General features: G+C 64.6%; 211 protein-coding genes and 20 pseudogenes (2 of these 231 cut by a window edge). 104 read left to right on the top strand and 127 right to left on the bottom strand.

The window, feature by feature from the left end; genetic code table 11:
- Positions 1–59, bottom strand: partial view of an ABC-F family ATP-binding cassette domain-containing protein gene (locus ACQ86E_RS29220; protein ID WP_431202926.1) — the 5' portion only. Its footprint begins 1564 nt before the window's first position; 59 of the gene's 1623 nt are visible here — the first part of the coding sequence; the start codon lies at positions 57–59; its stop codon lies off the left edge, out of view.
- A 72-nt stretch (positions 60–131) separates the two neighbouring features.
- Here ACQ86E_RS29220 and ACQ86E_RS29215 point away from each other — a divergent pair.
- Positions 132–460: pseudogene (locus ACQ86E_RS29215) on the top strand (hypothetical protein); the annotation flags it as partial.
- Here the strand turns inward: ACQ86E_RS29215 and ACQ86E_RS29210 are convergent.
- Positions 361–1488 (bottom strand): iron-containing alcohol dehydrogenase, encoded by a 1128-nt coding sequence (locus tag ACQ86E_RS29210; RefSeq protein WP_431202925.1) that lies wholly within the window; start codon positions 1486–1488, stop codon positions 361–363. The pseudogene ACQ86E_RS29215 and the gene ACQ86E_RS29210 sit on opposite strands and share 100 nt — an antisense overlap.
- 157 nt (positions 1489–1645) lie before the next feature.
- Here ACQ86E_RS29210 and ACQ86E_RS29205 point away from each other — a divergent pair, with 157 nt between their 5' ends.
- From ACQ86E_RS29205 to ACQ86E_RS29180, 6 genes are read left to right on the top strand one after another with little or no spacing between them, the layout of a single operon-like run.
- A complete protein-coding gene (locus ACQ86E_RS29205) occupies positions 1646–2428 on the top strand; it encodes a FadR/GntR family transcriptional regulator (protein ID WP_431202924.1) in 783 nt (260 codons plus the stop codon).
- A complete protein-coding gene (locus tag ACQ86E_RS29200) occupies positions 2428–3201 on the top strand; it encodes an ABC transporter permease (protein WP_431202923.1) in 774 nt (257 codons plus the stop codon). The genes ACQ86E_RS29205 and ACQ86E_RS29200 overlap by 1 nt, the downstream gene beginning before the upstream one ends.
- Positions 3198–4007: an ABC transporter permease gene (locus tag ACQ86E_RS29195; RefSeq protein ID WP_431202922.1), complete on the top strand. Its 810-nt coding sequence runs from the start codon at positions 3198–3200 to the stop codon at positions 4005–4007. Before ACQ86E_RS29200 ends, ACQ86E_RS29195 begins: the two co-directional genes overlap by 4 nt.
- A complete protein-coding gene (locus tag ACQ86E_RS29190) occupies positions 4004–4762 on the top strand; it encodes an ABC transporter ATP-binding protein (RefSeq protein ID WP_431202921.1) in 759 nt (252 codons plus the stop codon). Before ACQ86E_RS29195 ends, ACQ86E_RS29190 begins: the two co-directional genes overlap by 4 nt.
- Positions 4763–4765: 3 nt before the next feature.
- On the top strand, positions 4766–5089 hold the full coding sequence (locus ACQ86E_RS29185; protein ID WP_431202920.1) for a hypothetical protein: 324 nt from the start codon (positions 4766–4768) through the stop codon (positions 5087–5089).
- Positions 5090–5094: 5 nt separating this feature from the next.
- Positions 5095–6156, top strand: a complete 1062-nt coding sequence (locus tag ACQ86E_RS29180; protein ID WP_431202919.1) for an ABC transporter substrate-binding protein — start codon at positions 5095–5097, stop codon at positions 6154–6156.
- A 250-nt stretch (positions 6157–6406) separates the two neighbouring features.
- Here the strand turns inward: ACQ86E_RS29180 and ACQ86E_RS29175 are convergent, their stop codons facing one another.
- Positions 6407–7468 carry a helix-turn-helix transcriptional regulator gene (locus ACQ86E_RS29175; RefSeq protein WP_431202918.1) on the bottom strand — a complete coding sequence of 354 codons (1062 nt, stop codon included), beginning with the start codon at positions 7466–7468 and terminating at the stop codon, positions 6407–6409.
- A gap of 46 nt (positions 7469–7514) precedes the next feature.
- On the opposite strand from ACQ86E_RS29175, the gene ACQ86E_RS29170 reads away from it, so the two are divergent.
- On the top strand, positions 7515–10748 hold the full coding sequence (locus ACQ86E_RS29170) for an autotransporter domain-containing protein (protein ID WP_431202917.1): 3234 nt from the start codon (positions 7515–7517) through the stop codon (positions 10746–10748).
- A 15-nt stretch (positions 10749–10763) separates the two neighbouring features.
- On the opposite strand, the gene ACQ86E_RS29165 is transcribed toward ACQ86E_RS29170, so the two are convergent.
- The 7 genes and pseudogenes from ACQ86E_RS29165 to ACQ86E_RS29135 all read right to left on the bottom strand — a co-directional run bounded on the left by ACQ86E_RS29165 (position 10764) and on the right by ACQ86E_RS29135 (position 16295).
- Entirely contained in the window at positions 10764–11471 is a 708-nt protein-coding gene (locus ACQ86E_RS29165) for a GrlR family regulatory protein (protein WP_431202916.1), read from the bottom strand.
- 238 nt (positions 11472–11709) lie between these two features.
- Entirely contained in the window at positions 11710–12177 is a 468-nt protein-coding gene (locus tag ACQ86E_RS29160; RefSeq protein WP_431202915.1) for a hypothetical protein, read from the bottom strand.
- A gap of 112 nt (positions 12178–12289) precedes the next feature.
- Positions 12290–13112: pseudogene (locus ACQ86E_RS29155) on the bottom strand (tetratricopeptide repeat protein).
- A 32-nt stretch (positions 13113–13144) separates the two neighbouring features.
- Entirely contained in the window at positions 13145–13828 is a 684-nt protein-coding gene (locus ACQ86E_RS29150) for a substrate-binding domain-containing protein (RefSeq protein ID WP_431202914.1), read from the bottom strand.
- An 18-nt stretch (positions 13829–13846) separates the two neighbouring features.
- Complete coding sequence (locus ACQ86E_RS29145; protein ID WP_431202913.1) at positions 13847–14548, bottom strand: GrlR family regulatory protein; 702 nt, start codon at positions 14546–14548, stop codon at positions 13847–13849.
- A gap of 199 nt (positions 14549–14747) precedes the next feature.
- Positions 14748–15782 carry a glutamine synthetase beta-grasp domain-containing protein gene (locus ACQ86E_RS29140; protein WP_431202912.1) on the bottom strand — a complete coding sequence of 345 codons (1035 nt, stop codon included), beginning with the start codon at positions 15780–15782 and terminating at the stop codon, positions 14748–14750.
- Between the two features lie 93 nt (positions 15783–15875).
- Entirely contained in the window at positions 15876–16295 is a 420-nt protein-coding gene (locus ACQ86E_RS29135) for a hypothetical protein (RefSeq protein WP_431202911.1), read from the bottom strand.
- Positions 16296–16322: 27 nt separating this feature from the next.
- On the opposite strand from ACQ86E_RS29135, the gene ACQ86E_RS29130 reads away from it, so the two are divergent.
- Positions 16323–16526, top strand: coding sequence for a DUF2735 domain-containing protein (locus ACQ86E_RS29130; protein ID WP_015686569.1), 204 nt, complete (start codon positions 16323–16325; stop codon positions 16524–16526).
- A gap of 111 nt (positions 16527–16637) precedes the next feature.
- Here the strand turns inward: ACQ86E_RS29130 and ACQ86E_RS29125 are convergent, their stop codons facing one another.
- Positions 16638–16964, bottom strand: a complete 327-nt coding sequence (locus ACQ86E_RS29125) for an MliC family protein (protein WP_431202910.1) — start codon at positions 16962–16964, stop codon at positions 16638–16640.
- Between the two features lie 73 nt (positions 16965–17037).
- Here ACQ86E_RS29125 and ACQ86E_RS29120 point away from each other — a divergent pair.
- Positions 17038–17797: pseudogene (locus ACQ86E_RS29120) on the top strand (tyrosine-protein phosphatase).
- On the opposite strand, the gene ACQ86E_RS29115 reads toward ACQ86E_RS29120, so the two are convergent.
- Positions 17798–18538 carry an SGNH/GDSL hydrolase family protein gene (locus tag ACQ86E_RS29115; RefSeq protein WP_431202909.1) on the bottom strand — a complete coding sequence of 247 codons (741 nt, stop codon included), beginning with the start codon at positions 18536–18538 and terminating at the stop codon, positions 17798–17800.
- 116 nt (positions 18539–18654) lie between these two features.
- Between ACQ86E_RS29115 and ACQ86E_RS29110 the strand changes: the two genes are divergently transcribed.
- The 3 genes from ACQ86E_RS29110 (at position 18655) to ACQ86E_RS29100 (ending at position 20521) form a co-directional block, all read left to right on the top strand.
- On the top strand, positions 18655–19335 hold the full coding sequence (locus ACQ86E_RS29110; protein ID WP_431202908.1) for an SDR family oxidoreductase: 681 nt from the start codon (positions 18655–18657) through the stop codon (positions 19333–19335).
- 98 nt (positions 19336–19433) lie between these two features.
- The gene (locus ACQ86E_RS29105) at positions 19434–20120 is read left to right on the top strand and encodes a DUF2161 domain-containing phosphodiesterase (RefSeq protein ID WP_431202907.1); all 687 of its coding nucleotides are present in this window, start codon (positions 19434–19436) and stop codon (positions 20118–20120) included.
- A 95-nt stretch (positions 20121–20215) separates the two neighbouring features.
- Positions 20216–20521, top strand: coding sequence for a hypothetical protein (locus ACQ86E_RS29100; RefSeq protein WP_298880448.1), 306 nt, complete (start codon positions 20216–20218; stop codon positions 20519–20521).
- Between the two features lie 81 nt (positions 20522–20602).
- Here ACQ86E_RS29100 and ACQ86E_RS29095 read toward each other — a convergent pair.
- A pseudogene (locus ACQ86E_RS29095) lies at positions 20603–21215 on the bottom strand (GNAT family N-acetyltransferase).
- 151 nt (positions 21216–21366) lie between these two features.
- The gene (locus ACQ86E_RS29090; protein ID WP_431202906.1) at positions 21367–21768 is read right to left on the bottom strand and encodes a PaaI family thioesterase; all 402 of its coding nucleotides are present in this window, start codon (positions 21766–21768) and stop codon (positions 21367–21369) included.
- Positions 21769–21887: 119 nt separating this feature from the next.
- Here ACQ86E_RS29090 and ACQ86E_RS29085 point away from each other — a divergent pair, with 119 nt between their 5' ends.
- The gene (locus ACQ86E_RS29085; RefSeq protein WP_431202905.1) at positions 21888–22676 is read left to right on the top strand and encodes a cobalamin-binding protein; all 789 of its coding nucleotides are present in this window, start codon (positions 21888–21890) and stop codon (positions 22674–22676) included.
- A gap of 80 nt (positions 22677–22756) precedes the next feature.
- Here the strand turns inward: ACQ86E_RS29085 and kynU are convergent, their stop codons facing one another.
- From kynU to ACQ86E_RS29060, 5 genes are all read right to left on the bottom strand, one after another.
- Positions 22757–23959, bottom strand: a complete 1203-nt coding sequence (kynU, locus tag ACQ86E_RS29080) for a kynureninase (RefSeq protein ID WP_431202904.1) — start codon at positions 23957–23959, stop codon at positions 22757–22759.
- Between the two features lie 7 nt (positions 23960–23966).
- Positions 23967–24806: a tryptophan 2,3-dioxygenase gene (gene kynA, locus ACQ86E_RS29075; protein ID WP_431202903.1), complete on the bottom strand. Its 840-nt coding sequence runs from the start codon at positions 24804–24806 to the stop codon at positions 23967–23969.
- A gap of 33 nt (positions 24807–24839) precedes the next feature.
- Entirely contained in the window at positions 24840–25649 is an 810-nt protein-coding gene (locus ACQ86E_RS29070) for an alpha/beta hydrolase (protein WP_431202902.1), read from the bottom strand.
- Positions 25650–25913: 264 nt separating this feature from the next.
- A complete protein-coding gene (locus tag ACQ86E_RS29065; RefSeq protein WP_431202901.1) occupies positions 25914–27191 on the bottom strand; it encodes an ArgE/DapE family deacylase in 1278 nt (425 codons plus the stop codon).
- A gap of 52 nt (positions 27192–27243) precedes the next feature.
- Complete coding sequence (locus tag ACQ86E_RS29060; protein ID WP_431202900.1) at positions 27244–27969, bottom strand: pyridoxamine 5'-phosphate oxidase family protein; 726 nt, start codon at positions 27967–27969, stop codon at positions 27244–27246.
- A gap of 75 nt (positions 27970–28044) precedes the next feature.
- Between ACQ86E_RS29060 and ACQ86E_RS29055 the strand changes: the two genes are divergently transcribed.
- Together ACQ86E_RS29055 and ACQ86E_RS29050 are read left to right on the top strand one after the other, a co-directional pair.
- Positions 28045–29532 (top strand): PLP-dependent aminotransferase family protein, encoded by a 1488-nt coding sequence (locus tag ACQ86E_RS29055; RefSeq protein ID WP_431202899.1) that lies wholly within the window; start codon positions 28045–28047, stop codon positions 29530–29532.
- Between the two features lie 67 nt (positions 29533–29599).
- Complete coding sequence (locus ACQ86E_RS29050; RefSeq protein WP_431202898.1) at positions 29600–29845, top strand: DUF6719 family protein; 246 nt, start codon at positions 29600–29602, stop codon at positions 29843–29845.
- Between the two features lie 3 nt (positions 29846–29848).
- Here the strand turns inward: ACQ86E_RS29050 and ACQ86E_RS29045 are convergent, their stop codons facing one another.
- Positions 29849–30214, bottom strand: a complete 366-nt coding sequence (locus ACQ86E_RS29045) for a hypothetical protein (RefSeq protein ID WP_431206587.1) — start codon at positions 30212–30214, stop codon at positions 29849–29851.
- A gap of 799 nt (positions 30215–31013) precedes the next feature.
- Positions 31014–31561, bottom strand: a pseudogene (locus tag ACQ86E_RS29040) (CreA family protein).
- Positions 31562–31769: 208 nt separating this feature from the next.
- Here ACQ86E_RS29040 and ACQ86E_RS29035 point away from each other — a divergent pair.
- The 4 genes from ACQ86E_RS29035 to ACQ86E_RS29020 all read left to right on the top strand — a co-directional run bounded on the left by ACQ86E_RS29035 (position 31770) and on the right by ACQ86E_RS29020 (position 35800).
- Positions 31770–33398, top strand: coding sequence for a L,D-transpeptidase family protein (locus tag ACQ86E_RS29035; RefSeq protein WP_431202897.1), 1629 nt, complete (start codon positions 31770–31772; stop codon positions 33396–33398).
- Between the two features lie 94 nt (positions 33399–33492).
- Positions 33493–34059 (top strand): glutathione peroxidase, encoded by a 567-nt coding sequence (locus ACQ86E_RS29030; protein WP_431202896.1) that lies wholly within the window; start codon positions 33493–33495, stop codon positions 34057–34059.
- A gap of 164 nt (positions 34060–34223) precedes the next feature.
- On the top strand, positions 34224–35237 hold the full coding sequence (locus ACQ86E_RS29025; protein ID WP_431202895.1) for a polysaccharide deacetylase family protein: 1014 nt from the start codon (positions 34224–34226) through the stop codon (positions 35235–35237).
- A gap of 8 nt (positions 35238–35245) precedes the next feature.
- Complete coding sequence (locus tag ACQ86E_RS29020) at positions 35246–35800, top strand: dihydrofolate reductase (RefSeq protein WP_431202894.1); 555 nt, start codon at positions 35246–35248, stop codon at positions 35798–35800.
- 62 nt (positions 35801–35862) lie between these two features.
- On the opposite strand, the gene ACQ86E_RS29015 is transcribed toward ACQ86E_RS29020, so the two are convergent.
- The gene (locus ACQ86E_RS29015; protein WP_431202893.1) at positions 35863–38382 is read right to left on the bottom strand and encodes an autotransporter domain-containing protein; all 2520 of its coding nucleotides are present in this window, start codon (positions 38380–38382) and stop codon (positions 35863–35865) included.
- A 326-nt stretch (positions 38383–38708) separates the two neighbouring features.
- Here ACQ86E_RS29015 and ACQ86E_RS29010 point away from each other — a divergent pair, with 326 nt between their 5' ends.
- Positions 38709–39824: a helix-turn-helix domain-containing protein gene (locus ACQ86E_RS29010; RefSeq protein ID WP_431202892.1), complete on the top strand. Its 1116-nt coding sequence runs from the start codon at positions 38709–38711 to the stop codon at positions 39822–39824.
- Positions 39825–39854: 30 nt separating this feature from the next.
- Here ACQ86E_RS29010 and ACQ86E_RS29005 read toward each other — a convergent pair whose 3' ends face one another.
- Positions 39855–41237: an outer membrane protein gene (locus ACQ86E_RS29005; RefSeq protein WP_431202891.1), complete on the bottom strand. Its 1383-nt coding sequence runs from the start codon at positions 41235–41237 to the stop codon at positions 39855–39857.
- A gap of 334 nt (positions 41238–41571) precedes the next feature.
- Between ACQ86E_RS29005 and ACQ86E_RS29000 the strand changes: the two genes are divergently transcribed.
- On the top strand, positions 41572–41760 hold the full coding sequence (locus ACQ86E_RS29000) for a hypothetical protein (RefSeq protein ID WP_431202890.1): 189 nt from the start codon (positions 41572–41574) through the stop codon (positions 41758–41760).
- An 8-nt stretch (positions 41761–41768) separates the two neighbouring features.
- Here the strand turns inward: ACQ86E_RS29000 and ACQ86E_RS28995 are convergent, their stop codons facing one another.
- The gene (locus ACQ86E_RS28995; RefSeq protein ID WP_151641976.1) at positions 41769–42221 is read right to left on the bottom strand and encodes a DoxX family protein; all 453 of its coding nucleotides are present in this window, start codon (positions 42219–42221) and stop codon (positions 41769–41771) included.
- Between the two features lie 283 nt (positions 42222–42504).
- Complete coding sequence (locus tag ACQ86E_RS28990; RefSeq protein WP_431202889.1) at positions 42505–44814, bottom strand: NADP-dependent malic enzyme; 2310 nt, start codon at positions 44812–44814, stop codon at positions 42505–42507.
- Positions 44815–45132: 318 nt separating this feature from the next.
- Here ACQ86E_RS28990 and ACQ86E_RS28985 point away from each other — a divergent pair, with 318 nt between their 5' ends.
- Positions 45133–47028, top strand: coding sequence for a hypothetical protein (locus ACQ86E_RS28985; protein ID WP_431202888.1), 1896 nt, complete (start codon positions 45133–45135; stop codon positions 47026–47028).
- Positions 47029–47183: 155 nt separating this feature from the next.
- Here the strand turns inward: ACQ86E_RS28985 and aspS are convergent, their stop codons facing one another.
- Entirely contained in the window at positions 47184–48956 is a 1773-nt protein-coding gene (aspS, locus tag ACQ86E_RS28980) for an aspartate--tRNA ligase (RefSeq protein WP_431202887.1), read from the bottom strand.
- Between the two features lie 196 nt (positions 48957–49152).
- On the opposite strand from aspS, the gene ACQ86E_RS28975 reads away from it, so the two are divergent.
- The 6 genes from ACQ86E_RS28975 (at position 49153) to rnd (ending at position 56427) form a co-directional block, all read left to right on the top strand.
- The gene (locus ACQ86E_RS28975; protein ID WP_431202886.1) at positions 49153–50628 is read left to right on the top strand and encodes a protein adenylyltransferase SelO; all 1476 of its coding nucleotides are present in this window, start codon (positions 49153–49155) and stop codon (positions 50626–50628) included.
- Positions 50629–50833: 205 nt separating this feature from the next.
- Complete coding sequence (locus tag ACQ86E_RS28970; RefSeq protein ID WP_431202885.1) at positions 50834–51682, top strand: phosphodiesterase; 849 nt, start codon at positions 50834–50836, stop codon at positions 51680–51682.
- 1 nt (position 51683) lies between these two features.
- On the top strand, positions 51684–52634 hold the full coding sequence (locus tag ACQ86E_RS28965; RefSeq protein WP_431202884.1) for a carbohydrate ABC transporter permease: 951 nt from the start codon (positions 51684–51686) through the stop codon (positions 52632–52634).
- Positions 52631–53500: a carbohydrate ABC transporter permease gene (locus ACQ86E_RS28960; RefSeq protein ID WP_431202883.1), complete on the top strand. Its 870-nt coding sequence runs from the start codon at positions 52631–52633 to the stop codon at positions 53498–53500. The genes ACQ86E_RS28965 and ACQ86E_RS28960 overlap by 4 nt, the downstream gene beginning before the upstream one ends.
- An 11-nt stretch (positions 53501–53511) precedes the next feature.
- A complete protein-coding gene (locus ACQ86E_RS28955) occupies positions 53512–54843 on the top strand; it encodes an ABC transporter substrate-binding protein (RefSeq protein ID WP_431202882.1) in 1332 nt (443 codons plus the stop codon).
- Between the two features lie 414 nt (positions 54844–55257).
- Positions 55258–56427 (top strand): ribonuclease D, encoded by a 1170-nt coding sequence (gene rnd, locus ACQ86E_RS28950; RefSeq protein WP_431202881.1) that lies wholly within the window; start codon positions 55258–55260, stop codon positions 56425–56427.
- A 234-nt stretch (positions 56428–56661) separates the two neighbouring features.
- Here the strand turns inward: rnd and ACQ86E_RS28945 are convergent, their stop codons facing one another.
- From ACQ86E_RS28945 to ACQ86E_RS28925, 5 genes are all read right to left on the bottom strand, one after another.
- Positions 56662–58044: an aspartate aminotransferase family protein gene (locus ACQ86E_RS28945; protein ID WP_431202880.1), complete on the bottom strand. Its 1383-nt coding sequence runs from the start codon at positions 58042–58044 to the stop codon at positions 56662–56664.
- Positions 58045–58217: 173 nt separating this feature from the next.
- The gene (locus ACQ86E_RS28940) at positions 58218–58355 is read right to left on the bottom strand and encodes a hypothetical protein (protein WP_431206653.1); all 138 of its coding nucleotides are present in this window, start codon (positions 58353–58355) and stop codon (positions 58218–58220) included.
- Between the two features lie 72 nt (positions 58356–58427).
- On the bottom strand, positions 58428–58991 hold the full coding sequence (locus tag ACQ86E_RS28935) for an isochorismatase family protein (protein WP_431202879.1): 564 nt from the start codon (positions 58989–58991) through the stop codon (positions 58428–58430).
- Between the two features lie 25 nt (positions 58992–59016).
- Entirely contained in the window at positions 59017–59637 is a 621-nt protein-coding gene (locus ACQ86E_RS28930) for a GNAT family N-acetyltransferase (protein WP_151641989.1), read from the bottom strand.
- Entirely contained in the window at positions 59624–60241 is a 618-nt protein-coding gene (locus ACQ86E_RS28925; protein ID WP_431202878.1) for a hypothetical protein, read from the bottom strand. Before ACQ86E_RS28925 ends, ACQ86E_RS28930 begins: the two co-directional genes overlap by 14 nt.
- Positions 60242–60312: 71 nt before the next feature.
- Between ACQ86E_RS28925 and ACQ86E_RS28920 the strand changes: the two genes are divergently transcribed.
- Entirely contained in the window at positions 60313–61353 is a 1041-nt protein-coding gene (locus ACQ86E_RS28920) for a LysR family transcriptional regulator (RefSeq protein WP_431202877.1), read from the top strand.
- Between the two features lie 69 nt (positions 61354–61422).
- Here the strand turns inward: ACQ86E_RS28920 and ACQ86E_RS28915 are convergent, their stop codons facing one another.
- Positions 61423–62556 (bottom strand): autotransporter outer membrane beta-barrel domain-containing protein, encoded by a 1134-nt coding sequence (locus tag ACQ86E_RS28915; RefSeq protein WP_431202876.1) that lies wholly within the window; start codon positions 62554–62556, stop codon positions 61423–61425.
- A 373-nt stretch (positions 62557–62929) separates the two neighbouring features.
- Here ACQ86E_RS28915 and ACQ86E_RS28910 point away from each other — a divergent pair, with 373 nt between their 5' ends.
- The 3 genes from ACQ86E_RS28910 to ACQ86E_RS28900 all read left to right on the top strand — a co-directional run bounded on the left by ACQ86E_RS28910 (position 62930) and on the right by ACQ86E_RS28900 (position 63991).
- Positions 62930–63136, top strand: coding sequence for a cold-shock protein (locus ACQ86E_RS28910; RefSeq protein WP_007591938.1), 207 nt, complete (start codon positions 62930–62932; stop codon positions 63134–63136).
- Between the two features lie 256 nt (positions 63137–63392).
- Positions 63393–63578 carry a hypothetical protein gene (locus tag ACQ86E_RS28905; protein ID WP_431202875.1) on the top strand — a complete coding sequence of 62 codons (186 nt, stop codon included), beginning with the start codon at positions 63393–63395 and terminating at the stop codon, positions 63576–63578.
- On the top strand, positions 63575–63991 hold the full coding sequence (locus ACQ86E_RS28900; RefSeq protein WP_431202874.1) for a type II toxin-antitoxin system VapC family toxin: 417 nt from the start codon (positions 63575–63577) through the stop codon (positions 63989–63991). The genes ACQ86E_RS28905 and ACQ86E_RS28900 overlap by 4 nt, the downstream gene beginning before the upstream one ends.
- A gap of 132 nt (positions 63992–64123) precedes the next feature.
- Here the strand turns inward: ACQ86E_RS28900 and purN are convergent, their stop codons facing one another.
- On the bottom strand, positions 64124–64777 hold the full coding sequence (purN, locus tag ACQ86E_RS28895; protein WP_431202873.1) for a phosphoribosylglycinamide formyltransferase: 654 nt from the start codon (positions 64775–64777) through the stop codon (positions 64124–64126).
- On the bottom strand, positions 64777–65850 hold the full coding sequence (purM, locus tag ACQ86E_RS28890) for a phosphoribosylformylglycinamidine cyclo-ligase (RefSeq protein ID WP_431202872.1): 1074 nt from the start codon (positions 65848–65850) through the stop codon (positions 64777–64779). The genes purN and purM overlap by 1 nt, the downstream gene beginning before the upstream one ends.
- Positions 65851–66005: 155 nt before the next feature.
- Here purM and ACQ86E_RS28885 point away from each other — a divergent pair, with 155 nt between their 5' ends.
- From ACQ86E_RS28885 to ppx, 4 genes are all read left to right on the top strand, one after another.
- Positions 66006–66548: a CDP-alcohol phosphatidyltransferase family protein gene (locus ACQ86E_RS28885; RefSeq protein ID WP_151641994.1), complete on the top strand. Its 543-nt coding sequence runs from the start codon at positions 66006–66008 to the stop codon at positions 66546–66548.
- Between the two features lie 111 nt (positions 66549–66659).
- Positions 66660–67337: a chromosomal replication initiator DnaA gene (locus ACQ86E_RS28880; protein ID WP_431202871.1), complete on the top strand. Its 678-nt coding sequence runs from the start codon at positions 66660–66662 to the stop codon at positions 67335–67337.
- A 142-nt stretch (positions 67338–67479) separates the two neighbouring features.
- The gene (locus ACQ86E_RS28875; protein ID WP_431206586.1) at positions 67480–69669 is read left to right on the top strand and encodes an RNA degradosome polyphosphate kinase; all 2190 of its coding nucleotides are present in this window, start codon (positions 67480–67482) and stop codon (positions 69667–69669) included.
- Between the two features lie 15 nt (positions 69670–69684).
- Positions 69685–71187, top strand: coding sequence for an exopolyphosphatase (ppx, locus tag ACQ86E_RS28870; RefSeq protein ID WP_431202870.1), 1503 nt, complete (start codon positions 69685–69687; stop codon positions 71185–71187).
- Positions 71188–71191: 4 nt separating this feature from the next.
- On the opposite strand, the gene ACQ86E_RS28865 is transcribed toward ppx, so the two are convergent.
- Both ACQ86E_RS28865 and ndk read right to left on the bottom strand, forming a co-directional pair.
- Positions 71192–72052, bottom strand: a complete 861-nt coding sequence (locus ACQ86E_RS28865) for a TerC family protein (protein WP_431202869.1) — start codon at positions 72050–72052, stop codon at positions 71192–71194.
- A 44-nt stretch (positions 72053–72096) separates the two neighbouring features.
- Entirely contained in the window at positions 72097–72519 is a 423-nt protein-coding gene (gene ndk / locus ACQ86E_RS28860; RefSeq protein WP_431202868.1) for a nucleoside-diphosphate kinase, read from the bottom strand.
- 310 nt (positions 72520–72829) lie between these two features.
- On the opposite strand from ndk, the gene ACQ86E_RS28855 reads away from it, so the two are divergent.
- The 3 genes from ACQ86E_RS28855 to ACQ86E_RS28845 all read left to right on the top strand — a co-directional run bounded on the left by ACQ86E_RS28855 (position 72830) and on the right by ACQ86E_RS28845 (position 75437).
- Entirely contained in the window at positions 72830–73099 is a 270-nt protein-coding gene (locus ACQ86E_RS28855; RefSeq protein ID WP_431202867.1) for a sulfur globule protein precursor, read from the top strand.
- A gap of 225 nt (positions 73100–73324) precedes the next feature.
- Positions 73325–73504, top strand: coding sequence for a hypothetical protein (locus ACQ86E_RS28850; RefSeq protein WP_431202866.1), 180 nt, complete (start codon positions 73325–73327; stop codon positions 73502–73504).
- A 70-nt stretch (positions 73505–73574) separates the two neighbouring features.
- Positions 73575–75437 (top strand): ABC-F family ATP-binding cassette domain-containing protein, encoded by a 1863-nt coding sequence (locus tag ACQ86E_RS28845; RefSeq protein WP_431202865.1) that lies wholly within the window; start codon positions 73575–73577, stop codon positions 75435–75437.
- A 13-nt stretch (positions 75438–75450) separates the two neighbouring features.
- Here ACQ86E_RS28845 and ACQ86E_RS28840 read toward each other — a convergent pair whose 3' ends face one another.
- Positions 75451–75786: an autotransporter domain-containing protein gene (locus tag ACQ86E_RS28840; protein WP_431202864.1), complete on the bottom strand. Its 336-nt coding sequence runs from the start codon at positions 75784–75786 to the stop codon at positions 75451–75453.
- 146 nt (positions 75787–75932) lie between these two features.
- Complete coding sequence (locus tag ACQ86E_RS28835) at positions 75933–76250, bottom strand: hypothetical protein (protein WP_431202863.1); 318 nt, start codon at positions 76248–76250, stop codon at positions 75933–75935.
- On the opposite strand from ACQ86E_RS28835, the gene ACQ86E_RS28830 reads away from it, so the two are divergent.
- Complete coding sequence (locus ACQ86E_RS28830; protein ID WP_431202862.1) at positions 76241–77029, top strand: class I SAM-dependent methyltransferase; 789 nt, start codon at positions 76241–76243, stop codon at positions 77027–77029. The genes ACQ86E_RS28835 and ACQ86E_RS28830 overlap by 10 nt on opposite strands.
- A gap of 111 nt (positions 77030–77140) precedes the next feature.
- Entirely contained in the window at positions 77141–78484 is a 1344-nt protein-coding gene (locus ACQ86E_RS28825) for a PAS domain S-box protein (protein ID WP_431202861.1), read from the top strand.
- Positions 78485–78571: 87 nt separating this feature from the next.
- On the opposite strand, the gene ACQ86E_RS28820 is transcribed toward ACQ86E_RS28825, so the two are convergent.
- From ACQ86E_RS28820 to ACQ86E_RS28810, 3 genes are all read right to left on the bottom strand, one after another.
- Complete coding sequence (locus ACQ86E_RS28820; protein WP_431202860.1) at positions 78572–79072, bottom strand: hypothetical protein; 501 nt, start codon at positions 79070–79072, stop codon at positions 78572–78574.
- Positions 79073–79238: 166 nt separating this feature from the next.
- On the bottom strand, positions 79239–79691 hold the full coding sequence (locus tag ACQ86E_RS28815) for a DNA polymerase III subunit chi (RefSeq protein ID WP_431202859.1): 453 nt from the start codon (positions 79689–79691) through the stop codon (positions 79239–79241).
- Positions 79692–79697: 6 nt separating this feature from the next.
- Entirely contained in the window at positions 79698–81197 is a 1500-nt protein-coding gene (locus ACQ86E_RS28810; protein WP_431202858.1) for a leucyl aminopeptidase, read from the bottom strand.
- 341 nt (positions 81198–81538) lie between these two features.
- On the opposite strand from ACQ86E_RS28810, the gene lptF reads away from it, so the two are divergent.
- The 15 genes and pseudogenes from lptF to ACQ86E_RS28735 all read left to right on the top strand — a co-directional run bounded on the left by lptF (position 81539) and on the right by ACQ86E_RS28735 (position 96799).
- Positions 81539–82708, top strand: a complete 1170-nt coding sequence (gene lptF, locus ACQ86E_RS28805; protein ID WP_431202857.1) for an LPS export ABC transporter permease LptF — start codon at positions 81539–81541, stop codon at positions 82706–82708.
- Positions 82705–83802 (top strand): LPS export ABC transporter permease LptG, encoded by a 1098-nt coding sequence (gene lptG, locus ACQ86E_RS28800; RefSeq protein WP_431202856.1) that lies wholly within the window; start codon positions 82705–82707, stop codon positions 83800–83802. The genes lptF and lptG overlap by 4 nt, the downstream gene beginning before the upstream one ends.
- Positions 83802–86295, top strand: a pseudogene (locus tag ACQ86E_RS28795) (LPS-assembly protein LptD). The gene lptG and the pseudogene ACQ86E_RS28795 overlap by 1 nt, the downstream one beginning before the upstream one ends.
- Before the next feature lie 66 nt (positions 86296–86361).
- Positions 86362–87297, top strand: a complete 936-nt coding sequence (locus ACQ86E_RS28790; RefSeq protein ID WP_431202855.1) for a peptidylprolyl isomerase — start codon at positions 86362–86364, stop codon at positions 87295–87297.
- Positions 87297–88314 (top strand): annotated as a pseudogene (pdxA, locus tag ACQ86E_RS28785) (4-hydroxythreonine-4-phosphate dehydrogenase PdxA). Before ACQ86E_RS28790 ends, pdxA begins: the two are co-directional and overlap by 1 nt.
- Positions 88311–89168, top strand: a complete 858-nt coding sequence (gene rsmA, locus ACQ86E_RS28780) for a 16S rRNA (adenine(1518)-N(6)/adenine(1519)-N(6))-dimethyltransferase RsmA (RefSeq protein ID WP_431202854.1) — start codon at positions 88311–88313, stop codon at positions 89166–89168. Before pdxA ends, rsmA begins: the two are co-directional and overlap by 4 nt.
- Before the next feature lie 22 nt (positions 89169–89190).
- Positions 89191–90249 (top strand): alcohol dehydrogenase, encoded by a 1059-nt coding sequence (locus ACQ86E_RS28775; protein ID WP_431202853.1) that lies wholly within the window; start codon positions 89191–89193, stop codon positions 90247–90249.
- A gap of 75 nt (positions 90250–90324) precedes the next feature.
- Positions 90325–90561 (top strand): hypothetical protein, encoded by a 237-nt coding sequence (locus tag ACQ86E_RS28770; RefSeq protein ID WP_431202852.1) that lies wholly within the window; start codon positions 90325–90327, stop codon positions 90559–90561.
- Positions 90562–90885: 324 nt separating this feature from the next.
- Positions 90886–91603 (top strand): annotated as a pseudogene (locus tag ACQ86E_RS28765) (Crp/Fnr family transcriptional regulator).
- A gap of 49 nt (positions 91604–91652) precedes the next feature.
- Complete coding sequence (locus ACQ86E_RS28760) at positions 91653–91868, top strand: DUF6894 family protein (RefSeq protein WP_015686643.1); 216 nt, start codon at positions 91653–91655, stop codon at positions 91866–91868.
- Positions 91869–92094: 226 nt separating this feature from the next.
- On the top strand, positions 92095–92508 hold the full coding sequence (locus ACQ86E_RS28755) for a phosphonate metabolism protein PhnM (RefSeq protein ID WP_431202851.1): 414 nt from the start codon (positions 92095–92097) through the stop codon (positions 92506–92508).
- 439 nt (positions 92509–92947) lie between these two features.
- Entirely contained in the window at positions 92948–93169 is a 222-nt protein-coding gene (locus tag ACQ86E_RS28750; protein WP_431202850.1) for a hypothetical protein, read from the top strand.
- 390 nt (positions 93170–93559) lie between these two features.
- Positions 93560–94907, top strand: a pseudogene (locus tag ACQ86E_RS28745) (caspase family protein).
- Between the two features lie 28 nt (positions 94908–94935).
- Positions 94936–95430: a hypothetical protein gene (locus tag ACQ86E_RS28740; protein ID WP_431202849.1), complete on the top strand. Its 495-nt coding sequence runs from the start codon at positions 94936–94938 to the stop codon at positions 95428–95430.
- Between the two features lie 151 nt (positions 95431–95581).
- Positions 95582–96799: a hypothetical protein gene (locus ACQ86E_RS28735; RefSeq protein WP_431202848.1), complete on the top strand. Its 1218-nt coding sequence runs from the start codon at positions 95582–95584 to the stop codon at positions 96797–96799.
- Here ACQ86E_RS28735 and gmk read toward each other — a convergent pair.
- The 9 genes and pseudogenes from gmk to ACQ86E_RS28690 all read right to left on the bottom strand — a co-directional run bounded on the left by gmk (position 96732) and on the right by ACQ86E_RS28690 (position 105353).
- Entirely contained in the window at positions 96732–97391 is a 660-nt protein-coding gene (gmk, locus tag ACQ86E_RS28730) for a guanylate kinase (RefSeq protein ID WP_431202847.1), read from the bottom strand. The two genes, ACQ86E_RS28735 and gmk, sit on opposite strands and share 68 nt — an antisense overlap.
- Before the next feature lie 3 nt (positions 97392–97394).
- Positions 97395–98282: a YicC/YloC family endoribonuclease gene (locus tag ACQ86E_RS28725; protein WP_431202846.1), complete on the bottom strand. Its 888-nt coding sequence runs from the start codon at positions 98280–98282 to the stop codon at positions 97395–97397.
- Between the two features lie 116 nt (positions 98283–98398).
- Entirely contained in the window at positions 98399–99670 is a 1272-nt protein-coding gene (gene mltG / locus ACQ86E_RS28720) for an endolytic transglycosylase MltG (protein WP_431202845.1), read from the bottom strand.
- 125 nt (positions 99671–99795) lie between these two features.
- Complete coding sequence (gene fabF, locus ACQ86E_RS28715; protein WP_431202844.1) at positions 99796–101061, bottom strand: beta-ketoacyl-ACP synthase II; 1266 nt, start codon at positions 101059–101061, stop codon at positions 99796–99798.
- 109 nt (positions 101062–101170) lie between these two features.
- Positions 101171–101410, bottom strand: a complete 240-nt coding sequence (locus ACQ86E_RS28710; protein ID WP_006020277.1) for an acyl carrier protein — start codon at positions 101408–101410, stop codon at positions 101171–101173.
- A gap of 310 nt (positions 101411–101720) precedes the next feature.
- On the bottom strand, positions 101721–102458 hold the full coding sequence (gene fabG, locus ACQ86E_RS28705) for a 3-oxoacyl-[acyl-carrier-protein] reductase (RefSeq protein ID WP_431202843.1): 738 nt from the start codon (positions 102456–102458) through the stop codon (positions 101721–101723).
- A 12-nt stretch (positions 102459–102470) separates the two neighbouring features.
- Entirely contained in the window at positions 102471–103430 is a 960-nt protein-coding gene (gene fabD, locus ACQ86E_RS28700) for an ACP S-malonyltransferase (RefSeq protein WP_431202842.1), read from the bottom strand.
- Between the two features lie 188 nt (positions 103431–103618).
- Positions 103619–104645, bottom strand: a pseudogene (locus ACQ86E_RS28695) (fatty acid desaturase family protein).
- Between the two features lie 3 nt (positions 104646–104648).
- Positions 104649–105353 carry a TetR/AcrR family transcriptional regulator C-terminal domain-containing protein gene (locus tag ACQ86E_RS28690; RefSeq protein WP_431206585.1) on the bottom strand — a complete coding sequence of 235 codons (705 nt, stop codon included), beginning with the start codon at positions 105351–105353 and terminating at the stop codon, positions 104649–104651.
- Between the two features lie 341 nt (positions 105354–105694).
- Here ACQ86E_RS28690 and rpsF point away from each other — a divergent pair, with 341 nt between their 5' ends.
- The 4 genes from rpsF to rplI all read left to right on the top strand — a co-directional run bounded on the left by rpsF (position 105695) and on the right by rplI (position 108216).
- Entirely contained in the window at positions 105695–106201 is a 507-nt protein-coding gene (gene rpsF, locus ACQ86E_RS28685) for a 30S ribosomal protein S6 (protein WP_431202841.1), read from the top strand.
- Positions 106202–106206: 5 nt separating this feature from the next.
- Positions 106207–106446 carry a 30S ribosomal protein S18 gene (gene rpsR / locus ACQ86E_RS28680; protein ID WP_007592020.1) on the top strand — a complete coding sequence of 80 codons (240 nt, stop codon included), beginning with the start codon at positions 106207–106209 and terminating at the stop codon, positions 106444–106446.
- Between the two features lie 128 nt (positions 106447–106574).
- Positions 106575–107552, top strand: coding sequence for a hypothetical protein (locus tag ACQ86E_RS28675; RefSeq protein WP_431202840.1), 978 nt, complete (start codon positions 106575–106577; stop codon positions 107550–107552).
- 61 nt (positions 107553–107613) lie between these two features.
- A complete protein-coding gene (rplI, locus tag ACQ86E_RS28670; protein ID WP_015686659.1) occupies positions 107614–108216 on the top strand; it encodes a 50S ribosomal protein L9 in 603 nt (200 codons plus the stop codon).
- A gap of 38 nt (positions 108217–108254) precedes the next feature.
- On the opposite strand, the gene ACQ86E_RS28665 is transcribed toward rplI, so the two are convergent.
- The 3 genes and pseudogenes from ACQ86E_RS28665 to ACQ86E_RS28655 all read right to left on the bottom strand — a co-directional run bounded on the left by ACQ86E_RS28665 (position 108255) and on the right by ACQ86E_RS28655 (position 110443).
- Positions 108255–108722 carry a PaaI family thioesterase gene (locus ACQ86E_RS28665; RefSeq protein WP_431202839.1) on the bottom strand — a complete coding sequence of 156 codons (468 nt, stop codon included), beginning with the start codon at positions 108720–108722 and terminating at the stop codon, positions 108255–108257.
- 11 nt (positions 108723–108733) lie between these two features.
- Positions 108734–109330 (bottom strand): TetR/AcrR family transcriptional regulator, encoded by a 597-nt coding sequence (locus ACQ86E_RS28660; RefSeq protein ID WP_431202838.1) that lies wholly within the window; start codon positions 109328–109330, stop codon positions 108734–108736.
- A 109-nt stretch (positions 109331–109439) separates the two neighbouring features.
- Positions 109440–110443 (bottom strand): annotated as a pseudogene (locus ACQ86E_RS28655) (hypothetical protein).
- Between the two features lie 1052 nt (positions 110444–111495).
- Here ACQ86E_RS28655 and ACQ86E_RS28650 point away from each other — a divergent pair.
- Together ACQ86E_RS28650 and alr are read left to right on the top strand one after the other, a co-directional pair.
- Positions 111496–113005 (top strand): annotated as a pseudogene (locus ACQ86E_RS28650) (replicative DNA helicase).
- Positions 113006–113051: 46 nt separating this feature from the next.
- Positions 113052–114329, top strand: a complete 1278-nt coding sequence (alr, locus tag ACQ86E_RS28645; RefSeq protein ID WP_431206584.1) for an alanine racemase — start codon at positions 113052–113054, stop codon at positions 114327–114329.
- Between the two features lie 12 nt (positions 114330–114341).
- On the opposite strand, the gene ACQ86E_RS28640 is transcribed toward alr, so the two are convergent.
- Positions 114342–114563: a cysteine rich repeat-containing protein gene (locus tag ACQ86E_RS28640; RefSeq protein WP_431202837.1), complete on the bottom strand. Its 222-nt coding sequence runs from the start codon at positions 114561–114563 to the stop codon at positions 114342–114344.
- A gap of 39 nt (positions 114564–114602) precedes the next feature.
- On the opposite strand from ACQ86E_RS28640, the gene ACQ86E_RS28635 reads away from it, so the two are divergent.
- A complete protein-coding gene (locus tag ACQ86E_RS28635; RefSeq protein ID WP_431202836.1) occupies positions 114603–115373 on the top strand; it encodes an exodeoxyribonuclease III in 771 nt (256 codons plus the stop codon).
- Between the two features lie 31 nt (positions 115374–115404).
- Here the strand turns inward: ACQ86E_RS28635 and ACQ86E_RS28630 are convergent, their stop codons facing one another.
- Positions 115405–115710 carry a hypothetical protein gene (locus ACQ86E_RS28630; RefSeq protein WP_431202835.1) on the bottom strand — a complete coding sequence of 102 codons (306 nt, stop codon included), beginning with the start codon at positions 115708–115710 and terminating at the stop codon, positions 115405–115407.
- Positions 115711–116603: 893 nt separating this feature from the next.
- Between ACQ86E_RS28630 and ACQ86E_RS28625 the strand changes: the two genes are divergently transcribed.
- Positions 116604–117329 carry a sulfite exporter TauE/SafE family protein gene (locus ACQ86E_RS28625; protein WP_431202834.1) on the top strand — a complete coding sequence of 242 codons (726 nt, stop codon included), beginning with the start codon at positions 116604–116606 and terminating at the stop codon, positions 117327–117329.
- An 11-nt stretch (positions 117330–117340) separates the two neighbouring features.
- On the opposite strand, the gene ACQ86E_RS28620 is transcribed toward ACQ86E_RS28625, so the two are convergent.
- Positions 117341–119410: a putative bifunctional diguanylate cyclase/phosphodiesterase gene (locus ACQ86E_RS28620; RefSeq protein ID WP_431202833.1), complete on the bottom strand. Its 2070-nt coding sequence runs from the start codon at positions 119408–119410 to the stop codon at positions 117341–117343.
- On the bottom strand, positions 119410–120567 hold the full coding sequence (locus tag ACQ86E_RS28615; RefSeq protein ID WP_431202832.1) for an ABC transporter substrate-binding protein: 1158 nt from the start codon (positions 120565–120567) through the stop codon (positions 119410–119412). Before ACQ86E_RS28615 ends, ACQ86E_RS28620 begins: the two co-directional genes overlap by 1 nt.
- A gap of 202 nt (positions 120568–120769) precedes the next feature.
- Here ACQ86E_RS28615 and radA point away from each other — a divergent pair, with 202 nt between their 5' ends.
- From radA to ACQ86E_RS28585, 6 genes are all read left to right on the top strand, one after another.
- Positions 120770–122218 carry a DNA repair protein RadA gene (gene radA / locus ACQ86E_RS28610; RefSeq protein WP_431202831.1) on the top strand — a complete coding sequence of 483 codons (1449 nt, stop codon included), beginning with the start codon at positions 120770–120772 and terminating at the stop codon, positions 122216–122218.
- A gap of 167 nt (positions 122219–122385) precedes the next feature.
- On the top strand, positions 122386–123015 hold the full coding sequence (locus ACQ86E_RS28605) for a CvpA family protein (protein WP_431206583.1): 630 nt from the start codon (positions 122386–122388) through the stop codon (positions 123013–123015).
- 28 nt (positions 123016–123043) lie between these two features.
- A complete protein-coding gene (purF, locus tag ACQ86E_RS28600; RefSeq protein WP_431202830.1) occupies positions 123044–124567 on the top strand; it encodes an amidophosphoribosyltransferase in 1524 nt (507 codons plus the stop codon).
- Positions 124568–124701: 134 nt separating this feature from the next.
- On the top strand, positions 124702–125442 hold the full coding sequence (locus ACQ86E_RS28595; protein WP_431202829.1) for an SDR family NAD(P)-dependent oxidoreductase: 741 nt from the start codon (positions 124702–124704) through the stop codon (positions 125440–125442).
- Between the two features lie 76 nt (positions 125443–125518).
- Complete coding sequence (locus ACQ86E_RS28590; RefSeq protein ID WP_431202828.1) at positions 125519–126667, top strand: hypothetical protein; 1149 nt, start codon at positions 125519–125521, stop codon at positions 126665–126667.
- Positions 126668–126834: 167 nt separating this feature from the next.
- Positions 126835–128061, top strand: coding sequence for an ABC transporter substrate-binding protein (locus tag ACQ86E_RS28585; protein ID WP_431202827.1), 1227 nt, complete (start codon positions 126835–126837; stop codon positions 128059–128061).
- Between the two features lie 53 nt (positions 128062–128114).
- Here ACQ86E_RS28585 and der read toward each other — a convergent pair whose 3' ends face one another.
- The 7 genes and pseudogenes from der to ACQ86E_RS28550 form a co-directional block, all read right to left on the bottom strand.
- The gene (gene der, locus ACQ86E_RS28580; RefSeq protein ID WP_431202826.1) at positions 128115–129497 is read right to left on the bottom strand and encodes a ribosome biogenesis GTPase Der; all 1383 of its coding nucleotides are present in this window, start codon (positions 129495–129497) and stop codon (positions 128115–128117) included.
- Between the two features lie 49 nt (positions 129498–129546).
- A pseudogene (locus ACQ86E_RS28575) lies at positions 129547–130091 on the bottom strand (hypothetical protein).
- Between the two features lie 30 nt (positions 130092–130121).
- On the bottom strand, positions 130122–130775 hold the full coding sequence (locus ACQ86E_RS28570) for a tetratricopeptide repeat protein (RefSeq protein WP_431202825.1): 654 nt from the start codon (positions 130773–130775) through the stop codon (positions 130122–130124).
- Positions 130776–130933: 158 nt separating this feature from the next.
- Complete coding sequence (locus ACQ86E_RS28565) at positions 130934–132526, bottom strand: class I adenylate-forming enzyme family protein (RefSeq protein ID WP_431202824.1); 1593 nt, start codon at positions 132524–132526, stop codon at positions 130934–130936.
- Positions 132527–132598: 72 nt separating this feature from the next.
- Positions 132599–133183, bottom strand: coding sequence for an NnrU family protein (locus ACQ86E_RS28560; RefSeq protein WP_431202823.1), 585 nt, complete (start codon positions 133181–133183; stop codon positions 132599–132601).
- 66 nt (positions 133184–133249) lie between these two features.
- Positions 133250–133828 (bottom strand): hypothetical protein, encoded by a 579-nt coding sequence (locus ACQ86E_RS28555; RefSeq protein ID WP_431202822.1) that lies wholly within the window; start codon positions 133826–133828, stop codon positions 133250–133252.
- Positions 133829–133928: 100 nt separating this feature from the next.
- Entirely contained in the window at positions 133929–135551 is a 1623-nt protein-coding gene (locus ACQ86E_RS28550) for a peptide chain release factor 3 (RefSeq protein WP_431202821.1), read from the bottom strand.
- A gap of 157 nt (positions 135552–135708) precedes the next feature.
- Here ACQ86E_RS28550 and sugE point away from each other — a divergent pair, with 157 nt between their 5' ends.
- Positions 135709–136023 carry a quaternary ammonium compound efflux SMR transporter SugE gene (sugE, locus tag ACQ86E_RS28545; RefSeq protein ID WP_431202820.1) on the top strand — a complete coding sequence of 105 codons (315 nt, stop codon included), beginning with the start codon at positions 135709–135711 and terminating at the stop codon, positions 136021–136023.
- On the opposite strand, the gene ACQ86E_RS28540 is transcribed toward sugE, so the two are convergent.
- The 7 genes from ACQ86E_RS28540 to ACQ86E_RS28510 form a co-directional block, all read right to left on the bottom strand.
- A complete protein-coding gene (locus ACQ86E_RS28540; RefSeq protein ID WP_431202819.1) occupies positions 136016–137023 on the bottom strand; it encodes an inorganic phosphate transporter in 1008 nt (335 codons plus the stop codon). The two genes, sugE and ACQ86E_RS28540, sit on opposite strands and share 8 nt — an antisense overlap.
- A 14-nt stretch (positions 137024–137037) precedes the next feature.
- Positions 137038–137682, bottom strand: coding sequence for a DUF47 domain-containing protein (locus ACQ86E_RS28535; RefSeq protein WP_431202818.1), 645 nt, complete (start codon positions 137680–137682; stop codon positions 137038–137040).
- Positions 137683–137838: 156 nt separating this feature from the next.
- Positions 137839–138807 carry a branched-chain amino acid ABC transporter permease gene (locus tag ACQ86E_RS28530; protein ID WP_431202817.1) on the bottom strand — a complete coding sequence of 323 codons (969 nt, stop codon included), beginning with the start codon at positions 138805–138807 and terminating at the stop codon, positions 137839–137841.
- A gap of 1 nt (position 138808) precedes the next feature.
- A complete protein-coding gene (locus ACQ86E_RS28525; RefSeq protein ID WP_431202816.1) occupies positions 138809–139672 on the bottom strand; it encodes a branched-chain amino acid ABC transporter permease in 864 nt (287 codons plus the stop codon).
- A 75-nt stretch (positions 139673–139747) separates the two neighbouring features.
- Entirely contained in the window at positions 139748–140968 is a 1221-nt protein-coding gene (locus ACQ86E_RS28520; RefSeq protein WP_431202815.1) for an ABC transporter substrate-binding protein, read from the bottom strand.
- Between the two features lie 48 nt (positions 140969–141016).
- On the bottom strand, positions 141017–141763 hold the full coding sequence (locus tag ACQ86E_RS28515) for an ABC transporter ATP-binding protein (RefSeq protein WP_431202814.1): 747 nt from the start codon (positions 141761–141763) through the stop codon (positions 141017–141019).
- Positions 141756–142511, bottom strand: a complete 756-nt coding sequence (locus ACQ86E_RS28510) for an ABC transporter ATP-binding protein (RefSeq protein WP_431202813.1) — start codon at positions 142509–142511, stop codon at positions 141756–141758. Before ACQ86E_RS28510 ends, ACQ86E_RS28515 begins: the two co-directional genes overlap by 8 nt.
- Before the next feature lie 340 nt (positions 142512–142851).
- Between ACQ86E_RS28510 and ACQ86E_RS28505 the strand changes: the two genes are divergently transcribed.
- On the top strand, positions 142852–143499 hold the full coding sequence (locus ACQ86E_RS28505) for a hypothetical protein (protein ID WP_431202812.1): 648 nt from the start codon (positions 142852–142854) through the stop codon (positions 143497–143499).
- Between the two features lie 24 nt (positions 143500–143523).
- Here the strand turns inward: ACQ86E_RS28505 and ACQ86E_RS28500 are convergent, their stop codons facing one another.
- Complete coding sequence (locus tag ACQ86E_RS28500; protein WP_431202811.1) at positions 143524–143877, bottom strand: ArsC family reductase; 354 nt, start codon at positions 143875–143877, stop codon at positions 143524–143526.
- Between the two features lie 103 nt (positions 143878–143980).
- Between ACQ86E_RS28500 and ACQ86E_RS28495 the strand changes: the two genes are divergently transcribed.
- Positions 143981–144352 (top strand): tRNA-binding protein, encoded by a 372-nt coding sequence (locus tag ACQ86E_RS28495; protein ID WP_431202810.1) that lies wholly within the window; start codon positions 143981–143983, stop codon positions 144350–144352.
- A gap of 1 nt (position 144353) precedes the next feature.
- Here ACQ86E_RS28495 and ACQ86E_RS28490 read toward each other — a convergent pair whose 3' ends face one another.
- The 7 genes and pseudogenes from ACQ86E_RS28490 to ACQ86E_RS28460 all read right to left on the bottom strand — a co-directional run bounded on the left by ACQ86E_RS28490 (position 144354) and on the right by ACQ86E_RS28460 (position 151643).
- Positions 144354–145058 carry a glutathione S-transferase family protein gene (locus tag ACQ86E_RS28490; protein ID WP_431202809.1) on the bottom strand — a complete coding sequence of 235 codons (705 nt, stop codon included), beginning with the start codon at positions 145056–145058 and terminating at the stop codon, positions 144354–144356.
- A 65-nt stretch (positions 145059–145123) separates the two neighbouring features.
- The gene (locus ACQ86E_RS28485; RefSeq protein ID WP_431202808.1) at positions 145124–145789 is read right to left on the bottom strand and encodes a DUF429 domain-containing protein; all 666 of its coding nucleotides are present in this window, start codon (positions 145787–145789) and stop codon (positions 145124–145126) included.
- Between the two features lie 30 nt (positions 145790–145819).
- Complete coding sequence (locus ACQ86E_RS28480) at positions 145820–147004, bottom strand: serine hydrolase domain-containing protein (RefSeq protein ID WP_431202807.1); 1185 nt, start codon at positions 147002–147004, stop codon at positions 145820–145822.
- 73 nt (positions 147005–147077) lie between these two features.
- Entirely contained in the window at positions 147078–147770 is a 693-nt protein-coding gene (locus tag ACQ86E_RS28475; RefSeq protein ID WP_431202806.1) for a GNAT family N-acetyltransferase, read from the bottom strand.
- 3 nt (positions 147771–147773) lie between these two features.
- A complete protein-coding gene (locus ACQ86E_RS28470; protein ID WP_431202805.1) occupies positions 147774–148121 on the bottom strand; it encodes a Lin0512 family protein in 348 nt (115 codons plus the stop codon).
- 209 nt (positions 148122–148330) lie between these two features.
- Positions 148331–149994 (bottom strand): annotated as a pseudogene (locus tag ACQ86E_RS28465) (acetolactate synthase large subunit).
- A gap of 755 nt (positions 149995–150749) precedes the next feature.
- Positions 150750–151643 (bottom strand): LysR family transcriptional regulator, encoded by an 894-nt coding sequence (locus tag ACQ86E_RS28460; RefSeq protein WP_431202804.1) that lies wholly within the window; start codon positions 151641–151643, stop codon positions 150750–150752.
- A gap of 105 nt (positions 151644–151748) precedes the next feature.
- On the opposite strand from ACQ86E_RS28460, the gene ACQ86E_RS28455 reads away from it, so the two are divergent.
- Together ACQ86E_RS28455 and ACQ86E_RS28450 are read left to right on the top strand one after the other, a co-directional pair.
- Positions 151749–152489, top strand: coding sequence for an SDR family oxidoreductase (locus tag ACQ86E_RS28455; protein ID WP_431202803.1), 741 nt, complete (start codon positions 151749–151751; stop codon positions 152487–152489).
- A gap of 35 nt (positions 152490–152524) precedes the next feature.
- Entirely contained in the window at positions 152525–152758 is a 234-nt protein-coding gene (locus ACQ86E_RS28450) for a tautomerase family protein (protein WP_431202802.1), read from the top strand.
- A 19-nt stretch (positions 152759–152777) separates the two neighbouring features.
- Here the strand turns inward: ACQ86E_RS28450 and ACQ86E_RS28445 are convergent, their stop codons facing one another.
- Positions 152778–153329: a carboxymuconolactone decarboxylase family protein gene (locus ACQ86E_RS28445; protein ID WP_431202801.1), complete on the bottom strand. Its 552-nt coding sequence runs from the start codon at positions 153327–153329 to the stop codon at positions 152778–152780.
- A 69-nt stretch (positions 153330–153398) separates the two neighbouring features.
- Here ACQ86E_RS28445 and ACQ86E_RS28440 point away from each other — a divergent pair, with 69 nt between their 5' ends.
- The 3 genes from ACQ86E_RS28440 to ACQ86E_RS28430 all read left to right on the top strand — a co-directional run bounded on the left by ACQ86E_RS28440 (position 153399) and on the right by ACQ86E_RS28430 (position 154946).
- Complete coding sequence (locus tag ACQ86E_RS28440; RefSeq protein ID WP_431202800.1) at positions 153399–153752, top strand: MmcQ/YjbR family DNA-binding protein; 354 nt, start codon at positions 153399–153401, stop codon at positions 153750–153752.
- Positions 153753–153853: 101 nt separating this feature from the next.
- A complete protein-coding gene (locus ACQ86E_RS28435; protein WP_431202799.1) occupies positions 153854–154009 on the top strand; it encodes a hypothetical protein in 156 nt (51 codons plus the stop codon).
- A 58-nt stretch (positions 154010–154067) separates the two neighbouring features.
- Complete coding sequence (locus ACQ86E_RS28430) at positions 154068–154946, top strand: bifunctional helix-turn-helix transcriptional regulator/GNAT family N-acetyltransferase (RefSeq protein WP_431202798.1); 879 nt, start codon at positions 154068–154070, stop codon at positions 154944–154946.
- 6 nt (positions 154947–154952) lie between these two features.
- Here ACQ86E_RS28430 and ACQ86E_RS28425 read toward each other — a convergent pair whose 3' ends face one another.
- On the bottom strand, positions 154953–156173 hold the full coding sequence (locus tag ACQ86E_RS28425; protein WP_431202797.1) for an MFS transporter: 1221 nt from the start codon (positions 156171–156173) through the stop codon (positions 154953–154955).
- 172 nt (positions 156174–156345) lie between these two features.
- Between ACQ86E_RS28425 and ACQ86E_RS28420 the strand changes: the two genes are divergently transcribed.
- The gene (locus ACQ86E_RS28420) at positions 156346–156894 is read left to right on the top strand and encodes a dihydrofolate reductase family protein (protein WP_431202796.1); all 549 of its coding nucleotides are present in this window, start codon (positions 156346–156348) and stop codon (positions 156892–156894) included.
- Between the two features lie 29 nt (positions 156895–156923).
- Here the strand turns inward: ACQ86E_RS28420 and ACQ86E_RS28415 are convergent, their stop codons facing one another.
- The 6 genes and pseudogenes from ACQ86E_RS28415 to ACQ86E_RS28390 form a co-directional block, all read right to left on the bottom strand.
- Complete coding sequence (locus ACQ86E_RS28415; RefSeq protein ID WP_431202795.1) at positions 156924–160244, bottom strand: SNF2-related protein; 3321 nt, start codon at positions 160242–160244, stop codon at positions 156924–156926.
- 385 nt (positions 160245–160629) lie between these two features.
- Entirely contained in the window at positions 160630–161220 is a 591-nt protein-coding gene (locus ACQ86E_RS28410) for a DUF308 domain-containing protein (RefSeq protein WP_431202794.1), read from the bottom strand.
- A 111-nt stretch (positions 161221–161331) separates the two neighbouring features.
- Positions 161332–161917, bottom strand: a pseudogene (locus ACQ86E_RS28405) (TetR/AcrR family transcriptional regulator).
- A 151-nt stretch (positions 161918–162068) separates the two neighbouring features.
- Positions 162069–162581 carry a zinc-binding dehydrogenase gene (locus tag ACQ86E_RS28400; protein WP_431206582.1) on the bottom strand — a complete coding sequence of 171 codons (513 nt, stop codon included), beginning with the start codon at positions 162579–162581 and terminating at the stop codon, positions 162069–162071.
- Positions 162488–162952: an alcohol dehydrogenase catalytic domain-containing protein gene (locus ACQ86E_RS28395; RefSeq protein ID WP_431206581.1), complete on the bottom strand. Its 465-nt coding sequence runs from the start codon at positions 162950–162952 to the stop codon at positions 162488–162490. The genes ACQ86E_RS28400 and ACQ86E_RS28395 overlap by 94 nt, the downstream gene beginning before the upstream one ends.
- 94 nt (positions 162953–163046) lie before the next feature.
- On the bottom strand, positions 163047–163598 hold the full coding sequence (locus ACQ86E_RS28390; protein ID WP_431202793.1) for a hypothetical protein: 552 nt from the start codon (positions 163596–163598) through the stop codon (positions 163047–163049).
- 122 nt (positions 163599–163720) lie between these two features.
- Here ACQ86E_RS28390 and ACQ86E_RS28385 point away from each other — a divergent pair, with 122 nt between their 5' ends.
- From ACQ86E_RS28385 to ACQ86E_RS28370, 4 genes are all read left to right on the top strand, one after another.
- A complete protein-coding gene (locus ACQ86E_RS28385; RefSeq protein WP_431202792.1) occupies positions 163721–164638 on the top strand; it encodes a LysR family transcriptional regulator in 918 nt (305 codons plus the stop codon).
- A gap of 19 nt (positions 164639–164657) precedes the next feature.
- Positions 164658–165158, top strand: coding sequence for a peptide deformylase (locus ACQ86E_RS28380; protein ID WP_431202791.1), 501 nt, complete (start codon positions 164658–164660; stop codon positions 165156–165158).
- A 267-nt stretch (positions 165159–165425) separates the two neighbouring features.
- Positions 165426–166472: a permease gene (locus ACQ86E_RS28375; RefSeq protein WP_431202790.1), complete on the top strand. Its 1047-nt coding sequence runs from the start codon at positions 165426–165428 to the stop codon at positions 166470–166472.
- Between the two features lie 12 nt (positions 166473–166484).
- A complete protein-coding gene (locus ACQ86E_RS28370) occupies positions 166485–166721 on the top strand; it encodes a thioredoxin family protein (protein ID WP_431202789.1) in 237 nt (78 codons plus the stop codon).
- 148 nt (positions 166722–166869) lie between these two features.
- On the opposite strand, the pseudogene ACQ86E_RS28365 reads toward ACQ86E_RS28370, so the two are convergent.
- Together ACQ86E_RS28365 and ACQ86E_RS28360 are read right to left on the bottom strand one after the other, a co-directional pair.
- Positions 166870–167040, bottom strand: a pseudogene (locus ACQ86E_RS28365) (GyrI-like domain-containing protein); the annotation flags it as partial.
- A gap of 68 nt (positions 167041–167108) precedes the next feature.
- A complete protein-coding gene (locus ACQ86E_RS28360) occupies positions 167109–167780 on the bottom strand; it encodes a TetR/AcrR family transcriptional regulator (protein WP_431202788.1) in 672 nt (223 codons plus the stop codon).
- A 77-nt stretch (positions 167781–167857) separates the two neighbouring features.
- Here ACQ86E_RS28360 and ACQ86E_RS28355 point away from each other — a divergent pair.
- Positions 167858–168998 (top strand): annotated as a pseudogene (locus tag ACQ86E_RS28355) (FAD-dependent oxidoreductase).
- Between the two features lie 105 nt (positions 168999–169103).
- Positions 169104–169454 carry a cupin domain-containing protein gene (locus ACQ86E_RS28350; protein ID WP_431202787.1) on the top strand — a complete coding sequence of 117 codons (351 nt, stop codon included), beginning with the start codon at positions 169104–169106 and terminating at the stop codon, positions 169452–169454.
- Positions 169455–169526: 72 nt separating this feature from the next.
- Here the strand turns inward: ACQ86E_RS28350 and ACQ86E_RS28345 are convergent, their stop codons facing one another.
- The 3 genes from ACQ86E_RS28345 to ACQ86E_RS28335 all read right to left on the bottom strand — a co-directional run bounded on the left by ACQ86E_RS28345 (position 169527) and on the right by ACQ86E_RS28335 (position 172607).
- Positions 169527–170408: an AraC family transcriptional regulator gene (locus ACQ86E_RS28345; protein WP_431202786.1), complete on the bottom strand. Its 882-nt coding sequence runs from the start codon at positions 170406–170408 to the stop codon at positions 169527–169529.
- A 171-nt stretch (positions 170409–170579) separates the two neighbouring features.
- Positions 170580–171833 (bottom strand): serine hydrolase domain-containing protein, encoded by a 1254-nt coding sequence (locus tag ACQ86E_RS28340; RefSeq protein ID WP_431202785.1) that lies wholly within the window; start codon positions 171831–171833, stop codon positions 170580–170582.
- A gap of 264 nt (positions 171834–172097) precedes the next feature.
- Positions 172098–172607 (bottom strand): hypothetical protein, encoded by a 510-nt coding sequence (locus ACQ86E_RS28335; RefSeq protein ID WP_431202784.1) that lies wholly within the window; start codon positions 172605–172607, stop codon positions 172098–172100.
- 297 nt (positions 172608–172904) lie between these two features.
- Between ACQ86E_RS28335 and ACQ86E_RS28330 the strand changes: the two genes are divergently transcribed.
- Positions 172905–173222 carry an ArsR/SmtB family transcription factor gene (locus ACQ86E_RS28330; protein ID WP_431202783.1) on the top strand — a complete coding sequence of 106 codons (318 nt, stop codon included), beginning with the start codon at positions 172905–172907 and terminating at the stop codon, positions 173220–173222.
- Positions 173223–173226: 4 nt separating this feature from the next.
- Here the strand turns inward: ACQ86E_RS28330 and ACQ86E_RS28325 are convergent, their stop codons facing one another.
- The 14 genes from ACQ86E_RS28325 to ACQ86E_RS28260 form a co-directional block, all read right to left on the bottom strand.
- Positions 173227–173778: a YeeE/YedE thiosulfate transporter family protein gene (locus ACQ86E_RS28325; protein ID WP_431202782.1), complete on the bottom strand. Its 552-nt coding sequence runs from the start codon at positions 173776–173778 to the stop codon at positions 173227–173229.
- Between the two features lie 12 nt (positions 173779–173790).
- Positions 173791–174342: a YeeE/YedE thiosulfate transporter family protein gene (locus tag ACQ86E_RS28320; protein ID WP_431202781.1), complete on the bottom strand. Its 552-nt coding sequence runs from the start codon at positions 174340–174342 to the stop codon at positions 173791–173793.
- Positions 174343–174427: 85 nt separating this feature from the next.
- On the bottom strand, positions 174428–175513 hold the full coding sequence (locus tag ACQ86E_RS28315) for a YeeE/YedE family protein (RefSeq protein ID WP_431202780.1): 1086 nt from the start codon (positions 175511–175513) through the stop codon (positions 174428–174430).
- Positions 175514–175600: 87 nt separating this feature from the next.
- Positions 175601–176044 carry a DsrE family protein gene (locus ACQ86E_RS28310; RefSeq protein WP_063684308.1) on the bottom strand — a complete coding sequence of 148 codons (444 nt, stop codon included), beginning with the start codon at positions 176042–176044 and terminating at the stop codon, positions 175601–175603.
- An 8-nt stretch (positions 176045–176052) separates the two neighbouring features.
- Positions 176053–176958: an alpha/beta hydrolase gene (locus tag ACQ86E_RS28305; RefSeq protein WP_431202779.1), complete on the bottom strand. Its 906-nt coding sequence runs from the start codon at positions 176956–176958 to the stop codon at positions 176053–176055.
- A gap of 14 nt (positions 176959–176972) precedes the next feature.
- Positions 176973–177404 (bottom strand): hypothetical protein, encoded by a 432-nt coding sequence (locus ACQ86E_RS28300; RefSeq protein WP_431206580.1) that lies wholly within the window; start codon positions 177402–177404, stop codon positions 176973–176975.
- Between the two features lie 26 nt (positions 177405–177430).
- Entirely contained in the window at positions 177431–178123 is a 693-nt protein-coding gene (locus ACQ86E_RS28295) for a c-type cytochrome (protein ID WP_431202778.1), read from the bottom strand.
- Positions 178107–179369 carry a sulfite dehydrogenase gene (gene soxC / locus ACQ86E_RS28290; protein WP_431202777.1) on the bottom strand — a complete coding sequence of 421 codons (1263 nt, stop codon included), beginning with the start codon at positions 179367–179369 and terminating at the stop codon, positions 178107–178109. The genes ACQ86E_RS28295 and soxC overlap by 17 nt, the downstream gene beginning before the upstream one ends.
- A gap of 6 nt (positions 179370–179375) precedes the next feature.
- Positions 179376–181067: a thiosulfohydrolase SoxB gene (gene soxB, locus ACQ86E_RS28285; protein ID WP_431202776.1), complete on the bottom strand. Its 1692-nt coding sequence runs from the start codon at positions 181065–181067 to the stop codon at positions 179376–179378.
- A gap of 27 nt (positions 181068–181094) precedes the next feature.
- The gene (soxA, locus tag ACQ86E_RS28280; protein ID WP_431202775.1) at positions 181095–181916 is read right to left on the bottom strand and encodes a sulfur oxidation c-type cytochrome SoxA; all 822 of its coding nucleotides are present in this window, start codon (positions 181914–181916) and stop codon (positions 181095–181097) included.
- A 28-nt stretch (positions 181917–181944) separates the two neighbouring features.
- Complete coding sequence (gene soxZ, locus ACQ86E_RS28275; RefSeq protein ID WP_094974899.1) at positions 181945–182271, bottom strand: thiosulfate oxidation carrier complex protein SoxZ; 327 nt, start codon at positions 182269–182271, stop codon at positions 181945–181947.
- A 17-nt stretch (positions 182272–182288) separates the two neighbouring features.
- Positions 182289–182741, bottom strand: a complete 453-nt coding sequence (soxY, locus tag ACQ86E_RS28270) for a thiosulfate oxidation carrier protein SoxY (protein WP_094896300.1) — start codon at positions 182739–182741, stop codon at positions 182289–182291.
- A 19-nt stretch (positions 182742–182760) separates the two neighbouring features.
- Entirely contained in the window at positions 182761–183216 is a 456-nt protein-coding gene (gene soxX / locus ACQ86E_RS28265; RefSeq protein ID WP_431202774.1) for a sulfur oxidation c-type cytochrome SoxX, read from the bottom strand.
- 128 nt (positions 183217–183344) lie between these two features.
- Positions 183345–183968 (bottom strand): SoxW family protein, encoded by a 624-nt coding sequence (locus tag ACQ86E_RS28260; protein ID WP_431202773.1) that lies wholly within the window; start codon positions 183966–183968, stop codon positions 183345–183347.
- A 41-nt stretch (positions 183969–184009) separates the two neighbouring features.
- Between ACQ86E_RS28260 and ACQ86E_RS28255 the strand changes: the two genes are divergently transcribed.
- The gene (locus ACQ86E_RS28255; protein ID WP_431202772.1) at positions 184010–184729 is read left to right on the top strand and encodes a hypothetical protein; all 720 of its coding nucleotides are present in this window, start codon (positions 184010–184012) and stop codon (positions 184727–184729) included.
- Positions 184730–184731: 2 nt separating this feature from the next.
- On the opposite strand, the gene ACQ86E_RS28250 is transcribed toward ACQ86E_RS28255, so the two are convergent.
- On the bottom strand, positions 184732–185463 hold the full coding sequence (locus tag ACQ86E_RS28250; RefSeq protein ID WP_431202771.1) for a cytochrome c biogenesis CcdA family protein: 732 nt from the start codon (positions 185461–185463) through the stop codon (positions 184732–184734).
- Positions 185464–185566: 103 nt separating this feature from the next.
- Here ACQ86E_RS28250 and ACQ86E_RS28245 point away from each other — a divergent pair, with 103 nt between their 5' ends.
- From ACQ86E_RS28245 to ACQ86E_RS28235, 3 genes are all read left to right on the top strand, one after another.
- A complete protein-coding gene (locus ACQ86E_RS28245; RefSeq protein ID WP_431202770.1) occupies positions 185567–185938 on the top strand; it encodes a thioredoxin in 372 nt (123 codons plus the stop codon).
- A 37-nt stretch (positions 185939–185975) separates the two neighbouring features.
- Positions 185976–186326, top strand: a complete 351-nt coding sequence (locus tag ACQ86E_RS28240) for an ArsR/SmtB family transcription factor (RefSeq protein ID WP_092183595.1) — start codon at positions 185976–185978, stop codon at positions 186324–186326.
- A 73-nt stretch (positions 186327–186399) separates the two neighbouring features.
- Complete coding sequence (locus tag ACQ86E_RS28235) at positions 186400–187479, top strand: YeeE/YedE family protein (RefSeq protein WP_431202769.1); 1080 nt, start codon at positions 186400–186402, stop codon at positions 187477–187479.
- A 269-nt stretch (positions 187480–187748) separates the two neighbouring features.
- On the opposite strand, the gene ACQ86E_RS28230 is transcribed toward ACQ86E_RS28235, so the two are convergent.
- The 9 genes from ACQ86E_RS28230 to ACQ86E_RS28190 all read right to left on the bottom strand — a co-directional run bounded on the left by ACQ86E_RS28230 (position 187749) and on the right by ACQ86E_RS28190 (position 199039).
- Positions 187749–189080, bottom strand: a complete 1332-nt coding sequence (locus ACQ86E_RS28230; RefSeq protein ID WP_431202768.1) for an MFS transporter — start codon at positions 189078–189080, stop codon at positions 187749–187751.
- Positions 189081–189152: 72 nt separating this feature from the next.
- The gene (locus ACQ86E_RS28225; protein WP_431202767.1) at positions 189153–189959 is read right to left on the bottom strand and encodes an enoyl-CoA hydratase/isomerase family protein; all 807 of its coding nucleotides are present in this window, start codon (positions 189957–189959) and stop codon (positions 189153–189155) included.
- A gap of 29 nt (positions 189960–189988) precedes the next feature.
- A complete protein-coding gene (locus ACQ86E_RS28220) occupies positions 189989–191533 on the bottom strand; it encodes an AMP-binding protein (protein WP_431202766.1) in 1545 nt (514 codons plus the stop codon).
- On the bottom strand, positions 191526–192044 hold the full coding sequence (locus ACQ86E_RS28215) for a (2Fe-2S)-binding protein (protein WP_431202765.1): 519 nt from the start codon (positions 192042–192044) through the stop codon (positions 191526–191528). The genes ACQ86E_RS28220 and ACQ86E_RS28215 overlap by 8 nt, the downstream gene beginning before the upstream one ends.
- Positions 192041–192856, bottom strand: a complete 816-nt coding sequence (locus tag ACQ86E_RS28210; protein WP_431202764.1) for an FAD binding domain-containing protein — start codon at positions 192854–192856, stop codon at positions 192041–192043. The genes ACQ86E_RS28215 and ACQ86E_RS28210 overlap by 4 nt, the downstream gene beginning before the upstream one ends.
- Positions 192853–195864: a xanthine dehydrogenase family protein molybdopterin-binding subunit gene (locus ACQ86E_RS28205; protein ID WP_431202763.1), complete on the bottom strand. Its 3012-nt coding sequence runs from the start codon at positions 195862–195864 to the stop codon at positions 192853–192855. Before ACQ86E_RS28205 ends, ACQ86E_RS28210 begins: the two co-directional genes overlap by 4 nt.
- A gap of 143 nt (positions 195865–196007) precedes the next feature.
- A complete protein-coding gene (locus ACQ86E_RS28200; RefSeq protein ID WP_431202762.1) occupies positions 196008–196847 on the bottom strand; it encodes a helix-turn-helix transcriptional regulator in 840 nt (279 codons plus the stop codon).
- A gap of 121 nt (positions 196848–196968) precedes the next feature.
- The gene (locus ACQ86E_RS28195; protein WP_431202761.1) at positions 196969–198390 is read right to left on the bottom strand and encodes a UbiD family decarboxylase; all 1422 of its coding nucleotides are present in this window, start codon (positions 198388–198390) and stop codon (positions 196969–196971) included.
- 28 nt (positions 198391–198418) lie between these two features.
- Complete coding sequence (locus ACQ86E_RS28190; protein ID WP_431202760.1) at positions 198419–199039, bottom strand: UbiX family flavin prenyltransferase; 621 nt, start codon at positions 199037–199039, stop codon at positions 198419–198421.
- Between the two features lie 159 nt (positions 199040–199198).
- Between ACQ86E_RS28190 and ACQ86E_RS28185 the strand changes: the two genes are divergently transcribed.
- Together ACQ86E_RS28185 and ACQ86E_RS28180 are read left to right on the top strand one after the other, a co-directional pair.
- Positions 199199–200170, top strand: coding sequence for a LysR family transcriptional regulator (locus tag ACQ86E_RS28185; protein WP_431206579.1), 972 nt, complete (start codon positions 199199–199201; stop codon positions 200168–200170).
- A 203-nt stretch (positions 200171–200373) separates the two neighbouring features.
- Complete coding sequence (locus ACQ86E_RS28180; protein WP_431202759.1) at positions 200374–201414, top strand: Bug family tripartite tricarboxylate transporter substrate binding protein; 1041 nt, start codon at positions 200374–200376, stop codon at positions 201412–201414.
- Positions 201415–201531: 117 nt separating this feature from the next.
- On the opposite strand, the pseudogene guaA reads toward ACQ86E_RS28180, so the two are convergent.
- Positions 201532–203129 (bottom strand): annotated as a pseudogene (guaA, locus tag ACQ86E_RS28175) (glutamine-hydrolyzing GMP synthase).
- Positions 203130–203278: 149 nt separating this feature from the next.
- Here guaA and ACQ86E_RS28170 point away from each other — a divergent pair.
- From ACQ86E_RS28170 to ACQ86E_RS28160, 3 genes are all read left to right on the top strand, one after another.
- Positions 203279–203650 carry a nuclear transport factor 2 family protein gene (locus ACQ86E_RS28170; RefSeq protein ID WP_431202758.1) on the top strand — a complete coding sequence of 124 codons (372 nt, stop codon included), beginning with the start codon at positions 203279–203281 and terminating at the stop codon, positions 203648–203650.
- A gap of 158 nt (positions 203651–203808) precedes the next feature.
- Entirely contained in the window at positions 203809–204141 is a 333-nt protein-coding gene (locus ACQ86E_RS28165; protein ID WP_431202757.1) for a DHCW motif cupin fold protein, read from the top strand.
- A gap of 258 nt (positions 204142–204399) precedes the next feature.
- On the top strand, positions 204400–204609 hold the full coding sequence (locus tag ACQ86E_RS28160; RefSeq protein ID WP_015686739.1) for a cold-shock protein: 210 nt from the start codon (positions 204400–204402) through the stop codon (positions 204607–204609).
- Between the two features lie 145 nt (positions 204610–204754).
- Here ACQ86E_RS28160 and ACQ86E_RS28155 read toward each other — a convergent pair.
- Both ACQ86E_RS28155 and ACQ86E_RS28150 read right to left on the bottom strand, forming a co-directional pair.
- A pseudogene (locus tag ACQ86E_RS28155) lies at positions 204755–206057 on the bottom strand (RsmB/NOP family class I SAM-dependent RNA methyltransferase).
- Between the two features lie 35 nt (positions 206058–206092).
- A complete protein-coding gene (locus tag ACQ86E_RS28150; RefSeq protein WP_431202756.1) occupies positions 206093–206464 on the bottom strand; it encodes an MAPEG family protein in 372 nt (123 codons plus the stop codon).
- A 152-nt stretch (positions 206465–206616) separates the two neighbouring features.
- Between ACQ86E_RS28150 and ACQ86E_RS28145 the strand changes: the two genes are divergently transcribed.
- Entirely contained in the window at positions 206617–207240 is a 624-nt protein-coding gene (locus ACQ86E_RS28145; RefSeq protein WP_431202755.1) for an acriflavin resistance protein, read from the top strand.
- Positions 207241–207309: 69 nt separating this feature from the next.
- Positions 207310–208152: a metallophosphoesterase family protein gene (locus ACQ86E_RS28140; protein WP_431202754.1), complete on the top strand. Its 843-nt coding sequence runs from the start codon at positions 207310–207312 to the stop codon at positions 208150–208152.
- 9 nt (positions 208153–208161) lie between these two features.
- Here the strand turns inward: ACQ86E_RS28140 and ACQ86E_RS28135 are convergent, their stop codons facing one another.
- From ACQ86E_RS28135 to guaB, 3 genes are all read right to left on the bottom strand, one after another.
- A complete protein-coding gene (locus ACQ86E_RS28135) occupies positions 208162–208458 on the bottom strand; it encodes a hypothetical protein (protein WP_431202753.1) in 297 nt (98 codons plus the stop codon).
- 174 nt (positions 208459–208632) lie between these two features.
- Positions 208633–209655: an NADP-dependent oxidoreductase gene (locus ACQ86E_RS28130; protein ID WP_431202752.1), complete on the bottom strand. Its 1023-nt coding sequence runs from the start codon at positions 209653–209655 to the stop codon at positions 208633–208635.
- Positions 209656–209906: 251 nt separating this feature from the next.
- Positions 209907–211400 (bottom strand): IMP dehydrogenase, encoded by a 1494-nt coding sequence (gene guaB, locus ACQ86E_RS28125; protein WP_431202751.1) that lies wholly within the window; start codon positions 211398–211400, stop codon positions 209907–209909.
- Between the two features lie 457 nt (positions 211401–211857).
- Here guaB and ACQ86E_RS28120 point away from each other — a divergent pair, with 457 nt between their 5' ends.
- Together ACQ86E_RS28120 and ACQ86E_RS28115 are read left to right on the top strand one after the other, a co-directional pair.
- Positions 211858–213348, top strand: a complete 1491-nt coding sequence (locus ACQ86E_RS28120; protein ID WP_431202750.1) for an MFS transporter — start codon at positions 211858–211860, stop codon at positions 213346–213348.
- Between the two features lie 127 nt (positions 213349–213475).
- Positions 213476–214424, top strand: a protein-coding gene (locus ACQ86E_RS28115; RefSeq protein ID WP_431206431.1) for an IS630 family transposase whose coding sequence is annotated in 2 segments (ribosomal slippage) — positions 213476–213811 and positions 213813–214424 — 948 coding nt in all. Because the reading frame shifts where the segments join, the coding sequence is not laid out codon by codon here.
- Between the two features lie 6 nt (positions 214425–214430).
- Here ACQ86E_RS28115 and ACQ86E_RS28110 read toward each other — a convergent pair.
- From ACQ86E_RS28110 to ACQ86E_RS28100, 3 genes are read right to left on the bottom strand one after another with little or no spacing between them, the layout of a single operon-like run.
- Positions 214431–215144, bottom strand: a complete 714-nt coding sequence (locus ACQ86E_RS28110) for an alanyl-tRNA editing protein (RefSeq protein WP_431202749.1) — start codon at positions 215142–215144, stop codon at positions 214431–214433.
- A gap of 59 nt (positions 215145–215203) precedes the next feature.
- Positions 215204–215896, bottom strand: coding sequence for an RlmE family RNA methyltransferase (locus ACQ86E_RS28105; RefSeq protein ID WP_431202748.1), 693 nt, complete (start codon positions 215894–215896; stop codon positions 215204–215206).
- Position 215897: 1 nt separating this feature from the next.
- A complete protein-coding gene (locus ACQ86E_RS28100; protein WP_431202747.1) occupies positions 215898–216971 on the bottom strand; it encodes a Ppx/GppA phosphatase family protein in 1074 nt (357 codons plus the stop codon).
- Between the two features lie 211 nt (positions 216972–217182).
- Here ACQ86E_RS28100 and ACQ86E_RS28095 point away from each other — a divergent pair.
- Positions 217183–219554, top strand: a pseudogene (locus ACQ86E_RS28095) (xanthine dehydrogenase family protein molybdopterin-binding subunit).
- A 161-nt stretch (positions 219555–219715) separates the two neighbouring features.
- On the opposite strand, the gene ACQ86E_RS28090 reads toward ACQ86E_RS28095, so the two are convergent.
- Positions 219716–220516, bottom strand: a complete 801-nt coding sequence (locus ACQ86E_RS28090) for a hypothetical protein (RefSeq protein ID WP_431202746.1) — start codon at positions 220514–220516, stop codon at positions 219716–219718.
- 106 nt (positions 220517–220622) lie between these two features.
- On the opposite strand from ACQ86E_RS28090, the gene ACQ86E_RS28085 reads away from it, so the two are divergent.
- Genes ACQ86E_RS28085 through ACQ86E_RS28075 form a run of 3 tightly spaced genes read left to right on the top strand, consistent with a single transcriptional unit; the run spans position 220623 to position 224013 of the window.
- The gene (locus tag ACQ86E_RS28085; protein WP_431202745.1) at positions 220623–221114 is read left to right on the top strand and encodes a YaiI/YqxD family protein; all 492 of its coding nucleotides are present in this window, start codon (positions 220623–220625) and stop codon (positions 221112–221114) included.
- A 10-nt stretch (positions 221115–221124) separates the two neighbouring features.
- Positions 221125–222930 carry an ABC-F family ATP-binding cassette domain-containing protein gene (locus ACQ86E_RS28080; RefSeq protein WP_431202744.1) on the top strand — a complete coding sequence of 602 codons (1806 nt, stop codon included), beginning with the start codon at positions 221125–221127 and terminating at the stop codon, positions 222928–222930.
- A 3-nt stretch (positions 222931–222933) separates the two neighbouring features.
- Entirely contained in the window at positions 222934–224013 is a 1080-nt protein-coding gene (locus ACQ86E_RS28075; protein WP_431202743.1) for an alanine racemase, read from the top strand.
- A gap of 174 nt (positions 224014–224187) precedes the next feature.
- Here the strand turns inward: ACQ86E_RS28075 and ACQ86E_RS28070 are convergent, their stop codons facing one another.
- Positions 224188–224817, bottom strand: the 3' portion of a protein-coding gene (locus ACQ86E_RS28070) for an NAD(P)/FAD-dependent oxidoreductase (protein ID WP_431206578.1). 591 nt of this gene lie beyond the right edge of the window; only the last 630 of its 1221 coding nucleotides appear in the window; the start codon falls outside the window, past its right edge; the stop codon is at positions 224188–224190.

Genomic DNA, 224817 nt, shown 5'->3' with positions numbered 1-224817 from the left:
GCTTCGATGAACAGGATCTGGTGGCCGGCTTGCTTGCTGACGTTGTCGAGGCGGATCATGGGGTCTTTTCAAGGGGATTTTTGCGTTGCAGCGTCATAGGCCATGCGGGCCCTCAGGGGAAGCCCGGCGGGGTCCATCGGCGTGGACCATGGCGCAACTTCGAGGCCGTAGGGTTCGCGGCCTTGGAATGGGTGGACTGGTCAAACAACCGGCGGCTCTCGAGCCCATCGGCAACATCCCGCCGGCCGAAGCCGGGCAACGCTACAACGCCATGCTGGAACAACCCGCCATGGCGGCAGAACTTAAACCAGATGGCCTCCGGCAAACCCGCGGCGGTTCATTCCGACCTCAGACGGACTCTCAGAGAGCTGCACGCAGTAAACCCTCAAATTCTTCCGCAGACGCTTTTCGCGGAGCCGTGGCATTCGAGTGGTCGGCCAACGCTCGGACAACTGTTTGAGGAATATGCCGAGCCTCGAAACCCATCTGGCCGAGCGTTACCGGTAGCTTTAACGATTGGACGAGATCGGACACCGCTGTGGCGAGGTCGGATTCGCGTGAAATGCAAAATATCTCTCTCAGCTTCTCGTATTTAGTCCCGACGCTTTGCGCGTTGAAGCGCAGAATGTGCGGCAGGAACACGCCGTTCAGCATGCCATGATGCAGTGTCGGCGAGCGTAGCGCGCCGGCGGCATGGGAAAGCGAGTGCACGGCGCCGAGCCCCTTCTGAAACGTGAGCCCACCTTCGAGCGCCGCCATCATCATCTCCCAACGCGCCTCGCGGTCGGCGCCATTTGTGACGGCACGTTCGATAAAGTGCCATGCACGCTGGGCACCGTCGAGCGCGATCGCTTCCGCCGGCGGGTTGACCAACGGCGACAGGAACGTTTCGATGCAATGCGTTAGCGCGTCGATGCCAGTTGCCGCCGTCAACAATGGCGGCAGTCCGAACGTGAGTTCAGGATCGCAGATCGCCCTTTTGGGTATCAAATATGGACTGATCAACGCCAGCTTTGAGCCATTGGTCAGATTGATCAGAGCCCCGCGGCCGACCTCGCTGCCGGTCCCCGCAGTCGTCGGGATAGCGATCACAGGCGCGACCTTCGCGGTGATCTTGCCGACACCGCCACGGATCGCCGCGTAATGCTCCAATGGCCCTTGGTGGGTCGCGGCCAAAGCTACGCCTTTGGCAAGGTCGATAGGCGAGCCGCCGCCGAGAGCAATGACGCCGTCGCAGCCGCCGTCGCGGTAGGCGACAACGCCTTCACGTACTGCTTCCTCCGTCGGATTCGGCGGAGTGCCGGCGAAAACCGAAACGGTTGTCGGATCGAGGTGGGTCAGCACCTGCGCCGCTATGCCGGCGGCCTGTACGCCGGCGTCAGTGACAACCAGCGGCCGACGAATTCCGAGAGCCTCCAATTCACTCGGCAAGCTCTTGATCGCGCCGAAGTCGAATATCGTCGTCGTCAGATAGCCAATGGTCGACACGGTTGTCTCCTCCCAATCGAAGACGAATTTGCTGCGCTGCCGAAACGTTTTTATTCATCGGATATTTAACATCGGATGATTGCGACGGCAATAAAGTCGGTGTATGGCTCTAACGTGCCAGCAGGCCTTAGAGCCGCGGTCGGGGAGTGAGCAGTCGTTGAGCGCCAAGCGCATCAAATCCGCCGAGAAGCGTTTGAAGCCAGGCCGCATCAACGCGGTTCTAACGACACTCGGCCGCGAGATCGCCCAGGAGATCATCCCGGCTGGAGCGGTACTGCCGCCCGAGAACGAGCTCGAAGCGCGGTTCGGAGTCGGCCGCGGAGTCATCCGTGAAGCAATCAAAATGCTTTCAGGAAAAGGGCTCGTCAGCGTACGGCCGCGCCATGGCACTCACGTATTACCGCGTCGCGATTGGAGCCTGCTCGATCGCGACGTCCTGAACTGGCTGGTCGGTCCGGATAAACCCGACCGCGAATTGCTGTTGGCTATTCAGGAAGTCCGCTCGATCATCGAGCCCGCTGCTGCCGCGCTGGCTGCGACGCGCGCCACCAAGCAGGACCGGCAACGCATCAATGCGGCGCTGGCAGCGATGGAAGCGTCGAACGATCAGGCTTCCGCAACGGCTGCAGACAAGGCATTTCACCTCGCCATTCTCGACGCCACGCACAATCCGGTGCTGCAGGGCTTTCGCGGCGCGATCGACACGATCCTGAGCGCGGTCTTTGTCGTCGCCGTCGACAGCATCGCTGGCTGGTTCGATGAGAATGTTGCCAACCACGCTGCCACTGCCCGCGCCATTGATGATGGTGATGAAAAAAGGGCTCGTCATGCCATGGAGCAAGTCCTCGGTTACACCCACTCCAAGCTAGCGAGAAAAAATGCCGGTGCGGTGCGGCGAGCCGCGCGGACGAGCGGCACCCGCAGCCCAAGGAAAGCGTGATGCTGCACAGGCTCTCATCCGCACTTTGGTTCGGCGCTCCCTTTATGGTGCTTATCGTTCTATGGGCTGTTTTCATCCCGTACTTCGACGTCAATCCTCGGCTGTTTCCTCATCTCTCCTCTGTGGTCGAGGCCGGGATTGAGGGAATTCAAGATGGCACCCTCGTTCAGCACATCGGAGCGAGCCTGCTGCGCGTCGCCGTCGGAACAGTGCTCGCACTATTGATCGCCATTCCATTGGGCGTTGCGATGGGCGTCAGTCCTGTTGTCTCCGGTTTCCTGACACCCTTGTTCAGGTTTTTCTCGGTGCTTGCCGGCATCGCCTGGATCCCAATTGCGACGCTTTGGTTTGGTTACGGCTTCGGCGCCATCACCTTTGTCATCTTCAATGCCGTGTTTTTCATCGTGACGTACAATACCCTGCTCGGCGTATCGACCATTCCCATTCATGTCCGCAATGCGGCCGCATCGCTCGGCGCGGGGCCATGGGCGATGCTGACTGAAGTGCTGCTGCCGGGCGCGCTTCCCAACATCGTCACCGGCATTCGCACGGGGTTGGGCTTTGCCTGGCGCGGACTTATCGCAGCAGAGATGATCGCTACCAACGTTGGCCTTGGTTACATGCTGTTTGTAGCCCGCGACTTCTATCGGACTGAAGTGATCGTGCTTGGCATGATTGTCATTGGCGTGCTTTGGCTGCTACTCGACCGGCTGGTCCTGGCACCAATCGAGCGCGCCACCATTGAACGCTGGGGCATGGTGCGGCGCGCATGAAACAGTTCCTTCTCAAGTGTTGGAGCCACTGCGTGCGCCTGACGGCGCGCTGGCCGTCGATCGGTTCCATCGCGCCTTTCATTCCGGTGATCGCGGCCTGGTGGATTGTCACAGAGCTGCAAATATTTCCCCGCGCGTTCCTGCCGGGACCAGCGGAGGTGGTGCGCTCGTTCGGATCGCTCGTTTATACGGGGATCCTGCCGGCGTACCTGCAGGACAGCCTGGTGCGCTTGGCCGTTGGCACGTTCTGGGGCATCGCACTCGGCATTCCTCTCGGAATCCTGGTGGGCCTTAGCCAGAGCGCGCGCACGGCGCTGTGGCCGCTGCTACTGTTCTTTCAGGCCATTGGCGATATTGCGTGGCTGCCGATCCTGGTCATCTGGTTCGGGTATGGCCTCACGACCATTACCGTCGTCATCGTCTACACGGTCATCTTCCCAGTGGTTTTGAACACGGTGCTGGGTGTGCGCTCGACCCCCATCACGTTGCATCGCGCTGCCCAAAGTCTTGGCGCCTCGCGCATTCGCATATTGTGGGAAGTGGTGTTGCCGGGAGCGCTGCCCAACATCGTAACCGGTCTGCGCAACGGACTCGGCTATGGCTGGCGCGCTCTGATTGCAACCGAAATCATCGTCGGCACCAGCGGTATCGGATTTCTCATGTTCGACGCGCGCCGATCCGGATCGGTCGTCGAGATCCTGCTCGGCATGATCATCCTGGGAATTCTCTGGTACATCGTCGATAGCTGGATACTGGCACCGATCGAGCGGGCTACAGGACAGCGGTGGGGACTGGTGACGCGATGAAGGATCTGACTATCCGCAATCTGTCGAAGACGTATTTCGACCCCTATGCCGGGACCAACGTCACCGCAGTGCATGATGTGTCATTGAAGGTGGAACAGGGAGAGTTCGTCTGCATCGTCGGGCCTTCGGGCTGCGGCAAGACGACGATCCTCAACATGATCGCGGGCTTCATTCCGCACACAGGCGGTGAGATCCTGGTTGGCGGCCGTCCGGTCAAGGGACCGGGGCCCGACCGCGGCGTGGTTTTCCAGTCTTTTGCCCTATTCCCGTGGCGAACCGTGCTCGAGAACGTTGCCTTCGGTCCGAAGATGCGCGGCGTCCGCAAGGTCGAGCGCGAGAAGATCGCGCATGAATATCTGGAGCTCGTAAAGCTGACCGAGGCGGCCGGGCGCTATCCCGCCGAATTGTCGGGCGGCATGCAGCAGCGTGTCGGCGTGGTGCGTGCGCTGGCGAACGAGCCGGACGTGCTGCTGATGGATGAGCCGTTCGCGAGCGTCGACGCCCAGACCCGAATGACGCTCCAGGAAGAACTGACGCGGATCTGGCAGGAGAAGCGTCCGACGGTCATCTTCATAACGCATGACGTCGCTGAAGCCGTTTTTCTCGGCAACCGGGTGGTCGCGCTGTCGAAGGGACGTGTGCTCGATGACATCCCCGTGGACTTGCCACGGCCGCGATCATGGGACGCGCTCAACGACGATGCGCGGTTCAAGGAATTGTCGGGACGCGTCCTTCAACTCGTGCGGTCGGCGTGAGTCATGTTGAAAGATGCCCTTCGATCGCGAAAGGCGCACATCCTCATGGCTGTGGCGGCTGGCTATCTGGCTTGGCAGCTTTGGCTGACGATCGCCTCACCGCACAAGATCGCGAACTTCGCCGGCGGCTCGGACAAGGTGAATATCCTCGTCGTGCTGCCGTTCGAACCTGAACGTTTCCACGTTCAGCTAATGCAGACGTACGGCCGGGTATCCGGAACACAAGAAAAATCAATTGAAGTTCGAGGAGTGAAACGCGCGGACTTGACGACCGTCGCCCGGCCTTACTGGGTTACGCGCATCGAGCCGCTTCAACCAGGGGGATGACCCGAATGCGACGACTTGCGATGCTGCTCTGCGCCTTGTTGCTGCTGCCGTCACTGGCAATGGCGCAAGCCAAGGATCCCATAAAACTCAAGGTCGGCATGGTGGCCGCGGTGGACATGCTGGCGCTGCCGATTGCGCTGGAGCGCGGCTTCTTCGAAAAGTACGGGCTCGACGTGACAATCGCCCGCCCATACGCAACCGGCGTCGATGCGCTCAATGCCTTGCAGGCAGGTGAAACCGACATGGTGCAAGCCGGCGTGCCGGCCATCGGTGCCATTCTGCGCAACATGGACCTGGTGTTCTTCGGCAACTTCAGTGGCAACGCCACAAAGCTTGGATCCGATGCCACGCTCGCCCTCATTGCCAACGGTGACTCCGGGATCGGCAAAGGCGATCTGAAAAGTCTCAAGGGCAAAAAAATAGCAACCTCATTCGGCACGATCAACCATCTCTACATTCTCGGCCTGCTCGAGAAGGCCGGCCTCGCGCCGACCGACGTGACGCCGATCAATACGCCGCCGCCGGAGATGAGCGTGGCGTTGCTTGCCAAGGGCGTTGACGCATTCGTGTGCTGGGATCCGGCACCGGTGATTGCCATGAAGGATGTGCCGGGCGCCGTCGAGGTCATCCGCGGCGGCGATGTCATCTCCTATCTCGGCTTCAATATCGCGCTGCGGCCCTGGGTGGAGAAGAACGGGGCGACGGTCGAGAAATTCCTGGCAGCCGTGTCGGAGGCCGACCAGTGGATGCGAAAAAATCCCAAGCAGGCCGCCGCGATCGGCACGCGCTGGATTCCAGGGTTGAAGCTCGACGTGGCGGAGACCGCGATGCAGTACAACGTCCAGCAGGTAGACCGCCGCATTTCCGCCCACAACTATCGCGCGCTGTGGAAGGCGCAGGATACGCTGCAACGGCTTGGCGTGATCAAGTCGGTGTTCGACGTGAACAAACACATCGAGCCCAAATTCATCCTCAACGTGATGAATACCTATCCGGACCTGTTTTCTGATCTGCAGCCCATTCCGGCAGACGTGGCAATCAAACCGGGCTTCGTGTTCAAGCCCTGAAGCTAGGTGTTGCCGCGCGCCCTGAGGCTGGTGCGCGGCAACAAACTTCCTGGTCACACACCAAGTATGCGCTTTTCAGAGTGCATAGTTTCATAACCGCTCTGTGCGCAAATCGCGACGGGGGATTTTTGCGTTGCAGCGTCATAGGCCACGCCAGGCGTGAAGGGAAGCTTGGCGGGGCACGGAATCCGCCCCGTAAGCCGCCCACGCGAAACAGGAAAGGCGCGAGCTGAACCTCACAAAGACGACGTCACCGAATGGCGGTTGCGCTCTTCATCAGCGCCACCAGCTGACTTTGCTGACCGGTGCCGGTCTTGCGAAATATCTGCTCGAGATAAGAGCGCGCGGTCGCAAACTTGATGCCGCTCTGTTCTGCCGCGACCTTGAGCGTCAGTCCGGCGGACAGGCTCACGGCAAGCTTGGCCTCTGCAGGCGTCAGGTCGAACAAGCCCGACAGCAGGCTGGGTGCAGGAACCAGCGCACTTGGCCTGGCCGGCGTGAAGACCAGAATGGAATCCCCGCCGGAAAAGACGTCCCGGGCGGAGCGCAGCAGAGGTATCACGTGCAGAACGCCTGGTTCGGTATCACCGGTGCCGGCAATCGGGATCGAGCGCACCGCGGCATCGGGCTCGCGGACCGCGGCCTGCAGCAGCTCGTTTGCCCGCCCCTGCGCAACGGTGACGCGGTCGCCGACGCCGATGTTGAGGAGATCGGAATGCTGAAGGAACGATCGATTGGTCGCGATCGCCTTTCCGTTGACGCACACCGTGGCGGCGAGCCCGAGCGTATCGAGGGCCGCGACCGTGCCCCTTGCCCGCTCGATGCCCAGTCGCGCGGCGATCAGCCCGGCTCGCGCCAGATGCGGACGCAGCGCGTTGAGACGCGCGATCTCCTCAGGTTCGTAAGAGCCCGCATCGGCCGCTTTCTGAAGAACGTAGATCGCCAGTTCGCCGGTCGGCATCAGCACGGCCGTGCAGACATGTGCGCCAATACCGCGGGCCCGCAAGTGCTGGCGGATCGGATCCTGTTCGATTTCCGCGGCTGAGAGATAGTCATCGACGACAACGAAGCTGTTTGGTCTCGTGTCGCACATCCGAACGACCGACGTCGAAAAACGCAGGTCAGGCTCGGCCAGGAATTTGCCGAGGAGATCCTGCAGATTGTCGAGCGTCACACCGCTGGCGCCGCCGGCTTCCCCGAACAGGAAGAGGGTCGAGCCGACCGAGTTGGATGTTGCGGCGAGATCGGACAAAAGCCTCGGCCAAAGCTCGGGCACGAAGGCGGCCTCGTACACGAGATCAATAATTTCCACTATCATTCCACGTCATTGGGCGGCGCAATATTCTCAGCCTAGCCGATTGGCTTTTCGCCTCGCAAGCGAAGTTGCGGTTCCCTTGCAACCGGACCCGCTGCCGTCTTTTTCATCGCAGTACGACGCAACTTTCGCCTGTGGCTCAATTGCCGCAACGCCAGAAAAGCGCGCGCCGATCCAGCCGGTACCGGCATATGCCGGTATCTGCGGCCTGCTCGCCGAACAAACTGGAGATGCTGATGATTCATACGAAGAGATCACATTCCTCCGATTGCCCCGCAGGTCCTTTATGCCATCGAAAATGATCGCTGCCTTTAGTTTCACCGATAGACATTTTTCATGGCTGGGAAGAACCGCGTTCCGGCACATCTGCCTGCTAGGGTCCGCACTCGGCGGGTCACTGGCCTTCGCAGGTGAGGCGCACAGCCAGGCCTTCAATGCGACCCCCAGCACTCAGGATGGCAGCGTAACCTACAACCGGGCAAATCCCGATGGTCCGGACACCGAGAGGGTCACGGTCAATGGGCCGGGCGCTGTGATCGACCCGCCTGCCGCAGTCATTTCGTGGGCTTTGAACAACAATCAATTCATGTTTCCAGGCCACACCGCGACGTTTCAAGGCGCCCCGGGGAACGGCAATTACGAGGTTCTGAATAGGCTCAGTTCGGGCCAGGCGGGAACGTTCGTGATCGACGGCACGATCATCGGCCGCCTGAGCGCGGTGGGCACCAATGCCGCAGGCACCCTCGCGTTTTCGGTGTCTTCGATCCAGGGACAGTCCATCACTGTCGGCTCCAATGCCGTTTTCGATGTGAATCGCGTCAGGTTCCAAAACGACCTGAATTATCCCAACGCCGTCCAGGACGTAATTTGGAACGGGACGTTCACGACGGGAGCCACGGGCGGCGGTCTCTTCCTGGAGAACTCCGATTTTACGGCCGCTGGCGGCTCGATCGGTAAAAGTCCAGGCGTCACCGCAACGACGTTGAACCTGCAGAACTCCACGTTCCGGCTGGGCAATACGAGCCTCGGACTCGATTCCGTTCTGATGTCGTCAAGCAGTTTTCGCTTCAATGGAGGCGCGTCCACGTCTGCACGCACGCTCACGCAGGCGTTTACCCTCGACGGCACGAATTCGATCTATTCCGAGGACTCCCGCAAACTGACGCTCGCCGGACCGATCGATGGCACAGGCTCGCTGCTGGCCGCGGGTTTCGGGACCACCGTTCTGGCTGGCGCGAACACCTATACCGGTACGACAACCGTGACTTTCGGGACGTTGGAGGTGAGTGGATCGATTGCGACCACCACCGATGTGATCGCGAATTCCGGCGGCACCCTTCAGGTCGACAACAGCGGGGCGTTGGGTGCGGCGCCGGTATCGCTTTCTAACGGCACGCTTCGCACCAATTTCAACGGGACATTGACTAACGCCGTTAGCTTCGGCGCGGGCATTGTCAGCACCGTGTCCGCAGCAGCCGGAACGCAAGTGACCATCGCCGGTCCCGTTTCCATGGGCGGCAACACGGTTGCGCAATTCGGCTCGTCGACGGACACCGGCACAATCGTGTATCAGCCGAGCGGCGGAGTTGGGGACCTGACGGCGCAAGTGGTGGTTGCCGGCGGCAAGCTTCTCGTGAACGGCACCCTCACGGCGCCCGCGATGACGACGGTCCATTCAGGCGCCACGCTGGGCGGCACAGGGACGTTGGGCAATGTCACCATCAACAGCGGCGGCATCTTCGCTCCCGGTGCGGCGGCCGCGCCGGGTTCGATGACGCTCTTCGGCAATCTGGCTTTTCAGTCCGGTGCAATCTACCTGGTGCAGGTTACGCCAGGAGCGGCATCGACCGCCTTGGTCGGCGGCACGGCAACTCTCACCGGCAGCACTGTGCACACAGTTTTCGCGCCCGGCAGCTATATCACTCGGCAGTACACCATCCTCACGGCGCTCGGCGGGTTTGGCGGCACGACATTCACCGGCGTCAGCGGAGGTCCCGGATTCAGCCAGAGCCTGAGCTACACCGCAACCGACGTCATTCTGAATCTCACCGCCACGCTCGGCAATGGTGAAGCATTCAACCAGAACCAGCAGAACGTCCTGACAAGCATCAATGGGTTCTTCAACAACGGCGGCGCCTTGCCCGCTGCGTTCGGCAGCCTCTTCGGCCTCAGCGGCGCGAACCTCGGCAATGCGCTCACGACCTTGTCGGGCGAAGTCGCGACCGGTTCGCAACAATCGACCTTCGATGCGATGAACCAGTTCATGGGCGTGCTTTCAGATCCCTTCATCACCGGTCGCGGCAATCCGATCAGCGGTGGGGGTAGCCCGAATGCTTTTGCGAACGAAGACGAACGGGCGACATCGCGTTCGGGCAGCGAGCGCGACGCCTATGCGGCGATGTCCACGAAGGCGCCCGCAATGACCTCGCCCTTTGCACAGCGCTGGTCCATCTGGGAAGCCGGTTTTGGCGGATCGCAGCGCACCGACGGCAACGTCGGCGTGGGCTCCAACAGCACCCGCAGCAGCCTCTACGGCGTCGCCGTCGGCGCCGACTATCGCTTCTCGCCGGACACCATCGCAGGGTTTGCGCCAGCCGGCGGCGGCACCAATTTCAGCGTCAATGGTCTCGGCTCCGGCCGCTCCGACCTTTTCCAGGCCGGTGGATTCATCCGGCACAATGTAGGCCCAGCCTACATCACCGCCGCTCTGGCTTATGGTTGGCAGGACATCACGACCGATCGCGCCGTGACGATCGCAGGCCTCGATCGCCTGCGCGCGCAGTTCCACGCCAACGCCTGGTCCGGCCGCGTCGAGGGCGGTTATCGCGTCGTCGGCCTGGGAGTTGGCTGGACGCCCTATGCGGCCGGACAATTCACCACCTTCGATCTGCCGGCCTACGCCGAGCAGGCTGATTCCGGATCCAACGCATTTGCCCTGAGCTACGCGGCCAGAACCGTCACGGCGCCTCGCAGCGAACTTGGCCTTCGCACCGACAAGTCCTTCGCGATGGAGGACGGCATCCTGACCCTGCGTGGCCGCACGGCCTGGGTCTACAATTTCAACACGGACCGCAACGCGCTGCCAACCTTCCAGGCCCTCCCCGGCGCGTCCTTCGTCGTCAACGGCGCGGCCCAGGCCGCGAACGCCGCACTCGTCACGGGAGCCGCCGAGATGAAGTGGATCAACGGCTGGTCGGTCGCGACGACGTTTGACGGCGAGTTCTCGAACGTCACGCGGTCCTACGCCGGCAAGGGCGTCGTGCGATACGCATGGTGATCGACCGCAACCGTCCTAAGCCCGCCGCATCAGCTTGAGCGAGGCAGCCAGCCGCAAGCTGCGCTTGCCTGCGAGCGCGATGCCTTCGATCTCGCCGCTCTCGGCGGTGCAGGTGCCGGAGAAACCGATCCCGACCTCGTAGCCACCGAACACGGGATTCTCGCCTCTCGCCGGCGTATGCTCCTGGTTGAGCATCTCGCCCTTCCAGCGGCCATCGGCCGACGAATAGGAACCGAGATAGTAGAAGAACGCATCGCCGCCGAGGATGCGGCCGTCGATCAGCAGCATCACGCCGGACAGCCCGGCCTCGACGCCGTCGAGCGCGCGCAGGCTCATCCCGTAGAGCCCGTCGACAATGCCGCCCTGCCCGATCGTGCCGCGCGGCGGCAGAGCCCCGTCGTCGAGCCGGGTGAGGATCGCCCAGAAATGGCCGCCCGGCATGGTGTCCGCGCTGCCCTCGAGGCGGATCTGGTCGCCGATCAGTCGGCCGCGTGCGCCGATCGTGGCAACATCGGCGCCCATCAGCGGCTTGTAGTTGGGATCGTCGTTATGCCGTTCGGTGATCACCTCGGCGACGATCTCGCCGTCGCCGCGCTCCTGATACGTACCAAGATGGGCGAACGCCGAATTGCCGCCGAGCATCTTGCCGTCGTGCAGGCACATGATGCTGCGACCGAACGCGTCGTGGATTCCGTATTCAACCTTGTAGAGCCCGTCCAGCAACGCAGTCGACCCGCAATATCCGAGGGAATTGCGGGCTACCTAGCACCCTCGCCGCACCAAGGCCATCCGGCTTTTCCGCGCAGGGCCATTCGCGAAACCGCACCCGGACATGATGCCATCATGCGCCTGTTTTGCCCGACGGGTCAATCGACATTTCGAAAAATGCGAATCAAGCGAATTCAAGGGCTTGGCTACTGTGCATGGGGTTGTTTTCGGTCTTGTCATTTTCTCGCGGTCATTACGGCTTGCCGGCGGGCGCAAACTGCTGGTTGGCGAACGGAAGCTGCTCACCGGGGACCTTGATGACGACGAAGCTGCGCTGCAACGACCGGTGGCAGGCGTTGCAGCCATCGGTCAGCTCACCGAGGCCCTTTGCGAATTTGCGACCGTCCTTCGCGTCGATCGCGTCGGAGAGCGATTGCAGCGCCGGCTCGAGCGTCGCGACATTGCCGATCGGAATGCCGGAATAGAACACGGCGGCCTCGACCAAGTTCGCCTTGAGCTGGCGCAGCTCGAAGGCGGCCAGCTCCCAGTTCTGCGCCTTGCCGGCCATCCAGAGCTTCTGGTGACGCGTCTGCGCGGCGCCCATGATGTCGCCGAGGCGCGGCACGTACTGGTCCGAGGAAGGCGTCTTCAGATCCTGCGCCGCCACGGCGGTTGCCGCTCCCCAAGCGGCCAGCGCCAGCATCCAACCTCGAAGCTTCATTGCAAGTCTCCATTCCCGTTCAAGGGAATGTAGGCCTGCACGGCCCGGCGGCCTTGCGCTCGATCAAGCCGCGTCGGCCTCGCCGACGCAAACGGTTGTCACATGAGGTGAGCTAGAAGCACAGCGTGGTGACGAGCTTGCCCGCCTTGTCCTTGATGGCATAGGGACAGCGAATACGCTCCAGCGCCTTCTTGGCGTCGTCGTCGCCGAGCGCGGCAGCGCGCTCGTAATAGGCCTTGGCGGCATCCTTGTCCTTTGGTCCGCCGCGGCCGTCCTGCGCGAAGGCGCCCATCCGCTCCAGCGCGCCGGGATGGTTTTGCGCGGCCGCCTTCTCGAACAGCGCGCGCGCCGCGACATCGTCCTGCTGGCCGCCGGTGCCGTTGGCAAGCATCAGGCCGAGCTGATACTGCGCCTCGGCGTTGGTCTCGGCGGCTCGGCCGAGCAAGGCGCGCGCCTGCGCGGGATCGGCGGGCGCACCGCCGCCGGTGCCGCCGAGCGCGGCCAGATTGCTGACGCCGCGGGGGTTGCCTGATTGCGCCGCCTTCTCAAACAGTTTTCGCGCCTGCGCCTCGTCCCTGGCGACGCCCGCGCCCGTTCCGTAGGCGACGCCAAGCTCGACCATCGCGGCGGCTCGAGCCCTTGTCGGCGGCCTTGCGCCAGGCGGCGATCGCCTCGCCGGTCTGCCGGTTGGCCGCATAGGCGCGGCCGAGCGCGAACATCGCCCGCCGCGACGACGATGCCGCCTGCCTGCAGAACTTGATCGCTGTCGCGACGTCGGAGGCGGCGAGTTCCGCCACGCCCCTCACATCGGCCGGCTTGTCGGGATCGCTGGGATCGGCCGCGAGGCGGTCGCACAGCACGAGGTCGGCCGATTGCGCCTGCGCCGCCAGCGGCGCGGCAAGCGCGAAGTGGATGGCAAGGAGATAAGTCCGCATGGGCACCACGTTGCGTCCGCGCATCGGCAAATTCAAGGCTCGAGTCCCGATTGGCGCAGAACCGGAACGACTTCGGGCGAAGCCAGATAGCGCAGCAGCCGGTCGGCGGCTTCGGCATGTTTCGCGTTCGCCATGAGGCCGGCGGAGAACACGGCCGAGGTCTGCAGATCGTGCGGGATCGGCCCGACCACCTCGATGCCCTCGACCTGCTTCAGCTCGCTGATCTGCTGCACGGCGAGGTCGGCCTCACCGCTGACGAGCCGCTCGGCCGTGAAGCCCTGCTGCACGATGGTGGCGGCGGCGTTGATCTCCGCCGCGATGCCCCAGCGCTGGATCAACTGGGCGAAATACACCCCGCTCGCGCCCAGCCGCGAATAGGCGACGGACCGCGCCGCGAGCAGCGCCTTGCGCAGCATGGCTTCGGTCGAGATATCGGGATGCGCCTGCCCCGCCCGCACGGCGATGCCGACGAAGGAGCGCGCCAGATCAGCCGCGCTGCCCGCGACCACGCGGCCCTCGCCGATCATCTCGTCGAGTCCCTCGCGCGTGAGGATCACGAGATCGGCGGCCTCGCCGTCACGCAGCCGCTTGAGCAGCGCCAGCGTCGGCGCGAAGTCGGCATCGACATGAATGCCTGTCGCGCTCTCGAAGGCGGAGGACAGGCTGCGCATCGCGCCCATCAGGCCGAGCGTCGAGAGCATGCGAATTTTTTCCATGGTCATTTCCTGTCGCGATCAGGCGCGGTGCATCAGCCTGAGCGCGGCGGTGAGGCGCAGGCTGCGCTTGCCGGCCAGCGCGGTTGCCTCCATCACGGCCAGCTCGGCGTCGTAGCTGCCGGAGAAGCCGATGCCAACCTCGTGGCCGCCGAAGATCGGATCGTCCTTGGCCGGCGTATGCTCCTGGTTGAGGATCTGGCCCTTCCAGCGCCCGTGGGCGGCGGTGTAGCTGCCGAGATAGTAGAACGAGGCATCACCGCCAAGAATGCGGCCCCCGTTGAGCAGCATCACGCCGGTGAGGCCGCCATCGACGCCATCGAGCATGCGCAGATGGATCGAATAGAGGCCGTCGGCAATGCCGGCCTCGCCGACGCCGCCGGCGATCGGCACCTCGTCCTCCGTGATCGGCGTCATCAGCGACTGGAAGGGAACGCCGGGCAGCTCCTTGAGCTCGCCCTTGAAATGATAGAGATCGCCGTCGGCCCGGCCCTTCGCCATCAACGTGGCATCGTCGGTGCCGGCCATCGCGCGATAGGCCGGGTCGGGATTGTGGCGGACGGTCTTGATGACGATATCGACGCCGCCTTCGGTCTTCTCGTAGCTGCCGATATGGGCGAACGCCGAATTGCCGCCGAGCATCGTGCCGTTGCCGGCGTGCATCACGCTCCGGCCGACCGCGTCGCCGAGCTGAAACCTGACCTTGTAGAAGCCTTCAAACACCAGCCGTGTCCCTGGCCCCGCGCGCATCCGGAGAATACTCTATCCCGGTTTGGGCGGCGATGGACAGACGTCAAGCCGGCATCGCCGGCAGACCCACAACAACGACTGTCATAAGAACGCAAAAAATCCGCCGGAGCTTGTCGCTCCGGCGGATCGAGAGCCAACCCGGGCCAGCCCCCCAGCCCGGGCCGGGAGGATCTTAGGCGGCCGCCTTCTTGTCGGCCGGGACGGACGCGATCGTCTTCAGGATCTGCGAGGCGATCTGGTATGGGTCGCCCTGCGAGTTCGGACGGCGGTCTTCCAGATAGCCCTTGTACCCGTTGTTGACGAAGGAGTGCGGAACGCGGATCGAGGCGCCGCGATCGGCGATGCCGTAGCTGAACTTGTTCCACGGCGCAGTCTCGTGCTTGCCGGTCAGACGCTTGTCGTTGTCCGGGCCGTAGACGGCGATGTGGTCCATCAGGTTCTTGTCGAAGGCCGCCATCAGCGCCTCGAAGTACTCCTTGCCGCCGACCGTACGCATGTATTCGGTCGAGAAGTTGGCGTGCATGCCGGAGCCGTTCCAGTCGGTGTCGCCGAGCGGCTTGCAATGGAACTCGATGTCGATGCCGTACTTCTCGGTCAGGCGCAGCATCAGGTAGCGGGCCATCCACATTTCGTCAGCGGCCTTCTTGGAGCCCTTGCCGAAGATCTGGAATTCCCACTGGCCCTTCGCGACTTCCGCGTTGATGCCTTCATGGTTGATGCCGGCGGCCAGGCGGAGGTCGAGATGCTCTTCGACGATCTTGCGGGCGACGTCGCCGACGTTCGAGAAGCCGACGCCGGTGTAGTACGGGCCCTGCGGCGCCGGATAGCCGGAGACCGGGAAGCCGAGCGGACGGCCGTCCTTGTAGAAGAAGTATTCCTGCTCGAAGCCGAACCAGGCGCCGGCGTCGTCGAGAATGGTGGCGCGCTTGTTGGTCGAGTGCGGAGTCTTGCCATCGGGCATCATGACTTCGCACATCACGAGCACGCCGTTGGTGCGCGCGGCGTCCGGGAAGACGGCGACCGGCTTCAGCACGCAATCGGAGCTGTGGCCTTCGGCCTGCTGGGTGGAGGAGCCATCGAAGCCCCAGAGCGGAAGCTGCTCGAGCGTCGGGAACGACGCGAATTCCTTGATCTGGGTTTTGCCGCGCAAGTTCGGAGTCGGCGTATATCCGTCGAGCCAGATGTACTCGAGCTTATACTTGGTCATTGAGCCTCTCTGTAGATGATGCGAAAGGTGGGGGCCCGGGGGCCCCCGCACGATTGTTTACCCGGCCAACATCGGCCGGCCCTTTACAAGCATTTAACGTGCCAAAAGGCCGCAGCGCGCTGGGTTTTCGACGGCGCCCGGGATGTCCCCGGAGGAGGCAATCCGTCCAGACTGGCGTGCGTCATAGCCGCGCACCGTTGCGTGAAGCTGCACTGCAAAAACCCTGAGGAAAACGCCTGATTCCGCAGCACCCGGGCCGGTGCTGGAGGTTGCCGATGAATCGCGCATCAACGTCCAGCAATTTTCGCGAAGTCTCGGGCCGTGCTCAGCAACCTTTGGAATGGCCCAAGCGTTGGTCACCGATCGGCTGCCTTGGCGGATGCAGAAGGCGAACTGCCTACGAAATAAGCTGAAACTGATTTCCTTTTCAGCACTTTCCAATCCGGGATGTGCGGCCGATATGGGGATTCCAGTAACCACAATCGAACGAGTCGGGCGCACCATGGAGGCCAAGGCGCTTCGACCCGGGAGCAAATTGAAATGATGAACAACGGACTGAGTCACGGATCTGCGAAGATCTATCAATTCCCCGTCGGGGGCCGCGCGGCTCTCGCCGGACACCGCTATGGCGATCCCCGCTTCCCCGCCGATCACGCTTCGCTTCCCGCGAACGTCTCGATCTGCAGCGACAGCTGGTACCATCAGGACGCGGTTGATGAAGCCAAGCCCAAATGGGAACGCTAATGCCAGTGTTTGGTAAGATACCGCCGCGCTCTCGCAAGCGCCCGGCGGCAGTTTGAAAAAGGGTCGAAACAACGAGGTTTCGACCCTTTTTGATTCTTGCAACCCTCCCGCCTAGAGCCCGGCCTTCTCGATCACCGCGCAGACCGTCATCGGTCGCTTGAGATGCTTGACCGTGGTCGCCCCGCTGTTGGGGATTCTCAACGTGATCCCAGACCCCGAATAGCGCGCGCCCGAGACCGTCAGCCGCTTGGCGAGCGTCGCCGGCTCGCCGTCGATCTGGACGAAGGCGCGCTTGTCGTCGTCATAAAATCCGACGATGAACTGCGTACCATCAGCGCAACGGTAGGTCCGGAACGTCTGCGCGTCCGCCTGGGGCGTACTGAGAATTCCGCCCGCAAGCATGGTGATCGCCAAAAGAATGGCCTTGTGCCGGCCCATGATCGCCCCCTGTAATAGAACTCAAGGACGCCTATCAAGCGCGTCCGGTGGAAACATAGCCCAAGCTGAACCCATGCAAGAATTTTCCTTAAAGGACTCCCCTGCCCGCCATCTCAGCCTGCAAGGCGCCAGCAATTTTCGCGACCTCGGCGGCTACGCCACGAACGACGGCCGCACCACGCGCTGGCGGCACATTTTCCGCTCCAACCATCTCGGCCAACTCACCGCCGCCGACATCGAGATTGTCCGTGCGCTCGGCGTCAAAAGCGCATTCGACTTTCGCGGCGTCGAGGAGCGCGCGGCCGGAGTCTGCGTCGTGAACGAGATCACCGTGCACTCGTTGCCGATCGAGCCCACGGTGGTGGCCGCACTGCGCGCCGAGCTCGCCAGGGGCGCGCTGACCGCGCCTGTGGCGGCTCGAGCTCATGCGTGAGTCCTATCGCAACTATGTCCGCCACAACACGCCCAGCTTTCGCAACCTGTTCGGTCATCTTCTGGAAGATCGTGCCCCGCTCGTGATCCACTGCACCGCCGGCAAGGACCGTACCGGCTTTGCCAGCGCGCTGATCCTGCATGCGCTGGGCGTGCCCGATGACGTCATTGCCGAGGACTATCTGCTGACCAACCGGTACTACAAGCGCGATGCGACGGCCGCCACCGATCTGCCGGACGATGTGCGCAATGCCATCGGGAACGTCGAGGCTTCGTATCTCGCGGCGGCCTTCGAAGCCGTCGACCAGGAATATGGCGATCTCGAAACCTATTTGCACGACGGGCTCAAGCTCGGCGCGACCGAGAGGACCGCACTGAAAGAGCGATATCTGCAGGCGTGATCAGGATTTCCACTCGGCCGGCAACCAGCTTGCCGCCAAGGTCGCATCGGTGATCGAACGACACAGGGCCTTCGAAACCTGCTGTGTACTCCAGTCGCTCTGATGCAGCATGTCGGGCCGATCGGTGGGATCGAGCAATTGGTCGAATGACACCCCGTTCTGCACATGCCAATGCCGCATCAAGGCCCAGCGCTTGAATAAGTTCACCTCGGCATCGTTTGCTATCTTGCGGATCCCGGAGACCATCTCTTCTGCCAAGTCCGGGTTATCGTCGCGGAGCATGGCGGTCACATATTGCGGGTCGATCAACACGACATCGATCGGATGCTCGGACAATCGGCGGACCCCTTCGGCGATCGCGTCGATCACCCGTTCGAAGTCGAACTCCTTCTTGCGGAAAACCGCATTGGTGCCGACCTGCCAAAGCACGAGCGAAGGTTTCTCATCGAAAATGTCGCCCTTGAAACGATCGAGTTCCTGCGGCGCCTCCTCGCCTCCCCTGCCGCGATTGGCAACCTCGATCCGGATGTCCACTAAATGCGGCCCATAGTTCTGCCTGAGATACATCTCGAGCCGATAGGGGTATGGAACGACGTCCTCGCGTCCGGCCGTCGAGGACGATCCCATGGCCACGATGCGAACCGAGTCCTTTCCGCGCAACGCGTCAAAGAAGTTTTGCAGGGGGTGTTCGAGCTTGATGATGCCTTGGGGAAAATCTACCGCCGGCGGGTTGTCCGACATATCAACCGCCTCCTGCCATCTAAAATTGCAGCGATCATTCAGCCTTGAAGCCGCCGCCATTGCAAGTCCAATTCGGACCGGGAATAGTCCGGGCGAGTTGAACGACGGAGAGCCTCGTGCAGGGAAAAGTTATCGTCATCACCGGCGCGCTCGGCGCGCTTGGCAAGGTCGTTGCCGAAACCGCGCAGTCACGCGGCGCGCGTATAGCCTGCATCGATCATGCACCCTCGCAACTCCCGGCAACGCCTGAGCGCATCGAGATCGGCGGCGTCGATCTGTCCGACGCGGCACAGGCGACGACAGCGATCGAGGCGGCCGCAAAGCATTTCGGCCGGATCGACGCGCTGATCAACATTGCCGGCGGCTTCGCCTTCGAGACCGTCGGCGACGGCGACATCAAGACGTGGCAACGCATGCATGCGCTCAACGTGCTGACCGCCCTCAACGCCTCGCACGCCGCCCTGCCGCATCTCGCCGCATCCAGGTCCGGCCGCATCGTCAATATCGGCGCGATGGGCGCGCTTCAGGCCGGCTCCGGGATGGGCCCGTATGCGGCGTCCAAAGCCGGCGTGCATCGCCTCACCGAGGCTCTGGCGAGCGAGTGGAAAGGCAAAATCACGGTGAATGCGGTGCTGCCGTCGATCATCGACACCAAAGCCAACCGCACGGATATGCCGAACGCGGATTTTTCCAAATGGGTGACGCCGGTGGAACTCGCCGAGGTGATCCTGTTCCTCGTCAGCGACGCTGCGAGCGGTATCACCGGCGCGCTGATCCCCGTGAGCGGGCGGGTGTAGCCGCATTCAGATCGGAGGGTCCGGTCTATCGGCTCTGATTCAATCGAAGCCGGGAACGCTCTAGACTGTCCGCAACTGATTCTCCGATCGGACACGCCGTGGAAACCACGCTCTATCTGCCCGTCAAACGCTTCCTCGAAGAGCTCGGCTTCACGGTCAAGGGCGAGATCGGCGGCTGCGATCTCGTGGGCCTCAGTGCGGGCGATCCGCCGGTCGTGGTGATCGGCGAGCTCAAGCTCGCCTTCAATCTCGAGCTCATTCTGCAAGCGGTCGATCGCGCGCCAGCCGGCGACGAGGTCTGGATCGCCGCAAGGATGTCGATCCGCGGCAAGGGACGCGAGAGCGATGCGCGCTATCGCAATCTCTGCCGCCGGCTCGGCTTCGGTATGCTCGGGGTGACCGACCGCGGCCAGGTCGAGGTGCTGGTGAAGCCGCCGACGGCGGCACCGCGCCGCGAGCCGAAGGTTCGCTCGCGCCTCGTTGCCGAGCATCAGCGCCGCCAGGGCGATCCCGTGCTCGGCGGCAGCACGCGCGCGCCGATCATGACCGCTTATCGGCAGCAGGCATTGGCCTGCGCCTCGGAGCTTGCGGGAGGCCCGCGGCGCGTGCGCGAATTGCGCGAGCGTTGCCCTGACGCCGGCAAGATCTTGCTTAACAATGTGTATGGATGGTTCGCCCGCGCCGACCGGGGAATCTACGGGCTTACGGAAGCCGGACACGCCGCACTGAAGCGCTGGCCGCAACAACGGATCGAACGCGATGCCGGTGTGGTGTCAGCGCCCTGACACCCGACCGGTGCATAGCTGAGATGCCACACCGATTTCATATTGCAATGCAACATTGGCGGCACTAGGTATCCCGGCATCGAAACGAGGCCGTTATGAGCGCAGACTGGAATACCAAATATGGCACGCGGCGCGTGCGCCACGATCCCCCGACCCTGGACGAGGCGATCTTCGCCGCCGTCGGCATCACCGACGACCAGGAGCAGCAGGCCGAGATCGCAGCAGCGCTGATGGGTATGCCGCTCGACATTGTCCAGGCCGAGGTCAAGAAGCAGGCCCGCACCAACAGCCGCATCACCGCGACGCGCGTGATCGCCGGCGAACAGGGCGCGCAGCGCTCGGTGGTGGTCGAACGCCGCGTCGTGCGCCGCTTCGGCAACGACAAGCGCACCGGCACCTGAGCCCTTAATCTCTTAATCCCAATACGAAAGCGGACCGGTTTTGCCGGTCCGCTTTTTCGATTCCTGCCAGAGCTCTATGCGTCAGGCGGCGCGATTGCCGTACATGCTGGAGATGATCTTCCAGCATGTCGAGTTGAAGCTGAGCAGAGCGCGGCCGGCCGCAAATGGCGAGGCCGCGAGTTCAGCGAGCTCGGCCTCCGGCGTCTTGGCAAGATCGATCGTGCCGGTCGATTCGCCATGACGGAACGCAAGATGCGCCCCGAACTTTCGGGCGAGCGCCCGCATCGCGTGGTTCTCTGCGCCCGTGGTGATGCGCAAGCGCTTGTAGCCCTTCCAGCGCGCTTCCGCGATCAGCCGGCTGAACAGGATGGTTCCGACGTTCTGGCGGCGCGCCGAGGCCTCTACGCTGAAGGCAACCTCGGGCAGCGAGATCGCCCTCCGGCGGATGCAGCTCGGCCGCACCGCGGACCACGCCATCGACGATGTAGGCCACGATCACGGTGCCGTCCTCGGCACAGCGGGCGGCGTAACGCTCGATGAAACTGTTGTCGAGAAAGCCGTTGAAACGGTCATGCCGGCTTCCGGCATCGAGCCTCAGCAGGTGATCGCGCAGGAGCGGCAATTCTTCCTGCTGGCTCAGGGTCCGTACATAGCCAGGAACGGGCGTTGCGCGGACGGTCTCTTCTAATATCAAGTCAAAACTCCTCTTGGTGTCCCTCGAGGAGGCGTTCAGAATCCCTAGGCCTCCAATATTGTGCATCGCAACAAACTTTTCAAGACGGGAACCTGCCCAAGTTTCGAGCACCGCAAACGACTAATTCGTTAACAAAATCAAAGTCCCGTAGTCATACGAGGACGAGCTGCGTCTGGGTGACCACTGCGACGAGCTTGCCGTCCTCGGTTTCCAGCCGGGTGGTCCAGACTTGGGTCCGCCGGCCCCGGTGGACCGGGGTCGCTGTGGCGATAACCGTGGTTCCCTCCTTGGCCCCGCCGATGAAGTTGGTCTTGCTTTCCAGAGTGGTCGTGCCCTTGGCGTCCTCCGGCAGGTTGATCACGGTCGCCGCCGCGCCGACAGAATCGGCGAGCGCCATCACCGCGCCGCCGTGAATGGTGTGGTGGAGCGTGCAGAGGTCGGGGCGGACCATCATTCGCGCCACCACGCGATCCCTCCCGGCCTCGACGAACTCGACGCCCTTGAGCTCGGCGAATGGCATCTTCATCGCTTGAAGTTTCTCGAGCGGTGTCATCGGATCTCCTCCCAATTCATTGTTGTCTCAGCGTGAATTGCCTGGCGCGGCAAAGCAATGACGTCTGAGGTAATCGCCATGCTGACATCGGCGCCTTCATTTGCGCATATGCTCCTCCCATGCGCCACTTCCCGCCCCGCCGCATCGTCTGCCTGACCGAAGAGACGGTCGAAACGCTCTATCTGCTCGGCGAGCAGGATCGCATCGTCGGCGTCTCCGGTTATGCCGTTCGTCCGCCGCAGGTGCGGCGCGAGAAGCCGCGGGTGTCGGCCTTCGTCTCGGCGGACATGCCGAAGATCCTGGCACTGGAACCGGACCTGGTGTTCGCGTTCTCCGATCTCCAGGCTGGTATCGTCGCCGATCTCATCCGCGCCGGCGTCGATGTCCACGTCTTCAATCAGCGCGACAGCGCCGGGATTTTGGCGATGATCCGAACACTCGGCGCGCTGGTGGGTGCCGTCGCGCGCGCCGAGGAACTCGCGCACGGCCTCGAACGGCGCCTTGCCGCGATAGCCGCAACATGCCGCCCCTCACCGCGGCCAAGAGTCTACTTCGAAGAATGGGACGACCCGCTGATCTCCGGCATCGGCTGGGTCTCCGAGCTGATCGAGATCGCGGGCGGAGCGGATGTGTTTCCGGACCTGCGCCATTGCCAGGCCGCAAAGGATCGCATCGTTTCGGCGGACGCGGTGCGCGAAGCGTCGCCCGACGTGATCCTTGCGTCATGGTGCGGCAAGAAGGTCGTGCCTGCCCGCATCCGCGCGCGCGACGGCTGGAGTGAAATTCCAGCCGTGCGTAATGATCGCATCGTCGAGATCAAATCGCCGATCATCCTGCAACCGGGACCGGCGGCGCTGACGGATGGGCTGGATGCGATCGTGACGGCGCTGTGGGGCGAGCTCACATAGCTTTTTCACGGCTCTCGGGCCCCGGCTCTGCGGCGCACCGCCAAGAGACGGCGCGCCGCGTCCGGGGCACAAGACCTTCCTCACGTCACCGCGTTCACCACCTGGTATTCCGACCGCCGCCACACCTCGTCTGTGATCACTTCCTCGATGATCGCGGCGGCTCGCATGATCTCGCTCTCGCCAATGTAGAGCGGCGTGATCCCGAACCGCATGATGTCAGGCGCGCGGAAATCCCCGATGACGCCGCGGGCGATCAGGGCCTGCATGGCAGCATAGCCGCCCGCGAAAGCGAAGGAGACCTGCGAGCCGCGCTGCGCATGCGTGCGCGGGGTGACGAGCTTCAGGGACGGGCAGCGGCGCTCGACTTCGCCGATGAGGAGATCGCCAAGCGCCAGCGAGCGCGCGCGGACCTCCGCGAGGTCGACGCGATCCCAGACATCGAGCGAGGCCTCCAGGGCGGCCATCGCCAACACAGGCGGCGTGCCCACCCGCATGCGCTCGACGCCGCCCGCGGCCGCATAGCCAAGCTCGAAGGCAAACGGCTTTTCGTGCCCCATCCAGCCGGACAGAGCTGCGCGCGCAGTGTCGGCGTGACGCGGCGCGACGTAGAGAAAGGCGGGCGCACCGGGACCGCCGTTGATGTATTTGTAGGTGCAGCCCGCCGCGAAATCGGCGCCGCAGCCGGCGAGATCGACCGGCAGCGCGCCGGCGGAATGGGCGAGATCCCAGACGGTGACGATGCCGAGCGCATGCGCTTTTGCCGTCAGCTTCGCCATATCGTGGCGCCGGCCAGTGCGGTAGTCGACCTCGGTGATGTAGAGGACGGCGACCTCCTCCGACAATGCGGCCTCGATCTCCTCCGGCGCCACCAGGCGCAAGTGATGGCCGCGCCCGAGCGTCGCGATCAGGCCTTCGGCCATGTAGAGATCGGTCGGGAAATTGCCGGTGTCGGATAGCACGACCTTGCGCGAGGTATTCATGTCGAGCGCGGCTGCAAGAGCCTGATAGACCTTCAGCGATAGCGTGTCGCCGACCATCACGGAGCCGGCCTGCGCGCCGATCAGCCGCGCAATACGATCGCCGACATGGCGCGGCTGGGCATACCAGCCTGCGCTGTTCCAGGCGCGGATCAGTTCGTTGCCCCACTCCGTCGTGATCACGCGGTCGACGCGCTCGGCAACGCCCAGCGGCAGCGCACCAAGCGAATTGCCGTCGAGGTAGATCACGCCGTCAGGCAGATGGAACAGGGCTTTGGTGTCGTCGTAGACGCGATATCGGGTCATGACATCTCTACAGAATGGTACGCACACGCCAGAGCTCCGGGAACAGCTCGACCTCCAGCATGCGCTTGAGATAGCTGACGCCGCCGGTGCCCCCGGTGCCTCGCTTGAAACCGATGACACGCTCGACCGTCGTCACGTGGTTGAAGCGCCAGCGGCGAAAGTAGTCCTCGAAGTCGACCAGCTTTTCGGCGACCTCGTAGAGCATCCAGTGCGTTTCCGGCGCCTCGTAGACCTGACGCCAGGCCTGCAGCACGCCTTCGTTGAAGCTGTGGGTCTCGCGGACGTCGCGTGCCAGCACCGCCGCCGGCATCTTCAGCCCGTTGCGGTCGGCGAGCCGCAGCACTTCATCGTAAAGGCTCGGCGTCGCGAGTTCGGCTTCGAGCAGATTCGTTGTTTCCACATCATGCGCGTGCGGCTTGAGCATGGCATGGTTGCGGTTGCCGAGCAGGAATTCGATCAGCCGGTATTGCCGTGACTGGAAGCCAGAGGACTGGCCAAGCTGGGAGCGAAAGCGCGTGTATTCGCTCGGCGTCATGGTGCGCAGCACGTCCCAGGCGCCGTTGAGCTGCTCGAAGATGCGCGACATCCGCGCCAGCATCTTCATGGCCGGCGCGACCTCGTCCCTTGCGATCGCGCGGCGCGCGGCGGTCAGCTCATGGAGGGCGAGCCGCATCCACAGCTCTGTCGTCTGATGCTGGATGATGAACAGCATCTCGTCATGGGCTTCCGACAGCGGATGCTGCGCGCCAAGGATCGCATCCAGCGCCAGATAATCGCCATAGGACATCCGCCGGGCGAAATCGGTCTGGGCGCCTTCGCTCGTGGGATCGTACTCGCTGGACGTCATGACAGGCCCTTTCGATCGATCATCCTCGCCTCGTCAGTCGAGGCCGATCAGGCGCGCGGTGATCGGCGATGATGGATCCTTCAGTCCGTCGATCACGGTGAAATGGTTCAGCCCGGGATCGACGACGAGGCGCGTCGGTACGTCGAAGCCGGTCCAGACATTGGCCATCAGATCGGACTGGCGGATGAATTCCGGCCGCTCGCTGCCGCCGACCCAGGCGGTCACGGGCGAATGTCCGCGCGGCAAGTGCAGCGCCGCGCTTTCGAGCGTCGCCTCCTCCATGGTCATGCGCAGCGTCTCGTTCATCTTCGTCTTCAGCAGCGGACGCAGATCATGCAGGCCACTGATCGAAAGCGTGCCGGCGATGCGGTTGTAGACGGCGGGCTCCAGCCGGCTGTCGTCGCACAGCATGCGCGTGACGAGGTGGCCGCCGGCGGAATGGCCGGCGAGACGGATCGGACCTGAAGCGAGCGAAGCGGCCTTGGCGATTGCGGCAGTGATTTCCGCGGTGATGTCACATATGCGTGCGGCCGGCGTCAGGGTGTAGCTCGGCAACGCCACCGTCCAACCGTGGTGCCGCGCGCCTTCGGCCAGATCGGTCCAGGTCGACTTGTCGAAGCGCATCCAGTAGCCGCCGTGCACGAAGACGACGAGACCCTTGCTGTCGCCGTCAGGCAGGATGAGGTCGAGGCGCTGACGCTCGCCGTCGCCATAGGCGATATCGGTACGAAAACCTTTCAGTCCGGCGCGGTAAGCCGCCGCCCGCTCCGTCCATTGCGCAGGCATCTTGTCCGAACCCGGGATATGGGCCGAATTGGCGTAAGCATCATCCCAATCGCGCATCGTGACTCCCAGGGGCTCGTCCCGCGACGCCAGTCTGCCACCGGCACGGCCTGCATCCTAGTCTTTATTTTAAGCTTAAAGTATTTGGGAAAGCCGGTCGATTGGGCAGCGGACGTGCAATATCTTTCCTCTCAAGGCGGATCTGGCAGCCAACTCCGTCATTGCGATCGGAGCGAAGCAATCCAGAATCACTCCACGGCGGCAGTCTGGATTGCTTCGTCGCTTCGCTCCTCGCAATGACGACGGATGGCGCGAGGCTCGCGCCTACGCCTTCTCCACCCCGCACCATTCCGCGATGAACAGCGCCGTTGCCTTGGTCGACTTCTTCAGCGAGTCCAGGTCGACGAATTCGTTGAAGCCGTGCATCTCGCCGCCGCTCGCGCCGAAGCACAGGCTCGGGATGCCATAATTGAGGCCGTAGAAGCGGGTGTCCGTGAGCGCGGTGAAGACGAGGTCTTCGACTGCGCCGCCATAGACCTTGTTGAAGGCCTTGCCAAACGCGGCCTCCGGTGCCGCGGAGTCGGTCAGCTCGTAACCTTCCGACAGGAAGCCGGACCATTCGACTTCAGGCGGATTGTTGGCGAGGAAGCGGTGGTTCCGCGAGGCAGCGGAGACACACGCCAAAATCTCCTTCTGGTGATCGGCCACCGACCAGCCCGGCAAAATCGCGATGCGGCAGTCGACGTCGCACCAGGCCGGCACGCTGGAGGCCCAGTCGCCGCCCTTGATGATGCCGGGGTTGAAGTTGATGGGGTGGTTGAGCGTCTTGAAATGACGATCGGCCTTGGCGCGCTCGTTCCACTCGATCTCGAGCTTTTGCAGGGCGTGGACGAGATGATAGGCGGCCATGATCGCATTGGAGCCGGAGCCGGCGAAGGCGACATGGGTGGGATGGCCCTTCACCCGCAGGCGGAACCAGATCACACCAACCTGGGAACGCACCATCTTGCCGGCGGTCGGCTCCGGGATGAAGCAGGCGTCCGCGCGGTAGCCGCGCTGCAGCGTCGAGAGCGCGCCGACTCCGGTGCTCTCCTCCTCGATCACCGACTGGAAGTGAATGCGCGCGGTCGGCTTGAAACCAGCGGCCTTGATCGCGTCCAGCGCATGAAGCGCGCCGATCGTGCCGGATTTCATGTCACAGGCCCCGCGGCCGAACATCTTGCCGTCCTTGACGACCGGCGAGAACGGCGGTGTGTCCCACAACTCCAGCGGGCCCGCGGGCACCACGTCGCAATGCCCCTGAAGGATCAGCGATTTACCGGTGTTGGTCTGCGGACGGTAGGTGCCCACCACCGAGCGTGCCTTGGAGAAATCATGTTCGATCGGCCCGAAGCCGCGGAGGTCCTTGAGATCGTCGACATTGATGTGCCAGTCGTCGACCTCGTAACCGCGCTCTCGCAGGAGGTCGCCGATCATGTCCTGGCACGGCCCCTCCGCCCCGCGGGTCGAAGGGATCGCAACGAAATCACGGGTGGTCGCAAGCTGGGCTTCGAAGCCGGCATCGACGGCGTCAAGAATCCTCTGTTGCGTTTCGGCATTCATCAGGCTGCTCCAGGCGGTCAAACAAATCGAAGAGCCCGCAAGCTAGCCGATTTCAGCCGTTCGGGTACTCCACAAAATATGCATCCCGCAATGCATCTTCGAGCAGTCGGCCTTCCGAATAGCCATTCAGCGTCCCAGGACGCGTGACGCCGTCGAGCAGCCGCGGACACGGCTCCGGCGCGCCGAGCACGGTGCGCACGGGGATCCGCTCGGCATAGATCGGCAGCGCGTAGTCCTCGTCATCGTCCGCGACACCCTTGGCGCGAACTTTTGCGGAGGCCTCCTCGATCTCCATCGCGATGAACGAGGTCGCCTTGATCTCCTGCGTGTTGCTGGCTCGCAGGCTTGCGGTACGATCCGGGAAGAAACGATCGACCATCGCGATCACCGCGCGCTCTTTCTCCTCGGGATCGGTAACGAGATAGGCGGTGCCGAACGCCATCACGGCGCGGTAATCGGCGGAGTGGTTGAAGCCGCAGCGCGCCAGCACCAGGCTGTCGAGATGAGCGACCGTGAGGCAGACGCGCTCGCCCCGGGTCTGGTTGCGCAGCATGCGGCTCGCGCTCGAACCGTGCCAGTACAGCTTGGTGCCCTCGCGCCAGAAGAACGTCGGCGTGCAATAAGGCTGGCCGTCGATGACATACGACACGTGGCACATCATCGAGGAGTCGAGGATGCGATGAACGGTGTCGTGATCGTAAAAGCCGCGGTCGTGACGGCGCTTCACCTGGTTGCGCGCTGACGTCGGGTAGGAATTTTGGGTTTCAGTCTGGCTCACGGCCGCTCCTGTCGGGATGGGAACAATTCCAGCGCAGTTGTAGCGGCTCATTTGGTCTGCGATAGTGCCAATTCCATGCAAAATATTCCGACCAATTCCTCTGCACCTGCCAAGGCCGAATTGACGCTCGACCTCACCGGTCCGCACATCACGGCCGGCGCCTCCGCAGCGCACCGGCTGTATCAGGCGCTGTGCGAGGTGATCGTCGCCGGCCTCGCGAAGCCCGGCGAGCCGCTGCCACCATCACGGACACTGGCGAAGCAGACGGGCTTTCGCCGAAACGCCATCGTCACCGCCTATGAACGGCTGATTGCCGACGGCTTTGCCGACGCCACCGTCGGCTCCGGCACGTTCGTCGCCGCGCGCATTCCGGCTCGCTCAGTCGAGCCGAAGAAACCAAAGGTCGTGATCGAGCCGCCACGACAAGGCGCGTTCTCGCTCGGCTGCACCCATATCGACGAGCGCGCCTTGCAGCGTTTTCGCGGCTTCGTCGGCAGGCGCATGCGCGCGTTCGGGTCCGAGCATCTGCACTATGGCGATCCCCGCGGCAGCCGCGAGCTGCGCGCGGCGATCGCCGATCATCTGCTGTCGGCGCGCGGCCTGCGCTGCGATCCCGATCAGATCATGCTGACGTCAGGCACGCTGCACGCGCTGCGCATCGTGCTGAGCGCGATCCTGAAGGCTGGCGATCAGGTCTGGTGCGAGGACCCCGGCTACCCTGCCGCGCGAAATACCATCGCGCATTGCGGCTATCGCGCCGTGCCCGTTCCCCTGGACAAGCACGGCATACGCGTTGCCAAGGGCCGCAGTGCGGCGCCGGCGGCGCGCGCGGCCTATGTGACACCGTCGCACCAGTTTCCACTGGGCGTTCAGATGTCGATGCCGCGGCGGCTTGAGCTGCTCGACTGGGCAAGGCAGGCTGGCGCCTTCGTGCTGGAGGACGATTACGACAGCGAGTTCCGATATGACGGCGCGCCGCTGATGTCGCTGGCCGGCATCGATCACCTCCAGCGGGTGATCTACATGGGCACATTCGCCAAGACGCTGTTTCCGGGCCTGCGCATCGGCTATTGCGCCCTGCCCGAGCGCCTGATCGCCGACGTGACGGCCACGCGGGCCGCGCTCGACCGCTTTCCCGGCACGCTGATGGAAGGCGCAGTCGCCGACATGCTCAATTCCGGCGCGTTCGCCGCGAACCTCAAACGCGTGCGAAAACTCTATCGCGAAGCACGCGATGCGTTGGCTGAGACGCTGGAAGCAGCGTCCGATGGCGCACTGTCGGTGCCGGTGCCGTCACAGGGGCTGCACCTTGTTGCCCGGTTCAATCCTTCGGTCGATCTGTCGGTGGCAGCAGTGGCGAAGCAAGCGGCCGGCGCGGAGGGCTGGCTATTGGCCGACACCTATTCGCGGGCGCGTCCCCTGCCCGGATTCGTGCTGGGGTTTTCGGGGCACGCGGTTCCAAAGCTGGTGGCGTCAGCGAAGCGGCTCGCGCAGGAGTCGCGCCTCGCCTTGGGCGCCAAGAACAGCTTGGGCGCCAAGAACAAATCGGCCCGGCGGGCATGACGAAGCTTCGCTGTCAGAATCGCCGGCCGCTCCCTACATTGAGGCATCGATTACGGGAGCTCTCATCATGTCACTCCGCCGCACTGCCCTCCTTTCGCTCCTGATCTCCAGCGTGCTGGCCTCGACCGCGCATGCAGCTACGGTCGGGCGCGTGGAGGACATCGCCGATCTCAAGCTTGGTCAGCGTGTGATGGTGGATGACGGAACCTGTCCGGCCGGACAGGTGAAGGAAGTGCGCGGCGCGAAGATGACCGAGAAGGGCGTGGCGCGGACAAGCACCTGCGTGCCGCGGTTCGGTCCGAGGTCGAAGTGACGCCTACGACTTCGCCGGATCGAACATGCATTGAAGGGTCGGCTTGGCGATTTTGGTGAAGGTCGGGCCGATCTCGCTTTGCTTGGACGCCGGCACCCAATCTGTCTCGATGGTCGGCACACCGGTCTCGCTGATGCCGCGCAGCAGCGCCTCGCGCAGATCGCGGTCCTCGACGGCCGCGGCGGCGTGATCATGCAGGCAGCCACAGACCTCCTCCGGATGCTCCCAGCGCCCAATCATGCGCGGCGCACACTGACGCACGAATTCGATGCGTGGATCTGGCAGCCGTGAGGGCGTGCGCACCTGCGCCTGCGCGGCGCTGATCGTCAGAACGGATACGAAGGCTGCGGCACAAATACGAACAATCATGATGGCCTTTATCGGCTGCTTCTTCTTGGCGGCGATCAGAAACGCACGGCGACCACGATCGGTTGCGACGATGCGGTCGTGACCGGCGAGCCGCTGTACTGGAAGGTGCCGACACCGGGCAGGACCGCCATCCGGCGCGCCCGCAAACGAGGAACCGGCAAGCACGAAACCAAATGCGAGGATGAAGCTGAGCGCGCGCATTGTCTTGTCTCTCAATTTCCTGGCCGGCAGTGCGCCGTCGTCGTTACGAAGCTGATAACCATGGGCGGTTTCGCCCGTGATGCGCCAAAAGCGGAAAATGGTTTCATCTTTGCGAGAATTGTTTCGCCGCCTCCGGAGCAACGAAACATTCGGCGGAAAACCCCAATGTTTTCAGATGGGCCGCCCGCGGCCTAAATTTCCCTGCCTGTTCCGCTGGAACCCGGAACCAGCCGCGCACGGTGCGCTGTCATGTTCGCGCCTTCCACGCTTCACATGCATTTTACGTTTTTCTGCTGAAGAGGAATTCAAACGAAGGCTGGATCCTTTCGAACCGGCAGCGCTTCGGCTGCGACCCAAGCCATCGAAACCAGAAGCCCGGATCACCGGGCACATTCACGTGAGGAATGGCCATCATGATGGCGCAAGATCGCGCAGCGGCGCGCGACGCGGACCAATTGACGGAACGCGCAGGTCAAGCTCGCCACATCGCCCGGCGCGATGACGTTGCAATCAAGCCGCGGCTCTGAGGCCGCGGCGCAGGCCTTCGTACGGCTGACCGGCTCGCATCTCGCGAGATCGCGGGCCAGCCGCATCGTCGCTACTGAGTGAAGAACTCGGCACACTTCTGGACGTTGGCGTCAGCCGGTCCCACGGCATGATCGGCACGGTCGAGGTCGAGTTCTTCGGCGAGCCCTCGATCAGCCGGTCCGAATAGACCATGTAGACCAGCACGTTGCGCTTGGCATCACAGCCGCGCACGATCTGCATCTTCTTGAAGAACAGCGATCGGCGCTGGCGGAACATGTCGTCGCCCTGCTCCATCTTGTTCTTGAACTTGATCGGCCCTGTCTGACGGCAGGCGAGCGAGATGTCCGAGACCTCCTCGGCAAGGCCAAGCCAGCCCTTGAAGCCGCCCTTCTCCGGCACCGTGAAATGGCAGGCGACGCCCTCGACCTCGGGGTCGTCGAGGCCATAGGTCGCAAGCTTGTCGTTCGGGCTCATCCATTTGAACACGGTCGAGCGGCGGAAGATCAGATCCGGCTCGTCGGCGGCGGATGCGGAAGCCACCGGCGCGGCCAGGGCCAGGAGGAATAAAGCGAGGCCTTTCAAGCGGATGCCGGAAAGATCGGGGAAACGAAATGACATGAAGTTCTCCGGTAACGAGTCCCCGCAATGTAGGGATGCGACAGCCGGACAGGAAGACGACGGGCCGCCGGGCGCGGCCGCCGTTTACCGCTCCGTGAGGCTTTTTTGCTACGGCTAGGACAAAAGTCGCTGATGGCAGAACCGCTCTGCTGGTGAACGCGTATCCCTCTGCGAGACTAATCACTGATTTGGATTGTGGATTCGAGGAATGAATAGCGTGAACGTGTCCCGTTTTGCTGCCGCGCCAAACCGGCTGTGGCAGGTCGCCATTCTGACGGCGGCAGGTGCGATCGGTACAGCGGGCCAGGCAGACGCCGCATCTTATTACTGGACGGATTATTCCGACGGGACCTACGCGTCCCGGCAGGATCGGCATCCCGACATCCCGCGCCAGAAGCCGCAGAAGCGCGGCGCGGCGGGCAAGAAGGTCGTCGCCGCCGAGAAGGAAGTCGGCACCAAGCCGCAGGGCCCGCTCGTCATCGTCGTCTCGATCGAGCGGCAGAAGGTGACCGTCTACGATAACAACGGCATGTTCGCGGAATCTCCGGTGTCGACAGGCATGAAGGGCCATTCGACGCCGATGGGTGTGTTCAGCGTCATTCAGAAGCACAAATTCCACCATTCCAACATCTATAGCGGCGCGCCGATGCCTTACATGCAGCGGATCACCTGGTCCGGCGTTGCGATGCATGCGGGCGTTCTGCCGGGCTATCCGGCCTCGCATGGCTGCATCCGCATGCCGATGGCGTTCGCCGTGAAGATGTGGAACTGGACCCGGATGGGTGCGCGCGTGATCGTCACGCCTGGCCAGATGTCGCCGCAGAACTTTTCGCATCCCCTGCTCGCCTCGGTGCGCGTGGCGCCGCAACCCACGGCCAGCCTCGGGCCGCAGACCAGCGTCGGCGACAAGGCCGACAAGGGCGCGGCACAAACCAGGGCCGCTGAAGCCAAGCCGGTCGAGACCAAGACCGCAAGCGCGGACAGCGTGCTCGAACTGCGCTCGTCGGTCGGCCACACCGTGATGTCGGATGCGACCACCGGCAACGCGGCGGCGCGCGAGCAAGCTGCCGCACCGGCCGACAAGGTCGAAGAGCCGGCGGCGTCCGAGACCAAGAGCGCGGAGGCACCCAAGCCGTCCGAAGACGCAAAACCAACCGAGACCGCGGAAGCGCCCAAGGAAGCGCCCGGGGAATTGAACAAGGCTTCGACGCCCCCCGGTGACAATCTTGCCGACAAGGTCGAGGCGTCCAAGACCGAACCGGCCGACACCGCGAAGAAGCCCGACACAGCCGTAGCGGCTACGGCGCCTTCGTCCGATGTGAAGAAGGACGAGACCCGCATCGCCGATCCCGCGCCCGCCGCAAAGCCGGAAGCGCCCAAACGTGCCGGCCAGATCGCCGTCTTCATCAGCCGCAAGGATTCCAAGCTCTACGTGCGGCAGAATTTCGCGCCGCTGTTCGAGGTGCCCGTCACGATTGCCGCGAGCGACCGGCCGCTCGGCACGCATGTCTTCACTGCCGAAGTCGACAAGACCGACACCAATGCGCTGCATTGGTCGGTGGTGTCGCTGCCCGTCTCCATCCGCTCCGCCGCGCGCGAGGACGACGGCCGCATCACACGCCGCAAGGGTGGCGCTGCCGTGATCCCCGTTGCCGCCAGGGCCGTGGTGACGCCGAACAGCCCGGCCGAGGCACTCGATCGAGTCTCGGTCCCCGCCGACGCCATGGCGAAGGTCAACGAGATGCTGACCACGGGCGGTTCGATCATCGTCTCCGACCAGGGCATCAACCAGGGCGAGACCGGCGAAGGCACCGACTTCATCGTCCGCCTGTACTAAGGTCGCCTCACCGGCAGCCGATAACGCGGTGTTGAGCAGGCGGGCCGCGGCGGCGGAGTAAGCTGCATCCTGGATCATTTCGGGGGACGCCGTCATGATGAACCGCAGGACCATGCTCACCGGGCTTCTGGCGACGACGGCATCCGCGACACGTGCGCTGGCCGACGGCGGCATGAGCCGGATCCCGGCCTACGCCTTCTCCTTCCCGGCTTTGTCGGGTGACGACATCCGCCTTGCCGCTTTCACCGGCAAACCGCTGCTCGTGGTCAACACCGCATCGCTCTGCGGCTACACCCCGCAATATGCCGGCCTGCAGGAGATCTGGAGCCAGTTTCGCGAACGCGGGCTAACCGTGATCGGCGTGCCGTCCAACGATTTCGGCGGACAGGAGCCCGGCGGCACCGGCGAGATCACGGAGACCGCGCACCACCAATACGGCGTTACCTTCCCGCTTGCGGCCAAGGCCGTGGTGGTCGGTGCGAAAGCGCACCCGTTCTACAAATGGGCCGCCGACGCACGGCCCCGGGACGTTCCGCGCTGGAACTTCCACAAATACCTGATCGGCCGGGATGGCTATATCGCCGAGGTGTTTCCGTCCGCGGTCGAACCGGCGGACACGCGGGTCAAGACGGCGATCGCCAGGGCGCTCGCCGACAGTTGACGCGCTCCGCCCATCCGGTTGGGCACAATTGCGGCAAAGCGCCAAACAGCCGTTGCATTGGCGAGCGCCCACCATCTAGGCTAGGATCACATAAGGGGCAGGATGGTTTTGCCGCAGGCGAAAAGCCGCGGCAGAACAACGGGATCAATCTCGAGGACAACACCATGCGTGTGGCGGCAGGACTGATTTTGGCGAGTGCGATCTCCGTGGCGCTGACGGGCGCGGCATGGTCGCAGACCCCGGCCGCAAAACCTGCCGCCGCGACACAGGCGGCACCTGCTCCGACAGCTGCGGCTGCAGCACCGGCGGCCGCCCCCGCAGCAGCCGCCGCGCAGACCGGCTTCGTCAACCCGCCGCCGCCGAAGCAGGCGCCGCAGCCCGCCCGCGCCGCCTGCAACACGCCGGGCGCGCTCGGCGTCGCCCGCACCGTCGAGATCGACACCACCGGTGGTCCGGGGTTCGGCTTCGAACATTTCAAGGAGCTCGACTTCCTGCGCGACAAGGAGGTGGTGCTGACCTTCGACGACGGCCCGTGGCCGCGCAACACGCCGGCGGTGCTGAAGGCGCTCGCCGACGAATGCACCACCGGCATCTTCTTCTCGATCGGCAAGCATGCCACCTACGAGCCGGAGATCCTCAAGCAGGTCTACGCGGCCGGTCACACCGTGGGCACCCACACTTGGTCGCACGCCAACCTCAACAACAAGAAGCTCACGGAAGCGCAGCGCAAGGACGAGATCGAGAAGGGTCTTTCCGCGGTGAAGTGGGCGCTCGGCGGCATTTCGCCCTCGCCGTTCTTCCGCTTCCCGGCACTCCAGCATCCGCCGGAGATGGTCACCTATCTCGGCAACCGCAACACCGCGATCTTCTCCTGCGACATCGACTCCTTCGACTTCAAGGCGTCCAAGCCCGAGAAGGTGGTCGAGACCGTGATGAAGAAGCTCGACACCAAGGGCAAGGGCATCATCCTGATGCACGACTTCCAGAAGCACACCGCCGAAGCCCTGCCCGAACTGCTCAAGCGGCTGAAGGCCGGCGGCTACAAGGTGGTGGCGATGCGTGCCAAATTCCCGGCCTCGACGTTGCCGGAATACGACCAGGAGCTGCTCAAGGACATCAAGCTGCCGACGGTCAGCAGCCGGCCGGTCAACAGCGTCGTGACGACGGTCTCCGAATAGCCGCGCCATTGCCCTTCCGCATCGAAGGCTACGTCATCGTCTCCGCGGACGGCATGCTCGCCGACGCCGATCGCGTCATGCCCGACAGTCTGAAGTTCGAAGGCGACAAGCTGTTCTTCGAGCAGGCGCTCGATCGCGCCGCGCTGATCGTGCACGGCCGGCACTCGCAAGAGCAGCAGCCGAATTCGCCGAAGCGCAAGCGGCTGATCCTGACCCGCAAGATCAAGGCGCTCACCGTCGATCCTGAAATGCCGAATGCGACGCTGTGGAATCCGGATCACGCCAGCTTCGAGCAGGCGTGCGCCTTCGCCGATGTCGCCTCCGGCATGGTTGCGATCATCGGCGGGCCCGTCGTGTTCGACATGTTCATGGACCGCTACGACACGTTTTGGCTATCGGAAGCCCCGCGCGTGCGCCTGCCCGGCGGCGTAGGCTGCTTCGTCGGCGTGCCGGAACGGACGCCGCATGAGGTGCTGGCGTCGCACGGGATCAAGCCGGGCGCGCCTTACGTGCTCGATGCGGACCATGAGGTTACCGTCACGCCGTGGCGGCCGGCGAGATAAAACTCGCAAAACAACCCCATGCACAGTACCGGTTTTATCATACCGACTACTATCCAACTCATTCACCAGGCATAACGAACGACGCCCTTGCCCGCATAAGACCGCGTCACGTTCGAGAACTCGCCGTCGAAAGTCGCCAGGGCCGACCAGCCGCTCAACCATTTCTTCTCGATGCTGGCCGTCAGAAGCGCGGCGTCCGCAGCCTGCGCAGCGCCGCTGACGACGAAGCTCGCATCCGGCAGCGCCCTGAAGGTCGCTGCAATGGTGCGATTGGGATTGAAATCGTGGCCCCATGCGAGCCGCCCGCGCAGCGTGAGAACACCGTCGCTGGAGCCGAGAACCTTGTCGGTGCGGATGCCGAACTCGATGCGAGGATCCGTCACGGTCCTGGCGTCATATGCAAGCGCAAATGCGCCGCTGCCGGATAGCACGGCCTCCGCATAGGCCGGCAACGCGACGGTGGTGAACTGCCCCGCCGCATAGGGCGTGACGCCGATTTTCATCCATGGCGCAGCGAAGCGATAGCCGCTCTCGGCGCGACCAGACCACGCATTGGCGTTGTAGCCGGCGCGCAGGCGTTCCGCGCCGGAGATCGCCACGGTGCGATCGGTGGTGATATCTTGCCAGCCATAGGCGAGCGCCGCGGACATGTAGGCCGCCCCGTTGACCTGCCGCAGATAGGCCCCGGCCTGGAACAGGTCGGAGCGCCCGCTGCCGAGACCGTTCACGCCAAAATTGGTCCCGCCGCCGGCCAGCGCAAAGCCGGCTAGCGTATTTGCCGAAAGCCGATAATCGGCCCCGACGGCGGTCCCAAACACGCGGCTCGTCGCATCGTGCGATCCGAGCGCGGCATGACCGTCGCTCGCCTGCGCGCCACCGAAGCCCGATACCCAAACGTTCCAACGAGGTGCAGGGCACGGCCGCGGCTTCCCTGGCAGATCGGACGCAACGCAGTCCGGCACGCCTGGCGCAGCGAGCAGGCCTATGAACTGCGCCATCGCCTCGAACGTCGTCTGCTGCGCGCGTGTCGCGAGCTCGCCGGAGGCCAGCGTCAACCCGCCGGCAGACAATGCGGCGTACACGCCGGGAATGCCGCCGTTCCGGTTGAACGAATTCGTCAGCCCGTTGCCGACATTGCGCTGATTGACGTTGAGGTCAGGCGCGATCGCGAAATCGAGCGCAAGGTTGAGATAGACGTTGTTGGAATCATAGCGCAGTGAGCTGTGGACGTTTGACGGCAAGCCCGTGTTGATGATGGTGGATGCAAACGTGCCGGAGACACCGCCCGTCGCGCTGAGGATCGTATAGGTCTTCGAGACATAGCTGCCAGGCGCGAACACCGCGTTCACGGTGGCGCCCCCGAGATCCGCTGTCCCCGTCACCGTCGTGGAGGCCGCCACGGACGGGTTCACCTGCACCAGGTAGAACGCACCGGACGCGAAGGCGAGACTGCCTGCGATCGTCAGCACCGTTCCGGCATTGCGGTTACCGGGCGCCAGCGTGCCGCCATTGTCGATCGACACGATCGACGTCCCGATCGTGCCCGCGCCCATCAGCACTGTGCCGGTCTGCGCGGTCACGGAAGAAGTCCCGATGATGGATCCCTCGACGTCCAGCACACCGCCGGCAACGACCGTATCTCCGGTATAAGTGCTCGCCCCGGTCAGAACCAGCGTGCCGGTGCCGACCTTGGTCAGCGAGCCGCCTGAGCCCTCGCCGCTGCCGCCATCGCGCAGCACGCCGGCATAAGTGGTCGAGCGGTTGTTGCCGCCGACCTCGAGATTTGTCCCACCGAGATAAATCGTGCCGGAGCCTTCGATCGAGCCCATCGTGACGCTGGGGGCCGTCAGTTCGGAGATGTCGATGTCGCCATTGTTGATGAAGCGCGCCGTACCGCCGCTGCTCGTATCGCGGAAATAGATCATTCCCGAGCCAGAGTTCGTGATCGTGGCGTTGCCTGCTGTGCTTGCATCTTCGAAGCTGACGGTGCCGCCGTTATTGCCGATGCTGGCACCGCCGGCCGTGCTGGTGTTCCTGAACGAGATCTCGCTGTCGCTGTTGATCACGGCGGTCCCGGCCGTGGCGCTCTGGGTGAACGAGAGCATCCCGTTGTTGACATTGATCGTTGCGGGCCCGGCAGTACTGCTGTTGCCGAACCTGACGGCGCTGACATTGATGTCGAGGACGATGCTGCCGCCGTTGACGACGATGCCGGCACCGAGAAAGCGCAACGACGATTCACCGTCCACGGTGATCACGTAGTTGCCCGCATCGGCGTTGAAGGTCCATCCGCCGACCGATTGGATGCTCGGAATGGTCAGGTTGGTGATGGTGGACGCGTCGAACGACGCGGTGCCGTCGGGAACGCTGCCGCCGCTCCAGTTCGATCCGGTCACGTAGCTGCCCGATCCCGGATTGGAGAGCCAGGCCGCGTCGGTCGCCGCGGCGGGGGATGCGGCCAGGATCAGCGCGATAGACGAACTGCCGAACCAGGCCGCAAGCGCCAGCCTCGAACCGCCTCCGGACCGCCCGCCGACAGCCCGACTTTCGGGGACCGCCCCGCAATCAGCACGCAACACCATTCCAGCCGCCAACCTCGCCACTCGACGTCGTCATGACGCCCGGGCCGGTCTCCCGTGCCCGTGGCGCTATTCGAGCGTCAGCGACGCACGGTCAATACGCGCCGGCGGCCGAGAAACAGCCGATCAATAGACTGAGACAAAAGAGCAAGAGCCCGATGCCGCGGGCCGCTGCCGCGACGCCCGCCGGGGCCCGCGCACCCCACGATACCGGTGAAGATTCGTACACGAACGAACCACTTTCCCTGCCCCGGATATCTCCCTATAGACCGGCAGGCCGGCCGCGATGGCCGGCCCTTGACGACGATCGAGACACGACCACGCCACCCATGAGCGACGCCCGCCCGACCACGGGTCCGAAAGACACCTCCGGACTGACGGGCGATGCGGCCCCGGTTTCATCCCTGCTCCCGGCCTTCGGCTTCACGGCCGATCAGATGGCGACGGATGCCAACGTCGCAGCCTGGCGGGAGGCGGTCGCAACATTGTTCGACGTCGACGACCTCGCAGCCGGCGAACCCGGTCCGTTCCGCGCCGACATCAGCTCCTATGCCATGGGACCGGTGCTGATCGGGATGAGCCGGGCCAGCGGCCAGCGTTTCCGCCGCACCGCCGAGACGATTGCACGCAGCGGCGTCGATCACATCATCCTCCAGCTCTACCTGAAGGGCGGCTTCGACGGCATCGCGGATGCCCGCCCCGTCCGCGTGCGCGCCGGCGACATCTGCCTGTTCGACCTCGCCCAGACCCTGGAGACCCGGGCGACGGCGTTCGAGAACGTCACGCTGGTGGTGCCGCGTCCGATGTTCGGCCCCTATCTTCTGCGGGTCGGGGATCTGCATGGCCTGGTGCTGCCCGAGAGCGGCGTGATCGCCAGGCTGCTCGCGGGACATCTCGCCGCCCTGCTCGAATTCGCACCGCGCATGACGCTCGACGAATGCCAGTCGGTGGTCGAGGGCACGGTCTCGCTGCTCGCCGCCTGCCTGCGCAACGAGCTCGAGCGCGTCGAGGCCGACGCCGACCATTCAGCCGCAGTGAACCCGTCCCTGATACGGATCCGCCAATACATCGAGGCCGGCCTCGGCAGCGAGGATCTGTCGGCCCATTCGGTCGCGGCCCATTTCGGCCTGTCGCGGGCCTCCCTGTACCGGCTGTTCGCCCCGGTCGGCGGCATCGCCGACTACATCCGCAGCCGCCGCCTGCACCGCGCCTTCTTCGATCTTGCCAACTCCGACGCACGAGCCCAGAGGATCAGCGAGGTCGCGCGGCGCTGGCAGCTCGGCACCGACGCGCACTTCACCCGCTCATTCAAGGCCGCATACGGCATTACGCCGCGTGCGGCGCGGGAGGCCGCCCTGCTCGGCGTGCAGCGCGGCGCCGACGCAGCGAACGGCGCCACCATCTCCCGGTGGATGCGGGAGATCGCGCCGCCGGGCACCGACTGATTGATTGATCGCTCCCTGCCTCCGACGAGGCTACGGCGCCGGCAGATGATAGGCCAGCACGCCGCGCAACGTGTGCACGGTGCCGCCCGCGCTCAGGCTGGTCATGAAATCGGACGCCAGATCGTCTCTCGCACCGAGATGCGTCATGCGATATTCGGCACGGGCGGAGATGCTGTCGGTGAAGAAGCGCTCGAAGCCGCCGCCGAAGGTGGCGCCGTGATATTCGCGCGTCGGCGCAGTGCCGGGAAACCCGAGGAAATTGTAAGAAATCGACTGCGCGGTCGTCCCGCTGTAGCCGCCGAGCAGATAGACCATCGTCTCCGGCGCCACGAGATAGCCGACGCGCCCGCCGACGGTCCAACCCCACTTCACCGCGGCGAGATCCGACGAGATCTCGGCACCTGCGCCGGAAGCCTTGATCCTGGCGCCACCATTGGTCCCAGCGTCGATCAGCCCGAATGCACCAAGGACCCAGCGCGGCGCGACCTGGCGATCGTAGCCGATCGTGAAGGTGCCGCCGACATCGGCGCCGCCGAGACCGGACGCGTTGAAATCCAGCACGCCGGCGAACGAGCCCGCGACATGAGGCGTGATGACGTCACCGCCAATCCCCGCACCGACATAGACGCCTGTCCAGGTTGGCTTCAGCGCCGGCGCCGCCGCTGCCGTCGCGGGTCCGCCGAACTGGCCGAAGCGGTAGGCCGCACCGATCCGGACCACATGCTGGGACAGGTCAGTGGTCCAGACCGCTCCGAGCGGGTCGACAGTCGTCTGTTGGCCAAGCGCGACATAGCGGTATTCGCCGCGCAACGAGACGTTGCTGGCGAGGCGATATTCCGCACCGGCGCCGACCGTATAGCCGTGCGACGTCAGCGCCGGCTCCTGCACCGTGAACGAGGGCCCCCCAAAGATCTGGTAGTTGAGGTTCCAGTTGTTGATCCGCATCTCGCTATAGCCGGCGAGGCCGTAGAGCAGGATATCTGATGTCACCAGAAATCCGGCGCGGCCGCCGATCGTCCAGCCCTGGTCGAGCGATGGCAGTGCGGCGCTCAGGCTCTGACCGAAGAAGAAAGGGCTCGACGCGCTGGCCGTCGTGCGCTGGTGCGACCAGTCGTAATCGACGAAACCGCCGACCACGACGCGCGGCGCAACCTGGATGTCGAATCCGGCGAAAGCCGACAGACCGAGATCGGCGCCCTGCAAGCCGTCGAGATTGAACAGGTCCGGACCACCGCCGACGGGCATCAGGCGCGACCGGCCGGTCGCAAAGTCGAAGCCGAGGCCACCGCCGACATAGAATTGGGTCCAGTTCGCCACGGGCGCAGCGATCGGCCGCGCCTTCACCGGCAAGTCGGCTGCATGGACCACCGTTGCAGCGGAGGCGACAACATGTGCCGCTCCCAGAACAACCACCGCGCACACCCGCCGCTTCGCATGAATCAAATGCCGCCCCCATCACCCACTGCCGGTCGCGCCCCCGCGACCTGACGATTGGGAATATTCTCCACCCGTGCAATTGCACAAGCCGGCGGGCGCACGCTGTCCAATGCGGTCTCCATTTTATGGAACCGCTGTGACCTCCAAGCCATGATCTGTGAACGCGGGTTCACGCAGCGATCACGCAGGCGGACTGCGCGTCGTGCGCCCCACGTCGCCGGCCGGTCGCGATTGAGCCGCATCAATGCGTGCCGCGCGGCTCCGCCTAGATTTGAGAGTGCCGGGACTTCAATTGCGAAAGGCTGGCCAAATGCCCCACATCCTCGTCCCCGACCATCCCCGCGAAGAAACCGCACGCTTGCTGGGTCAGGCCAAGCATTGCCGCAAGCTCGCGACCTCCGTCGCGGAAGACGAGCTGATCGACCAGCTCGTGATGCTGGCGAAATCCTACGAGGCCAAGGCCGCCCTGCTGCGAGCGAGCTGCGGCGTCAGCAGCTAGGCGCTCGGCTACACGTCGCCATAGGCCGTCTCGGCCGAGCGCGTGGCGCGGCCGAACCCCATGATCATGAACAGCGCACCGATGATCGAGAGGTTCTTGAGCGCGTCGACAAGCACCTTGGCATTGTCGGGAGGCGTCTGGTTCCAGAAATCGGAGAACAGCACGGTTGCGACCGCGACGTAAACAATCATCAGCAATGCAAAGAATCGCGCGCCGAAGTTCAGCGCGATCATCAGCCCCGCGATGATCTCGAGTCCGCCGACCGCGATCGCCAGCAGTTGCGGCGTGGTCATGGCGGTCGCCGTCTCGATCTGCTGGGCATAGGGCGCAATGATTTCAGGTACCACGACCTTGGTGGCTATGAAGTCGGCCGTCGCCTGGATGGCAAAGAGCTTGGTGGCGCCCGTGTAGATGAACAGGACGGCGAACAGGATCCGCCCGAAAGTCACGAACGCTGGCATGATCGGCCTCTTGGCAAAGCGCTAAGCACAGGACGCGCCCGGAGATTATGATGAGTCGTGCGCCGGTTTACAAACGGGGAAATGGAAAACTGCTTTGAAATGATCGAAGTGCGGATGCGGCGGAGGTGCGCTCCCTCGCCCCGCTTGCGGGGAGAGGGTTGGGGTGAGGAGGAACTCCGCAAGGACGGTGGTCGACGGACTCGTGGAGACTCCCTCACCCGGAATTTGCTCTCGCAAATTCCGGCCCCTTCCCGCAAGCGGGGAGAGGCGAAGAACTTCCGCCTCAGGTAAACAATGTCGGCTGCTGCCTTGCCGCGCGCTCCTGCGCTTCCACCACCGCAACGGCCGTCATGTTGAGGATGCCACGCGCGGTCACCGAGGGTGTCAGGATGTGCGCCGGGCGCGCCGGGCCGATCAGGATCGGACCCACGGGCAGCGCATCGGCCAGCGACTTGATCATCTGGTAGGCGACGTTGGCGGTGTCCAGCGTCGGCATGATCATGATGTTGGCCTCACCCTCGAGCTTGGAGTGCGGCAAGACCATCTTGCGTGCCGCGGCCGAGAGCGCGGTGTCGCCCTGCATCTCGCCGTCGGCCTCGATCTCCGGATGCTTCTCCTTCAACAGCTGGGTCGCGCGGCGCATCTTGCGCGAGGAATCGGTGTCGTAGCTGCCGAAATCCGAATGCGAGACGAACGCGATCTTGGGCTTGAGCGCGAAACGCTGGACGTGGACCGCCGCGAGCGAGGCGATCTCGGCGAGTTCTTCCGCGGTCGGATTGGGGCGCACCTGGGTGTCGGCGATGAAGAAGGCGCCCTTGCTGGTGATCAGCAGCGCCAGCGCGGCATAGTCGCTGACGCCAGCCTGGAAGCCGACGATTTCGCGGACATGACGCAGATGATGCATGTAGCGGCCCTCGACGCCGCAGAGCATGGCATCCGCCTCCCCACGCATCACCGCGAGCGCCGCGATCACCGTGTTGTTGGTGCGCACCACCGTGCGTGCCGCGTCCGGCGTCACGCCGCGGCGGCCGGCGACTTCGACGTAAGACTGGACGTAGGAGCGATAGCGCGGATCGTCCTCGGGATTGACGAGATCGAAATCCTTGCCCGCCTTGATCAACAGGCCGAAGCGCTTGATACGCGCCTCCACCACGGACGGACGGCCGACCAGAATCGGCCGCGCCAGATTCTCCTCCAGCACCACCTGGGTGGCGCGCAGCACGCGCTCGTCCTCGCCTTCGGCGTAGATCACACGCACCGGCTGGGTCTTGGCCTTCGCGAACATCGGCTTCATGACGAGGCCGGAGCGGAAGGCGAAGCGCTCGAGCAGCGCGGTGTATTCGTCGAAATTGGTGATCTGCCGCGTCGCGACGCCGGACTCCATCGCGGCCTTCGCCACAGCCGGCGAGATGCGCAGGATCAGCCGCGGGTCGAACGGGCTCGGAATCAGCGAGCCGGGGCCGAAGCCCTGGGTCTCGCCGCTGTCGAAGCCCTGCGCCACCGCGTCGGACGGCGCCTCGCGCGCGAGCTGCGCGATGGCCTCGACGGCCGCGAGCTTCATCTCCTCGTTGATCGCGGTGGCGCCGACGTCGAGCGCGCCGCGGAAGATGAAGGGGAAGCAGAGAACGTTGTTGACCTGGTTCGGATAGTCCGAGCGGCCGGTGCAGATCATGGCGTCGGGGCGCGCTTTCCGCGCCTCCTCCGGCATGATCTCCGGGGTCGGGTTGGCGAGCGCCATGATCAAGGGCTTGTCGCCCATTGCCTTGGCCATCTCCGGCTTGAGCACGCCGGGTGCCGAAAGCCCGATGAAGATGTCGGCGCCGCCGATGACGTCGCTGAGCGTGCGCTTGTCGGTCTTCTGCGCATAGACCGCCTTCCAGCGGTCCATCGTGGTGTTGCGGCCTTCATGCACGAGGCCGTCGATGTCGCAGACCCAGATGTTCTTGCGCTGTGCGCCCATCGAGACCAGCAGGTTCAGCGTGGCGATTGCGGCGGCCCCTGCCCCCGACGCCACGATCTTGACGTCCGACAGCTTCTTGCCGTTCAGCCGCAGGGCGTTGGTGACGGCGGCGGCGACGATGATGGCGGTGCCGTGCTGGTCGTCATGGAAGACCGGGATCTTCATGCGCGCCTTCAGTTGCGCCTCGATCTCGAAGCACTCCGGTCCGCGGATGTCTTCCAAATTGATGCCGCCGAAGGTCGGCTCCAGCGCGGCCACGGTCTCGACGACGCGCTCGATGGTTTCGGCGGCGATCTCGATATCGAACACGTCGATGCCGGCGAACTTCTTGAACAGGACGGCCTTGCCCTCCATCACCGGCTTGGACGCCAGCGGGCCGATATTGCCGAGGCCGAGCACGGCGGTGCCGTTGGAGACGACGGCGACCAGATTCGAGCGGATCGTGAGCGTCGCGGCTTCAGCCGGATTGTTGGCGATCTCGGTGCAGGCAGCGGCGACGCCCGGAGAATAGGCAAGCGCGAGATCGCGCTGGTTGGCGAGTGGCTTGGTCGCCTGGATCTCGAGCTTTCCGGGGCGCGGCAGACGGTGATAGGCCAACGCTGCCTGGTGGAGATCATCGGAATAAGACGACATGCGGTGTCTCGCCTCGCGTTACCGGCCTCAAACTAGGTTGTCACGACCGCTCCGCCGTGAGGCGGTATTTCCGGGTCATGGAAACGGGATGAAGCACGCCGGGCGCCCCGGTGGCAACATCCGATTGCGCTCCCGTCAACAAGGCACATAGTCAAATATTTGATAGCTATAGCTTTACCTGGACCGCACGGCGTTTCGCGAATATGGCAGGTTGCGCCGTGCAAAACGGCAACTGGAGCTGGGAATGAAGCGAGATCCTGATCGGCCTGATCGTGGCAGCCGTGCTTGCCGCGGGCGGATGGTTCGGCTTCAACCTCTATGCGAGATCATCGCGCCGTCGCCGAGGTCGAGGCGGCGTTCGAGCAGATGCGCGCCAGTGGCGGCAAGGCCAGCCACGGCAAGATCGCGTTCGACGCGATGAGCCGGACGCTGACGATCGAGAATATCGATGTCGAGCCCGCCCGGCCGGAGTTCGCCAACGTCAAGATCGCAAAGATCACGGCCGTCGGGGTCCGCCAGCCAGACGAGGCCCATTTCTCGGCCGACGGCATTGACCTGTCAGGGGTCGAGGTCGCCTACACGTACACCCAACAAGCGAAGCTGAAAGCGAACTACAAGATCCCCGAGATCACCGCTCGCGACGTTTCCGGTCCGATCCGCACAGCCAACGTTCCGCTGTCCGGTTCGATGATCGACATGTACCGCTTCATGCTCGCGCAATACGCCGCTGCCTCGGCGTCCTCGATCATGGCGCCGACCATCGCCATCAGCATCGATGCGGGCACGGGCAACGCCGGCAGCGGAGACTTCGTCTATTCGGGTCTGGCGATCCAGAACGCCAATCGGGGCAAGATCGAAACGGCGAAGACCGACCGCGTCACCTATTCGCTCGACGTGAGCCAGCCGGGCAAGCCTGCAAAAATGACCGGCGATCTGTCCGGTTTGGCCGTCCATGATTTCGACTCAAGCGCAGTGACGGCCGCCCTCGATCCGCAAGGCTCGAGCGACGACCGCTTCCACAGGGTCTATCGACGTATCACAGCCAATTCATACGTGGTGACGATGGCACCGGGCGTGCGTGTGCAGATCGACAATTTCGCCATCGACGACATTGCGATCCGGCCCTCGAAATTCCGCCCGGCAGAGATCATGGCGATGATGCCGGTTGATGGTTCAACTCCGACGCCGGCGCAGTCCCGCGACATGATCGGGAAGATGGCCGACTTCTTCGAGGGCTTTCAGATCGGCAAGGCTGAAATCGGCAGACAGACCATCGAGACGCCGCAAGGAACGGGGAAGCTCAACGCCGTCAAATACGATCAGGACAAGATTGCGATCGAAGGCCTCGATATGCCGATGCCGCAGGGGCAGCTCAAGATGGAGCGCTTTGCGCTGAAGTCCTTCAGCGCGGCGAATCTGATGCGCTGGGCGGCAAGCCTCGGAGCCCCAGGACAAACACCCTCGCCGGATCGGATGCTGGGCCTGTTCCGCGTGCTCGAAGGCGCCGAGATCAAAGGCGTCGTCGCGCCCTTCAAGAACACGCGGCAGCTCGTCACCATCGACACGATCAACCTGAACTGGGGCCAGCTGGTCGGATCGATCCCGAGCAAGGCCAGTCTGGTCGTGAAGATGGTGACGCCGACCGATCCGGCCAATCCGGCACAGCGGCCGCTGATCATGGCGGGCGTGGACAAGCTGGCGATCGACCTCGATCTCGGCGCCGCCTGGACGGAATCGTCGGGCGCATTCGCTCTCGCGCCGGCGACCATCGATCTCGGCAATCTCGCCAGAGCGCAAGCCCGCCTTGCGCTCGCCAACGTGCCACGCGGCGTTTTCACGGCCGATCCGGCGCAGGCGATGGGTCAGGCGGCGCAGATCGAGACCGGCGCGATCGAGCTCTCGCTGCGCGACAGCGGCGTCGTCGATCTCGTCGTGGCGCAGTTCTCGCGCATGCAGAACGTCAACCGCGACGCCGCCCGCAGCGCCATCGCCGAGATGATCCGGGCGCAGGGCGATAGGCTCACGGCTGCCAATCTCGACGCCAAAGCGGCGGTCGATGCGCTCGCCGGCTTCGTGGAGACATCAGGACAGACACTCACGATCAAGCTGACGCCCCGCGCCAAGGTGCCGCTGATGCAATTGCTGCAGCTCACCCAGAGCGCTCCGGAGAACGCGCTGGCGCAGTTCAGGATCGAGGCGTCGACGGGGCTGTAGGGGACCGACGCGCAGCTCTATCCCCGTCATTGCGAGCGCAGCGAAGCAATCCAGAGTCCCTCCGCGGAAAGATTCTGGATTGCTTCGCTGCGCTCGCAATGACGATATGGGGAGAGCGAGGCCTCTCCCCACACGCGGGGAGAGGCGAAGCGCACTCACTTCTGCGGCAGGTTCACCTTCACATGCAGCTCACGGAGCTGCTTCGTGGTGGCTTCCGACGGCGCGCCCATCAGCAGGTCCATGGCCTGCTGATTCATCGGGAACAGCGAGATCTCGCGCAGATTGTTGGTGCCGCACAGCAGCATCACGATGCGGTCGACACCGGCCGCCATGCCGCCATGCGGCGGGGCGCCGTACTGGAAGGCGCGGTACATGCCGCCGAAGCGGTCGACCACTTCCTGCTCGCCGTAGCCGGCGATCTCGAACGCCTTCACCATCGCTTCCGGCACGTGGTTGCGGATGCCGCCGGAGGCGATCTCATAGCCGTTGCAGGTGATGTCGTACTGGAACGCCTTGATGGTCAGCGGGTCCTGGCCCTTCAGCGCGTCGAGGCCGCCCTGCGGCATCGAGAACGGGTTGTGCGAGAAGTCGACCTTCTTGTCGTCCTCGTTGTACTCGTACATCGGGAAGTCGACGATCCAGGCGAGCTCGAACCGCTCCTTGTCGGTGAGGTTCAACTCCTCGCCGACCTTATTGCGGGCGAGGCCCGAAAACTTCCAGAACTTGTCGGGATCGCCAGCGACGAAGAAGGCGGCATCGCCCTCCTTGGTGCCGATCTGCGCGCGGATCGCAGCGGTGCGCTCGGGCCCGATGTTGTTCGCCAAGGGACCTGCGCCCTCGCCGCCCTCGCGCCACATGATGTAGCCGAGGCCCGGCTGGCCTTCGCCTTGCGCCCAAGAATTCATGCGGTCGCAGAACGCGCGGCTGCCGCCGCCCGGCGCCGGGATCGCCCAGACCTGGTTCTTGGGGTCCTCGAGCATGCGCGCGAACACCTTGAAGCCGGAGCCGCGGAAGTGCTCGGAGACGTCCTGCATCTCGATGGGGTTGCGCAAATCCGGCTTGTCGCTGCCATACTTGCGCAGCGCCTCGGCGAACGGGATGCGGCGCCAGTTCTTGCTGACCGGCTTGCCCTTGGCGAACTCCTCGAACACGCCGGTGATGACGGGCTCCATCGCCGCGAAGACGTCTTCCTGAGTGACAAAGCTCATCTCGACGTCGAGCTGGTAGAACTCGCCGGGCAGACGGTCCGCGCGCGGATCCTCGTCGCGGAAGCACGGCGCGATCTGGAAGTAGCGGTCGAAGCCCGACATCATCAGCAACTGCTTGTATTGCTGCGGCGCCTGCGGCAGCGCGTAGAACTTGCCGGGATGGATGCGCGAGGGCACCAGGAAGTCGCGCGCGCCCTCGGGCGATGACGCGGTCAGGATCGGCGTGTTGAACTCGAAGAAGCCCTGCCCCTCCATGCGCCGGCGCATCGACTTGATGATCTCGACGCGCGTCATGATGTTCTGGTGCAATTTTTCGCGGCGCAGATCGAGGAAGCGGTACTTCAGGCGAATGTCTTCTGGATATTCCTGGTCGCCGAACACCGGCAGCGGCAGGTCGCCGGCAGGGCCCAGCACCTCGATCTCGCTGACATAGATCTCGATCTTGCCGGTCGGCAGATCGTCGTTGTCGGTGCCCTCGGGGCGGCGGCGGGCCTTGCCGTCCATCCGCACCACGAATTCCGAGCGCAGCTTTTCGGCCTGCGCAAACGCCGGCGAGTCCGGATCGACCACGCACTGGGTCAGGCCGTAATGGTCGCGCAGGTCGATGAACAGCACGCCGCCATGGTCGCGAACGCGATGGACCCAGCCTGACAGGCGGACCGTCTCGCCGATGTTGCTCTCGCGGAGCGCGCCGCATGTATGTGACCGGTAGCGATGCATGGTCGTCCCAAAATGATGTCTGAGGAAGCGAATCGAACGGCCGAAAACGGCCGGTCCGACGTTGCGGCAGGGTTTACCCGACGAGGCCGGGTGCGGCAACCAAGGGAACGGGCCGTTTTGGGGCCGAACCGCTCATTTTTGGCCTGTTTGGGCGCGAGCCTTTGCCATCCGGCGTTCCCCGCCTATCTTTACCTCCATGACCGTCCATTTCCCGTTCCAGAACTCCTATTCGGCGCTGCCGGACAGCTTCTTTGCCCGGGTCGCGCCGACCCCCGTCGCCGCGCCCCGGCTGATCAAGCTGAACCGGCCGCTGGCGCTCCAGCTCGGGCTCGATCCGGATCTGCTGGAGACCCCCGAAGGCGCCGAGATCCTGGCCGGCAAGACGGTTCCACCGGGCGCCGATCCCATCGCCATGGCCTATGCCGGCCACCAGTTCGGGAATTTCGTGCCCCAGCTCGGCGACGGCCGCGCCATCCTGCTCGGTGAGGTCATCGACAGAGGCGGCCTCCGCCGCGACATCCAGCTCAAGGGAAGCGGCCCCACCCCGTTCTCCCGCCGCGGCGATGGCCGCGCCGCGCTCGGGCCGGTGCTGCGCGAGTACATCGTCAGCGAAGCGATGTTTGCGCTGGGCATTCCGACCACGCGCTCGCTCGCCGCGGTCGTCACCGGCGAGCAGGTGTTTCGCGAAACCGCGCTGCCCGGAGCGGTGCTGACCCGCGTCGCCTCCAGCCACATCCGCGTCGGCACTTTCCAGTTCTTCGCGGTCCGCCGCGACACCGAGGCGGTGCGCCGGCTCGCCGACCACGTCATCTTCCGGCATTACCCCGAGCTGTTGAATGCGGAGCGGCCCTATCACGGCCTGCTCGGCGCCGTCGTCGCGCGACAGGCCGAACTCGTCGCGCGCTGGCTGCTGGTCGGCTTCATCCATGGCGTGATGAACACCGACAACAGCTCCATCTCCGGCGAGACCATCGACTACGGCCCCTGCGCCTTCATGGATGCGTACAATCCCTCGCAGGTGTTTTCGTCGATCGACGAGATGGGCCGCTACGCCTATGCCAACCAGCCGCGCATCGCACTGTGGAATCTGACGCGGCTGGCCGAATGCCTGCTGCCGCTGTTCGGAGACGAGCAGGAGAAGGCCGTCGCTGAGGCCCAGGACATTCTCGGCGCGTTCTCCGAGACGTTCAGTGCGGCCTATCAGACAGGCCTGCGCAAGAAGGTCGGCCTGTTCACGACGCGCGACGGCGACGACGCGCTGATTCAGGACCTGCTCGACGCCATGGCGAAGAACCAGGCCGACTTCACCCTCACCTTCCGCAGCCTGGGTGACGCCGCAGGGGATGCGGCCGCGGACGACGCGCGCGCGCAGTTCATGGATCCCGCGGCCTTCGACGAGTGGGCCAGGCGCTGGCGCGAGCGCACGGCACTGGAGCCTCAAAGCGGGGCCGAGCGGCAAGCCGCCATGCATGCCGTCAATCCGATCTTCATCCCGCGCAACCACCGCGTCGAGGCCGTGATCCAGGCCGCGGTGAATGACGACGACTACGCGCCGTTCGAGGAATTGGTGAAGGTGCTGGCGAATCCGTTCGAGGACCAGCCGGAGTATGCCGCCTTCGCCGATCCGCCGCTGCCGGATCAGCGGGTGCTGCAGACGTTCTGCGGGACGTGAGGCAAGCTCTGCCTCGCCACTACTTTGAATTGGTTCGCCGGATGGATTACGCCTTCCGCTAGTTCGTGCTGCGCTTTGGACATTGTGGACACGTCCCGACCACGGGAACCCCTGTCATCAAACTGAAACACACCCACTTTAACCGCCTGTCAGGGGTCGTCTTGCCGGAGGCGCCCATCCTCCAACTATCCCTGACAAGCGCGCCATGCCCTTCAAATTCATCCACATCACCGACACGCATCTCGCGAATCCCGGGCTGAAGCTCTATGGCCTCGATCCGCGCACCCGGCTCGATGCCGCGATCGCCGACGTCAACAAGCACCAGGCCGATGCCGCCTTCGCGGTCGTGACCGGCGACCTCACGCATTGGGGCGAGGCTGACTCCTACGCCAATTTCGCCGACGCGATGGCGGCGCTGAAGATCCCGTACATCGCGATGGTCGGCAATCACGACAAGCGCGCCACCTGCCTCGACGCCCTGAAAGCCGCGCCGCGCGATCCCAACGGCTTCGTGCAGGGCACCAGGACTACCGAGCACGGCCTGTTCGTGTTCCTCGACACGCTGGACGAGACCAGCCATGCCGGCGAGATGTGCGACAAGCGGCTCGGCTGGCTGGCGAGCACGCTGGCGGCAGCACCGGCAGACATGCCGTTCGTCGTGTTCATGCATCATCCGCCCTTCCCGGTCGGCGTCCACGCGATGGACGAGATCGGGCTGAAGCAGAGCGCCGAGTTCGCCGAGGTGATCGCGCCTTATCGGTCGCGCATCCGTCATCTGTTCTTCGGGCATGTGCACCGGCCGATCTTCGGCAGCTACGGCAAGATCCCCTTCTCCACCCTGCGCGGCACCAACCATCAGGTCTGGTTCGAGCTCGACGCCGACGCACCGCACCTGGCGAGCCACGAGCCGCCGGCCTATGGCGTGGTGCTGATCGACGACGAGAACCTCGTCGTGCACAGCCACGACTTCCTCGACACCAGTCTGCGCTTTCCCTTTGCGCCACCGGCGGGAATGGACGGCCGCGACTATGCGCTCAAATTCGCGGCGCGGTGAGATGAGCCTTGCTGAACCCGCGGCTCTCCCAGTCGCGGCATCGGCGCCGCCGCACCTGCACATCCTGAAGCGGTTCTCCACCCGCTTCAAAATCTCGCTGCCGGCCTATCTGCTGCTGCTTCCGTCGCTGGTCTTCCTCGCGCTGTTCACCTACGGCGCGATCGGCCGCGTGTTCGTCGACGCGCTCTATCAGCGCGCGACGCCGAAGGCGCCACTCCGCTTCGTCGGCCTCGACAACATCAGTGCGGTGCTCGCCGACCCCGCCTTCACCGGCGCGGTCGTCAACAATCTCATCTATGCCGTCGGCACCGCGATCCCGAGCATCGGACTCGCGCTGCTGTTCGCACTGGCGCTGGCGCGGACCAATGCCGTAACCAGCGCGCTTCGCGCCGCGCTGTTTCTCCCCGTGCTGATCCCGATGGTCGCGGCCTCCGCGCTGTTCCTGTTCATCTTCCTGCCCAATGTCGGGCTGCTCGACTATTACATCGGCCGGCTGCTTCCGGTGCTGCCGAACTGGCTCGGCGATTCCGACATCGCGCTCTATGCCATCATGGTCATCACGATCTGGAAGAACGCCGGCTATTACATGCTGTTCTTCCTCGCCGGCCTCCAGTCCGTGCCGGAGGATGTCATGGAAGCCGCGCATCTCGACGGCGCGGGACCCTGGCAGCGCTTTCGCCACATTACCCTGCCGGAGCTCAAGCCGACCTTCCTGTTCGTCACCGTGATCGCCATCCTCAATGCGGTGACGCAGGTCGACCACGTCTTCGTCATGACCAAGGGCGGACCGTCGAACGCCACCAACCTCGTACTGTTCTACATCTACCAGCAGGCGGTCGAGCATTACGACATCGGCAAGGCCTCGGCCGCGACGCTGCTGACGCTCGCCGCGCTGATGGGCCTCACCGCGCTGTCGTTCCGCACCATGGCGAACCGCGAGGGCGGGGCATGACGCTGATCGATTGGCTGTTCAACGATACCCCGCTCGCCACCCGCCGCGAGATCACGCCCAAGCTCGGCTTCGTCCTGACCGTACTGCTCGCGCTGGTCTGGCTGATCCCGTTCCTGTGGATGGGCGTGGCGACGCTGCGCCCGGCCTCCGACGGCATCAATTTGATGGCCGAACTGATGCCGAGCCTGAAGCCGACGCTCGACAACATCAGGGACGCCTGGGAGATCGGCGATTTCCCGCGCTACTTCCTCAACACCACGATCATCTGCACCGGCATCCTCTCGGTGCAGCTCGTCACGATCACGCTGGCGGGCTTTGCCTTCGCGCGGCTCGAATTCGCCGGCAAGACGCTGCTGTTTTACCTTTTCCTGATGCAGCTGATGCTGGTGCCGGTGCTGCTGATCGTGCCGAACCTCAAGCTCGTCGCGCAATTCGGCCTCTACGACACGCTGGCCGGCGTGATGATGCCGTTCTTCGCCTCGGCCTTCGGCGCCTTCCTGATGCGGCAGGCTTTCGAAGCCATTCCGACCGAGCTGGAAGACGCGGCCCTGATCGACGGCGCCAGCCTGTTCCAGCGCATCCGCCACATCTACGTGCCGCTGTCGATGCCGAGCTTCTCGGCGTTCGCCATCATCTCCGTCACCAGCCACTGGAACGACTTCCTGTGGCCGCTGATGGTGATCAATTCGCCGGACAAGCGCCCGCTCACGGTCGGGCTGTCGGTGTTCACCGCCACGGCCGAAGGCACGCAGGCCTGGGGCACCATCGCGGCCGGCACATTGATGGTGATCGCGCCGCTGCTCATCACCTTCCTGATCTTCCAGAAGCGCTTCATCAGTTCTTTCGTCACCTCAGGCATCAAATAGGAGATTTCTCGATGCTGTTTACCCGCAGGCTCATGCTCGGCCTCGCCATGGCAGGCACTTTTGCCAGCGCCCTCGCCGTCCCGGCCCTGGCCGAAGGTCCGACCGAGATCGACCTGTTCTTCCCGGTTCCGGTCGACGGCAAGCTCGCCCGCGACATGGGCACGTTGATCAAGGAGTTCAACGAGACCCATCCGGCGATCAAGGCCACCGCGGTCTACACCGGCTCCTATGACGACACCCTGATCAAGACGCGCGCTGCGATCAAGGCCGGCAAGCCGCCGTCCGCCGTGATCATGTCGGCAAATTTCCTGCTCGACATGCAGATCGAGAACGAGCTGACCAATCTCGACGGCCTTATCGCCGCCGACGGCACCACCAAGGAAAAGTTCCTGGGTCAGTTCTTCCCGGCGCTGCAGGGTAACGCGGTGATCGACCGTTCGGTTTACGGCGTGCCCTTCCACAATTCGACGCCGCTGCTCTACATCAACGCCGACAAGGCGAAGGAAGCGGGCCTCGATCCGAGCAAGCCGCCGCAGACCTGGGCCGAGCTCACCGACTGGGCCAAGAAGCTCACCAAGCGCGAGGGCGACAAGGTGACCCAATGGGGCATCGCGATCCCCTGCGCCTATGACTATTGCGGCTGGATGATGGAAACGCTCACCATGACCAATGGCGGGCGTTACTACAACGAGGAGTTCGGCGGCGAGGTCTATTACGACACGCCGTCGATGCTCGGCGCACTGACCTGGTGGAACGACCTCGTCTACAAGCACAAGGTCCACGCGCCCGGCGCCACCCCCGGCCCGGCCGTCAGCACCTCCTTCATCTCCGGCAACGCCGCGATGATGATGCTCTCGACGGGCTCGCTCACTTACGTGCGCGACAACGCCAAGTTCAACTACAAGGTCGCCTTCATCCCGCGCAACGTCCGCAACGCCGTGCCGATCGGCGGCGCCTCGCTGATCGTTCCGGCTGGCCTCGAAGCCGACAAGCAGAAGGCAGCCTGGACGCTGATCAAGTGGATGACCTCGCCCGAGAAGAGCGCCTGGTGGAGCCGAGCCACCGGCTACTTCGCGCCCAACATGGCGGCGTACAAGACGCCTGACATGATCGAGTTCCTCAACAAACACCCGGACGCCAAGACCGCCGTCGAGCAGCTCGACGTCGCAAAGCCCTGGTTCGCGACCTACAAGACCGTGCCGGTCCGCAAGACGCTGGAGGACGAGGTGATGCTGGTCCTCAACGGCAAGAAGCAGCCGAAGGAAGCGCTGGTCGCCGCCCAGAAGGCCGCGGATGAGACGCTGAAGCCGTACAACGCGGAGACCTCGCTGAAGCTGCCGTAATACGCCGGCTCATCGCGCGAACACCATTCGGCGCTCCGCCCTGCGGGGCGCCGTACTCATTTCGGACCATTGCCAACGTTAACTCCCCGTCCACCATCCGGCCCGACCCGCCGCCGGTAACCACGACAATTAACAGACCCTCAATTCACCCCAGACAAGTCTAGCAATGCTTCTGGGGAGATTTTGCCGTGGATCTGCTGGTTATCGAGTTCCTGGGTCTGGCGCTGGTCGCCATGTGCCTGGTCGTGGTGGCGCTGCCCTGCGCGCGCAAATCCTCCAACCGGGTCCGCTACGAATAGGAATTTCGTCGGAATCAGGCGATTCCCGCCCGACGCAAGGATCGAATTCGCTTAGAGCCCCTTGACATCACAGCGCTTTCGGCAGAACGGCTGATATACGTGTTATGGGCCGTTCATGGATTTGATTACAACCACCGCTGACCTCGCAGCTGCCTGCAGCCGCCTGGCCAAGCATCCCGTCATTACCGTTGATACCGAGTTCCTGCGCGAAACCACCTACTACCCGCTTCTATGCGTGGTGCAGATGGCGAGCGCCGAGGAAGCCATGGTCATCGACACCCTGGCCGAGGGCATCGACCTCAAGCCGTTCTTCGAGCTGATGGCGAACGAGGCCGTGCTCAAGGTGTTCCACGCCGCCCGGCAGGACATCGAGATCATCTGGCATCAGGCGGGCATCATCCCGCACCCGGTGTTCGACACCCAGGTCGCCGCCATGGTGCTCGGCTATGGCGACAGCATCGCCTATGACGCCCTGGTCGAGAAGGTCGCCGGTCATCGCCCCGACAAGACGCATCGCTTCACCGACTGGTCGCGCCGGCCGCTGACCAAGGAGCAGATGCATTACGCGGTGTCCGACGTCACTCACTTGCGCGACGTGTTCGCCGCCCTCGACGCCGATTTGAAGAAGCGCCGCCGTAGCGAATGGGTCTCGATCGAGATGGAGGTCCTGACCTCGCCGAAGACCTACGACTTCCACCCCGAGCGCGCCTGGGAGCGGCTGAAGACGCGCGTGCGCAAGCCGAAGGACCTCGCCGTCCTGATGGAGGTCGCCGCCTGGCGCGAGCAGGAAGCCCAGAGCCGTGACGTTCCGCGCGGCCGCGTGCTGCGCGACGAAGCCGTCAGCGACATCGCGACCCACGCCCCGAACACGATCGAGAAACTCGCAAATCTACGCTCGGTGCCGAAGGGTTTCGAGAAGTCGAAATGGGGCGCGGACATCGTTGCCGCGGTCCAGCGCGGGCTGGCGCGCGATCCCGCCACGCTGCCGAAGCTGGAGAAGCCGCGCAACAACAACAACGGCGCCGCCATCGTCGAGCTCCTGAAGGTGCTGCTGCGTATGACGGCAGAGCGCCACGCCGTCGCCAGCAAGGTGATCGCCACCGTCGACGATCTCGAAGAGATCGCAGCCGATGACGAAGCCGACGTGCCGGCGCTGCACGGCTGGCGCCGCGAGCTGTTCGGCGATGCCGCACTGAAGCTGAAGCGCGGCGAGCTGGCGCTTGCGGTCGAGAAAGGCCGCGTGATCGGGGTTCAGCGGGTAGAGGCAGTCAAACCGTCATCCTGAGTGCGAAGCATCGCGCGCAGAGCCTCGAAGGATGAGCGGCCCCACTGCGAGCCAGCCGGGCCGTCGCCCTTAGAGGGCCGCTTCGCGGCCACCTCAGGGTGACGGTGTTGGATTGGGGCCTCGCTGCTTCCACATCGTCATTGCGAGGAGCTCTTGCGACGAAGCAATCCAGACTGTTTCCGAGGACGGATTCTGGATTGCTTCGCTGCGCTCGCAATGACGAGGCGAGAGATCTTACGCCGGCGTCAGCTTCGCGACTTCCGGCTTCATGTCATCCAGCACGCCTGAGATCGCGGCGATCAGCTCGTCGATCTGGGCCTTGGTGACGATCAGCGGCGGACAGATGGCGATGGCATCCAGCATGTTGCGGGAGATCACGCCGCGCTCCTGGAGCATGCGGCTGGCCATGCCGCCGACGGCGCCGGGCGTCGCCGCGGCCGTCTTGCGGCCCTTGTCGAGCACGAGCTCGATCGCCGCGATCATGCCGACGCCGCGGACCTCGCCGACCAGCGGATGGCTGGTGAGCTCGCGCAGCTTGCCCTGCATATAGCCGCCGAGCTCGGCGGCATGCGCGACCAGGCCGCGCTCCTCGATGATCTTGAGGTTTTCCAGCGCAATCGCCGACCCGACAGGATGGCCGCCGGCGGTGTAGCCATGGCCGAGCACGCCGATCCTGTTGCTCTCGTCCGCGATCGGCTCGAACATGCGCTCGTTCATGATGATTGCCGACAGTGGGAAATAGCTCGACGTGATCTGCTTGGATACGACCATCACGTCCGGCTTGATGCCGAACGTCTCGCAGCCGAACATCTTGCCGGTGCGGCCAAAGCCGCAGATCACCTCGTCGGCGACCAGCAGGATGTCGTATTTCTTCAGGACCGCCTGGATCTTCTCCCAATAGGTCGCCGGCGGCACGACCACGCCGCCCGCGCCCATCACCGGCTCGCCGAAGAAGGCCGCGATCGTCTCAGGCCCCTCCTTCTGGATCAGCGCATCGAGCTCCTCGGCCCGCCGGGTCGCGAAGGCCTCCTCGCTCTCGCCGGGCGCGCCGTCCTTGTAGAAATGCGGCGAGCCCGTGTGAAGGATGTTCGGCAGCGGCAGGTCGAAAGAGCGGTGGTTGTTCGGCAGGCCGGTGAGGCTGGCGGATGCAATCGTGACGCCGTGATAGCCACGGATGCGGCTGATGATCTTCTTGCGCTGGGGCTGACCGAGCGAATTCGAACGATAGGCGATCAGCTTGAGAACGGTGTCGTTCGCCTCGGAGCCGGAATTGGTGAAGAACACCTTGCTCATCGGCACCGGCGCCAGCGCCACCAGCTTCTCGGCGAGATCGATCGAGGGGCCGTGCGATTTAGCGGAGAAGGTGTGATAGAACGGCAGCGCCTGCATCTGCTTGTGCGCAGCCTCGACCAGCCGCTTCTCGCTGAAGCCGAGCCCGACGCTCCACAGACCCGCCATCGCCTCGAAATAGCGCTTGCCCGACGCGTCGAACACGTAGGGTCCCTCGCCCCGCTCGATCACCAGGGGACCAGCCTGCTGGTGCGCGCGCGCGTTGGTGTACGAATGGAGCTGGTAGGCCACATCGCGGGCTTCTTGCGAATTAGGCAGCATGGACATTTGCGAGCATCCCTCAGGTCGTCACGTCGCAGGCACAGCCGGCGCATTCACGTGATTATCAGGTCACTTGGCTATTGCGACGCGGCAAAACTTGCAACGTCAATTCATGGGCGACAAGCGCTCAGCAGCGATGCACAAAGCCGCATGCAGATGGCCGGCACATTTGGCGGCTCTCAAGCCGCGCCGTCGTCATTCCCGTCGCCGACTGCGGCTGCCGCTGCGGCTTCCTTCACCTCCACGAGCGCCATCGACAGCAGATAGACCGTCGTCGGCAAGCCGGCGCGGCGGGCGGTCTCGGCGGCACGCGACAAATCGCTCGCCAGCTCCCTGAGCTGCTCTCCCCGTGACAATGTCCCGCCCACCCATCTGCCAGTCGCGGCGGCTTACACCGCGACGGCGCCGCTGGTTCTGATCAGGTCGGCGCTGGGATGGATTGTAGCAAAGTTCGCGATGACATTCACTACCGCATCCCTGTACGCGGCCGCATCGCCCGTAGCAGGCTGCCGGCAGGCCACGGCATCGCCGATCACCTGGTAGCGATGGCTGCGGTGAAATCCGTCGACGGCGGTGGCGAGAATGGTCTCGTCCAGCGAAAAGCCGATCAGAATGCAGCGCACGCTGCGGATGTTGGACATGTAGTCCACGAACCGCGACGCGCTGTAGGCCGAGGGCAGCGGGTGCTCGAACGTCATCTCTCCCGGCTGCGGCTTCGCTTCCGCGATCCAGTCGGTCAACCTGGATGCCGGATTGAACCAGGCCGCCTGGGCGATGCGCTTCAAATGCATCACCGGCCAGAGATTGGCGCGCCACAGCGCCAGGAGTTCCAGGCAGCGCACCGTGGCCGCCTCGCCATCGAGGATGACGTGGCGGCGCCCGGGGGTCAGATATTCGACCTGGAGATCCGCGCAGATCAGGATCGGCGGGTCGTCTTGGATGGAGGCCAGCATTGTCTTGCGCGGAGCTGCACCAGTTTCAACGATCGGCGAGTGCGAGGTCCCGTAGCGGCGAGGTCACCGACCGCCCCGCCGATGCGTCGAGCACGCCCGGCCGGTCCCAATCGCCCTCGGGACGAATGATCACATAGGGATCGCTGTCCAGCGTGATGGCGTCCGGCCCCGGCTCGATCTCCAGCAGCATCTCCGTGTAGGAGAAATCGGAGAAGGTGATCTTGCGGTTGTGGCCGAGCGGCTTGGCGCCGAAATGAGCCCAGAAATCGACCAGCCGGTCCTGCGCCTGGCCGTAGATCTTGCGGAAGCCCTTGCGCTTCACATAGTCCACGCTCGCCTGGACCAGCTTGAACGAGATGCGCGAGCGCCGGTACTGGTGCCGCACCGCAAGCCGCTCCACCTTGGCGAAATCGCCGAAGAAGCGCACCCGCAGGCAGCCCGCGGGCTCGTTGCCGATGTAACCGATGAAATGCGCGGCGACCATGTCGTTGCCGTCGAACTCCTCGTCGAACGGGCAATCCTGCTCGGCAAGATAGACCGCGGAACGAATGGCGGTGACCAGCATGAGATCGCTGGGATCGCGCGCCAGGCGAACGGTGATGGCGCGGGAGTCGGGCTTCGCGAGAGGAATCCTAGTGCCGTGCATCTGCATAGCTCCTTGCTTGAATGATCGCGCCCGGCATGCGCATTGGCCGCCGATGCCACGGGCGCTCGTAACACCACAGGTCCGGCTGAAAGCTCGCGATGGGCTCGAAGCCCGTCGCCTTCATGATCTCGCGTCCGGCCACCGTTGCCGGCTGCGCATAGCAATCCGCGTCGCGAAATCTTATCTGACGCAGATGCGCCGAGGCCTTGCCGAGACCGGCGATCCCGCGGCCCGTCGCCGCGATCGCCCAGATGTAGATTGCGGAGACGTCCTGGTCGGCCGATGCGAGATAGCGCGTCTGCGGCGCCGTCAGGCAGATCTCGTCGAGCAGCAGCGCGTCGTGTCCGAGATCGTTGAGAAACAGGAAGGCCATCCCGCCGAGCAGACGGCCCTTTCGGCTGAAGGTCAGGAGGCACTGGGGATCGAAGGCGAAATAACGTTCGAGCTCCGCAGCCCCGATCTGCACGCCCGGCACCAGCCGGTGCGCCATCCCGGCCAGTTCAGCGATTTCGGAAAATTGCGCAACTCGGACATCGACGTCCGGGCTCAGCGGAAGGGCGTCGAAATCATGCCTTGCGGCAAACGAGCCCCTTTCCATACTCATGTCGTCCCTCTATCGTTTGGGGGTTTTACGTGCCGCCATGGCGAGAAGCTTAGCGGCTGGAGATCAGGAGTATGCAGCAAGTATTGCACCGGGGTGCTGCAATGATGCAGCACCATGAAGAAGCGCTAAATGCGTCATGGGACGATTTGAAACTGTTTTTAGCCTGCGCAAAATTTAAAAGTTTTCGTAACGCCGCCGAAGAGCTCGGACTGACTTCCACCACCCTGATGCGCAGGATCGACCGGCTCGAGGAGAGCATCGGATGCAAGCTGTTCCTGCGCGACCAGAGCGGACTCACGCTCAGCGACGAAGGCACCGCGATGATCGCCGACGTCGCGCATATGGAACGCCATGCCTTCAACGTCTTCCGGCGCGCCTCGCGCGCGTCGAACGACACGTCGGGCACCGTGCGCGTCGCGGTGACGGAAGGCCCCGGCAATTTCTGGATCCTGCCGCGGCTGATCGACTTCCAGAAGACCTACCGCAAGATCACCGTCGATCTGCGCTGCGCGATGGAGCAGGCCGACGTCGCGCGACTGGAATCCGACATCGCGATCCAGCTCGAGCCACCGACCAATCCCGACCTGATCGTCGCCAAGCTCGGCCGCCTCCACATCTACCCCTTCGTCTCCAAGGAGTATGAGAGCCTCTACGGCGTGCCGGCGACGCTCGCGGAATTGAAGAACCACCGCATCATCAAGCAGAGCGCGCCGCAGGTCGACGACAGTGCCTATGCCCGCGTGCTCGGGTTGAAGTCACTCGAGGGCATCGTCGGGATCAAGACCAACTCTTCGGTCGGCGCACTCTATGCGGTGGAGCGCGGCGCCGGCATCGGCTTCCTGCCGACCGTGTCGATCGCACTCGGCGTGCCGCTGATCGCCGTCGATCTCGGCGTCAGCCATCACGCCGATCTCTGGCTCACCTATCACAAGGAATTTCGCTCCTCCGAGCGCCACAAGATCGTGGTCGACTGGCTGAAGAAGATCTTCGATCCCAAGACCTATCCCTGCTTCCGCGACGAGTTCATTCATCCAAACGCGCTGGTGCCGATGATGACGGCTGCGCGCGAGGGTTTTGGATTGACGGGTTATGCCGCGGCGACGCCGACCTGAACGCAGACTTCATCTGAGCGTGATCTTATCGGAAAACCGCTGCACGCTTTTCCGGATCATGCCTGCGTGTCACCACCGGTATTCGAAGCCGACCGTGCCCTGGTGCGAGGTCAGCTCGTTGCGGAACTTGCCGTCGTAGTTGACGTAGAACCGCGCGGTGCTGGTGAGGCTGAGCGAGGCCGAGGCCCCAGTATCCATGCCGTAACGGCTCTCGCCGATACCTGGCACGACGATGTTCTGGGCCCCCAGGCTGACCTGCACCGTTCCCAGCTCCTGGTGGAAATTGTCGACGAACTTGCCGTAGGCGGACAGGTCCAGGATCTTCTGGTCAAAGATGAAGTAGCGCCCGATCTCCGCGCCGATCATCATGCGCGCGCGCGACAGCGCGGTCGAGCCGACGTTGAGGGGATCGAGTCCTCCAGCCTCCTGGAACGCGGCGCTGGTGGCGCGCACATACTCCAGCGCGCCCTTTGGCACGACGCGCATCTGGTCCTGGGTCCAGTAATAGCTGATCTCGGTCAGCGCGCCGTCGACCGCGGCGCGATAGCCGGCGGTCGCAAGGCCAAGGCCGGTGTCCCGGCTGGAGCGGACCTTGCCGAAACCGTGCACGACCGCAAAGGCCCAGGTCCACGGCCCCTTGTCCACCGAGCCGTTGAAGCCGATCTGCGTCAGGTCGAGCGTTGCCGACTGGAGCGCCAGTGGCACGTCGATGTCGGTATGGCTCTGGTCGACGGAGAAGCCGAGATTGACGCCGGGGGCGACCCGAGCGCCAAAACCGGCGACGCCGCCGAACGTCTTGCGCTTGTCGCCGACGAAATCGCCCTGCGCATCGGTACGGACCGAGATGCCATAGCCTTCGAACCAGGACCGGTAGCGCGGATCTTCCGTGGTCGCGGACGCACCGCCGCCGCCGGGATTGGTGCGGAATGCCCGGCCGACGCCGCTGGAGGCCTGGTTAGCGAGCCGCTCCAGGAAATTCGAGCCGAGATCGAGCGCGCTGTTGCCGGCCGATTGGTCGACATTGGTCGAGGTCGGCGTTGGGATCGGAGTCGGAGTCGGAGTCGGAGTGGGCGTCGGGCTCTGCGCGAAGCCGGATGTCGCCGCACACATCGTCACGACGAACACGACAGCCGTCATGACAAGGCGGACGCGTTCCAGCCCGATCGTCTGCCGTATCCCGGAGGGCTGCGAGGTGCAGCGCATGACGGTGAATCCCGAAGCAAAATGGCGGCGCGCAAAAATGCAACACGATGCTGCGGCGCCCTGCTGCGATTTGTGCCGAACTGCCACTAAGGGTCAACCTGTGGGCATGTCATCGCCGAGGCTATTGCCCTGATTGTGGTTCCGTTGCCACAGGTCGCAAATTGCGCGCGGGGACATCCGAGCCGGGCTTGAAAACCGCACGCGACTTGCTAACGCGCGCTTTTCATGTTGCAATATTGGACACAATCGGAATTGGCCGCTCGGCTGTGCGTTTCGCGACATTGAGACTCGAACAGACTTCCGGAAGCCCGTTTGTGGCGTGGCACGCGAAAAGCGGCCGCGTCGTTTTTGTATCCAGCGGAGGAGACTGAGGATGCCGCAAAAGGGCACCGTCAAATGGTTCAACCCGACCAAGGGCTATGGGTTCATCAAGCCGAACGGCAGCGACAAGGACGTGTTCGTCCACATCTCCGCCGTCGAACGGGCCGGACTTTCGACCCTCAACGAAAACCAGGTGGTTGAATACGACCTCGTGGAGAACCGCGGCAAAGCGTCCGCGGAAAACCTCAAGGTCTCCTGATTTCTCTCAAAGCTACGCGCGAGAGATCGTGACGTTGCCCCCGGCTCTGCCGGGGGATTTTGTTTTGGCCGCCTTTTCCATCCGATTCGACTTATGTAAATCTCCGGTTATATTACCGGTTATTACTCTGGGCCGAGCCGTGGCAACGAAATCCCAGCGAAAGGCAACGAGGACCCACAGGCGCCGCGCCGCCGCGCGTGGTCTGGTGCGGGTTGAAGTCCAAGCCGCCAGGAAGGACGCGAGCCTCATCCGTCCCTTGGCGGAAACCCTGCGCGACGAGCCCGAAAGAGCCGCCGCACTTCGATCGACACTCGCCAGCGCCCTCGTAAATCCTGACGTCAAGACAGCCTTCGACGTCTTTGGCTCCGAACTTCCCGATGAAGCCTTCGAGGGTGTGTTCGATCAACCGCGGCGTGACGGCTGGCGAGAGGTCGACTTGTGAAATTTCTGGTCGATACCAACGTCATTTCCGAAATACGCAAGCGCGAGCGCGCCGACTCAAACGTCATTGATTGGGTTAATCGGACACCCGCAGAGGATATTGGAACGAGCGTCCTGGTCCTCGCCGAAATTCGCCGAGGCATTGAACTAAAAAGGCGAAGCGATCCGCTCCAGGCAAAATCTCTCGACCGGTGGTTTTCGCAGATGAGGGCCCGACTTGCCGATCGGGTTCTTCCCATCGATGAGACCATCGCCGAGACCTGGGCACTCCTCGGAATTCCCAATCCGCTGCCGCTCATTGACAGTCTTCTCGCCGCCACAGCCAAGGTCCACGGCCTGACATTGGTGACGCGCAAAATTGCCGACATTGAAGCGACCGGCGTGGCACTGCTCGATCCGTTTGCAACGCTGTAAGCGAGATCTTGTCCGAGCCGTCTTGAAACTTATCCGGTTTGCAGGAGCGGAAACAGACGAAGGTTTCCGCATTTTCGGATATGTTCGCAACGGCGCGCCGGCCAACTGTATTGAATAACCGCTGTGACTGCTTCAGCCCACCACCGGCGCGACCAGAAAATTCTCCGACGCCGCGCTGCCCGCCGTCTTGCAGACATCGCCCTCGATCCGGACCTTGCCGGTGGCCAGTAGCCGCAGCGCTTCCGGATAGATGCGATGCTCGACTTCCAGGATGCGCTCCGACAGCGTCTCCCCCGTGTCGTGATCGCCGACGGGGACCGCGCCCTGCATCACGATCGGGCCGGCATCGGTCTCGGGGATGACGAAGTGCACTGTCGCGCCAGACAGTTTCACGCCGGCGCGCAAGGCTTGGCCATGCGGATCGAGACCGGGGAACGACGGCAGCAGCGACGGGTGGATGTTGAGCATCCGCCCGTACCAGGCTCTCGTGAACTCGGCCGTGAACAGGCGCATGAAGCCGCCCAGACAGATCAGCTCGATGCCGTGCTGGTCGAGGGCGGCCTGCAATACCTTTTCGAAACCGGCGCGGTCCTTGCCGAACGGCTTGCTCTCGATCACCAGCGTGTTGACGCCGGCTGCTTTGGCCCGTTCGAGCCCGGGCGCATCGGGCTTGTTCGAGATGACGAGCGAGATCTCGGCCGGAAAATCGGCGGCGGCGGCGGCCCTGATCAGGGCGGACATGTTGGAGCCGCGGCCCGAAATCAGGATGGCGACGCGGCGCTTCATCACAGCGCCAGATCGAGGTGGCCGTTATAGACGACGCGGTGCTCGCCCTCGGCCGGGATCACGGTGCCGAGTTGCGCCACGGTCTCGCCGGCATCGGTGAAGACCCGCACGACCTCGTCGATCTTGTCCGGCTCGACGATCGCAATCATTCCGATGCCGCAGTTGAAGGTGCGCAACAGTTCGAGTTCGGCAATGCCGCCCTGCGCGGCCAGCCATTTGAACACCGGCAGCACCGGCAGGCGCGCGAGGTCGATGCCGACGCCGAGATCCTTCGGCAGCACGCGCGGAATGTTGTCGGTGAAGCCGCCGCCGGTGATGTGGGCGAGCCCCTTCACCGCGCCGGTCTCGCGGATCGCGCGCAGGCAGGATTTGACATAGAGCCTGGTCGGCGCCAGCAGCGCGCCGCCGAGCGTCATGACCGGCGCAAACGGCGCCTGCGCCTCGAAGCCGAGGCCCGACTGCTCGACGATCTTGCGCACCAGCGAGAAGCCGTTGGAGTGCACGCCCGACGAGGCGAGGCCGATCACGGCATCGCCCGCGGCGATGTCCTTGCGCGGCAGCAGCGTGCCGCGCTCGGCGGCGCCGACGGCAAAGCCGCCGAGATCGTAGTCGCCGTCCTTGTAGAGGCCCGGCATCTCGGCGGTCTCGCCGCCGATCAGCGCGCAGCCGGATTCGCGGCAGCCTTCGGCAACGCCGGCGACGATCGAGGCGGTCGCCTCCGGATCGAGCTTGCCGCAGGCAAAATAGTCCAGGAAGAACAGCGGCTCGGCGCCCTGCACCACGAGGTCGTTGACGCTCATGGCGACGAGGTCGATACCGATCCCGCCGTGCAGGCCGGTCTCGATCGCGATCTTCACCTTGGTGCCGACGCCGTCGGTGGCGGCGACGAGGATGGGGTCCTTGAACCCGGCCGCCTTGAGGTCGAACAGGCCGCCGAAACCGCCGATCTCGGCGTCGGCGCCGGGCCGTGCGGTGGCGCGCACCATCGGCTTGATCAGGTCGACCAGGCGATTGCCCGCATCGATATCGACGCCTGAATCGGCGTAAGTGAGGCCGTTTTTGCGGTCGGTCATGCCCGATTTCCAGTGGGTTTGCGGCTGGTTACGTCGAATTCCGGGGACGCGCAATGGCTCGCATGGCGCCCCGCCCTATACTATGTAGATATCAACCGGTTCAGCCTCCCCAAGAGGCGGGATTCGAGGTCAGGCCGGGTGCCGGGAAGCGCCGTGTGAGTATTCCGAATATCATTACCCTGGGCCGCATCATGCTGGTCCCGATCATCGTCTGGGCCATCGTGTCGAGCCAAATGGAAGTGGCGTTCGCCGTGTTCCTGATCGCCGGCATCAGCGATGCCGTCGACGGGTTCCTGGCCAAGCGCTTCAACATGACGAGCGAGCTTGGCGCCCTGCTCGACCCGCTCGCCGACAAGGCGCTGCTGGTCTCGATCTACCTGGCGCTCGGCATCTGGGGCGACATCCCGCGCTGGATCGTCATCCTGGTGGTGTCGCGCGACATCATGATCGTCACCGCGGTGATCGTCTCGTGGCTGTTCGACAAGCCGGTCGAGATGAAGCCTTCGAAAGTGTCGAAGCTCAACACCGCGGCCCAGGTCGCCTACGCGGCCCTGGTGCTGGCCGCCCTCGCCTTCGGATTCAACGCGGCGCCCTATGATATGATCCTGATGGGCCTCGTGACGGTCTTCACACTGTCCTCGGTGTCGCTGTACCTCGTCGAGTGGCTGCGGCACATGAGCACGATCGACGCCAAGTAGCATCATTGGGGCCAAATGAACCGGGAGGCGGCCCCGCAAAAGGCCAACTCCCGCTCGATACGTCGAACCCCTTCAAACCAAGCCGGCGCGCCGGCACGGAGCACAGCAAGCGTGGCAGGCCGCGTTCACCCCCGACAATTGGCGTTCGCGCTTCCGCATGCGGAAAGCCTTAGCCGGGACAATTTCCTCGAAGGCCCGGCCAACGCCGCCGGTCTTGCCCTCGTCGACGCCTGGCCCGAATGGCCGAACCGGATCATGTGGCTGGCCGGGCCGGAAGGCAGCGGCAAGAGCCATCTCGCCGCGATCTGGGCCGAGGATTCCGGTGCCCGCTCGACCGCAGCCGACGGGCTGACCGCCGAAGCCGTTCCGGGCGCGCTCGCCACCGGCGCACTGGTGGTCGAGGATCTCAAGGCCGGGACGTTCGACGAGCGCGCCTTGTTCCACCTCATGAACCTCGCCCGCGAGGACGGTGCCTATGTCCTTCTCACCGGACGCGAGGCGCCGTCATCGCTTCAGATCGAGCTGCGCGACCTGCGCTCGCGGCTGCGCGCGGTGCCTGTCATCTCGCTGCTGCCGCCCGATGACCAGCTTTTCCGCGGCCTGATCGTCAAATTCTGCGCCGATCGCCAGCTCGCGGTGGACGAGAGCGTGGTCAGCTACCTCGCCACCCGCCTGGAGCGATCCTCGGCGGCCGCCCGGCGGGCCGTGGAGCTGCTCGACAGCGAGGCCCTGCGGCTCGGCCGCCCCGTCACAAGGGCGCTGGCCGCCGAGCTGCTCCGGGACGCCTGACCTGATCGTCCGACCTATGACCGCTTGACGCGGCGAGGCGGCGGAACATCAATGTCATCGAAACGTCATCGGACTAACACATGCTCCCGCCGGTTTTGCGCATGTGTCGCAAATTGGGGCGAACTGGATGGACCGACTTCTCATGGACTCCGCGCAAACTGTTGAAAACAAAGAAAAAGCCACGGAGACTGAGAGCCTGCCGGCGATCGCGTCGAGCCCTGAGCGATTCATCAATCGCGAGCTGTCCTGGCTGCATTTCAACCGCCGCGTCCTCGAGGAATCGGTCAACCCCAGTCATCCCGTGCTGGAGCGGGTGCGGTTCCTGTCGATTTCAGCGAATAACCTCGACGAGTTCTTCATGGTTCGCGTCGCCGGCATCAAGGCTCAGATCCGCGAGGGCATTGCCGAACGCGCCCCCGACGGCCTGACCCCGTCCGAGCAGCTCGCGCTGATCAACCGAACCGTCTCGCAGCTTGCCTCCGACCAGCAGGCGATCTGGGCCGACCTGCGCGGCACGCTCGCCGATGTCGGCATCATCCTGGTCGACGGCAAGGACGCCACCAAGGCGGAGCGGAGCTGGATCGAGGACTATTTCCTCAACAACGTGTTCCCGCTGCTGACGCCGCTCGCGATCGACCCGGCCCACCCCTTCCCGTTCATTCCGAGCCTCGGCTTCACCATCGCGCTGCAGCTGAAGCGCGCCGCCGACGGCAGACAGATGAATGCGCTGATCCGCATGCCCGGCAAGATCGACCGCTTCATCCGCCTGCCGACCGAGGGCAAGGTGCGCCTGATCTCGCTGGAGCAGGCGACCGGCCTCTTCATCAACCGGCTCTTCCCCGGCTATAACCTCCACGGCCTGGGCGCCTTCCGCATCATCCGCGACTCCGAGCTCGAAATCGAGGAGGAGGCCGAGGACCTCGTCCGCCTGTTCGAGACCGCGCTCAAGCGCCGCCGACGCGGTTCGGTGATCCGGCTCGAGATCGACGCCAAGATGCCGGAGCAGCTGCGCAACTTCGTCCAGCATGCGCTCTCGACGGCCGACGACGAGGTGTTCCTGGTCGACGGCGTGCTCGCGATGAACGAGCTCTCGCAGCTCACCCGGCTCGACCGCCCTGACCTCGAATTCACCCCTTACGTGCCGCGCCATCCCGAGCGCGTGCGCGAGCATGGCGGCGACATTTTTGCCGCGATCCGGCAGAAGGACCTCGTCGTCCATCATCCCTACGAATCCTTCGACGTGGTGGTGCAGTTCCTGCAGCAGGCCGCACGCGACCCCGACGTCGTCGCGATCAAGCAGACGCTCTACCGCACCTCCAACAACTCGCCGATCGTGCGCACGCTCGCGGAGGCCGCCGAAGCCGGCAAGTCCGTCACCGCGCTGATCGAGCTGAAGGCGCGCTTCGACGAGGAGGCCAACATCCGCTGGGCGCGCGACCTGGAACGCGCCGGCGTGCAGGTCGTCTACGGCTTCCTCGAATTGAAGACGCACGCCAAGCTCTCGATGGTGGTGCGCCGCGAGGGCGGCAGCCTCACGACCTACGTCCACACCGGCACCGGCAATTACCACCCTGTGACCGCGCGCATCTACACCGACCTCTCCTATTTTACCTCGGACCCGACCATCGGCCGCGACGCCGCGCGCGTGTTCAACTTCATCACCGGCTACGCCGCGCCGAGCGATCTGGAAAAGATGGCGGTGTCGCCGCTGACCTTGCGCAAGCGCATCATCGAGCACATCCAGGGCGAGACCGCGCACGCCAAGCACGGCCGTCCGGGCGCGGTCTGGATGAAGATGAATGCGCTGGTCGACCCCGACATCATCGACGCGCTCTACGAGGCCTCGCAGGCCGGCGTTCAGGTCGAGCTCGTGGTGCGCGGCATCTGTTGCCTGCGGCCCGGCATTCCCGGTCTGTCTGAGAACATCCGCGTCAAGTCGATCATCGGTCGCTTCCTGGAACACGGCCGAATCTACTGCTTCGGCATGGGCCAGGGCCTGCCGGGCGCCAAAGCGGCTGTGTATATCTCCTCGGCCGACATGATGCCGCGCAACCTCGACCGCCGCGTCGAGGTGCTGTGTCCGCTGCAGAATCCCACGGTGCATCAGCAGGTTCTCGAACAGATCATGGTCGCGAATCTGAAGGACAATGAGCAGAGCTGGCAATTGTTGCCCGACGGGTCCTCAACGCGTATGAAGGCCGCGAAGGGCGAGGAGCCTTTCAACGTCCACAACTACTTCATGACAAATCCGAGTCTGTCTGGCCGTGGAAAGTCGCTCAAGGAATCCTCGCCGCGTCGTCTCACGCGCCGTAATGAACGTCATCAATCCTGATCCGGGATCGCTGACGTGAAGCGGCCGCGCAAGCGCGGCTCAAGCGTCGCCGTCATCGATATCGGTTCCAACTCGGTCCGTCTCGTCGTCTACGAGGGACTGGCGCGGAGCCTGATTCCGATCTTCAACGAGAAGACGCTGTGCGGCCTCGGGCGCGAGGTGCAGAGCACGGGCCTGCTTGCGCCCGACGCCGTCGACAAGGCGCTGACCTCGCTGAAGCGCTTCCGCGCGCTGTGCCGGGTGATGCAGGTCGGGCGCGTGTTCGCGATAGCCACCGCGGCCTGCCGCGACGCCTCCAACGGCCCGGACTTCATCGCGAAGGCAGAGCGCATCTGCGCCGTGAAGATCGAGATCCTGTCGGGCCCGCGCGAGGCGCGGCTGTCGGCGCTCGGCGTCATCTCCGGCATCCATCATCCCGACGGCATCGTCGGCGATCTCGGCGGCGGTTCGCTCGAGCTGATCGACGTGCGCAGGAACAGCGTGCGCAGCGGCGTGACGCTGCCGCTCGGCGGCCTCGCGCTGCAGGACCTGGCGCACAAATCGCTCAAGCGCGCCGACCGCATCGTGCGCGAGGAGCTCGACGAGGTGCCGCAGCTCAGCGCTGGCCACGGCCGCACCTTCTACGCCGTCGGCGGCACCTGGCGCGCGCTCGCGCGCATCCACATCCTCCAGAGCGGCTATCCGCTCCAGGTGATGCACGGCTACTCGATTTCGGCTGCCGAGGCGCTCGACTTCTCGCGCCGGCTTCGCCGACTTGCGGCCACCGGCATGCTCGCCGACATCGAGGTCGTCGCCGACGCACGCCGCCCGCTCCTCACCTATGCTGCGCTGGTGCTCGAGCACATCATCCGGGTCGCGAAACCGAAGACCATCGTGTTCTCGACCTTCGGCGTGCGCGAAGGGCTGCTGCACGAGAAGCTGCCGGAGTCCGAGCGCAACAAGGACGGTTTGATCTGCGCGGCCGAAGAACTCAACCAGTTGCTGTCGCGCTCGGCCAAGCACGCCCGCGAGCTGATCGCCTGGACCGATCGCCTCGCGCGCGTGGTGAAGCTGCGAGAAACCGACGAGGACCGCCGGCTGCGCCACGCGGCCTGCCTGCTCTCCGACATCGGCTGGCGCGTGCATCCAGACCATCGCGGCGAGCAGACGCTGAGCCTCGTCGTCAACGGCAATTTCGGCGCGATCACCCACACCGAGCGCGCCTTCGTCGGCCTGTCTGTGTTCTACCGCTATGCTGGCCTGAGCGAGGAAAATCAGCCGCCGCTGTCGACCCAGGAGCTGCTGACGCCGGCCCAGCTCGAACGCGCCCGTCTCCTGGGCGCAGCGTTCCGCGTCGCGCACCTGATTTCGGCCGCACGCCCGGGCGTGCTGCCCGCCACGCATTTTCGTACCCAGGGCCGCAATCTGATGCTGGTGTTCGAGCACCGGCTCGGCGACCTCGTCGCCGACCGGGTCGGCAGCCGTTTCAAGCAGCTCGCCCGGTTGATCGGCCGCGCAGGCTCGATCGTCCGGCGCTAGAAAATTACTCCGCTGACGCCTTGGCGTGGCGCTCGGAGGATTCGAGCGCGGCCTGGCTCAGGCTGCGCCGGCGCCAGATGGTGCCGACGACCAGCACGACGACGACGCCGAGGGCCGCGCAGAGATATTCTGCAGCAGGCCCGGCGTGGGCAAATTGCGGCGGGATCCGCAGCACGGCCAGCGCCGAGTCGAGCGATGCCCCGACGGGACCCGCGAACACCGTGTGCAGTTTCGGCTCGATGCCGGGGTCGGTCGCGATCACCTCGCCGGCGACCCATCCGAGCAGCGCCGCGCCGGCCCAGACCAGGACCGGCAGTTTCGCGAGCAGCGCCATGATCAGCGCAGCACCGGCGACGATCAGGGGAACGCTGATGGCAAGACCGAGGATCAAAAGCGGCACGCTGCCGTTGGCCGCGGCGGCGACCGCGATGACGTTATCGAGGCTCATGACGATGTCGGCGACGACGACGATCTGCACCGCCTGCCAGAGATGAGAGGCCGACTCGACGTCGTCCTCGTCCTCGTTCTCCGGAACCAGCAGCTTCGCCGCGATCACGATCAGCGCGAGACCGCCGACGAGCTTGAGATAGGGAAGCTCCATCAGGCTCGCGACGATGCCGGTGAAGATGATCCGCAGCAGCACGGCGGCGCCGGCACCGAAGATCATGCCCCACAGCCGATGCCGCGGCTTGAGGCCGCGGCAGGCGAGCGCGATCACCAGCGCATTGTCGCCGGATAGCAGGATGTTGATCCAGATGATCTTACCGACCGCAATCCAGAAGGTCGGTTCGGCCATCTCGTTGCGAAACTGGGTGAAGAATGCCCCGATCGTTGCGGGATCGAAGACCTGCCAGAGCCAGTTCACAATCAGTCCTTTCGCACCGTAACTTTAACCTGCCGGCTGACGGATCAGCCGACGATCTCGTTCCCGGCGAAGAACTGCGCGATCTCGATCGCGGCGGTCTCCGGCGCATCCGAGCCGTGAGCGGAATTCTCGCCGATCGACTTTGCGTAGAGCTTGCGGATGGTGCCGTCGGCCGCCTTGGACGGATCGGTCGCGCCCATCGCGTCGCGGTACTTGGCGACGGCGCCCTCGCCTTCGAGGACCTGCACGACCACCGGGCCCGAGGTCATGAACTCGACGAGCTCGCCGAAGAACGGCCGCGCCTTGTGGACGGCGTAGAAGGTCTCGGCCTGCTGCTTGGTCATGAGGATGCGCTTCTGCGCGACGATTCGCAGGCCCGCCTTTTCGATCACGGCGTTGACCGCGCCGGTCAGGTTACGCGCGGTCGCATCGGGCTTGATGATCGAGAAAGTGCGTTCGATGGCCATAATCTTGTCCTTGAGGAGAAAGCGGTGGTTCGGAGTTGCCGGGCTTATATCGGCGCTGCCGCGATACGGCAAGCGAGGCCCGAAACGGCTCTCACAGGCGCTTCGCCGCAGGCTGCCCCCAGCCCGGGCTTGGATTACCGAGATTTCACCCAGATGAACCCAATCTGAAGGCTCCGTTCAGGACTTGGTTCAGCCCCAAGGGCGTAAGGTCGGACCTATCGAAGCCAAAGCCTCCTCCCGAGGCAGACCGTTTCGAAAGGCCTTTCCATCGACGCGATAGCCTCGCGCCGGCAGTTCCCAGGAGATCACCATGTTGAGGAAACTTTCGCTCGCCGCAGTTGCCGCGCTCGCGCTGGGCGCCGCGCTGGCACCGACCTCCGCCTCCGCTCACTGGCACGGCGGCGGCTGGCATGGCGGCGGCTGGCATGGCGGCGGCTGGGGCCACGCCCATGGCTGGGGCGGCCCGCGCTTTTATGCCCGCGGCCCCGTCGTCTCCTACGGTTACGGCGGCTGCTATGTGCGCCGGCTGGTCCCGACCCCCTGGGGACCCCGCTGGCGGATGATCAACCGCTGCTACTGAGCCCGACAGCACCTTTCTAAAATACCTTCCAGAGGTACCTTTGCCCCAAGGTGCCTTCCAAGCGAAGCCCCGGCGTTCCCCTGCGCCGGGGCTTTGTATTTGCAACGATACGACGAATTCATGCAATTTTTACGAGAATGCCCGGCAACCCCGCGAGTGGCGAAACCATTTTGGGGGTCAAGGACTTGGTACCGTGTCATTAATCTGCAAACACGGAACCCCACAATGGCTGGCCTTCTTGCCAATGACAGCGACCAGATCGACCGGCGTACCAGCCGCTCGATCTGCGATGCCGTGGGCGAACGGCTCCAGCAGCGCCTGCGCCCCGACCCCCGGCTCCCGACCCATCTCGAGCAGCTCCTAGACGAGTTGAAGAAGTGCGACCGCGATCTCGCACTGATTTGAGACACACTGACCCGGGCACGCACACGGAAAAACGGGTTGCGTTTGGTCCCGGCTGCGGTGACAACGCCGCATGCTTGCAATCACCGACCTCTCCATCCGCCTCGCCGGACGCCTTCTGATTGATCAGAGCTCCGTGCAGATCACGCCCGGATCGCGCGTCGGCATGGTCGGGCGCAACGGCACCGGCAAATCGACCCTGTTCAAAGTGATCCGGGGTGAATTGTCGGCCGAGCACGGCACGGTGACCCTGCCGCCGCGCTGGCGCGTCGGCAGCCTCGCACAGGAGGCGCCGAACGGCCCCGAAAGCCTGATCTCCGTCGTGCTCAAGGCCGATCTTGAACGCGACGCGCTGCTTCACGAAGCCGAAAGCGCCACCGATCCGCACAGGATCGCGGAGATCCAGACCCGGCTGGTCGACATCGACGCGCATTCGGCACCGAGCCGCGCCGCCGCGATCCTGTCCGGTCTCGGCTTCTCCGCCACCGACCAGCTCCGCCCCTGCGCCGAGTTTTCCGGCGGCTGGCGCATGCGCGTCGCGCTCGCGGCCACCCTGTTCGCGGCCCCCGACCTGTTGCTGCTCGACGAGCCCACCAACTATCTCGATCTCGAAGGCACGCTGTGGCTGGAGGATCACCTCGCACATTATCCGCGCACGGTGATCGTCATCAGCCATGACCGCGACCTGCTCGAGAGCTCGGTCGACCAGATCCTGCATCTGGAGCGCGGCAAGCTCACGCTCTACAAAGGCACCTACTCCTCCTTCGAGGAGCAGCGCGCCATGCGCGAGATGCTCGATGCCAAGGCGGTCAAGCGCCAGGAGGCCCAGCGCGCGCACCTGCAAGCCTTCGTCGACCGCTTCAAGGCCAAGGCCTCGAAGGCGCGCCAGGCGCAGTCGCGCGTGAAAATGCTGGAGCGGCTGAAGCCGATCACCGCGCTGGTCACCCAGGACGTGCGCGAGATCAGCTTTCCGGCGCCGGAGAAAATCCTGTCGCCGCCGATCATCGCCGTCGACAACGCCGTGGTCGGCTACGATCCGAACACCCCCGTACTCAACCGCGTCACCTTGCGCGTCGACAATGACGACCGCATCGCGCTCCTCGGCTCCAACGGCAACGGCAAATCGACGCTGGTCAAGCTGCTCGCCGGACGCCTGGCGCCGTTCTCGGGTAAAGTGACGCGCGCGGACAAGCTGTCGATCGCCTATTTCGCCCAGCATCAGCTCGACGAGCTCAACGAGGACGCCTCCACCTACGACCACGTCCACAAACTGATGGGCGATGCGCCCGAGGCCAAGGTGCGGGCGCGCGCCGGCGCGATCGGCTTCTCGGGCAAGGCGGCCGACACCAAGGTGGCCAAGCTGTCCGGCGGCGAGAAGGCGCGGCTGCTGCTGGGGCTCGCGACCTTCTTCGGCCCCAACATGATCATCCTGGACGAGCCGACCAACCATCTCGACATCGACAGCCGTGCCGCGCTTGCCGAAGCCATCAACGAATTCCCCGGCGCCGTGATCATGGTTTCGCACGACCGCTATCTGATCGAGTCCTGCGCCGACCAGCTCTGGATCGTCGCAGACCGCACCGTCACCAATTACGACGGCGACCTCGACGAGTACCGCCGCCTGGTGCTGTCGTCGCGCAACGGCGAGCCGGCCCCGCGCGAGCGCAGCACCACAGCTGAGAAGCCGCCGCGTCCGAAGTCGGACAATCGCGGCTCGCTCAAGAAGCGCATCGCGGAAGCCGAGAGCGAGATCGCTCGCGTCACCGACATCATCGCCAAGATCGACACCGCGCTGGCGCTGCCCGACATCTTCAGCCGCGATCCCAAGCAGGCCGCGCAACTGTCAAAAGCGCGCGCCAATGCGGCTGGCGCGCTGGCGCGCGCCGAGCAGCAATGGCTTGAAGCGAGCACGCAGTTCGACGAGGCGGCAGGCTAGTGCCCGCCCCCGTTCACCACTGATAGCGGACACTGCCCTTGCCGGCATCGCTGGTTGCGTGCGGGGCCCATTGGCTGTCGAGGCTCGCGGCCAGCGACCAGCCGGTCATGAACTTCACCTCGGCGGCAGCCGTGGAGAGCCAGGCATCGCGCGGCTGCGCGGCGCCGTTGACCACGAAGGATGCGCCTAGCAGCGCTGTGAAGGTCGCACCGACGCTCTGATCCGGATTGTAATCATGCATCCAGGCCTGACGGCCGCGCAGCGTCAGCACCGCGCCCGGCAGCGCGTAGGATTTATCGGTGCGAAAGCCGAGCTCCGAGCGCGGATCGGTGACGGTCCTGCCAGCCATAAGCCACCGCGTCCCTTAACGGGATCGGTCAGAAGGCCGAGGAACTGCCTCATCGCGTTGAACGCCACCTGCTGCGAGCCAGTGCAGCTATCGGTTTCGGGAACCGGCAGCAGATCCGAGTTCCTTTGTTGCCAATCTGCAACTCATCATTTCCGGCATTTCCGGCGCAGCAGCGCGTGAAGCCAGTATGGCATTCCACGGCGCGGGATGGCGCCCGCCGCGATCTCCACGCGCAGCGGACGCTGCCCTTGCCACAGGCCGGTGACGGAGCCTGCGCGCCACGGTCTCGACGCGCTCGATCTGGTGAAGTACTTCGAAAACGCCGACCGTCCTGCCGAGCTCCCGGCCGTGATCAGGTTGATGACCAGTTCATGGCGCGACCATGCTAGGAAACGCGGACCGGCCTTTTCGGCCTCAAGGATTTTTGGATCAATTTGATTCAAGGAGACCTGCGATGTCGTCACCCGAACCGATCAAATTCACCGACGCTACGGCCTATGAGCGCTTCATGGCGCCCTGGAGTCGATCGGCCGGGGCTCTGTTTCTCGACTGGCTGGCGCCGGGCACCGGACGGTCCTGGGTGGATGTCGGGGCCGGCAACGGCGCGTTCACCGAACTCGTTCTGGCGAAATACGCACCGTCATCCGTCTGCGCGATCGATCCCTCCGACGCGCAGATCGAGGCTGCGCGCAAGAAGATATCGGCACACCATGTCGAGCTGTCGATCGGCGACGCGATGGCCCTTCCCTACGATGCCAACCGCTTCGACTTCGCGGTGATGGCGCTGGTGCTGTTCTTCGTCCCCGACCCACGCAAGGGCGTCTCGGAAATGCTCCGCGTCACCAGGCCCGGCGGCATCGTCGCGTCCTACACCTGGGACGTCATGGGCGGCGGCATCCCGGCGCAGCCTTTGTGGGAGGAGATGGACGCGATGGGCAAACCGGCGGCGCGTCCGCCGAGCGCGGAGATCTCGCGTTTCGCGGCGCTCAAAGCGCTCTGGGCCGAGCTCGGCATCCGCGATGTCGAGACGCGCGAACTCGTCGTCGAACGGACCTTCGCCGATTTCGACGATTACTGGCTGTCCATGGTGGTGAGCAGCCCGAGCGGAATCGTGGGCAAGCTGACGGATGCGGAGAACGCCGAACTGAAACGCCGGCTGCAGGACAGGCTGCCGTCCAGCGCGACCGGAGCGATCACGGTCCACGCCTGGTCGACGGCGATCAAGGGGCGAAAGCCGGCTTGATGCGTCCAGCTCTACGTCGGCATTTGGCTTCTCCGGGAAGCAAGCCGCTGCAGCTGATCCGACCGGTTTGCTTTGCTATAGTCCCCTGTCTCACACAGTGCGATAGTCAGGATGCAACCCGACACCCATTTTGCCGCGATCATCGAAAATTCGCTGGACGCGATCGTGTCGAAAGATCTCGACGGCATTGTTCAAAGCTGGAATCCGGCCGCAGAGCGCATCTTGGGCTGGTCGGCCGGGGACATGATCGGCACGTCCATTCTGGCTGTCATCCCCGCGGACCTGCATGAGGAAGAGGACCGGATCCTGGAGCGGATCAGGGCGGGAGCAGTCGTCCCCCGGTTCGAGACCAAGCGTCTTCACAAGGACGGACGGCTGGTGCCGCTGGAGGTCACGATATCTCCCGTCCGCGACAGGCTGGGCAATGTCGTCGGCGCCTCGAAGATCGCCGGCGACATCAGCGAGACCGTGGAACTGAGAGCCAGGCTTGCGGACAGCGAGCGTCAGTTTCGAATGCTGGCCAACAATATTCCCCAACTTGCGTGGATCGCCGGGGCGGATGGATCGATCTTCTGGTACAATGAGCGCTGGTACAACTACACGGGTACGACACTTGATCAGATGTTTGGCTGGGGATGGACGAGCGTTCATCATCCGGACCACGTCGAGCGGGTGAAAAGCCGAATCCAGCGCAGTTGGGACACCGGCGTCGAGTGGGAGGATACGTTTCCACTCAAGGGCGCCGATGGGAATTACCGCTGGTTCCTGTCTCGCGCCAAGCCCCTGCTCGATGACGATGGAAATGTCTGGAGATGGTTCGGCACCAATACCGACATCACGCATCAACGCGAGAGCGAAGAGACGATCCGGCTGCTCATGGGAGAACTGAACCATCGTGCCAAGAACATGATCACGGTCGTTCAGGCGCTGGTGTCGCGTACGGCCGACCGGCAATTTTCCGATGCGCTCGTTCTTCGTCTACAGGCCTTGGGCCGCAATCAGGACATGCTCGCGGGACGGGATTGGCGAGGCGCCCTGATCGGGGAACTGATCGTTTCACAACTCGCCGCAGTCTCTGATCTGTTGGGGAGCCGGATCACACTGACAGGCGACCTGGATCTGTCGCTTTCGCCAAATGCCTGCGAAACCATCGGGCTTGCCATTCACGAGCTGGCGACAAACGCAACCAAGTACGGCGCACTCTCACTGCCGACCGGCAGGATTGCGATCTCGTGTTCGATCGTCGAACAAGATGGCACGGATAAACTGCAAATCCAGTGGGACGAACTGGGCGGGCCTGCCGTTTCCGCACCCGCGCGAACCGGCTTCGGAACGATCATGATCGATCGCAATCCGCGCCTGTCTCTGGGGGCCGAGGTGGAGTATGGATTTCCGCAGGGTGGCTTCTTCTGGAAACTCACGGCTCCACTCGACGCTGTCCGGCCGGCGCGTTGAACATTCGCCGCTTTATTGGCGACTATCGCGGCTCCAATTCCCAGATTGCCAGGCGACCGCTCTTGCGTAGCCCGACACGCGCGTATGTCAGGCCGCCGACTTCTTCTTGGCCTTCGGCTTGGCGGCCTTCGGCGTCGCCGGCGGCTCAGGCGTTCCCTCGATCGAGGACAGGCGGCCGGACGTGAAGGTGTAGATGCCGGCGCGCGGACCGGTCGACCACGTGATCACCGCGACGCGCCTTCCGGCACCATCGCTGGAGAGGTTGACGTTGCCGGGCGCGCCGATGCCGCGCACCACGTCGCATTCGGTGTGGCCCAGCGCGACCGTGCCGCCATACGAGACTGGTGCCGTCGTCGAGGCATTGGCGTCGGCCGGCCCTGGTGGCGGCGCCATGCCGGGACAGGCGCCGTCGGCGCTGACCAGATCCTCCGCCGTTACCGGCTTGTCGGGGGTCAGCGGCGGCGATTCGATCGAGATGCTCTTGATGAAGAGGCGGCTCGGCGTGTTGAACCATTGTGCGTCCTTGGCGGACGCGAGCAGATCGGTCCCGCCGGAGCAGCCCGCGACCAGCGGTGCGACGGCAGCCAACGCAACTATGAGCGACCTGGGAAGCTTTTGATGTCGCACGATAAACTAAATTCCCCGCGTCAAGGACCAGCCCTAAGCGATTGTACCAACATCACTTTGCGGCACGAAGGTGACAAAAACCATCATCGCCCCAAAAGTGCAAATTATCATTAATTGCGAACGGCCGCTAATTCCGGCGCTGCCACCGGCCCCGTTCGTCAGCCTGCCAATAGGTGACATCAAATCCCCGCGCCTTGCAATCCGTCCAGGTGCTGCGGGCCAGATCGAGCGCGTCCGGATCGTCACCGTTGAACAGCAGCACCATGCGCTCATAGCCCTGCGCGTCCTGCGGCAGCACGGCGTTGTCGACCAGGAAGCGGACATTGGCGCCGTTGGGATTGCCCTCCTCGACCGCCAGCACAATCGGCTGATCGGCGGCATCGTTCACCCGCCATGTCGCATGCGGCAGGAAGGAATCGTCGCGATAGGTCCACAAATGAGCGTCGAGCGCGTCGGCGCGCTCCTCCGAGGTCGACTGCACCACGACGCGCCAGCCCCGTTCGAACGATTTCTCGAGAAGCGACGGCAACACGTTCTCCACCGTCATGTTTTGCAGATGGTAGAACAGTACTTCAGTCATCTTGGCTCATTTGCGCTCGTAATGGTCTGCGACGAGACGGTCGAGAAGCCGGACGCCGTAGCCGCTTCCCCAGCTCTGGTTGATGTCGGTCTTCGGTGCGCCCATGGCGGTGCCGGCGATATCGAGATGCGCCCAGGGCGTGCCGTCGACGAAGCGCTGCAGGAACTGCGCCGCGGTGATCGAGCCGCCATGGCGGCCGCCGGTGTTCTTCATGTCGGCAAACTGGGAATCGATCAGCTTGTCGTATTCGGGGCCGAGTGGCATGCGCCAGACCTTCTCGCCGCTCTCGACGCCGGCCGTCAGCAGGCGTTCGGCGAGCTCGTCGTTGTTGGAGAACATGCCGGCATGCTCGGTGCCGAGCGCGACCATGATCGCGCCGGTCAGCGTCGCCAGATCCACCATGAATTTCGGCTTGGTCTTCTTGGCGACGTACCAGAGCACGTCGGCGAGCACGAGGCGGCCTTCCGCGTCGGTGTTGATGATCTCGATGGTCTGGCCCGACATCGAGGTGACGATGTCGCCCGGCCGCTGCGCATTGCCGTCGGGCATGTTCTCGACGAGGCCGATGGCGCCGACCACGTTGGCCTTGGCCTTGCGAGCCGCGAGCGCGTGCATCAGGCCGACGACGCAGGCCGCGCCCCCCATGTCGCCCTTCATGTCTTCCATGCTGCCGGCCGGCTTGATCGAGATGCCGCCGGTGTCGAAGCAGACGCCCTTGCCGACGAAGGCGACCGGCGCCTCGCCCTTCTTGCCGCCGTCCCAGCGCATGATCACGGTGCGGCTCGGCCGCGACGAGCCCTGGCCGACGCCGAGCAGCGCGCCCATGCCGAGCTTGTCCATCGCCTTGACGTCGAGCACCTCGACCTTGACGCCGAGCTTGCGGAGCTGGCTGGCGCGGCGCGCGAATTCCTCGGGGAAAAGCACGTTCGGCGGCTCGTTGACGAGGTCGCGCGCGATGATCACGCCGTCGACGACAGCCCCTGCCGAGGCAAACGCCTTCTTCGCGGCGGCGACGTCACCCACCGCAAGCGAGATATCGGCGCGCAGGCCGCCCTCCTCGCCCTCCTTCTTCTTGGTCTTGTAGCGGTCGAACTTGTAGGCGCGTAAGCGAAGGCCAGCGGCGATCGCGACCGCTTGCTCGCTGGTCATGGCGCCATCGGGCAGTTCCGCCAGGATGGTCATGGCGGCGGCACTGGCCGAGAGCTTGCCCGCCGCCACGCCGCCGAATTTGAGAAAGTCGTTCGCCTTCAGGCCTGCCGCCTTGCCGGCGCCGATGACGATCAGGCGGGTGGCCTTCACCCCCTCCGGCGCCAGGATGTCGAGGGCCGCGCCGCTTTTACCTTTGAAGCCGGCAGCGGAGGCCGCGCGCTTCACGAGTTCCGCGGCGGAGCCGAGCGCCTTGACCGTCGCCGGCCCCAGCTTCAAGCCGTCATCGCAGAACACCACGAGAATGCCACGGGCGGCTGATGACAGCGGGACAAAGCCGACCTTGATGGCATCGGACATGGGTAACTCCTCAAAATCATAGGGCTTTTGCCGATCGGCGGTCCCGGCCACGGGCCGGAGCTGAACGGCGATTCACTGAACTTTCCCCACTATGGGCCACCGGCCCGGCAGATGCCAAGCACTCCCGTGGCCGCCGAGCCACAATGCGGGAAATATTAACCATATAATGAGCGCGCCACGGGGCAGCCATTTTGTTGACGGATCAAAGGGATGGTAGTGAGAGAGTAAGCCTGTGGACGAGATGGCTGCGCGACCCTGGGGATCCCTTCCGGGATGGGTCGGGACAGCCGGAAATTTCGGGACGAATGTTGGGGCTCTGGTGGGGATTCGTGCGGTAGCGCATGGGGTCGATCGATAGGTACATCTTCCGCACGACGCTGGCGTCGTTTGCGCTGGTCCTGATCAGCCTCACCGGCGTGATCTGGATTACGCAGGCGTTGCGTGGCATCGACCTGATGACCAGCCAGGGTCAGACCATCCTCACCTTCCTGGGCATCACCAGCCTCGTCGTGCCTGCGCTGGTCCTGATCATCTCGCCGATCGCGCTGATGATCGCGATCTCGCATACGCTGAACAAGCTCGCGACCGACTCCGAGATCATCGTGATGAATGCCGCCGGCTTCTCGCCGTTCCGGCTGTTCTATCCGTTCTTCTACGCCACCTGCGTGGTCGCCCTGCTGGTGGCCTTCATTGCGGCCTATCTTGCTCCCGACGGGATGCGGCGGATCAAGCAGTGGGATGCCGAGATCACGGCCGACGTGCTCACCAACATCCTGCAGCCGGGCCGCTTCGCCCAGCTCGACAAGAACCTCACGATCCGGATCCGCGAGCGCCAGCCCGGCGGCATCCTCGCCGGCATCTTCATCGACGATCGCCGCGATCCCAACGAAAGGGTCTCGATCGTCGCCGAGCAAGGCGAGGTCGTCAAGAACGAGACCGGCTCTTTCCTGGTCCTGAAGGACGGCAATCTGCAGCGCTTCGAGGCCGGCAAGCGCGATCCCGCGCTGGTGGCGTTCGGCCGCTACGGCTTCGACATGTCGAAGTTCTCGGGCCAGGGCCGCGACGTCACCCTCGGAATCCGCGAGCGTTACCTCTGGGAGCTGTTCTCGCCGTCGGAGGACGATCCGGTTTACAAGCAGATTCCCGGGCAGTTCCGCTCGGCCCTGCATGACAGCCTGTTGGCGCCGATCTATCCCTTCGCCTTTGCCGTGCTGACCTTCGCCTTCCTCGGCGCACCGCGCACCACCCGCCAGAGCCGCAACTTCTCGATCGGCGGCTCCATCATCGCCGTGTTCGGACTGCGCATGGCGGGATTTGCCTGTTCGGTGATGGCGGTGAAATCTACGGCCCCGGTGCTGGTCCAATACGCGATGGTCATTGGCGCCATCGGCGTCGGGCTGTGGATGATCATCGGCGGCGTCGTGGTCGAGCCGCCTGCCGGCCTGATGGAGGCCGTCAACAGGTCGAACGCGCGTATCGCACGGCTGTTCAGACGGCCGGTCGCCGCATGAGCATGCTCACCAACACACTCGGGCGCTATTTCGCCGGGCGCTTCGTCGTCGCGGCGCTCGGCGTGTTCGCGAGCATCTTCCTGCTGCTGGTGCTGGTCGATTACATCGAGATGGTGCGCAAGACCTCGGGCCTTGCATCCGCCTCCGCGCTCATGGTGGCCGAGACCTCGCTGTTCCGGGTGCCGCAGCTGCTCGAGAAGCTGACGCCGTTCTGCATGCTGATCGGCGCCATGACCTGCTATCTCGCGCTCTCCCGCCGGCTCGAGCTCGTGGTCGCGCGCGCCGCCGGCATCTCCGCCTGGCAGTTCATCTCGCCGGCGCTCGGCAGCGCGCTGCTGATCGGGGTGATCGCCACCGTCGCCTACAATCCGATGTCGGCGAATCTGCGCGAACTCTCCAAGCGCATGGAGGCCGAGCTGTTTGGTTCCGCGCCCGGCGGCGGAATCCAGGATGCGTCCGGCTTCTGGCTGAACCAGGTGACGAGCGACGGCCAGACCATCATCAATGCGGCGCGCAGCGAGCAACAGGGCGTGCGGCTCACCGGCCTCACGCTGTTCCGTTTTGACACGGAGCAACACTTCAAGGAGCGAATCGAGGCGCGCGAGGCGACGCTCGAATCCGGCCATTGGCTGTTCAAGACGGTACGCCGCTTCTCGCTGGACCAGCCGCCCATCGACCAGGCCACGTTGGAGATTCCGACGACGCTGACCGAGGCCCAGATTCGCAACAGCTTTTCCACACCGGAGACTGTGTCTTTTTGGCAACTACCGAGCTACATCCGCTCCTCCGAGAGCTCGGGCTTCGCGACAGCCGGCTATCGACTCCAGTATCACAAGCTGTTGGCGCAGCCGTTTTTGCTTGCCGCCATGGTGATGCTGGCGGCTTCCGTGTCGTTGCGCTTCTTCCGGATGGGCGGCGTACAGAAGATGGTTTTGAGTGGCGTGGGCGCAGGCTTTCTGCTCTACGTTTTGTCGAAAGTGACTGAAGACTTGAGCAAGGCTGAGTTGATGCATCCGATCGCTGCGGCGTGGTTGCCCGTGGTGGTGGGCGGCCTCACCGGCTTTTTGGCCTTGTTGTATCAGGAGGACGGTTAGTGACTGCCGTCCATCGAGGGCTCGTGTCTCGTTTGACGCGCCGCACATTGGTGCGCGCGAACGGCTGCGGCTTGTCCGTGCGCAGGCTCTTGCTCGCCCTTGCCGCCGTGGCCTCGCTTGGCAGGCTGATGGATGCAGCCGTCGTGGCCCCCGCCTCCGCCCAGAGCTTCACCTACAATCCGCTGCCGCCGCGTCCGAAGCCGCAAAAGGTCCCCAACGACAACCAGATGCTCGTGCAGGCGACCGAGGTCGACTACGACTACAACAATTCGCGCGTCTCCGCGGTCGGCAACGTCCAGCTGTTCTACAACGGCACCAGCGTCGAGGCCGACAAGGTCATCTACGACCAGAAGACCAAGCGCCTGCATGCCGAAGGCAACATCCGCATGACGGATGCCGACGGCAAGATCACCTATGCCGAGATCCTGGATCTGTCCGACGACTACCGCGACGGCTTCGTCGATTCTGCTGCGCGTGGACACGGCCGACCAGACCCGCATGGCCGCGAGCCGCTCCGACCGCTCCAACGGCAACTACACGGTGTTCGAGAACGGCGTCTACACGGCCTGCGCGCCGTGCAAGGACGATCCGAAGAAGCCGCCGCTGTGGCAGGTCAAGGGTGCGCGCATCATCCACGACCAGCAGGAGAAGATGCTGTATTTCGAGACGGCGTCGCTCGAATTCTTCGGCGTGCCGATCGCCTACATGCCCTATTTCTCGACGCCTGACCCGACCGTGAAGCGCAAGACCGGCTTCCTGATGCCGGGCTTCACGTCGAACACGCCATTCGGCTACGGCGTCGAAGTCCCGTTCTACTGGGCGATCGCGCCCGACATGGACATGACCTTCAATCCGCGCATCACCTCCAGGCAGGGCGTGCTGTTCCAGGCCGAGTACCGCCAGCGCCTGATGGACGGCGCTTACCAGGTCCGGGTCTACGGCATCGACCAGCTCGACCCCGGCGCGCTCGCGGGCCAGCCCGGCGACCGCCAGTTCCGTGGCGCGGTCGACACCAAGGGCCAGTTCGCGCTGAACGACAAATGGGTCTGGGGCTGGGACGGCGTAGTCATGTCAGACTACTACTTCTTCTCGGACTACCGCCTGGCGCAATACCGCGATCCGCTCGGTTCGTTCCTGTATCTGCCGACCGACGCATTGTCGCAGCTTTATCTGACCGGTGTCGGCAATCGCAGCTTCTTCGACGCGCGCACGATGTACTGGCTGAGCTATTCGGGCAATCAGAGCCAGGTTCCGATCGTCTACCCCGTGATCGACTATTCGAACGTGCTCAACTATCCGGTGTTCGGCGGCGAGTTCAGCTACAAGACCAATTTCGTGAACCTGTCGCGTGATGCCGCGGTGTTCGATCCGATCACGACGCTCGCCAACACCAGCAGCCTGTGCACGACCGCGTCGGCCGATCCGCTCGCCCGAACGCCATCGCAATGCCTGCTGCGCGGCGTCCCCGGCACCTACACCCGCCTGACGGCGGAAGCGCAGTGGCGCAAATCCTTCACCGACCCGCTCGGCCAGATCTGGACCCCGTTCGCCAGTCTCCGCGCTGACGCGATCAACGCCTCGATCTCCAATCAGCCCGGCGTGTCGAACTACTTTCCCGCCGGTGACACCCAGGCATTCCGCCTGATGCCGACCGTCGGTCTCGAATACCGCTATCCTTTCATCAACGTCCAGCCCTGGGGTTCCACCACCATCGAGCCGATCGCGCAGATCATCATCCGGCCGAACGAAACCTATGCCGGCAAGCTTCCCAACGAGGACGCCCAGAGCATGGTGTTCGACGCCTCGAACCTGTTCAGCGTCGACAAGTTCTCCGGCTACGACCGCGTCGAGGGCGGCGGCCGCGCCAATGTCGGCGTGCAGTCCACCACGCAGTTCGACAAGGGCGGCGCCGTCAAGGTGTTGTTCGGGCAGTCCTACCAGCTGTTCGGCATGAACTCCTATGCGGTGCAGGACTCCATCAACACGGGCCTCGGTTCCGGCCTCGACAAGCCGCGTTCCGATTACGTGGCGAGCGCCAGCTATTCGCCCAACAGCACCTACACGTTCAGCGTTCGCTCCCGCATGGACGAGCAGACCTGGAACGTGCAGCGCTTCGAGGCGGAAGGCCGCGCGAATTTCAATCGCTGGTCGGTCGCCGTGACGTACGGCAATTACGCACCGCAGACGGAGCTTGGCTATCTGACGCGCCGCGAGGGCATCCTGACGTCAGGCTCGCTGAAGGTCGCGACCAACTGGGTGGTGACGGGCTCGGCGCGCTGGGACCTCGAGGCCAACAAGATCAACCAGTATGTGCTCGGGGCCGGCTATGTCGACGATTGCTTCGTGCTGGCGGCGAACTACGTAACTTCGTATAGCTACTCTGCGGGCACGACGCCGCCCGTGCTGAGCCACGCGTTCATGTTCCAGATCGGCTTGCGCACGCTGGCGACCTCGTCGGGGTCCAGCACGTCCGGCCTGACCGGGATGCAATGAACCACCTGAAGTGACGACCGCGTTCCCGATCGCAGGTTCATTTCAGCTGACATGCGAGCGACAATCATGACGACCTCATTGCCTGTCTTCCGCCTCCTCCTCGCCATCAGCGCCGGGCTGCTCCTGACCGGCCTGCCCGCGCCGTCGCGCGCGCAGAACATCGTCGTCATGGTCAACGGCGACCCCATCACCGATTTCGACATCGAGCAGCGCTCCAAGCTCGACCAGTTGACGACACAGAAGACCCCGAGCCGGCAGGACGTCATCAACGAGCTGATCGACGACAAGATCAAGATGAAGGAAGGCAGGAAGTACGGCGTCGACCCCGGCGTCTCCGACATCAACCAGTCCTACGATGGCATGGCGCAGCGCATGCGCATCACGCCGGACCAGCTCACCAAGTCGCTCGAGGTCAAGGGCGTGCGACCCGAAACGTTGAAGGGCCGCATGAAGGCCGAGATGGTCTGGACCAGCCTCGTGCGCGGCCGCTACAAAGAAAAGCTGATGGTCGGCGAGCGCGACGTGGCGCAGGCCGTGCAGGCCGAAACCGGCGACAAGCTGCAGATCGAGGGCACCGAGTACAAGATGCAGCCGATCGTGCTGATCGTGCCGCGCGGCTCGTCCCCGGCCTTCATGGAGACGCGGCAGAAGGAGGCGGAGCAGTATCGCGCCCGCGTCGGAAGCTGCGAGGAGGCCAACTCCCTGTTCCGCTCGACGCCGAACGCCACCATCCGCGACACCGTCACCAAGACCACCGCGGAGCTGCCAGAGGCGCTGCGCAAGGTGCTCGATGACACGCCGATCGGCCATTTGACCGCGCCCGAGGTCACCAAGGCGGGCATCGAGATGGTCGTGCTGTGCTCGCGCAAGCCGACCATGATCGACACGCCGAAGAAGCGCGAGGTCCGCGAGAAGATGTATCAGCAAAAATACGAGAAAACCCAGAAGGCCTATCTCGACGATCTGCGCAAGGCGGCGATGATCGAATATCGCAACCGCTGATGGTCACCGCCCCTGCCAAGCCCCTCGCCCTGACGCTGGGAGAGCCCGCCGGCATCGGCCCCGACATCACGATCGCAGCCTGGCTCAGGCGCCGTGAGCTGAACCTGCCCGCCTTCTATCTGCTCGGCGACGAGGCGGCCATCGCGCGGCGCGCCAAAGCGCTCGGCGTCGATATCAGGATCGCCGCGTCAAGCGCCGGAGAGGCCGATGCCGTCTTCGCCGAGGCCCTGCCCGTCGTGGCCACCGGCGCGCACGCCACGGCCGGGCCCGGCACGCCCGATGCATCGAGCGCACCGGCCGCGCTCGCCTCGATCCGCCAGGCGGTCGCCGATGTCCGGGAAGGACGCGCCGGCGCCGTCGTCACCAATCCGATCGCCAAGAGCGTGCTCTACCGCGCGGGCTTCCGTCATCCCGGCCACACCGAATTCCTCGCCGAGCTCGCGGCCGTGGACGGCCGCGTGCCGCAGCCGGTGATGATGCTGTGGTCGCCGCGGCTCGCCGTGGTGCCCGTGACCATCCACGTCTCGCTGCGCGAAGCGCTGGCCCAGCTCACCAGCGAGCTGATCGTCTCCACCGTGCGCATCGTCGCCGCTGAACTGAAATCGCGCTTCGGCATCGCGCGGCCGCGCATCGCGATCTCCGGTCTCAACCCGCACGCCGGCGAGGACGGCTCGCTCGGCCACGAGGAGCAGACCATCATCACGCCTGCGGCTCGAGACGCTGCGCAACGACGGCATCGATGCCAGAGGGCCATTGCCCGCCGACACCATGTTCCACGAGGCCGCACGCAACCTCTATGACTGCGCGGTCTGCATGTATCACGACCAGGCGCTGATCCCGATCAAGACGGTCGCCTTCGACGACGCCGTCAACGTGACGCTCGGCCTGCCCTTCATCCGCACCTCGCCCGATCACGGCACCGCGTTCGACATCGCCGGCACCGGCAAGGCCAATCCGGCCAGCCTGATCGCGGCGCTGAGGCTTGCAAGCCGCATGGCGGCTGCGACAAGCGAATGAGCGCGATCGACGACCTCCCGCCGCTTCGCGAGGTCATTCGCCAGCACGCGCTGTCGGCCCGCAAATCGCTCGGCCAGAATTTCCTGCTCGACCTCAACCTCACCGCGCGCATCGCGCGCGCAGCAGCGCCGCTCGAGGACTCCACCATCGTCGAGATCGGCCCGGGCCCGGGCGGGTTGACCCGCGCACTGCTCGCGCTCGGCGCCAGGCGCGTCATCGCCATCGAGCATGACGAGCGCGCGATCCCCGCCCTGCAGGATATTTCCGCGCGCTACCCTGGTCGGCTCGAGATCGTGCACGGCGACGCCATGACCTTCGATCCCCGCCCGCTGCTCGCCGGCGAACGCGCGAAGATCGTCGCGAACCTGCCCTACAATATCGCGACCCAGCTCCTGATCGGCTGGCTCACCACCGAGCCATGGCCGCCCTGGTACGACATGATGGTCCTGATGTTTCAGCGCGAGGTCGGCGAGCGTATCGTCGCGCACGAGGACGAAGAGGCCTATGGCCGTCTCGGCGTGCTCGCCAACTGGCGCTGCGAGACCAAGATCCTGTTCGACATTGCGCCGTCCGCCTTCGTGCCGCCGCCGAAGGTCACATCCTCAGTCGTACGCCTGGTGCCGCGCGCAGAACCACTCGCCTGCGATAGAAGATTGCTCGAACAGGTCGCAGCCGCAGCCTTCGGCCAGCGCCGCAAGATGCTGCGCCAGAGCCTCAAATCGCTGGGCGTCGATCCCGCGCGTCTTGCGGCCGCCGCCGGCGTCGATGCGACGCGGCGCGCCGAGACCGTGCCCATTTCCGGCTTTGTTGCCATGGCGCGTGAATTGGCGGATATACGCAGCGAGGCTCGATAACAGGAATTTCGGAGGAAGGAATATGGCGTTGATGCGTCGGCAATCCCTGGTCAAGTTCGATGCGCCGCTGTGCGAGACCATCGTGGACACGCCAAAGCCACAGGGGCGCGAGGTGCTGGTGCGCATCGAGCGCTGCGGCCTCTGCCATTCCGATCTCCACATCCAGGACGGCTACGCCGATCTCGGCGGCGGCAAGAAGCTCGACACCACGCGCGGCATGACGCTGCCCTTCACGCTCGGCCACGAGATCGCCGGCGTCGTCGACGAAGTCGGACCTGACGTTCCCGCGGGCCTCGTCGGGGCCAAGAAGGCGGTGTTTCCCTGGATCGGCTGCGGCCAGTGCCGCGACTGCGCCAATGGCGACGAGAATCTCTGCGTGAAGCAGCGCTTCCTCGGCGTCTCCATCGACGGCGGCTTCGCCACCCACGTGCTGGTGCCCGACGCGAAATACCTGCTCGACTACGATCCCCTGCCCGTCAACCAGGCCGCGACCCTGATGTGCTCCGGCGTGACCGCCTATGGCGCGCTCAAGCGCCTGGTCGACCGTCCGCGCCAGCGCAACCTGCTGCTGATCGGTCTTGGCGGCGTCGGCATGATGGGCCTGTCGTTCGCGCAAGCCATGTTCAAGCAGCCGATCACGGTCGCCGACCTCTCGCCGGCCGCGCGCGACACCGCGCTGAAGAACGGCGCAGCAGGCGCCTACGATCCGTCCGAGCCCGACGTGATCAAGCGCATTCTCAAGGAGACCGAAGGCGGCTTCGACGAGATCGTCGACTTCGCCGGCAACGAGAAGTCGATGGCGTTCGCGGTCGCCGTCGCCGCGCGCGGCGGCAAGATCGTGGTCTCAGGCCTGATGGGCGGGCAGTTCACGCTGCCGATGGTGCAATGGGTCTACAAGCGCATGACCATCGAAGGCTTCATGGTCGGCACGCTCGCGGAGGCGAAGGAACTGATGGCGCTCGCCCGCGCCGGCAAGATCAAGCCGACGCCGATGCGCGAGGAGCCGATGGGCGATGTCCAGAAATGGATCGACGAGCTGCGTGCCGGCAAGGTGGTCGGACGCATCGTGCTGAAGAACTGAGTTCTTCGCCGGCGGCGGGATGAAGGTCTCGCCGCCGCGCACGGAACGGCTTCCGCCGCGCTGCGTTGGCAGCCCATGTCCATCCGGTGCACGGTCGAAAGCGCATTCTTCATCGCCTGGAGCTGCCTGGAGAAGAGCGGCGAGCTCGGTCCTCCGGATGCGACGGCGAACATGCTTCTCGATGCCATCGAAGCCCAGCTCAGGACCGGCGAACGCCGGCAGTTGATGCTCGCCAACAAGGCGATCGACGCCTATCGCAGGCAAATGGCCCAAGTCCGCATCTCGGCCTCGCCCCCGATTCACCTGGGATGATCCGGCCCGGACGATGCCCTGCGGCGCCGCCGCGAGGTGGACCGGAAACTCGACACGCCCATCCGTGCGCGCACTGTGTTCACACCTGAACAGAGCCGCCCGCTGATCTCGAATTTCCGTGGTTCTCCGGACCAGAACAAGGTTCACAGCGTGCTCTACGGGCAACGCCCGACGGATTGGCTCTGCCTGCCCGCGAATTTTCGATTTCCCGCAAGGCCTTGTGTGCACTTTGGAACCGTCAGTTCCGCCGCGAAAACGTAGGGTTTCGAGCTGCCGATTCCCGGCCTAGCACCAGCCAAGATCAAGAACCAAGTGACGAGAAGCGTGACCGGCCGGCCCCAGAACGATCTGCTTCGCAAGCTCGGCGCCCAGGATTTCGAGCTGCTCGCCCCGCACCTGCAATCGGTCGAGCTCGCCGCGAGCCACATCCTGCATCACGCTGGCGACGACGTCGCGGCCGTCCATTTTCCCTGCGGCCCGACCTTCGTGTCGTTCGCGGTGCCGGTCGAGGACGATCGCGAGGTCGAAAGCCTGCTGGTGGGTCGTGAAGGCGCGATCGGGATCCCCGCCGGCCGCGGACCGTCGCTGGCCTATTCCCGCATCGTCGTGAAGGTCGGCGGGACGCTCGCGCGCCTGCCGCTGCGCGCGCTCGAGCAGGCCCAGCAGCGATCGGCCGGCCTGCAGGAGCTGTTCGCACGCTACGCAGCCTGCCAGTTCGTGCAGCTGCTGCAGACCGCCGCCTGCAACGCCGCGCATTCGATCGAGCAGCGCGCCGCCAAATGGATCATCGCGGCCCGGGAGCATATCGGCGGCGACGAGATCCCCCTCACCCACGAGCAGCTCGCCGGCATGCTCGGCGTCTCCCGCAGCTATGCCAGCCGCGTCATCCAGACGTTCAAGGCCAGGCGCGTCCTCGCCACCCGCCGCGGCGCCATCCTGATCCTCGATGCCGCCGCGCTCGAGGTCGAGCGCCTGCGCCTGCAACGACACGGTGAAGAGGCATTTTCGCGAAGTGCTGGGACGAGCGGCCTCAGCGGGGTAGAACCAACCGCGCCGCCGGAACATAATCGCGTACCCCGCATTGCCCGGACATGCCGCGGTATTATTTTCACTTCGAGGGCCAGCAGCCCCACACCGACACCACGGGCGAAGCGCTCCTCGACGACGAGGCCGCTTGGCGCGAAGCGGTCCGCCTCTCCCGCGACGTCGAGCATGCGCTACGCCCCGGCGACAGCTGGACGCTGAGCGTGTTCGACGGCACCGAGCCGGTGTTCGTTCTGGCGATGGTGACGCGGCGGTTTCGGTGAGGGGCCAGCCCCCGAGACGGGCCGGACAGAGGGCGCCGATCGGTTCAGTTCCGCAGGGCGCGTTATGCGGTCGAACAGCACCCCATCCGCCAAATTCCGATAATCATTCCGGACAGCCTCTCGCGCATCGCTTGCCGACAGCCAAAGCACAACTTGCATTAACCAGCGAACCGCCGTTCAATGACGGTTTAAGCCGGCAGCACATTTACACTTTCCAGGTTTTGGAATGCAGACATTTCTCATCATTATCGGCGTCTGGCTGCTGATCAACGTGCTTTTCGTCGTGATCATGATGCCGCCGAGAAAGCCGCGGAGGCCGGATCGCCCACGATCGTCGGCAGGTCTTGCACCGGCGGCCGTCGAGCCCCACGCTTATCCTTTCGACGAAGACGAGAAGATCTCGCTGCGTCACACCATCATCGCCATCGCGATGGGGGCGCTGTTCTCGCTGACACCGCCGCTGCTTCAGGCGGCCGATGACATCAAGCGGCTGCTCGGAAGATGCCGCAAGGTGAAGCGCTCCGACACCGAACCGGGCGAACGATCCCTCGATACGGTGCTCGACGAACACCATGTCAGGGATGAGCAGACGTCGGCCGGCCGATCCCGGTCGAACGAGCAGGACGATCCGAAGCGCTAGCGATCGGTCTCGCTTCAACACCGATGACTTGTTCAACATCGATGACTTGCGCCTGCATTGGAACACTGCACGCTCACAGCCGTTTGCTCACTGTGAAGGCAACGATAAGCCTCACCCGATGACGGACACGGCCCATCTCCGGTGTATCGCATTGAACCTGCGAAGGAGCCCCTCACTTGGTCAGTCCCGGGACATGGTACGATCCGATATCGGAACGCTGGATCGCGCCGCGACAGATACGCCGGGACGCAACATCGCCGTCATCGAGCGCAAACCACGTCCTCGAGTTCGAGCGAACGCTCGAAGTCCAGCGCATCTGGCGCGCGCTCGTCGATTGCTGCGCGCGCGATTGAATGAGATGGCGGATGACCTGTCGAATGCCCCGGCGCCTGCAGCACGACGAAGGAACCCGCCGTCGCCCGCGCCGTTATAACCCCGCATGACCGATTCCACCTCACCCGCAAAGCCCGTCGCAACCGCGATACGCTATCTCTCGATCATCGTTGGCTGCGCTTGCCTGCTGCTGGCCGCGATCTGCATCGCCATCGCGTGCCAGGTCTTCGTTCAGACCGGCGTATTTGCACAATCCTACGCGATGGTGGGACTGATCAGCGCCGTGCTGGGGCTGCTGGCGCTGATGCTGGCACGGATGTGGAAGTAGGCGCCCGCCGCCACGAGCTGGATTGCATTGCGACGAAACGCACAGAGGCTGCGGTAATGCTCCGCGATCCCACGGGCAAAACACCCCGTCAATCTCCTCGCGCACACGCGAGCCCCTGCTGATCAGGCGGAAACGTCCGTGGACGGAAAAGTCGTGTGGTCCGGGCGCCGGGGGTCTGTGCGTCAAGTCCAGCCGGCCTTCCCTGCGCCATTTGGCCTCCAACGGGCGGCAAACGACAGTAGGACTCAGGGGCAGAACCTGCCGCGAGATCGCGGCGTCATGGCGCCCGCCCAATGAGTTGCGGACAGACGCAAACCGTACAGAATGTCGCACCGCTTTTCGCCCGCGCGCCGGGCTGCTAGATTGGCGTCATTATTTTGGGGAATTTTGATGCGCGCGACGATTTTCAATCGCGTTGCGGGGGTGGCGGCGCTGATCGCAGCCACGCTTGCTGCCGTGACACAACCGGCATCCGCCGAGAAGCGCATCGCGCTGGTGGTCGGCAACTCCGCCTACAAGAACATCACGCCGCTCGACAACCCGTCCAAGGACGCCAGCCTGATGGCGGAGACGCTTGGCTTGCTCGGCTTCACCCTGGTCGGCGGGCGCGCCCAGCTCGATCTCGACAAAGGTGCGATGGACCTCGCGGTGCAGAGCTTCGGCCGGCAGGTCCAGGGCGCCGACGTCGCGCTGTTCTACTATGCCGGCCATGGCGTACAGGTCGCGGGCTCCAACTACCTCGTGCCCGTCGGCGCCAACCCGACGCGCGAGGCGGACGTCGATTTCCAGATGACCGACGTCAATCTCGTGCTGCGCCAGATGCAGGGATCCGGCACGCGCCTCAACCTCGTGATCCTCGATGCCTGCCGCAACAACCCGTTCGGCTCACGCGGCTTACGTTCCTCGGACGGCGGCCTTGCGCAGATGCGCGCGCCCGAGGGCACGCTGATCTCCTACGCGACCTCAGCCCGGCAATGTCGCGCAGGACGGCAGCGACGGCCACAGCCCGTATACCAAGGCGCTCGCGGCGACGGTCCGGACCGCCGGCCTCGACGTGTTCCAGACCTTCAACCAAGTCGGCCTCGCCGTGAAGCGCGCCACATCGGGTGCGCAGCAGCCTTGGGTGTCATCCTCGCCGATCGACGGCACCTTCTATTTCGTCCCGCCGACGCAAACGGCGCCGCCCCAGGTCGCCGCGATGCAGCCGGATCCGTTGCCGGCGGAGCGCCTGCGCGCCGATCCGGACCGCGTGCCGCTGCGCGATGCCGCGCTGTTGAGCGAATTGAACGAGCGGCTCTACGAGCTGAATTTCGATCCTGACACCCCCGACGGCCTCACCCGTGCGATCACGAAACTGCAGCAGCGGATTTCCATGGCGCCGAACGGGGAGCCGACTGAGGGCCTGCTGCTGCGCATGCGCAAGATCGAGGATCTGAAGCCGTGGGGCTCGATCGTCTACGGACCCGACAGCAGCAAATGGGGCATATCGTGGAACCACGCCTCGCGGCGCGCGGCGGTGGCTGATGCGCGCGGCAATTGCACCGGCGCCAAATGCCCGATCGAGCTCTCCTTCTACGGAAAGAGCTGCGGCGCGTTCGCGATATCAGACAAATCCTGGTCGCTGGTCCAGCGTGACAGCGTCCAGCGCGCCAAGGACGCCGCGCTTGACGAATGCGGCAAGGCTGGCAAAGCTTGCCGGATTATCGGGTCCGTCTGTGCCGACGGCTCCGGCCGCTAATCCCTTTTGATTTTTGGATTGATCGCTCATGTCGCATGCTATCGCCCGGACGTTGGCTTTCGGCTCCCTCATCATCCTCGCTTCATCGTCCGCCTTCGCGCAGTCCGGCAGCGCCGGCGGTGCGATCGGCAATGACGAAAAGTCGCTGTCCGGCTCGCGCTCGGATCGGTCGGCCGAGCCAGCATCCCCGGCGCGCCGCAGCAAGCCGGCGGCTGAAGAGCGCGCGTCGCCGCGCCGGAGCGGTGGCGGTGGTGGTGGCGGTGGCGGCAGTTTCGACGGCGCCTGGGTGGTCGTCAGCGTCGGCTGCGGCGGCTCGACCTCCGGCGCGGTCGTCGTCACCTCGGGCCGGGTCATCGGGGAAGGGGTCAGCGGCAGCGTCAGCCCGAGCGGCTCGGTTCATACGTCCGGCGCGGGCAATGGTGTGACCTTCACGGGCGCCGGCCGCCTCTCGGGCCGCAGCGGTTCCGGAACCTGGCGCCGCTCCGACGGCTGTGGCGGAACCTGGACATCGACCAAGCAATAGCGCTCGACATTGCCTGCATGCGCGGTGGAACGAACGCGTCGCAGGCCCAATTCAAGCCACATCCTCTCCGGATTTGCGGCTCATTGCCACCTAACTCCTCGGCGAGAAAGGGACGGTAACGAGTTGCGTCATGCGTAATCGGGAGACCAGAATGGGCAACCGCACCGCGAAATTCATATCTGCGCTGGTTGGCGGCGTCATTGCAGGCACGCCACTGGCAGCCGTATCGCAGAATGCGCCGACGCCTGCAGCCGCAACAAGCACCGCGAATGCGGCAAGCGACTGCCTCGCTTCGCCGAAGGGTGCCGCGCCGCAGGGCCAGCATTGGTTCTATCGCCTCGATCGTGCGACCAAGCGGCAATGCTGGTACCTGCGCGCCGAAGGCGGCAAAACCACGCAAAGCGCGCAGGCGACGGCCGATACGCCGGTCGCAGCGCCAGCCGCACCGCAATCGGTGCAGAATGCGCGTGCCGAATACATCGCGCCGCAGGGAGCTGCCGCAGCCAGCGCCCCGGCCGCAGTGAGTGTCCCACCGGCAACGCAACAGTCCGACATCAGCGCGCAAGCGCCCGTCGCTACCGCACGCTGGCCCGACGCCGCGACCGCCACGCCCGCGCAACAGCCGGTGACCACACCTGCATTGACCCCCGCATTGACCGCCGCGCAGCCGAGCGCGAAGCCGGCAAAAGCCCCTACTCCGGTGACGCTGGCTTCTGCCGAAGCCCCCGCTGACAAGCCGACCGGCTCGTTGCAAACGCTGCTGCTCGTCATCGTTGGCGCGCTGGCGCTGGCCGGCCTGCTCGCCAGCGTCATCTATCGCTTCGCCGGCGGACGCGTCCGCGTCCAGACGGGCGACCGCCGCGTGAACTGGGATCATCGGGAGCCGCAGGATCAAGACGACAGCCGCGCGCCCTGGCTCGAAGCATCAACTGCCGCGGCGTCACGCGCAGAGCGGTCGCGGCCAGTGGACTTCGATGCAGCGCGTGCACAAGCCCCGCAGGTTGCCGCCTTCAGCAACGCGATCGCCAGGGTCGCAAGCCAGGCCCGACCCGCGCGCGCCGAGGCCGCAGAACCCGACGAAACCGAGATCCCGGTATTCACCGGAGAATTCGAGATCGAGACCCCGGCGCCTCAGCTCGCCGCCAACGATGTTCACGACGAAGAGCCGGCCGATCGCGATGACGATGCGCGCCATGACGTTGCAAACCATGACGTTGCGAACCATGACGTTGCCGTCGACATCGACATCATCACGGCGATGCTGGAACGGCTGGCACAGGAAGGGCCGCGCCTGTCGCAGCCTAGCCTTGAAGCTGGCCTTGAAGACCTCGCACGAAGCCCACGAGGCCAGTCCGCCGCTCGCGCTTGAGGCGTTCGGCCTTCAGGATCGACTGCACCTCCGCGAAGGCCTCGTCGACGTCGTTGTTGATCACGATGTAGTCGTACTCCGCCCAGTGACTCATCTCGTGGCTGGCGCGGCTCATGCGATTGCGGATCACCTCGTCGGAATCCTGCGCGCGCGAGTGCAGCCGCTTTTCGAGATCGGCCGCGGACGGCGGCAAGATGAAGACGCGAACCACATCGACGCTCGCCTTCTGGTGCAGCTGCTGCGTACCCTGCCAGTCGATGTCGAACAGCACGTCCTGCCCGGCCGACAGTGCCGCCTCCACCGGGGCACGGGGCGTCCCGTAGAGATTGTCAAACACGGTAGCCCACTCCAGGAGCTCGTCGCCCTTCACCATCGCTTCGAAGCGAGGCTTGTCGACGAACAGGTAGTCGCGGCCGTCGACCTCGCCGGGGCGCTTGGCGCGCGTCGTCGCCGACACTGACATCCTCAGGCCGGGCTCCCGCTCGAGCAGCATCCGCGAGAGCGTCGTTTTGCCCGCCCCCGACGGCGAGGACAGCACGAACATCAATCCGCGCCGCTCGACCCCGTCAGTTCCGTGACCGCCTGTCGTCATCGATCACTCCAGATTCTGGACCTGCTCGCGAAACTGCTCGACCACGTTCTTCATGGCGAGCCCCGTATTGGTCAGCTCGATGTCGTTCGACTTCGAGCAACAGGTGTTGACCTCGCGGTGAAACTCCTGCGCCAGGAAGTCGAGCTTGCGGCCGACCGGGCCGCCCTTGCCGATCAGCTCGCGCGCCTGCGCGATGTGCGAGGCGATGCGATCGAGCTCCTCGCGGATGTCGGCGCGAGTCGCGATCAGGATCGCTTCCTGCATCAGGCGGTCGGAATCGAAGCGGTCGGAGGTGTCGAGCAATGTTGCGATCTGCTCGGCGAGCCTGGCCTTGATCGCCTCGGGCTTGCGGCCCGGCGCTGCTTCCGCCTTCCCGGCCAGCTGCTCGACCTCGTCGACCCGCTGGATCAGGATCTGCCCGAGCGAGGTGCCCTCGCGCTTGCGCATCTCGACGAGTTCGGCGAGTGCCTTGTCGAAGGCTTCCGCCACGGCGGTGCGCGCAGCCTTGTCCTCCTCCTCGTCGCCCTCGGGCTCGGCGACCTCGACCACGCCCTTGATGGCGAGCAGGCCGTCGACACTCGGCGCGACGGCGTCGACCTTGCCGGCGATCATTGCGGCGGCCTTCAGGACGGCGTTGAGCACGTCCTCATTGACGCGGACGGAGGCAGCGGCGTTGGTGCGCTTGACGGTGAGATTGGCGTAGACGGTTCCGCGCGACAAAATCTCGCCGGCGCGCTTCTTGGCGTAGGCCTCGAGCTCGTCGAACCCCTGCGGCAGCCGCACCCTGAGGTCGAAGCCCTTGGCGTTGACCGACTTCAACTCCCATTCGAACGTGTACGGCCCGCTCGCGCCGTGGCTTCGGGCAAAGCCGGTCATGGACGACAGCGCCATCAGATCAAATTCTCCAGGAACACAGGATTCGCGAGGCCATCAGGCCACGCAGAATCTTAAGACTATTTTGCGGGAAAGTGTAATCCGCAAAGTCCCGCAGGCAGGTCTGCGCGAACCTAGCGCTGGACCACCGGCGGCAACGGCTGCACCGCGCCCTGGCGGGCCGGCGCGGGATTGGCGGGGCGCGCCGCCGGCGGCTTCTTCTGGTTGGGCCGCGCCGGCATGGCCGCGGTCGGCGTGTCGGCTGCGCCGGGCGCCGCGACGGCCGGCGGCGGCGCCTCCTCGGCCGGCTCGACCGTGTCGTTCTGGATCTGCTTCTCCATCGCGCGCAGCCTGGCGACGTTCTTCTGATGCGCGTCGTAGGTCTCGGTAAAGGCGTGCCCGCCGCTGCCGTCGGCGACGAAGAAGAGGTCGCGGGTGCGGGCCGGATTGGCGGCGGCTTCCAGCGAGGCGCGGCCGGGGTTGGCGATCGGGCCCGGCGGCAGGCCCTCGATCACGTAGGTGTTGTAGGGCGAGGGCTGCGTGATCTCGCTGCGCTTGATCGGGCGCCCCAGCGTGCCCTTGCCTCCGACGATGCCGTAGATGATCGTCGGATCGGACTGCAGCTTGATCTTCTGCTTCAGGCGGTTGACGAACACCGCGGCAACACGGCTGCGTTCGTCGGGCTTGCCGGTTTCCTTCTCGACGATCGAGGCCAGCGTCACCAGTTGCTCCGGCGTCTTGACCGGAATGTCCTGGTTGCGGCGATCCCAGATCTCGGCGAGCACGCGCTTGTGCGCCTGCTGCATGCGCTGGATCACCTGCTCGCGCGGGGTCCCGCGCGGGAATTTGTAGGTCTCCGGCAGCAGCGTGCCTTCGCGCGGCAGTTCGCGCACGCTGCCGGTGAAGATGTCGTTGTCGGACAGGCGCGCCACGATCTGCTCGGAGGTCAGGCCCTCCGGAATCGTGACGGCATGCTGCACCACCTTGCCCTCGACGATAGTGGCGATGACGTCGCGCAAGGAGGCATTCTTCTGGAACGAATACTCGCCGGGCTTCAGGTCCGAGCTCGCCTTCAGCGCCGCGACGCTGGCGATGAACACCCACGGATTGACGTCGGTCACGCCTTCCCGGTTCAGGGTCTCGGCGATGTCACGCTTGCCCGCGCGTTGCGGGATGTTGACGATCTTGTCGTCCTTCAGCGGACCCGGCGCCTCAAGCAGCTGCCGGCCGTAATAATACACGCCGCCCGCACCGATCATGGCGATGAGCAGGAGAGTGATGATGGCGTTGCCGACGATCACGAAAGGATTGCGGGCGCGGTCCGACCGCTTCGGCGGCGGGGGGACCTGCTCGGGCTCAAGCGCTGCCCGCGGACTCCGGGGCGAAATGGGCGGCCTTTCACTCATCGATGCAACCTGAATCCTGCCGGTTCAATCGCGGCCTGACAATCGTTTGTCGAGCCAATGCACGCGCCCACGGGGTATGACTATCGCCGAATACGGCAAAACGGTGGATTCGTCTCAAACGCAAACTAGTGAACCAGCCGCCGGAAGATCACCGACGCGTTGGTACCGCCAAAACCGAAAGAATTCGACAACGCGACGTTGACCTCGCGCTTCTTCGCCGTGTGCGGCACGAGATCGATCGCGGTCTCGACCGACGGATTGTCCAGGTTGATGGTCGGCGGCACGACATTATCGCGAATCGCGAGAATGGCGAAGATCGCCTCGATTGCGCCGGCGGCACCGAGCAGATGGCCGGTCGACGATTTGGTCGAGGACATCGCGACCATGGAGGCGGCGTTGCCGAGCAGGCGCTCGACAGCGCCGAGCTCGATTTCGTCGCCGAGCGGCGTCGAGGTGCCGTGCGCATTGATGTAGTCGAGATCGGATGCCGTGAGGCCGGCGCGCTTGAGCGCGGCCGCCATGCTGCGGAATCCGCCATCACCGTCGGGCGACGGCGAGGTGATGTGATAGGCATCACCCGAAAGACCGTAGCCGATCACTTCGGCATAGATCCTGGCGCCGCGGCGCTGGGCGTGCTCGAGCTCCTCAAGGACGAGGACGCCGGCGCCCTCGCCCATCACGAAGCCGTCGCGGTCCTTGTCGTAGGGACGCGAGGCCTTCTCGGGTGTGTCGTTGAAGCCGGTCGACAGCGCGCGCGCAGCGTTGAAGCCGGCAATGCCGATGCGGCTGATCGGGGATTCCGCGCCGCCGGCAACCATGACGTCGGCATCGCCCAGCGCAATCAGACGGGCGGCGTCGCCGACCGCATGCGCGCCGGTCGAACAGGCCGTGACCACCGAATGGTTCGGACCCTTCAGCCCATGCTTGATCGAGACGTAGCCGGACGCGAGATTGATCAGGCGGCCCGGAATGAAGAACGGCGACACCCGGCGCGGCCCGCGTTCCTTCAGGAGGATCGCGGTCTCTGCGATACCGTTGAGGCCGCCGATACCGGACCCGATCATGGTTCCGGTCGCGCATTTGTCCTCTTCGGACTCGGGATGCCAGTTGGCATCGTCGAGCGCCTGGCCCGCGGCCGCCATGCCGAAGATGATGAAGTCGTCGACCTTGCGCTGGTCCTTCGGCTCCATCCAGATATCGGGATTGAAGCTGTCGTTGCTGCCGTCACCACGCACGACGGTACAGGCGTATCTGGTCTGAAGATCGGAGACGTCGAAGGTCTCGATCGCGCGCGCACCGCTTTCGCCGTTGAGAATCCGTTTCCAGGTCGGCTCGACGCCACAGCCGAGTGGCGACACCATGCCGAGCCCCGTGACGACAACCCGCCTCATATCCGAAAACTCCGCATCGAAAGATTCACGGCCAATAACAAGAAACCGGCTGACCGCTGGTCAGCGGCCCGTCCGGTTTCAATGTTGTCCCCGCGAAAATTAAAGAGCCTTAGCTCTTCGCGTTCTTCTCGAGAAACTTCGTGGCGTCGCCGACGGTGAGAATCGTCTCCGCGGCGTCGTCCGGAATCTCGCAACCGAATTCTTCTTCGAACGCCATCACCAGCTCGACGGTGTCCAGACTGTCGGCGCCGAGGTCGTCGATGAAGCTCGCTGCGTCGACAACCTTCTCGGGTTCAACACCAAGGTGTTCGACCACGATCTTCTTAACCCGCTCGCCAATCTCACTCATTGCATAACCTCGTGTTGTTCCCTGTAGACCCGACCCCCGGGACGATACGAGCCGTCGTGGTCGTTGACTGCCTTCGCTTACGAACTTTGATTTGGCCCCACCTTAACTGATAGAGGCCCGGCGAACGACGGCCAAGGCTCCGCATCGCCAATATACAGGGTTTCAAAAACCTGCAATGGCGTTCTTTGCCCATCCGTTGAAGGTCCGGTTATCATACTTCAACTGCCTTGACTACACGCCTCATTTCGCTCCGGAAACGGCCGTTTGCCGCATCCCGCACCGCCCTCGCGGGCGGTCCGAGGAACGAATGTCAGATCATGGCCATGCCACCGTTGACGTGAATGGTTTGCCCCGTGACGTAAGCTGCTTCGTTCGAACTGAGGTAAACGGCTGCTGCCGCGATGTCCTCCGGCGTACCGAGGCGGGCGGCCGGAACTCTGCTCAGAATCGTTTCGCGCTGCTTGTCGTTGAGCGCATCGGTCATCGGCGTCTTGATGAAGCCGGGCGCGATGCAGTTCGCGGTTACGCCGCGCTTGGCGTATTCAGCACCGAGCGTCTTGATCATGCCGATCAGACCGGCCTTCGACGCGGTGTAGTTGCCCTGCCCGGGATTGCCGGTGACGCCGACCACCGAGGTGATGGCGATGATGCGGCCGAAGCGCTTGCGCATCATCAATTTGGTGGCGGCGCGCGCCAGGCGGAAGGTCGAGGTCAGGTTGACGTTGATGACCTCGTCCCAATCCTCGTCGCGAAGCTGGACGAAGAGATTGTCGCGGGTGATGCCGGCATTGGCGACGAGAATGTCGACCTGGCCCATCGCAGCTTCCGCAGCGGGCACCAGTGCCTCGACCTCGTCGGCCTTGGAGAGATTGCAGGGCAGCACGTGGGTGCGCTCGCCGAGCTTGCCCGCAAGCTCGTCCAGCACCTCCTTGCGCGTCCCCGAGATCGCGACCGTGGCGCCCTGCGCGTACAGCGCCTGCGCGATCGCGCCGCCGATGCCGCCAGTCGCGCCGGTGACGAGCGCCTTCTTGCCAGTCAGATCGAACATTCGAAGACTCCTCTAGGCCTGCTTCGCAGCGGCCAATGCATCCTTGGCGGCCGCAATGTCATTCGGTCCGCCGACCGCAACGCCGACGGCGCCGTCCGCAATGCGCTTGACGAGGCCGGTCAGCACCTTGCCGGCACCGATCTCAAAGAAGCGGTTGACGCCCTGCCCTGCCATATAGGCCACCGACTCGCGCCAGCGCACCGTACCGGTGACTTGCTCGACCAGACGGCGGCGGATCCCGTCGGGATCGGTGATCGCGCTCGCCAGCACGTTCGATACCAGAGGTGCGGCCGGCGGCTTGATCGTGACCTTCGCCAGCGCCTCCGCCATGGCATCGGCGGCGGGCTGCATCAGCTTGCAATGGAACGGCGCGGACACCGGCAGCAGCATCGCGCGCTTGGCGCCTTTCGTCTTGGCGATCTCGACGGCGCGATCGACCGCGGCCTTGTCGCCGGAGACGACCACCTGACCGCCGCCATTGTCGTTGGCGGCCTGGCAGACCTGGCCCTGCGCCGCCTCGCTGGCGACCGCGATGGCGGTCTCGTAGTCGAGGCCGAGCAAGGCGGCCATCGCGCCGGCGCCAACCGGAACGGCCTTCTGCATTGCGAGACCGCGGGTGCGAAGCAGCCGCGCGGTATCTGAAATCGTCAGGCTGCCGGCAGCGGCCAGCGCCGAATATTCACCGAGCGAGTGACCTGCGACGAAGGCCGCGTCCCGCCCGACGGAAAAACCCGCTTCGGCCTCGAGAACGCGCAGCGTGGCGACGGACACCGCCATCAGCGCCGGCTGGGCGTTTTCAGTGAGTTGGAGGGTTTCGGCCGGACCATCCCAGATGATGGCGGTCAGCTTCTCGCCAAGCGCGGCATCGACCTCGTCGAATACGGCGCGCGCCGCCGGAAACGCGTCGGCCAGGGCCTTGCCCATGCCGACCGCCTGGGACCCCTGCCCTGGAAATGTGAATGCTGCCGTCATCGGCGCTCCCTGCTTGTCGGGCGTGATCCCTGCGCGAAACCGGCAACCGATGACGCACGGCCTTAAGCCATGGTTCCTTGGGCCATGGTTTGGGATCATGCTCCAAAGGGGGCCGTAGACACTGTCCGGGGCCGGAATGTCAAGCCAAGATAGGAACTTCGCCCCCATTCAACCGGGGATGCGGCCCCTTAAAATCCACCATTGGCCTGGTTGGCATCGACCGCCGCCCCTGACTGCGCACGGCGCACGCTGCTGACCAAATGCCCCGGCCGGTCGTCGCGATTCGGCTTCGTCGTCGCAAGCCGCAGGACCGCCGCGTAGCCCGGCTGCACCTCCATGCGCCCCGCATGCCGGCTCTCGCTGAGCAGGCGATGGACCTTAGGCAGATTGTAGCAGGGAACGTAGAACAGCAGGTGATGCTCGAGGTGATAGTTCACGTAGTACGGGGCGATGAACAGACGGCTCGAGAACATTGGCATAGGTGGTACGGGTGTTGCGCAGGGGATCGCTGCTATCGGGCACGACGGCGTGCTCGGCGATGTTGCGGATGCGGGTGATGACCATCATCCAGGTCAGGAGCGGCACCAGCCATAGCAGCGGATAGGCCCACCACACGCCGGCCGCCGCTAGCGCCGCGAACATCCCAGCGTTGACGAGGCATTGCGGACCGAGCTTCTCCCGGAAATGCGCCGCGCGCTGCCGCAACGGCCAATCCTTCGGCCCGAGCGCATTGAGCAACTGCGCCTTGCGCTGCTGGTAGCCGGTCTGCCCGGTGATGTCGCGGATGAACTTGCGGCGGTAACTCAGCTTGGTAATCGGAAACGGCGCCGACAGCACGAGATCTGGATCGTCTTCCTGCTGGGTGCGCGCATGATGCTGCAAATGATAGCGCCGGTAGGCACGGGTCTCGGCGAAAACCGGATAGGCGCAGAACCACTGGCTGAGCGTCAGATTGGTTTTCTCGTCGGCGGACAAGCAGCCATGCGCGCCGTCGTGCATCAGGATCGCAAGCCCGAGCTGGCGCGATCCGATGATGGCCACCGCAAAAATGTAAGTCAGCGGATTGGGCCACCACGCGACCAAAGCGATTGCGCCTATGATCAGCGCCCAGGCATGCGCGATCAGCGCAACGCCCTTCCAGGTCACGCGCTGGCGCACGTCGGCGAGCTGGCTGTCCGTCAGGAAGTCGCGGGCACGCATGCGAAGCGCGGTCATGGCTTAACCCTCCTCATTCGAATTGCCTGATGTGTCGGGCTCGTCGACGAGGCGCAGGCGCGCAATATCGCCGGCGGATTTCGCCTGCTCGCCGAGCACGCGCAGCATCTCGGCGCAGAGCGCCTCGGGCGAACGGCCCATGGCATAGCCTTCGAGAATGATTCCGATGGCGACGGCCCAGAACCGCCGCGAGCTTTCGTCGGGCGCGCGCAGGGAGCGCCAGCCGTGGCGCGCGACCTGGCCTGCATAGGCCCGCGCGCCCTCGCTGTGCAGGCGCTCGATGGTGCGCTCGACCAGCGGCGCGAGATCCTGGCGCCGCCGCGTCAGCGCCAGCGCCTCGGCAAAGAAGGCGACCGAATCGCTCGCCGTCACGGTCTCGGCCAACGCGCGCGTGTAGTCCCGCGGCGTATGCGCTTTCAGCGCCGCCTGTTCGGTCGCCCGCGCCAGATACAGCAATTCGCGGCAGGCGCATTCGACGAACAGCGCCTCTTTGGTGCGAAAGTAATAGGTGATCTGGCTCGGAAACGCGTCCACGGCGGACGCGATATCGGTGATCGCGGTCCCGGATAGCCCGCGCTCCCGGAACAGCGGGCTCGCCGCGTCCAGCAGCAGCGACCGCATCTTGCGGCCGGCTGAGCGTGTGGCCCGCGCGGCATGCCTGGGGTCGCCGGCCGCCTCAAGCGGTTCCTGGACCGGCCGTTTCGCCATCATGTCCTCCCGTTGGTTTATTTGTATGACATACAAACAAATAAATCAAGCCGGCGTGGTATTGGAGGACAGGATCGGCCGAGCCGCCGGGGGCGATCTGGACCGAAAGCCGGCCTGCAACCTTGCAAAGCCGGCCAAAATCCGTATAACGCGCGCATCCGCAGACCCCGGCCGGGAGCTGAACGGACGGTCTCAGCAAATCATTCGTGATTTTGGTGTGGCAGGGCCAGTCGGCCCGTCGTCCCGTGTTTCCGCCTTCTGAGCTTAATCCCAGAGTCCTTTCCGAAGGCCTCTTAAGGGCTTGACGCCGGGCGATGCGCCAACATGAGGAAAGGACTTCCATGGCTCTCTATGAGCATGTTTTTCTCGCGCGCCAAGACGCGAGCACGCAGCAGGTCGAAGAACTGACTGCGCAGATGACCGGCATCGTCGAAGGTCTCGGCGGCAAGGTCACCAAGACCGAGAATTGGGGCGTTCGCTCCCTCACCTACCGCATGAACAAGAACCGCAAGGCGCACTTCGTGCTGCTCAACATCGACGCGCCGTCCGCGGCGATCGCCGAGATCGAGCGCCAGGAGCGCATCAGCGAAGACGTGATCCGCTATCTCAGCGTCCGCGTCGAAGAGCTCGAAGAAGGCCCGTCCGCGATGATGCGCAAGGCTGATCGCGACCGCGAGCGTGACGACCGCGGCGGCGGCTTCCGTGGCGATCGCGAAGGCGGTGGCTTCCGTGGCGACCGCGAGGGCGGTTTCCGTGGCGGTGATCGCGACGGCGGCTTCCGCGGCGATCGCGGCCCGCGCCGTCCGCGCGAAGACGCTGAAACCACCACCACGACGGACGGGGAGTAAGAACAATGGCTGAAGCTGGTGCACGCCGTCCGTTTTTCCGTCGTCGCAAGAGCTGCCCGTTCACGGGCGCCAATGCTCCGAAGATCGACTACAAGGACTCCAAGCTGCTGATGCGTTACGTCTCCGAGCGCGGCAAGATCGTGCCGAGCCGCATCACCGCGGTGTCCGCGAAGAAGCAGCGTGAGCTCGCCCGCGCCATCAAGCGCGCGCGGTTCCTGGGCCTGCTGCCCTACGTCATTCGCTAAGACGAGATCCGGCCGGCGGCGACATCGCCGCCGGCCGCACTCTTTGATCTCATAAGGCTTCCGGGTCGTCCGGTCGCCGATGGTTGGGGCAAGACGCCTCTAACCGCTCGAAGGGAGCGGGACAGCTGATGATGGCATTTGCACTGATAGCCCTGATCGCTGGCCTTGCGTCGGCCCTGATGTTCGCCTCGATCATTTCGGGCGCGCTGATCTCGCTCGTCCTGTTCTATCTCGCCCCGCTGCCGCTGATGGTCGCCGCGATCGGCTGGGGGCCGCTTTGCGCCAGCGTTGGCGGCATCGCTGCTGCGATCGGCCTCGGCGCCCTGTTCGGCCTGCCCTACTGCATTGCCTTTGCCGTCACCGTCGCGCTGCCGGCCTGGTGGCTCGGCCATCTCGTCCTGCTCAGCCGGCCGGTGGGGCCTGTCACGCCGGCCTCCGCCACCGCACCGCCGGTCGCGCCCGAACTCGAATGGTATCCGGTCGGCCGCATCCTGCTGTGGATCGCGGGCTTCGCCACGCTGACCACGATCGCCGCCCTGCTCACGCTCGGCACCGACGCCGAGACCATCACCGGCACGCTGCGGCGCGGTTTGATGCGTCTCCTCCGCGCCACCGATCCGCAGACATCAGGCGAAGCCAGCCAGTTCGTCGAAGCGATGGTGCGCATCGCCCCGGCCGCCGCCACCATTATCGCGATGATGACGCTCACGCTCAATCTCTGGCTCAGCGCCAAGATCACGGCGACGTCGGGCCGGCTACGGCGTCCCTGGCCGGACATGAAGACGGCGGAACTGCCGCCGATGACGCTGGTCGGGCTCTGCGTCGCCCTCGCCTTCTGCTTTACCGGCGGGCTGCTCGCGATCGCCGCGCAGATCACCGCGGCAGCGCTGATGATGGGCTATGCGTTCACCGGCTTTGCCGTTCTTCATACGCTGACGCTGGCACTGAAGAGCCGCACTTTCTGGCTCGGCTCGACCTACGCCATCGTCGTGGTGTTCGGATGGCCGGTGATCGCGATGGTGATCCTCGGCATGGCAGACGCCGTGTTCGGCTTCCGCGAGCGCTTCCTGCGCAGCCAGCAACCGCCGCCGCTGCCAACCGCTTGAGTTCAAGTTCGAAAATCCACACTCAACACTTCAACACTCAACACTTCAAAGGAGAACGAATATGGAAGTCATTTTGCTGGAACGCGTGAGCAAGCTCGGCCAGATGGGAGAAGTCGTGAAGGTCCGCGACGGTTATGCCCGCAATTTCCTGCTCAAGCGCGGCAAGGCGCTGCGCGCCACCGCCGACAACAAGGCCAAGTACGAAGGCATGAAGGCCGACCTCGAGGCTCGCAACCTTCAGTCCAAGGGCGAGGCGTCCAAGGTCGCCGAGAAGATCGAGGGCAAGAACATCATCGTGATCCGTCAGGCCTCGGAAGCCGGCCAGCTGTTCGGCTCGGTCAACGTGCGTGACATCGTCGTCGCGTTCGAAGCCGACGGCATCTCGCTGTCCCGCCCGCAGGTCCAGCTCGACGCACCGATCAAGACCATCGGCAAGCGCTCCATCACCGTTGCCATCCACCCCGAGGTCGAAGTCCAGATCAGCGTCACGGTTGCGCGCAGCCAGGACGAGGCCGAGCGCATCAACCGCGGCGAGGACATCTCGACCCGCAACGAGGACCGCGATGCCGCCGCCGAGGCGATCGCCGCCGCAGGCGAGTTCTTCGATCCGGAAGCCCAGCAGGACGACGAGCCGGCCCCGGCTGCGGAAGAGACCGAGAAGTAGGCCTCGCATAAACGCAAGGCTAGCGAAGCCCGGTCGCCTCAGGCGGCCGGGCTTTTCGTTGTGTCGGCAACTTCCCCGCTCAGCATCGCGATCGAGGCCAGCGCCGTTGCCGTGTGCTTCTCGACGCCATCGCTGACGCAAAACACGTCGGCGGCGACAACCGAGACCTGGCGGCCCGGCTTGATCACCCTGGCCCGGCAGATCAGCTTCTCGCCCACCGCGGGCGACAACAGATTGAGCTTGTACTCCGCCGTCAACGCCGGCTGGCCGCGAGAGGTGGCCGCTGCGATCGTCGTGGCGTTGTCGACCAGGAAGGCAGTGACGCCGCCGTGGAAGAAGCCATGCTGCTGGAGCAGCTCCGGCCGGCGATCCACCGCGATCGTGCATTTGCCGCGCGCGAGGTCCGAAAGTTCGGCGCCGACCAAATTCATGAAACCTTGCCGGCCGACGTTGGCGTGAATGCGTTCGGCTACGGCTGCGAATTCGGGATCAGCTTCGTTTCGCATGACACCTCTCTTTATCGTTTCTTGATGCGCTCGGGCGGCACCAGCGCGCGGGTGGCGCAGGCGACCAACGTGTCCGCTTCGGCTCGCGGATCGGAACGATCGCGCCCCGAGAGGAACGCGCGGCAGAAGATCTGCGCCGGGCCGATCAACTGGCTGACGAACATCGCGGGCGACATCGGCAGCAGCTCGCCGCCGGCAACCAGCGGCGCGCGCCAACGCTCGATGCCCTCGGCCAGCCGCGCATTCTGCGCGCGCTGGGCATCGCGCACGTCCTCGCCCCATTCGCTGCGCGATATCTCGAAGAGATAGCGCGCCTCACGCCGGCTCGAGGTGACCCATTCGAGATGCGCCCGGACCAGGCGATCAATGCCCTGCGCTGCATCAGGCACGGGATCGAGCGCCGCCAGTACCGCGGCGTGATAGTGCCTGAGCACCTCCAGGAACAGCGCCCCCGCGAGTTCCTTCTTCGATCCGAAGGCATGAAAGAAGCTGCCGTTGGAGGCGCGCGCCCGGGTGCGGATCGCGGCCACCGTCGCGGCTTCGAAGCCGACGCGGTCGAATACGACAAGCCCGGCCGCCAACAGGTCCTCGCGCACGCTCGCCGTCATCGACGCCTCCTAGAGTATTACTCTAGAGCGGCACTCTACTGAAGGTCAAGACGATGCGAAGGCCGCGATCGGCGGCCCTCGCATTGTCGGTCGGAGAACGTGGCTCGGCTCAGCGCGAAATCGGCGGTGCGGGTGGTCCCGACGACTCCGCCGGCGGCGGGGCTGCGGCGGTCGCGGGCGGCGCCTGCGGCTTGGCCGCCGGCTCGGGGGGGCGGCAGACGCGGCCGACTTGGGAGCAGGCTCTTCCGCCGGCTTGGGCTCGGGCTTGGGCTCGGCGGGCTTGGCCGCGGCCGGCGCGGCGGGCGTTACCTGTGGCACCGGATCGGGCCGCAGCGCGGGAGCTTCGCTGCCGCGCGGCTCGACCTTGGCGCTATCAGGCTTGGGCTCAGCGGGCTTCTCGGGCTCGACCTTCGCGGTGTCGGGCTTGGTCTCGGGCCGAGTCTCGGGCTTGGTCTCGGGCCGAGTCTCGGGCTTGGTCTCGGGCTTGGCCTCCGCCTTTGACTCGCTCTTCTTGTCCTCAGTGGCCGGCGCGGCGGCGTCGACCTTCGGTGCCTCCTCGGTCCCGGGCTTGCCGCGGCGCTTGGCCTTGCGGCCTTCGTGTGCGGCCTCCGGCTTCACGCCGTCCTTCGATCCCTCCTCGGCCGGCCGTGCGGCGCGCCTCTGGCGCGCGCTTTCGGCGGCCGGAGCTGCGCCCTCGCCTTCCGGCTTGGCGGTCTCCTGCGAGCGCTGGCGGCGACCTTGATGCTCAGGAGCCGGTGCGGGATTGGTATTGGCTTCCTTGGCGCCGTCCTTCTTGTCCTTACCGTCCTTGGCGCCATCCTTGGCCTGGTAGCGGGTGTCGGTGGCGCCGTTGGAGACGAGGTAGGAGGCCAGCACGCCGGCCATGTCGGAGCTGGTCGTGTAGTGCTGACGCAGGAAGCCCGGCAGCGACCCCGGTGCCACTGTCTTCAGCAGCCCCCTCGGGCTCTTGTGGCAGGCATTGCAGGTCTGCGCGAAGAGCTGGGATGGGGCCTTGCCGGCCTCGAGGTTCGTCGCCTGCGCAAGAACGGCGTCGGTCGCGCCGAAGCCGATCAGAAGCACTACCGTCGCGAGGCTGAGCGCTCGGCTCGACATTCCCATCATCTCCATTGAATTTACGCGAATGCAGCCGGCATCCGCGCGGCGGCGGTCACCTTTTAGCGGATTGAGCCGCGAATGGAAGCAGCCTCCCTACGCAAGGATGTGATTAAGCGGCTCTGGAATATCGACTGTGAGCACAGTGCAATAGCGCGGCGGCTCGCTCGAACCAGGCAAGCCTTGTCCGACGGCGCAGCCTCGCCGGATAGCGACCCATCGTCGCAAAGCCAAGGTGCAGCGGCCGCTCGGATGCGCGCGTTCAAGGCCGGCTCCGAGCCCACCTGAGAAGGTGAATAAAGTCCTAGTGACGGAGGGTGGACAACGGAAACGACGCCGGCAGGGCCAGGTGAGCCCGCAACGGCACAAGCGTTTCGGGGCCAATCTGCTCCCGGCGGATTTGGGGCTGCTCGGCATGCTGCATGGCAGCGATCAGCCCCGACAGCCAAAGCCGGCTGCCTGCCTCGCTTCGCCAGATCTGGTGCTGCCGTTCTGGCCGCATTGCTTGCCTCGTCTCCGTGGTGGCGGACCACTGGGGTAATCCCCTGCCCACCCACCTGTTCCGACCGTACCCCCGAAAGAATCCGGGGAGATGTGATCTGTTTCACACAAGTCTTGTCGGGCCTGGCTTAGACCGTCGCCATGAGCAAGCAGAGCCAAACCTCATTCGACGTGCAGGACGACCTCCGCACCGATTACGCCCTGATCGCCACCGGCGTCGGAGCGGCCCTGGTCGCGCTGGTCTACCTCCTGCTGGTCTGAACCCGAGCCGAGAGCTCGCAGCGTGCGGCACTTCGCGCGCTCATCGATACGTCTGCGCACCAATCCACCAGGTTCATGTCATCCGGATTTTTCCGCGGCGCGGTCGCTTCGCCTTGCGGGCCGCGCGCGAGTTCCGTGAAAATCCGTCAAGCGTGGCGCGTGCTGCGGCTGCCAATCATCCACCATTTTAATGAACGGTTGATAGCGGCCAGCTTTCACTTCCGCTTCCGCGTCAGTCGGCGCTTTATCCCGGCCCCGCATCCGCCCCAGAAAATTGCTATCGCTCGACCATGGCCCTCACTGATTCGAACGTCCTCAAACTCGCGCCCGAGCCGGGAACTCCCGCCTACCGGAGCGCGCCGCATAATATCGAGGCGGAACAGAGCCTTCTGGGCGCGATCCTGGTCAACAACGATGCCTTCTACCGCGTCTCCGACTTCCTGGAGCCGAAGCATTATTTCGAGCCGCTGCATCAGACCATCTACGAGACAGCCGGCAGCCTGATCCGGATGGGCAAGATCGCCACGCCCGTCACGCTGAAGACGTTCCTCCCCGCCGACACCGATGTCGGCGGCATGACCATCGGGCAATATCTGGCGCGGCTCGCGGCCGAAGCGACCACCATCATCAACGCCCAGGACTACGGCCGTACCGTCTATGATCTGGCGCTGCGTCGCGACCTGATCGGCATCGGCGAGGACATGGTCAATGTCGCCTACGACGCGCCGGTCGACTTCGCGCCGCGGGCGCAGATCGAGGACGCCGAGCGCCGGCTGTACGAGCTCGCTGAATCCGGCCGCTATGACGGCGGCTTCCAGAAATTCTCGCAGGCGTTGGCGGTCGCGGTCGATCTCGCCGCAAAGGCGTTCCAGCGCGACGGTAAGCTGTCGGGCATCTCGACGGGTATGCGCGACCTCGACACCAAGATGGGAGGCCTGCAGCACTCCGATCTCATCATCGTGGCCGGACGTCCCGGCATGGGCAAGACGTCGCTGGCGACGAACATCGCCTACAACGTCGCGCAAGCCTATGTTCCCGAGATCCAGGCGGATGGCACCACGAAGGCCGCCAATGGCGGCGTGATCGGCTTCTTCTCCTGCGAAATGTCGGCCGACCAGCTCGCCACGCGTATCGTGGCCGAGCGCACCGGCATTCCCTCCTCCCACATCCGCCGTGGCGGCATCACGGAAGGCGATTTCGAGAAGATCCGCCAGGTTTCGATCGAGCTGCAATCGCTGCCTTTCTATGTCGACGCGACCGGCGGTCTGTCGATCGCGCAGCTGATGGCGCGCGCGCGCCGGCTCAAGCGGCAGAAGGGCCTCGACCTCCTCGTGATCGACTACATCCAGCTGCTCTCGGGTTCGGGCAAGCGGAGCGATAATCGCGTGCAGGAAATCACGGAGATCACGACCAGCCTGAAGGCACTTGCCAAGGAGCTCAACGTTCCCGTGATTGCGCTGTCGCAGCTCTCGCGTCAGGTCGAGATCCCGCGACGACAAGCGGCCGCAGCTCTCCGACTTGCGTGAATCGGGTTCGATCGAGCAGGACGCCGACGTCGTGCTGTTCGTTTACCGCGAGGAATATTACCTCGCCATGAAGGAGCCGCGCCCGGGCACGCCTGAACACGAGAAGTGGCAGCTCGACATGAGTCTTGCGCACGGAAAGGCCGAAGTCATCATCGGCAAGCAGCGCCACGGCCCGACCGGCACCGTCGATCTGGCCTTCGAGGCCTCGGTCACGCGGTTCGGCGACCTCGCGTCTGACGCTCAATTGCCGGATCGTAGCGGCAACGACTACTGAGTTCCTTGAACCAGGCCTGCCTCTTGCGTAAAACGGCGGCATGACAATGGCGTCCGACCCGAAAATGATCCCGCAATCCGGTCTCCTCTCCACGGAGGCCAATCAGGCTGCCGCGCTTGCAGCCTATGGCGGCGTACTCACCGTCGATCTCGACGCCATCATCGCCAACTGGCGCAAGCTCGAGAAGACGGCGGTACCGGCCGAATGCTCGGCGGTGATCAAGGCCGACGCCTATGGCTGCGGCGCCGAGCAGGTCTCGCGGGCCCTGAGCAAGGCCGGCTGCAGGACCTTCTTCGTCGCCACCATCGAGGAAGCGCGCAAGGTGCGCGGGGCCGTGCCGGAAGCCGCGATCTATGTGCTCGGAGGCTATTTCCAGAACACCGGCGAGCACTACGCCAGCATCAATTGCCGGCCGGTGATCGGCGATCTCAACGAACTCGCCGAATGGGACGTGTTCTGCCGCCGCACCGGCTGGAGCGGAGGCGCCGCGATCCACATCGACACCGGCATGAACCGTCTTGGGCTGACGCTTGCCGAGGCGCAGGCGATCATTCCCCGCATCAATGCCGGCGACCACGGCATCACGCTGGTCATGAGCCATCTGGTTTCGGCCGAACAGCTCAACAACCCCGTCAACGCAAAGCAGCTCGCGGCTTTCCGCGGCATCGCCAGCGAATTCTCCGGCGTGCCGGCAGCGCTTGCCAATTCGTCAGGCATCTTCCTCGGCGCCCCGTTCCAGTTCGACCTGGTGCGGCCGGGCGCGGCGCTCTATGGCGTCAATCCGACGCCGGAGGCTGACAACCCGATGCTGCCGGTCGTGGACCTCAAGGCGCGCATCGTACAGATCCGCAACGTCGAGCGCGGCGAGACCGTCGGCTATGGCGGAACCTGGACGGCACGCAGGCCAACGAAGCTCGCGATCATCGCGGTCGGCTATGCCGATGGCTATTTCCGCGCCGCCAGTTCCAATGACGGCACCCGCGGCGCCGAGGTGATCGTCGCGGGCAAGCGCTGCCCGGTCGCGGGCCGCGTGTCCATGGATCTGATCGCGATCGACATCAGCGACCTGCCGCCAAATGCGGCGCGGCGCGGCCATTTGGTGACGCTGATCGGCGAAGGCATCACCGTCGACGAACTCGCGCATCATTTCGGCACCATCGGCTACGAGGTGCTGACCAGCCTCGGCCACCGCTATGCCCGCATCTACAAGGGCGGCAACGTGGTGGAACCGCTGGTCAAGCCGGTGCAAGCACCGGCGGCCGAGCAGCCGCCCGCACCGCTGCCGATCGAGCAGCCGGCGAGCCCGCCGCCGCTGCCGAACTGAGCCGCCAGCCGCTTACTTTTTCTTCCGGCCGTCCAATGCCGTCTTGCAGGACGCGCTGAGCTGATCGCGCTTGGCCTCGAGGCAGGCGATGATCTTGCCGCCGCCCGGTGCGATGCCGGCGCAGAATTTGTCATAGTCCGCCTTGCACGCACCGCGCGGATCGGACGATTGTGCCGAAGCCGCTCCGGAGATCGCGACAACGACGACGAAAGCAGCAAAGTTCAACTTGGACATTGTGTCTCCGGTGAAGGAAGGCAGAAGCGCCAGCTCTACATGAAGATTGCGACATTCAACATCAACAACATCAATCGCCGCCTGCCCAATCTGTTGGCATGGATGCGCGCGGCGAAGCCCGATGTCGTCGCACTTCAGGAACTGAAGGCAAGTGATGGCGATTTTCCGGCGGCCGCGCTCGAAAAGGCCGGCTATGGCGCAGTGTGGTGTGGACAGAAGACCTGGAACGGCGTCGCCATCCTCGCCCGCAACGCCAAGCCCATTCTCACCCGCGATCGCTTGCCGGGAAAACCAGGTGACCTCGAAGCCCGCTACATCGAGGCCGCTGTGCGTGGAATCATCGTCACCAGCATTTATCTGCCGAACGGCAATCCGCAGCCGGGGCCGAAATTCGACTACAAGCTCGACTGGTTTGCGCGGCTCAAGCGCCACGCCAAAACTTTCATCAAGCAGGATCTGCCCGTCGTGCTCGCCGGCGACTACAACGTCGCGCCGACCGGGATCGACATCTATCCGACGCGCTCATGGGACAAGGATGCCTTGATCCAGCCGAAGAGCCGCACGGCGTTTACATCACTGGTCGAACAAGGCTGGTGCGATGCGATCCGCGAGTTGCATCCGGAGCAACGCATCTACACGTTCTGGGACTACAAGCGGAACCGCTGGCCGCGGGATGCGGGCCTGCGGCTCGACCATCTCCTGCTCAGCCCCGCCCTTGCCTCACGGCTGGCGAAGGCCGGCGTCGACAAGAAAGTCCGCGGCCAGGATGGCGCGAGCGATCACGCCCCGGTCTGGGTGATGTTGAAATGAGGACGGTGCCGACGCCTCAGCAGCCAACCGGTTACGAAGCCTCTTCGGCGGACAGCCGCTTGGCATTCGCTGCCACCTGCTCGCGGTAGCGCTGGACGATCGTTCCCGCGGTCGCGCCTGCAAGCAGGCTCATGGCCGCCTCGAAGCCCGCGGCGATCTTCTCGCGTACCATCAACACGGCCTCCTGCCCGGCCGCCTCGTCGCCACGGCTGAGCTTCTCGCAACGCAGCCGCACCACCTCGCTTGCCTCGAACGCGAGCATCGCCCCGGCGTACCAGGGAAAGCCGTTGTCGGCTCCCGCCCAGCACCGCATGGCGGTCGAGCGCGGAGAAGGCATGATGGTCGGGCATCGCGAACCTCAAATTGTCTCGGCGAATACCCCTATCCGTATCCTTCAAATTTGAAGGATACGGCCGTGGAACCGGTCCAATTCGGCATGCCCGCTGCATCGGCAGTTAACCACGGCCAGCGAGCGATGCGATCGTCAGGACGCCTGCGCAGAGAGTCCAGCCTGACGTCGCGCGGCGCTTTGCACCGACGCGATCGCCGATCGGGACACAAGACCTTGCGCGGCCGCCGGGCGAAACACCCAAGCCACGGGTCAATGCACCCACGTCAAAATATTCGTCTTTACAGAATTTCGGAAACGGCGGATATTACGCGCACTCCGGCCCAAGGAAGAGGGCGTATCGCGATCGTCACGAACGCGGGTCGGGCGGCGGTGGACGTGAATGACATCGGCGCGATTGGCTTTGCAGGGCGGGAAACCGTGAGCGAGGTGCGTCGCGCGCACGATCGGTGTGATCTGCGTACGGCAAAATCGTGTGGTCCTGGCGCCCGCAGGCTGGCGTCAAGTGTTGCGGTGATGGGCGTTGTCCAACCGGACATGTGCATCGGCAACCGCAAGGCGACGGGGGCAATAGTGCATCGCTCCCCGGGGAGAGTACGACATAAGCCGTCAAGCCACTGCGCAGGGAAGGCCGGATGTCTGGCTACACCTGTATGCCGCTGTGCAGCTTTTTAAAAGCACACGCTTCGCACAGTGGACCGTGGGTGCCAGCCGGCACCCGGCCTTCCCTGCCCCCTCTTTCAATCGAGGGGAAGCGGTCAAGCAAGGCTCGGGCAGACATGCCGCGAGGCTGATCTGCCATGTCCGGCGTCGAACGTCGGTCTCGTGCCGCCATTCACGCATGTCCACTGCTAGAATGCGCCGATTCTCCGGAGAGCGCCTTGGCATTTCTCTTCGTCCTCATCGTCGGCCTCATCGCCGGCACCGTCTCAGGCATCGTCGGCACGGGATCGTCGATCATGCTGATGCCGGTGCTGGTCTATGCCTATGGGCCAAAGGAAGCCGTGCCGATCATGGCGGTGGCCTCCGTGATGGCGAATTTTTCGCGCATCCTGGCGTGGTGGCGCGAGGTCGACTGGCGGGCCTGCGCGGCCTATTCGGTCACGGGGATTCCGGCGGCTGCGCTCGGTGCACGCACGCTGCTCGCCCTGCCCTCGCATGCCGTGGACCTTGCCATCGGCATCTTCCTGATCGCAATGGTGCCGGCGCGGCACTGGCTGGCGCGGCACGATCTCAAGGCCAATCTCTGGCATCTGGCGATCGGCGGCGCGGTGATCGGCTATCTCACCGGCATCGTGGTCTCGACCGGTCCGCTCAGCGTGCCGCTGTTTTTGTTCTACGGCCTGTCCAAAGGCGCCTTCCTTGCCACCGAAGCGGCCTCTTCGCTCGGGCTCTATTTCGCGAAATCCGTGACCTTCGAACGCTTCGGCGCGCTGACGCAGGACGTCTTCGTCAAGGGCCTGATCGCGGGCGCCTCGCTGATGTCGGGTGCCTTCATCGCCAAGCGCTTCGTGATGCATCTGAAACCGGAGATGTTTCGCATCGTCATGGACGCGATCATGATCGCGGCCGGGCTCTCCATGCTCTGGAACGCGGCGCAGTCGTAGCCGCACCGCGCTCAGGCGGCGAATTCCGGCGCGATCGACGGACTGTCGACGAGGACGCGGCTCTCCTGGACCTCCTGTGCCTCCAGCCAGCGCAGCACGGCCTCCAGTGGTTGCGGGCGCTGATAGAGAAAGCCCTGCCCGAGCGTCACCCCCATCTCGCGCATTGCCTGCGCCTGCTCGGCACGCTCGATGCCTTCGGCGACCAGGGTGAGCCCGAGAGTGCCGGCAAGCGATGCAATGACGCCGACGATCGCCTTGTCTTCCGCGCTGTCAGGAATCTCCCTGATGAAGGCCTTGTCGATCTTGACCTTGTCGAGCGGAAAGCGCCTGAGATGTGCGAGAGAGCTGTAGCCCGTGCCGAAATCGTCGAGTGCGATCGTAGCGCCCAGGCGTTGCAGGCGATGCAGCGTCTCGGAGGCGCTGGCGATGTTGTTGATCAGCGAACCCTCGGTTATCTCCAGCTCCAGCATCGATGCCGCGACGCCGAAGCGCAGGCAGGTCTCGCACAGCTCGGCGGCGAGCGAATGGTCGGCAAGCTCGGACGGCGGCAGATTGATCGCGATCCGGATCTGCGGCTTGCCCGCACCGGCAAGGCGCTGCAGCGCGCGGCACGCGTCGGTCAGCACATAGCGCGTCAGCCGCGCATTGTTGCCGCTGCGCTCGATCAGCGGCAGGAATTCGCCGGGGCTGATCACGCCATGCTCGGGATGACGCCAGCGGATCAGCGCCTCGAGGCCGACGACAGCCTGGGTCTCGAGGTCCACGAGACCCTGATACCAGACCTCGAACTGCCCCTCGGCGAAGCCTGCGGGAATAGCGAGCTCCAGATCCCTGCGGCGGCGATAGTCGCGCTGGAGCGCTTCGTCCAGCACGGCGACGGTGCCGGGCGCCTTGCTCTTGGCATGGTAGAGCGCGATGTCCGCGAGCGCCGGCAGATGCGACAAGTCAGGGTCGCCGGCGCGGCGCACGGCAAGGCCGATGCTGGCGCGCGGGACGACCTGCTTGTCGTGCAGCCGGATCGGATCGGAGATCGCATCCAGCAGCCGGCGCGCGAAGGCCTGCGCGGTCGCGGGGTTGCCGACCTCGGGGCGGATCACGACGAACTCGTCGCCGCCGAGCCGCGCGACCCAATCTTGCGGCTCGACCGCCTCGCGAAGACGCTCGGAAATATGCACCAGGAACTTGTCGCCGGCGTCATGGCCGAAGGTGTCGTTGATGCCCTTGAAGTCGTCGAGGTCGATGAAGCAGAACGCGATCAGGGAGTCCGGCGAGCCCGCATTCTTGCTCAAGGTCACGAGGTGCTCGGACAACGAGCGGCGATTGGGCAGACCCGTCAGCGGATCATGCGCGGCCATGTGGCCCAGCCTGTCGAGTGCACCCGACGTCGTGTGCTGCATGGCGTTGAAGGCGCGCGCCAGCTGGCCGAATTCGTTCGACGATTTGATGTCCGCTGGATAGGCCCGCCCGTCCTGCTTGCTGCGCTGGATCGCGGACATGATGGCGGCGAGCGGCTTGCCGATGAAGATGTTGGCCGATATCCGCATCGCGACCACGGTCGCGAATGTCGCGACCAGGCCGACGACCAGAAGCAGCAGCAGGCGGCTGCCGGTGTCGGCGTAGACCGTCGCGTAGGAATAGGCGATCACGATGCGGCCGGCCTCGACGGCGATGTTGCCGTTGCGGTAGTCGATCGGACGGGACACCTCCGAGACCGCCTGATCCGCGGGACGCGCGACCACGCGCGCGATCGCAACGCCGGTGTCGTCGTAAACGGCGGCGGCGGCGATGGTTTCGTCGTGCATGATCTCGTTCAGCACGCGCGTGACCTGGTCGTAACGCATCTTCCAGAGCGGCTCGGCGATCAGCTCGGCGCGGCTCTCGGCGACGCGGGCAATGCGCGCATCGAGCTGCTTGATCTGCGACCAGAAGCTCGACACCTCGACGCCGGCGGAGGCCAGCAGTTGCACCATCACCAGCACCGGCACCGTGGCCCAGATCATCGCCCGGACCACCGAGCGCGAGCGTAAAGGCGCCGCCTGCCCGTTGCGATCCCGATCGGTCATGTCGTTGTCGTTTGGCATCAGTCGGCGATACCTTCCCGGGGCACCAGCGACGAGATCAGCGCATCGATGGAGAAGTCATACTGGCCGCAGCGACCCGCCTTCGCCCTGAACCGGGTAAAATCGATCCGCTCGAAGGCACGCGTCTTGATGAGGTCGCCGACCGAGCCGAGATTCGCGCGCGTGATTGCTGAGGTCTTGACCTCGACATGGGGCGAAACCGCCGCGAAATCACAGCCGTCGGCATAGTCGCGCAACAGCACGACCGACCAGCCGCCGAGCAGGAAGTGGCCGCCATCTGTCAGAAGCAGACGGCCCGCCCTGATCTCGCGTAGCGCGTCCTCCGACCAGTTGAGGCCGACCACCTCGATGTTCTGGCCCGGCCTGAGACCGGCCGCGGCGACCGCGCGAAGCGCGCCGAGCGCCATCGGATCGTTGCCGGCCCATATGCCGGCGGGCCGGATCGCCTTGCGCAAGGCCCAGCCCAGATAATTCGCCGTGACCTGCTCGGCCTCGGACTGCGTCCAGTTGGCGAACAGCATGCGGTCCACCACCACGTCGGGCGCGGCGTCCGCGGCAAGCTTGAGTCCGGCATTGCGCGCGATGGAGGCCGGCGTGATCTCGTCGCCGCCGATACCGAGAATGTGAATCTTGCCGTCCGGGCTCTGCCATTTTTCGGCACGCGCCGTGCCGATCAGCGCATTGGCCATCCGCGCGCCGGCGGTCTGAAGATCGGTCGTGATATCGCCGAGCCAGGTCTTGAGCCTTTGGCGCGGCGGTCCGAGGCGAACCCCATCCTCGCCGATCAGCGTGTTCGACAGCAGCAGCGTCTTGACTCCGGCAGCTTCGGCCGCTTCGAGGACCGGAACGGCAGCGGATTCCTCGTTCGAGAGAATGAGAAAGTCGGGCTTGTCGGGACGTGCCACCACGCCGAGCCCGAGTTCCTGCATGGTGCGGTAATTGCGCTCGCTGGTCAGCACCTCGACACGCGCATTGAGCTTGCGGGCGGCGGCCTGCATGGTCTGCGTGACCATGTCCCAATAGACCTCGCCGGTCTTGCCGGGGTTCACGAAGACAATGTTGAGGGGCTTGCCGTCGGCCGCAACAGCGCCGCCAGGCGGCACGAGAATGCCGCAGGCCATGCTCATCACGAGCACTATGCGCAATAACACCGTCATTCGTTTCGCCACCCCGTCTTGGTTCCGAAACTGGACCCGCGTCCGCTAAAATTTCGCAAAGTCCGGCAAAGCGCGGCGGTCTACGGCTAACAAAGGGTGTATCGGTTGCGGTGAATTGCGCTAATTGGGACATCGGCGAGCGTCCTCGCGGCCGCCCTTCCGTGCTATCAGCGGATCTCAACCCCTCCGACTCGACCGTCCCATGGCAAAATCCACGCTCTCCTTCGTCTGCCAGAATTGCGGCGCGGCCTATAACCGCTGGCAGGGCAAGTGCGAGTCCTGCGGCGAGTGGAATACGCTTGCCGAGGAGGACACGACCGGCAGCGTGCCGGTCTCGATCCGCTCCAAGCGCAAGGGCCGGACGTTTGCACTGGAAAGCCTGTCGGGAAAGACCCAGGACGCGCCGCGCCTGTCCTCGGGGATGACCGAACTCGACCGCGTCACCGGCGGGGGCTTCGTCCGCGGCTCGGTGCTGCTGGTCGGCGGCGATCCCGGCATCGGCAAGTCGACGCTGCTGACGCAGGCGACGAGCCTGATGGCGCGCGCCGGCCACCGCATCGTCTACATCTCCGGCGAAGAAGCCATTGCCCAGGTGCGGCTGCGCGCCGAGCGACTCGGCCTGTCGGATGCACCGGTGCAGCTCGCAGCCGAGACCTCGGTCGAGGATATCGTCTCGACGCTCTCTGAAGGCGCGGTACCGCGCCTGATCGTGATCGACTCGATCCAGACCATGTGGACCGACACGGTGGAATCCGCGCCCGGCACCGTCACGCAGGTGCGCGCCTCGACGCAGGCGCTGATACGGTTTGCCAAGAAGACCGGCGCCGCCATCATCCTGGTTGGCCACGTCACCAAGGATGGCCAGATCGCCGGCCCCCGCGTCGTCGAGCACATGGTCGACGCGGTCATGTCGTTCGAGGGCGAAGGCTCGCAGCAATTCCGGATCCTGCGCGCCGTGAAGAACCGTTTCGGGCCCACCGACGAGATTGGTGTGTTCGAGATGACCGGCCTTGGCCTGCGGGAGGTCACCAATCCCTCCGAGCTGTTCCTCTCCGAGCGCGACCTCGGCACGCCCGGCACCGCAGTCTTTGCGGGCATCGAGGGCACACGGCCCGTTCTGGTCGAATTGCAGGCGCTTGTCGCGCCGACCTCGCTGGGTACACCGCGCCGTGCAGTGGTCGGCTGGGATCAGAGCCGGCTCTCGATGGTGCTGGCGGTTCTGGAGGCCCATTGCGGGGTCAAGCTGTCCGGCCACGACGTCTATCTCAATGTCGCGGGCGGCTTGCGTATCCACGAGCCGGCGGCCGATATGGCCGCTGCGGCCGCGCTGGTTTCCTCGCTGGTTAATGCGCAGTTGCCCACCGACGCGGTCTATTTCGGCGAAATTTCGCTCTCTGGCGTTATCCGCCCGGTGGCCCAGACTCCAGCGCGGCTCAAGGAAGCAGCAAAACTCGGCTTCAAGCGCGCCGTGCTCCCCGAATCGGCCCGGGGCGGCGACGCGGGTGGCGACGCCGGACTGTCCCTGAACGCGGTCAACAGCCTCACAACCCTGGTCGCCGAAATCGCCGCCAAGGGCTCCCGCCGTGGCGAACAGAGCGCCCCGGCAGAGAAAAATGCCACACCGGCAAGATTCCGCCGTGGAGAGGGTTAGGTGGAGGTGACGTACCCCGCCTCCGCCGCTATACAGCCGTCACAAAAGCAGCATGGGATTGCGTGGTTACGGCCTTGCCGGAAACGCCGTCTGGCCCTCACTTTGGGCGGCGGCAAAACACCGATCTCGCTGAGCACCTTCGACGTACGAGCGGACCAGACCAGACGATGCCAGTAACCATCCTCGACCTGATCCTGCTCGGTGTGATGCTGATCTCGGGCCTGCTCGCGATGGTCCGCGGCTTCATGCGCGAAATCCTGTCGATCGCGGCCTGGGGTGCGGCGGCGATCGTGACGCTGTATTCGTTCTCGAAGCTGCTGCCGACCGCCAAGACCTATTTCAACAACGATACGGTCGCCAGCGTGGTCGTGGTCGCCGGCGTGTTCATCGGTACCCTGGTCGTGGTTTCCGTGATCACTGTCCGGATCTCCGACATGATCCTGGATTCGCGCATCGGCGCGCTGGACCGCACCCTCGGCTTCCTGTTTGGCCTCGCTCGCGGGCTTTTGATCGTCGTGGTCGCCTTCCTGTTCTTCACCTGGCTGGTGCCGGACAAGCAGCGCCCGGACTGGGTCACGGGAGCAAAATCCCGCGTGGTGCTGCAGGGAACCGGCGATTGGCTGATGGCCCTCTTGCCGGATGACCCCGAGAACACCATCTTGAAGAGATTCAAGAAAAACAAACCAGATGATGATCAAGCTGATTCCGAACAGCAGCCTTCGGCTACTGGCGACGGATACAGCAAACCGGCTCGTGACAGCCTTAAAAAGCTGATCGAGAAACCTGCGGCGCGCTGATTAGGCCCTAGAGAGAGGTTCGGACGAGATGCGATACCCTGACCAGGACGCCCAGCTTGATCTCGCCTTGAACCGGCCCTCTGGCCCAGCCGCGATCGAGCTACAGGACGATCTGGAGGGGGATACGCTGCGCGAGGAATGCGGCGTCTTCGGCATCTACGGCCATCCGGACGCGGCCGCCATCACCGCACTCGGTCTCCACGCGCTTCAGCACCGCGGTCAGGAAGCGGCCGGCATCGTCTCCTATGACGGCTCCCGTTTTCATTCTGAACGCCGTCTCGGCCTCGTCGGCGACACCTTTTCCCGCCGCGAAGTGATCGACCGCCTGCCCGGCACCATGGCCGTCGGTCATGTCCGCTACTCCACCACCGGCGCCACCATCCTCCGCAACGTGCAGCCGCTGTTCGCCGAGCTCAATGCCGGCGGCTTGGCCGTTGCCCACAACGGCAACCTCACCAACGGCCTGACGCTGCGCCGCGAGCTCGTGAAGAGCGGCGCGATGATGCAGTCGACCACCGACACCGAGGTGATCCTGCACCTGGTCGCGCGCTCCAGGCGCAGCCGCTTCATCGAGCGCTACATCGACGCGCTGCGCGAGATCGAAGGCGCCTATGCGCTGGTCTCGCTGACCAACAAGAAGCTGGTCGGCGCACGCGATCCGCGCGGCATCCGTCCGCTGGTGCTCGGCGACCTCGACGGCTGCCCGATCCTGACCTCCGAGACCTGCGCGCTCGACATCATCGGCGCGCGCTTCGTCCGTGACATCGAGCCCGGCGAAGTCATCGTGTTCGACGAGAACGGCCAGGACATCCACAAGCCGTTCCCGCCGATGGCGCCGCGTCCCTGCATCTTCGAATATATCTACTTCTCCCGTCCTGATTCCATCGTGCACGGCCGCTCGGTCTACGAGGTGCGCAAGGCTTTTGGCGCGCAGCTTGCGCGTGAGAGCCATGTCGAGGTCGACGTCGTCGTTCCGGTGCCGGATTCCGGCGTGCCCGCCGCGGTCGGCTACAGCCAGCATTCCGGCGTGCCGTTCGAACTCGGCATCATCCGCAACCACTATGTCGGCCGCACCTTCATCCAGCCGACGCAGGCGATCCGCGAATCCGGCGTGCGCATGAAGCATTCGGCGAACCGCGCCGCGATCGAAGGCAAGCGCATCATCCTGATCGACGACTCGCTGGTGCGCGGCACCACCTCGAAGAAGATCGTGCGCATGATGCGCGATGCCGGCGCCAAGGAAGTGCACTTCCGCCTGGCCTCGCCGCCGATCCTCTATCCCGACTATTACGGCATCGACCTGCCCGATCGCGGCGGCCTTCTGGCAGCGACACACTCGCTGGAGGAGATGCGCGAGATCATCGGCGCCGACTCTCTGGCGTTCCTGTCGATCGACGGCATGTACCGCGCCATGGGCGAGCCCGGCCGCGATCCCGCAAATCCGAGATTCTCGGACCACTGCTTCACCGGCGCCTATCCGACCCACCTCACCGACCAGACCCAGACCGAGCAGCAGCCGCGACAGCTGTCGCTGCTGGCGGAGGCGAGCTGACGGAGAGACTCCCGCAGCCCCGCAGTCCCCTTTTCGTCATGGCCGGGCTTGTCCCGGCCATCCCCGTCTGTAATACCCCGCTCAAAGAACGTGGATGCCCGGGACAGGCCCGGGCATGACGGAAATATTCGACCATGACAAAGCCCCTTGCCGACCGCATCGCTCTCGTCACCGGCGCCTCACGCGGCATTGGTTATGCTACGGCCATCGCCCTTGCGAAGGCTGGCGCACATATCGTGGCGACCGCGCGCACGCAGGGTGGGCTGGAAGAGCTCGATGACGAAATCCGCAAAGACGGCGGCAGCGCTACGCTGGTCCCGCTCAACCTCACCGATTCCGACGGCATCGCGCGGCTCGGCGCCGGCCTGCACGAGCGTTACGGCAAGCTCGACATCCTCGTCGGCAATGCCGGCGTGCTCGGCCCCTCCTCGCCGATCGGTCATATCGAGCTGAAAACCTTCACCGACGTGATGGCGGTGAACGTCACCGCGAACTTCCAGCTGATCCGCTGCATGGAGCCGCTGCTCAGGCAATCCGACGCAGGCCGCGCCGTGTTCATCACTTCGGGCGCCGCCAACAAGGCGACCGCCTATGTCAGCCCCTACGCCGCCTCCAAGGCGGCGCTGGAAACACTGGCGCGCGGCTGGGCGCAGGAAACCGCGAACACGCCTCTCCGCGTCAACCTGTTCAACCCCGGCCCGATCCGCACCCGCATGCGCGCGACCCTGATGCCGGGCGAGGATCCGGCCACGCTGGAGACGCCTGCGCAGGTCGCCGAACTCATCGTGCCGATGTGCGCACCCGAGTGGACCGAGACCGGCAAGTTCTACGACTACAAGACCCGCAGCCTGATGAGCTTCCGCTCGCCGGCGTGATTGACTTGGAGACCTCCCCGCGATTGACTGCACGCGCTCAAGCGGCAGCAAGCCGCAAGCCAAAAGGGAGGTTGCCATGGCACCATGGCATGATCGCGCCGGCCTCAACCGTGCGCTCGCAAATGTCTGTTGCGCCTTCTCCATCCTGATTGCGGCCATCGCCTTCCTGTGTCCGGGCGTTGCGACCGCCGGCGACATCCCGACTTTCGCCGTCGATTCCTCCTGGCCAAAGCAATTGCCGAACAACTGGATCCTCGGCCAAGTCGGCGGCATCACTGTCGACGCGCAGGGTCATATCTGGGTGATCCATCGCCCGCGCTCGCTCACCGACGACGAGAAGGGCGCAAGCCTCACCCCGCCGCGCTCGAAATGCTGCGTGTCGGCGCCGCCCGTGCTCGAATTCGACGCTGACGGCAATCTGCTGCGCTCCTGGGGAGGTCCCGGACAGGGCTATGAATGGGTCGGCCGCGAGCACGGCATCGAGGTCGACGAGCGCGGCTTCGTCTGGATCGGCGGCAATGCCGAGAACGACAACGCGATCCTGAAGTTCACGCTCGACGGCAAGTTCGTCGCCCAGATCGGCAAGATCGCGCCGAGCCTCGGCAGCAACGACACGACGCAGCTCGGCAAGCCTGCCGAGACCGCGATCGACAAGGAAGCCAACGAGATCTACATCGCCGACGGCTACGGCAACCGCCGCGTCATCGTGTTCGACGCAACGACGCTCGCCTACAAGCGGCACTGGGGCGCCTATGGCAACAAGCCTGACGACGCCAAGCAGGCGGCCTATGATCCCAAGGCGCCGGTGTCGCAACAATTCGCCAATCCCGTCCATTGCGTGAAGCTCGCCAATGACGGGCTTGTTTACGTCTGCGACCGCATCAACAACCGCATCCAGGTGTTCAAGAAAGACGGCACCTTCGTGAAGGAGTTCTTCTTCGAGAAGAACACGCTGGGCAACGGCGCGGTGTGGGACATCGCGATCTGGCCTGATCCGAAGCAGACTTGGCTGCTGAGCGCCGACGGCGAGAACAACGAGATCCGGGTGATCAAGCGCGACGACGGCAGCGTGGTCGGCAGCTTCGGGCACAGCGGCCGCAATGCCGGGCAATTCCATTGGGTGCATGCCATGGCGATCGACGCCAAGGGTAACGTCTATACCGCCGAGGTCGATACCGGAAAGCGCATCCAGAAATTCAGGCTGACCTCGGACGCGTTGCAATAGCGTCTCGACGCATTTTGCCCAAAAGTTAACCGACGGATGACGCTTCGACGCAGCGTCATCCGGCTTTAGGCGCATTGCCGCAGGCCGCGGGACAAGGTAGAGGCATCAACCGGACCAAGGCTTCACAAGAGAGCCGTCCGCATATTTGACAATGGAGGAAACCTTATATGACGACGACGTTCGCGCGCCGCTCTGCGGCCCTTCTGGCCTGTGCCGCTTTCGGTTTTGCCACATCCGCCTACGCCCAGGACAAAACCGTCACGATCGGCGTGCTCAACGACATGTCGAGCCTCTACGCCGACATCGGCGGCCCCAACTCCGTGGTGGCTGTCAAGATGGCCGTCGAGGATTCCGGACTGGCTGCCAAGGGCTGGAAGATCGAGGTCGTCAGCGGCGATCACCAAAACAAGCCGGACATCGGGGTCAACATTGCGCGGCAGTGGATCGACACCCAGAAGGTCGACATGATCACCGACACGCCGAACTCCGGCGTGGCGCTGGCGGTCAGCAACGTCGCCAAGGAAAAGAACGTCGTCCTGCTCAACAACGGCGGCGCCAGCGCCGACCTTACGGGCAAGGCCTGCAACGCCAACACCATCTCGTATACTTACGACACCTACATGCTCGCCAACGGCACCGGCAAGGCGCTGACCAAGGCTGGCGGCGATACCTGGTTCTTCCTGACCGCCGACTACGCCTTCGGTGCCGCGCTCGAGCGTGACACCAGCGCGGTCGTCACAGCGAGCGGCGGCAAGGTACTCGGCGGTGTCAAGCATCCGCTCAACACGTCCGACTTCTCGTCGTTCCTGCTCCAGGCCCAGAACTCCAAGGCCAAGATCGTCGGTCTCGCCAATGCCGGCGGCGACACCACCAACTCGATCAAGCAGGCGGCCGAATTCGGCATCGTCGAGGGCGGCCAGAAGCTCGCCGCGCTCCTGCTCTTCATCAACGACGTTCACTCGCTCGGACTGAAGACGGCGCATGGCCTGACCTTCACCGAGTCCTTCTACTGGGACCTGAACGACAAGACGCGCGCCTGGTCCAAGCGTTTCCAGGAAAAGACGGCCAACAAGGCGATGCCGTCGATGACGCAGGCGGGCAACTACGCCGGCGTCATCCATTATCTGAAAGCGCTCGAGGCCCTCGGCGGCAACCCGCATAACGGTGCCAAGGTCGTAGCCAAGATGAAGGAGATTCCGACAGACGATCCTTTGTTTGGCAAAGGCCCGCTGCGTGAGGACGGCCGCCGTATCATTCCGGCCTATCTGTTCGAGGTGAAGAAGCCTGAGGAATCGAAGGGCCCGTGGGATTACTACAAGCTGGTCGCCACCATCCCGGCGGAAGATGCGGCCAAGCCACTCAAGGACAGCGAGTGCCCGCTGGTGAAGAAATAAGCCAGCCGACGTTCTAGTGGGGTGGGCAAAAGCGCTGATGCGCCCTGCCCACCTTACGACGGCCGCTTGCGCTTGTGGGCAAACGGATTGGCCTTCTCGCGCAACGTGATCCGCACCGGCGTCCCCGGCAGTTCGAACGCCTCGCGCATCGAATTGGTGAGGTAGCGCATGTACGATTGCGGCACGGCGTCCGCGCGCGAGCAGAACAACACGAAGCTCGGCGGGCGCGCCTTGGTCTGCGTGATGTAGTTCAGCTTCAGGCGGCGGCCGGACACCGCGGGCGGCGGATTGGCCTGGACTGCCTCCTCGAACCAGCGGTTCAAGGCCGCCGTCGAGACGCGCCTGTTCCAGACTGCGTAAGCGTCTTGAATTGCCTGCATCAGCCGGTCGATGCCCTCGCCCATCAGGCCCGATACGGCGACGATCGGCACCCCCTTGACCTGCGGCAGCAAGTGGTCGGCATCCCGGCGCAAATTGGAGATGGCGCCGCCACCCTTGCTTTCCATCAGGTCCCATTTGTTGACGGCGAGCACGACCGCGCGGCCCTCGCGCTCGATCAGATCGGCGATACGCAGATCCTGCTCCTCGAAGCGGTTCTGGGCGTCCATCATCATCACGACGACTTCGGCAAAACGCACCGCACGCAGCGCATCCGCGACCGAGAGCTTTTCCAGCTTCTCCTCGATGCGCGAGCGCCGGCGCAGGCCCGCGGTATCGAACACGCGGAATTCGCGGCCCTTCCAGTTGATCTCGACCGCGATGGAATCGCGCGTCGTGCCGGCCTCCGGGCTCGTCAGCAGGCGCTCTTCCCCGAGCAGATGATTGATGAATGTCGATTTGCCGGCATTGGGCCGGCCCACGATGGCGACCCGGATCGGGCGCGTCGCGGCCTCCTCCTCGGTGAGCGGCGCGTCGTCCTCGGCTTCGTCGTCCTCGACCGGCTCCGGCATCAGTTCGCGGAGCGCATCGTAGAGCTCGCCCATGCCCTCGCCATGCTCGGCCGAGATCTGGATGGGATCGCCAAGACCAAGCGCGAAGGCCTCCATCGCGCCGGCATCGCCATGCTTGCCTTCGCTCTTGTTGGCGACCAGCAGCACCGGCTTGTTAGCCTTGCGCGCGAAATCGGCGAAGGCGCGATCAGTGGGCGTCAGGCCGATGCGGGCATCGATTACGAAAAACAGCGCGTCGGCCTGCGCGATCGCCGCCTCCGTCTGCTCCTGCATGCGTGCCGTCAGCGAACCCTTGGCGCCCTCATCGAGGCCGGCGGTATCGATGATGGTGAATTCGAGGTCGCCGAGCCTGGCCTCGCCCTCGCGGCGGTCGCGGGTGACGCCGGGCAGGTCATCGACAAGCGCGAGCTTCTGCCCAACCAGGCGGTTGAACAGCGTCGACTTGCCGACGTTGGGTCGGCCGATAATGGCAATCGTGAAGGACATCGGTCATTCGTGCGCTGCGAAGGCCGCGCCTGTCAATGCAATGAAGTGATCAGCGCGAGAAGCTGCCGCTCGGCATCGGCGCCGGGAAAGCGCCCTGCGACTGCTGCTGCGTGGTCTGGGTCGGTTGCGCCTGCTGGGCGGGCTGATCCGGCGGCGGCGCGGTGGTGCGCCTGCGGACGATCTTATGTTTGGGCGGTGGAGCGGCCGCGGGCGGCGCGGCCTCCGGCTGGGCCTCGCCATCGACTTCGCCCGCCGGGGCCTCAGCAGGAGCTGCCGCGGTGGCTGGCTGCCTGGTCTTCTTGGCCTTGGCACCCTTTGCCGGCTTGGCCTCGGGCGGCGGCTCCGCCGGCAAAGCCGCGACGGCAGGCGCGTTCGGATCCGGCTGCTGCTGAGCCCCCTTATACATCTCGCGTGGCACGCCCTGCTCGAGGCCCGGCACACCCTCGGGGAAGACCGGCTTGCGGTCTCCCGGCAGCTTCTTTTGGTGTCGAGAAAGTCGAGCATGTCGCTCGGATCGAAGCTGGAACAGCCGCCCAGGACGCCCGTGAAGGCGATCAGGACGGCGGCTGCGATCAAGCGTGGCGTGCGGCGCATATCGATGTCTCGTCTCAGCTCTCGGGACCGTCAGCTTTTCGCAACGGGCGGCAGCAGGGCCTGGAGCGCCTCGGCACGCGAGCGCAGGCCCGGCGGCGTTTCGCCGTCATCAGCGATCGCGTCGAGCCATTTGCGGGCCGCAGTGGTGTCATTGTTGCGCCAGGCCGACAGCGCCAGCATCTCGCGTGCAGTGTGGCGGAACGTCGATTTGGGCTCGGCGGAAGCCTCCAGCCGCTGCTGCATGTCAGCATAGGACGCGCTGTCGACCAGCAGGCCGGCGGCGCGAATCCTGGCCAGATCCTGCCACTCACCGCCGATGCCGCGGTCGGCGGCAATGTCGTCATACATCTTGGCCGCGGCCTTGGGATCGCGAGCGGCCGCCTCGGCCGCAGCACGCAGCCGTGACAGTGTGCGATAGCCCGAGGGCGCCTTGACGGCGAGCTCGGCAAAGGCGGCCTCGGCCTCCGCATGCTTGTCCTGGTCGGACAGCTCGGCGGCCTTCTCGAAGGCGGCGCCGGCCTCGGCGGCTTTCTTGCCCTCAAGATATTGGTAACCGCGCCAGCCGCCGACGGCGGCCACGACCAGCACCATCAGGGCGATGAAGAAGATGGAATACTTGTCCCACAGCTTCTTGAGCTGTTCGCGACGGACTTCCTCGTCGACTTCGTTAAATAATTCAGACACTTAAGCTAATCCCATGCCCGGCCGGGCGCGCGCGCCAGATTGTCCGCGTCAAATACCGGTCCCCACGTGGCGGCGGCGATACCCTATCGATATGGCGGAGGCAAGGCAAAGCAAGCCCAATCAAGACGTTAACGACCCGGGAGCGCCCGGAGGCCGGGTCAGGCTCCCAGCAGCTCCCGCAACTGCCGCTTCAGCACCTTGCCGTTGGCATTGCGCGGCAATGGATCGGCCGTGATCGTCATCGTTTCGGGGACCTTGTAGTCGGACAGCCGCTCGGCACACCAGGCCTGCAGGGCTTCACCGGCCACCGGCCCGCGCGTTACCACCACGGCGTGAACGCGTTCGCCCAGCACCGGACATGCCTTGGCAACGATCGCGCTCTCGATCACGGCAGGATGGCCGGCGAGCACGGATTCGACCTCGGCGGAATAGATTTTCAGGCCGCCGCGGTTGATCATGTCCTTCTGCCGGTCGAACACGCGGACGAATCGCTCGGCATCGACCGAGCCGAGATCCCCGGAGTGCCAGAATCCACCGGTGAAGCTCTCGGCCGTAGCCTTCGGGTTGTTCCAATAGCCTTTGATGACGGAGGCGCTCTGGATCCAGAGCTCGCCGATCTCGCCTGGCGGCAACTCGCGCCCGTCCGTCCCCATCGCGACGATGCGCGCGCCCGGACACGGCAGACCGACGCTGTCGATGTGGCTTGCCGTCAATTCGCCCGGCATGATCGTCGAGGGCGATGTCGTCTCGGTCGCGCCGTAGCAGTTCGCGAGATTCAGGCCGGGAATCGTGGCCTTGAGCTTTTCGATGGTCGCGACCGGCATCGGTGCGCCGCCGAAGCCGCCGATGCGCCAGCTCGACAGATCGTAGCTGTCGAAATCGGGCTGGAGCAGGCAGAGATTGTACATCGCCGGAACCATCACCGTGTAGGTGACGCGTTCACGCGCGGCCAGCTTGAGATATTCGGCGGCCTTGAACTCCGGCATGATGATCAGCGCACCGCCGCAGCGGACCATCGTCGTGATGTTTGCGACGACGCCGGTGACATGGCCGAGCGGCACCGCCGCGATCGAACAATCCGCTTGCGTCAGTTGCAGGCAGGAGACGAACACCATCGAGGAATGGACGATGTTGCAATGGGCGAGCATCGCGCCCTTCGGCTTGCCGGTCGTACCCGAGGTGTAGAGGATCATCGCGGTCTCCTCTTCGCCGACCTCGACCGGCGCTGGTGCCGGCGGGTTGTCAGCGAATTTGGCGAAGCGCGAGAGCGCAGGATCATCATCGATGGCGATGCGGTGGATCACATCGGGCACGTCCAGCGCGTCGGGCAGACGTTCCGCGAGTGCCGCCTCGTGGATCAGGATCCTGGCGCCGCAATCGGCCAGCACATAGGCGATCTCCGGCTTCTGCTGGCGCGTGCCGAGCAGCACCGTAACCAACCCCTCATGCGCGGCGGCGAACAACAACAGCGGAAATTCGATGCGGTTGCCGAGCAGGATCGCGACACGGTCGCCGCGCCGGAGTCCCAGCTTGCGAAAGCCCGCAGCGATCCGCGTGGCCTGCTCCACCGCCTGTCGCCAACTCAGGCGAACATTGCCTGCGATCAGCGCTTCGCCGTCAGCATTGCGGGCGTACGCTTCCGCAACCATCGCCCACAGGCTCATCGGCCGATCGCAGAAGGCCGGCACCACCCGATCGCCAAAGCGCGCCTCGAGCCGCATCGGCGGAATCTGAGAGTACGACCAGTCCATCGGAATGCCTCGGCTTGTTGGTTTTGTTACTTTCCGCGCACGAGCATGCGGGTCCTTCCTCGTGCGGGTCTGTTACCCGCCCATCACGGGAACACCGATCACGACCGGATGGAACGCAAACGCCAGCGCCAGATAGGCGACGACGCCGACCGCGACCGCGATCAGATCGTTGGTGACGCCACCCACCGGAATCGGCGGACCGCCGCCATCAGTGCGATGCTTCAGCGAAATGCGGTCATACACCGCCCAGCCCAGGAACGATCCGAACAGGATGATGGAGCCGAGATCGCCGTTGGCGAGCAGATGCGCGGCAGCCCACAGCTTGATGCCGGCCAGCATCGGATGCTTCAGCGTCGCGTAGATGCGGCCACGCAGGTAGGAGGCAACGACCAGGATGACGGCCGGCAGCATCAGCGCAACCGAGATGTGCTTCATCGCCTTCGGCGGATACCAGACGTCGATCCAGCCGGTCGCGCGATAATTCGCAAAGCCCCAGACAATGAGCGCCAGACCCGCGAGCGACACCGCCGCATAGAGGATCTTGTAAGTCCCCTCGCCGAGCCGCGCGATGGCCTGAGCTCGCGCGTCACGTTTCGTCGTAAAAATATGGGGCGCAAAAAACAGCACCAGCCCCAGGATCATGACCAGCAGACCCACGACATCCTCCCCTCAACCAGCGCCCCGCCAATGGCGTATCATTGATTGGCAGATGCCTGCAATGCGCTACTTGCCGAGCTCCCGATTGTCGACATAGCGGATCGCGATCGGTCGCCCGGCCAGCGCGCCGCCGAGTCCGCCAGTGAATTTGAGCGGCAGGCAGGCCTTCAGCGACGCATTGATCGCGTCGAGATAGGCGGTTCGGGTATCGGCGGTGACACCTGCGGTCGCAAAGGTCAGACGCGGCGGACCGATCAGGCCGCCTGCCTTGTTGAAGCTGAAACGCACCGACATCTGCATACCCGCGCGGGCATGGTTCGATGGCGGCGACCAGCAGGTGCGCAGCTCGGCGAAGAGATCACCGATCGTATCGAGATCGTGATCGGGCTTCTGGTATTTGGCTCGGTCGGAATCCTCCGGCACACTCAGGATCGTGAGCTGGAGGTTCTGTCCATAGGGATAGTCGATCTCGGGAATGCAGGGGCCGGGTTCGAGCGGACTGCAATAGGACGGCGTGCAGGGACGATTGTCGAGCACGCTGCACGGCTCGTGGGAAAATGGGATCGGGTTGATCTGGCGACGCTGCGCATCGGCGGCAGCCGTCGATATTGCCAGCAGGAGAAAAACAAGGATGCCGCGCCACATGATGCGAACTCGCAAGGCCACTCGGACAAACGTGGCATCGTCCATGAACGCGTCAAGCCCACGCGCGTTCACGTGCTCGCGCGTATATGGCTGGGGCACCCTACCCCTTCTTCTTGACGTCCTTGACGTTGGTGAACTCGATCCCCTCGGCGCGTTCCCGGGCGTAACCGAGATAAAACTCGTTTCGCGCCAGATAGACGGGATCACCGTCAACGTCGTCCGCAATGCTGGACGTGTTCGCGGCAATGAAGGTGTCGAGCTTCTTGCGGTCCTCCGAGGAGACCCAGCGCGCGAGCTGAAACTCGCTGACCTCGAACTCGACCGGCAGCGAATACTCGGCGTCGAGCCGCGCCTTCAGCACGTCGAGCTGCAGCGCGCCGACGACGCCGACCAGTGCAGGCGCACCGTCGCGCGGGCGGAACACCTGCACCACGCCCTCTTCCGACATCTGCTGGAGCGCTTCCTTCAGCTTCTTGGCCTTCATCGCGTCGGTGAGACGCACGCGGCGGACGATTTCTGGCGCGAAGCTCGGCACCCCGACGAAGTTGAAATCCTCGCCGTCGGTCAGGGTATCGCCGATCCGCAACGTGCCGTGATTGGGAATGCCGACGACGTCGCCGGCAAAGGCCTCATCCGCGACCGAGCGGTCCTGCGCGAAGAAGAATTGCGGGCTCGACAGCGGCATGCTCTTGCCGGTGCGCACCAGTTTCGCCTTCATGCCGCGGCTGAGCTTGCCGGAACAAAGCCGCGCGAAAGCGATGCGGTCGCGGTGGTTCGGATCCATGTTCGCCTGGATCTTGAACACGAACGCACTCATGCGCGGGTCGGTGGCTTCGACCCTGCGCTGGTCGCTCTCCTGCGCCCGCGGCTCGGGCGCGAACTTGCCGAGGCCTTCCAGGAGATCGCCGACGCCGAAATTGCGCAGCGCGCTGCCGAAATAAACCGGCGTCAGATGGCCCTCGCGAAACGCGCCGAGTTCGAACGGTTTCGAGGCGGCGGTGACGAGCTCGAGCTCATCTTTGACCGCTCCAACGTCGAGGTTCGCATTGAGCTTGCCGAGTTCGGCGATCTCGATCTGCTGCGCCGCGCCGGTCTTGGCGCCGCCGCCCTCGAGCAGGCGCACGCCGCCATTGACGACGTCATAGGTACCGAGGAAGTCGCGGCCGCGGCCGACCGGCCACGTCATCGGTGTGGTGTCGAGCGCCAGCGTCTTCTCGATCTCGTCGAGCAGTTCGAAGACGTCCCGGCTCTCGCGGTCCATCTTGTTGATGAAGGTGATGATCGGGATATCCCGAAGACGACACACCTCGAAGAGCTTTCGGGTGCGCGCCTCGATGCCCTTGGCGGCGTCGATCACCATGACGGCGGAGTCGACCGCGGTCAGCGTACGATAGGTGTCTTCCGAAAAGTCCTCGTGGCCCGGAGTGTCCAAGAGGTTGAACACGAGGCCCTCGAACTCGAAGGTCATGACCGAGGTCACGACCGAGATGCCGCGCTCGCGCTCGATCTTCATCCAGTCCGAGCGCGTGTTGCGCCGCTCGCCCTTGGCCTTGACCTGGCCGGCCAGATTGATGGCACCGCCGAACAGCAGCAGCTTTTCGGTCAGCGTGGTTTTGCCGGCGTCCGGATGCGAGATGATCGCAAAGGTCCGCCGCCGCGCCACCTCAGCGGCAAGCGGGGAAAGGGCCGGCGATTCGGCTGTGGTCGTGGCGATGTCGGACATGGCGGCAGCGTTTGGCAGGGAATATGGGCCGGATCAAGCCTCATTTGGTGATTGCGGAGCCTTCCGGCCAGCCCCATATCGGCTTTGGGAAGGACGGCCTTCCCGCTCATCAGCATATCAGCCGCGGGGACGGCCCTGCCTTGAATGGAGGGTCGCCATGGCCTGGAGCATCCTGTTCGTCGCCGGACTGCTGGAGATTGCCTGGGCGATCGGCCTCAAATACACCGAGGGCTTTACCAGGCTGGTTCCGTCGGTCCTCACGCTCGCGGCCATGGCCGGCAGCGTCATCCTGCTCGGCCTGGCCCTCAAATCACTGCCGATTGGAACCGCCTACGCGGTCTGGACCGGGATCGGAGCGGTCGGCACCGCGGCGCTGGGCATCGTCCTGTTCGGAGAGCCGGCCAGCGCGTTGCGCCTTGCCAGCATCGGATTGATCGTCGCTGGTATTGTCGGGCTGAAGCTCGTCACCTGACGAAGATCTTGACCGCCCACCAGGTCAGAGCCGCGACGATCGCCGAGGCTGGCATCGTGATCACCCAGGCATAGACGATCGAGCTGGCGACGTTCCAGCGCACCGCCGAGAGGCGGCGGGCTGCGCCGACGCCGACGATGGCGCCGGTGATGGTATGGGTGGTCGAGACGGGCACGCCGAGGAAGGTCGCCATGAACAGCGTGGCGGCGCCGCCGGTTTCGGCGCAAAAGCCCTGCATCGGCGTCAGCTTGGTAATGCGCAATCCCATCGTGCGCACGATGCGCCAGCCGCCCATCAGCGTCCCCATCGCCATCGCCGCCTGGCACGACAGCACGACCCAGAAAGGCACGAAGAATTCGCCGCCAAGTTGGCCCTGCGAATAGAGCAGCACGGCAATGATGCCCATGGTCTTCTGCGCATCGTTGCCGCCATGGCCGAGCGAATAGAGCGAAGCAGACGCGAACTGCAGGATGCGGAAGGCGCGGTCGACCGCGAACGGCGTCGACCGCACCGACGCCCAGGACACGATCGCCACCAGCACCATCGCCAGCAGGAACCCCACCAGCGGAGACAGCACGATCGCGAGCACCGTCTTGGACAATCCGCTCCAGACCGCCGCCGAGATCCCGGCTTTGGCCACTCCGGCGCCGAACAATCCTCCGATCAGCGCGTGCGACGACGATGACGGGATGCCGAGCGCCCACGTCACGAGATTCCAGACGATGGCGCCGACGAGCGCTGCGAAGATTACCTGGGCATCGACGATCGCGGGATCGATGATGCCGGTGCCGATGGTCTGGGCGACGTGCAGCCCGAACACCAGGAAGGCGACGAAATTGAAGAAAGCGGCCCATAATACGGCGAATTGCGGCCGCAGCACCCGGGTGGAAACGATCGTCGCGATCGAATTGGCGGCATCATGCAGGCCGTTCAGGAAATCGAACAGCAGCGCGACGGCGATCAGTCCGATCAGGACGGGAAGACCCAACGCAGCATCCACGGCGCGGCCCTGCCCTACACTTGCTCGATGACGATGCTGTTGATCTCGTTCGCGACGTCGTCGAAGCGGTCGGCCACCTTCTCGAGGTGATCGTAGATCTCGACGCCGACGATGAAATCCATTGCGCTGCCGTCGCGATGCTTCAGGAACAGCTCCTTCATTCCGATGTCGTGGAGGTCGTCGACCCGGCCCTCGAGCTTGGTCAGCTCTTCGGTGATCGCGGTCAGCATGGCGACGTTCTTGCCGATCGCCTGCATCAGCGGCAGCGCGCGGCCAACCAGATTGGCGCATTCGATCAGGAGCCCGCCGATCTCACGCATCGGCGGCTCGAAGGTACGGACCTCGAACAGCATCACCGCCTTGGCGGTCTGCTGCATCTGGTCGATCGCATCGTCCATCGACGTGATCAGGTTCTTGATGTCGCCGCGGTCGAACGGGGTGATGAAGGTGCGGCGCACCGCCGTCAGGACCTCACGAGTGATGTTGTCGGCGTCGTTCTCGAACTGGTTGACGCGCTGACAGTAGACCGGCGTCTCCTCACCCCCGTTGAGCATGCCCTGAAGCGCGATCGAGCCCTGGATCACGGTCTTGGCGTGGCGGTCGAACAGGTCGAAGAAACGTTCTTCCTTGGGCAGGAAAGCGCGAAACCATCGCATCATGGGACTAGTCTACCGGTTGGAAATGGCCCGGCCCGAGCAGGCCGTCACAAAACTGTCATAGACCATTTTCCCTCCGCGCGCGTGCCACCTCACGCCCGCGGAGCCGGATCATCCACCGCTTTCGCACACCAAATAAACTGATTTGATATCAACGATTTAGAGAGATCGGCGGAAGTAATGCGCGATTTCACCGATGACGCCACGGCGGAAGGTGAGCACGCAGATCACGAAGATCGAGCCCTGGATCACCGTCACCCACTGGCCGAACCCCGCCAGATATTGCTGCATGGCGATGATCGCGAAGGCGCCGACCACGGGACCGAAGATGGTGCCAAGACCGCCGACCAGCGTCATCAGCACGACCTCGCCCGACATCGACCAGTGCACGTCGGTGAGCGAGGCGTTCTGCGCCACGAACACTTTCAGCGAACCGGCAAAGCCGGCGAGCGTGCCCGACAGGACGAACGCCAGGAACTTGTACTGGTCGGTCCGGTAGCCGAGCGAGATCGCGCGCGGCTCGTTCTCGCGGATCGCCTTCAGAACTTCGCCGAAAGGCGAGTTGATGATGCGGTAGATCAGCAGGAAGCCGGCGAGGAAGCCGACCAGCACGACGTAGTACAGCACCGTCGGCTTGGAGAGATCGAACACGCCGAACATGTGCCCTTGCGGGATGCCCTGGATGCCGTCTTCACCATGGGTGAATGGTGCCTGGAGATAGATAAAGTAAAGGAGCTGCGACAGCGCCAGCGTGATCATCGAGAAGTAGATGCCCTGGCGGCGGATCGAGATGTAGCCGGTGATGAGCGAGAGCACGAAGGCGCCGGCGACGCCGACGAGAATGCCGAGCTCCGGCGGCAGGGCCCACACTTTCAGCGCGTGCGCGCTGCAATAGCCGGCCGTGCCCAAGAACATCGCGTGCCCGAACGACAGCAGGCCGCCATAGCCGATCAGAAGATTGAAGGCGCAGGCGAGCAGCGCGAAGCACAGCGCCTGCATCACGAAGAACGGGTAGATACCGCTGAATGGCACCGCGGCTAGCAACAGGGCCATCAGCACGAACGCGATCATCTCGTCGCGAATGGCGCGCGGGGGCACCGGCAGCGTGTCGTCCGTCAAGGCTGTCATATCAGGCCGCCCTTCCCGTCAATCCCGTTGGCTTCACCAAGAGCACCAGCACCATCAGCACGAACACGACGGTGTTGGATGCCTCGGGGTAGAAATACTTGGTCATGCCCTCGATCACACCGAGCGCGAAGCCGGTGATGATGGAGCCCATGATCGATCCCATGCCGCCGATCACCACCACCGCGAACACGACGATGATGAGGTCCGCGCCCATCAGCGGTCGGACCTGGTTGATCGGCGCCGAGAGCACGCCGGCAAGCGCCGCAAGGCCGACGCCAAGACCGTAGGTCAGCGTGATCATGCGCGGCACGTTGACGCCGAAGGCGCGCACCAGCGTCGGATTTTCAGTGGCGGCGCGCAGGTAAGCGCCGAGCCGCGTCTTCTCGATCAGGAACCAGGTGGCGATACACACCACCAGCGAGAAGATGACCACCCAGCCGCGATAGATGGGCAGGAACATGAAGCCGAGATTCATGCCACCCTTGAGCTGGTCCGGAATGGCGTAAGGCATGCCCGAGGAACCGAAATAATTCTGGAACACGCCCTGCACGATCAACGCGATGCCGAAGGTCAGCAGCAGGCCGTAGAGATGGTCGAGCCCGGTCAGCCATTGCAGCATGGTCCGTTCCAGGATCATGCCGAAGATGCCAACGACGATCGGCGCCAGCAAAAGCGCCCACCAGTAATTGATGCCGCCGATATTCAGCAGGAAATAGGCGACGAAGGCGCCCATCATGTAGAGCGCGCCATGGGCGAAATTGATGATGTTGAGCATGCCGAAGATCACGGCGAGCCCGAGACTGAGCAGCGCGTAGAACGAGCCGTTGATCAGTCCCACCAGTAGCTGAGCGTAAAGAGCCTGCATCGATATCGCACCCGGTCCCTTCGGCGTTCCCCTGAAAGTCGCCTGCAGGCCTCAAGAGGCCTGCAGGCCTCTATCTCACTTCTTAAGCAGCGCGCACTTGCTCTCGGAGAGCGGCGTGAAGGCCTGGTCGCCCGGCACCGAGCCGACGAGCTTGTAGAAATCCCACGGCCCCTTGGACTCGGAGGGCTTCTTCACCTCGAACAGATAGGCGGTATGGATGGTGCGGCCGTTCGGCTGGATCTCGCCCTTGCCGAACAGATCGTCTTCCGTCGGCATCGACTTCATCTTCTCGACGACCTTGACGCCGTCATGGGGATTGCCGCCGAGCGCATCCAGTGCCTTGAGATAGTGGCGCACGCCGGCATAGACGCCCGCCTGCACCATGGTCGGCATCGCGCCGTTCTTCATCTTCTCCGAGAACCTCTTGGAGAAGGCCCGGGTCTTGTCGTTCATGTCCCAGTAGAACGTCTCGGTGAAGTTGAGGCCCTGCGCCGTCTCGAGACCGATCGCCTTGACGTCGGTGAGGAACAGCAGCAGCGCCGCGAGCTTCTGGCCGCCCTTGACGATGCCGAACTCGGCCGCCTGCTTGATCGAGTTGGTGGTGTCGCCGCCGGCGTTGGCAAGACCGATGATCTTGGCCTTGGACGCCTGCGCCTGGAGCAGGAACGAGGAGAAGTCCGGGGTGTTGAGCGGATGCTTGACGCCGCCGATCACCTTGCCGCCATTGGCGGTGATGACCGAGGTCGTGTCGCGCTCGAGCGCTGCGCCGAAGGCGTAGTCCGCGGTCAGGAAGAACCAGGTGTCGCCGCCGGCCTTCACCAGCGCCTGGCCCGTGGTGTGGGCGAGCATGTAGGTGTCGTAGGTCCAGTGCACTGTGTTGGGCGAGCACTGCGCGTTGGTGAGGTCCGAGGTCGCCGCACCCGAGTTGATGTAGACGCCGTTCTTTTCCTTGATGACGTTGTTGACGGCGAGCGCCACGCCCGAGTTCGGCACGTCGACGATGATGTCGACCTTGTCGACGTCGAACCACTGCCGCGCGATCGCGGTGCCGATATCGGGCTTGTTCTGGTGGTCGCCCGAGATGATGTCGATCTTCCAGCCCTTCCCCGCCAGGCCGGAATCTTCGACGGCCATCTGGGCAGCGAGCGTCGAGCCGGGACCGCCGAGGTCGGCATAGAGGCCGGACTGATCGGACAGCGCACCGATCTTGACGGTCTTGTCCTGCGCGATGGCCACACCGGCCGTCGTGACGGCCAACGCCGTGCCGAGCAGAAACGACGCAATCGACTTTTTCATGCTACTTTCCTCGTGAACATTCTCATGGTCGTTTGGCGCTTGGACGCCTTAGACGCCGAGATAGGTGTGGAGCTTGTCCATATTGGCGGCAAGCTCCGAATTGGCAAATCCGTCAATGATCTTGCCATGCTCGACCACGTAATAGCGGTCGGCGACGGTGGATGCGAAACGGAAGTTCTGCTCGACGAGGAGGATCGTAAAGCCCTCCTTCTTGAGCCGCGCAATAGTGTGGCCGATCTGCTGGATGATGACAGGCGCAAGACCTTCGGTCGGCTCGTCCAGCATCAGGAAGCTCGCGCCGGTGCGCAGGATGCGCGCGATCGCGAGCATCTGCTGCTCACCGCCGGACAGCTTCGTGCCCTGGCTGTTGAGACGTTCCTTCAGATTGGGAAACAGGTCGAAGATCTGCTCCAGCGGCAATCCGCCCGGGCGCACCACCGGCGGCAGCAGCAAATTCTCCCGCACATCGAGACTGGAGAAAATCCCGCGCTCTTCCGGGCAGAACGCGATGCCCATCCGCGCGATCTTGTCGGACGTCGCGCGAATGATCTCCTGGTTGTTGAACTTCACCGAGCCGGTGCGCTTGCCGATGATGCCCATGATCGACTTCAGCGTAGTGGTCTTGCCGGCGCCGTTGCGCCCGAGCAGGGTGACCACCTCGCCGGCATTCACGTCGAAATTGATCCCGTGCAAGATGTGGGACTCGCCGTACCAGGCTTCCAGGTTGCGCACCTGGAGGATGTTGCCTCCGGTCGCAGCCTTTGCCGGAGCGTCCGCAATCACAGTCTCAACCATGACCAGCTCCCAGATAGGCTTCCTTGACGCGCTCGTCCTTGGTGAGCTCTGCGTAATTGCCCTGCGCGAGCACCTGGCCGCGCGTCAGCACGGTGATGATGTCGGAGAGATTGGCGACGACGCTCAAATTATGCTCGACCATCAGAATGGTATACTTCGCCGAGATCCGCTTGATCAGCGCCGCGATCTTGTCGATGTCCTCGTGGCCCATGCCGGCCATGGGCTCGTCCAGCAGCATCATCTCAGGGTCGAGCGCCAGCGTGGTTGCGATCTCCAGTGCGCGTTTACGCCCGTAGGGCATCTCGACTGCCGGCGTATTGGAAAACTCACTGAGGCCGACGTCGCTCAACAGCTCCTGCGCGCGGTTGTTGAAACGGTCGAGCACGGACTTGGAACGCCAGAAATCGAAGGAGCTGCCGTGCTGACGCTGGAGCGCGACACGAACGTTCTCCAGCGCGGTGAGATGCGGAAATACCGCGGAAATCTGGAATGAACGGACCAGCCCCATGCGGGCGACGTCTGCCGGCGCCATCGCCGTGATGTCCTGTCCCTTGTACAGGATTTTTCCGGCAGACGGTTTGAGGAACTTGGTCAGAAGATTGAAGCACGTCGTCTTGCCGGCCCCGTTCGGGCCGATCAACGCGTGAATGCTCCCACGGCGAACCTTGAGCGCAACGTCGCGGACGGCGAAGAAGCCCGCGAACTCCTTGGTCAAGCCTTCCGTTTCGAGAATGAACTCATCGGCCAAACAGATTTCCCCCTGCCCGCGCTATACGCGTGACTGTCCTTGGTTGCTTCGGCATTCCGGAGGCCCTGGAGCCCACCCGGAGCCGCCGCCTCCGGGCGCGGAATATGCCGGAGGTGACGGGGGTTAGGCAAGGCGGAAAGCTGAGCAGATCAGGCCTCCGGCCGGGATACAAATGCTCCCTTAGTCGGAGGTTTTGATGTCGCGCCTGCCCGGCCTCCCGGTTCGCAAGGCACCGGTCATCAAGCCGTCGTTAACGGTCTTTCGTCCCGCGCGCCAGCCTTCATCAAAAATTTTCCAGCAGCGAGGATGATATGTGCGTTTTATCGCCGGGAATATTGTCTTGGATTTTGCAAGCGCCGCTCCTTCCGTCGTCAAGTCGATCAGGCAGCGTGACCTTCTGAACACGTGGCTGCGACTTTTTGCGCGCACGCAGACGGCGCCGGCGGTCTGGGAATATCAGCCTGCCCGACTCGAGGAAGAGCTGTCCGATCTCATCTATTATACTGTGGACATTTCGACACCGACGCCGCGCCTCACCATCCAGAGCGAAGGCACGCGCATCTCGCGCGCCTATGGGCATACCGGCAAGGGCGCTCTGCTCGACGAGTATATCGGGCCGCGGCTCGCGCCCTTCGTGATGCCGTTCTATCATGAATGCGTGGCGCGCGGCCTCCCGGTCTACAGCGTTGCCGACATCGACGACATCTACGGACGCGTGGTCGCCTATGAACGGTTGCTGCTGCCGTTCCAGACCGATGGCAAGGTCTGTCACATCATCGCCTCGCTCAAGACGTTCTGCGAGGACGGCGGCTTCGAGATCAAGAATCTGATGCGCGGAAATGACGCGCTACCTCGGCCAAAGCTGCGCGCGGTGATCGATCAGGACCTCTTCCATCGCGCACCCGGTCGCATCGCGGCCGCTGATGTCGTCGAGTTCGCCGATCGGTCCGGGCCCGCCGTCACCCCCGAGACCATCGATCTGAACTAGCCGTCGGCGCGCTCTGACATCGACCTATTTGGTCCTGACGTCCTTGGCATAGACGTCCGGCTTGAAGCCGACCAGGAGCTTGCCGCCGACTTCCAGCACCGGCCGCTTGATCATCGATGGTTGCGCTAGCATCAGCGCCAGCGCCTTTCTCTCGGTGAGGCCCTCCTTGTCGGCGTCGGGCAGCTTCTTGAAGGTCGTTCCGGCGCGATTGAGCAGCGTCTCCCAGCCGACCTTGCCGCTCCACTGCTCGAGCTTGTCCTTCTCGATACCCGACGCCTTGTAGTCGTGGAATTGATACGCGACGCCGTTCGTGTCGAGCCAGGCGCGCGCCTTCTTCATGGTGTCGCAGTTCTTGATGCCGTAGATGATGTTGGGCAAGACGGTCCTCGTGCATGCGTCGTATCGTGACCCCAGCGTTGTACGAAACTCCGGTTCGCGCGACAATATTGCGAACCAAGCCAGCTCTCCAAACGGACATTCCATGCACGTCACCCATGATCCCGCCGCGGCCCCGTCGCCGACCATCGACTTCAACACCTTCCTCGCGGTCGATATCCGCGTCGGCACCATCGTCGATGCGAAGCCGTTCCCGGAGGCGCGCAAGCCGGCGTGGCGGCTGTGGATCGACTTCGGCCCCGCGATCGGGGTGCGCAAGAGCTCGGCGCAGATCACCGAGAACCATCCGCTCGAGACGCTGGTGGGACAACAGGTCGCGGCGGTCGTCAATTTCCCGCCGCGCCAGATCGGTCCTGTCGTCTCGGAGGTGCTGACGCTCGGTTTCCCCGATGCCGACGGCAAGGTCGTGCTGGTGCAGCCGAGCAAGCCGGTGCCGAACGGCGGACGGCTGTTCTAGCTCACGGCCGCTTCGGGATGTCGAGCCCGCGCTGCACGGCCGGACGAGCCAGGCCCCGTTCGAGCCAGGCACCGACCGACCTGAACTGGCTGAACTCGACGAGATCGCCGGCACCGTAGAAGCCGATGAGATTGCGCACCCAGCCGAGCATGGAAATGTCGGCGATGGTGTAGTCGTCATCCATGAACCATTGCCGGCCGGACAGATGCGTCTCCATCACGCCGAGCAGGCGCCTGGACTCGGCGACATAACGTTCGAGCGGCCGCTTGTCCTCAAAATCCTTGCCGGCGAATTTGTGGAAGAAGCCGACCTGGCCGAACATCGGCCCGATGCCGCCCATCTGGAAATGCAGCCATGCGAGCGTCTGGTAGCGACGCGCTGCATCCTCCGGCAAAAGCTTGCCGGTTTTCTCCGCCAGATACTGCAGGATCGCCCCGGACTCGAACAATTGCAGCGGCCGGCCTCCGGGCCCGTTGGGATCGAGGATCGCCGGGATCTTGCCGTTCGGATTGAGTGAGAGGAATTCGGGCGTCTTCTGGTCGTCCTTGCCGAAATCAACGAGATGGACTTCGCAAGGTAGTCCAATCTCTTCCAGCATGATCGAAACCTTGACGCCATTCGGTGTCGGCAGCGAATAGAGCTGAAGCAGCTCGGGATGCTTGGCCGGCCAACGCCGGGTGATGGCAAAGGCGGAGAGATCTGGCATCGGGGACCCTTCGATCTACAGTTGAGGCGCATCCAATCTAGGCGAGGAGTGCGATGACACAAGCTTCAGTAGTTGATTTCCATACGTAGCCCGCACGGATCGGTCTCGTCCCCACCAACGCGTTGCTTGCTGTCGCGTGCCGCGACCGCACAAGCGCAGGCATCGATGAGGTCGTCGCGGCCAATGCCCGTGCCATATCGAAGCGTCAGCCATCTTTCGATCTTGGTGAAACCTCGGCCTTGCAACAGCTCGATCCGCTGCTTGCGACCCTGCGGCGACGTCTTCGGTTCAAGCCGAACCTCATCAGCGAGATTCCAGAAAATCAGTTCCGGGTGCGCTTCGCGGATTGTCTCCTGCTTTTCCGGGGTCATGAAATCGTCGACCTCCTTCATCTTCTCCCTAATATTCCAGAGCTGGGCGGACACGCCCCTGCCCCTGCCTTCATGCTCCCAGTAATGGCGATTGGCTGCCCCCATGTCAGAGAACTTCCAGAGGTCGCGCCGCGCACCGAGGAACACGGCAGGACCGATCAATTTTCGGGCCTGCCTGTCGCAACAACGATAGCCGCTCGGCTTCAATCCAATCGGCATGTCGATCATCGCATGCGCATGCGGCATCGCGAGCAAGCGCGTCAGGCCCGGCGAATAATCGAAACCGTGATCGCCGCGATCATCGATCCACGCGGCGACCCAGCCGAAGCGAAATCCATCGAGGCCGAGATAGTTTGGCACGCGCGCGATCCCGACGCGCCCTCTCGCCTATCAGGCGCCGACGGCCTGATAGGCCAGGCGCTTGAACTCGAAGAAGAACGGATTCCAGAATCCCATGTGGCGCTGGGCCATCAGCACGCCGGCCGTGTTGGCCTCGGGGCAAATCCACCAATGGGTGCCGGCAAGCCCGCCCCACTGGAATTCGCCGGTCGAATTGGGCGGATCGAACGGCATCGGCGCGAAGGTGACGGCGCCGCCGAGACCAAAGCCCTTGCCCGGGATCGGCCCGAGATTGGCAAAACGGATGGTCTGCCCGGCGGCCAACTGGTTCGTCATCATCTGCCGCAGCGTCTCCGGCTTCAGCAGCGCATCCGAGCCGGGCAGCATCGCACGCACCAGCGCGAGCATGTCGGGCAAGGTCGAAACCAGACCGCCGCCACCCGACAGCCGCGGGAACGGCCGGCGATAGGCCTGCGGGTAAGGCAGATTGTCGGCTCGCGTCAGCCCGGGCTTCATCGGATCGAGTACGTCCGCACCAGTGTAGAGCGCGACCAGCCTGCCCTGCTGTGCTTCGGGCACGTGGAAGCCGGTATCGGTCATGCCGAGCGGATCGAAGATGCGCGCCTTGAAGAAGACATCGAGGGGTTTGCCCGAGACGACTTCCACGACGCGGCCGAGCACGTCGGTCGCCACAGAATATTCCCAGGATATGCCCGGATGATAGGACAGCGGCAGATCGGCGAGCTGGTCGATCATGTCGGTCAACGGCGTCAGCGGGTTGAGCACGCGCGCTTCGTTGTACCCTTTGAACAGCACCGAGCCGGGATCGAAGATGCCGTAGCTGAGGCCCGAGGTATGGGTCAGGAGCTGGCGGATCGTGATCGGGCTTTTGGCGGGCTCGACATCGGCGAGGCTGGCCGCGCCCTGTTTCAGCACCTTGCGATCACCGAGCTGCGGCAGGAATTTTTCGACGGCGTCGTCGAGCCCGATGCGCCCCTCCTCGACCAGCAGCATGATCGAGCAGGTGACGAAGATCTTTGTGTTGGAATAGGCTCGGAAAATATGATCGGCCCGCAGCGCGGTCTTCGCCTCGCGATCGGCGAAACCGACGCATTGCTGATCGACGACATGGCGGCCCTTCAGCACGGCCCAGGACACGCCCGGAATGATCTCCTGATCGACATAGCGCTGCATCGCCGTTCGTGCGGCGGAAAAATCCGGTGTTCTGGCGTCCATGTGTGTTTCCCCCAAATTATGGTTGGGCTCGATATAGCGTGAATTGTCCGAATATGAAGCCCGGCGGACGCACTCACCCCTCTTTCATCAGGGCGGTGACATACAGGCGGCGACGAATTGTCATCCCCTGCCGCTGATACAGCGCGATCGCCGAGGCATTGCTCGAGAACACATGCAGGAACGGAATTTCACCACGCGCCTCGATCTGCCGCGCGATCGCCGCGAGCAGCGCCTGCGCGTAGCCGCGGCCACGGTGATCGGGATGGACGCAGACCGCCGTCATCTCGACGAACTTTCCCGGCTTCATCCGCTCGCCGGCCATCGCCACCAGTTCATTGCCCGCGCGGATGCCGAGAAAGGTGCCGAGCTCATATGTCCGCGCGACAAACGGGCCGGGCTTCGTCAACGCGGTCAGCGCCATCATGGCGGGAACGTCGGCCACGCCCAACGTGACGATCTCGGCGTCGCGAAGCGGACTGTCGGCCGGCGAGCCGATCATCTGCTCGCCGGTCTCCGAGAGCACGACCTTGAAGCCGGCGGGAATGTCGACGGGGTCCGGCGTGAACAGCGCGGCGACTTGCGAGGCCGGCAGGATATCACCCAGCGCGGCGAAGCTTGCCGCCGACATGTCCGCCATATCGGCAAACGGCGTCATGTCCACGGGGTAACGCAGCGCCCGCGCACCGCCTTCCGCCAGATGCTTGTGGCTCGTCGTCAGCGCGCTCCAGATCGGCCGGTCCAGCAGCTCCACATCGCTGTCGGACACTGGTTAGTCCTTCTCGAAGCTGACGATGACGGCGGCATTGGCGATGAGGATAGGGTCGTTGGCCACTTCCGTAGCCGAGGGAATCTCGAGCCCGCCCTTGACCGCAGTCACGGTCACCGTGCCGTAAGGCAGCTCCTTCGCAACAGCTTCCTTGTCCACGGCCTCGGGGTTGGGCACGGCGATCGTGACGTCGACGAACATGTCGTTGGCGGTCTTGTCGATCATCCGGAAGAAGCCGAGGCTCGAATGCCTGATCGCATCCGACACCGCACGCTTCGCCGCCTTGGTGGCGTCCCGGCCGTGGACGTCGACGCCCATGCCCATCTCGGTGATACAGCGAACGCGGGTCATTTCATATTCCTGTGGTTGGTTGGGTGATCGGGAGTGTCGGTAATCGGAGGGAGCGGCACAAGGAGGGTTGTCATGTTGGACCAAGGCGCCTGCCACAAACTCTGTCATTGCGAGCGCAGCGAAGCAATCCAGAGTCTTTCCGTCGAGGGATTCTGGATTGCTTCGCTGCGCTCGCAATGACGATGTGGAGAGAGCTTTGCCCCATCACATCACGCCTTCGCTTTCTGATGCGCTCGTAGCTCGTCCACCAACACCCGCACGTTCTCCGAATAGTCGATCGGGATCACGACCAGATGCACGCCGCCCTCCTTGAAGGCCGCATCCAGCGTCGGAGCAAAGCTGTCGATGCTCTCGATGCGATGGCCCTTCGCGCCATAGGCCTTCGCGTAGAGAACGAAATCAGGGTTACCGAACGTCATGCCGAAATCGGCAAAATGATCGACGGCCTGCTTCCAGCGGATCATGCCATAGGCGTGATCCTCCAGCACCAGCACGACGAGATTGAGCTTGAGCCGGACGGCAGTCTCCATTTCCTGGCTGTTCATCATGAAGCCGCCGTCGCCGGCAACCGCGAGCACACGTCGCTCGGGATAGAGCATCGCCGCCATCATCGCCGACGGCAGTCCGGCGCCCATGGTCGCCAGCGCGTTGTCCAGCAACAGCGTGTTGGCGACGCGGGTGCGGTAGTTGCGCGCAAACCAGATCTTGTACATGCCGTTGTCGAGCGCGACGATGCCGTTCTCCGGGATCACCTGCCTGATTTCGTGCACGATCCGCTGCGGCGTCGGCGGCCAGCGTGCCTCGGTGGCGCGGTCGGCAAGATGCCCCAGAATCTCCTCCCGCAACGGCAGCAGCGCCGCTGCCTGCGGCAGCTTGCCTTCGAGACGATCTGCCAGCAGCTCGAGACTCGGGCCGACGTCTCCGACGACCTCGGCATCGGGGAAATAGACCTGCTCGACGCTGGCCGAGGTGTAGCTGACGTGGATGACCTTCGGCCCCGACGGCCCCATGATGAAGGGGGCTTCTCGATGGGATCGTGACCGATCGCGACGATCAGGTCGGCGGCCTCGATTGCGTCGTGAACGTAGTCGCGCTCGGACAGCGCCGCGGTGCCCATATAAAGGTTGGTGCCGCCGGGCACGGTGCCCTTGCCCATCTGCGTGGTGAAGAACGGAATGCCGGTCCGGCGCACGAAGCTTGCGATGCCGTGCGTCGAACGCGGCCGGCTGGTCGCGGCGCCCATCATCACCAGCGGACGCTTTGCAGCCAGAATCATGGCAGCGGCGCGGTCGAGCGCGGCGCGGTGGGCGACGGGAATCTCGATGGGATGAACCGAAATCACGGGAACCGCCGGCACGTCGTCGCCCGCGATGTCCTCCGGCAGTTCGAGATGGACGGGTCCCGGCCGCTCCTCCATCGCGACGCGGAAGGCGTCGCGGACCACGGTCGGAATGCTGGAGGCGCTGATGATCTGCCGCGACAGTTTCGTCAGCGGCTTCATGCTCGCGACCACATCCACGATCTGGAAGCGCGCCTGCCGGCTGCTCATGATCGGCTTCTGGCCGGTGATCAGGATCATCGGCATCGCGCCGAGATGCGCATAGGCCGCGCCGGTGGACAGGTTGAGCGCACCGGGTCCGAGCGTCGACAGACACACGCCGGGCCTGCCGGTGAGCCGGCCATGCGTGGCGGCCATGAAGGCGGCAGCCTGCTCGTGGCGGGTCAGGATCAGCTGGATCTTGGAGGTGCGCAGCGATTCAACGAGGTCGAGGTTCTCCTCGCCGGGCACGCCGAAGATGCGATCGACACCTTCGTTCTCCAGTGCGGCGACAAACAGGTCCGATCCCTTGACTTTGTGGTCCTGCCCGCTCATGTCGCCTCCGCTGTGCATTCTCCCGAGTTCCATGGGAGTACGCGTATGGTAGCGGTCTGTCGTGCGGGCACAACTCACATTGCGGCGCGGTCTGTGATGCGCAATGCTCGTTCCTCTCCTGTCCCGGACGCGACTTTTTTGCGCAGACACGCCATCGCGGCCTCGCGGCTCATTTCGCCCGAGCTCTACATCGTCCCGCCCTCCTTTGTCAGAGGGCGCAGGGAAGACCGGGTGCCGGCCGGGCACCCACGGTCCACTGTGCGAAGGTTGCGCTACAAGAGGCTGCACAGCGGCATACAGGTGTGGCCAGACATCCGGCCTTCCCTGCGCAGTGGTTTGACGGCTTATGTCGTACTCTCCCCGGGGAGCGATGCACTATTGCCCCCGTCGCCTTGCGGCTGGTGATGCGCGCGCCCGGTCGGGCCGCCACATCACCGCAACGCTTGACGCCAGCCTACGGGCGCCAGGACCACACGATTTTGCCGTACGCAGATCGCACCGGTCGTATGCGCAATGGCCCTCGCTCACGGTTGCCCGCCCTGCGATGCCTGTCGCGCCGATGTGACTAGCGTCCACCGCAGCCCACCCCACGTTTCGTGACGATCGCGATACGCCCCTCTGAACGGGGTGAGGTGGCGCATGACTACGCCAAAACAGAATTTCGGTAAAGTGGAATATTTTCGCAAGTGCGGATTGACCCGTGACTTGTGTGTTTCGCCCCTCGGGCAACGCAAGGGATTGTAGCCCGCTTCTCCCTACAGCTTCGCTACGGCGAAGATGCCAGCGATCCACTCCAGAAACACGCGCAGGCGCAGCGCGAGTTGGCGGTTCTGCGGATAGAGCGCCGAGAGCGGCGTCGGCGACGGCGGATAGTCCGCCAGCACCTCGACCAGCGCCCCGCTGGCGAGAGCGTCCGCGAAACGATAGCGCGGCGCCTGCGCAAGACCGAAGCCGAGCGTTGCGAGATCGGCCATGGTGTCGGAATTGTTGACGCGCACCCGGCTCGGCAGCATGACGTGCCGCAGCGCGCCCGCAACGGAAAATTCCAGCGGCAGCACATCACCGGTGCGCGAGGAGATGAAAGCCACCATCTGGTGGCCGTCGAGCGCATCGGGCGCCACAGGCATGCCGTGGCTGGCGATATAGGCCGGACTCGCCACCGTGATCTCCGCGATGGTGCCGAGCCGGCGCAGGATCATCCCACTGTCCTCGGGCTCACCGGACCGGATCACGCAATCGATGCCCTCGCGCACGAGGTCGACGAGGCGGTCGCCCTGCCCGATCTGCAAGTCGAGCTCAGGATAGCGCGCCAGGAACGCCGGCAGGTGCGGCAGTATGAAGGTGCGCGTCAGCAACGGATGCGCGTCGATACGCAACAGGCCGCGCGGCTGTGCATCGCGCATCGCGGCTTCCGCCTCCTCGACCTCCGCCAGGATGGCGACACAGCGGCGGTAATAGTCCTCGCCGTCGAGCGTCGGCGTGACGTGCCGGGTCGTCCGTTCGAGCAGGCGCGCGCCTAACCTCGTTTCGAGGCCGCGCAGCACCTCGCTCGCCGTCGAACGGGGAATGCCGAGGTCGGCTGCTGCAGCCGTAAAGCTCTGCCGCTCGACAAGGCGGATGAACAGGCGCATGGCGTCGAAACGGTCCATGGAACGATTGTTCACCACAGCCGACAAGTGATGGCAAGTCTCGGACGATTATCCGGCGATGGCGATCGCGTATCTCCCGATCAGAAGACATCGAGGAGACCTGTCATGACCACCCCATCCCAGCGCGCCGCGATCGTCACCGGCGGCTCCCGCGGCATCGGCGCGGCCATTGCCCGCCGGCTGGCGCAGGACGGACTCGCGGTTGCCATCAACTATGCCAGTGGCCGCGACGCTGCCGACGCGCTCGTTGCCGAAATCGAAGCCGCCGGCGGACACGCCATCGCCGTGCAGGCCGATCTTGCCGATCCGGCAACGCCTTTGCTGCTGTTCGATGCGGCGGAGCGCGCCTTCGGCGGCGTCGACATCCTCGTCAACAATGCCGGGGTCATGGAGCTCGGGCCGCTCGCCGAGATGACCGACGCGTCGTTCGCGCGGCAGATGTCGGTCAATCTCGAAAGCGTGTTCCGGTCCCTGCGCGAAGCGGCGCGGCGGCTCCGCGAGGGCGGCCGCATCGTCAGCTTCTCGTCCAGCGTCGTCGGTCTCTATCAGCCTGGTTACAGCGTCTACGCCGCGACCAAGGCCGCGGTCGAAGCGATGACACACATCCTCGCCAAGGAGCTCGGTGGGCGGCGCATCACCGTCAACGCGGTAGCGCCCGGTCCGGTCGAGACCCGGCTGTTCCTGGACGGCAAGAGCGAGCAGCAGGTGCGCGCCATTGCCGCCATGAACCCGTTCGGCCGCCTCGGCCAGCCCGACGACATCGCCGGCGTCGTCGCCTTTCTCGCGGGCCGCGACAGCGGCTGGATCAACGGCCAGATCATCCGCGCCAACGGCGGCGTGATCTGACGCGCAGCACGACACCTGACACGGAGAAGACAATCATGCCTTTCGCCAACATCAAGATCCCGCAGGCCGCGCTCTCGCGAACCCAGAAGGCGGAGATCGTGCATCGCCTCACCGCGCTGTTCGTCGACTATTTCGGCGAAGCGGCGCGGCCGCACACGATGGTCCTGATCGAGGAAGTCCCCGACGGCGGTTATGGCCGCGCCGACGAGGTGTTCGTCATCCCCGACGCTTACCGCGCCGGCGATTCCGTCACGGCAGCTTCAGGCTGAGCCGGCGGGCGACCTCCGCCTACTCGGCAGCCTCGCTGTGGGGAACGTCCTGCTCGACCTCGAGCTGAAGGATGTCGTTGAAGCGGTTGAAAGCGCCGCACAGCGCGATGCGCCAGGTCAGCTCGACGATCTGGGCTTCCGAGAAATGCGCGCGAAGGCGAGCAAAGATCTCGTCGCGGGTCTTGTTCCAGTTGTTGGTGACGGCGATGGAATATTCGACGACGAGCTTGTCGAGCTGATCCAGCTCGGGATGGTCCTTGTAGTCGACCAGGCGCGCGGCGCCCTGCTCCGATACGCCCTGCACAGCCAATTTTGGCGCGTGATGGGAGACGCAATAGTCGCACTTGTTGAGCAGCGAGACTGTGACCAGCGCAAGCTCGAGATGGCGCTTCGACACCTGGCCTTCGCTGGCGAGATCGACCAGCAGCGACCACATATGCTTGAAGATCGGCAGCCGATGCGCCATGACACCGGCCTGGTTCTCGAACGCGCCGTAGGTCGCCATCTTGTCCCACAGTGGCCTCAGCGCCTCCGGCAAATCGTCCCTGGTCTTGATCGAAACTCGCGACATGGCCATTCATCCCTGGTTGGAGGATACATGTTGCCATAGCGGCAGCCGATCCGCCTCGATTGCGATCGCATGACACCCAAGACATTTGAAACACGCTGCCTGCGCCTGCCTGCCGTCACCAAGGTGGTGCAGCGGGAAGGCACCTCCGTGTTCAAGGTTGGCGGCAAGATGTTCGCGCTCAGCGGTGGCTTTGCCTCGGGTTCCGGCGGCTACATGTTCAAGGTCTCGGACATGGCCTACGCGATCCTGATCGAACATGGCGTGGCACGGCCAGCGCCGTATCTCGCGCGCGCCAAATGGGTGCAGCTCGCCGGCAACAACGCGCTGCCGGACGCCAAGCTCACTGCCTATCTGGCGCAGGCTCATGCCCTGATCGTCGCAAAGCTCACCCGCAAATCGCGCAAGGCGCTGGGGCTGGACTGACCGCTCTCCGGAACGTGATGGGATGATTACCATCCTCCCATTGGATTTTTGCTGCACTGCACCTAACTCAGCTGCAAAGCCCATTCGAGATGGAGTGTTCCATGAGCAATTCCAACACCACCGCATCCTCCAAAGCCCATCGTTATGAACTCGTGCATGGCGACGGCGCCGACTTCGTCGCCTACCAGCGCCGCCGCGAGGACGGGCACTGGCAGACCTTTGCGACCTGGATGATTCCCCGCGCGATCTGCAGCTAAAGTAAACCAGTTCTGCCGCCGTTGACCGGGACATAATACCTGACTAAAGTCAGGTATTATGCTCGATCCCGTTTCCCGCGTCCGCCGCTTCAACCGTGCCGTGACCTCCGCCGTCGGCGCGCTCGACACCTCGTTCCTCGGGCGCGGCCGGCCGCTCGGCGCCGCGCGCGTGCTCAACGCAATCGGGCACGGGCGCTCGGACGTGGCCGAGATCCGCGACTATCTCGGCCTCGATTCCGGGCTGATGAGCCGGCTCCTCCGAGGCCTCGAGGACGAAGGCATGGTCGAGACCACCGCGCACGATGGCGATGCGCGCCGCCGCGTGGCGAAGCTGACGCGGGCGGGCCGGCGCGAATTTGCGGCGTATGAGGCGCTGTCGAACACGCAGGCCGAGAGCTTCATTGCAGGGCATTCGCAGCGCGAGGCGTTGCTGGCGGCGATGGACCTGATCGCCTCGGCACTGACGCGCGAGCGCGTCACGCTCGCCGGGATGGACCCGCAGAGCGAAGAGGCCCGCTATTGCCTCAGCGAGTATTACGCCGAACTCGGCCGCCGCTTCAAACAGGGTTTTGATGTTTCTCTTTCGAGAGACCCCAACGCCAAGGACATGCGCCGGCCGCGCGGCACTTTCATCGTCGCGATGTCGGACACGCTGCCGATCGGCTGCGTCGGGCTGAAGGGCACGGACCACGGCTATGCCGAGATCAAGCGTCTGTGGGTCGCCCCGGCCGCGCGCGGATTACGGCTCGGCCGGCGCCTGATGGACGCGGCCGAGGATGCCGCGCGCGAGCTCGGCATCGCGCTGCTGCGGCTGGACACCAACAGCGCACTGGCGGAAGCCGGCCAGCTCTACCGCAGCACGGGCTGGCGCGAGATCCCGCGCTTCAACGACGATCCGTATCCGGATCTGTTCTTCGAAAAGCGCATCGCGTCATAGGCCTCGTCACGCCACGGCCGGCGCCGCCTCGGCTTGCGGCTTCGGGAACGGCCGGAAATTCATCGCCATCAGGAAGGCGCCGAGGCCCATTGCCCAGGAGGCGATATAGAGCCAGGCGTAGCTGGCGAATGCGTCGTAGATCAGCCCGCCGGCGAGCGGGCCGGTCGCCATGCCGAGGCTGCCGGCCATCGCCGTGCCGCCGATCACCGTGCCCATCATGCGCAGTGGAAAGTTTTCGCGGATCAGCACGGCATAGAGCGGCATGGTGCCGGCATAGATGAAGCCGAAGATGGCGCCGACCACGTAGAACGTCGCGAGCTGGTGCGCGACGACATAGCCGAGCGCGCCGAACGCCTGTAGCAGCAGGCCCGAGACCAGCACGCGCTTGGCGCCGAAGCGGTCGCCCAGCAGGCCGAAGGCGATGCGCCCGCCGAGGCCGGCAAAACCTTCGATGCTGTAGATCGTCACTGCCGCGACCAGCGGAATGCCGCAACTGACGGCATAGCTGACGGTGTGGATGATCGGACCAGAATGAGTGGCGCAGCAGAAGAAATTGGTCGCGAGCAGGATCAGGAATTGCGGCGAGCGCAGCGCCTCGCCCATCGACATCTCCGCCTGCGGGCCGCCCGCGCTGATGGGGGCGGCAGCGACGTGCGCGAGCGCGGGCGGACGGCGCACCAGCAGCGCCACCGGGATCATGATGGCGCCGACCACCAGCGCCACGATCTGCATCGCGGTGCGCCAGTCATGATGGGAGACGAGCCAGGCTGCGAGCGGCGCCATCGTCATCGGCGCCACGCCCATGCCGGCCGACACCAGCGACACCGCGAGGCTGCGATGGGTGTCGAACCAGCCGGTGACCGTCGCCATCATCGGCGCGAAGATCGCCGCGCAGGAGGCGCCGGTCAGGAGGCCGAACACGATCTGGAACGCCAGCAGCGAGGTCGCATGGCTCGCGGCGAACAGGCTCAGCGTCAGCACGATCGATCCCGTCAGCACGACCGGCAGCGGTCCGAACCTGTCCGACAGCGTGCCCCACACCATGCTGGTGAAGGCCATGGCCAGAAAGCCGATCGTCATCGCGCTCGATATGCCGGTCACCGACCAGCCGGTGTCCTTTGCGATCGGCTGCAGGAACACCGGCAGCGAAAACATGCCGCCGATGGCGACACAGCCAAGCAGGCCGCCGGCGGCGACGATGACCCAGCGATAGGAGGATGCGTTCATGTTGGTCTCCCGTCATGTCTGTCTGGGTGGAAGACGAATGGGAACAGCGCTGCCCGACACCGTGGTCGCAGATTTTTGCACGCCTGTTCTCGGCCGCCGGAAGACATCTTGACCTGCGATACGGGATCGCGAATGTGCAATTCGATCAGCCGTTCCGCAAGGCTCAAAGACATTGAACACATCCTCCAAAAAGACGACCGGCCATGTCTTCATCGCCGCCAGCGTCGATGGCTACATTGCCCGGCCCGATGGCGACATCGACTGGCTGACGAGGTACGCAGCCTCCGGTGAGAACACCGGCTACGACGCGTTCATGGATACGGTCGACGGCTTGGTGATGGGCCGCGCCACCTTCGAGAAGGTGATGTCGTTCGACAGCTGGCCCTTCACCAAGCCCGTCGTCGTGCTGAGCCAAACCCTGTCGCAAGCCGACCTGCGCGCCGACCTCGGCGGCAAGGTCCGGATCTCCTCGCTCGCGCCGCAGCTTCTCATGCAAGCGCTGGCGAGCGAGGGATGGCGACGTGCTTATGTCGACGGCGGCCGGGTGATCCAGTCGTTTCTGCAGGAGAAGCTGATCAGCGACATCGTGCTGACGCGCGTTCCCGTCCTCCTCGGCGACGGCATTCCGCTGTTTGGCCGGCTTGCCGCTGATCTGCCGCTCCGGCATGTGGAAACCACGACGTTCGCGTCCGGGATGGTGCAGAGCCGATACGAGTTCTGAGACCTGGGTATCGCGCACAAAACGCCCGGCTACGCGTCGAACAGAGCGTTCACATCACTCTCCGTGAGTGCAGACGCGATCCCGCCGTTACGGTCGAACAGGCCATCGGCGAGCGCGCGCTTTCTGGCTTTGAGCTCGTCCATCTTTTCCTCGATCGTCCCGCTCGCCACCAGCCTGTAAACGAAAACGGCCTTATCCTGCCCGATCCGGTAGGCCCGATCGATCGCCTGTTCCTCGACGGCGGGATTCCACCAGGGATCGAAGATGATGACGGTATCGGCGGCAGTCAGGTTGAGGCCGACACCGCCTGCCTTCAGGCTGATCAGGAAGATTTCGGCCGCGCCGCCCTGAAAGGATTCAATCGCCGTCTTTCGGTCCCTGGTCTTGCCGGTGAGAACGCTGTAGCTAAGGCCTCCCGTGTCGAGGCGCTTGCGGATCAGATCGAGCATGGATGTGAATTGCGAGAAGATGATGATCTTGCGTCCCTCGCTGAGCAGTTCCCCCACCATATCGATCAGGCGATCGAGCTTCGCCGACGGCCGTTCGACGCCGTCGTTCAGTTTCAGCAACGCCGGATCGCAACAGGCCTGCCGCATCCGTAGCAGGGCTTCGAGCACCACGATGTGGCTCTTGGCAAGGCCCTGCTTTGCGATGGCTTCGCGAACCTTGCGCGACATCGCAAGCCGGATCGAATCGTAGAGATCGCGCTGCGGCCCTTCCAGTGCGATACTCTCCACCATCTCGCTCTTGGGGGGCAGTTCGGTCGCCACTTCGGTCTTGGTACGTCGCAGCAAGAACGGCTTGACGCGCTGCGCCAGGGCCGCGGTCCGCGCCTTGTCCCCGCGCTTTTCGATCGGCGTGCGCCACTGCCGCGAGAAAGCCGCCTTGTCGCCGAGATAGCCCGGATTAACAAAACTCATGATCGACCAGAGCTCACCGAGATGGTTTTCCATCGGCGTGCCCGTCATACAGAGGCGATGCCGCGCCTTCGTCTCGCGCAGCCATCGCGTGGTGGCGGCATCGGGGTTCTTGACCGTCTGCGCCTCGTCCAGCACGGCCATGTGCCACTCCCGCGCGAGCACTATCTCGCGGTCGCGTGCGATCAGCGGATAGGTGGTCAGGACCAGATCGTGCTCTGCGATGACGGGAAACTTATGCTTGCGATCTGCCCCGTGCAGCACGAGAACCTTCAGCTCCGGCGCGAACTTCCGCGCTTCCGCGGACCAGTTCGTCATCAGGCTGGTCGGCGCGACGACCAGCACGGGATTGGTGAGGTGACCTCGCGCTTTCTCCAGTGCGATCAGCGCCAGGACCTGAACGGTCTTTCCCAGCCCCATGTCGTCGGCGAGGATCCCGCCCAGCCCGCTCTCGCGGAGCAGATCGAGCCATGCCACACCCAGCGCCTGATAGGGTCGAAGCGTCGCGCAAAAACCCGGCGGCAATTCCGGCGCGATCAGCCCTCGCGCCTGAAGCAGGCCTGCGAGGTGGCGAAGACTATCGGCCCCGTGAAAGGCAAAGCGCTCGTTCTCGACGCCGAGCAGCGGTACGACGTCCGCGCGCGACAGTCTGATCTTCCTGGAGGAGTCCTCGAAAGCGCCGCTCATGTGCAGGCCATGCAGCGCCAGCACGAGCGGCAGGAAGCGATCGGCAGCCAGCGCGACATGCCGGCCGTCAGCCAGGGGCAGCAGGAAGCGCTCGCCCTTGTCTGCAAGCTCAGTCAGCAATTCGGGGGTGAAGCCGGGCGCCGAAACCAGCGCAGCCAGCAGCGGCGCCAGATCGCGCCGTTCGCCTTCGATCTCGATGCCGAGTGACAGCTCGAACCAGTCGATGCCGCTGGACTCGAGCACCGCGTCAAAATCGCCTGACGACTCCGCGAGCCGAAACGGAAAATCGTCGTCGACCAAGATATCGAATCCCTCGGCCCGCAATTGCTCCGCGTGCAGCGCGAGAAAATCGAACCAGCCGCGCTGGTCGCGCTGCGTGAGGTCCATGACATGGCGGTGATCGAGGTACGACAGCACAGACCTTGCCTCGGCGAAACCCGCCTCGACGAGGCGTTTGCGTGCCAGCCTCTCCTTCGGTAGGCGGCGCGCGATCGCATAGACCTGTCCGCCCTGGAACAGCTCCAGCCGGCTCGCTCGCTGGGTCGGATCGATGTCGAGTCCGCCGTAGCGGAAGCCGAGGCTGGCCACGCCGGCGGGACCGACCTGTTCGTTCTTTTTGTAATAGTGATAATAGCTGGCAACACGTCCCAGCTTCAGCTGTAGCACGGGACGCGGATCCTCGTCGATGAGCACCGCCGCCGCCGGTGGCACCGGCAGGATGCCGTGGTAGAGCTCCGGCAACCTCTGGCCCAGGCGGCGCGAAACTTCTTCGAGTTGCGCGCGGGGGATGGAGGGGGCAGCCAGGAACTGGCAGGCGAGCCGAGGCGGCAGGCCGAGCTGCACGACCCCGATCACACTGCTGGCATCATCGACATAGACCGGCGGTTCGGCATTGAGCGCGAACGCGTCCGATACGATGAGGGTCGGTGCAACGCCCCTGCCGCGCCCAGGGCGCCATTCGATCCGGCCCTCGCGCGGCTCGCCCCAGCTCAGCGGCGCCCGCTTGTGGTCGCGCCAGAATGCGCGGCCGGTGGCGACGATGCGGCGCAACACTTCCTCCGTATACGGCCCCTGGTCGGAATAACCACGGACGCGGGCTTTCACTGCGGTCATGATGTCGACATCGACATCACGGAAATATTTCGGAGCTCGCTCCGGTTTGAACTCGTACAGACTCGGACTGGTGTAGCTATCGGCATAGTCCCCGCCCTTGCGTACCCGGACCGATCGCAAGGACACCGCGAGGCAGGGCATCGCGTCGTCCGACGGCTGCAGGCAGTATAGCAATCGCTGGCTGTCGTCGGCTGCAACGTCGCTGCTCCGCACCGCGCGGCCGACATTGTCGATCCAGGTGTTTACCTCGAAACCCAGGACCGGCGGAGCCGACGGCGCTTCATTGTTTGCAGGCTTGGCTACCTGCAAGGGTGGCACGGGCCACAGCGCCGCCGGCTGCTTGTCGCTCAGTGCTTCCAGCAGGGTCGCGGCGATATGCTTGCAATTCACGGCCATCGGACAGCTGCAATCGCCATCAAGGTCGACGAGCCTGCCGTGCTCGAACTCCAGCTGGATGTCGACGCGATAATTGCTGGACTCGCTCCCTCGCACCTTTGCGGTCACGTGGGTCAGGTCGTCGCTGACGCGCAGCGCCGAGACGCGCCCCTGCGCCTGATAGGCATGCGCCTTCTCCATCGCAGCGCGGCTGAAGTAACTATAGATTTCCTTCCGCTTGAGAACGTCCGAGAGCACTTACAGCGGTTCCGCGATCCAGCTTGTCTGGCTTGTAGCATAGCCGTCTCGGCCGGGGCATTGTAGTCTCGAAATTTGCGGTACACGCCGAAAAGCCGTCCTGTCGCGGCACGGCACGACCGCAACGAGCGCTTCATGGCCTGCGGCATTCGCAAAAGGACGGATGTTTCAACCCATCCGTGAATGGCATGAACCTGCATGACCATTCGCCCCATCATCCTCTGTCTCGACCTCCGCCCCACGCCCCGTCGCCGTCTTCGACACGACTTGCGTGAGCGTGGAGCTGACCTGCAGGACCCGATGCGCGACGCACCCGACATCACGGCGCCGCATATGTGCTCTTGCCAGGCCTGTCATCTCCCGGTGCAAGGCATGGGCGCAAAACTTACTCGCATTGAACTTGCCTCGCGCGACGCCGCCATTCGCTGACGGCGAGCCAGATTGCCGAGACCAGGAAGTAGATCGCGCCGACTGCGACGTAGCCCGCGACCGTCGCGATCGACGGCACCGCGGGCGTGGAGGCTTGAAATATGAAGACGCCGCCGGCCACCGCCGACTGTGCGCCGCTCAGCACCATGGCCCATTGCGCGCCAAAACTCTTCCAGCGCCGGATGGCCGTCCCCAGCTGGAGCAGGCCAGCCAGGATCGCCCAGGCCCCGAACACCGCGAGCACGAGGTTCATGGTGATCTGCAAGGCGACGAGGACCGCGACGGTGGTCGCCAGGCTGGCGAGAACGTTGAGCGCCTGCGTGCGGTTTTGCCCGAGGCCTCCGCTGCGCTGGGCATCGACGAAGTTGGCCGCGGCATCCCAAGCCGGGTAGAGCACGAGCAAGGTGCCAGCGATCAGCGCCGACGACGATCCTGCGGCAAACGCGGCCGCGACCCAGGCGATGGAGAACGCCGCGCGGGTGAAATAGTATTGTTTCAGCCATCGTTCGCGATCGGCACGAACGAAATCCGGTTGATGATGCGTCATTGCAGTCTCCTCTTTACCTACTAGTTGGTAGTTGGTAGTTTACGCGCGCGCCGCGCGATTGCGTTCACCCCAAATGCTCGCGGGGTGTCGTTGTCGTTTCGCCGATGTCTCTCAGTGCTTGCCGGACAGCCGATCCAGCAGCGGAGCGGTGATCACTCCGAACATCTTTGGATCGCCATAGGCGCGCGCCGACAGCATCGCGCCGTGGATGGTCGCCATGAATCCCTCGGCCTCGACCCGGGCCGTGCCGGAAATTTTCAGCCGCCCCTTCCGCTTGCCGCGCTCCATCACCGACGTCAGCCACGACGCGAGGAAGCGGAAATGCGCGCGGACTTCGAGCGCCACCTCCACCGGCAGGATCGGAAGCTCGCTAGCCAGCAGCGCGCAGACGCAGAAGGGAGCCGTTGCGTCGGTGATGCACGCCTCCCAATACGCGATATAGTTTTCGAGTTGCTCACGCGGGTCAGGAATGTTGCGGCTCGAGCGCCGCAAGCCCCGCCTGGGCCTCCTCGCGATAGCGCGACACGAGGGTACGGACCAGATCGACCTTGCTGGCGAAATGGTGGTGAATGCTCGGCTTGCGGATGCCGACCACCTCCGCAATATCAGCGTAGCTGAAGCCGTTGTAACCGCCCGCGATGATCAGCGTGCGGGCGCGGGCCAGAATGTCGTCAGCGGTGGAAGATACATTGGTCATGACCGTTAACTACCTTCCAGTTGGTAGGTCGTCAAGAATGAGGTGCTTCAACCATCCGTGAGTGGCAAGCAGCGTGGCGCTGCACAGCGAAGTACCCTTAACGATCCCGTTGGATTGAGCACTCGCCAACGACGTTACCGCCAGCGCGCGTTCAGTTGACCGCAAGGACAACCTTTCCAAATCCACCGCCGCGCTCCACGCTGCGATGGGCATCGGCGGCGCGTTCCAGCGGAAACACCCGGTCGACCAACGGTTTCAGCACGCCCGACACGAACAGCGGCAGAAAGCCCTCGAAGAATCGATGGACCATCGCCCGCTTCTCGTCCACGCCACGCGATTTCATGACGGTGCCGACCAATCGCAGATGGTTGTAGAGCAGCAGGTTGAGCGGAATCGAGGTGTCGCGCTGGCCGCTCAAAAGGCCGACTTGCACCAGTGTTCCGCCGGGCCGGAGGCTGCGAAAGTTGCGCGGCAGGTAGTCGCCGCCGACGAAGTCGATCACGGCGTCGACGCCACGATGATCCGTACGGCTCGCGACCACGCTTTCGAAATCATCAGCCCGGTAGTCGATCACAGTGGCCGCGCCGATCTTGCCGACATCCGCCAACCGCGAAGCGCTCGCCGTTGCGTAGACAACGGCGCCCAGCGCATGCGCGACCTGCACGCATGCCGAGCCCACTCCGCCCGCGGCGCCGTGAATGAGCACGGTTTGACCCTGCCCGATTCCTGCGAGATGCGAGACCGCTTCGACCGCCGTGACGAACGATTCCATAATCGCCGCGCCCTCGACGAATGAGACATTGCCTGGAAGCCTGACCGCCATGTCGCGGTCGACCCGGGCGAACTCGGCATAGGCTCCCCGCCCACGATCGCCATCACACGTTCCCCGATCGAGACGTCATCGACTTCGCTGCCGACGCCGACAACTTCACCGGCCAATTCGAGGCCAAGCAGGTTGCTCTCGCCAAAGCTCTGGTTGCCGTAGGCGCCGGTGCGCTGAAGAATATCCGCGCGGTTAATCCCTGCCGCCCTCACACGCACCAGCAGGTCGTGGGCGCGAATCTCGGGCCTCGGCACCTCGGCCACGCGGAGAACCTCCGCCGGACCGAAGCTGTCGTAGACGACCCCCTCATTTCGCTTGCACCTGCGCCCGCGCCTTGGCGCGCCGCGCGATGCTGGCGGCGAACAATGGCGTCTCGCGGCGATTGTGATCGCTTCCGGCCGCCTGGCGCGCTTTGGCAGCGTCGTCGAAGGACAGGCCGTGCTTGTCCAGGAATGCCATGAAGACATCGGTCGGGTGCGCCGTGACGCTGTTCGTATAGCGGGTACGTCCTCCATCGACGGTTTCGGCCTTCAGCTCCCAGATCACGTTGACCTGGATCCTGCCATTGGCCGTGAACACGTCCGAGATTGAATTCATGCGGCAGTAGGTCTTGCCGGCCTCTTCGGCGACATAGTGCTGAACGACCAGGCCGGTGCCGATCTGCTCGACGTTGATCATCATGCGGCGTCCGTCGTCGGTGGTGCTGACGCCGGCCGCAATGTGATCAGGCGGGCAGCAACGCAGATATTCGGCTTCGGAGAGCGTGAACAGCCATTCGGCAATGTCCACCTGGTCGAGCGATACATCAATGTCCGCGGTGTAAGCCGACTGCGACAGGATGCGATCGAGAACCTTCATGATAGTCTCCTTTGATCAATGGCTTAGGCCCGCAGGGCTTGCCTGCGAGGGAGGAGATACGGCTTTTGAGGTTTGATGATAATGAACGTTGAACTCGAAACCCTTTTGCGAAAGGCGCAAAGATGAAAGATCCGCGTTTTGCGGAGCATCTGGCCATCTATGTCGACGTGGTTCGTGGCGGGAGTTTCTCCAGCGCCGCGCGTCATCGCGGTGTCACACCCTCAGCCATCGTCAGGCAGATCGACGCGCTCGAGCAGAGTCTCGGAGTGCCCCTGCTGGTCCGCTCGACCCGCGCGCTCGCGGTGACCGATGCCGGAGAGCGACTGTTCGAACGCGCGCAGCGGTTGCTCGACGACCTCGCCGACACGCACGCCGAGATCGCCGCTTTCGATGGTGCGGTCGCCGGCGTGCTTCGCCTTGCCTGCTTTCCGACCTTCGGCAAGCGCTACGTGATCCCCACTCTCGAAACGGTCATGCGGGATCATCCCGGCCTCATGATCGAGCTCGATCTCACCGAAAGGCTCGCCGATCCAGTGCTGGAGCGGCTGGACGCCGTGATCCGGATCGGCGAACTTGCCGACAGTACTCTGATCGCGACCAAGCTGGCATCGCAGACCAGGATATTGGTCGCCACTCCGGCCTATCTCGATCGTCATGGTACGCCGACCGTAGGGAACGACCTCACCGGCCATCGGCTGATTGACAAATTGCACGGCGCCGACCTGCTCGGCTGGACGGACGTGCTTGGTCACCCCGCAGGCACAGCCCCCGAACAGCAAGCCGTGTTTCGATGCGACGATTTCGAAGCGATGCGTCTCGCGGCGCTCGCCAGCATTGGCGTGGCATTCCTTGCCGACTGGGTGGTCGGCGCAGATGTGCGCGCCGGTACGTTGACACGAATCCCGATCGACGGCGAACCTTGGAACGAGATGAAGACCGGCATCTACCTGTTGCGGGCCCTGGCTCAGCCGTCTGCAAAACTGACCATCCTGACCGCCGCCTTGCGGGAGTCCATCGGATCGCCGCCGGTGTGGGCGTAGTGCGGATGCCGATCACATCATGACCATCCGCCCCCTCCTCCGCTATCCTGACCGCCGCCTCGCGCTGCCGGCCCGCCCCGTCACCGCGTTCGACGACGCCCTGCGCGAACTCGCAGCGGATCTGCTGGAGACGATGCGCGCCGCGCCCGGCATCGGCATCACGGCGCCGCATATCGGCGTCCCCTTGCGCGTCGTCGTGCTCGAACTCGACGCCAGGGAGGGTCCGCGGACCTACGTCAATCCGGAGATCACATGGGCTTCGCCGGAGTTAATCATGCACCGCGAGGGCAGCGTCTCGATGCCCGGGATTAGCGACGAGGTGCAGCGTCACGCGCGTGTGCGGATCAGCTATCAGGATCTCGACGGCACCATCCAAAGCGAGGAGCCCGACGGCTTGCGCGCCGTCTGCCACCAGCACGAGATCGACCAGCTCGACGGCATGTTCTGGATCCAGCGGCTGTCGCGGCTGAAGCGCGAGCGGCTGGTGAAGCGGTTCGAGAAGATCGCGCGGAACGCGTAAGCGTTGCGGCGCGTCCGGCGTTGCGATCACCAGGGCACGGGCTGACCGCGCCAGTCGCAGAACCCGCCGCCGGCTTCGCTGGTGTCGCGCCCGGCCTGAGGCTGGTGACTTGACCAAGGTCAATGCAGGCATGCCGATTTGCGCCTAAGCGCTTCGTCATGCTGGCCGCGCGCACGCGAAGACGCGTCGGCATATCTGCCCGACGCGGCTCGCTGCGTCTGGCCTCATCCGGACCGCCGTGTTCGATCAGTCGCAGAGTTGCATGACATGACCACCCAGGCACTCGGGTTCAGGCGCTCTCCGGTTGCGTGGATCGGCGGCATCGCGGTCGCAACCGTGGCATGGTTCGCGATCTACCGACAACTCGAAGATTTTTCGCGAACGGCGGTTGCGCGAATGCCGATCCCTCAGGGCAGCGCGCTCGCCTCCTCGATCGAGTTTTTCCTCTACGATACGCCCAAGGTGCTGATGCTGCTGGCCCTCGTGGTCTTTGCCATGGGGGTGGTGCGGAGCTTCTTTTCGCCGGAGCACACGCGCGCGATGCTGGCGGGCAAGCGCGAAGGGCTGGGCAACCTGGCCGCGGCCGGCCTCGGCGTGTTCACGCCGTTCTGTTCCTGCTCGGCGGTGCCGCTGTTCGTCGGTTTCGTGTCGGCAGGTGTCCCACTCGGCGTCACCTTTTCCTTCCTCATTGCCGCTCCCATGATCAACGAGGTCGCGCTCGGACTGCTGTTCGCACTCGTCGGATGGCGCGTTGCGCTCACCTACCTGGCGTTCGGACTTGCCGTTGCCATCGTTTCGGGTTGGGTCATAGGCCGACTGCATCTGGAGGGCTGGTTGGAGGAATGGGTCCGCAATGTCCGTGCGGGAGATACCGACGTCCAGCCCGACAAGATGAGTTGGGTCGATCGGTTCGAGGCGGGCTGGAACGCTGTCAAGGAGATCGTCGGCAAGGTCTGGTACTGGATCATCGCCGGGATCGCAGCCGGCGCCTTCATCCACGGCTACGTACCTGCCGAGTTGCTGTCGCGCATCATGGGCGCCGACGCGTGGTGGTCCGTGCCGGCCGCAGTCGCGCTCGGCATCCCCATGTATTCCAATGCGGCAGGCATCATCCCGGTGGTCGAGGCCCTGCTGGGCAAAGGCATGGCGCTGGGGACCGTCCTTGCCTTCATGATGTCGGTGATCGCCCTGTCGTTTCCGGAAATGATCATCCTGCGCAAGGTGCTAAGCCTGAAATTGATCGCGGTCTTCGTCACCGTCGTTGCCTGCGGAATCCTTGCGGTCGGATTCCTCTTCAACGCCCTGTTTTCCTGAAAGGGACACGTCATGAAAGACATCAAGGTGCTGGGCCCGGGTTGCGCCCGCTGCAAGACGACCGAAGAGATGGTCAAGGCCGAGGCGGCAAAGCTCGGCGTCGACGTGACCGTCGAGAAGATCACCGACTACGAGGCGATTGCCAAATTCGGCATCATGTCGACCCCCGGCATCGTCATCGACGGAAAGGTCGTCCACGCCGGTGGCCTTCCCAAAACGGATGACCTTCAGCGCTGGCTCCAGGCTTGACGACGCCTGCAAACGCAGAAGGCGGGCTTGTCCCGGCCGTCTCGACCCTTCTCGCGGCACAGGGCACGTCGGCTTGGGACGGGCGGAAGGCCCGAGGTGCATCGCGTGCGGCTCGTCTCAAGCCACGAGGCGCGTCTTCGGCAACGGCCTACTTCAGCGGCAGAAAGACGTCCGCCACCGTCTCGTGCTCCGGCACTTCCGGGAAGAAGCTCAGCCGCTGGCAATAGATCGGGAAGTCGCGGGCGTCCTCGCCGCTGGCCGGAAACCAGTCGCGATAGAGATAGAGCGCGGCGGGCTCCAGATTGTCGGTGTAACCCACAAAAGAGGTGGATGACACCAGCGGACTGCGTTACGCGCAGCCGCGGCTCATCCACCCGACGCTCCGTCTCATCGAACCGCTGCGATGCCGGCCAGGATCAAGTCGACGCCGGCAAGGAATTGCTCGCGATCGTCGTGGTCGCGCAGTTGCGCCGCCATCTGCCGCACGAATGGATATTTCGCGGGATCGAGCGCGGTCCACTGCGCCGCGACGGAGCCGAGAAAAGCCGATCGATCCGTGCCGGGAGCGACGAGCCGGGCGTTTGCGGCGTTCTGTCCGGCGACGCCGAGGATGTAGTGCAAGAGCGCGGTCACGGAGTTGAACTGCGCCGCGCGGGGTCCGCCGAGCGCGTGAAGCTGTCCGCTGACGCTCTCGATGATCTCCAGCGTCGCGGGCCGCCATGGCTCGCGAAAGAGCTGGGAACCGACCCACGGATGCGCATCGATGGCGTCGAACACGCCCAGCGCAATTGCGCGGATCGCCTCCTGCGGCTCCTTGCTGCCGGCCGCCCCGGTGATGACACGGGCGATGACTTCATCGGCGGCTGCAGCCAACAGTTCATTCTTGTCGGCGACGTGCCAGTAGATCGCTCCGCTGCCCGTTGCCAGCCCTGCAGCAAGCGCACGGACGGTCAGAGCGCCCTCGCCACCGGCGTCGAGGATATCGATCGCGGCCGCGACGATCCGCTCCCTGGATAGCGCCTCGGTGCGGCGTGCAATTCGGTGAGTCTTCTTGGCCATGGACGCCATCTTGACATGAATGGAACGTTGCTCCAATAGTCTGGAACATCGTTCCATAACTCTTCGTGAAGGACCCGATGATGCCAACGGTCACGATTGTCGGTGCAGGCCTCGGTGGCCTTACCCTCGCACGCGTCCTTCACCTTCATGGCATTCCGGCGACGGTGTACGAGGCCGAAGCTTCGGCAATCGCGCGGACACAGGGCGGGATGCTCGACATCCACGACGACAGTGGACAGCTTGCGTTGAAGGACGCGGGCCTGTTCGGCGAATTCCGCGGCCTCATCCACGAAGGCGGACAAGCCTCGCGCGTGCTCGACCCTCAGGCGCGCGTGCTGCTCGACCGACCGGACGACGGCACGGGCGGACGACCCGAGGTGCATCGCGGTGCCCTGAGGCGCCTCCTGCTCGATTCCCTGCCCGCCGAGACGGTCCGATGGGACAAGAAGCTCAGCGACGTTGTCGCCCGCGGCGACGGGCGGCATGAGCTGAGATTCGCCGATGGCTCCAGCGCAAGCACAAACCTGCTCGTGGGTGCGGATGGCGCTTGGTCGAGGGTGCGGCCGCTGCTGTCCAAGGCTGTGCCGGACTATGTCGGCACCTCCTTCATCGAGATGTATCTCCACGACGCTGACATCAGGCACCCCGCGGCGGCCGAAGCGGTCGGCGGCGGCGCATTGTTCGCGCTCGCGCCCGGCAAAGGCATTTTCGCGCACCGCGAGCCCAAGAGCGTCCTTCACGCCTACATCGCGTTGAAACGCTCGGACGAATGGTTCTCCGCCCTCGACTTCAGCGACGTCGTCGCAGCGGTCGCGCGCATCGCGGCCGAGTTCGACGGCTGGGCGCCGGCGCTCACCGCGTTGGTCACCGACGCCGATACGCCACCAGTCCTGCGCATGCTCCACACGCTGCCGAACGACCATCGCTGGGCGCGCGTGCCTGGCGTGACGCTCGTCGGCGATGCCGCGCATTTGATGCCGCCCGCCGGCGAAGGCGCGAACCTCGCCATGCTCGACGGCGCCGAGCTCGGCAAGGCGATTGCCGCGCGTCCCCTCGACATCGAAGCTGCGCTTGCGACTTACGAAAATGTGATGTTCTCCCGCAGCCAATCGGCCGCCGCCGGCGCGCATCAGATCCTCGAGCTTCTGCCTCGGCGACCGCGCGCCGTTCAGCCTGCTCGAGTTCTTCAGTGGCATGCGCGGGCCGGAGCGCGGCTGAATCGTTCCAGCCACGCCTGCGTCAAACCGCCCCGCAAGGCGAACAAAAGCACCTGCCCGAGCGTTTCTTTCACTCCGCCAGTCTCTTGCACAGGATGGAGCATTCATGAAAGTTCGCAAATTCGCCATCGCCGACGCTTCGCTCGAACGCTCACCGGGGCAGGACGGCGACATCTTCGCCGGTAACGTGATCGACCAGCGCCATGGCGGGCCGATCACCATCGGCTTTGGCCGCTACGGACCGAATCAGAAGCTCGACGAAAAGCTCTCGGTCGACGATGTCATGCTCGTCCTGGAAGGAAAGCTCTCGGTCACCAGCGACGGAAACACCGTCACCGCAAGTCCCGGGGAGATCGTCTACATGCCGAAGGGCGAGACCGTCACGATCCGCTCGCACGAGCAAGGCGCGGTCACCGCCTACGTCACCTATCCGCATTGGCAGGAAGCGCGCGGTTGAGCCGCGAGCCTGATCATTGACGACGGCCCGTCGCTCTAACGAGAGGAAGAGCCGGGCCGCCGTCAGAGCGCGCTATTTCAGAGGAAGAAACACCTCCGCGACCGTCTCGTGCTCCGGCACCTCCGGAAAGAAGCTCAGCCGCTGGCAATAGATCGGGAAGTCGCGTACCTCCTCGCCGCTGGCCGGAAGCCAGTCGCGATAGAGATAGAGCGCGGCGGGCTCCAGATTGTCGGTGTAGCCGGCCACGCGCAGCACGGCGCAGCGTCCGCCGGGGATCTCGCCGGCCTTGATCGCCTCGCCGCATCCCGCGACCGGCCGGTTGGTGCCGACGCAGAGGTCCACGCTGTAGTCAGCCGGCGAGGCAGGACGCCGCTCGGACCGCCAGACATTGAACGTCGGACTTGTGCTGGGATGCAGGTTCGCCGCCTTGCGCCAGGCGATGAAGCGCTGGATGGTGGCGCGAAGCGTCGCCGGGTCGCCCCGATGCTCCATGATCGCCACTTTCGTGGTCGGCACATCGCGGATCGTCACGTCGTCGGTGGAAAAAGTCGTCTGCATCATCTTGCTCCTCGCGTTGTCGAGAGGCCCGAAGGCCGCAAGCCACGGCTCCCACACGGGCGATTTCCGGAACGACGACGGCGATTGCCCGAGCCGTTGCCGAAAGGCGCGGGCGAAGGCATCGGGCGCGTCGTAGCCGGCATCCATCGCGATGTCGGTGACATCGAGAGCGTCACTGTAGGCCAGTTGATGCGACGCGCGCTTCAGACGGGCGAGCTGGACATAGCGATGCACCGACAGCCCGAAGGTTGCCGTGAACTGCCGGTGGAAATGGAATTTCGAGAAGGCCGCGACGGCGCTCAACGTGTCGAGGTCCAGATCGGCGTCGAGGTGACGGTCGATATGGTCTAGCACCCGCAGCATCCGGTCCTGATAGTTTTGCAGCGCCGCCTTCATCGTCCCTCCTCCGTGGCGGCTACACTTTGGCGCGGATGGCCATGATGCGCTCGACCGATCTTGCGGTGATGGCAGCCTGTAGGGCGGATTAGCGAAGCGTAATCCGCCATTTATCAGCGCGACGTGACGATCGATGGCGGATTACGCCTTGCGGCTAATCCGCCCTACGAGTCACCCACCCGCCATCAACGCCTTCGCCAGCGCCATATACGCCGGCAGTGTCACGGGATCATTCGCTGCGTTGCCCGCCACGGGATGCGAGGCGTAGCGCGCGATCACCATCTCAGCCCTGGGATCGACGTAGATGCCCTGACCGTAGACGCCGCGGGCCATGTAGGCACCATGGGCGTTGTGCGTGACCCACCATTGATTGCGATATGAGGCACCCGGCAACGTGGTGTAGCCGGCCGGCTTGAACTTTTCGGGGTCGCCGCCGCGCGTAATGTCTTCGACGACGGTCGCAGGCACGATCTGGCGGCCGTTGAAGTGGCCGTGGTTGCGGATGGTCTCGCCGAAGCGGGCGAGATCGCGCAGCGTCGTGGAGAGGCCGCCGCCGCCGCTTTCGGTGCCGATGCGGTCGACGTGGTAATGGGCATCCTCTTCCGCGCCCATCGGTTGCCAGATCCGCTCGGAGAGACAATCGGACAGCGTCATGCCGCTGGCGCGCCTGATGATCCAGGCGAGCACGTCGGTGTTGACGGTCTTGTAGGCAAAGGCCTTGCCGTGCTCGCCCTGCTTCGTCTGCGCCATCAGGAAATCGAAGATGGTGGTGGGGCCGTCATAGTCGGGCGGAATCGGCGCCATGCCGCTGGCGCGCCGCAGGCCCCAGACGTGCGAATTCTTGTCGGTGTAGACTTCGGTGTATGCGAGCCCCGTGGTCATATCCATGACCTCCTGCACCCTGGCATCGCCGAACGCGCTGGCCTTCAGCTCCGGCACATAGTCGGTGACGGGCGCCTGCGGATCGATCTTGCCCTCGCTGACCAGAATGCCCGCGAGCACGCCGGTGAACGATTTCGTCACGGACATGCCGATATGCGGCTTGTGCGGCTTCAACGCGCCGAAATAGCGCTCAAAGATCAGCTTGCCCCGATGCAGCACGGCGATGCCGTCGGTGTAGGTCTCCTCCAGCATCTTGTCGAAGGTCATGGGCCGCCCGTCCATGGTGGTCGAGGCGACCGCGCCGATGTCGCGATCCTCACGCGGCAGCGGCGACGCCGGCCCTGCCCCACGCCAGACGTTCACCGTGGGCACCAGCTGGCGGATGTTGCTCCAGGCCCAGCGCAGTTCGGGGAAGCTGCGGAACGAGCCGTCCTGGAAGGTGATGAGGCGGTCCGGGGACGGCGGGAATCCGCGCATCCAGCCGAGGGTTTCGGGGTCGGTCTCAGCGGCGGTGGCGGGCGAATTGGGGGCGGCAGTGGACATCGAGGCAGACTCCGGAGGCGGCGATGCCGACTCCGTATCATGGGGCCGAAGGCTCGACATCCCGCGTTTGCGCTGGGGTCATGCGCGCCGACCGAACATGCAGAGCGTCAGTCCTCAAGTTCGTAACATGGTGCCACCGGACCTGCGGAAAATGGCGAAGGCGGCCTGAAGTCTTGGCTCGCATCGAACCCTGTGGGGAGTCACCGGCCAACCGGGGCTGCGCTGCAGGTCAATTCCAGTTCTCGAGCTTTCGGCGCAGCCGGATCACTTTTTGGTCGCGCCCTCAGATCGCGGCTGTACCGCCCCGCCGATTCTGTTCGAGACAACGTAGACGTCGACACCGCTCATCGAGCATTCCTCGCTCGATGCCCGGCTGTTCGTGATGACCTCGATCGTCTTGCCATCGCTGGTGCGAAACGTGATGTCGTAAACCTGCTGGTAGAGGTCTTTGCCGATCTTTTCGGATGCGAGACGAACGGCCCTGGTCTGCGCCTCGATCACCGACGGGATATCAATCAGGCCGGCGTTCTTGAGGTGCACGAGGGCCATGTTGGTGGGCCAACTCGCGCAGTCCGGAGACTTCGCCAGAGCCGCCGCAGCGGGCACGGCAAATATCGCGGCCATCACAATTTTCAACGCGGCGCGCATCAATGCACCACCTTGATGATGGGGTCGCCACCTTCCCAGTTGCTTGCGCCTGGTGGGAAGGACGGCAACGTCCATGCCGTCGCGATCGCCGGGCTTGAGCTTCTGAAGTCCCGTATCGGTCAACAAGGTCCTCTCCGTTCGGTACGACACCAGATACCACCATGGACAATGATGGTACAGAACCGACCGAAACTGAGCACCTAAAGCGCGCCCTCGACACTCTCCGCCGCCAGACATTCTGCTGCTCCCCGTCAGTTCCAGGCAAGGTCGCGCAAAGAACCTGAGGAGCCGATAGAGATCAATCCATGTTGAGCTCCCGAGAGGCAATATCGAAATTGCCGTTCATCCCTTGCATCACTGCGCCAGTGCGTTTGACGACTGGCGGATGGATGCTATTGAAGACGGCAGAAGAGCAAGTCAGACATGAGCAAGACAGACACGCGCGCGCTGGAACGGCAGGCCAAGGAAGTGGCCGCCCTTATGCGCATGTTCGCGAGCGAGCACCGGCTGCTGATCGTCTGCAAGCTGGTCGAATATGGGGAAGCCAGCGCCGGCACGCTCGCCGAGGAGGTCGGCCTCTCTGCCTCGGCACTGTCACAGCATCTGGCCAAGCTCAAGGCCGAAGGCGTGGTCGCTGCGCGCCGCGACAGCCAGACCATCTGGTACCGCATCGCCGACCGACGGGTCGAGGAGCTGTTCTCGACCCTGCACCGGCTGTTCTGCAGCCCACGCAAGCGCTGAAGCGTTAACCCCGCTTCTGCTTGGCTTCAGCGGATTCCACCCACCAGAAGAACGCCACAGCGCCGACCGCGAGCGCTGCGAACCAGGCGATGTCCGGGATGTGCGTGACATCCGGAAGCCGAACTTTGCCCAGCGCCCAGACGTTGAGGACATGCGCCTTCAGCCAGTCGAAGCTCAGCGCGTAGAGGATGGCACCGGCGACCATGCCGAGCGCGCCGACCAGCGCATGGACACTGCCCGTGGCGATGGCGCCGAGCGCGGTGCCGGGGCAATAGCCATAGACCACCATGCCGACACCGAACAGCGCGGCGCCGAGCGCCACCGCCAGCATGTTGGCATCCTTCACGTAATATTTGGTGTTGCCGGTATCGGCGAGCAGCAGCACGCCGAGCCCACCGACCACGATCGCAGTGCCCATCACCTTGAGTACGGTGAAGTCGCGCAGGCGGAACTGGTTCTCGATCACGTTGCAGTTCGTCACTTTGCCGCGTTGGAGCAGAAAACCGAAAGCTGTTCCCATCAGCAGCGGACCAAGGATTGTCATAAACGCAGCCATCTCTCTTCTCCTCTATCGCTTGCGAAACATGAGCGCGGAGATGCCGAGCCCGGTGGCGAACATCACCGCGAGGAACAGCCAGCTCGACACCGCGAGCTGCAACCCGCCGGAGATGCCGTGCCCGCTGGTGCAGCCGCCGGCAAGCCGTGCGCCATACATGATGACGGTGCCGCCGAGGAATGCGCCGACGAAGCGTTTGGCGATCGACGGCCCGAACCGTTCCTTCCAGACGTCAGGCACGAGCTCGAGCCGCCACGTGCCCGACATCACCGCCGCGATGAACGCGCCGGCGGGAATGCCGACGAGAAACCAGACCCCGTAGTCCCATTTGAGCGGCATGCTCTTCCAGTAGGAATTCTGCGCCACCGCCTCCGGACCGATCACCGGGACGGCGAACAGCGAGGCGATGCGGGAATAGGCGGTGGTGACGCCAAGCGGGTCGCCGAACACCGCAAAGGCGATCCAGCTCAAGAGCCCGATCCCGGCGCCGACGAGATAAGGCGACCAGTCGATCCGCGCGGTGCGCGGCGCTTCGCGAACATAGCTTTCCGTGATGGTGGTCATGTGTGCGTCTCCCCGACAGCGGCGCGACCGGGCCGCATCGGAGAAAATCATATTCAAGAATTATACTTTAGCAAAGTCTAAATTATCAGGTGCCCGGCGAACCTACCCCTTGCTGCGGGTGCGGCATGCCGGCGCGGTCGACGACCAGATCGGTGAGCCCCGCCCCGAGCCACATGCCGCCGAGCACCAGCCAGGCGGTGAGCGCGAACACCGAAGCTCCGGTCACACCGGCGCCGACCGCGCAGCCGACGGCGAGCATCGCGCCGAACCCCATCAGCACCGCGCCCAGCAGGTAGCGGCGCATACCGAACCCGTCGGAAAACCCCTCGAGCCTCAACTCATGCGCGATGGCTGCGGCGACGAATGAGCCGAGGAACACGCCGGGGATGATGCCGAGGTCGAATCCGAGACGAAGCTGCGAACTGTTAAGCACGAGCATCAGCAGTTCGGCCGAGGGACCGCTGAAGGTCAGGCTCTTCAACGTCACGGGTGCGAAGGAGGCCTGCGAGAGCTGATAGGTCAAGAGCCAGCCCGCAACCACTGCCAAGCCCGTAGCCAGCGCGGCCAAGATCAGCCGGCGCGGCAAATTGCTGCGAAAGGCGAAGGCGAACCCCGCGATCAGCCATAATCCCCCGAAGGCGATCTTCTCGGGCGTGCCACCGCCGAACACCGCCATGATGTCGCGCGACGGTCCACCGTCGACCAGCCACAGATTAGTCACCCATTCGCGCGCGGGCGACAGCAGGCCGTGATAGGAGGCCTGCGCCGTCACCGCGAACACCAGGCCCGACAGCAGAGCCCCCAGATTGCCGTTGGCCGAGAGCACGAGCAGCCGACTGGCGCAGCCACGCGCGAGGATCATGCCGCAGCCGAACATCACGCCGCCGACCAGCGCGCCGGAGATGCTGCCCTGCTGCGCGAGCTGGCGCGCCTCGGACACGTCGAGCCAGCGCAGCGCGACCAAGCCTTGTGTCCCGACCAGCGCGGCGGCGAAGGTCAAGAGCCACACCGCGAGGCGCGGACCGCCCTCGCCCCGCGAGAATTCCACCGCCGCGGCACGCAGGCAGAAGCGGCTGCGCTGGGCGAAGAAGCCGAAGAGGCCGCCGACCAGGAGGCCGCCGAGCCATGCCAACCGGTCCTCCCCCAGGAAATCGATGAGTGTCGTCAGCACGGCCGTCTCAGTATTTCATTGAGATCTGCCATCCTATCGCGCCCTGAGGCGCCGCCCCATGAGCCAAATCAAGGCTCGCGTGTTGATTCAGGGACGCAGATAGGCATATCCCTGCTGTTGCAGCTCGGCGAGCCGCACCACGCCGCCCTTCTCCGCCACGACGAAGCCTGGCGTGAGGTCATCGAGCTTGACACCCTGCGCCTTCATCGTGTTGGCGCAGGCATCGAAGCCGACGCCGGCATCAGCAAGCTTCTTCATCATTTCGATGGTGTGATCATCGGCGGCAAGCGCGTGGAAGGCGCGCAGCGCAGGCCCATGCACCACCAGCCGGATATCGGCCTTGCCGGGCCCGCCGACGCCATCGACATGGTTCTGGAGATTGCCGAGCACGAAGACGACGCGATCGGCGTCGGCGAGGTGATAGACGACGCGCTGCCGCGTGGGCATTTCCGTCGCAGCATTTGCCTTGCGCATGGCGAAGGCACCAAATAATCCGGCAAGGCTCGCGCGAAGCATGGATCGGCGCTGCATGGTCCCTCCTAGCGGGTCTGCTTGATGAAATCGGCGATGCGGTCGGCTACGTCTTCCGCAAACAAGTCGCGGAAGAAATGATCGGCGTCCTCGATCTTGTCGAGCTGCACTCTGCCGCCGCTCGATTCCGCGACCGGTGCGAAGGACGCCACCACATCGGGCACGACCGTATCCTTGGTTGCGGCGAGCACCAGCACCGGCAGCTTCATGTGCGCCACCAACGCCGCCGTGTCTTGCGCGGCGTCGGCGGCATAGAAGGACGCAAAGGCGCGCGCGGTCACCACCGCATTGCGGCAATAGATGAAGCCCGGGGCATCCATCCATTCGCCGCCGCCTCCCGCCGCCACGGCTTTGGTCGCCTCCTCGAGCTGCGGCTTGAGCGGCTTGCCATAGGTCTGGGCGTAAGACGCGCGCAAATCAGCCTCTGCTTGCGCGGTTACGGGTGCCAGCAGCACCGCACCCACGACCGGCAAAGCTTCGCCTGCCGCCAGATAGCGCGCCACCTGGTTGCCGCCGCGCGAATGGCCGAGCGTGACAACCAGCCGGGACATGCTCTTCGCCTTCGCCACCCAGGCGCCGATCTCAGTAACCGCGTCCCCGGCAACATAGTCGTGCCGAGTCGCGCAGTCGTACATGCCCTTACGACGATCGAGCCCCAGCGACAGCGTATGGGCGAGCGAGGCGATGCCGCGCTGTTCGAGCGCCTTCGCGATGCCCTGGATGACCTCCATATCCTTGTGCGCGAGCGTGCCGTGGGTCATCACGACGAGCGGGGTATCCGGTCCCATCGCGATGGGCATGCGCAGTGTCGCGAGCGTCGTGCGGCCGCCGATCGACAGCTCAAGCTCCTGCTCGACGGCGCCGGCAGGCCGGACGAGAAGCAGCAAGACCGCCAATCCCATCAACCTTCGCATCGGCGGCTCTCTCCTCAGGGACGGACAATCGTCCAGTTCTTCTCGACAAGATCCATCAGCATGGCAACCCCGACCTGGGTGACGCTCACGCCCGCGATCAGCGGCGGCCGCTTGCCCTCCTTCACCGCCAGCGTCTCCAGCGTATTGCCGCAGGCGATGAAGCTCACATTGGGCATCGATTTCAGGAAGTTCGCCAGGCGCTCCCTCACCGGCGAGCGGTCCTCGAGCAGCATGTCGAGGCCGCCATTGAAGGCGACCACCACGATATCGATGTCCTCGCCCTGGCCCGAATAATGCCGCGAGACGTTGGCCGCAACATCGAGCACGGCGCGCATCTTGACCGGGTCGTCGTCGCTGATCTGCAGCGCAAGCCGGTGCGGCTCGACCGCACAAGACGGGGCTGCGAAACCGGTCACGATAAAGGCGGCGAGCAGCCCGCAAAGCAATCCACGGCGGCTCGCCCGCCCCTTTCTCACTCCACGCCCCGCGGCTTTCCGTCCTTGCCGTCCTCGGGCGTCACGTCGATGACGGCGGCGCGTCCGGTGATCTTCACCGGCGCGATGCAATCCTTCATGCAGGGATCCTTCTGCCAGAAGGACTTCTCGCTGGTCGCACGATCGTCCATCACAAAGCCCTGCTCGTTCGGCATCTTGATCGCGGCAAGGTTCTTGTTGCTCAGCTCGAAATTCTGGTCGGTGACGACGTCGTTCAGGTAAAGGACATAGGCGACGAGCGCGTAATATTCGTCGACCGAGAACGACTCGGCGTTGCCATAGGGCATGGCGTGACGGACATAGTCGAACACGGTCGAGGCGTAGGGCCAGTACGAGCCGACCGTCTTGACCGGATTTTCCGATGTCAGCGAGCCCTTGCCGCCGGCCAGCACCGGCCAGCGACCGTTGCCCTCGCCGAACTCGCCATGGCAGGTCGAGCAATTGTCCATGAACAGCTTCTCGCCCTGCGCGACGGTGCCCTTGCCTTCGGGCAGGCCCTGGCCGTCGGGCCGCACGTCGATGTCCCATCCGCGGATCTCGTCCGCGGTCGGCACGCGGCCGATGTGATAGCGCGGCCCGCCCTTGACGTCCGCCTTCTGTTGCGCGAGCGCCGGCGCGCCCAGCGCGCAGGCGAGCAACCCGGCTGCGATGAACTTAAGCGACTTCGACATTCTCGACCTCACCATTGGCCTGCACATGCCAGGTCTGGATGCCATTGTTGTGATAGATGGAGTTGACGCCGCGGATCTTGCGCAGCTCGGCTTTGCTCGGCTGCACGTAGCCGGTCTCGTCTTGCACGCGCGATTGCAGCAGCAGCGGCTCTCCGTTCCAGTCGAACTCGTAGTAGAAGCGCGTCAGCGCCTTGTCGAGAACGGGACCATCGATCCGCGCCGGCCACCAGTTGCGGCCGCCATCGAGCGAGACGTCCACGCGCTTGACCTTGCCGTTGCCGCTCCAGGCCAGACCCGAGACGATGGTAAAGCCTTTGCCGTGCCTGATCGGTGCCTGCGGGCTCGGGCTCGTGATTACGGACTTGGCGTCCATCGACCAGGTGAAGCGGCGTGCCTTGCCGTTCGGCATGAGGTCCGTGTACTTCGACGTCTCCTCACGGGTATGCCAGGGCTGGTCACCGACCTTGATGCGGCGCAGCCACTTGACCCAGAGATTGCCCTGCCAGCCCGGCACCACGAGCCGCATCGGATAGCCCTGCTCGGGATAGAGCGCCTCGCCGTTCATCTTGTAGGCGATGATGCAATCGTCAAGCGCCTTCTCGATCGGCAGGCTGCGATCCATCGCAGCTGCATCGGCGCCTTCGACCAAGAGCCATTTGCCGTTGGTCTTGACGCCGGCTTCCTCGAGCAGCGTGCGCAGCGACACACCGGTGTACTGCACGCAATGGATCATGCCATGGGTGAACTGGCAGCCATTGAGCTGCGCGCCGCGCCACTCCATGCCCGAATTCGCCGCGCATTCCATGAAGTGGATGCGGTTGACGCGCGGATAACGCTTCAACTCCTCCAGCGTGAGAATGAGCGGACGCTCGACAAGGCCATGGATCATCAGGCGATGATCGGCCGGATCGACCTCGGCGATGCCGCCGTGATGCCGTTCGAAGCAGAGCCCGTTCGGCGTGATAATGCCTTCGAGTTCGTGCAGCGGCGTGAAGCTCACCGAGGATTCGCGCGAGGCAGTCAGCCATTCGACGTCGCGCCGGATGACGTCCTTCTCGAACTTCGACGGCTTGCCGTACGGGCGCACGGCAACGCCCTCGCCGAGCGACTTCGTCCACTCGGGCACATTAGGCGGCTGGTTGGCGGGATTTCCACCAGCGGCTGCCGGTCTTGCCAGCATCGCGGCCGCGACGCCGGCGCCGGTGGCCAGGAAGCTGCGACGGGATTGGCTGTCTGTTCTCGACATCGCTTCTTACGCTCCGGTAACTTTGACGGCCCTGTTGGGCTCGAGCCGAACGGTTTTCTGTCGCGTCAGGTAGTTCGCGACGACCTCCCAGATCGGCGGCCCTTCGGTTCCTTCGTTGACGCTGGCCCAGCCGGCAACCTGGTATTCCCTGGCGGGATCGATCGGCGTGCCGGTCTTGAGGACCTGCATGCCGGAGATGCGCTGCCCCTGCGGCTTGGCGACGTCGATCGCGTAAGACAGTCCGCCGATCCGCACCATATCGCCGCCCTGCTGGTAGTAGGGATCGATGTTGAAGAGATTGTCGGCGACGTCCTCGATGATCTCCTTCAACCGGCTGCCCGTCATGCCCATGCGGTAGACCGCGGGATAGGTGATCGCAGTGGCGTTGGTGACGTCCTCGAAGGTGATGTCCTGCCCCGGCAGCACGCTGGTGCCCCAGCGAAAGCCGGGTGAGAGCGCGATCTCGGCGTCGCGCTCCTGCATCAGCGCCTGGCAGATCAGGTCATCAAACGTGCCGTTGAAATTGCCACGCCGATAGAGCAGCGAGTCGGTCTTGCCGAGCACCTTGGCCAGATCGGTCGCGAAGGGCTTGCGCACCTCGGCGATCTTCGCGGCCATCTCGGCGTCCGCCGTGATCACATCGGAAAACAGCGGGATCAGCTTATAGCGGAACGCCTTCACCTCACTGTCGCGGACGTCGAGATCGAGCCGCGAGACGAACTTGCCGGACGAGCCCGACGCGATTAACAGGGTCTTGCCGACCTTGACGGCCTCGGGCAGCGCATCGTGGGTATGCCCGGTCAGGATGACGTCGAGGCCCCTGACACGGTTCGCAAGCTTGCGGTCGACGTCGAAGCCGTTGTGGGAGAGCAACACGACGAGCTGCGCGCCGCCCTTGCGCGCCTTGTCGACCTGCGCCTGGACGTCCTCCTCGCGCACGCCGAATGACCAGTTCGGAATCATCCAGCGCGGATTGGCGACCGGCGTATAGGGAAAGGCCTGGCCGAGCACGGCGATCTTGACACCGCCGCGCTCGATCATGGTCGAGGCCTCGAACGCCGCCTCGTTCCATTCGGTGTCGCGGATATTGAGGCCGAGGAACGGGAAGCCAAGGCCATCGATGGCCTGCTTGACCCGCTCGGCGCCGTAGGTGAACTCCCAATGACCGGTCATGGCGTCGGGCTTCAGCAACGCCATGCAGTCGATCATGTCCTGGCCGCGCGTCTTCAGCGACGTCCACGATCCCTGCCAGGTGTCGCCGCCGTCGAGCAGCGCGACCTTATCGCCGCGCTCGGCGCGGATCGCCTTGATCACGGTCGCGGCGCGGTCGAGGCCGCCGATCCGGCCGTAGCTCTTGGCCAGCGCCTCGAAATCCTCGGAGGTCAGCGCATAGGCCGCGGACGAGCCGGGCGTGATGCCGAAACGGGCGAGAAATTCCTTGCCGGTGACGTGGGGCGGAAGACCTTTCGCCTCGCCCACGCCGAGATTGGTCGAGGGCTCGCGGAAATAGAGCGGCATGAGCTGGCCGTGAATGTCGGTCACGTGCACCAGCGTGACGTTGCCGAGCGGCTCGAACGCAAGCAACTCCTTCTCGGTCAGGCGCTGCTGGGCGACCGCCCGGGTCAGGCCGGAGCCGACGCCGGTCGAGAGTGCCGCCGTTGCCGCGGCAACCTGAATGAACTCGCGCCGAGAGATCATGCGCAATACTCCTGCAAGCTCATCGTTTCAGTTGCGGACCGACGGCGTCTCGACCGGCAACCCGACGCCGCGCCAGGCGACATAGAGCTCGAGCGCAAGGAACTCGTCCGAGAGCGGCTTGAACGGCTCGGCGCGCACGTCGAACATGCAGCCTTCGAACCGCTCATGCAGCGGCACCAGCCGCTGGTCGCGCAGCCGATAGGTCGGGAAGCCGTTGGTCTGCCCCTGACTCAGGAAGTCCGCACGCATGAACTTGCCGTTGTTGCGCTCGTGGCAGGACGCGCAGGCGAGATCGAGCTGTCCATAGCGCGTGTAGTAGGCCTGCTTGCCGCGCTCGAACCACGGCGACATCGGCCCGTCGGTCTTCACCGCCACCGGCATGCCGTGCGATTGGTATCGCACGAAAGTGGTCATGTCGGTCAGCTCCCTTGTTTTGAATTTCCAGGGCTCCGCCTTCATGTGCTCGCTGCGGCAGATGTTGATGCGCTGTTCGAGATTGACCGGCTTCTTGAGCTTGTCGTCCCATTTTGGCATGGCGGCGCCGACGCCCTTCATGCTGGTTTCGGCCTCACCATGACAGCTCATGCAGGATTTGCCCTCGCTGCCCTCGGCCTTCTTCCAGGCATCCGCCGCGCGCTCCACCGCGAGGAAGCCCGGGTTCTCCAGGTCGTCGTCCTGCAGGGCCCGCGTTTCCTTGCTGCGGAACTGATAGCCGGAAATGATGGTCTTGAAGACGTGTCCGGGAGGCGCTGGGATGCCCTTGCGCTCTGCCACCTGCGCGGAGGCATACGTCGCCACCGATGCGGCCGCGGCGATCGCGACAGCTAGTCCAATATAGCGCGACAGCATCCGCCCTCTCCCTCGAAGCTCTACGGCACTACGCCTTGAGCGCGATCTTCTCTTCGGCCGTGATCACCGAGCCGTCGTCGTCGGTCCAGGCGAACTTGAACGTTCCGGCTTCGTCGATCCTGGCGTCGAACTGGATGTAGGGGTTGGCCGAAATCGCGGGCTCCAGCGCGCAGCTGAAGACCGGCTTGCCGTTGAACTCGCAGGTGAACTTGTTGATGATCTTGCGCGGTATCGGCTTGCCCTGCGCGTCCTTGCGCTGGCCCGACTCCATGACATGCGAGACCAGGGTCTTGATCTGGATGATTTCGCCCTTGGCCGCTTCCTTGGGAAGCTTGAGGCGCGGTTTCTCCGCCATCGTCCGTCTCCTTTAGCTTAGCCGCCGCAGCCGCCGATTGTGACCTTCACGGTCTTCTGCTCCGTGAACAGCGACCCGTCGCTCATTTTCGCGACCGCAACCACGTTCTGCGTGGTGGCGAGCCGGATCCGGATCGATGCTTCCGCCTTGCCCGAGAGCGGCGTGAACATCAGCGTCGCGACACCGGCATTTGGATTGCCGTCCGCGAGGATCATGACTTCCTTGACATAGGAGTCCGCGGTCATCGGGCTTTCGACCGTAAGCGACAGAGGCACGGTGTTGCCGTTTTCCGCGATCTCCGGCAGGTCGAGCGAGATCTTTCCCTTGACCGGTTGCTTGCCGCCCGTGAACTTCTCGATCCACTTCGCCGCGTCGCCCGTCACTTCGGCATCGGCCGCCATGGGCATCAGGGTCAGCATGACGAAGCCGCCCCCGAGCGCAAATGCCTGCCGTCGATTGATGGCTTTCATTCCTTGATCCTCCTCGCCGTCAGTTCAGCGTCTTGAGATAGGCGACCACGTCCTCGACCTGCGCGGCCGTCAGAATTGACTTGCCGACGAACTCCGGGCGCACCCGGCTCAAGCCGTCGTTCTTGAAGAACGCCGGCATGACAGTGTCTGTGAAGATGCGCTTGGGATCGGCGACGATGAGGCGGAGCTGCGCCTCGGTGTAGCGTCCGGCGACGCCGTCGAGCGACGGACCGAACTCGCCGTGAAATTCCTCGGACTTCAGGCTGGTGACCTGGTGGCAGGCCAGGCAATTGCCGAGCGTGCGCGTCAAAAAGACCTTCTTGCCGGCGACAGCATTGCCCGGCGCACCGGTCAGGGATTTCGGCAAGGAATCATCGACGACATCGAGCCTGATCGGCTCCTTGACAGCCTCTTGCGCCAGGGCGCTTGCGGCTGACAGACAAAGTGCAAACGCACCCATAAGCAAGCGCCGCATGTTCCCTACCCTTATTGCGGGGTGACGCCCGCTTCCGATCACGATGGACTCACGATCCATCAAATTCAGTTATTATGATATGTTCATGTGATCTGCGCCGTCAAGCGAAATTCGAAAGACGCCTCCGGTCAGCCGTTCGCGGCCAGAAAATCCCGGAACGAGCCGCGCTCATAAGCGCGCTCCCGCACGAAGCGAAACATCGCCAGGAAGTGCGGCGGCTTGAGATAACCCGGGGCGCGGGCCACTTCGCGCGCCATCGCGTCCTTTGCTTCGAGACCATCAGGGGATGTCGGAAAGAACTGAAACGTCGGCGTGAACCGGATCCCGTATTTCTGGGCGAGTTCTTTCTCTGATAGTTCCTGGCGATCGAAGTCCGTCACCTTGCGCGAACCGATCAGATTGAGCTGCAGCACCTCGAAATTGTCGCGGATATAGCTCGCGATGCCGGCGTCGCCGAAGTTGACCAGATGCGTCTCGCGGCAATAGGGGCAGCCCCGCAGCTCCCACATGATAGCGAGGCGCTTGCCGCTGGCCGCTGCGCTCTCCAGGTCCTCGCGCAGATCGAGGAAGCTCTGCAGAAACCAGGGCTCGTGATAGAGCCCGTCTTCTCCGACCGTGGGCTCGGCCGCCGCCGCGCGACGGCCGGCCAAAGCCGCGCTTGCCGCGAATGCCAGAAGGCCGCGGCGCGTCGGCCCCGCAAGCGACGTCGGGATTTCGTGCTCCGGAAGATCTTGCGCGTTGCTCATTTTCATTATGATATTCGAATACACGAATGTGACAAGGAGATCCGATCTTGCGCTGCACCATCGCGCTGCTGGCGTGGCTGGCCTCGACCGCGCTCGCGCCCGGCGCGGAAGCCGATAGACCTGCGGATGTCGCATCGGCGATGGCGCCGATCATGGCCAATCTGCGCACGGCCGCGAGCTATGCGCGCACCGGAAATGTCGCGCTGGCACAGATCGAAACCGACCAAGCAGTCGCCCGGTGGAAACGGCTGGCTCCGAACGCATCCGGTGTCCTGCCCGCCAACGCGCCGGCCGGATGGCCGCGATTTCTCGACCGGGGTCACGAACGACTGACCACGGCGACGGGCGCGCTGGAGCGAGGCGACACTGTCGCCGCCGGCCGCGAGTTGCTTGCGCTCCGGCAGGCTCTTCACGAGCTCAAACGTCACGCGGGGCTCTATGATCTCGGCGATTGCATCTTCGAGATCGCGCCCGCCATGGAAACCTTGCGTGTCGCGGCCATCAGATATGGCGAACAGCCGGCACCGGCGAACGCCGAGGAAACCGTTTCCGCCGCAAGCGCGTTCCGCGATCGGCTCGTACGCTGCAACGAATGGGCAAATAGCGAGATCGCCGCCCAGGGCGAATTCCGCCGCCTGATCGAAGGCGCAATCGCCAGCAGCAGCGCGATCGCTCATGCTGCGATGGCCAGCGACGGCCCCCTGGTGCATCGTTACCTGATCGAGTTGCAGTCCTTCGCCCAGTTGCTCGACTTTCGCTACGGCTAGCCTCAGCCGATGCTGGTCAGTCCAGGAAAATGCTCGAGCAGCCATTCCGAGACCGTGGGCATCAATCCGGTCAGGAACATCAGACCCGTCGCGACCAGGAAAACGCCCATCGTCTTCTCGATCAGGCCGAGATGCCGGCGCACACGGCCGAGCGCGGCAATGAAGCGGCCGGTGAAGGCGGCCGCAATCAGGAAGGGAATGCCGGTCCCGATCGAATAGGCGAGCAGCAGCAGCGCGCCTCGTCCGGTCGTGTCCTCGGAGCCTGCCATCAAAAGGACGGCGGCGAGGATCGGGCCCGCGCAGGGCGTCCAGCCAAACGCAAATGCCAGGCCCATGACGAAGGCCCCCGCCACGCCGGCCGGGCGGTTGTCGACCTGCACGGTCGCGCTACGATAGAGTAGCGGAATCCTGAACAGCCCCAGAAAATGAAGACCCATCACGATGATCAGCCCGCCGGCGACGATGCCGAGCGTCGACAGATGTGTGGAGATGAAGCGTCCCGTGAGCGACGCGGTCGAGCCGAGCGCGACGAACACCAGCGAAAAGCCCGCCACGAAGGCCAGAGCGGAGATCAGAATCCGTGGCCGCAGATCCGGCCGGTCGCCGGACAGATCCGTGACCGAGACCCCGGCCATGTAGCACAGGAAGGGCGGCACCAGAGGCAGGATGCAGGGCGACAGAAACGACAACAGGCCCGCGACAAAGGCCGCACCAAGCGTGACATCCAAGGTCATTCCGCCCATCCCTAGCACATATACGAATTTAATGATATAAAACGTCAAGGTCGTTTGGGAAGCAAGTCCGCCAATCAAGCCCGCAAAGGCCCGATTTCGCAGCATGAACAGAATCGTCGTTTTGCTCGCCCTTACCGTCGGGCTCGCGCTGCCCGCTACGACATCGCGCGCCGCCGAGCTCATCATGTTCGAGCGGCCCGGCTGCGCCTGGTGCGCACGCTTCAACGCCGAGATCGCCCCGATCTACGGCAACACCGACGAAAGCCGGGCTGCACCGTTGCGCCGGGTCGACCTGAACAGCCCCCGTCCCGCCGATCTCGCCGGAATCGATCCGGGTCCCTTCACGCCGACCTTCGTCGTGGTACAAGAGGGCCGTGAGATCGGGCGCATTCGCGGCTATCCCGGGGATGCCTTCTTCTTCGGCATGTTGGACCGAATCCTGTCAAATGCGGGATCGGAACCCAAGGGGTCGTGACCGTTCTTGCGGATTTTGCTGAGAGGAATTTGACGCGATGCCATTGCCGAAACTGAAGGAGATCGAGGGCTCCGCCGAACTCGAGCAGATGATCGAGAAGGCGCGCGAGGCGAGCGACATGCTCAAGGCGCTGTCACACGAGTCCCGGTTGCTGCTGCTCTGCATCCTCGCCGAGGGCGAGAAATCCGTGACTGAACTCGAGCAGTTCCTGGGCGAGCGGCAGTCGACCGTCTCGCAGCAGCTCGCGCGGCTGAGACTCGACCGGCTGGTGACGACCCGCCGCGACGGCAAGGCGATCTACTACAGTCTCGCCAACGAGGATGTCCGCAAGATTCTCACTGCCGTCTACGACGTGTTCTGCGAGCCGGTGCGCCGGCGCCGCCGGTAGTTTTCCGCGCTGGCTTTTCGCGCCCCACCGGCGCAGACTGCCCAAAGAAGCAGAACAAGATCTTGCGGGAGGAATGCTCAATCCTTCGACCATAGCGTTCGCATGCGGGCTTGCCGCTGGCGCCGTGCTCGGCGTTGCCGGCCGCGCGGGCCGCTTCTGCACGCTCGCGATGCTCGAGGATGCATTCTTCGGATTGGATTTCCGCCGATTGAAGTCATTTGCACTGGCCGCGGCGGTCGCGCTGCTCGCGACGCAGGCGCTCGCCGCTTTCGGCTTCATCGATCTGTCGCGCTCGATCTATCTCACGGCATCGATCGGGCTCGGCGGCGCGATCATCGGCGGCTTGATGTTCGGTGTCGGCATGGCGCTGGTCGGCACCTGCGGCTTCGGAACGCTGGTGCGGGTCGGGGGCGGCGATCTGCGCGCCATCGTAGTCTTTCTCGTGCTCGGCCTGTCGGCGCTCGCGACGATGCGCGGCATCACCGGCATGGTGCGGATGGCTCTCATCGAGCCGTTGTCACTGCGCCTTCCCGAAGGCAGCAACCAGACGCTGACCTCGCTGCTCGGCGCAGATGGCGTGACGCGGGCAATCCTCACCGTATCGATTGCCGCCGCACTCGCTTTCTGGGCGCTCGCAGACGGCCGGCTGGTGCGGTCGCCACGGCTGCTAGCCTCCGGCCTTGCCGTCGGCGCCGCGATCGCGTTCGGCTGGTTCGCCACCGGGTGGATTGCGGACGACGAATTCGATCCGGGGCGGGTCGCTTCCCTCACCTTCGTCGCCCCGCTCGGCGACACCATCCTCTACATCGCCACGTTCTCCGGGGCGCGGCTGAATTTCGGCATCGGCTCGGTCGGAGGCGTCATCGCGGGCTCGTTTGCCGCGGCGATGCTCGCGCGCGGCTTCCGCTGGGAGGCCTGCGACGACGCCCGCGAATTGAAGCGCCACATGACCGGCGCGCTCCTGATGGGCATCGGGGGCATCATGTCGATGGGATGCACCATCGGCCAGGGCCTGAGCGCGTTTTCGACGCTTGCGGTCTCGGCTCCCGTGACGATGCTGGCGATCGCCTGCGGGGCGCGGTTCGGGCTGGAGTTCACGATGACGGGTGAGTGGCTGCCCGCGGTGCGCAGGCTGTTCGGCGCCTCGACTTGACGGATCGGTTCTGCGTTTTTGGCCGGCGGACGCAATTTGACCGCGGCTCCAATCGATAGCTCGCGACCGTAGCTACTCGCTCGAGCTTGAGGCTGGACTGACGAATATGGCTGATACTCTCGTATCATCGCCAATCCAGTTTGGAAGAGGCAGTGTCCAGTCGCGAACCAAAAGGATCTACTGCTCGGACACGACCGCCCGTGTCATCCATTTCAATCTCGTCGCAATTCGATATATCGGCGCGGCCGTTGCGGCCGCGCCGATATAACCTAGCGAAAGTTGCCCTTCGTCTCGGGGATGACGATCGCCCCGATCAGGTAGATCACGAACACGCCGACCGCGAAGCAGGCCAGCGACATCGGAATTTCCGCAGCGCTGCCGCTCACCAGCGAGACGACGGTCGGCATCATGCCGCCCAGCGCAAAGCCGATGTTCCAGGACAGGCCGGTGCCACTTGCGCGCAGCGCGGTCGGAAAGCGCTCATTCAGGAAGATCAGCACCGGCGCATAGCCCGCATTGCCGATGAAGGCGATGGCGAACGCATAGAGCGTGATCTCCGTCGTGTCCTTGGTGGCCGCGAGGTTGAGATAGCACAGCGGCAGCAGGACCGCCGCCAGCACGCCGATGATCAGGAACGTCTTCTTGCGGCCGATACGGTCGCTCAGCGCGCCGACCAGCACCGCGGAGAAGAAAGCCGAGACGCTCGCACCCATCAGGATCAGCGACGAGGTCTGGTTCGGGACCGCGTTGATGACCTTGAGGAAGCTCGGCAGATAGCCCGAGGTCAGGTAATAGCCCGCGCCGCCGCCGAAGGTGATCAGCAGGTTGACCAGCAGAACGCCACGATATTCGCCGGAGAACACATCCTTGACCGGCGCCTTCGAGACCTTCGCCTGCTTGTTGCCCTGCTGGCGCTTGAGCTCCTTGAAATAAGGCGACTCCTCGAGGTTGCGGAAGATGAACCAGCCAAGCAGCGAACTCAGCAGCCCCGAGAAAAACATGAAGCGCCAGCCCCAGACCGCGAAGGCTTCGCCGGGGAAGATCGAGGACGTGATCAGGAAGATGAAGGATGCGAGCAATGCACCGATGCCGGCGCCGCCACCGCCGACCAGGCCCGACATCGCACCGCGCCACTGCGCCGGCACCGATTCCGTGCCGATCGTGTGGGTGGAAGCCACGACGCCGCCGACGAAGATGCCCTGCACCAGGCGCAGAATCAGGAAGATAACCGGCGCCATCACGCCGACCTGCGCGATGGTCGGCAACAGGCCGAACGCCGCCGTACTGATGCCGACGCCGACGATCGCGATCAGCATGGCCTGCTTGCGGCCGTGCACGTCGGCATAATGCCCGAACACCGCCGAGCCGAGCGGCCGCATCAACAATGTGACGGCGAACGAGCCGTAGACCGCGGCCAGCGACAGCGCCGCATTGCTCGACGGAAAGAACAGCGCGCCGACGACCGGCGCCACATACAATAGAATAAACAAATCGAACAGATCGAGCGCCCATCCGAGCACCGAAGCGATGACCGCGCTGATCATCTGCTTGTTGTCAGCAGCGGCTCGCGCACCCGCGACCGGCATGTCCATCTCAGCCATTTTGTTTTACCTCCCCCGTTTGAAGTGAGCCGCGGTCAGCGTCATTGCGAACCGCGGCGGTTTTGTCGCCTCTCAGCGGCCGCTGAATTTCGGCGGACGCTTGGCGTTGAAAGCCTCGACACCTTCCCTGAAGTCTTCGGATTGGCGCAGACGGCTGTAGCAGTGACCTTCGAGCTCGATGGCAATGGCGAGAGTCGAGTCCTCGGTATCGTTGAGGAGCTTCTTGGCGGTGCGTTGCGCCAGCGGCGAGAAGGTGCGGAGCTCATCGACCAGCTTGTCGGTCGCCTTCTCCAGCTCGGCATCTGGCACGCATTCGGTGGCGATGCCCCAGTCGAACGCCTGCTTGGCCGAGATGCGCTTCGAACGCATCACGATATCCTTGGTCCGGGTGATGCCGACCATCTTCTGCAGCCGCGCCGAGCCGCCGGAGCCCGGGATCTGGCCGAGCTTCTGCTCCGGCAGCGCGTATTGCGTGGTCTCGGAGGCAATACGGAAGTCGCAGGCCAGCGACAGCTCGAAGCCGACGCCGAAGCAATAGCCGCGGTTGGCGACGATGACGGGCTTGGCGCAACGTGCGGGAGCTGCGATGTTCCAGGCGAGCTTGGAGACGTGTTCGGGGCTCGCCTCCATGAAGCCGCCGATATTGCCGCCGCTGGAGAAATGCTCGCCCTCGCCGCGGACCACGATCACGCGGACGCGCGGATCCTCGTCAAGTGTCTCGAAGGTCAGACGCAGCTGGTCGCGCTGCGGCATCGCCACGACGTTGTAAGGCGGACGTCCTAAAACGATGTCGGCGCGCTCGTGCGCCTCGTCGATCTCGACCTTGAACCCGTCGAGCTTGGCCAGCCGGGGATCGGAAAATGTGTAAGATGACGGCATTCGCGTTTCCTTCTGTTGATGATTGATGATCAGGCTGCATCCGATGGCGGCATGCGCTCCGCTTCGTATTCTCCGGCGACGAGCAGTCGCCGCAGCAGCTTGCCGACCGGCGATTTCGGAATCGCGTCGACGAAGACGTAGCGGCGCGGCCGCTTGAAATTGGCGAGGCCCGAAGTCCGGCAGAACTGCTCCAGCTCGACGTCCGAGACGGCGCGGTTGCGCTTGACGAAGGCGGCAACGACCTTGCCCCATTTCTCGTCGGCGACACCGACCACCGCGACCTCGTCGACCGCCGGATGCAGTGACAGGCAGCTCTCGATCTCGACCGGCGAGACGTTCTCGCCGCCCGTGATGATCATGTCGTCGACGCGGCCGGTGACGAAGAGATCGCCGTCGGGATCGAAGAAGCCGGTATCGCCGGTGAAATACCAGCCCTCGCGCAGCGACTTGGCGTCGGCCTCGGGGCGGCGCCAGTAGCCTTCGAAGGACTCGTCGCCGGCGAGCGTTGCGATGATCTCGCCCTCCTCGCCGACCGCAGCAAGCTCCGCGATCGATCGGGCGCCGATACGCACCACCTTGATGTGCTGATTCAGCCCGGCCTTGCCGGCCGAGCCCGGTTTTGCCGCCGAATTCTGGTCGATCGTAAACGTGTAGATCTCCGAGCTGCCGTAGTGGTTGACGAACAGTTCCGGCTTGAACGCCTCGTTCAGCTTCTTCAGGAGACCATCGGTCATCGAAGCGCCGGCAAAGCCGAGCTTGCGGACGCTGGAGACATCGGTCTTCGCAAAGGCCTGGTGATGGACGAGATCATGATAGAGCGTCGGCACCAGATAGAGGTTGGTGATCTCCTCCTTCTCGATCAGCGCCAGGGCCTGGCAGCTGTCATAGCGCGGCAGGCAGATGAAGCTGCCACCGATCAGCGACATCGCCAGCAGCGAGCGGACGCCCATCGTGTGGTAGAGCGGCATCACGCCGAGCGTGCGCTCGCCGCGGCCATAGAGGTTTTGCGCGACATGGGCGATCGCCGCGGCACGCTCGGCACGATGCCTGCGTGGCACGCCCTTTGGCCGCGAGGTCGTGCCCGAGGTGTAGAGCATGATCGACCAGGCATCGGCACCGACGCGCGGCTCGGCGTCGGGCGCGCTGTCCCGGATCATATCCGGGAAATTGGTTGCATCGCCCGTTCCGGGATCAACGGACACGCGCAGCAGTTTGCCGGCCAACGCCGAGCCCTGCACCGCCTCCACAGAAGCGTCCTGGTAGACAATCGCGCGGGCTTCGGCGTTCTCGATGCAATAATCGAGCTCGTCGGCCTTTGCGCGCCAGTTGATCGGTGTGATCACGAGGCCGGCGAACTGGCAGGCCCAGTGCAACGTCGCAGCCTCCCAACGATTTTGCAGCAGGGTGACGACGTGATCGCCGGGCTTGAAGCCAAGGCGGTCGAAGGACGCCACGAGCGCGGAGATCTTGTCGTACCATTGCCGGTAGGTCAGGCGGAGATCGCCGTCGATCAATGCAATCGCATGGGGATCGCGCGCGGCGCTGGCCATGAAACTGCTGGCGAGATCAAGCATCGGACGTCTCTTTTGTGATTGAGGCGAGCTTTGCAGCGGCTTCGAGCGCCGCCTGGATGATCGGGGTGTAGCCAGTGCAGCGGCAGATATGCCCGCTCAGGAGATCCCGGATCTGCGCCTCGGTCGGCACGGGATTCTTGGCCAGATAGTGGTCGAGCGACATCAGGATGCCGGCGGTGCAGAAGCCGCACTGCAGCGCGTGGTTGCGGCGGAAAGCTTGTTGCAACACGCCGAGCCGGTCAGCCGACGGCGCGAGCCCCTCGACCGTCTCGATCTCGCATCCCTCGACCTGCGCCGCAAGCGTGAGGCAGGACCGGGTCAGCATGCCATCGACGACCACGGTGCAGGCGCCGCAGACGCCGTGCTCGCAGCCGACATGGGTGCCGGTCGCGCCCAGCTGATGACGCAGGAAATCCGAGAGCAGCATGCGCGGCTCTGCCTCACCCTCGACGGGCTTGCCATTGAGCGTAAGTCGGACGGCATGGCGGGCATCCGCCGCGAGACGGGTCATTGCTGCACCTCGCCGATCAGGTCGCGGCCGATCATGCGCACGAGGTCGCGGCGGTAGCGCGCGGTGGCGTGAACGTCGTCGCGAGCACCGAGTTCGTAGGCGAAGCCGTTGAGGGCGTCGTCGAGCGCAGTCCCCTCGAGCCGCGGCCAATCGCGCGCCGTCGGGACGTCGGCAACGCCGCCGACGGCGAGGCGCACGCCGGTCGGCGTCGTCATCGCGGCGCAGGCGACGATGGCGAAATCGCCGTGCCGGCGCGCGACCTCGCGGAAGGCGAAGCGCGATCCCTTGATGACCGGAACCGAAATGCCCTCGATCAATTCGTCGTCGGCGCGCGCGGTGAGCATCGTGCCGGCAAAGAAGTCCTTCGCCGCGATGTGGCGTCGTCGCTTGCCGTTGCGCAACATCACCTCGCCGCCGAGCGCTAACAGCGAGAGCGGCATCTCGGCGCTGGGATCGGCGTGCGCGAGCGAACCGCAGATCGTGCCGCGGCTGCGGGTCTGCATGTGCCCGACCCAAGGCAACGCCAGCGCGACCAGCGGCAGCGCCTCGGCGAGGTCAGGCCATGCCAGGAGATCCGCCTGGCGCACCCCGGCGCCAATGACGACAGCGTTCTTCTGCCGCTCGATCTTGCGGAGCTCCTTGAGGCGCATGATGTCGATCAGCAGCTTAGGTTTTGCAAGCCGCATGTTGAGCATCGCCATCAGCGACTGGCCGCCCGCGAGCACGCGCGCGTCGCCGCCTCGCTGCGTAAGACCGTCGAGCACGTCCCCGACGGTTTCGGCACGAAGATAATCGAATGCGGGCGGCTTCATCGACGCCCCCCGAACAAGCTCGCGACCTTCGCCAGCAGCGCGAACATTGAGAAGCCGCCGCCGGACGCACCCCCGCCGCCGGCCTTGCGGGCCAGTGCGGTGAAGAACTGGCCGATGATGACACGCGTCGCGCCATCGAGCAGACGGCCGCCGATGCTCGCGACCTTGCCGCCGATGGCGGCATCATAGCTGTAGGTCAGGTTAGTCCCGCCCTCGCCGTCGGGTGCAAGCGTGATGCGTCCCTCGGCATTGCCGAAGCCGAGCGCGCCGGTGGCGCCGCCGCGCAGGGTAACCGCACGCGGCGGATCGAGATCGAACAATTCGACGTCGGCGCGATAGCGTCCGGAGACGGGGCCGATGCCGAGCGTGACGTCGGCGCGGAAATGTGTGTCGGTGATCTTGTCGACGCGCTGGCAGCCGGGAATGACGGATTGCAGCGTGTTGGGATCGAGCAGCATGGCCCAGACCTGCTCCGGCGCGCCCTTCACCGAAGCCTGCCCCTCGCCGCGTAGCCGCCGGTCACCTTCGCGCGCAGCCGCCGCGGTCGAGCCACCTGCGGGCGGCGGTGGCTCGGCGCCGCGCACCAGCTCCGCAAGGCGCGCCGGCACCAGCGGCAAGGTGACGTCGGCAACGCCAAGCGCGTCCGCGACCGCATTGGCGATGCAAACCGGCGTCGACATGCAATTGCCCTCGCCGACCCCCTTGGCACCGAGCGGCGTGAACGGCGACGGCGTCTCCATGTGGATGATCTCGGGCTCCGGCACCTCGGTCGTCGTCGGCAGCAGATAGTCGGCGAGCGTTCCCGTGAGGAAGCTGCCGTCATCGGCGTAGGCATATTCCTCGTAGAGCGCGGCGCCGAGCGCCTGCGCAAAGCCGCCACGGATCTGGCCGTTGACCATGCCCGGATGCAAAATGGTGCCGCAATCGTGCATGGTGACGTAACGATCGATCCGCGTCTCAAGCGTGGTGCGGTCGATCTCGAGCCCGCAGAAGTCGAAAATAAAGCCGTGGCAGAGGGAGGAGTTTATGCGGTCGTCCGCGTCGGGCGGCGTCAGTTCCGGCGGCGTCCAGAACACGGTCTCGCGGATGGTCTGGTCGGCATCGTCAGGCAGAGAGCCCGGTGACCAGTGGCTGAGCGCTGCGACGCGCGAGAACGCGATCCGGTTCTCCGGATTGTGCCTTGAGGCAACAAATCCCTTCGCAAAGACGATGTCGGTAGCCTCAACGTTCAGCTGGCTCGCGGCGATGCGAGCAAGACGGCCGGCGACGCGTTCAGCCGCGAGCTTCGCCGTGCCCGCCACCGCCGCGGCAAAGCGGCTTGCGTAATTCCCTGATGCGATTGACCAGGCGTCCTTGGCGGTGTCGATCTCGGTGTTGACCCGGATGTCCGTTGGCTGGAGGCCGAAGACGTCGGCAACGACCTGCGACAGCACCGTGCGATGGCCCTGCCCCTGCGGCACGGAGGCGACGTGGACGGTGACGCTGCCGACCGGATCGAGGCCGACGGTGGCTGTCGCCTGCGCGCCGTTCTTCGGACCCGCCTTGCGGCGCTCGGCCGCCGTCAGCACGGTGGTGATGTAGCCCATATTGGAGACGCTGGGCTCGACCACGGCCGCAAAGCCGATACCGTAGAGACGTCCCTGCGCGCGTGCTTCGTCACGCCGTGCCTTCAGTTCGGCGAGCCTGCCTTGCTCGACCGCGCGCGCGACGGCTTCGTGGTAATTGCCGGAATCCAGCAAGGCGCCGGTCGCTGTGCGATGGGGAAACGCGCCAGCGTCGATCAGATTGCGCTTGATCACGGCGAGCGGATCGAGACCGAGGTTGATTGCGATCCTCTGAACCAACCGCTCCAGCGCGAAATAGACCTGCGGTCCGCCAAAGCCGCGGTTGAGCCCCGTCGGCGTCTTGTTGGTGACGACGACGCGGTTGCGGATCCTGACGTGACCGATGTCGTAGGCGCCGGTCATATTGCCGTGCATGCGATAGAGCGTCGCCGGCTCGGGTGCGCGCAGATGCGCGCCGCAATCTTCGACCTGATCCCAATCGAGCGCGAGGATCTTTCCGTCGGCCGCGACAGCCGCCGCCAAAGTCGTCGCACGGTTGGTCGCCGACACCGATGCGGTGAGATGTTCGAGCCGGTCCTCGATCCATTTGACCGGCCGTCCCGTAATGCGCGCGGCCGCCGCGATCAGCACGATGTACGGAAACACACCTTGCTTGACACCAAAGCTGCCCCCGGACTCGGGCGGCGTGCGCAGCCGCAACCGGTTGCCCGGCACTTTCAGGGCGCGTGCAATGACCGTGTGGATGCTGAACGGGCCCTGGAAGTTGGCGAGGACCTCGAAGGCATCCTCGCCGGCATCGTGCGAGGCGACGACGCCATAGGTCTCGATCGGCGTACAGGAGTTGCGGGGATATTTGACATCGATGACGAAGCGATGCGGCGCATCGGCAAAGGCCTTTTCAGGATCGCCGTAGCGGAAGGCGCGTTCGCTGGCGAGATTGCCGGGAAAGCCGTCATGCAGCACCGGCGCGCCGGGTGCAATCGCGCCAAGCGGATCGACCACGGCGCCGCGCGGGCGATATTCGACGTTGATGAGTTCCGCCCCATCCTCGGCGCGCGCGCGGTCGGTCGCAACGACCACGGCCACGGGCTCGCCGACATAGCGGACGCGGTCCATTGCTATGGGCCAGCATTCGACCGGCGCCTTCACGCCGACGACCAGGGTTGTCGTGACCGCCTTGACGTCCTCGCCAGTCAGGACCGCAGTAACGCCTGGCAGGCGCTTCGCGGCTTCAGCGTCGATGGAGAGAATATCGGCGTGCGCGTGCGGCGAGCGCAGGATGGTCGCATGCAGCGTGCCGGGCGCAACGCCGAGATCGTCGATGAAGCGGCCGCGGCCAGAGAGCAGCGCGGCGTCCTCGATGCGCGCGATCGACCGCCCGACCCACGGCCTGTCATCACTCTGATCGACTGAATTCGCGGATTGAACCGCAGCCTGCACCATGTCCCGACAAACCTCCCGACGCGCTCTTTGACGCGACGGTGACAGATGTCAGGACTGGGGATGCGCGAGCCATACCGCCCGTTCTCACGAATTACCAAATCGTCTCATTCGAGCGCGTGCGGCGCAATATCAACCCGCAAGACTCAACCGGCGAGACGCGAGACGTTGCGAAACTCGCGCGGGCTGACGCCGGCATGATCGCGGAAGAAGCGCGTGAAATGCGCGGGCTCCGGAAAGCCAAACCGCTCGCTGAGCTCGCCGAGCGGCGTATCCTCCCGCATCACAGCATCGAGGGCGCGCTCGATGCGGACGACATTGAGATAAAGCTTTGGCGAGACGCCGAGCGATGTCTCGAACAGGCGAAAGAACTGCGCACGCGACAGGCCGGCGCCCTTCACGAACTGTTCGACATTGGCGTAAGAGTCTCGCACCCGCATCGCATCCATCGCGCGGCGGATGCGCCAGTCGCAACTCACCGCGCTCATTCCGCGGATCGAGGTCGGAAAGCTGCGCCACGGCGTGAAGCGCTCGATCACCGCGATCATCAGGTCGGACAGCGTCTGTTCGTGGGTCCGCACCGCATCCGGATTCGCCATCATTTCGGCCGCCAGATGCAGAGTGAGTTGACGAATGCGCGGCGACACCTCGCCCGACGGACGCTCGAAAAAGCCCGGCGCACCACTTGCGGCCCAGCCGGGACGGAACTCCTTCAGCCATTCCGGCTCGATATAGAGCGCCATGATCAGCGTACGTGGGCGGTTGACCTCATGCACATAGGCGTGCGGCTTCCAGCCGTCGACCAGCACCGCGGCGGTGTCGGTGAGCGGCGTCACCTGGTCGCCGACCATGAACTGGGTGTCGGCCCCTTCGACCTTGAGCAGGACGTGGCAGTGATGATGGGCGTGACGGACCAGCGAACGATCCATGTCGAGCAGAGCGACCCTGCCGAAAGCGCCATGGGCAATGCGCAGGGCCGTCGACATCAGTTCCGTCCTCCCGGCATTGTGCCGTAAAATGGTTGTTTTGTTGCAGCAATATATGCAGCACCAGCTACATATTCCAACCGCGCAAACCGGCGCAAGTCTCGATCGGTCGGTACCCCGCTCATGCCCGCGCCTCCGCAAGCAGCCGCGCGACCGCGGCGCTCGGGTCGGCCTGCAAGGCGGTGGCGAGATCGACCTCCTCCTCGCCCTTGACGCGAATACGCTTGAAGGCGAACTCAGGCGCGCTGACCGGCACGGTCGCATCGAGACCCATCTTGGCGCTGATGCCGTTGTCTGTGGTCGGATCGAGCTTCGAGCCGAGCGCGCCTGAGATGACCATGAGATCGCGATCGGCCTGGAACCGCGTCGCCACCGCCCATTCGATCTCGTCGGACGAGGAAACGTCGACGTCCTTGTCCACCACGACAACCTGCTTGATGTCGTAATGCGCGCCGAAGGCGCACATCATGATGTTCGTCGGCTCGCCGTCATTGGTCTTGTCGATCTTGATCGCGAGATGGTAGCGGCAAGTGCCGCCGCGCGTCAGGCGCACATCGAGCACGTTGGGAAAGCTGCGGCGCAGATGCTGAAGCAAAGTCGCCTCGCGCGGCACGCCGCCGAGGATCAAATGCTCGAAGCCGCCGCCGACGATGGTGTGAAATATCGGCTTGGCGCGATGGGTGATCGCATCGACCTCGATCACCTCGCGATTTGCGCGCGGGCCGTAATATTGAGGGAACTCGCCGAACGGACCTTCCGGCTCGCGCACGCCCTGAAGTATGCGCCCTTCGATCACGATCTCCGCATGCGCGGGCACGCGAACCGAATTGGTACGGCACCTGACGACGTCCACAGGCGCGCCGAGCAGCGCGCCGGCGATCGCCATTTCGTCCTCGTCGAGCCCGGCAATCGCCTGCGAGGCCAACATCAGCGCCGGATGCGCGCCGATGACGATCGCAATCTCCAGCGGCTGGCCCATCTCCCCCGCGAGACGATAATAAGAGAAGGTGTGCCGCGGCAGCAGCAGCACCCCGATACGATTCCTGCCAGAGATCTGGCAGCGGTGGATCGAGACGTTCTGCACGCCGGTCTCGGGATTGCGCGCAATCAGCAGGCCGGCCGTAATGTAGGGGCCGCTGTCCCGCTCATTGTGCTTGGGCACGGGAAGCTGGCGCAGCAGGTCGACGTTCTCATGGACAATTTCCTGCACCGGACCGCTCGCGACCTCGTGCGTCGGCAGCGGATGGCTCGCGGCGGCAAGGAACCGCGGCAGCAGCTGGTCTTCGGTCACGCCAATGGAATCGGCGACCCAGTCGCGGCCGGCAAAGAGGTTGGCGACGACGGGAATCTCGTGTCCGTCGGGACGCGGAAACAGCACGGCACTGTCGCGCTCGAGCCGCTTGGCAATGGCAGCGAGTTCGTCGGTCAGCGCAACGCCCTCCCGCGCAATGGCGAGCTTGCCGCGTTCGGCGAGGAACGCGAGCCAGGCACGCAGATCGGCGGGTGCGTTTGCGCCTTTCCTCGCTACATTTTCCATTCGCATATACGGGTCTTTCCTTGAGGTCTTCGGATCAGGGCGCGATCTTGCGCAGCGGCGGCGAGCGACGCTTGAGCGCCTCGTCCTCGCCCCAGCGGCGCACGACGCCGATATCGATGTCGAAAAGGTCAAGCACGCGGCCGACGGTGTGCTCGACCATATCGTCGAGGTTCTCGGGCCTGGCGTAGAAAGCGGGCATCGGCGGCGCGATGATCGCGCCCATCTCCGACAGGGCCGTCATCGTTCGGAGATGTCCGGTATGCAGCGGGGTTTCGCGCACCATCAGCACCAGGCGGCGGCGCTCCTTCAGCACGACATCCGCGGCGCGAGTGAGCAGCGTCGTGGTGACGCCGGAGGCGATCTCGGACATCGAGCGCATCGAGCACGGCGCCACGATCATGCCCGCAGTGCGGAATGAGCCGCTTGAGATCGCCGAGGCCATGTCGTTGATCGTATGGCAGACATTGGCGAGTTCCTTCACCTCCGCGATCTTCAGGTCGGTCTCATAGGCGAAGGTCAGCTCGGCCGTCTTCGACATCACCAGATGGGTCTCGACGCCGGCATTGCGAAGGAGCTGGAGCAGGCGCACGCCATAGATGACGCCAGAGGCGCCCGAGATGCCAATGATCATCCGCTTGGGTGCCGCGTCCTGCATATGTCTGATTTTGCTCCTTGGGCACGCGCCCTCGCGCCACGAGACTAGGCAATCGCATCCATCACCACAAATAATGATTGATTATACAACTCATCACCTTGAATGATGGATAGCGAGTGTGGTCGGCAAACGAAGGACGGGTCCGTGGAACTCAGGCAGATGCAATATTTCCTGTGCCTCGCCGAGGAGAAGAACGTCACCCGCGCCGCGCGCCAGCTCAACATCGTGCAGCCGGCACTGAGCATGCAGATCGGCAAACTCGAGGCCGAGCTTGGCCAAAAACTCTTCGACCGCAGCGTCCACGGCATGACGCTGACCAGTGCCGGCGAAGCTCTGGTGCGACTTACCGCGCCGATCGTGCGCGACGCCGAATATGCGCGGCAAGAGATGGCGCAGCTCGGCGGCCGCATTTCGGGCCGCGTCTCGGTCGGCCTCATCACCTCGGTCGCACAGAGCACGATGGCGAGCGCGTCGGCGACGGTAGCCAGCCGCTATCCCGAGATCACGCTGTCGGCCTGCGAGGGCTACACCGAAACGCTGGTCGAATGGGTCAACACCGGCCAGCTCGACTTCGCGCTCATCAACGTGCCGCGCCGGAAGACGCCGCTGACCGCACACCATGTCATGGACGAAGAGATGGTGTTCGCCTGCCGCAGGGGCAGCCCGATCAGGCCGCCGGCAAAGCTGCGGTTCGACCACATCGCAAACGTCGACCTCGTTCTGCCGTCGAAGCGCCACGGCTTGCGGCTGATTCTCGACGAGCACGCCGCCGCCGTCGGTATCGACTTGCGCCCACGGCTCGAGCTCGACACGCTTCCTGCCCTCTGCGACGTGATCGCGACCACCGATTTTGCAACGGTGCTGCCAACCATTGCGCTCCGGCAATCGCTCGCGAACGGCGCCATCCGGGCGCATCGCTTCGACGAGCAGCGGATAGTGCGTTCGATTGCCTGGGTCCATCATCCGCGGCGGACCGTGTCGGTTGCAGCCAAGGCCGTGCTCGACATCATCAGCCTCGATCTCGAGCAGGCTGCGGCCGTGGCGAGAGAGTTCGTGGAGCCCTCCTCCCGCGGCGCAACTTCATCGCTCCGCAAAGCACGCAAGAGGTCGCGGCGGAAAGCGATCTCCTGAACGCAGAAGTTCTGCTCGGGCAAGCTGTCGCGCCCATCGCAGAATGAGACGGGTTGGTAAGTTTTGAGACGCGCGGGCATGACGATCGCCGCGGCGTGCTGGTTACGGTCCGGGCACAGAAAACGCGGCCTTGCTTCATCCCGACTCTTGTCCCGGAAGATCACAGGGCTCGCATCAAGACAGTTTGGGGGAGTCTGTCCGAGATGGCACGGTTTGGTCGCAGCAAGAACACGGACACCACGGCGCGGCACGATGACGGTCTTTATCCTGATCGCAGGTCGCTGCTCGCGCTCGGCGGCGGCGCCCTGCTCGCGGCCGCAGGAATGCAGGCTGCGAACGCGCAAGACTATCCCGCTCGCCCTGTTCAGGTGCTCGTGCCTTTTGCCGGCGGCAGCGCCAGCGATGTGATCACGCGCATCCTGCTCAACCGCATGTCCACATCGCTCGGCCAGGCCTTCGTGGTCGACAACCGCCCCGGCGCTGGCGGCAATATCGGCACTGCCGCCGCAGCACACGCGGCCCCCGACGGTTATACGCTGCTGATGAGTACCTCGGGGCCGCTGGCCGCCAATAAGTCGCTCTACAAGGATCTTCCCTACGATCCGCTGAAGGATCTCGCCCCGATCGGCCTGTTTGCGACGCTGCCGAATGTCATCGTGATCAACTCGAAACTGCCGCCGAAATCGCTGGCCGAGTTGATCGACTACGCCAAGGCGCATCCGCGAGAGCTGAACTACGGGACGGTCGGTGTAGGCTCCTCGCAGCATCTGTCGGCCGCCTACTTCGAGCAGCTCACGGGCGCAGAACTGACGCATGTGCCCTACCGCAACATCGCCGCCTACACGCCGGACTTCATCGCCGGTCAGGTCCCGCTCGGCTTCCAGCTCCTGCCGAACGTCCTCGGTCTGATCAGGAGCGGCGATGCGCGTCCGCTCGCGGTTGCCAACGACAAGCGCATGACGGCCCTGCCGGATGTGCCGACCGCGGCCGAGGCCGGCCTGACGAATTACGAGAGTGCGGCCTGGCTCGCGCTCCTTGCGCCGGCGAATACCGAGAAAGCCGTCGTCGACAAGCTCTATAAAGCGATGGTCGAAGCCGTGAACGATCCGAAGGTGCGCGCCCTCTTCGTCGAACAGGGCGCCGAGCCGCTGGTCATGGACCCGCAAGGCCTGAAGGATTTTATGACCTCGGAAGCCGCGAAATGGGCGAGGATCATCAAAACGATCGGCATCGCGCCGATGTGACTCCGAGCCTTGGCCTCTCGTGGCTCCGGCCGTCCCGCACGCAATAATGCGCCACAATACTCTGCCCGCGAAAGCACGTGGACTTCACGCACCGATCGAGCTTACGTGGAGGCCACACTACTCCCACTCAATCGTCCCAGGCGGCTTGCTCGTCACATCGTACACCACCCTATTCACGCCCTTCACCTCATTGATGATGCGCGTGGCGGTCTCGCCGAGAAACTTCATGTCGAACTGATAGAAGTCCGCGGTCATGCCGTCGGTCGAGGTGACGGCGCGCAGGCCCACGACGAAGTCGTAAGTGCGGCCGTCGCCCATGACGCCGACCGTCTTCACCGGCAGCAGCACGGCAAACGCCTGCCAGATGTCGTCGTAGAGGCCGTGCTTGCGGATCTGGTCGATGTAGACGGCATCGGCCTTGCGCAGGATGTCGAGCTTGTCGCGCGTGATCTCGCCGGGGCAGCGGATGGCGAGGCCGGGACCCGGGAACGGGTGGCGGCCGACGAAGATTTCGGGCAGGCCGAGTTCGCGCCCCAACTTGCGGACCTCGTCCTTGAACAGCTCGCGCAAGGGCTCGACGAGCTTCATGTTCATGCGCTCGGGCAGACCGCCGACATTGTGGTGCGACTTGATGGTGACTGAAGGTCCGCCGGTGAAGGAGACGCTCTCGATCACGTCGGGGTAGAGCGTGCCTTGCGCGAGGAAGTCGGCGCCGCCGATCTTCTTGGCCTCGGCCTCGAACACCTCGATGAAGAGGCGGCCGATGGTCTTGCGCTTGGTTTCGGGATCGGTGACGCCTTCGAGCTCGCCGAGGAACTGCTTCGACGCATCCACGTGCACGAGCGGGATGTTGTAGTGGTGGCGGAACAGGTCGACGACCGTCTTGGCCTCATCCAGACGCAGCATGCCGTGATCGACGAACACGCAGGTGAGCTGGTCCCCGATGGCTTCATGGATCAAGACGGCCGCGACCGCTGAATCGACACCGCCGGAGAGGCCGCAGAGCACCTTGCCCTTGCCGACCTGGGCGCGGATCTTGGCGATCTCCTCCTCGCGGAAGGCGCGCATGGTCCAGTCGCCGGAGAGGCCTGCGATCTTGCGGACGAAATTGCGGATCAGTTTGGCGCCGTCGGGCGTGTGCACCACTTCGGGGTGGAACATCAGGCCGTAATATTTGCGCGTCTCGTCCTGGATGATCGCGAACGGCGCGTTCGGCGAGGTGCCGGCGACGGAGAAGCCCGGCGGCATCTTCGTGATGCGGTCGCCATGGCTCATCCAAACCTGGTTCTTGCCGCCCGGCGACCAGACATCCTCGAACAGCTTGCTCGGCGCCTTGACCTCGACATCGGCACGGCCGAATTCGCGGTGATGGCCGCCCTCGACGGTGCCCCTAACTGCTCCGCCATGGTCATCTGGCCGTAGCAGATGCCCAGCACCGGCACGCCGGAGGCGAAGATCAATTGGGGCGCGCGGGGTGAGCCTTCCTCATGCACCGACTCCGGCCCGCCGGAGAGGATCACCGCTTTCGGCTTCATCTCCACAAAAGCCTGTTCGGCCTTGTTGAACGGGACGATCTCGCAATAGACGCCGTCCTCGCGCACCCGACGCGCGATCAGCTGCGTCACCTGGCTGCCGAAATCGACGATGAGAATCTTGTCATGCGCCGAGGCCACGGAGGGCGTCGACGCGGAGCGGTCGTGCTGTGCTGCTGTCATGGCAAGCAGATACGCGACGTGCGACCGGCCCGCAACCGCGCGGGCTGCGCACCCACATTCTTCTTTGGGCATGGACAAGCCGTAATAGGTAAGTATTATTGACCTAATATGCTCCGGATCACACAGGAGCCCAATCAGGGAGAACGTTCGTGCCACAGAACCACCCACCATCAACGCTCGCCGCGCTCGGCCGGACCTGGATCGAGGCCTGGAATGCCCGCGATCTCGAACGCGTGCTCACGCTCTACGACGAGGACGCCGTGATGACCTCGGACCGCATCCCCATGATGGGGTTCGATGCCAGCGGCACCGTGCGCGGCAAGGACGCGCTGCGGGCCTATTGGGGCAAGGCGCTCGGGCTGATCCCGAACCTGCATTTTACGGTGATCGATCTGTTCGTCAGCCCGGACAGCGTGGTCGTGTTCTACGAGAACGAGCGCGGCAAGCGGATCTGCGAATATCTGCGGGTGAACGAGGCCGGGCTGATCGTGCAGGGCTCGGCGAACCATCTGCCGCATTGACCTCTCCTCGTCATTACGAGGAGCCCTTGCGGCGAAGCAATCCAGACCGTCACCACGGATGCATTACTGGATTGCTTCGCTTCGCTCGCAATGACGGCGACTGCGGCGCTCGCATCCGATAACAAGGGCTCCGCCGGCACCAAGACAGGACACTCCCCATGAAACTTCCCGCCTCCCCCTTCACCGTCACCGATTGGAGCAAGGTCGAGCCGACCACCCATCCCGGCGAGACCGGCGAGGCCAAATGGCGCACGCTCAACATCGGCGATCTCCGGGTGCGGATGGTCGAGTATTCGCCAGGCTATCTCGCCGACCATTGGTGCGACCGCGGCCACGTGATCTTCGTCGTGAAGGGCGAGCTCGACAGCGAGCTGCGCGACGGGCGCAAGTGCAAGCTGACGGCGGGGATGAGCTACCAGGTCTCGGACTTCGGCGACGCCGCGCACCGGTCCTCGACGGCGTCGGGCGCCACGCTTTTCATCGTGGATTGAGACACGGGCCGGTTTCATTTGCATCGCAAAATAGCAAAGCCACGCGACATGCCGGGGCGCGGGTGGTGCCTTGAAGTAGCCCAAAATCTCGCTATAATGTGATCATCGATACTTGGCCGAACGACTGGGCCGCTTCCCTTCGTTGCAGACGGGCGCGCACGCTTCAGATGACTTCTCCAAACATCGACTGAACAGGATCATGGGCGCAGTGACGCGTTCCGGTCCGCGTGCGTACCATCTCTAACAAAGGAAATTCCCATGGCTATGGGCACCGTGAAGTGGTTCAACACCCAAAAGGGTTATGGTTTCATCCAGCCGGACGACGGCCAGAAGGACGTGTTCGTCCACATCAGCGCTGTCGAGCGCGCCGGCCTTTCGACCCTCAACGAGGGCCAGAAGGTCTCGTTCGACATCGTCGCCGACCGCCGCAGCGGCAAGTCGTCGGCTGACAATCTCCGCGTCGGCTAACGCCCGCGCACCGTTCTGACGGCGAACGTACCGGCAGAGCGCTAGAGTTAGAAGGCCCCGCGACCGGGATCCGGTTTGCGGGGCTTTTGTTTTGCCGCGTCATTCCGGGGCTCGCCCTGCGGGTGCCGCGGAATGACGGCGTGGATCAGCCCGTCTTCTTCAACACCGACACGAAAAACCCGTCCGTCCCGGTCCGCCGCGGCGTCATCAGCCAGCCCTCCGGCGACTGCAGCGCGGCGTCCGCGAACGCTTCCGCCTTGTCCCAGAGCACGCTGGCGGTCTGCTCAGGCGGAACGACCGCGAAGCCGGGATGCCGCGCGACGAATGCGCGCACCTGCTCGCCATTTTCTTCAGAAAGCACCGAGCAGGTGATGTAGGCGATGCGGCCGCCGGCCTTGACCAGCGGCACGGCGCGATCCAGCACCGCGGCCTGGTCGCGCAGGCGGATCTCAAGCGCGCCCGGCCGCATGCGCCATTTGGCGTCGGGATTGCGGCGCCAGGTCCCGGTTCCGGTGCAGGGCGCGTCGATGACGACGAGGTCGGCGGTGCCGCTGATGTCAGCCAGCGGATCGGACTCGCCCTTGGGCGTGCGGATATCGGCGTTGTGGACGCCGGCGCGCGACAGCCGCTCGTGGATCGGCGCGAGCTGGCGCTTGTCGCTGTCAGTCGCGATCAAGCGGCCCTTGCCCTGCATCATCGCGGCCAGTGCGAGCGTCTTGCCGCCGGCGCCCGCACAGAGATCGATCACCTGCTCGCCGGGCTTTGCCGCGGTGAGCTGGGCCGCAAGCTGCGATCCTTCATCCTGCACTTCAACGGCGCCCTTGATGAAATCCTCTTCCGACTGGATGCCGGGGTTGCGCGCATCGGCCGAAAGCTCGATGCGCAGGCCGTTTGCCGACCAGGGCGTCGGTTTCGCATGAAGATGAGCAAGCCCGCGCAGCACCTTGTCGCGGTTGGACTTTAGCGTGTTGACGCGCAGGTCGAGCGGCGCCCGGCTCGCCATCGCGACGGCTTCGGCAACGCGGTCCTCGCCGAACGCTTTTGCCAGATGAGAATCGAGCCATTCGGGGTAGTCGCCGGCGATCGCGGCCGGGGCATCCTTCAGGGAGCGCGACGCCAGTGCCGCCTGTTCGGCGTCGGTCAGCGGCGCCGGCGCGAACCGGCTGCCGTCGAACAAGGCGGCCATGGTGGCCGCATCCATGTTACGTTCGAGCCGGAGCATGCCGATCAGCCGCGCCCGCGCGGTATCAGCATCCATCAGCCAGGCGCTCGAGCGCATAGCGCCGCAGCACGTCCCAGACGAGGCCGGCGATCGCGGCGCGGTCGCCCGAGCCGGCGAAGCGGTGCGCGGTGCCCCACTCCTTCAGCCCCTTGGCCGCGGGCACGCGGTCTTTCTCGATGGTGTCGATCAGTTCGATGGCTGCGGACAGCCGGGCAGCGGGAGTCATTTTATTCTTTCAGATTGGATCGGGCGCCCAAGCGCCTAGATCAACAACAGCATTTTCAGCGCGAAGTAGATCCACATCGCCAGCAGCACGAGCACGCCGGCGAGCCAGACCGTCGAACGCGGACCGGACTTGTCGGAGGAAGCGAGGATTCCGGCATGGGCAAACCGCGTCACCACGAACACCCAGGACATCAGCACGATGAAGAGATCGGCATGGCGGAGCGGCAATGCCAGTGCGATCAGGGCGTAGAACAGCAGCGGCAGCTCGAACTCGCCAAGCGCAATGTCGGGGCTCCTGGCCTCGCCCGAGACCGATGCCTTGCGCCGCCCGAAGACCACGCCGATCAGCAGTGCGAAGGTGAGACCAACCTGCACGAAGACAGGCAGCAGAACCATTTGAATGGACATCGGAACTTTCCCGTAAGGCGGACCACCGCGGACCGTCATTAGCCGCGACCAGAGGCGCTGACAATCAACCAGTTGAACCCGAGTTCCCGCGGCCGCGACCAAATGGCGACCGTCAAAGCGATTTTGGGCCCTGCGGCCTGTCGAGATGCTCCATGAACACCCTGTCCAGCCTGATCAGCCCTTTGACCGAATCCGCGGAGGGCCGGCTCGGCATCCTGATGTCGGCGCTATCAGGCATCGCTGCAGCGCTTGCCGTGGCGCTGGCAATGACAGTGTATTTCCGCCTGAGCTACCGGACCTGGCGCGACGTCGTCAGGCACGGCCTCGCCGTGCTCGCTGCGATTGTCCTGTTCGCCTTTGCCGCCTACGACATGCGCCATGCCGCGCTCGCCTATCTCGGCCTCAACCCGTCCAGGCCCGCCGTCGAGTTCGAGATCCGCATGCCCAGGGAGACGCTGACGGCGGTGTCAGATGCCCAGATCGAGCTGCACACCGACCGCAACCAGATACTGGCGCTGGTCGACGGCGTGCGCGAGCTCGGCGACGGCCGTGCGCTGCTGCGGGGCGCGGTGGTGCTCAACCATCGCACCGCGGACCGGGTGCTGGCCGTCAACCTACCCGGCAAGGGCACCTTCGAGTTCCGCCTCCGCCTGCCAGCCGAGCCGCACCGCTCCGAGGACTTCAGCCCGTGGCATCTCGCCGACCGCGTCGCCTCGCCGTTGGCGGGCGCAGTTGCCCCGCAGGACGCCTACACGATCCGCTATCGCGTGCTTTAAACTTTGTTCATTGCGATGCATGCCCGCACCGTCATCGTTCCGACGCGCGACCCCGGCTAAGCTGACCGCATGTCCGAATTTCGCCTGACGCAGATTTCCGACACTCATCTCGGCCGGCGCTTCCCCGGCCTGATCGCCAACTTCCACCGTGTCAGCGAGCACATCGACGCTGACAGGCCCGATCTCGTCGTCAACACCGGCGACGTTTCGTTCGACGGGCCGACCAGCCGCGACGATGTCGCATTCGCCAAGGGCCTGCACGACGCCCTGCCCGTCGCCTGCCGCTACATTCCCGGCAATCACGACATCGGCGACAATCCGACCGCAATCGGGCCGGCCCCCAAGCCGCCGGTCACCGAAGCGCACCGCCAGCAGTTTCGCGACATCATCGGCGAAGACCATTGGTCGTTCGAGGAAGCGGGCTGGCACTTCATTGGCCTCAACACGCTGGTGATGAATGCGGGGCTGGCGTTCGAGGCCGAGCAGTTCGACTGGCTGTCCCGGGAGATCGCGCGGACCAACGGAAAGCCGGTCGCGCTGTTCCTGCACAAGCCGCTGTTCCTCAATTTGCCCGACGACCCCGAAACCACGGAGACCTCGATCCGCTATGTGCCGCAGCCGGCACGCGCGCGGCTGATCGGGATGTTCGCAGCCGTCGATCTGCGCCTGATCGCCAGCGGCCACGTGCACCAGCGGCGCGACTTCACTTTTCGCCACACCCGTCACATCTGGGCGCCGTCGGCCGGCTTCAGGATCAACGATGCCCGGCAGGACCGCATTGCGATCAAGGAAGTTGGCCTGGTCGAATACCGCTTCAAGCCCGACAGCTTCGAGGTCCGCCACGTCCGCGCCGCCGGACAGTTCGATGTCGATATCGAGGAGTTGTTCGCCCAGATGGGCGGCGAGCACTAACCGCGTTCGTCAGGCGACGCTCTTGAGATCCTGCTGGATCGCGGCGAGCAGGGATTGCAGCGCGTCGCTGTTGACCGGCTTTGCCTCAGCCTGCACGGACTGAACACTGGCTGGCGCGGCGGCCTTGACCGGACGTTTCGGAAATGGCGGCGGAGGCACCGGCATCACGGGCTGCGTGAGCGCGCCCTCGTCTTCGCTCAGCACAAATTTGCCGTGGATGACGTCGTCACGGCGGCCCATGACATACATCACCGCCCAATAGCCGGCAGCCAGAAGGATTACGCAGAAAATACCGATCTCTAACATCGCAGCACCTGAAATATGCGCGATGATTCAATGCCTTCGTTCTGGCGTCAATGAACCGAGGGTCACACCTGCGGGTTTTTACGGGCAGGTGTGGCCGATCGGTGACTCTTTATTAACCACTTCCGTCCAGGGAGTGGCCAAATTGCAACCAGGCTTGCAGCCGAACCTCGGCAGCTAAGCCTTGTCCGGCCCGACCCGCACCAGCTGCTTGCCGAAATTGGCGCCCTTCAGGAGCCCGATGAAGGCGCCGGGCGCACTGTCCAGGCCCTCGGTGACGAACTCCTTGTACTTGACCTTGCCGTCGCGGACCCAGCCCGACATGTCGCGCAGGAAGTCGCCATGGCGCGAGGCGAAGTCGGAGACGATGAAGCCGCGGAAGTTCAACCGCTTGGTCAGGATGTTGCGCATCATCGCGCCGGCCCATTTCGGCGGCTTGGACTCGGTGTCGTTGTAATGGGCGATCAGGCCGCACACCGGAATGCGCGCGAACGGATTGAGCAGCGGGAACACCGCCTCGAACACCGCACCGCCGACATTCTCGAAATAGACGTCGATGCCTTCCGGGCAGGCGTCCTTCAGCTTCGCGGCGAGATCGGGATCGCGATGGTCGAGGCAGGCGTCGAAGCCCAGCTCCTTCACCACATAGTCGCACTTGTCCTTGCCGCCGGCGATGCCGACCGCGCGTGCGCCCTTGATCTTCGCGATCTGGCCGACGGCCGAGCCGACCGCACCGGAGGCGCCGGCGACGACGACGGTCTCGCCGTCCTGCGGCTTGCCGATGTCGAGCAGGCCCGTATAGGCGGTCATGCCGGGCATGCCGAGCACGCCGATGGCCGTCGAGATCGGCGCGAGCTTCGGATCGACCTTGGCGAGCCCCTTGCCGTCCGAGATCGCGTGGGTCTGCCAGCCCGCGCGCGAGAGCACGATGTCGCCCTTGGAAAAGTTCGGATTGTTGGAGGCTGCGACTTCGCAGACCGTCCCGGCTTCCATCACACCGCCGACCGGCACCGGCGTCGCGTAGGACGGACCGTCGCTCATGCGCCCGCGCATGTACGGATCGAGCGACAGCCAGATCGTGCGCAGCAGGACTTCGCCCTGCCCCGGTGTCGGAACAGCGAATTCCTCGGTGCGGAAATCGGACGGCTTTGGTTCGCCGACGGGACGCGCGGCAAGAACGATGCGTTTTGCTTGGGACATGGGGCTTCCTCCGGATTGCTTTCGCCGCGGACGGAAGCGGAGGGAGGTCACCGCGTCAATACAAAAGCGTGGAGCCTACACACTGGCTGTCACCGCTCGACTTGATCGGGCGATCCAGTATTCCAGAGACAGTCGTGATTGAGCCGAGAAGCTGCGGCGTACTGGGTGCCCCGGTCAAGCCGGGGCACGACACCGTCGTTGAGGCAAGCGCTTCGAAACCATGTGCTCACGCGCAGCTGAGGGCGGTGTAACTAACCCCCGCCCGGATAATTCGGGCTCTCGCGCGTGATGGTCACGTCGTGGACGTGGCTTTCGCGCAGGCCGGCACCGGTGATGCGGACGAAGTTCGCCTTCTCGTGCAGCTCCTTCATGTCCTTTGCGCCGACATACCCCATCGCGGCGCGCAGGCCACCGGCGAGCTGGTGCATGACGTGACCGACCGCGCCCTTGTAGGGCACCTGGCCCTCGATGCCTTCAGGCACGAGCTTGAGCGTGTCCTTGATGTCCTGCTGGAAGTAGCGGTCGGCCGAGCCGCGCGCCATCGCGCCGACCGAGCCCATGCCGCGATACGCCTTGTAGGACCGGCCCTGCCACAGGAAGACTTCGCCGGGCGTCTCGTCGGTACCGGCAAGCAGGGAACCCACCATCGCGATGTCGGCGCCGGCGGCAAGCGCCTTGGCAAGGTCGCCGGAAAACTTGATGCCGCCGTCGGCGATGACGGGGATGTCGGACTTCTTCGCGGCTTCCACCGCATCCATGATCGCGGTGAGCTGGGGCACGCCGACGCCGGCGACGATGCGCGTGGTGCAGATCGAGCCGGGGCCGATGCCGACCTTGATGCAGTCCGCGCCCGCATCGATCAGCGCTTGCGCGCCCTCGGTGGTGGCGACGTTGCCGGCAACGACCTGCACCGAGTTGGACAGACGCTTGATGCGGTTCACCGCATGCAGCACGTGGCGGGAATGGCCGTGCGCGGTGTCGACGACGATGAGATCGACGCCGGCATCGATCAGCCGCTCGGTGCGCTCGAAGCCGGTGTCGCCGACGGTGGTGGCAGCGGCGACGCGCAGGCGGCCCTGCGCATCCTTGCAGGCGAGCGGATGAGCAACCGCCTTCTCCATGTCCTTCACCGTGACGAGGCCGACGCAGCGATACTGCTCGTCGACGACGAGCAGCTTCTCGATGCGATGCTGGTGCAGCATCCGCCGCGCCTCGTCCTGGCTGACGTTCTCGCGCACCGTGACGAGACCTTCATGCGTCATCAGCTCGGAGACTTTTTGCCTGCGGTCGGTGGCAAAGCGCACGTCGCGGTTAGTGAGAATGCCGACCAGCTTGCCGGGCGTATTCTTGCCGGCGCCGGTGACGACGGGAATGCCGGAGATGCCGTGGTCGCTCATCAGCTTGAGCGCGTCGTCGAGCGTGGCGTCGGGGCTGATGGTGAGCGGGTTCACCACCATGCCCGACTCGAAGCGCTTAACCTGCCGCACCTGGGCGGCCTGCCCTTCCGGATCGAAATTGCGGTGGATGACGCCGAGGCCGCCGGCCTGCGCCATGGCGATCGCCATGCGGGCTTCGGTAACCGTGTCCATGGCGGAGGCCATGATCGGAATGTTGAGCGGAATGACGCGGGTGACGCGGGAGCGGATGTCGACTTCGCCCGGCATGACGTCCGACAGGCCCGGCTTCAACAGCACGTCGTCGAACGTAAGGGCTTCGCGAATGCCTTGAAGTTGCACCGTGGCCATTTGCCAACTCCTTCCTGCGGCCCTGCCGCAAATAGCTATGGATGAGCGCCACCCTCGGCGTGCCTTGCAGCATCGCCGGAGAATCGGAGCCCATCGGTGGGGTTGACGCGGGTCGATAGCACGGCCGGATGACGAATCAAAGCAAATCGGCTCGCTGGCCAGCCATGCACAGGGTTTTTGAATAAATTCAGCGTGGATAGCCCATGCCCCGCCGTCATTCCGGGGCGCGACGAAGTCGCGAGCCCGGAATTCATTTCGCGGCGGCCCCTCTGTGGCCAGATGGATTGCGGGTCGGCGCCAAGGGATGCGCCAAGGGTCGCGCCGGGGAATGCCGAGTGAGGGTCACGCCGTTGTCATGCGGACTTAGGTGCTATGCGTTGATCTGCAATGGTCCCGGCCGACTCGTGATGGTAAGCCGCAACTCCACCACTCTTCTGATTTTCATTACCAATCCGTCATGGTCGACAAGCAACGCGTCATACCGCTGATCGTGGCCACCGCCCTGTTCATGGAGAACATGGATTCGACGGTGATCGCCACCTCGCTGCCGGCGATCGCCGCCGACATCGGCACCAGCCCGCTGACGCTGAAGCTCGCGATCACCTCTTACCTGCTGTCGCTGGCGGTGTTCATTCCAGCGAGCGGCTGGACCGCCGACCGGTTCGGCGCGCGGATGGTGTTCGCGATTGCGGTCGGCGTGTTCATGGTCGGCTCGGTCGGCTGTGCGCTCTCGAGCTCGGTCACCGATTTCGTGTTCGCGCGCATCCTCCAGGGCATGGGCGGGGCGATGATGACGCCGGTCGGGCGCCTCGTGCTGCTGCGCTCGGTCGACAAGAGCGCGCTGGTCAATGCCATGGCCTGGGTGACGGTGCCCGCGCTGATCGGTCCCGTGATCGGACCGCCGCTCGGCGGCTTCATCACCACCTACGCGTCGTGGCACTGGATCTTCCTGATCAACATCCCGATCGGGCTGCTCGGCATCTTCATGGCGCTGAAGTTCATCGATCCGATCAAGAGCGAGGAACGCGAGCCGTTCGATCTCTACGGCATGGTGCTCGCCGGGCTCGGGCTTGCCGGCATCGCGTTCGGGCTCTCGGTGGCCGGTCTCAACCTCTTGCCCTGGAGCACGGTCGCCGGCCTGGTTGCGGGAGGTTCGATCTCGATGACGCTCTACGTCATTCACGCGCGGCGGACGGGGTCGCCGGTCCTGGACTTCTCGCTGCTCAACCTGCCGACGCTGCGCGCGGCTGTGCTCGGCGGTTTCCTGTTCCGGCTCGGCATCGGCGCGCTGCCGTTTCTGCTGCCCCTTTTGATGCAGATCGGTTTTGGCCTGTCGCCATTTCATTCCGGCCTCGTCACCTTCGGCTCCTCGCTCGGCGCCATGGGCATGAAGACGTTGGCTGCGCGGATCATCCGCACTTTCGGCTTTCGCAACCTGATGACGGTCAATGCGATCGTCAGCGCGTTCTTCCTCGGTATCTGCGCGCTGTTCACGGTGACGACGCCGCTTCTGATCATCATGGTGATCCTGGTGGTCGGCGGCTTCTTCCGCTCGCTGGAGTTCACCGCGATCAACACGGTGGCCTATGCCGAGGTGGAGACCGCGCAGATGAGCCGCGCCACCACGCTGGTCAGCGTCAACCAGCAGCTCGCGGTCTCCGCGGGCGTCGCCGTCGGCGCGGCCTCGGTCGAGACGACGATGTGGCTCAGCCATGTCAGCGAGCTCAACGCCACCGTGTTCGCGCCGGCCTTCGTCGTCGTGGCGCTCACCTCGGCCGCCTCGGCCTTCTTCTTCTGGCAGATGCCCGCGGACGCCGGCCACGAGATCTCGGGCCGCAAGGTCGGGGACATTTCCAGCCGCAAGGGCGCGGACAAGAGTGCGGCCAAGGCGGCCGTCAAGGCGGCGACCGAGGATACCCAGGACGTGCGCGACCAGCGGCTGGGGTAGCGGCTGCCGCCATTTTGACGGCGGCCCTGCTCCCTAGAGCGGTTCACAGATTTATTGAATCGGAAGGGATTCCGGAGCTGGGGCGAATATGATTCAAGATGCTGGCTGGGCTGGAGGCCAGCATCCGATGGTCCGACCAATTTCCAACGATTTACGTAAGCGCGCGGTGTCCGCCGTTGCCAAAGGTGAGAGCTGCCGATCCGTGGCAGAACGGTTTGGCGTTGCGGTCTCGTCAGTTGTGAAGTGGTCGCAGCGTTATCGAACAACCGGCTCGGTAGCGCCTGGCAAGATGGGCGGTCACCGCAAACCTGTGCTTGATCCGCACCGCGCCTTCATCGTCGAGCGGATCACTCAGACGCCGCACCTGACGCTGCATGGTCTGAAGGCGGAACTGGCAGCCCGCGGGGTCAAGGTCTCGCACAACGCAGTCTGGCTGTTCCTGCGCCGGGAAGGGCTGCGCTTCAAAAAAAACACTGTTCGCCCTCGAACAGGCACGCGCAGACGTCTCTCGTAGGCGCCAGCGTTGGCGATCCTGGCAGGCCGGGCTCGATCCGGGCCGGCTCGTCTTCATCGATGAGACCTGGATCAAGACCAACATGGCCCCTTTGCGAGGCTGGGGACCCAAAGGGGCCCGCCTGCGCGGCTTCGCCCCGCACGGGCACTGGCGTACCCTCACATTCCTCGGCGCGCTCCGCCATGACCAACTCACGGCACCCTGCGTCTTCGACGGCCCGATCAACGCTGAATGCTTCCGCGGTTACGTGAAGCACATTCTCCTGCCGACCCTGCGCGAAGGCGACATCGTCATCCTCGACAATCTCGGAAGCCACAAGTCGAAAGCCGTCAGGCAGATGATCAAGGCGGCTGGCGCCAGGCTATGGTACCTACCGCCGTACTCGCCCGACCTCAACCCGATCGAACAGGCCTTCTCCAAGATCAAACACTGGATGCGGCAAGCTCAGAAGCGCACCATCGAGGACACTTGGCGCCACATCGGTCACCTCGTCCAGGACATCCAACCACGCGAATGCGCCAACTACTTTGCTAACGCCGGTTATGCTTCAATCAAAATGTGAAACGCTCTAGTCGACGAAGCCGACCTTGATGCGCCGGTTTTGACGTCCCTTGTTGTCGACCTTGAGAATGCGCACCGGCCGCGTTTGCGCGGTCGAACCGAGATGCGTTCCCCCACATGCCTGCCGGTCGAGATCTCCTATCTCGACAATGCGAACGTTGCCGTCCGCCTGACGCGGAGGCGACACACTCTTGCTGCGAAAGAGACCGGGAACGGAATTGGCTTCGTCCCAGCGCATCTGATATGTCCGGATCGGAAGATCCTGCCGGATAACGTCGTTGATCGGATCAGCCAGAGCGCGAAGCCTGTCCGCTTCCGAACCGGTCAGATCGAAGTCGATCCGGAACGTTCCGTCCGCCGAAAGCTGCGCGCCAGTGAGCAAGGCTCCGCCGAAGTTCTGAAACACCACACTGTTGGTGACATGGGCGAGCGTGTGCAACTCGCACATGAGGCGGCGAAAGGCTGCGTTCACCGAGACGTGGACGGGACCGGATATCTCGGCTTCGCCGTCGAATTCGTGCCACCAGCCCCGCTCGTCAGACTTCACGACGCGGATATCCGCTTCGCCCTTGCTCCATTGGATAGACGCCCTGTCGGGGAGTTGGCCTCCGCCTCCCGGGAATACGGGTGTTTGAGCAAGAAGCACCGCGCCAGGCCGGGTGTCGAGGACATCTGCCTCCAGTTCGAGCACCTGAGGAGCGCCCTGGCAAAGAAGATGCATGACGTTTCCTCTCGTTCCACCAAGCCTTTGCCGTCGCGTCCCCGGACGGCCGCCGGGTCTCAGCTGCCGCCGCGGAATCCCGTCGCGAGCACATAGCGCTCCGACGAATCCGCCCGGCTCGCGGCGGGCTTGACGTGGCGCACGGTCGCAAAGTCGCGCTTGAGCTGGGCGAGCAGCTCGGCGTCAGCGCCGCTCTGGAACGCCTTGGCCAGGAACGTCCCGCCGGGCTTGAGCACGTCGCAGGCGAACGCCGCGGCGGTCTCGATCAGGCCGACGATGCGGAGCTGGTCGGTCTTGCGGTGGCCGGTGGTGTTGGCGGCCATGTCGGACATCACGATGTCGGCGCCGCCGTCGAGCATGGCCTTGAGCTTGTCCGGCGCGTCATTGTCCATGAAATCGAGCTGTGCGAACTCGACGCCGGCAATCTCGGGGATTTCCAACAGATCGATGGCGACGACCTTGCCCTTGCCGTCGACCGAGCCGACGCGCTTGGCCGCGATCTGGCTCCAGCCGCCCGGCGCCGCGCCGAGGTCGACCACCGCCATGCCGGGCTTGAGCAGGCGATATTTGTCGTCGATCTCGAGCAGCTTGAACGCCGCGCGCGAACGGTAACCCATCGCCTTCGCCTTGACGACATAGGGATCGTTGAGCTGCCGCTCCAGCCACAGCTTCGACGACAATTTGCGCTTGCCGCCGGTCTTGACCTTGGTTTTGACCTGGACGTGCAAGCGGCCGGTGGTGTCCTTGGCCATCTCACCAGCTCCCGAGCGCGCCGTCCTCGCGCATCATCTCGACCAGCATGCCCTCGCGCAGGCCCCGGTCGGCGACGCGCAGGCGCGGCAGCGGGAAAGCGCGACGGATCGCATCGAGGATGGCGCAGCCGGCGAGCACGAGGTCGGCGCGCTCGACGCTGATGCAGCTGTTGGCGGCGCGCTCCTCGTAGCTCATGGCGAGCAGCTTGCCGATGGTCGCGGTGATGTCGGTATCGTTCATCCAGACGCTGTCGATGCGGCGGCGATCATAGCGCACGAGATTGAGATGAATGCCGGCCAGCGTCGTCACGGTGCCGGAGGTGCCGAGCAGGTGCATGCCGGCGAGATCGCCGCCGTGCCGTTGGGCAAACGGCGCGACGTGGTTGGCGACCTCCTGCTCCATCGCGGCATAGATCTCGGGTGTCACGTCGCGGCCGCCGAACTGCTCGGCGAGCGTGACCACGCCGAGCGGGATCGACATCCAGGCCTTGATGCGCGGCTCCGGATTTTGCGGATCGCGCTCGATCCGCACGAGCTCGGTCGAGCCGCCGCCGATGTCGAACAGGATCGCCCCCTTGCCTTTGGGGTCGATCAGCGGCGAGCAGCCGAGCACGGCGAGCGAGGCCTCGGTCTCGCGGTCGATCACCTCGAGCTCGATGCCGGTCTCGGCCGCGACGCGGCTGCGGAAACCTTCCGCGTTCGAGGCCGCGCGGCAGGCTTCGGTCGCGATCAACCGCAACCGCCGCGCCTTCCGCAGGTTGATCTTGTCCCGGCAGATGCTCAGCGCGGAAATGGCGCGCTCGATCGCGGCCTCGCTGATGCACCCGGTTGCCGAGACGCCCTCGCCGAGCCGGATGATGCGCGAGAAGGAGTCGACCACGCGAAAGCCGTCGCTGGTCGGAGAGGCGATCAGGAGCCTGCAATTGTTGGTGCCGAGGTCCAGCGCCGCGTAGACGCCGGTTCCCGGCGCTTGTGCGGCGACGGCCGATTCGGGGGCCAGCGCCACCGCCGCCATCGACCCCTCGAGCTCGCCGCGCGGCGCATGGCCGCCGCGGAGCCGCGTGTGGTCATTCATATAAACTGTCTTTCCGCGGCCGGTTCGGGCCGATCTGGAATTGCTTTTTCGCCTGAAACATTAGCAGCGCGTCAGTCCTGCGCAACAACGCATCACATGGGACCATGCCCATTCGTGCGTTGTCGTGAACGAGGTGGTGGGTTATTTGAAGGGACCCGGTCCCCCCAAGCGCCCACAAAACGCGCAATTGCCGGCTTTTCAGGTCATTTCCATGCAAGAACACACCAAATCGTCCACGCTCGAAAACGCTATTGCACTGCAAAAATACGGCGTCGGGCAGCCGGTCCGCCGCAAGGAGGACGACACGCTGGTGCGCGGCAAGGGCCGCTATACCGACGATTTCAACCTGCCGGGCCAAGCCTATGCCGTGGTGGTCCGCTCGACCCATGCCCATGGCGTGATCCGCGGCATCGGCCTTGATGCCGCCAAGGCGATGCCGGGCGTGCTGGGGGTGTGGACCGGCAAGGACCTCGACGCCGCCGGCTACGGCCCCTTTACCTGCGGCCTGCCGCTGAAGAACCGCGACGGCTCCCCCTGCTCCAGACCAACCGCCAGCCGCTGGCGACCGACAAGGTCCGCTTCGTCGGCGATCCCGTCGCCTTCGTGGTGGCCGAGACGCTGGCGCAGGCCCGCGACGCCGCCGAAGCCGTTGAACTCGACATCGAGCCGCTGCCGGCCGTGACCGATCCTGAGGAAGCCGCAAAACCCGGCGCACCACAGCTTTACGACCACATCCCGAACAATGTCGCGCTCGACTACCATTACGGCGACATGGACAAGGTCAACGCGGCGTTCGCCGGCGCGGCCCACGTTACCAAAATTGACATCGAGAACACCCGCGTCGCCGTGGTCTCGATGGAGCCGCGCGTCGGCCTTGCCTCCTACGACAAGACCACGGAGCGCTACACCATCCAGATGCCGACGCAGGGCGTCGCGGGCAACCGCGCCAACCTCGCCAAGAACCTGAAGGTGCCGAACGAGAAGGTCCGCATCCTCACCGGCAATGTCGGCGGCTCCTTCGGCATGAAGAACGTCAACTACCCCGAATACATGTGCATCCTGTACGCGGCGAAGGCGCTGGGACGCCCGGTGAAATGGCTGGACGAGCGCTCGACCGCCTTCCTTTCCGACAGCCACGGCCGCGCGCAAAAGATCCATGCCGAGCTGGCGCTCGACGCCGAGGGGCACTTCCTCGCGGCGAAACTGTCCGGCTACGGCAATCTCGGTGCCTACATCACCGGCGTCGCGCCCGGCCCGCTCTCGCTCAACACCGGCAAGAACTTCTCCAGCGTCTACCGCACGCCGCTGATGGGCGTCGACATCAAGACGGTGCTGACCAACACGACGCTGATGGGCGCCTATCGCGGCGCCGGCCGGCCCGAGGCCAATTACTACATGGAGCGGCTGATCGACCGCGCCGCCGACGAGATGGGCATCAACCGGCTGACGCTGCGCAAGCGCAACTTCATCAAGCCGAACCAGATCCCGTTCGCGGCCTCTTCCGGCGTCACCTATGACAGCGGCGACTTCCAGGCCGTGTTCAACAAGGCGCTGGAAATCTCCGACCACGAGAATTTCGCCAAGCGCAAGAAGGAGAGCAAGAAGGCCGGCAAGCTGCGCGGCATCGCGGTCGGCTCCTATCTCGAGGTCACCGCGCCGCCGAGCCCCGAGCTCGGCAAGATCGTGTTCGACCCCGATGGCAGCGTGCAGCTGATCACCGGTACGCTCGATTACGGCCAGGGCCACGCATCCGCATTTGCGCAGGTGCTTTGTTCGCAACTCGGCGTGCCCTTCGACAGCGTCAAGCTGGTGCAGGGTGACAGCGACATCGTCCACACCGGCAACGGCACCGGCGGCTCCCGCTCGATCACCGCGAGCGGGCAAGCCATCGTCGAGGCCTCGAAGCTGGTCATCGAAAAGGGCAAGCGCGCCGCAGCCCACATGCTGGAGGCGTCCGAGGCCGACATCGAGTTTGCCGACGGCAGCTTCACGATCGCCGGCACCGACCGCAGCATCGACATCATGGAACTTGCCAAACGCCTGCATGACGGCAAGACGCCGGACGGCGTGCCTGACAGCCTCGACGTCGACCACACCAGCGAGCCGGTACCGTCGGCGTTCCCGAACGGCTGCCACGTCGCCGAGGTCGAGATCGACCCTGACACCGGCGTGGTCCAGATCGTGCGCTACAGCGCGGTCAACGATTTCGGCACGGTGATCAACCCGATGCTGGTCGCGGGCCAGCTCCATGGCGGCGTGGTCCAGGGCATCGGCCAGGCGCTGATGGAGCAAGTCCGCTACGACGAGAGCGGGCAGCCAATCACGGGCTCGCTGATGGACTACGCCCTGCCCCGCGCCGAGGACGTGCCGAACATGACGGTCGGCGATCACCCGGTGCCGGCCACGACCAATCCGCTCGGCAGCAAGGGCTGCGGCGAAGCCGGCTGCGCCGGCAGCCTGTCGACCGTCGTAAATGCGGTGGTCGACGCGCTCTCCGATTACGGCATCAAGCACATCGACATGCCGCTGACCCCGGAGCGCGTGTGGCGCGCGATCCAGGATGCGAAGGGCACGGCGGCGTAAGGGCGTTCGATCGTCACGGCAAACTCGGCTGTCATCGTCCGCGAAGGCGGACGATCCAGTACTCCGAGGCAGTCGTGATTGACCGAGAAGCCTCGGCGTACTGGATTCCCCGCCTTCGCGGGGCATGACACCGTCTTTGAGGTGACAGGTTCGCCCCCTCCCTACGCCGCCGCCTGTTCACGCGGCTGGGTGATCGCGGTGTGGTGGCAATGAGCAAGCGGCGTCGTGCCGTTGGCGACGACCAGCGCGTCGAACTCGACGAAGCGGTGGCCCTTCTTCTCGTAATTCGCGGTGACCTTCGCGCGTGCAGTGATCTCGTCGCCGGCGCGCGCGGCCGCCAGCAGCTGCATGCGGCTGCCGACGTGGATCCACGGACCCAGAATGGTGTTGTCGACCAGCACGCGGTTCATAACGCGCTGGATCAGGCCGGGATGGCCAAATCCCTCGCGCGCGAAGATCGGATCGGTCTCCCTGATGTCGGCGAGATAATCGGTCGCATCCTGCCCGAGCCATCGGCGCGGCGCCGTGCCGAACCATTTGCCGGTTTCAAAGGTCTCGGAACTGACCGGCTTGCGCTCGGCCACCGCGGGCACCTCGACATAGTCGCTCAACGACACCACGGGCGCAGCCGCCGGCAGCGAGGCCGTTCCGGTGGCACACAATTCGGTGCGGCTGAACACCTCGATCGTGAGCAGGCCATTGTGCTCGGTGGCGTCGACGTCGGCGGTTTCGCCGTCATAGACCGGCTTGATGAAGCGGGCCTCGATCAGTCCGCGGCTGAGGAAATCGCGGCCCCAGCGCGCGACCGGCACGTGCATCATGTAGGCGAACACGTCGACGCCGGGGACGAGCCCGCCGGAAAAGCCGAAACGGCGCGCCACGCTGTCGTCGTGCATCTTGTTTTCGGATTGCTTTGCGGTGTTGTAGGCCTCGACGCGCCAGGTTTCGAGCCGGTTCGGCATGGGGTCATCTTCCCTGTTTTCTTGTCGTTCAGGGCCGATCGTAGGCCCCGGGGAACAGCGGTCAATCCCCTCGCCTTTGCGGCCTGAATGGGGTACCACGCCGCGAATGACTGACACCTCCACCCGCATCTATGTCGACGCCGACGCCTGTCCGGTGAAGGACGAGATCTACCGCGTCGCGCTCCGGCACGGCGTGCCCGTGAGCGTGGTTGCCGGCAACTTCATCCGCGTGCCGCAGGATCCGCTGATCGAGCGCATCGCGGCGGGTGCGGGAATGGACGCCGCCGACGACTGGATCGTGGAGCGGGTCAAACCAGGCGACGTCGTCGTCACCTCCGACATTCCGCTGGCCAGCCGCTGCGTGAAGGCGGGTTCCGACGTGATCGCGCCGAACGGCAAGCCGTTCACGGAAGAATCGATCGGCATGACGCTGGCGGTACGCAATCTGATGACGGATCTGCGCTCGGCCGGTGAAGTCACGGGCGGCCCGCGGTCGTTCGCGCCGCGCGACCGCTCGGCCTTCCTCTCCGCGCTCGACCAGACGCTGCGCCGGATCCAGCGCCGCCGGGCCGACCAGGCCGCGACAAGACAGGACTGAGACACACCGCATGGCGCCACCGCTGATTCAACTGCGCGACATCAAGCTGACCTTTGGCGGCACGCCATTGCTGGCGGGCGTCGAACTGTCGGTTTCGACCGGCGAGCGCGTCTGCCTGATCGGTCGCAACGGTTCGGGCAAGTCGACGCTGCTCAAGATTGCTGCCGGCCTGGTCGAGCCGGACGGCGGCACCCGCTTCGTGCAGCCCGGCGCCACCATCCGCTACCTGCCGCAGGAGCCTGATTTTTCCGGTTTTTCCACGACGCTGGCCTATGTCGAGGCCGGCCTCAATGCCGGCGACGATCACTATCAGGCGCGCTATCTGGTCGAACAGCTCGGTCTGAGCGGCGAAGAAGATCCCGCGCACGTCTCCGGCGGCGAAGCGCGCCGCGCTGCGCTCGCGCGCGTGCTGGCGCCCTCGCCCGATATCCTGTTGCTGGACGAGCCCACCAACCATCTCGATCTGACGACCATTGAATGGCTTGAAGGCGAACTGGAAAGCCGTCGCTGCGCGCTGGTGATCATCAGCCACGACCGGCGCTTCCTCAGCAATCTCTCGCGCAGCACCGCCTGGCTCGACCGTGGCCAGATCCGGCAGATCGACCGCGGGTTCAGTGCTTTCGAGGCCTGGCGCGACGAGGTACTTGCGGAGGAAGAGCGCGACCAGCACAAGCTCGACCGCAAGATCGTCAACGAGGAGCACTGGTTGCGCTACGGCGTATCGGGGCGCCGCAAGCGCAACGTCAAGCGGCTCGGCAATTTGCACGCGTTGCGCGACCAGCGCCGCACCCATCGCGGCGCGACCGGCAACGCCAACCTCGCGGCTGCCGAAGCCGACAAGTCCGGCAAGCTCGTCATCGAGGCCAAGAACATCAACCGCTCCTATGGCGAGCGCAAGATCGTCGACGACTTCTCGATCCGCGTCCAGCGCGGCGACCGCATCGGCATCGTCGGCCCGAACGGTGCCGGCAAGACCACGCTGATCGAGATGCTGACCGGCGGCAGCGCACCGGACAGCGGCACCCTACGGCTCGGCGCCAACATCGAGATGGCAACGCTCGACCAGCATCGCGAAAGTCTGGATCCCAAAACGACGCTGGCCGAGGCGCTGACCGGCGGCCGCGGCGACCACGTCATGGTCGGCGGCAAGCCGAAACACGTCGTCAGCTACATGAAGGACTTCCTGTTCGCCCAGGAACAAATGCGCACGCCGCTGGAGGTGCTGTCCGGGGGCGAGCGCGGCCGGCTGATGCTGGCACGCGCGCTGGCAAAGCCCTCCAACCTCCTGGTGCTCGACGAGCCGACCAACGACCTCGACCTCGAGACCCTCGACGTCCTCGAGGAAATGCTCGGCGACTACGAGGGCACCGTGATCCTGATCAGCCATGATCGCGATTTTCTCGACCGCGTGGTGACGTCGGTAATCGTGCCCGAGGGCAACGGACGCTGGCTCGAATATGCCGGCGGCTACACCGACATGCTGGCCCAGCGTGGCGCCGACTTGAAGCGCGCCACGACAAAGGCCACCGAAGAGAAGAGAGAGACGCGGTCCGCCGCGCCTTCCGGTGGCACCAAGCGGCGGTTGACCTTCAACGAGCAACATGCGCTGGAGACGCTGCCCAAGACCATCGCCAAGTTGCAGGCCGAGATCGCCAAGCAACAGCGTTTCCTTGACGACCCCGATCTCTTCCGCAAGGATCGCAAGCGCTTCGACCAGGCCTCTGACGCTCTGACGAAGGCGCAAGCGGAGCTGGCCGAGGCCGAGGACAAATGGCTGGAGCTCGAAGTGCGACGCGAAGAGATCGAGAAAGCCTGACCCATGACAACGAAACTCGCCGCCAAGATCGCCCGCGAATACGGCACGCCCTGCGCCGTGATCGACATGGACAGAGTCGAGAGCAACATCGCGCGCATCCAGAAGGCCTGCGACGACGCCGGTATCGCCAACCGCCCGCACATCAAGACGCACAAGAATCCGACGATCGCGAAGATGCAGGTCGCGGCCGGCGCCAAGGGCATCACCTGCCAGAAGCTCGGCGAGGCCGAGATCATGGCCAATGCCGGCATCGACGACATCCTGATCAGCTACAATCTGCTCGGCGAAGAGAAGATGGCGCGGCTCGGTGCGCTGCAGGCGAAGGCGAACATGACGGTCGCCGCCGACAATGCGACCGTCGTCGCGGGCCTGCCGAAGGCCGCCGCGGCATCAGGCCGACCGCTCTCGGTCGTTGTCGAATGCGATACCGGGCGCAAGCGCGCCGGCGTCGAGACACCGGCCGAGGCCATCGCGCTGGCGCGCGAGATCGCCGCGTCCAAGGGGCTGCATTTCGCCGGCTTCATGCTGTATCCGACCGAGACCGGCTGGGCCGATGCGCAGAAGTTCTACGATGAAGCGCTGGCCGGCGTGCGTGCACACGGGCTGGATGCGACGATCGTCTCGACCGGCGGCACGCCGAACCTTGTCAATATCGGCAAGCTCAAGGGCGGCACCGAGCATCGCTTCGGTACCTATATCTACAACGACCGCATGCAAGTCGCGGCCGGCTCCGCCACCTGGGACGACTGCGCGTTGCACATCTATTCGACGGTGGTGAGCCGCGCCGCGCCCGAGCGCGGCATTCTTGACGCCGGCTCCAAGACGCTGACCACGGACACCGGCGGCCTCGACGGTCACGGCCTGATCCTGGAGCACCCCGAAGCCAAAATCGCGCGCTTCGCCGAGGAGCACGGCTTCCTCGACCTCTCCCGCAGCAATACGCGTCCGAACGTCGGCGACGTCGTGCGCGTCGTTCCCAATCACGTCTGCGTCGTCGTCAACATGATGGACGAGGTGGTGATGGTGCGCGGCGAGGAGATCATCGGCACGCTGCCGGTGTCGGCACGCGGGAAGCTGCGGTAGAGCGCCGCGGCGCGCCCGCGTATCCTTCGAGGTGGCGCGATGCGTTGCATCGCGCCACTCGCACCTCAGGATGACGCTCTCTCTTGAAGCATGCTTGGGGTGAGACCGCGCTCTCTCGTAGCCGTCACCCCGAGGTGCCGAAGCGCAGCGGAGGCCTCGAAGGGCGGCGGCGTTCTATGAACGTTTCAGCCAACTCAACATACCCCCGCCCGCGGCAGCGCCGGTCGCGAACGAAGCCTGCAGCAAATAGCCGCCGGTCGGCGCCTCCCAATCCAGCATCTCGCCGGCGGCGAACACGCCGGGCAGCTTGCGCAGCATGAAGCGGTCGTCGAGTTCGTCGAAGCTGATCCCTCCCGCAGTCGAGATCGCGCGCTCGATCGGGGCGACGCCGGTGAGCTGGACCAGAAGAGCGTTGATCAGCTGCGCAAGCTCCGCCGGCGAGAACGATGCCAGTGGACGTCCGGATGCTATGGCGGCTTCCTGCATCAGGCCGATGCCGACCGGCGACAGCTGCGCCGCCTTGCGCAGGAAGTTGGCGAGCGACTGCTTGCCGCGCGTCCCCGATAGCCGCGTGGTCAGGGCAGCCGTGTCGAGGTCGGGCCGCAAGGCGATCATCAGCGTCGCGTACCCGAGACCAAGCACCGCCTCGCGGAGCTCCGCCGACAGCGCATAGATCGCGCCGCCTTCGATGCCGCTGCGCGTGATCATCGCCTCGCCGCGCACCGCGTGTGATCCGATGGCGAGCGCCACGCCCTTGAGCGGCTGGCCTTCAAAACGCTCCCGGAAGACGTCGGACCACGCGAC

Source organism: Bradyrhizobium betae (assembly GCF_050632175.1).
GTDB lineage: Bacteria > Pseudomonadota > Alphaproteobacteria > Rhizobiales > Xanthobacteraceae > Bradyrhizobium > Bradyrhizobium betae_B.
Note: the sequence above shows the minus strand (reverse complement) of the source record. Positions and strands in the feature narration are given on the sequence as shown.

What these genes read in the sequence shown, in the direction of transcription:
- ACQ86E_RS29200 (WP_431202923.1), top strand. Translation starts at nt 2,428, where the DNA reads ATGCTGCACAGGCTCTCATCCGCACTTTGGTTCGGCGCTCCCTTTATG.
- ACQ86E_RS29195 (WP_431202922.1), top strand. Translation starts at nt 3,198, where the DNA reads ATGAAACAGTTCCTTCTCAAGTGTTGGAGCCACTGCGTGCGCCTGACG.
- ACQ86E_RS29190 (WP_431202921.1), top strand. Translation starts at nt 4,004, where the DNA reads ATGAAGGATCTGACTATCCGCAATCTGTCGAAGACGTATTTCGACCCC.
- ACQ86E_RS29185 (WP_431202920.1), top strand. Translation starts at nt 4,766, where the DNA reads ATGTTGAAAGATGCCCTTCGATCGCGAAAGGCGCACATCCTCATGGCT.
- ACQ86E_RS29180 (WP_431202919.1), top strand. Translation starts at nt 5,095, where the DNA reads ATGCGACGACTTGCGATGCTGCTCTGCGCCTTGTTGCTGCTGCCGTCA.
- ACQ86E_RS29160 (WP_431202915.1), bottom strand. Translation starts at nt 12,177, where the DNA reads ATGAAGCTTCGAGGTTGGATGCTGGCGCTGGCCGCTTGGGGAGCGGCA.
- ACQ86E_RS29150 (WP_431202914.1), bottom strand. Translation starts at nt 13,828, where the DNA reads ATGGAAAAAATTCGCATGCTCTCGACGCTCGGCCTGATGGGCGCGATG.
- ACQ86E_RS29140 (WP_431202912.1), bottom strand. Translation starts at nt 15,782, where the DNA reads ATGACCAAGTATAAGCTCGAGTACATCTGGCTCGACGGATATACGCCG.
- ACQ86E_RS29130 (WP_015686569.1), top strand. Translation starts at nt 16,323, where the DNA reads ATGATGAACAACGGACTGAGTCACGGATCTGCGAAGATCTATCAATTC.
- ACQ86E_RS29125 (WP_431202910.1), bottom strand. Translation starts at nt 16,964, where the DNA reads ATGGGCCGGCACAAGGCCATTCTTTTGGCGATCACCATGCTTGCGGGC.
- ACQ86E_RS29115 (WP_431202909.1), bottom strand. Translation starts at nt 18,538, where the DNA reads ATGTCGGACAACCCGCCGGCGGTAGATTTTCCCCAAGGCATCATCAAG.
- ACQ86E_RS29100 (WP_298880448.1), top strand. Translation starts at nt 20,216, where the DNA reads ATGAGCGCAGACTGGAATACCAAATATGGCACGCGGCGCGTGCGCCAC.
- ACQ86E_RS29090 (WP_431202906.1), bottom strand. Translation starts at nt 21,768, where the DNA reads ATGACACCGCTCGAGAAACTTCAAGCGATGAAGATGCCATTCGCCGAG.
- ACQ86E_RS29085 (WP_431202905.1), top strand. Translation starts at nt 21,888, where the DNA reads ATGCGCCACTTCCCGCCCCGCCGCATCGTCTGCCTGACCGAAGAGACG.
- kynU (WP_431202904.1), bottom strand. Translation starts at nt 23,959, where the DNA reads ATGACCCGATATCGCGTCTACGACGACACCAAAGCCCTGTTCCATCTG.
- kynA (WP_431202903.1), bottom strand. Translation starts at nt 24,806, where the DNA reads ATGACGTCCAGCGAGTACGATCCCACGAGCGAAGGCGCCCAGACCGAT.
- ACQ86E_RS29070 (WP_431202902.1), bottom strand. Translation starts at nt 25,649, where the DNA reads ATGCGCGATTGGGATGATGCTTACGCCAATTCGGCCCATATCCCGGGT.
- ACQ86E_RS29065 (WP_431202901.1), bottom strand. Translation starts at nt 27,191, where the DNA reads ATGAATGCCGAAACGCAACAGAGGATTCTTGACGCCGTCGATGCCGGC.
- ACQ86E_RS29055 (WP_431202899.1), top strand. Translation starts at nt 28,045, where the DNA reads ATGCAAAATATTCCGACCAATTCCTCTGCACCTGCCAAGGCCGAATTG.
- ACQ86E_RS29050 (WP_431202898.1), top strand. Translation starts at nt 29,600, where the DNA reads ATGTCACTCCGCCGCACTGCCCTCCTTTCGCTCCTGATCTCCAGCGTG.
- ACQ86E_RS29045 (WP_431206587.1), bottom strand. Translation starts at nt 30,214, where the DNA reads ATGATTGTTCGTATTTGTGCCGCAGCCTTCGTATCCGTTCTGACGATC.
- ACQ86E_RS29035 (WP_431202897.1), top strand. Translation starts at nt 31,770, where the DNA reads ATGAATAGCGTGAACGTGTCCCGTTTTGCTGCCGCGCCAAACCGGCTG.
- ACQ86E_RS29030 (WP_431202896.1), top strand. Translation starts at nt 33,493, where the DNA reads ATGATGAACCGCAGGACCATGCTCACCGGGCTTCTGGCGACGACGGCA.
- ACQ86E_RS29025 (WP_431202895.1), top strand. Translation starts at nt 34,224, where the DNA reads ATGCGTGTGGCGGCAGGACTGATTTTGGCGAGTGCGATCTCCGTGGCG.
- ACQ86E_RS29015 (WP_431202893.1), bottom strand. Translation starts at nt 38,382, where the DNA reads ATGGTGTTGCGTGCTGATTGCGGGGCGGTCCCCGAAAGTCGGGCTGTC.
- ACQ86E_RS29010 (WP_431202892.1), top strand. Translation starts at nt 38,709, where the DNA reads ATGAGCGACGCCCGCCCGACCACGGGTCCGAAAGACACCTCCGGACTG.
- ACQ86E_RS29000 (WP_431202890.1), top strand. Translation starts at nt 41,572, where the DNA reads ATGCCCCACATCCTCGTCCCCGACCATCCCCGCGAAGAAACCGCACGC.
- ACQ86E_RS28995 (WP_151641976.1), bottom strand. Translation starts at nt 42,221, where the DNA reads ATGCCAGCGTTCGTGACTTTCGGGCGGATCCTGTTCGCCGTCCTGTTC.
- ACQ86E_RS28990 (WP_431202889.1), bottom strand. Translation starts at nt 44,814, where the DNA reads ATGTCGTCTTATTCCGATGATCTCCACCAGGCAGCGTTGGCCTATCAC.
- ACQ86E_RS28985 (WP_431202888.1), top strand. Translation starts at nt 45,133, where the DNA reads ATGCGAGATCATCGCGCCGTCGCCGAGGTCGAGGCGGCGTTCGAGCAG.
- aspS (WP_431202887.1), bottom strand. Translation starts at nt 48,956, where the DNA reads ATGCATCGCTACCGGTCACATACATGCGGCGCGCTCCGCGAGAGCAAC.
- ACQ86E_RS28975 (WP_431202886.1), top strand. Translation starts at nt 49,153, where the DNA reads ATGACCGTCCATTTCCCGTTCCAGAACTCCTATTCGGCGCTGCCGGAC.
- ACQ86E_RS28970 (WP_431202885.1), top strand. Translation starts at nt 50,834, where the DNA reads ATGCCCTTCAAATTCATCCACATCACCGACACGCATCTCGCGAATCCC.
- ACQ86E_RS28965 (WP_431202884.1), top strand. Translation starts at nt 51,684, where the DNA reads ATGAGCCTTGCTGAACCCGCGGCTCTCCCAGTCGCGGCATCGGCGCCG.
- ACQ86E_RS28960 (WP_431202883.1), top strand. Translation starts at nt 52,631, where the DNA reads ATGACGCTGATCGATTGGCTGTTCAACGATACCCCGCTCGCCACCCGC.
- ACQ86E_RS28955 (WP_431202882.1), top strand. Translation starts at nt 53,512, where the DNA reads ATGCTGTTTACCCGCAGGCTCATGCTCGGCCTCGCCATGGCAGGCACT.
- rnd (WP_431202881.1), top strand. Translation starts at nt 55,258, where the DNA reads ATGGATTTGATTACAACCACCGCTGACCTCGCAGCTGCCTGCAGCCGC.
- ACQ86E_RS28945 (WP_431202880.1), bottom strand. Translation starts at nt 58,044, where the DNA reads ATGTCCATGCTGCCTAATTCGCAAGAAGCCCGCGATGTGGCCTACCAG.
- ACQ86E_RS28935 (WP_431202879.1), bottom strand. Translation starts at nt 58,991, where the DNA reads ATGCTGGCCTCCATCCAAGACGACCCGCCGATCCTGATCTGCGCGGAT.
- ACQ86E_RS28930 (WP_151641989.1), bottom strand. Translation starts at nt 59,637, where the DNA reads ATGCACGGCACTAGGATTCCTCTCGCGAAGCCCGACTCCCGCGCCATC.
- ACQ86E_RS28925 (WP_431202878.1), bottom strand. Translation starts at nt 60,241, where the DNA reads ATGAGTATGGAAAGGGGCTCGTTTGCCGCAAGGCATGATTTCGACGCC.
- ACQ86E_RS28920 (WP_431202877.1), top strand. Translation starts at nt 60,313, where the DNA reads ATGCAGCAAGTATTGCACCGGGGTGCTGCAATGATGCAGCACCATGAA.
- ACQ86E_RS28915 (WP_431202876.1), bottom strand. Translation starts at nt 62,556, where the DNA reads ATGCGCTGCACCTCGCAGCCCTCCGGGATACGGCAGACGATCGGGCTG.
- ACQ86E_RS28910 (WP_007591938.1), top strand. Translation starts at nt 62,930, where the DNA reads ATGCCGCAAAAGGGCACCGTCAAATGGTTCAACCCGACCAAGGGCTAT.
- purN (WP_431202873.1), bottom strand. Translation starts at nt 64,777, where the DNA reads ATGAAGCGCCGCGTCGCCATCCTGATTTCGGGCCGCGGCTCCAACATG.
- purM (WP_431202872.1), bottom strand. Translation starts at nt 65,850, where the DNA reads ATGACCGACCGCAAAAACGGCCTCACTTACGCCGATTCAGGCGTCGAT.
- ACQ86E_RS28875 (WP_431206586.1), top strand. Translation starts at nt 67,480, where the DNA reads ATGGACTCCGCGCAAACTGTTGAAAACAAAGAAAAAGCCACGGAGACT.
- ndk (WP_431202868.1), bottom strand. Translation starts at nt 72,519, where the DNA reads ATGGCCATCGAACGCACTTTCTCGATCATCAAGCCCGATGCGACCGCG.
- ACQ86E_RS28855 (WP_431202867.1), top strand. Translation starts at nt 72,830, where the DNA reads ATGTTGAGGAAACTTTCGCTCGCCGCAGTTGCCGCGCTCGCGCTGGGC.
- ACQ86E_RS28850 (WP_431202866.1), top strand. Translation starts at nt 73,325, where the DNA reads ATGGCTGGCCTTCTTGCCAATGACAGCGACCAGATCGACCGGCGTACC.
- ACQ86E_RS28845 (WP_431202865.1), top strand. Translation starts at nt 73,575, where the DNA reads ATGCTTGCAATCACCGACCTCTCCATCCGCCTCGCCGGACGCCTTCTG.
- ACQ86E_RS28840 (WP_431202864.1), bottom strand. Translation starts at nt 75,786, where the DNA reads ATGGCTGGCAGGACCGTCACCGATCCGCGCTCGGAGCTCGGCTTTCGC.
- ACQ86E_RS28830 (WP_431202862.1), top strand. Translation starts at nt 76,241, where the DNA reads ATGTCGTCACCCGAACCGATCAAATTCACCGACGCTACGGCCTATGAG.
- ACQ86E_RS28825 (WP_431202861.1), top strand. Translation starts at nt 77,141, where the DNA reads ATGCAACCCGACACCCATTTTGCCGCGATCATCGAAAATTCGCTGGAC.
- ACQ86E_RS28815 (WP_431202859.1), bottom strand. Translation starts at nt 79,691, where the DNA reads ATGACTGAAGTACTGTTCTACCATCTGCAAAACATGACGGTGGAGAAC.
- ACQ86E_RS28810 (WP_431202858.1), bottom strand. Translation starts at nt 81,197, where the DNA reads ATGTCCGATGCCATCAAGGTCGGCTTTGTCCCGCTGTCATCAGCCGCC.
- lptF (WP_431202857.1), top strand. Translation starts at nt 81,539, where the DNA reads ATGGGGTCGATCGATAGGTACATCTTCCGCACGACGCTGGCGTCGTTT.
- lptG (WP_431202856.1), top strand. Translation starts at nt 82,705, where the DNA reads ATGAGCATGCTCACCAACACACTCGGGCGCTATTTCGCCGGGCGCTTC.
- ACQ86E_RS28790 (WP_431202855.1), top strand. Translation starts at nt 86,362, where the DNA reads ATGACGACCTCATTGCCTGTCTTCCGCCTCCTCCTCGCCATCAGCGCC.
- rsmA (WP_431202854.1), top strand. Translation starts at nt 88,311, where the DNA reads ATGAGCGCGATCGACGACCTCCCGCCGCTTCGCGAGGTCATTCGCCAG.
- ACQ86E_RS28775 (WP_431202853.1), top strand. Translation starts at nt 89,191, where the DNA reads ATGGCGTTGATGCGTCGGCAATCCCTGGTCAAGTTCGATGCGCCGCTG.
- ACQ86E_RS28770 (WP_431202852.1), top strand. Translation starts at nt 90,325, where the DNA reads ATGTCCATCCGGTGCACGGTCGAAAGCGCATTCTTCATCGCCTGGAGC.
- ACQ86E_RS28760 (WP_015686643.1), top strand. Translation starts at nt 91,653, where the DNA reads ATGCCGCGGTATTATTTTCACTTCGAGGGCCAGCAGCCCCACACCGAC.
- ACQ86E_RS28755 (WP_431202851.1), top strand. Translation starts at nt 92,095, where the DNA reads ATGCAGACATTTCTCATCATTATCGGCGTCTGGCTGCTGATCAACGTG.
- ACQ86E_RS28750 (WP_431202850.1), top strand. Translation starts at nt 92,948, where the DNA reads ATGACCGATTCCACCTCACCCGCAAAGCCCGTCGCAACCGCGATACGC.
- ACQ86E_RS28740 (WP_431202849.1), top strand. Translation starts at nt 94,936, where the DNA reads ATGTCGCATGCTATCGCCCGGACGTTGGCTTTCGGCTCCCTCATCATC.
- ACQ86E_RS28735 (WP_431202848.1), top strand. Translation starts at nt 95,582, where the DNA reads ATGGGCAACCGCACCGCGAAATTCATATCTGCGCTGGTTGGCGGCGTC.
- gmk (WP_431202847.1), bottom strand. Translation starts at nt 97,391, where the DNA reads ATGACGACAGGCGGTCACGGAACTGACGGGGTCGAGCGGCGCGGATTG.
- ACQ86E_RS28725 (WP_431202846.1), bottom strand. Translation starts at nt 98,282, where the DNA reads ATGGCGCTGTCGTCCATGACCGGCTTTGCCCGAAGCCACGGCGCGAGC.
- mltG (WP_431202845.1), bottom strand. Translation starts at nt 99,670, where the DNA reads ATGAGTGAAAGGCCGCCCATTTCGCCCCGGAGTCCGCGGGCAGCGCTT.
- fabF (WP_431202844.1), bottom strand. Translation starts at nt 101,061, where the DNA reads ATGAGGCGGGTTGTCGTCACGGGGCTCGGCATGGTGTCGCCACTCGGC.
- ACQ86E_RS28710 (WP_006020277.1), bottom strand. Translation starts at nt 101,410, where the DNA reads ATGAGTGAGATTGGCGAGCGGGTTAAGAAGATCGTGGTCGAACACCTT.
- fabG (WP_431202843.1), bottom strand. Translation starts at nt 102,458, where the DNA reads ATGTTCGATCTGACTGGCAAGAAGGCGCTCGTCACCGGCGCGACTGGC.
- fabD (WP_431202842.1), bottom strand. Translation starts at nt 103,430, where the DNA reads ATGACGGCAGCATTCACATTTCCAGGGCAGGGGTCCCAGGCGGTCGGC.
- ACQ86E_RS28690 (WP_431206585.1), bottom strand. Translation starts at nt 105,353, where the DNA reads ATGGCGAAACGGCCGGTCCAGGAACCGCTTGAGGCGGCCGGCGACCCC.
- rpsF (WP_431202841.1), top strand. Translation starts at nt 105,695, where the DNA reads ATGGCTCTCTATGAGCATGTTTTTCTCGCGCGCCAAGACGCGAGCACG.
- rpsR (WP_007592020.1), top strand. Translation starts at nt 106,207, where the DNA reads ATGGCTGAAGCTGGTGCACGCCGTCCGTTTTTCCGTCGTCGCAAGAGC.
- ACQ86E_RS28675 (WP_431202840.1), top strand. Translation starts at nt 106,575, where the DNA reads ATGATGGCATTTGCACTGATAGCCCTGATCGCTGGCCTTGCGTCGGCC.
- rplI (WP_015686659.1), top strand. Translation starts at nt 107,614, where the DNA reads ATGGAAGTCATTTTGCTGGAACGCGTGAGCAAGCTCGGCCAGATGGGA.
- ACQ86E_RS28665 (WP_431202839.1), bottom strand. Translation starts at nt 108,722, where the DNA reads ATGCGAAACGAAGCTGATCCCGAATTCGCAGCCGTAGCCGAACGCATT.
- ACQ86E_RS28660 (WP_431202838.1), bottom strand. Translation starts at nt 109,330, where the DNA reads ATGACGGCGAGCGTGCGCGAGGACCTGTTGGCGGCCGGGCTTGTCGTA.
- alr (WP_431206584.1), top strand. Translation starts at nt 113,052, where the DNA reads ATGGCGTCCGACCCGAAAATGATCCCGCAATCCGGTCTCCTCTCCACG.
- ACQ86E_RS28640 (WP_431202837.1), bottom strand. Translation starts at nt 114,563, where the DNA reads ATGTCCAAGTTGAACTTTGCTGCTTTCGTCGTCGTTGTCGCGATCTCC.
- ACQ86E_RS28635 (WP_431202836.1), top strand. Translation starts at nt 114,603, where the DNA reads ATGAAGATTGCGACATTCAACATCAACAACATCAATCGCCGCCTGCCC.
- ACQ86E_RS28630 (WP_431202835.1), bottom strand. Translation starts at nt 115,710, where the DNA reads ATGCCTTCTCCGCGCTCGACCGCCATGCGGTGCTGGGCGGGAGCCGAC.
- ACQ86E_RS28620 (WP_431202833.1), bottom strand. Translation starts at nt 119,410, where the DNA reads ATGCCAAACGACAACGACATGACCGATCGGGATCGCAACGGGCAGGCG.
- ACQ86E_RS28615 (WP_431202832.1), bottom strand. Translation starts at nt 120,567, where the DNA reads ATGACGGTGTTATTGCGCATAGTGCTCGTGATGAGCATGGCCTGCGGC.
- radA (WP_431202831.1), top strand. Translation starts at nt 120,770, where the DNA reads ATGGCAAAATCCACGCTCTCCTTCGTCTGCCAGAATTGCGGCGCGGCC.
- ACQ86E_RS28605 (WP_431206583.1), top strand. Translation starts at nt 122,386, where the DNA reads ATGCCAGTAACCATCCTCGACCTGATCCTGCTCGGTGTGATGCTGATC.
- purF (WP_431202830.1), top strand. Translation starts at nt 123,044, where the DNA reads ATGCGATACCCTGACCAGGACGCCCAGCTTGATCTCGCCTTGAACCGG.
- ACQ86E_RS28595 (WP_431202829.1), top strand. Translation starts at nt 124,702, where the DNA reads ATGACAAAGCCCCTTGCCGACCGCATCGCTCTCGTCACCGGCGCCTCA.
- ACQ86E_RS28590 (WP_431202828.1), top strand. Translation starts at nt 125,519, where the DNA reads ATGGCACCATGGCATGATCGCGCCGGCCTCAACCGTGCGCTCGCAAAT.
- ACQ86E_RS28585 (WP_431202827.1), top strand. Translation starts at nt 126,835, where the DNA reads ATGACGACGACGTTCGCGCGCCGCTCTGCGGCCCTTCTGGCCTGTGCC.
- der (WP_431202826.1), bottom strand. Translation starts at nt 129,497, where the DNA reads ATGTCCTTCACGATTGCCATTATCGGCCGACCCAACGTCGGCAAGTCG.
- ACQ86E_RS28565 (WP_431202824.1), bottom strand. Translation starts at nt 132,526, where the DNA reads ATGGACTGGTCGTACTCTCAGATTCCGCCGATGCGGCTCGAGGCGCGC.
- ACQ86E_RS28555 (WP_431202822.1), bottom strand. Translation starts at nt 133,828, where the DNA reads ATGTGGCGCGGCATCCTTGTTTTTCTCCTGCTGGCAATATCGACGGCT.
- ACQ86E_RS28550 (WP_431202821.1), bottom strand. Translation starts at nt 135,551, where the DNA reads ATGTCCGACATCGCCACGACCACAGCCGAATCGCCGGCCCTTTCCCCG.
- sugE (WP_431202820.1), top strand. Translation starts at nt 135,709, where the DNA reads ATGGCCTGGAGCATCCTGTTCGTCGCCGGACTGCTGGAGATTGCCTGG.
- ACQ86E_RS28535 (WP_431202818.1), bottom strand. Translation starts at nt 137,682, where the DNA reads ATGATGCGATGGTTTCGCGCTTTCCTGCCCAAGGAAGAACGTTTCTTC.
- ACQ86E_RS28530 (WP_431202817.1), bottom strand. Translation starts at nt 138,807, where the DNA reads ATGACAGCCTTGACGGACGACACGCTGCCGGTGCCCCCGCGCGCCATT.
- ACQ86E_RS28525 (WP_431202816.1), bottom strand. Translation starts at nt 139,672, where the DNA reads ATGCAGGCTCTTTACGCTCAGCTACTGGTGGGACTGATCAACGGCTCG.
- ACQ86E_RS28520 (WP_431202815.1), bottom strand. Translation starts at nt 140,968, where the DNA reads ATGAAAAAGTCGATTGCGTCGTTTCTGCTCGGCACGGCGTTGGCCGTC.
- ACQ86E_RS28515 (WP_431202814.1), bottom strand. Translation starts at nt 141,763, where the DNA reads ATGGTTGAGACTGTGATTGCGGACGCTCCGGCAAAGGCTGCGACCGGA.
- ACQ86E_RS28495 (WP_431202810.1), top strand. Translation starts at nt 143,981, where the DNA reads ATGCACGTCACCCATGATCCCGCCGCGGCCCCGTCGCCGACCATCGAC.
- ACQ86E_RS28490 (WP_431202809.1), bottom strand. Translation starts at nt 145,058, where the DNA reads ATGCCAGATCTCTCCGCCTTTGCCATCACCCGGCGTTGGCCGGCCAAG.
- ACQ86E_RS28480 (WP_431202807.1), bottom strand. Translation starts at nt 147,004, where the DNA reads ATGGACGCCAGAACACCGGATTTTTCCGCCGCACGAACGGCGATGCAG.
- ACQ86E_RS28470 (WP_431202805.1), bottom strand. Translation starts at nt 148,121, where the DNA reads ATGACCCGCGTTCGCTGTATCACCGAGATGGGCATGGGCGTCGACGTC.
- ACQ86E_RS28460 (WP_431202804.1), bottom strand. Translation starts at nt 151,643, where the DNA reads ATGGACCGTTTCGACGCCATGCGCCTGTTCATCCGCCTTGTCGAGCGG.
- ACQ86E_RS28455 (WP_431202803.1), top strand. Translation starts at nt 151,749, where the DNA reads ATGACCACCCCATCCCAGCGCGCCGCGATCGTCACCGGCGGCTCCCGC.
- ACQ86E_RS28450 (WP_431202802.1), top strand. Translation starts at nt 152,525, where the DNA reads ATGCCTTTCGCCAACATCAAGATCCCGCAGGCCGCGCTCTCGCGAACC.
- ACQ86E_RS28445 (WP_431202801.1), bottom strand. Translation starts at nt 153,329, where the DNA reads ATGTCGCGAGTTTCGATCAAGACCAGGGACGATTTGCCGGAGGCGCTG.
- ACQ86E_RS28440 (WP_431202800.1), top strand. Translation starts at nt 153,399, where the DNA reads ATGACACCCAAGACATTTGAAACACGCTGCCTGCGCCTGCCTGCCGTC.
- ACQ86E_RS28435 (WP_431202799.1), top strand. Translation starts at nt 153,854, where the DNA reads ATGAGCAATTCCAACACCACCGCATCCTCCAAAGCCCATCGTTATGAA.
- ACQ86E_RS28430 (WP_431202798.1), top strand. Translation starts at nt 154,068, where the DNA reads ATGCTCGATCCCGTTTCCCGCGTCCGCCGCTTCAACCGTGCCGTGACC.
- ACQ86E_RS28425 (WP_431202797.1), bottom strand. Translation starts at nt 156,173, where the DNA reads ATGAACGCATCCTCCTATCGCTGGGTCATCGTCGCCGCCGGCGGCCTG.
- ACQ86E_RS28410 (WP_431202794.1), bottom strand. Translation starts at nt 161,220, where the DNA reads ATGACGCATCATCAACCGGATTTCGTTCGTGCCGATCGCGAACGATGG.
- ACQ86E_RS28390 (WP_431202793.1), bottom strand. Translation starts at nt 163,598, where the DNA reads ATGAAGGTTCTCGATCGCATCCTGTCGCAGTCGGCTTACACCGCGGAC.
- ACQ86E_RS28385 (WP_431202792.1), top strand. Translation starts at nt 163,721, where the DNA reads ATGAAAGATCCGCGTTTTGCGGAGCATCTGGCCATCTATGTCGACGTG.
- ACQ86E_RS28380 (WP_431202791.1), top strand. Translation starts at nt 164,658, where the DNA reads ATGACCATCCGCCCCCTCCTCCGCTATCCTGACCGCCGCCTCGCGCTG.
- ACQ86E_RS28375 (WP_431202790.1), top strand. Translation starts at nt 165,426, where the DNA reads ATGACCACCCAGGCACTCGGGTTCAGGCGCTCTCCGGTTGCGTGGATC.
- ACQ86E_RS28370 (WP_431202789.1), top strand. Translation starts at nt 166,485, where the DNA reads ATGAAAGACATCAAGGTGCTGGGCCCGGGTTGCGCCCGCTGCAAGACG.
- ACQ86E_RS28360 (WP_431202788.1), bottom strand. Translation starts at nt 167,780, where the DNA reads ATGGCCAAGAAGACTCACCGAATTGCACGCCGCACCGAGGCGCTATCC.
- ACQ86E_RS28350 (WP_431202787.1), top strand. Translation starts at nt 169,104, where the DNA reads ATGAAAGTTCGCAAATTCGCCATCGCCGACGCTTCGCTCGAACGCTCA.
- ACQ86E_RS28345 (WP_431202786.1), bottom strand. Translation starts at nt 170,408, where the DNA reads ATGAAGGCGGCGCTGCAAAACTATCAGGACCGGATGCTGCGGGTGCTA.
- ACQ86E_RS28340 (WP_431202785.1), bottom strand. Translation starts at nt 171,833, where the DNA reads ATGTCCACTGCCGCCCCCAATTCGCCCGCCACCGCCGCTGAGACCGAC.
- ACQ86E_RS28330 (WP_431202783.1), top strand. Translation starts at nt 172,905, where the DNA reads ATGAGCAAGACAGACACGCGCGCGCTGGAACGGCAGGCCAAGGAAGTG.
- ACQ86E_RS28325 (WP_431202782.1), bottom strand. Translation starts at nt 173,778, where the DNA reads ATGGCTGCGTTTATGACAATCCTTGGTCCGCTGCTGATGGGAACAGCT.
- ACQ86E_RS28320 (WP_431202781.1), bottom strand. Translation starts at nt 174,342, where the DNA reads ATGACCACCATCACGGAAAGCTATGTTCGCGAAGCGCCGCGCACCGCG.
- ACQ86E_RS28310 (WP_063684308.1), bottom strand. Translation starts at nt 176,044, where the DNA reads ATGCAGCGCCGATCCATGCTTCGCGCGAGCCTTGCCGGATTATTTGGT.
- ACQ86E_RS28305 (WP_431202779.1), bottom strand. Translation starts at nt 176,958, where the DNA reads ATGCGAAGGTTGATGGGATTGGCGGTCTTGCTGCTTCTCGTCCGGCCT.
- ACQ86E_RS28295 (WP_431202778.1), bottom strand. Translation starts at nt 178,123, where the DNA reads ATGTCGAAGTCGCTTAAGTTCATCGCAGCCGGGTTGCTCGCCTGCGCG.
- soxC (WP_431202777.1), bottom strand. Translation starts at nt 179,369, where the DNA reads ATGTCGAGAACAGACAGCCAATCCCGTCGCAGCTTCCTGGCCACCGGC.
- soxB (WP_431202776.1), bottom strand. Translation starts at nt 181,067, where the DNA reads ATGATCTCTCGGCGCGAGTTCATTCAGGTTGCCGCGGCAACGGCGGCA.
- soxA (WP_431202775.1), bottom strand. Translation starts at nt 181,916, where the DNA reads ATGCTGTCGCGCTATATTGGACTAGCTGTCGCGATCGCCGCGGCCGCA.
- soxZ (WP_094974899.1), bottom strand. Translation starts at nt 182,271, where the DNA reads ATGGCGGAGAAACCGCGCCTCAAGCTTCCCAAGGAAGCGGCCAAGGGC.
- soxY (WP_094896300.1), bottom strand. Translation starts at nt 182,741, where the DNA reads ATGAAAGCCATCAATCGACGGCAGGCATTTGCGCTCGGGGGCGGCTTC.
- soxX (WP_431202774.1), bottom strand. Translation starts at nt 183,216, where the DNA reads ATGCGGCGCTTGCTTATGGGTGCGTTTGCACTTTGTCTGTCAGCCGCA.
- ACQ86E_RS28260 (WP_431202773.1), bottom strand. Translation starts at nt 183,968, where the DNA reads ATGAAAATGAGCAACGCGCAAGATCTTCCGGAGCACGAAATCCCGACG.
- ACQ86E_RS28250 (WP_431202771.1), bottom strand. Translation starts at nt 185,463, where the DNA reads ATGACCTTGGATGTCACGCTTGGTGCGGCCTTTGTCGCGGGCCTGTTG.
- ACQ86E_RS28245 (WP_431202770.1), top strand. Translation starts at nt 185,567, where the DNA reads ATGAACAGAATCGTCGTTTTGCTCGCCCTTACCGTCGGGCTCGCGCTG.
- ACQ86E_RS28240 (WP_092183595.1), top strand. Translation starts at nt 185,976, where the DNA reads ATGCCATTGCCGAAACTGAAGGAGATCGAGGGCTCCGCCGAACTCGAG.
- ACQ86E_RS28235 (WP_431202769.1), top strand. Translation starts at nt 186,400, where the DNA reads ATGCTCAATCCTTCGACCATAGCGTTCGCATGCGGGCTTGCCGCTGGC.
- ACQ86E_RS28230 (WP_431202768.1), bottom strand. Translation starts at nt 189,080, where the DNA reads ATGGCTGAGATGGACATGCCGGTCGCGGGTGCGCGAGCCGCTGCTGAC.
- ACQ86E_RS28225 (WP_431202767.1), bottom strand. Translation starts at nt 189,959, where the DNA reads ATGCCGTCATCTTACACATTTTCCGATCCCCGGCTGGCCAAGCTCGAC.
- ACQ86E_RS28220 (WP_431202766.1), bottom strand. Translation starts at nt 191,533, where the DNA reads ATGCTTGATCTCGCCAGCAGTTTCATGGCCAGCGCCGCGCGCGATCCC.
- ACQ86E_RS28215 (WP_431202765.1), bottom strand. Translation starts at nt 192,044, where the DNA reads ATGACCCGTCTCGCGGCGGATGCCCGCCATGCCGTCCGACTTACGCTC.
- ACQ86E_RS28210 (WP_431202764.1), bottom strand. Translation starts at nt 192,856, where the DNA reads ATGAAGCCGCCCGCATTCGATTATCTTCGTGCCGAAACCGTCGGGGAC.
- ACQ86E_RS28205 (WP_431202763.1), bottom strand. Translation starts at nt 195,864, where the DNA reads ATGGTGCAGGCTGCGGTTCAATCCGCGAATTCAGTCGATCAGAGTGAT.
- ACQ86E_RS28200 (WP_431202762.1), bottom strand. Translation starts at nt 196,847, where the DNA reads ATGTCGACGGCCCTGCGCATTGCCCATGGCGCTTTCGGCAGGGTCGCT.
- ACQ86E_RS28195 (WP_431202761.1), bottom strand. Translation starts at nt 198,390, where the DNA reads ATGCGAATGGAAAATGTAGCGAGGAAAGGCGCAAACGCACCCGCCGAT.
- ACQ86E_RS28190 (WP_431202760.1), bottom strand. Translation starts at nt 199,039, where the DNA reads ATGCAGGACGCGGCACCCAAGCGGATGATCATTGGCATCTCGGGCGCC.
- ACQ86E_RS28185 (WP_431206579.1), top strand. Translation starts at nt 199,199, where the DNA reads ATGCAATATTTCCTGTGCCTCGCCGAGGAGAAGAACGTCACCCGCGCC.
- ACQ86E_RS28180 (WP_431202759.1), top strand. Translation starts at nt 200,374, where the DNA reads ATGGCACGGTTTGGTCGCAGCAAGAACACGGACACCACGGCGCGGCAC.
- ACQ86E_RS28165 (WP_431202757.1), top strand. Translation starts at nt 203,809, where the DNA reads ATGAAACTTCCCGCCTCCCCCTTCACCGTCACCGATTGGAGCAAGGTC.
- ACQ86E_RS28160 (WP_015686739.1), top strand. Translation starts at nt 204,400, where the DNA reads ATGGCTATGGGCACCGTGAAGTGGTTCAACACCCAAAAGGGTTATGGT.
- ACQ86E_RS28150 (WP_431202756.1), bottom strand. Translation starts at nt 206,464, where the DNA reads ATGTCCATTCAAATGGTTCTGCTGCCTGTCTTCGTGCAGGTTGGTCTC.
- ACQ86E_RS28145 (WP_431202755.1), top strand. Translation starts at nt 206,617, where the DNA reads ATGAACACCCTGTCCAGCCTGATCAGCCCTTTGACCGAATCCGCGGAG.
- ACQ86E_RS28140 (WP_431202754.1), top strand. Translation starts at nt 207,310, where the DNA reads ATGTCCGAATTTCGCCTGACGCAGATTTCCGACACTCATCTCGGCCGG.
- ACQ86E_RS28135 (WP_431202753.1), bottom strand. Translation starts at nt 208,458, where the DNA reads ATGTTAGAGATCGGTATTTTCTGCGTAATCCTTCTGGCTGCCGGCTAT.
- ACQ86E_RS28130 (WP_431202752.1), bottom strand. Translation starts at nt 209,655, where the DNA reads ATGTCCCAAGCAAAACGCATCGTTCTTGCCGCGCGTCCCGTCGGCGAA.
- guaB (WP_431202751.1), bottom strand. Translation starts at nt 211,400, where the DNA reads ATGGCCACGGTGCAACTTCAAGGCATTCGCGAAGCCCTTACGTTCGAC.
- ACQ86E_RS28120 (WP_431202750.1), top strand. Translation starts at nt 211,858, where the DNA reads ATGGTCGACAAGCAACGCGTCATACCGCTGATCGTGGCCACCGCCCTG.
- ACQ86E_RS28110 (WP_431202749.1), bottom strand. Translation starts at nt 215,144, where the DNA reads ATGCATCTTCTTTGCCAGGGCGCTCCTCAGGTGCTCGAACTGGAGGCA.
- ACQ86E_RS28105 (WP_431202748.1), bottom strand. Translation starts at nt 215,896, where the DNA reads ATGGCCAAGGACACCACCGGCCGCTTGCACGTCCAGGTCAAAACCAAG.
- ACQ86E_RS28100 (WP_431202747.1), bottom strand. Translation starts at nt 216,971, where the DNA reads ATGAATGACCACACGCGGCTCCGCGGCGGCCATGCGCCGCGCGGCGAG.
- ACQ86E_RS28090 (WP_431202746.1), bottom strand. Translation starts at nt 220,516, where the DNA reads ATGCCGAACCGGCTCGAAACCTGGCGCGTCGAGGCCTACAACACCGCA.
- ACQ86E_RS28085 (WP_431202745.1), top strand. Translation starts at nt 220,623, where the DNA reads ATGACTGACACCTCCACCCGCATCTATGTCGACGCCGACGCCTGTCCG.
- ACQ86E_RS28080 (WP_431202744.1), top strand. Translation starts at nt 221,125, where the DNA reads ATGGCGCCACCGCTGATTCAACTGCGCGACATCAAGCTGACCTTTGGC.
- ACQ86E_RS28075 (WP_431202743.1), top strand. Translation starts at nt 222,934, where the DNA reads ATGACAACGAAACTCGCCGCCAAGATCGCCCGCGAATACGGCACGCCC.